Annotated in this window: 205 protein-coding genes, 2 tRNA genes and 1 riboswitch (1 of these 208 cut by a window edge); of the genes, 119 read left to right on the top strand and 88 right to left on the bottom strand. The window is 38.6% G+C overall.

The window, feature by feature from the left end; genetic code table 11:
* Nucleotides 1–621 carry the 3' portion of a magnesium/cobalt transporter CorA gene (gene corA / locus BUR11_RS16095; RefSeq protein ID WP_074225988.1) on the top strand. It extends 489 nt beyond the left edge of the window, so only the last 621 of its 1,110 coding nucleotides appear in the window; the start codon falls outside the window, past its left edge; its stop codon occupies nt 619–621.
* 1 nt (nt 622) lies between these two features.
* On the opposite strand, the gene BUR11_RS16090 is transcribed toward corA, so the two are convergent.
* The 3 genes from BUR11_RS16090 to BUR11_RS16080 are packed head-to-tail and all read right to left on the bottom strand — an operon-like array spanning nt 623 to nt 2,394.
* Nucleotides 623–1,027, bottom strand: coding sequence for an META domain-containing protein (locus BUR11_RS16090; RefSeq protein WP_074225987.1), 405 nt, complete (start codon nt 1,025–1,027; stop codon nt 623–625).
* Between the two features lie 58 nt (nt 1,028–1,085).
* Entirely contained in the window at nt 1,086–1,943 is an 858-nt protein-coding gene (gene nadC, locus BUR11_RS16085) for a carboxylating nicotinate-nucleotide diphosphorylase (protein WP_074225986.1), read from the bottom strand.
* 55 nt (nt 1,944–1,998) lie between these two features.
* Nucleotides 1,999–2,394, bottom strand: coding sequence for a DUF4783 domain-containing protein (locus BUR11_RS16080; protein WP_074225985.1), 396 nt, complete (start codon nt 2,392–2,394; stop codon nt 1,999–2,001).
* A 135-nt stretch (nt 2,395–2,529) separates the two neighbouring features.
* On the opposite strand from BUR11_RS16080, the gene gpmI reads away from it, so the two are divergent.
* Entirely contained in the window at nt 2,530–4,053 is a 1,524-nt protein-coding gene (gene gpmI / locus BUR11_RS16075; RefSeq protein ID WP_074225984.1) for a 2,3-bisphosphoglycerate-independent phosphoglycerate mutase, read from the top strand.
* Nucleotides 4,053–4,616, top strand: coding sequence for a hypothetical protein (locus BUR11_RS16070; RefSeq protein ID WP_074225983.1), 564 nt, complete (start codon nt 4,053–4,055; stop codon nt 4,614–4,616). The genes gpmI and BUR11_RS16070 overlap by 1 nt, the downstream gene beginning before the upstream one ends.
* 53 nt (nt 4,617–4,669) lie before the next feature.
* On the opposite strand, the gene BUR11_RS16065 is transcribed toward BUR11_RS16070, so the two are convergent.
* The gene (locus tag BUR11_RS16065; protein WP_074225982.1) at nt 4,670–6,349 is read right to left on the bottom strand and encodes an amidase; all 1,680 of its coding nucleotides are present in this window, start codon (nt 6,347–6,349) and stop codon (nt 4,670–4,672) included.
* 74 nt (nt 6,350–6,423) lie between these two features.
* On the opposite strand from BUR11_RS16065, the gene BUR11_RS16060 reads away from it, so the two are divergent.
* On the top strand, nt 6,424–6,864 hold the full coding sequence (locus BUR11_RS16060) for a hypothetical protein (protein ID WP_074225981.1): 441 nt from the start codon (nt 6,424–6,426) through the stop codon (nt 6,862–6,864).
* A gap of 174 nt (nt 6,865–7,038) precedes the next feature.
* On the opposite strand, the gene BUR11_RS16055 is transcribed toward BUR11_RS16060, so the two are convergent.
* Nucleotides 7,039–7,353, bottom strand: coding sequence for a hypothetical protein (locus tag BUR11_RS16055; protein ID WP_074225980.1), 315 nt, complete (start codon nt 7,351–7,353; stop codon nt 7,039–7,041).
* A gap of 159 nt (nt 7,354–7,512) precedes the next feature.
* On the opposite strand from BUR11_RS16055, the gene polA reads away from it, so the two are divergent.
* The 4 genes from polA to BUR11_RS16035 all read left to right on the top strand — a co-directional run bounded on the left by polA (nt 7,513) and on the right by BUR11_RS16035 (nt 15,158).
* Nucleotides 7,513–10,338 (top strand): DNA polymerase I, encoded by a 2,826-nt coding sequence (polA, locus tag BUR11_RS16050; RefSeq protein WP_074225979.1) that lies wholly within the window; start codon nt 7,513–7,515, stop codon nt 10,336–10,338.
* Between the two features lie 150 nt (nt 10,339–10,488).
* Nucleotides 10,489–11,862 carry a DNA repair protein RadA gene (gene radA, locus BUR11_RS16045; protein WP_074225978.1) on the top strand — a complete coding sequence of 458 codons (1,374 nt, stop codon included), beginning with the start codon at nt 10,489–10,491 and terminating at the stop codon, nt 11,860–11,862.
* Nucleotides 11,863–12,018: 156 nt separating this feature from the next.
* Nucleotides 12,019–13,998 carry a hypothetical protein gene (locus BUR11_RS16040; RefSeq protein WP_074225977.1) on the top strand — a complete coding sequence of 660 codons (1,980 nt, stop codon included), beginning with the start codon at nt 12,019–12,021 and terminating at the stop codon, nt 13,996–13,998.
* Between the two features lie 14 nt (nt 13,999–14,012).
* Nucleotides 14,013–15,158 (top strand): YncE family protein, encoded by a 1,146-nt coding sequence (locus BUR11_RS16035; protein ID WP_074225976.1) that lies wholly within the window; start codon nt 14,013–14,015, stop codon nt 15,156–15,158.
* 167 nt (nt 15,159–15,325) lie between these two features.
* Here BUR11_RS16035 and BUR11_RS16030 read toward each other — a convergent pair whose 3' ends face one another.
* Complete coding sequence (locus BUR11_RS16030; protein WP_074225975.1) at nt 15,326–15,625, bottom strand: Dabb family protein; 300 nt, start codon at nt 15,623–15,625, stop codon at nt 15,326–15,328.
* 164 nt (nt 15,626–15,789) lie between these two features.
* On the opposite strand from BUR11_RS16030, the gene BUR11_RS16025 reads away from it, so the two are divergent.
* The 3 genes from BUR11_RS16025 (at nt 15,790) to BUR11_RS16015 (ending at nt 19,835) form a co-directional block, all read left to right on the top strand.
* Complete coding sequence (locus BUR11_RS16025; protein ID WP_084561019.1) at nt 15,790–16,779, top strand: amidohydrolase family protein; 990 nt, start codon at nt 15,790–15,792, stop codon at nt 16,777–16,779.
* A 295-nt stretch (nt 16,780–17,074) separates the two neighbouring features.
* Entirely contained in the window at nt 17,075–18,400 is a 1,326-nt protein-coding gene (locus BUR11_RS16020) for an adenylate/guanylate cyclase domain-containing protein (protein ID WP_084561017.1), read from the top strand.
* A gap of 103 nt (nt 18,401–18,503) precedes the next feature.
* Nucleotides 18,504–19,835, top strand: a complete 1,332-nt coding sequence (locus BUR11_RS16015; protein ID WP_074226172.1) for a rhamnogalacturonidase — start codon at nt 18,504–18,506, stop codon at nt 19,833–19,835.
* 19 nt (nt 19,836–19,854) lie between these two features.
* Here BUR11_RS16015 and BUR11_RS16010 read toward each other — a convergent pair whose 3' ends face one another.
* Nucleotides 19,855–20,901, bottom strand: coding sequence for a zinc-binding metallopeptidase family protein (locus tag BUR11_RS16010; RefSeq protein ID WP_074225973.1), 1,047 nt, complete (start codon nt 20,899–20,901; stop codon nt 19,855–19,857).
* A 217-nt stretch (nt 20,902–21,118) separates the two neighbouring features.
* On the opposite strand from BUR11_RS16010, the gene aqpZ reads away from it, so the two are divergent.
* Genes aqpZ through BUR11_RS15995 form a run of 3 tightly spaced genes read left to right on the top strand, consistent with a single transcriptional unit; the run spans nt 21,119 to nt 22,808 of the window.
* A complete protein-coding gene (aqpZ, locus tag BUR11_RS16005) occupies nt 21,119–21,802 on the top strand; it encodes an aquaporin Z (RefSeq protein ID WP_074225972.1) in 684 nt (227 codons plus the stop codon).
* Nucleotides 21,803–21,860: 58 nt separating this feature from the next.
* Nucleotides 21,861–22,313: an outer membrane insertion C- signal gene (locus BUR11_RS16000; protein WP_074225971.1), complete on the top strand. Its 453-nt coding sequence runs from the start codon at nt 21,861–21,863 to the stop codon at nt 22,311–22,313.
* Nucleotides 22,314–22,355: 42 nt separating this feature from the next.
* Nucleotides 22,356–22,808 (top strand): DUF1905 domain-containing protein, encoded by a 453-nt coding sequence (locus BUR11_RS15995; protein ID WP_074225970.1) that lies wholly within the window; start codon nt 22,356–22,358, stop codon nt 22,806–22,808.
* Nucleotides 22,809–22,812: 4 nt separating this feature from the next.
* On the opposite strand, the gene BUR11_RS15990 is transcribed toward BUR11_RS15995, so the two are convergent.
* From BUR11_RS15990 to BUR11_RS15945, 10 genes are all read right to left on the bottom strand, one after another.
* The gene (locus BUR11_RS15990) at nt 22,813–25,215 is read right to left on the bottom strand and encodes a TonB-dependent receptor (protein ID WP_074225969.1); all 2,403 of its coding nucleotides are present in this window, start codon (nt 25,213–25,215) and stop codon (nt 22,813–22,815) included.
* Between the two features lie 61 nt (nt 25,216–25,276).
* Nucleotides 25,277–25,990: a fatty acid desaturase gene (locus BUR11_RS15985; RefSeq protein WP_074225968.1), complete on the bottom strand. Its 714-nt coding sequence runs from the start codon at nt 25,988–25,990 to the stop codon at nt 25,277–25,279.
* A gap of 23 nt (nt 25,991–26,013) precedes the next feature.
* A complete protein-coding gene (locus BUR11_RS15980; protein WP_200800417.1) occupies nt 26,014–26,859 on the bottom strand; it encodes a 4-hydroxy-3-methylbut-2-enyl diphosphate reductase in 846 nt (281 codons plus the stop codon).
* A gap of 6 nt (nt 26,860–26,865) precedes the next feature.
* The gene (locus tag BUR11_RS15975) at nt 26,866–27,573 is read right to left on the bottom strand and encodes a lycopene cyclase domain-containing protein (RefSeq protein WP_074225966.1); all 708 of its coding nucleotides are present in this window, start codon (nt 27,571–27,573) and stop codon (nt 26,866–26,868) included.
* Between the two features lies 1 nt (nt 27,574).
* Complete coding sequence (locus BUR11_RS15970; protein WP_074226171.1) at nt 27,575–28,417, bottom strand: phytoene/squalene synthase family protein; 843 nt, start codon at nt 28,415–28,417, stop codon at nt 27,575–27,577.
* A 25-nt stretch (nt 28,418–28,442) separates the two neighbouring features.
* Nucleotides 28,443–29,921 (bottom strand): phytoene desaturase family protein, encoded by a 1,479-nt coding sequence (locus BUR11_RS15965; RefSeq protein ID WP_074225965.1) that lies wholly within the window; start codon nt 29,919–29,921, stop codon nt 28,443–28,445.
* A gap of 4 nt (nt 29,922–29,925) precedes the next feature.
* Entirely contained in the window at nt 29,926–30,438 is a 513-nt protein-coding gene (locus tag BUR11_RS15960; RefSeq protein ID WP_074225964.1) for an RNA polymerase sigma factor, read from the bottom strand.
* Nucleotides 30,439–30,631: 193 nt separating this feature from the next.
* A complete protein-coding gene (locus BUR11_RS15955; protein WP_074225963.1) occupies nt 30,632–31,528 on the bottom strand; it encodes a MerR family transcriptional regulator in 897 nt (298 codons plus the stop codon).
* Nucleotides 31,525–31,971, bottom strand: coding sequence for a sterol desaturase family protein (locus BUR11_RS15950; protein WP_074225962.1), 447 nt, complete (start codon nt 31,969–31,971; stop codon nt 31,525–31,527). Before BUR11_RS15950 ends, BUR11_RS15955 begins: the two co-directional genes overlap by 4 nt.
* A gap of 79 nt (nt 31,972–32,050) precedes the next feature.
* On the bottom strand, nt 32,051–32,719 hold the full coding sequence (locus BUR11_RS15945; RefSeq protein ID WP_074225961.1) for a carotenoid biosynthesis protein: 669 nt from the start codon (nt 32,717–32,719) through the stop codon (nt 32,051–32,053).
* A 112-nt stretch (nt 32,720–32,831) separates the two neighbouring features.
* Here BUR11_RS15945 and BUR11_RS15940 point away from each other — a divergent pair, with 112 nt between their 5' ends.
* The 13 genes from BUR11_RS15940 to BUR11_RS15880 are packed head-to-tail and all read left to right on the top strand — an operon-like array spanning nt 32,832 to nt 45,991.
* On the top strand, nt 32,832–33,137 hold the full coding sequence (locus BUR11_RS15940) for a DUF4286 family protein (protein ID WP_074225960.1): 306 nt from the start codon (nt 32,832–32,834) through the stop codon (nt 33,135–33,137).
* 60 nt (nt 33,138–33,197) lie between these two features.
* Nucleotides 33,198–34,352 carry a DUF4221 family protein gene (locus BUR11_RS15935; protein WP_074225959.1) on the top strand — a complete coding sequence of 385 codons (1,155 nt, stop codon included), beginning with the start codon at nt 33,198–33,200 and terminating at the stop codon, nt 34,350–34,352.
* 4 nt (nt 34,353–34,356) lie between these two features.
* On the top strand, nt 34,357–35,475 hold the full coding sequence (locus tag BUR11_RS15930; RefSeq protein WP_074225958.1) for a DUF4221 family protein: 1,119 nt from the start codon (nt 34,357–34,359) through the stop codon (nt 35,473–35,475).
* A gap of 4 nt (nt 35,476–35,479) precedes the next feature.
* Nucleotides 35,480–36,769, top strand: coding sequence for a DUF4221 family protein (locus BUR11_RS15925; RefSeq protein ID WP_074225957.1), 1,290 nt, complete (start codon nt 35,480–35,482; stop codon nt 36,767–36,769).
* Between the two features lie 4 nt (nt 36,770–36,773).
* On the top strand, nt 36,774–37,910 hold the full coding sequence (locus tag BUR11_RS15920) for a DUF4221 domain-containing protein (RefSeq protein WP_074225956.1): 1,137 nt from the start codon (nt 36,774–36,776) through the stop codon (nt 37,908–37,910).
* The gene (locus BUR11_RS15915; protein ID WP_074225955.1) at nt 37,907–39,055 is read left to right on the top strand and encodes a DUF4221 family protein; all 1,149 of its coding nucleotides are present in this window, start codon (nt 37,907–37,909) and stop codon (nt 39,053–39,055) included. The genes BUR11_RS15920 and BUR11_RS15915 overlap by 4 nt, the downstream gene beginning before the upstream one ends.
* Nucleotides 39,056–39,060: 5 nt before the next feature.
* The gene (locus tag BUR11_RS15910) at nt 39,061–40,197 is read left to right on the top strand and encodes a DUF4221 family protein (protein WP_074225954.1); all 1,137 of its coding nucleotides are present in this window, start codon (nt 39,061–39,063) and stop codon (nt 40,195–40,197) included.
* An 8-nt stretch (nt 40,198–40,205) separates the two neighbouring features.
* Entirely contained in the window at nt 40,206–40,547 is a 342-nt protein-coding gene (locus BUR11_RS21370; protein ID WP_074225953.1) for a DUF4221 family protein, read from the top strand.
* On the top strand, nt 40,547–41,338 hold the full coding sequence (locus BUR11_RS15900; protein WP_074225952.1) for a DUF4221 family protein: 792 nt from the start codon (nt 40,547–40,549) through the stop codon (nt 41,336–41,338). Before BUR11_RS21370 ends, BUR11_RS15900 begins: the two co-directional genes overlap by 1 nt.
* 8 nt (nt 41,339–41,346) lie before the next feature.
* Nucleotides 41,347–42,495, top strand: coding sequence for a DUF4221 family protein (locus tag BUR11_RS15895; protein ID WP_074225951.1), 1,149 nt, complete (start codon nt 41,347–41,349; stop codon nt 42,493–42,495).
* 15 nt (nt 42,496–42,510) lie between these two features.
* A complete protein-coding gene (locus tag BUR11_RS15890) occupies nt 42,511–43,641 on the top strand; it encodes a DUF4221 family protein (protein WP_074225950.1) in 1,131 nt (376 codons plus the stop codon).
* 51 nt (nt 43,642–43,692) lie between these two features.
* Nucleotides 43,693–44,850, top strand: coding sequence for a DUF4221 family protein (locus BUR11_RS15885; RefSeq protein WP_074225949.1), 1,158 nt, complete (start codon nt 43,693–43,695; stop codon nt 44,848–44,850).
* Nucleotides 44,843–45,991, top strand: coding sequence for a DUF4221 domain-containing protein (locus tag BUR11_RS15880; RefSeq protein ID WP_074225948.1), 1,149 nt, complete (start codon nt 44,843–44,845; stop codon nt 45,989–45,991). Before BUR11_RS15885 ends, BUR11_RS15880 begins: the two co-directional genes overlap by 8 nt.
* A 132-nt stretch (nt 45,992–46,123) precedes the next feature.
* Here the strand turns inward: BUR11_RS15880 and BUR11_RS15875 are convergent, their stop codons facing one another.
* From BUR11_RS15875 to BUR11_RS15865, 3 genes are read right to left on the bottom strand one after another with little or no spacing between them, the layout of a single operon-like run.
* Nucleotides 46,124–46,726 carry a trimeric intracellular cation channel family protein gene (locus tag BUR11_RS15875; protein WP_074225947.1) on the bottom strand — a complete coding sequence of 201 codons (603 nt, stop codon included), beginning with the start codon at nt 46,724–46,726 and terminating at the stop codon, nt 46,124–46,126.
* Between the two features lie 3 nt (nt 46,727–46,729).
* Entirely contained in the window at nt 46,730–47,359 is a 630-nt protein-coding gene (locus tag BUR11_RS15870; RefSeq protein WP_074225946.1) for a class I SAM-dependent methyltransferase, read from the bottom strand.
* Nucleotides 47,337–48,248: a patatin-like phospholipase family protein gene (locus BUR11_RS15865; protein WP_074225945.1), complete on the bottom strand. Its 912-nt coding sequence runs from the start codon at nt 48,246–48,248 to the stop codon at nt 47,337–47,339. Before BUR11_RS15865 ends, BUR11_RS15870 begins: the two co-directional genes overlap by 23 nt.
* A gap of 59 nt (nt 48,249–48,307) precedes the next feature.
* On the opposite strand from BUR11_RS15865, the gene BUR11_RS15860 reads away from it, so the two are divergent.
* The 4 genes from BUR11_RS15860 (at nt 48,308) to BUR11_RS15840 (ending at nt 51,528) form a co-directional block, all read left to right on the top strand.
* Nucleotides 48,308–48,730, top strand: a complete 423-nt coding sequence (locus BUR11_RS15860) for a VOC family protein (RefSeq protein WP_074225944.1) — start codon at nt 48,308–48,310, stop codon at nt 48,728–48,730.
* 11 nt (nt 48,731–48,741) lie between these two features.
* A complete protein-coding gene (locus BUR11_RS15855; protein WP_074226170.1) occupies nt 48,742–49,806 on the top strand; it encodes an aminotransferase class I/II-fold pyridoxal phosphate-dependent enzyme in 1,065 nt (354 codons plus the stop codon).
* A gap of 9 nt (nt 49,807–49,815) precedes the next feature.
* Nucleotides 49,816–51,048, top strand: a complete 1,233-nt coding sequence (locus tag BUR11_RS15850; RefSeq protein ID WP_074225943.1) for a serine hydrolase — start codon at nt 49,816–49,818, stop codon at nt 51,046–51,048.
* A 240-nt stretch (nt 51,049–51,288) separates the two neighbouring features.
* Nucleotides 51,289–51,528 (top strand): hypothetical protein, encoded by a 240-nt coding sequence (locus BUR11_RS15840; protein ID WP_074225941.1) that lies wholly within the window; start codon nt 51,289–51,291, stop codon nt 51,526–51,528.
* A gap of 2 nt (nt 51,529–51,530) precedes the next feature.
* Here the strand turns inward: BUR11_RS15840 and BUR11_RS15835 are convergent, their stop codons facing one another.
* A complete protein-coding gene (locus tag BUR11_RS15835) occupies nt 51,531–52,139 on the bottom strand; it encodes a DUF1684 domain-containing protein (RefSeq protein WP_074225940.1) in 609 nt (202 codons plus the stop codon).
* A 69-nt stretch (nt 52,140–52,208) separates the two neighbouring features.
* Here BUR11_RS15835 and BUR11_RS15830 point away from each other — a divergent pair, with 69 nt between their 5' ends.
* Together BUR11_RS15830 and BUR11_RS15825 are read left to right on the top strand one after the other, a co-directional pair.
* Nucleotides 52,209–53,156, top strand: coding sequence for a polysaccharide deacetylase family protein (locus BUR11_RS15830; RefSeq protein ID WP_084561012.1), 948 nt, complete (start codon nt 52,209–52,211; stop codon nt 53,154–53,156).
* A 3-nt stretch (nt 53,157–53,159) separates the two neighbouring features.
* Nucleotides 53,160–53,762 carry a glycosyl-4,4'-diaponeurosporenoate acyltransferase CrtO family protein gene (locus tag BUR11_RS15825; RefSeq protein WP_143186027.1) on the top strand — a complete coding sequence of 201 codons (603 nt, stop codon included), beginning with the start codon at nt 53,160–53,162 and terminating at the stop codon, nt 53,760–53,762.
* Here the strand turns inward: BUR11_RS15825 and BUR11_RS15820 are convergent.
* The 5 genes from BUR11_RS15820 to BUR11_RS15800 all read right to left on the bottom strand — a co-directional run bounded on the left by BUR11_RS15820 (nt 53,734) and on the right by BUR11_RS15800 (nt 58,227).
* On the bottom strand, nt 53,734–55,944 hold the full coding sequence (locus tag BUR11_RS15820; RefSeq protein ID WP_074225938.1) for a DUF5916 domain-containing protein: 2,211 nt from the start codon (nt 55,942–55,944) through the stop codon (nt 53,734–53,736). The genes BUR11_RS15825 and BUR11_RS15820 overlap by 29 nt on opposite strands.
* Before the next feature lie 93 nt (nt 55,945–56,037).
* The gene (locus BUR11_RS15815; protein WP_074225937.1) at nt 56,038–56,469 is read right to left on the bottom strand and encodes a secondary thiamine-phosphate synthase enzyme YjbQ; all 432 of its coding nucleotides are present in this window, start codon (nt 56,467–56,469) and stop codon (nt 56,038–56,040) included.
* A 57-nt stretch (nt 56,470–56,526) separates the two neighbouring features.
* On the bottom strand, nt 56,527–56,940 hold the full coding sequence (locus tag BUR11_RS15810; RefSeq protein ID WP_074225936.1) for a hypothetical protein: 414 nt from the start codon (nt 56,938–56,940) through the stop codon (nt 56,527–56,529).
* A 79-nt stretch (nt 56,941–57,019) separates the two neighbouring features.
* Complete coding sequence (locus BUR11_RS15805) at nt 57,020–57,376, bottom strand: TfoX/Sxy family protein (RefSeq protein ID WP_074225935.1); 357 nt, start codon at nt 57,374–57,376, stop codon at nt 57,020–57,022.
* 5 nt (nt 57,377–57,381) lie between these two features.
* A complete protein-coding gene (locus tag BUR11_RS15800; protein WP_074226168.1) occupies nt 57,382–58,227 on the bottom strand; it encodes a fumarylacetoacetate hydrolase family protein in 846 nt (281 codons plus the stop codon).
* Nucleotides 58,228–58,345: 118 nt separating this feature from the next.
* Nucleotides 58,346–58,442, top strand: a riboswitch (TPP riboswitch).
* Between the two features lie 137 nt (nt 58,443–58,579).
* Between BUR11_RS15800 and BUR11_RS15795 the strand changes: the two genes are divergently transcribed.
* Nucleotides 58,580–60,970, top strand: coding sequence for a TonB-dependent receptor (locus tag BUR11_RS15795; RefSeq protein WP_074225934.1), 2,391 nt, complete (start codon nt 58,580–58,582; stop codon nt 60,968–60,970).
* Between the two features lie 78 nt (nt 60,971–61,048).
* Here BUR11_RS15795 and BUR11_RS15790 read toward each other — a convergent pair whose 3' ends face one another.
* The 3 genes from BUR11_RS15790 to BUR11_RS15780 all read right to left on the bottom strand — a co-directional run bounded on the left by BUR11_RS15790 (nt 61,049) and on the right by BUR11_RS15780 (nt 65,477).
* Complete coding sequence (locus tag BUR11_RS15790) at nt 61,049–61,495, bottom strand: hypothetical protein (RefSeq protein ID WP_159439234.1); 447 nt, start codon at nt 61,493–61,495, stop codon at nt 61,049–61,051.
* Nucleotides 61,496–61,617: 122 nt separating this feature from the next.
* Nucleotides 61,618–62,748, bottom strand: a complete 1,131-nt coding sequence (locus tag BUR11_RS15785; RefSeq protein ID WP_074225932.1) for an amidohydrolase family protein — start codon at nt 62,746–62,748, stop codon at nt 61,618–61,620.
* 173 nt (nt 62,749–62,921) lie between these two features.
* Complete coding sequence (locus BUR11_RS15780; protein WP_074226167.1) at nt 62,922–65,477, bottom strand: M14 family zinc carboxypeptidase; 2,556 nt, start codon at nt 65,475–65,477, stop codon at nt 62,922–62,924.
* Nucleotides 65,478–65,763: 286 nt separating this feature from the next.
* Here BUR11_RS15780 and BUR11_RS21440 point away from each other — a divergent pair, with 286 nt between their 5' ends.
* From BUR11_RS21440 to BUR11_RS15765, 3 genes are read left to right on the top strand one after another with little or no spacing between them, the layout of a single operon-like run.
* Nucleotides 65,764–65,925, top strand: coding sequence for a PLDc N-terminal domain-containing protein (locus tag BUR11_RS21440; RefSeq protein ID WP_407640232.1), 162 nt, complete (start codon nt 65,764–65,766; stop codon nt 65,923–65,925).
* 3 nt (nt 65,926–65,928) lie between these two features.
* Complete coding sequence (locus tag BUR11_RS15770; protein ID WP_074225931.1) at nt 65,929–66,153, top strand: PLDc N-terminal domain-containing protein; 225 nt, start codon at nt 65,929–65,931, stop codon at nt 66,151–66,153.
* Between the two features lie 4 nt (nt 66,154–66,157).
* Nucleotides 66,158–66,331, top strand: a complete 174-nt coding sequence (locus BUR11_RS15765) for a PLDc N-terminal domain-containing protein (RefSeq protein WP_074225930.1) — start codon at nt 66,158–66,160, stop codon at nt 66,329–66,331.
* A gap of 6 nt (nt 66,332–66,337) precedes the next feature.
* On the opposite strand, the gene BUR11_RS15760 is transcribed toward BUR11_RS15765, so the two are convergent.
* Nucleotides 66,338–67,228: a TIGR01777 family oxidoreductase gene (locus BUR11_RS15760; protein ID WP_074225929.1), complete on the bottom strand. Its 891-nt coding sequence runs from the start codon at nt 67,226–67,228 to the stop codon at nt 66,338–66,340.
* Nucleotides 67,229–67,356: 128 nt separating this feature from the next.
* Here BUR11_RS15760 and BUR11_RS15755 point away from each other — a divergent pair, with 128 nt between their 5' ends.
* From BUR11_RS15755 to BUR11_RS15745, 3 genes are all read left to right on the top strand, one after another.
* Nucleotides 67,357–68,613 (top strand): voltage-gated chloride channel family protein, encoded by a 1,257-nt coding sequence (locus BUR11_RS15755; RefSeq protein ID WP_074225928.1) that lies wholly within the window; start codon nt 67,357–67,359, stop codon nt 68,611–68,613.
* 40 nt (nt 68,614–68,653) lie between these two features.
* Nucleotides 68,654–70,468: a TrkH family potassium uptake protein gene (locus tag BUR11_RS15750; RefSeq protein ID WP_074225927.1), complete on the top strand. Its 1,815-nt coding sequence runs from the start codon at nt 68,654–68,656 to the stop codon at nt 70,466–70,468.
* Between the two features lie 101 nt (nt 70,469–70,569).
* Nucleotides 70,570–71,259 (top strand): potassium channel family protein, encoded by a 690-nt coding sequence (locus BUR11_RS15745; RefSeq protein WP_074225926.1) that lies wholly within the window; start codon nt 70,570–70,572, stop codon nt 71,257–71,259.
* Here BUR11_RS15745 and BUR11_RS15740 read toward each other — a convergent pair.
* From BUR11_RS15740 to BUR11_RS15725, 4 genes are read right to left on the bottom strand one after another with little or no spacing between them, the layout of a single operon-like run.
* Nucleotides 71,256–72,065 carry an ion transporter gene (locus BUR11_RS15740; protein WP_074225925.1) on the bottom strand — a complete coding sequence of 270 codons (810 nt, stop codon included), beginning with the start codon at nt 72,063–72,065 and terminating at the stop codon, nt 71,256–71,258. The genes BUR11_RS15745 and BUR11_RS15740 overlap by 4 nt on opposite strands.
* A gap of 35 nt (nt 72,066–72,100) precedes the next feature.
* Nucleotides 72,101–74,548 (bottom strand): bifunctional UDP-N-acetylmuramoyl-tripeptide:D-alanyl-D-alanine ligase/alanine racemase, encoded by a 2,448-nt coding sequence (locus tag BUR11_RS15735; RefSeq protein ID WP_317045284.1) that lies wholly within the window; start codon nt 74,546–74,548, stop codon nt 72,101–72,103.
* A 13-nt stretch (nt 74,549–74,561) separates the two neighbouring features.
* Nucleotides 74,562–75,629, bottom strand: coding sequence for a lysylphosphatidylglycerol synthase transmembrane domain-containing protein (locus BUR11_RS15730; protein WP_074225923.1), 1,068 nt, complete (start codon nt 75,627–75,629; stop codon nt 74,562–74,564).
* 2 nt (nt 75,630–75,631) lie between these two features.
* Nucleotides 75,632–76,381, bottom strand: a complete 750-nt coding sequence (locus BUR11_RS15725; RefSeq protein WP_074225922.1) for a segregation and condensation protein A — start codon at nt 76,379–76,381, stop codon at nt 75,632–75,634.
* A gap of 178 nt (nt 76,382–76,559) precedes the next feature.
* Between BUR11_RS15725 and dxs the strand changes: the two genes are divergently transcribed.
* Together dxs and BUR11_RS15715 are read left to right on the top strand one after the other, a co-directional pair.
* Complete coding sequence (gene dxs, locus BUR11_RS15720) at nt 76,560–78,473, top strand: 1-deoxy-D-xylulose-5-phosphate synthase (protein ID WP_074225921.1); 1,914 nt, start codon at nt 76,560–76,562, stop codon at nt 78,471–78,473.
* 11 nt (nt 78,474–78,484) lie between these two features.
* Nucleotides 78,485–79,252 carry an alpha/beta fold hydrolase gene (locus BUR11_RS15715; protein WP_074225920.1) on the top strand — a complete coding sequence of 256 codons (768 nt, stop codon included), beginning with the start codon at nt 78,485–78,487 and terminating at the stop codon, nt 79,250–79,252.
* 33 nt (nt 79,253–79,285) lie between these two features.
* Here BUR11_RS15715 and BUR11_RS15710 read toward each other — a convergent pair whose 3' ends face one another.
* From BUR11_RS15710 to BUR11_RS15695, 4 genes are all read right to left on the bottom strand, one after another.
* Nucleotides 79,286–79,768, bottom strand: a complete 483-nt coding sequence (locus tag BUR11_RS15710) for a GAF domain-containing protein (RefSeq protein WP_074225919.1) — start codon at nt 79,766–79,768, stop codon at nt 79,286–79,288.
* On the bottom strand, nt 79,761–80,783 hold the full coding sequence (ribD, locus tag BUR11_RS15705; protein ID WP_074225918.1) for a bifunctional diaminohydroxyphosphoribosylaminopyrimidine deaminase/5-amino-6-(5-phosphoribosylamino)uracil reductase RibD: 1,023 nt from the start codon (nt 80,781–80,783) through the stop codon (nt 79,761–79,763). Before ribD ends, BUR11_RS15710 begins: the two co-directional genes overlap by 8 nt.
* 1 nt (nt 80,784) lies before the next feature.
* Complete coding sequence (locus tag BUR11_RS15700) at nt 80,785–81,501, bottom strand: DUF4382 domain-containing protein (RefSeq protein ID WP_074225917.1); 717 nt, start codon at nt 81,499–81,501, stop codon at nt 80,785–80,787.
* A 182-nt stretch (nt 81,502–81,683) separates the two neighbouring features.
* Nucleotides 81,684–82,532: a DUF4382 domain-containing protein gene (locus BUR11_RS15695; protein ID WP_074225916.1), complete on the bottom strand. Its 849-nt coding sequence runs from the start codon at nt 82,530–82,532 to the stop codon at nt 81,684–81,686.
* A gap of 108 nt (nt 82,533–82,640) precedes the next feature.
* Here BUR11_RS15695 and dgt point away from each other — a divergent pair, with 108 nt between their 5' ends.
* On the top strand, nt 82,641–83,984 hold the full coding sequence (gene dgt, locus BUR11_RS15690; protein ID WP_084561043.1) for a dGTP triphosphohydrolase: 1,344 nt from the start codon (nt 82,641–82,643) through the stop codon (nt 83,982–83,984).
* A gap of 200 nt (nt 83,985–84,184) precedes the next feature.
* On the top strand, nt 84,185–87,187 hold the full coding sequence (locus BUR11_RS15685) for an AsmA-like C-terminal region-containing protein (protein WP_074225914.1): 3,003 nt from the start codon (nt 84,185–84,187) through the stop codon (nt 87,185–87,187).
* Nucleotides 87,188–87,317: 130 nt separating this feature from the next.
* Here BUR11_RS15685 and BUR11_RS15680 read toward each other — a convergent pair whose 3' ends face one another.
* The 17 genes from BUR11_RS15680 to BUR11_RS15600 form a co-directional block, all read right to left on the bottom strand.
* Nucleotides 87,318–90,131 carry a PQQ-dependent sugar dehydrogenase gene (locus BUR11_RS15680; RefSeq protein ID WP_074225913.1) on the bottom strand — a complete coding sequence of 938 codons (2,814 nt, stop codon included), beginning with the start codon at nt 90,129–90,131 and terminating at the stop codon, nt 87,318–87,320.
* 148 nt (nt 90,132–90,279) lie between these two features.
* Nucleotides 90,280–92,706: a hypothetical protein gene (locus BUR11_RS15675; protein WP_159439233.1), complete on the bottom strand. Its 2,427-nt coding sequence runs from the start codon at nt 92,704–92,706 to the stop codon at nt 90,280–90,282.
* 17 nt (nt 92,707–92,723) lie between these two features.
* Nucleotides 92,724–94,007, bottom strand: coding sequence for a serine hydrolase domain-containing protein (locus tag BUR11_RS15670; protein ID WP_074225911.1), 1,284 nt, complete (start codon nt 94,005–94,007; stop codon nt 92,724–92,726).
* A complete protein-coding gene (locus BUR11_RS15665; protein ID WP_074225910.1) occupies nt 94,004–95,683 on the bottom strand; it encodes a PQQ-dependent sugar dehydrogenase in 1,680 nt (559 codons plus the stop codon). The genes BUR11_RS15670 and BUR11_RS15665 overlap by 4 nt, the downstream gene beginning before the upstream one ends.
* A gap of 122 nt (nt 95,684–95,805) precedes the next feature.
* Entirely contained in the window at nt 95,806–97,599 is a 1,794-nt protein-coding gene (locus BUR11_RS15660) for an acyl-CoA dehydrogenase family protein (RefSeq protein WP_074225909.1), read from the bottom strand.
* 45 nt (nt 97,600–97,644) lie between these two features.
* Nucleotides 97,645–98,820, bottom strand: a complete 1,176-nt coding sequence (locus tag BUR11_RS15655; RefSeq protein ID WP_074225908.1) for a thiolase family protein — start codon at nt 98,818–98,820, stop codon at nt 97,645–97,647.
* Nucleotides 98,821–98,863: 43 nt separating this feature from the next.
* Nucleotides 98,864–101,269: a 3-hydroxyacyl-CoA dehydrogenase/enoyl-CoA hydratase family protein gene (locus BUR11_RS15650; RefSeq protein ID WP_074225907.1), complete on the bottom strand. Its 2,406-nt coding sequence runs from the start codon at nt 101,267–101,269 to the stop codon at nt 98,864–98,866.
* A 44-nt stretch (nt 101,270–101,313) separates the two neighbouring features.
* Nucleotides 101,314–101,784 carry a MarR family winged helix-turn-helix transcriptional regulator gene (locus BUR11_RS15645; RefSeq protein WP_074225906.1) on the bottom strand — a complete coding sequence of 157 codons (471 nt, stop codon included), beginning with the start codon at nt 101,782–101,784 and terminating at the stop codon, nt 101,314–101,316.
* A gap of 280 nt (nt 101,785–102,064) precedes the next feature.
* Entirely contained in the window at nt 102,065–103,813 is a 1,749-nt protein-coding gene (locus tag BUR11_RS15640) for an AMP-dependent synthetase/ligase (protein WP_074225905.1), read from the bottom strand.
* A gap of 475 nt (nt 103,814–104,288) precedes the next feature.
* Entirely contained in the window at nt 104,289–105,950 is a 1,662-nt protein-coding gene (locus BUR11_RS15635) for an Ig-like domain-containing domain (RefSeq protein ID WP_074225904.1), read from the bottom strand.
* Nucleotides 105,947–106,843, bottom strand: a complete 897-nt coding sequence (locus BUR11_RS15630; protein ID WP_074225903.1) for a class I SAM-dependent methyltransferase — start codon at nt 106,841–106,843, stop codon at nt 105,947–105,949. Before BUR11_RS15630 ends, BUR11_RS15635 begins: the two co-directional genes overlap by 4 nt.
* 2 nt (nt 106,844–106,845) lie before the next feature.
* On the bottom strand, nt 106,846–108,711 hold the full coding sequence (mnmG, locus tag BUR11_RS15625) for a tRNA uridine-5-carboxymethylaminomethyl(34) synthesis enzyme MnmG (RefSeq protein ID WP_074225902.1): 1,866 nt from the start codon (nt 108,709–108,711) through the stop codon (nt 106,846–106,848).
* Between the two features lie 81 nt (nt 108,712–108,792).
* Nucleotides 108,793–109,218, bottom strand: coding sequence for an rRNA maturation RNase YbeY (gene ybeY, locus BUR11_RS15620; RefSeq protein WP_074225901.1), 426 nt, complete (start codon nt 109,216–109,218; stop codon nt 108,793–108,795).
* Nucleotides 109,219–109,221: 3 nt separating this feature from the next.
* Entirely contained in the window at nt 109,222–109,623 is a 402-nt protein-coding gene (locus BUR11_RS15615) for an ATP-binding protein (RefSeq protein ID WP_074225900.1), read from the bottom strand.
* Between the two features lie 32 nt (nt 109,624–109,655).
* Entirely contained in the window at nt 109,656–110,420 is a 765-nt protein-coding gene (locus BUR11_RS15610; RefSeq protein WP_074225899.1) for an exodeoxyribonuclease III, read from the bottom strand.
* A 2-nt stretch (nt 110,421–110,422) separates the two neighbouring features.
* On the bottom strand, nt 110,423–110,785 hold the full coding sequence (locus BUR11_RS15605) for a hypothetical protein (protein ID WP_074225898.1): 363 nt from the start codon (nt 110,783–110,785) through the stop codon (nt 110,423–110,425).
* Nucleotides 110,786–110,793: 8 nt separating this feature from the next.
* A complete protein-coding gene (locus BUR11_RS15600) occupies nt 110,794–111,135 on the bottom strand; it encodes a carboxymuconolactone decarboxylase family protein (protein WP_074225897.1) in 342 nt (113 codons plus the stop codon).
* Nucleotides 111,136–111,359: 224 nt separating this feature from the next.
* On the opposite strand from BUR11_RS15600, the gene BUR11_RS15595 reads away from it, so the two are divergent.
* Genes BUR11_RS15595 through BUR11_RS15560 form a run of 8 tightly spaced genes read left to right on the top strand, consistent with a single transcriptional unit; the run spans nt 111,360 to nt 117,093 of the window.
* Entirely contained in the window at nt 111,360–111,905 is a 546-nt protein-coding gene (locus BUR11_RS15595; protein ID WP_317045280.1) for a ComF family protein, read from the top strand.
* Nucleotides 111,906–111,912: 7 nt separating this feature from the next.
* Nucleotides 111,913–112,446, top strand: a complete 534-nt coding sequence (locus BUR11_RS15590; RefSeq protein WP_074225895.1) for a YfiT family bacillithiol transferase — start codon at nt 111,913–111,915, stop codon at nt 112,444–112,446.
* Between the two features lie 23 nt (nt 112,447–112,469).
* Complete coding sequence (locus tag BUR11_RS15585) at nt 112,470–113,885, top strand: MBOAT family O-acyltransferase (RefSeq protein ID WP_074225894.1); 1,416 nt, start codon at nt 112,470–112,472, stop codon at nt 113,883–113,885.
* 6 nt (nt 113,886–113,891) lie between these two features.
* The gene (locus tag BUR11_RS15580) at nt 113,892–114,791 is read left to right on the top strand and encodes a hypothetical protein (protein ID WP_074225893.1); all 900 of its coding nucleotides are present in this window, start codon (nt 113,892–113,894) and stop codon (nt 114,789–114,791) included.
* A gap of 11 nt (nt 114,792–114,802) precedes the next feature.
* Nucleotides 114,803–115,561 carry an SDR family NAD(P)-dependent oxidoreductase gene (locus BUR11_RS15575; RefSeq protein WP_074225892.1) on the top strand — a complete coding sequence of 253 codons (759 nt, stop codon included), beginning with the start codon at nt 114,803–114,805 and terminating at the stop codon, nt 115,559–115,561.
* A 35-nt stretch (nt 115,562–115,596) separates the two neighbouring features.
* Complete coding sequence (locus tag BUR11_RS15570; RefSeq protein ID WP_074225891.1) at nt 115,597–116,187, top strand: hypothetical protein; 591 nt, start codon at nt 115,597–115,599, stop codon at nt 116,185–116,187.
* 8 nt (nt 116,188–116,195) lie between these two features.
* Nucleotides 116,196–116,642, top strand: coding sequence for a PaaI family thioesterase (locus BUR11_RS15565; protein WP_074225890.1), 447 nt, complete (start codon nt 116,196–116,198; stop codon nt 116,640–116,642).
* A 43-nt stretch (nt 116,643–116,685) separates the two neighbouring features.
* Nucleotides 116,686–117,093, top strand: coding sequence for a hypothetical protein (locus BUR11_RS15560; RefSeq protein WP_074225889.1), 408 nt, complete (start codon nt 116,686–116,688; stop codon nt 117,091–117,093).
* On the opposite strand, the gene BUR11_RS15555 is transcribed toward BUR11_RS15560, so the two are convergent.
* Complete coding sequence (locus BUR11_RS15555) at nt 117,090–117,623, bottom strand: RNA methyltransferase (RefSeq protein WP_074225888.1); 534 nt, start codon at nt 117,621–117,623, stop codon at nt 117,090–117,092. The genes BUR11_RS15560 and BUR11_RS15555 overlap by 4 nt on opposite strands.
* 94 nt (nt 117,624–117,717) lie before the next feature.
* Here BUR11_RS15555 and mutS point away from each other — a divergent pair, with 94 nt between their 5' ends.
* From mutS to BUR11_RS15525, 6 genes are all read left to right on the top strand, one after another.
* On the top strand, nt 117,718–120,324 hold the full coding sequence (mutS, locus tag BUR11_RS15550) for a DNA mismatch repair protein MutS (RefSeq protein ID WP_074225887.1): 2,607 nt from the start codon (nt 117,718–117,720) through the stop codon (nt 120,322–120,324).
* A 53-nt stretch (nt 120,325–120,377) separates the two neighbouring features.
* The gene (locus BUR11_RS15545) at nt 120,378–121,187 is read left to right on the top strand and encodes a LuxR C-terminal-related transcriptional regulator (RefSeq protein WP_074225886.1); all 810 of its coding nucleotides are present in this window, start codon (nt 120,378–120,380) and stop codon (nt 121,185–121,187) included.
* A gap of 126 nt (nt 121,188–121,313) precedes the next feature.
* Nucleotides 121,314–121,386 (top strand) — tRNA-Gly (locus BUR11_RS15540).
* 67 nt (nt 121,387–121,453) lie between these two features.
* Nucleotides 121,454–121,537 (top strand) — tRNA-Leu (locus BUR11_RS15535).
* A gap of 178 nt (nt 121,538–121,715) precedes the next feature.
* A complete protein-coding gene (gene betB / locus BUR11_RS15530) occupies nt 121,716–123,167 on the top strand; it encodes a betaine-aldehyde dehydrogenase (RefSeq protein ID WP_074226166.1) in 1,452 nt (483 codons plus the stop codon).
* A 62-nt stretch (nt 123,168–123,229) separates the two neighbouring features.
* Complete coding sequence (locus BUR11_RS15525; RefSeq protein WP_074225885.1) at nt 123,230–124,096, top strand: mechanosensitive ion channel family protein; 867 nt, start codon at nt 123,230–123,232, stop codon at nt 124,094–124,096.
* A gap of 1 nt (nt 124,097) precedes the next feature.
* Here the strand turns inward: BUR11_RS15525 and BUR11_RS15520 are convergent, their stop codons facing one another.
* The gene (locus BUR11_RS15520; protein ID WP_074225884.1) at nt 124,098–124,565 is read right to left on the bottom strand and encodes a pyrophosphohydrolase domain-containing protein; all 468 of its coding nucleotides are present in this window, start codon (nt 124,563–124,565) and stop codon (nt 124,098–124,100) included.
* A 261-nt stretch (nt 124,566–124,826) separates the two neighbouring features.
* Here BUR11_RS15520 and dapF point away from each other — a divergent pair, with 261 nt between their 5' ends.
* The 5 genes from dapF (at nt 124,827) to BUR11_RS15495 (ending at nt 131,630) form a co-directional block, all read left to right on the top strand.
* The gene (gene dapF, locus BUR11_RS15515) at nt 124,827–125,600 is read left to right on the top strand and encodes a diaminopimelate epimerase (RefSeq protein WP_074225883.1); all 774 of its coding nucleotides are present in this window, start codon (nt 124,827–124,829) and stop codon (nt 125,598–125,600) included.
* A 98-nt stretch (nt 125,601–125,698) separates the two neighbouring features.
* On the top strand, nt 125,699–129,076 hold the full coding sequence (secA, locus tag BUR11_RS15510) for a preprotein translocase subunit SecA (RefSeq protein WP_074225882.1): 3,378 nt from the start codon (nt 125,699–125,701) through the stop codon (nt 129,074–129,076).
* Nucleotides 129,077–129,087: 11 nt separating this feature from the next.
* On the top strand, nt 129,088–129,630 hold the full coding sequence (locus BUR11_RS15505) for a hypothetical protein (protein ID WP_074225881.1): 543 nt from the start codon (nt 129,088–129,090) through the stop codon (nt 129,628–129,630).
* On the top strand, nt 129,611–130,801 hold the full coding sequence (locus BUR11_RS15500) for a M20 metallopeptidase family protein (protein WP_074225880.1): 1,191 nt from the start codon (nt 129,611–129,613) through the stop codon (nt 130,799–130,801). The genes BUR11_RS15505 and BUR11_RS15500 overlap by 20 nt, the downstream gene beginning before the upstream one ends.
* 58 nt (nt 130,802–130,859) lie before the next feature.
* Nucleotides 130,860–131,630 carry a S1/P1 nuclease gene (locus tag BUR11_RS15495; RefSeq protein WP_074225879.1) on the top strand — a complete coding sequence of 257 codons (771 nt, stop codon included), beginning with the start codon at nt 130,860–130,862 and terminating at the stop codon, nt 131,628–131,630.
* Between the two features lie 69 nt (nt 131,631–131,699).
* On the opposite strand, the gene BUR11_RS15490 is transcribed toward BUR11_RS15495, so the two are convergent.
* On the bottom strand, nt 131,700–133,766 hold the full coding sequence (locus BUR11_RS15490) for a protein-disulfide reductase DsbD family protein (protein WP_074225878.1): 2,067 nt from the start codon (nt 133,764–133,766) through the stop codon (nt 131,700–131,702).
* Between the two features lie 54 nt (nt 133,767–133,820).
* Complete coding sequence (locus tag BUR11_RS15485; protein ID WP_074225877.1) at nt 133,821–135,209, bottom strand: dipeptidase; 1,389 nt, start codon at nt 135,207–135,209, stop codon at nt 133,821–133,823.
* Nucleotides 135,210–135,313: 104 nt separating this feature from the next.
* Here BUR11_RS15485 and BUR11_RS15480 point away from each other — a divergent pair, with 104 nt between their 5' ends.
* A complete protein-coding gene (locus BUR11_RS15480) occupies nt 135,314–136,288 on the top strand; it encodes an NADPH:quinone oxidoreductase family protein (RefSeq protein ID WP_074225876.1) in 975 nt (324 codons plus the stop codon).
* Between the two features lie 105 nt (nt 136,289–136,393).
* Here the strand turns inward: BUR11_RS15480 and BUR11_RS15475 are convergent, their stop codons facing one another.
* From BUR11_RS15475 to BUR11_RS15460, 4 genes are read right to left on the bottom strand one after another with little or no spacing between them, the layout of a single operon-like run.
* A complete protein-coding gene (locus BUR11_RS15475; RefSeq protein ID WP_074225875.1) occupies nt 136,394–136,816 on the bottom strand; it encodes an organic hydroperoxide resistance protein in 423 nt (140 codons plus the stop codon).
* Nucleotides 136,813–137,253, bottom strand: a complete 441-nt coding sequence (locus BUR11_RS15470; protein ID WP_074225874.1) for a MarR family winged helix-turn-helix transcriptional regulator — start codon at nt 137,251–137,253, stop codon at nt 136,813–136,815. Before BUR11_RS15470 ends, BUR11_RS15475 begins: the two co-directional genes overlap by 4 nt.
* A gap of 57 nt (nt 137,254–137,310) precedes the next feature.
* Entirely contained in the window at nt 137,311–138,534 is a 1,224-nt protein-coding gene (locus BUR11_RS15465) for a redoxin domain-containing protein (RefSeq protein ID WP_084561005.1), read from the bottom strand.
* Nucleotides 138,535–138,566: 32 nt separating this feature from the next.
* Nucleotides 138,567–139,874, bottom strand: coding sequence for a Gfo/Idh/MocA family protein (locus tag BUR11_RS15460; RefSeq protein ID WP_074225873.1), 1,308 nt, complete (start codon nt 139,872–139,874; stop codon nt 138,567–138,569).
* Nucleotides 139,875–140,054: 180 nt separating this feature from the next.
* On the opposite strand from BUR11_RS15460, the gene BUR11_RS15455 reads away from it, so the two are divergent.
* Entirely contained in the window at nt 140,055–140,987 is a 933-nt protein-coding gene (locus tag BUR11_RS15455; RefSeq protein ID WP_074225872.1) for a hydrogen peroxide-inducible genes activator, read from the top strand.
* On the opposite strand, the gene BUR11_RS15450 is transcribed toward BUR11_RS15455, so the two are convergent.
* From BUR11_RS15450 to BUR11_RS15435, 4 genes are all read right to left on the bottom strand, one after another.
* Nucleotides 140,988–141,461: a copper resistance protein NlpE gene (locus BUR11_RS15450; RefSeq protein WP_074226164.1), complete on the bottom strand. Its 474-nt coding sequence runs from the start codon at nt 141,459–141,461 to the stop codon at nt 140,988–140,990. It abuts the gene before it with no gap.
* Nucleotides 141,462–141,574: 113 nt separating this feature from the next.
* The gene (locus BUR11_RS15445) at nt 141,575–142,183 is read right to left on the bottom strand and encodes an energy transducer TonB (RefSeq protein WP_074225871.1); all 609 of its coding nucleotides are present in this window, start codon (nt 142,181–142,183) and stop codon (nt 141,575–141,577) included.
* 65 nt (nt 142,184–142,248) lie between these two features.
* Nucleotides 142,249–142,620: a VOC family protein gene (locus BUR11_RS15440; protein ID WP_074225870.1), complete on the bottom strand. Its 372-nt coding sequence runs from the start codon at nt 142,618–142,620 to the stop codon at nt 142,249–142,251.
* Nucleotides 142,617–143,069, bottom strand: coding sequence for a DUF1569 domain-containing protein (locus BUR11_RS15435; protein ID WP_074225869.1), 453 nt, complete (start codon nt 143,067–143,069; stop codon nt 142,617–142,619). Before BUR11_RS15435 ends, BUR11_RS15440 begins: the two co-directional genes overlap by 4 nt.
* 142 nt (nt 143,070–143,211) lie before the next feature.
* On the opposite strand from BUR11_RS15435, the gene BUR11_RS15430 reads away from it, so the two are divergent.
* The 4 genes from BUR11_RS15430 to BUR11_RS15415 all read left to right on the top strand — a co-directional run bounded on the left by BUR11_RS15430 (nt 143,212) and on the right by BUR11_RS15415 (nt 145,275).
* Nucleotides 143,212–143,787, top strand: coding sequence for a hypothetical protein (locus BUR11_RS15430; protein WP_074225868.1), 576 nt, complete (start codon nt 143,212–143,214; stop codon nt 143,785–143,787).
* Nucleotides 143,780–144,061 (top strand): winged helix-turn-helix domain-containing protein, encoded by a 282-nt coding sequence (locus BUR11_RS15425; RefSeq protein WP_074225867.1) that lies wholly within the window; start codon nt 143,780–143,782, stop codon nt 144,059–144,061. The genes BUR11_RS15430 and BUR11_RS15425 overlap by 8 nt, the downstream gene beginning before the upstream one ends.
* A 42-nt stretch (nt 144,062–144,103) precedes the next feature.
* Complete coding sequence (locus BUR11_RS15420) at nt 144,104–144,628, top strand: hypothetical protein (protein WP_074225866.1); 525 nt, start codon at nt 144,104–144,106, stop codon at nt 144,626–144,628.
* Nucleotides 144,629–144,729: 101 nt separating this feature from the next.
* Nucleotides 144,730–145,275 carry a hypothetical protein gene (locus BUR11_RS15415; protein ID WP_074225865.1) on the top strand — a complete coding sequence of 182 codons (546 nt, stop codon included), beginning with the start codon at nt 144,730–144,732 and terminating at the stop codon, nt 145,273–145,275.
* Between the two features lie 21 nt (nt 145,276–145,296).
* Here BUR11_RS15415 and BUR11_RS15410 read toward each other — a convergent pair whose 3' ends face one another.
* Entirely contained in the window at nt 145,297–145,881 is a 585-nt protein-coding gene (locus tag BUR11_RS15410; protein WP_074225864.1) for a TetR family transcriptional regulator, read from the bottom strand.
* 201 nt (nt 145,882–146,082) lie between these two features.
* Between BUR11_RS15410 and BUR11_RS15405 the strand changes: the two genes are divergently transcribed.
* From BUR11_RS15405 to betA, 5 genes are all read left to right on the top strand, one after another.
* Complete coding sequence (locus BUR11_RS15405; protein ID WP_074225863.1) at nt 146,083–146,979, top strand: metallophosphoesterase family protein; 897 nt, start codon at nt 146,083–146,085, stop codon at nt 146,977–146,979.
* Nucleotides 146,980–147,352: 373 nt separating this feature from the next.
* Nucleotides 147,353–150,592: a SusC/RagA family TonB-linked outer membrane protein gene (locus BUR11_RS15400; protein ID WP_074225862.1), complete on the top strand. Its 3,240-nt coding sequence runs from the start codon at nt 147,353–147,355 to the stop codon at nt 150,590–150,592.
* A gap of 18 nt (nt 150,593–150,610) precedes the next feature.
* Nucleotides 150,611–152,401 carry a RagB/SusD family nutrient uptake outer membrane protein gene (locus tag BUR11_RS15395; protein ID WP_074225861.1) on the top strand — a complete coding sequence of 597 codons (1,791 nt, stop codon included), beginning with the start codon at nt 150,611–150,613 and terminating at the stop codon, nt 152,399–152,401.
* A 65-nt stretch (nt 152,402–152,466) separates the two neighbouring features.
* Entirely contained in the window at nt 152,467–153,708 is a 1,242-nt protein-coding gene (locus tag BUR11_RS15390) for an alkaline phosphatase family protein (RefSeq protein WP_074225860.1), read from the top strand.
* A 65-nt stretch (nt 153,709–153,773) separates the two neighbouring features.
* The gene (betA, locus tag BUR11_RS15385) at nt 153,774–155,444 is read left to right on the top strand and encodes a choline dehydrogenase (RefSeq protein ID WP_084561003.1); all 1,671 of its coding nucleotides are present in this window, start codon (nt 153,774–153,776) and stop codon (nt 155,442–155,444) included.
* 44 nt (nt 155,445–155,488) lie between these two features.
* Here betA and BUR11_RS15380 read toward each other — a convergent pair whose 3' ends face one another.
* Both BUR11_RS15380 and BUR11_RS15375 read right to left on the bottom strand, forming a co-directional pair.
* The gene (locus BUR11_RS15380; protein WP_074225858.1) at nt 155,489–156,979 is read right to left on the bottom strand and encodes a BCCT family transporter; all 1,491 of its coding nucleotides are present in this window, start codon (nt 156,977–156,979) and stop codon (nt 155,489–155,491) included.
* A 339-nt stretch (nt 156,980–157,318) separates the two neighbouring features.
* Nucleotides 157,319–159,757 carry a S9 family peptidase gene (locus BUR11_RS15375; RefSeq protein WP_074225857.1) on the bottom strand — a complete coding sequence of 813 codons (2,439 nt, stop codon included), beginning with the start codon at nt 159,755–159,757 and terminating at the stop codon, nt 157,319–157,321.
* A gap of 455 nt (nt 159,758–160,212) precedes the next feature.
* Here BUR11_RS15375 and BUR11_RS15370 point away from each other — a divergent pair, with 455 nt between their 5' ends.
* From BUR11_RS15370 to BUR11_RS15325, 10 genes are all read left to right on the top strand, one after another.
* The gene (locus BUR11_RS15370; RefSeq protein WP_200800415.1) at nt 160,213–161,796 is read left to right on the top strand and encodes an arylsulfatase; all 1,584 of its coding nucleotides are present in this window, start codon (nt 160,213–160,215) and stop codon (nt 161,794–161,796) included.
* Between the two features lie 167 nt (nt 161,797–161,963).
* A complete protein-coding gene (locus BUR11_RS15365; RefSeq protein WP_074225856.1) occupies nt 161,964–163,517 on the top strand; it encodes an arylsulfatase in 1,554 nt (517 codons plus the stop codon).
* 205 nt (nt 163,518–163,722) lie between these two features.
* Nucleotides 163,723–164,514: a hypothetical protein gene (locus BUR11_RS15360; RefSeq protein WP_074225855.1), complete on the top strand. Its 792-nt coding sequence runs from the start codon at nt 163,723–163,725 to the stop codon at nt 164,512–164,514.
* Nucleotides 164,515–164,600: 86 nt separating this feature from the next.
* The gene (locus BUR11_RS15355) at nt 164,601–165,776 is read left to right on the top strand and encodes a helix-turn-helix domain-containing protein (RefSeq protein ID WP_074225854.1); all 1,176 of its coding nucleotides are present in this window, start codon (nt 164,601–164,603) and stop codon (nt 165,774–165,776) included.
* A 247-nt stretch (nt 165,777–166,023) separates the two neighbouring features.
* Complete coding sequence (locus BUR11_RS15350) at nt 166,024–167,055, top strand: HAD family hydrolase (protein ID WP_074225853.1); 1,032 nt, start codon at nt 166,024–166,026, stop codon at nt 167,053–167,055.
* A 52-nt stretch (nt 167,056–167,107) separates the two neighbouring features.
* Nucleotides 167,108–168,730, top strand: a complete 1,623-nt coding sequence (locus tag BUR11_RS15345; protein WP_074225852.1) for an arylsulfatase — start codon at nt 167,108–167,110, stop codon at nt 168,728–168,730.
* 376 nt (nt 168,731–169,106) lie between these two features.
* On the top strand, nt 169,107–169,316 hold the full coding sequence (locus BUR11_RS21325; protein WP_234982181.1) for a cupin domain-containing protein: 210 nt from the start codon (nt 169,107–169,109) through the stop codon (nt 169,314–169,316).
* A gap of 307 nt (nt 169,317–169,623) precedes the next feature.
* Nucleotides 169,624–170,682: a hypothetical protein gene (locus tag BUR11_RS15335; protein ID WP_234982180.1), complete on the top strand. Its 1,059-nt coding sequence runs from the start codon at nt 169,624–169,626 to the stop codon at nt 170,680–170,682.
* Nucleotides 170,683–170,705: 23 nt separating this feature from the next.
* Nucleotides 170,706–171,425: an outer membrane beta-barrel protein gene (locus tag BUR11_RS15330; protein WP_074225851.1), complete on the top strand. Its 720-nt coding sequence runs from the start codon at nt 170,706–170,708 to the stop codon at nt 171,423–171,425.
* Between the two features lie 74 nt (nt 171,426–171,499).
* Nucleotides 171,500–172,003: a hypothetical protein gene (locus BUR11_RS15325; protein ID WP_074225850.1), complete on the top strand. Its 504-nt coding sequence runs from the start codon at nt 171,500–171,502 to the stop codon at nt 172,001–172,003.
* Nucleotides 172,004–172,009: 6 nt separating this feature from the next.
* Here the strand turns inward: BUR11_RS15325 and BUR11_RS15320 are convergent, their stop codons facing one another.
* A complete protein-coding gene (locus BUR11_RS15320) occupies nt 172,010–172,453 on the bottom strand; it encodes a DoxX family protein (protein ID WP_074225849.1) in 444 nt (147 codons plus the stop codon).
* A 190-nt stretch (nt 172,454–172,643) separates the two neighbouring features.
* Here BUR11_RS15320 and BUR11_RS15315 point away from each other — a divergent pair, with 190 nt between their 5' ends.
* Nucleotides 172,644–173,489, top strand: a complete 846-nt coding sequence (locus tag BUR11_RS15315; RefSeq protein WP_074226161.1) for a glycoside hydrolase family 16 protein — start codon at nt 172,644–172,646, stop codon at nt 173,487–173,489.
* Nucleotides 173,490–173,492: 3 nt separating this feature from the next.
* On the opposite strand, the gene rluF is transcribed toward BUR11_RS15315, so the two are convergent.
* The 3 genes from rluF to mfd form a co-directional block, all read right to left on the bottom strand.
* Nucleotides 173,493–174,224 carry a 23S rRNA pseudouridine(2604) synthase RluF gene (gene rluF, locus BUR11_RS15310; protein ID WP_074225848.1) on the bottom strand — a complete coding sequence of 244 codons (732 nt, stop codon included), beginning with the start codon at nt 174,222–174,224 and terminating at the stop codon, nt 173,493–173,495.
* Between the two features lie 82 nt (nt 174,225–174,306).
* Nucleotides 174,307–175,530 (bottom strand): gliding motility lipoprotein GldJ, encoded by a 1,224-nt coding sequence (gene gldJ, locus BUR11_RS15305; RefSeq protein ID WP_074225847.1) that lies wholly within the window; start codon nt 175,528–175,530, stop codon nt 174,307–174,309.
* A gap of 177 nt (nt 175,531–175,707) precedes the next feature.
* Entirely contained in the window at nt 175,708–179,061 is a 3,354-nt protein-coding gene (mfd, locus tag BUR11_RS15300; protein ID WP_074226160.1) for a transcription-repair coupling factor, read from the bottom strand.
* A 125-nt stretch (nt 179,062–179,186) separates the two neighbouring features.
* Here mfd and BUR11_RS15295 point away from each other — a divergent pair, with 125 nt between their 5' ends.
* Nucleotides 179,187–179,801, top strand: coding sequence for a cytochrome c oxidase subunit 3 (locus BUR11_RS15295; protein ID WP_074225846.1), 615 nt, complete (start codon nt 179,187–179,189; stop codon nt 179,799–179,801).
* 9 nt (nt 179,802–179,810) lie between these two features.
* Nucleotides 179,811–180,254 carry an SRPBCC family protein gene (locus tag BUR11_RS15290; protein WP_074225845.1) on the top strand — a complete coding sequence of 148 codons (444 nt, stop codon included), beginning with the start codon at nt 179,811–179,813 and terminating at the stop codon, nt 180,252–180,254.
* Here the strand turns inward: BUR11_RS15290 and BUR11_RS15285 are convergent.
* A complete protein-coding gene (locus BUR11_RS15285) occupies nt 180,251–180,724 on the bottom strand; it encodes a Fur family transcriptional regulator (protein ID WP_074225844.1) in 474 nt (157 codons plus the stop codon). The two genes, BUR11_RS15290 and BUR11_RS15285, sit on opposite strands and share 4 nt — an antisense overlap.
* 151 nt (nt 180,725–180,875) lie before the next feature.
* Between BUR11_RS15285 and BUR11_RS15280 the strand changes: the two genes are divergently transcribed.
* The 11 genes from BUR11_RS15280 (at nt 180,876) to moaA (ending at nt 190,191) form a co-directional block, all read left to right on the top strand.
* Nucleotides 180,876–182,186, top strand: a complete 1,311-nt coding sequence (locus tag BUR11_RS15280; protein WP_317045277.1) for an aspartyl protease family protein — start codon at nt 180,876–180,878, stop codon at nt 182,184–182,186.
* 120 nt (nt 182,187–182,306) lie between these two features.
* Complete coding sequence (locus tag BUR11_RS15275) at nt 182,307–182,897, top strand: LemA family protein (RefSeq protein ID WP_074225843.1); 591 nt, start codon at nt 182,307–182,309, stop codon at nt 182,895–182,897.
* A 10-nt stretch (nt 182,898–182,907) separates the two neighbouring features.
* Nucleotides 182,908–183,345, top strand: a complete 438-nt coding sequence (locus BUR11_RS15270) for a TPM domain-containing protein (protein ID WP_074225842.1) — start codon at nt 182,908–182,910, stop codon at nt 183,343–183,345.
* Nucleotides 183,323–184,126: a TPM domain-containing protein gene (locus BUR11_RS15265; RefSeq protein WP_074225841.1), complete on the top strand. Its 804-nt coding sequence runs from the start codon at nt 183,323–183,325 to the stop codon at nt 184,124–184,126. The genes BUR11_RS15270 and BUR11_RS15265 overlap by 23 nt, the downstream gene beginning before the upstream one ends.
* Before the next feature lie 217 nt (nt 184,127–184,343).
* A complete protein-coding gene (locus tag BUR11_RS15260) occupies nt 184,344–185,516 on the top strand; it encodes a molybdopterin molybdotransferase MoeA (protein ID WP_074225840.1) in 1,173 nt (390 codons plus the stop codon).
* An 8-nt stretch (nt 185,517–185,524) separates the two neighbouring features.
* Entirely contained in the window at nt 185,525–186,100 is a 576-nt protein-coding gene (locus tag BUR11_RS15255) for a molybdenum cofactor guanylyltransferase (RefSeq protein ID WP_074225839.1), read from the top strand.
* 267 nt (nt 186,101–186,367) lie between these two features.
* A complete protein-coding gene (locus BUR11_RS15250) occupies nt 186,368–186,604 on the top strand; it encodes a MoaD/ThiS family protein (RefSeq protein ID WP_074225838.1) in 237 nt (78 codons plus the stop codon).
* The gene (locus BUR11_RS15245; protein WP_234982179.1) at nt 186,561–187,622 is read left to right on the top strand and encodes a HesA/MoeB/ThiF family protein; all 1,062 of its coding nucleotides are present in this window, start codon (nt 186,561–186,563) and stop codon (nt 187,620–187,622) included. The genes BUR11_RS15250 and BUR11_RS15245 overlap by 44 nt, the downstream gene beginning before the upstream one ends.
* Before the next feature lie 88 nt (nt 187,623–187,710).
* Nucleotides 187,711–188,139: a molybdenum cofactor biosynthesis protein MoaE gene (locus BUR11_RS15240; RefSeq protein ID WP_074225836.1), complete on the top strand. Its 429-nt coding sequence runs from the start codon at nt 187,711–187,713 to the stop codon at nt 188,137–188,139.
* Nucleotides 188,140–188,273: 134 nt separating this feature from the next.
* Nucleotides 188,274–189,191 (top strand): bifunctional molybdenum cofactor biosynthesis protein MoaC/MoaB, encoded by a 918-nt coding sequence (gene moaCB, locus BUR11_RS15235; protein ID WP_074225835.1) that lies wholly within the window; start codon nt 188,274–188,276, stop codon nt 189,189–189,191.
* On the top strand, nt 189,175–190,191 hold the full coding sequence (gene moaA / locus BUR11_RS15230; RefSeq protein ID WP_074225834.1) for a GTP 3',8-cyclase MoaA: 1,017 nt from the start codon (nt 189,175–189,177) through the stop codon (nt 190,189–190,191). The genes moaCB and moaA overlap by 17 nt, the downstream gene beginning before the upstream one ends.
* Nucleotides 190,192–190,399: 208 nt before the next feature.
* Here moaA and BUR11_RS15225 read toward each other — a convergent pair whose 3' ends face one another.
* Nucleotides 190,400–190,912: a hypothetical protein gene (locus tag BUR11_RS15225; protein ID WP_074225833.1), complete on the bottom strand. Its 513-nt coding sequence runs from the start codon at nt 190,910–190,912 to the stop codon at nt 190,400–190,402.
* Nucleotides 190,913–191,206: 294 nt separating this feature from the next.
* On the opposite strand from BUR11_RS15225, the gene BUR11_RS15220 reads away from it, so the two are divergent.
* The 3 genes from BUR11_RS15220 to BUR11_RS15210 all read left to right on the top strand — a co-directional run bounded on the left by BUR11_RS15220 (nt 191,207) and on the right by BUR11_RS15210 (nt 194,621).
* Complete coding sequence (locus BUR11_RS15220; RefSeq protein ID WP_074225832.1) at nt 191,207–192,328, top strand: helix-turn-helix domain-containing protein; 1,122 nt, start codon at nt 191,207–191,209, stop codon at nt 192,326–192,328.
* Between the two features lie 126 nt (nt 192,329–192,454).
* The gene (locus BUR11_RS15215; protein ID WP_084561001.1) at nt 192,455–193,660 is read left to right on the top strand and encodes a serine hydrolase domain-containing protein; all 1,206 of its coding nucleotides are present in this window, start codon (nt 192,455–192,457) and stop codon (nt 193,658–193,660) included.
* Nucleotides 193,661–193,664: 4 nt separating this feature from the next.
* Nucleotides 193,665–194,621, top strand: a complete 957-nt coding sequence (locus BUR11_RS15210; protein WP_084560999.1) for an alpha/beta hydrolase family protein — start codon at nt 193,665–193,667, stop codon at nt 194,619–194,621.
* Nucleotides 194,622–194,868: 247 nt separating this feature from the next.
* Here BUR11_RS15210 and BUR11_RS15205 read toward each other — a convergent pair whose 3' ends face one another.
* The 3 genes from BUR11_RS15205 to BUR11_RS15195 all read right to left on the bottom strand — a co-directional run bounded on the left by BUR11_RS15205 (nt 194,869) and on the right by BUR11_RS15195 (nt 197,097).
* Nucleotides 194,869–195,531: a response regulator gene (locus BUR11_RS15205; RefSeq protein WP_074225829.1), complete on the bottom strand. Its 663-nt coding sequence runs from the start codon at nt 195,529–195,531 to the stop codon at nt 194,869–194,871.
* A gap of 163 nt (nt 195,532–195,694) precedes the next feature.
* Nucleotides 195,695–196,276, bottom strand: a complete 582-nt coding sequence (locus tag BUR11_RS15200; protein WP_074226158.1) for a DUF4202 domain-containing protein — start codon at nt 196,274–196,276, stop codon at nt 195,695–195,697.
* A 398-nt stretch (nt 196,277–196,674) separates the two neighbouring features.
* A complete protein-coding gene (locus tag BUR11_RS15195) occupies nt 196,675–197,097 on the bottom strand; it encodes a nucleoside-diphosphate kinase (protein WP_074226157.1) in 423 nt (140 codons plus the stop codon).
* A 187-nt stretch (nt 197,098–197,284) separates the two neighbouring features.
* On the opposite strand from BUR11_RS15195, the gene BUR11_RS15190 reads away from it, so the two are divergent.
* From BUR11_RS15190 to BUR11_RS15175, 4 genes are read left to right on the top strand one after another with little or no spacing between them, the layout of a single operon-like run.
* Nucleotides 197,285–198,319, top strand: coding sequence for a DHH family phosphoesterase (locus BUR11_RS15190; protein ID WP_074225828.1), 1,035 nt, complete (start codon nt 197,285–197,287; stop codon nt 198,317–198,319).
* Between the two features lie 47 nt (nt 198,320–198,366).
* Entirely contained in the window at nt 198,367–199,293 is a 927-nt protein-coding gene (locus BUR11_RS15185) for an FKBP-type peptidyl-prolyl cis-trans isomerase (RefSeq protein WP_074225827.1), read from the top strand.
* 44 nt (nt 199,294–199,337) lie between these two features.
* Nucleotides 199,338–199,892: an FKBP-type peptidyl-prolyl cis-trans isomerase gene (locus tag BUR11_RS15180; protein WP_074225826.1), complete on the top strand. Its 555-nt coding sequence runs from the start codon at nt 199,338–199,340 to the stop codon at nt 199,890–199,892.
* Nucleotides 199,893–199,895: 3 nt separating this feature from the next.
* On the top strand, nt 199,896–200,447 hold the full coding sequence (locus BUR11_RS15175) for an FKBP-type peptidyl-prolyl cis-trans isomerase (RefSeq protein ID WP_074225825.1): 552 nt from the start codon (nt 199,896–199,898) through the stop codon (nt 200,445–200,447).
* Between the two features lie 3 nt (nt 200,448–200,450).
* On the opposite strand, the gene BUR11_RS15170 is transcribed toward BUR11_RS15175, so the two are convergent.
* The gene (locus BUR11_RS15170; protein ID WP_074225824.1) at nt 200,451–201,050 is read right to left on the bottom strand and encodes a methyltransferase family protein; all 600 of its coding nucleotides are present in this window, start codon (nt 201,048–201,050) and stop codon (nt 200,451–200,453) included.
* Between the two features lie 32 nt (nt 201,051–201,082).
* Between BUR11_RS15170 and BUR11_RS15165 the strand changes: the two genes are divergently transcribed.
* Both BUR11_RS15165 and deoC read left to right on the top strand, forming a co-directional pair.
* Nucleotides 201,083–202,291, top strand: a complete 1,209-nt coding sequence (locus tag BUR11_RS15165; RefSeq protein WP_074225823.1) for an NAD(P)-dependent oxidoreductase — start codon at nt 201,083–201,085, stop codon at nt 202,289–202,291.
* A gap of 1 nt (nt 202,292) precedes the next feature.
* Entirely contained in the window at nt 202,293–202,958 is a 666-nt protein-coding gene (gene deoC, locus BUR11_RS15160) for a deoxyribose-phosphate aldolase (RefSeq protein ID WP_074225822.1), read from the top strand.
* Here deoC and BUR11_RS15155 read toward each other — a convergent pair.
* Entirely contained in the window at nt 202,955–204,067 is a 1,113-nt protein-coding gene (locus BUR11_RS15155) for a Na/Pi symporter (RefSeq protein WP_074225821.1), read from the bottom strand. The genes deoC and BUR11_RS15155 overlap by 4 nt on opposite strands.
* 232 nt (nt 204,068–204,299) lie before the next feature.
* Here BUR11_RS15155 and BUR11_RS15150 point away from each other — a divergent pair, with 232 nt between their 5' ends.
* The 5 genes from BUR11_RS15150 to BUR11_RS15130 all read left to right on the top strand — a co-directional run bounded on the left by BUR11_RS15150 (nt 204,300) and on the right by BUR11_RS15130 (nt 210,615).
* Entirely contained in the window at nt 204,300–205,442 is a 1,143-nt protein-coding gene (locus BUR11_RS15150) for a hypothetical protein (protein WP_074225820.1), read from the top strand.
* 6 nt (nt 205,443–205,448) lie between these two features.
* Nucleotides 205,449–205,892, top strand: a complete 444-nt coding sequence (locus tag BUR11_RS15145; protein ID WP_074225819.1) for a nucleoside deaminase — start codon at nt 205,449–205,451, stop codon at nt 205,890–205,892.
* 103 nt (nt 205,893–205,995) lie between these two features.
* Nucleotides 205,996–206,601: a superoxide dismutase gene (locus BUR11_RS15140; protein ID WP_074225818.1), complete on the top strand. Its 606-nt coding sequence runs from the start codon at nt 205,996–205,998 to the stop codon at nt 206,599–206,601.
* A gap of 205 nt (nt 206,602–206,806) precedes the next feature.
* Complete coding sequence (locus tag BUR11_RS15135) at nt 206,807–209,236, top strand: outer membrane beta-barrel protein (RefSeq protein ID WP_074225817.1); 2,430 nt, start codon at nt 206,807–206,809, stop codon at nt 209,234–209,236.
* Between the two features lie 62 nt (nt 209,237–209,298).
* Nucleotides 209,299–210,615 carry a serine hydrolase domain-containing protein gene (locus BUR11_RS15130; protein WP_074225816.1) on the top strand — a complete coding sequence of 439 codons (1,317 nt, stop codon included), beginning with the start codon at nt 209,299–209,301 and terminating at the stop codon, nt 210,613–210,615.
* Between the two features lie 50 nt (nt 210,616–210,665).
* Here the strand turns inward: BUR11_RS15130 and BUR11_RS15125 are convergent, their stop codons facing one another.
* Entirely contained in the window at nt 210,666–211,130 is a 465-nt protein-coding gene (locus BUR11_RS15125) for a MaoC family dehydratase (RefSeq protein ID WP_074225815.1), read from the bottom strand.
* A 202-nt stretch (nt 211,131–211,332) separates the two neighbouring features.
* Here BUR11_RS15125 and BUR11_RS15120 point away from each other — a divergent pair, with 202 nt between their 5' ends.
* From BUR11_RS15120 to mtgA, 4 genes are read left to right on the top strand one after another with little or no spacing between them, the layout of a single operon-like run.
* Nucleotides 211,333–213,186 carry a transglutaminase-like domain-containing protein gene (locus BUR11_RS15120; RefSeq protein WP_074225814.1) on the top strand — a complete coding sequence of 618 codons (1,854 nt, stop codon included), beginning with the start codon at nt 211,333–211,335 and terminating at the stop codon, nt 213,184–213,186.
* Complete coding sequence (locus tag BUR11_RS15115) at nt 213,186–215,108, top strand: DUF3857 domain-containing protein (protein WP_074225813.1); 1,923 nt, start codon at nt 213,186–213,188, stop codon at nt 215,106–215,108. Before BUR11_RS15120 ends, BUR11_RS15115 begins: the two co-directional genes overlap by 1 nt.
* 38 nt (nt 215,109–215,146) lie before the next feature.
* Nucleotides 215,147–215,941: a class I SAM-dependent methyltransferase gene (locus BUR11_RS15110; protein ID WP_074225812.1), complete on the top strand. Its 795-nt coding sequence runs from the start codon at nt 215,147–215,149 to the stop codon at nt 215,939–215,941.
* A gap of 4 nt (nt 215,942–215,945) precedes the next feature.
* Complete coding sequence (gene mtgA / locus BUR11_RS15105) at nt 215,946–216,641, top strand: monofunctional biosynthetic peptidoglycan transglycosylase (protein WP_074225811.1); 696 nt, start codon at nt 215,946–215,948, stop codon at nt 216,639–216,641.
* A 445-nt stretch (nt 216,642–217,086) separates the two neighbouring features.
* On the opposite strand, the gene BUR11_RS15100 is transcribed toward mtgA, so the two are convergent.
* Both BUR11_RS15100 and BUR11_RS15095 read right to left on the bottom strand, forming a co-directional pair.
* Nucleotides 217,087–218,865, bottom strand: coding sequence for a chloride channel protein (locus BUR11_RS15100; RefSeq protein WP_074225810.1), 1,779 nt, complete (start codon nt 218,863–218,865; stop codon nt 217,087–217,089).
* Nucleotides 218,866–218,935: 70 nt separating this feature from the next.
* The gene (locus BUR11_RS15095; protein ID WP_074225809.1) at nt 218,936–219,859 is read right to left on the bottom strand and encodes a M28 family peptidase; all 924 of its coding nucleotides are present in this window, start codon (nt 219,857–219,859) and stop codon (nt 218,936–218,938) included.
* 70 nt (nt 219,860–219,929) lie between these two features.
* Here BUR11_RS15095 and BUR11_RS15090 point away from each other — a divergent pair, with 70 nt between their 5' ends.
* Complete coding sequence (locus tag BUR11_RS15090) at nt 219,930–220,913, top strand: NTPase (protein ID WP_074225808.1); 984 nt, start codon at nt 219,930–219,932, stop codon at nt 220,911–220,913.
* 187 nt (nt 220,914–221,100) lie between these two features.
* Here BUR11_RS15090 and yjjX read toward each other — a convergent pair whose 3' ends face one another.
* Nucleotides 221,101–221,667: an inosine/xanthosine triphosphatase gene (gene yjjX, locus BUR11_RS15085; protein WP_074225807.1), complete on the bottom strand. Its 567-nt coding sequence runs from the start codon at nt 221,665–221,667 to the stop codon at nt 221,101–221,103.
* Between the two features lie 26 nt (nt 221,668–221,693).
* Nucleotides 221,694–222,401 (bottom strand): YebC/PmpR family DNA-binding transcriptional regulator, encoded by a 708-nt coding sequence (locus BUR11_RS15080; protein ID WP_074225806.1) that lies wholly within the window; start codon nt 222,399–222,401, stop codon nt 221,694–221,696.
* Between the two features lie 145 nt (nt 222,402–222,546).
* On the opposite strand from BUR11_RS15080, the gene BUR11_RS15075 reads away from it, so the two are divergent.
* Together BUR11_RS15075 and BUR11_RS15070 are read left to right on the top strand one after the other, a co-directional pair.
* Nucleotides 222,547–223,878, top strand: a complete 1,332-nt coding sequence (locus BUR11_RS15075) for an NAD(P)/FAD-dependent oxidoreductase (protein ID WP_074225805.1) — start codon at nt 222,547–222,549, stop codon at nt 223,876–223,878.
* Nucleotides 223,879–223,966: 88 nt separating this feature from the next.
* Complete coding sequence (locus BUR11_RS15070; protein WP_074226156.1) at nt 223,967–224,398, top strand: DUF4890 domain-containing protein; 432 nt, start codon at nt 223,967–223,969, stop codon at nt 224,396–224,398.
* A gap of 94 nt (nt 224,399–224,492) precedes the next feature.
* Here the strand turns inward: BUR11_RS15070 and BUR11_RS15065 are convergent, their stop codons facing one another.
* Together BUR11_RS15065 and gltB are read right to left on the bottom strand one after the other, a co-directional pair.
* Nucleotides 224,493–225,971, bottom strand: a complete 1,479-nt coding sequence (locus tag BUR11_RS15065) for a glutamate synthase subunit beta (RefSeq protein ID WP_074225804.1) — start codon at nt 225,969–225,971, stop codon at nt 224,493–224,495.
* Between the two features lies 1 nt (nt 225,972).
* Entirely contained in the window at nt 225,973–230,463 is a 4,491-nt protein-coding gene (gene gltB, locus BUR11_RS15060) for a glutamate synthase large subunit (protein WP_074226155.1), read from the bottom strand.
* Between the last annotated feature and the right edge of the window lie 223 nt (nt 230,464–230,686).

Below are 230,686 nucleotides of genomic sequence, written 5' to 3'. Positions count from 1 at the left end.
GTTTTTCAATTTGTTAGAGATCGCTTGCAAGATCCCAAACGAGCCATCAGACAGCGTGGATCAGATTACTTGTTGTATGCCTTGCTAGATGCAGTAATTGATAATTACTTCATCGTGATGGAAAATGTAGGGGAGCGAATCGAAAATCTTGAATCCCAAGCGATGATCGATCCTGACACAGATACACTCAATTCACTTTACTTACAAAGAAGAGAAATGATGGATTTGAGAAGGTCTGTTTATCCCCTGCGTGAAGTGATTGGTTCCTTTGGTAAATATGCTGAGCATAAAATCTCCCCAGAAGTCCGTCCTTTTATTCGGGATTTGTATGAAAACACCATACAAGTCATTGAAACCATGGAAGTCTTTCGAGACATGTCTTCTGGAGTACTGGACTTGTATATGAACAGCCTCTCCAACCGGATGAACAATGTCATGAAAGTCCTCACGATCATCTCCACTATTTTTATCCCATTAAGTTTTGTGGCGGGAGTCTATGGGATGAATTTTGACAATATGCCCGAGTTACACTGGAAATATGGTTATTTCTTTGTGATTGGAGGAATGGGATTGGCCGTGATCGGCATGTTGTTTTTCTTCCGATGGAAGAAATGGCTCTAACTTATTGAAACTTTAAAATCACACGTTTTTCGCCATTCTTTAGCAATAATTGCCCTCCGGTTTGTTGGTAGTAGCGAACTGATTTCAAGGTTTCTAAAAACTTATTTTCAAAAGCCGAATTTTGACAAGCCATCATGGTGGCTCCAATATTTCCAAATTCCAACGTATTCTTTTTGTCAATTTCATAAGGACCAAAAATTCGATTACATCCACCGGATCCCGAAATCTCACTTCTCTCCGCATCAAAAATCAAATGCGCATCTTGGTTAGTTCCAGAAATCTGTACCGGAACTCCAGTCATTTCTACCAAGGTCCACTGCTTATCCTCCCACTTGGAATCAGGAAACGATTTGGAGCTACAAGCTGCTAGTATAAAAAAAGGAATTAAGTATAATATGTTTTTCATGATTGCTTTAAATGTTCAATTGAATAGGGCAGAAATGAAGCCAAACTTGAAAATCTGATTAAAATGCTTTTAAACTGATATCCATACTTTGAACGGAATGAGTCAGTGCTCCCATCGAGATAAAATCCACCCCACATTCGGCAACTGGCACCAAGGTATCCTCCGTAATTCCTCCTGAAGCTTCTGTTTTGAATTGATCTCCAATCATAGCAACAGCTTTTCTCATGGTTTCATAGTCCATATTGTCGAGCATAATGAAATCCACTCCACCCACTTCGATCACTTCAGCTACTTCTCCCAAATTTCTGGTTTCCACCTCAATTTTTAAATCCAGATCATGCTCTTTCAAATACGCTTTGGTCTGGGTAATCGCCGGTTTAATTCCCCCTGCAAAATCCACATGATTATCTTTAAGCATCACCATATCATATAAGGCAAAGCGATGATTCACTCCTCCACCAATATGCACGGCCCATTTTTCCATTAGCCTGAAATTTGGAGTGGTCTTCCTGGTATCCATCAACCGGGCTTTGGTATGTAGGATTTTCTCGGTGAGTCGATGGGTGATTGTCGCGATTCCAGACATGCGCTGCATGCAGTTTAGCACCAACCTCTCCGAGGATAATATGGAAGCGGAAGAGCCTTGAACAGTCAAGCCAATGTCTCCATATTGCACCGGATCTCCATCTTTAATCAGCAATTCTACCTTCAGAGATGGGTCATACATTTTGAAGATTTTCTCGGCAAGTTCTATTCCAGCGATAATTCCTTCGCCTTTGATCAGCAGTTGAGCTTTTCCTTGTTTTCCTTTCGGAATGGAGGCCAAAGAGGAATAATCTCCAGGTCCTATATCCTCTTGAAATGCAGATTTAATAAATGCTTGGACGGCCGATTCCGTCAGGTAGGCTGGTTTCATGTTCCAAAAATAGGCAATTTGAAAAGCTGGAAGTGAAATTTTTTTTGAAAATGAATTAACCTTTTACAAACTCCAGGCTATAAATTTTCAAATTTGAGTCCTGCTGAGAAACCTTGATAAAAACTTTGAAAGTTCCCTCACCACTTAAATAATCTCCAATAAAGGAGCTTAAACTTGGATTTGTCTCGCTACTATAGACGATGGTGAAGCCTTTAGAAGGGTTCTTTTTAAAAAAATCCCGAATAACTATTTCAGCTTGATTTCTGGAATAACTCCCTTGCTGCCCATTGACATTCAGAGAGATACTGGATTCAAAATACTTGGCAAGCTCGCCACTGGAATTGGTACTAATGGCCGTAATCACTGGGTCAATAGACAAATCCTCCTCCACTTCAAATGAAGCAGTATGAAAAATGAATAGTAATGAAAAGAATAGGTTCAATATGGCCATCGACCTATCTTGGCAAATACTAAGCCAAAAGTAGAATTTTTTGGCAGAGTTACTGGTTATTAAAAATGAATAGACAAATCCTGTCAGTAAAAGTTAAAGAGTCGGGATTGGGTCGAAAATTAATATATTTGCTCCATGGACAAGAAAGTACTTTTAATGATTTTGGATGGCTGGGGTATCGCCACCGACGCATCCGTATCTGCGATTGATAAAGCTAATACGCCGTTTGTTGATGGCTTGTACACGAAATACCCGCACGCAAAACTTGAAGCTTCAGGCCTTGCAGTAGGATTACCCGAAGGTCAAATGGGTAATTCAGAAGTAGGTCATATGAATATTGGTGCAGGAAGAGTAGTGTACCAAGACTTGGTAAAAATCAATCAGGCAGTAAAAAATGGGGATTTAAACACCCATCCTGTATTAGTCGAAGCTTTTGCAAAAGCCAAAGCTTCCAAGAAAAAAGCACATTTTATTGGACTAGTTTCAGATGGTGGAGTGCATGCACATATCGATCACTTGAAAGGGCTTTGCGATGCGGCTAAGTATAACGGAATGGAAGATGTATTCATCCATGCTTTTACCGATGGTAGAGACACAGATCCTAAAAGTGGAATCAAATTTTTAACTGATTTACAAGAACACTTGAACACTTCTACTGGACAGATAGCAAGTGTTATTGGGAGATACTACGCCATGGATCGTGACAACCGATGGGAAAGAGTCAAGCTCGCCTATGATGCCATGGTCAAATCTGAAGGAGAAAAGTCCAAAGACATCTTAGCTTCTATTAAAAAGTCTTATGAAAACAATGTAACGGACGAGTTTATTAGACCAATTATCCACGTGGGAGCAGACGGCAAACCATTGGCTCACATCGCTCCAGGTGATTTGGTAATTTGCTTTAATTTCAGAACAGATAGAGGTAGAGAAATCACACAGGTTTTGACTCAAAAGGATTTTGAGGATTTCAACATGAAAAAACTCGATCTGGATTATGTGACCTTCACTAATTATGACAATACCTTCAAAGGTGTCAAAGTCCTTTTCGAAAAAGACAATCTAAACAACACCTTAGGTGAAGTATTGGAAGCGGCAGGAAAAAAACAGATCCGTATTGCGGAAACTGAAAAATATCCACACGTGACTTTCTTCTTCTCTGGAGGTAGAGAAGATGTTTTTGAAGGGGAGAGTAGATTGCTTTGCCCATCTCCAAAAGTAGCCACCTACGACCTTCAGCCTGAAATGAGTGCCTTTGAAATTGCGGCCAAAATCAATCCCGAATTGAACAAGAAAAGCGCAGACTTTATTTGCTTAAACTTTGCCAATGCCGATATGGTGGGTCATACGGGTGTGTTTGATGCAGCAGTGAAAGCTTGTGAGGCCGTAGATAAAAGTGCTGAAAGTGTAATCACCACTGCCTTGGATAACGGGTATACCATTATTGTCATTGCTGATCATGGAAACAGCGATATGATGATCAATGAAGATGGTACACCAAATACAGCTCACACTACTAATTTAGTCCCATTCATCATGGTAGACGGAAAAGATCAGATTCAGGTTAAGGATGGAAAACTAGGTGATTTAGCGCCTACCATTTTGAAGCTTATGGGAATTGACATTCCTAAAGATATGACTGGAGAAATCTTATTAGCATAATGAAATACAACATCAGTTTTATTGTACTACTATTTGTCTTTTTAACAGCCTGTAGTGGAGGGGGAAATAATGGCAATTCCTTAGAGGTATTGCCTTATTTCGACCTAAAAGGATACATGGAAGAAGCAATCAAAGGCTTGGAAGCAGCCGATGTAACAAAAATTTCAAGAATTAACGGAGAAGAATCACAGGTAGAAGTTAAATTAACAGAGGAGGAATGGAGAGAAGAATTGGATGTCTTTTTTGAATCAGACATCAACAAACCTTCTTTGATCACCGCCTATGATACAGAAGTAAAAAATGAATACCTGATTCATAATTTACTTCCCGATGCAAAAGGGGAGGTAAAGAATATCACGGTAAGTATCATTGACGATAAGGTACATTTATTAACTTTAAAAATTGCCAAGGAAAATATTTTCTATAGTTCTGTCACAAACGCAGAATTCTATATTTCCAAAGCCACCGAAAAAATTGATCATTATACCATAGAAACCACCCAAAAAATCTGGTTTCTAAAGCCCAATAATATCAAAATAATGGGTGCTTTAAGGTTCAAATAAAAAAAGGCTTTTGAGAATATACATCTCAAAGGCCTTTCTTTTTTCAAGGAAATTTATTGGTCAAACAATGGTGGTCTTTTTGCCTGCCAATCCGAATGGTTCTGTATAAAATCCCCTAACTGGACCAATTTCTCTTCTTCAAACAAATTTGCTAATAAGGTAATGGAAGTTGGGCTTCCTGAATCATTGAATCCATTAGGTAGGCAAAGTGCGGGATGCCCTGTTAGATTCGTAATTCTTAATTGTGGCCCTGCAAAGGATGGTGTAATGATGACATCATAGTCTTTCATTAATTCATGCATTTCCTCGATTAATACCGTTCTCTGGCGACTCAACTGAACATATTCCACTGCAGGAATAAACCTTGCTGCACGGAAGGAATTAGGCCAGGCTCCCTTATGCTGTGCAACCAATTGATCATCCCATCCATATCGGGTCAATTCATCAAAAGCAGCTGCCCCTTCCACCATTAACATCATGACAATGGGACCTGCCTCAATGGTGGTTTTCAATTCCAAAGGATGTAATTCCAGCCCTTCTTTTTTTAATAATTCCAATACATTGAGATCGTTTTGACTTACCCGGTCGCCTTCAAAATAAGGTTTGAAATAACCGATTTTCAGGTCCTTTATTGATTTTTTGGAATCGTAATTAAATGAGGCAGGAATAGTACTGGAATCTTGATCATCGGCGCCATTGATGATGGAAAGTACGATTCCGTCATCCAATGCCGATCTAGAAATCGGTCCAATTTTATCCATGGACCAACTCAAGGCCATCGCCCCATTTTTGCTGACTCTTCCATAGGTTGGTCTTAAACCAGTAACTCCATTTCTCGTGGAAGGGGAAACAATAGAACCCAGAGTCTCTGTTCCTATTGCGAAAGGTACCAAACCAGCACTAACAGCAGATGCAGATCCCGCCGAGGAACCACTGGATCCTTGATTCAAATTCCAAGGGTTTTTAGTCTTCCCTCCATACCAAACATCCCCCATTGCAAGGGCACCTAAGGTGAATTTACCCACCAAAACCCCTCCGGCATCGTTCAGTTTTTGAACAACTGTAGCAGTTTGGTCAATTACCTGATCTTTATAAGGCATGGCTCCCCAAGTGGTTTTGCTTCCTTTTACAGCAAGTAAATCCTTGATACCATAAGGAATTCCATGAAGAGGGCCCCTATAGTTTCCGGATTGAATTTCTTGATCCATTGCCCGAGCCTTCTCCAAAGCAGTTTCCTCCATTAAAGTGATCAAGCATTGAAGTGTATCTGAGTAAGTTTTGATTCTGTTCAGATAAATCTTCGTAAGGCGTTCACTACTGATTTTTCTAGATTTTATTAAAACTGCCAATTCATGAACAGGTAAATAGGCGATATCCGATTCCTTTTCAGGTAAATCGACAGATGCTGGAAGCCCCCAATCATAGGATTTTTGGGTCAAATCTGGACTGAAACCCTTGGGAAGCGGATTAAATACAAGGGCAGGTGCCACAGAATTATCCAGGTCTACTTTGCGTAAGGATTCATAATTGGATAGCTGATTCTTCAAATTAGAAATCATGCTATCTTTTTCTGATACGTTGAAGGAGAGTCCAATTAAATTAGAAGCCTCCTCAATACTTGCAGGAGTGATTTCACCAGCCCTTTTTCCTAAAGTAAAACCTAAAGCAAGACAGGTGCTTGCTCCTAGAATAAGCAGAAAACCTTTAGTTCGGATTCGATTATTAATTTTCATTGGATAGTTTTGTATAATATCAAGGTATTAATTCATTCAAGATCTTCAATAAACCAAAATAAATCAAACCACTCATGGATGAGCAAACTCCATTTCCTGTATTCCCCATGTACTTTAGAGGAATCCTGCTACTTACAGGAATGTATACCATCGCCTGGTCAGCATTCTTCAAATGGTTTGGACCTGATCTAATCAACTGGCTAGCGATGGGAACCAAAGGCATAGAAAATCTTCCTGCAAACTATTATGGGACTTTTGGAATCCTGGTGGGGATTATCATTTTCGTCAGCGCTTTTTATCCTGTAAGCTGGGTGTATTTGATTTTGGCTGGAATTACAGGCAAGCTCATTTTAGCAATTTGGTTTACGCTAGGCTTTCTTCCGGAAATTACTTGGAACAAACGAAGTGGATTTCATTTGATTGTCAATGAATTGCTTTGGCTCATTCCTTTGATTGTGATCTTCCTAAGAGGTTGTCAGGTAAAAAATTTCTTGGAGAAAAAGGAAAAAGGATAACACTTTTTCTCCAAATGAACGATTGGAGATGGATATCTCCTATATCTCTCCTACTCCATACTAATTAGATAGGAATAATCTGTTTAGGAATCTTCATGAACTTTCCTATTCATAAGACGAGTAACAAAAAAAAAGGACTCGTAAACGAGTCCTTTTTTGAATTTATTATGCCTATTAAAGGATAAGGATTAAAAGCAAAATGATGATGATGATTGCTCCTACTGAAAGAAAAATACCATTTTTTTCTGCTTTAGCTTCTGCTTTCATTTCCTTCAATTCAGTTCGAATATCTTTGATTTCGTCCTTACTCATAGACTTAAAGTCCATTGCTTTGATCTCATTCAATCTAGCTTTCATTTCTGCAGCTCTTATTTTCTGAGCCTCCGTTAACTCTGTTTTTCCTTTTTTCGATTCATTTTCAATGGCTGGTTCAGCATGAACGAATTGGATGGAAAGGAATAGGGCAAAAATTGCTAATAGCTTCTTCATAAAATAAATTGTTTAAGGTTAGGTACTGAAAATATCAATAAAGCCGCCAATTTTTGTCCCAGATAATATTGAACCAAAGTTTAGAAGCTTTTCAACATCTATTTTTCTTAACTTACAAAGACAAAACTTAAGCTTAATTCGAATCAAAATAATTTAATAATGCCTCAAAAACAAGCACACAAGCTTTTTTTACTGGACGCCATGGCACTGATCTACAGGGCCCATTTTGCATTCAGTAAAAATCCCAGAATCAATAGTAAAGGTTTGAACACAGGGGTGATGCTTGGCTTTACAAATACCCTACTTGAGGTTCTTGATAAGGAAAAACCTACCCACGTTGGGGTCGCCTTCGATACTCATGCCCCAACCTTCAGACATGAGCAATTTGAAGCCTATAAAGCAAACCGCCAGGAGCAACCAGAAGATATAGGTGTTGCGATTCCGTGGGTAAAAGAAATCGTAAAAGCATTTAATATCCCTATCCTTGAAATGGATGGATATGAAGCAGATGACATTATCGGAACCTTGGCAAAGCAAGCTGAAGCTGAAAAGTTCACGGTTTATATGATGACTCCTGACAAAGATTATGGTCAATTAGTAGATGAACATATATTTCTGTACAAACCAGCTTTTATGGGAAATGGCGTGGAAGTCATGGGACCAAAACAGATTTGCGAAAAATGGGACATCGAACGGGTGGATCAAGTTGTCGATATTTTAGGCTTGATGGGAGATGCTGTGGACAACATCCCAGGTATACCGGGGATAGGGCAGAAAACAGCCGTCAAACTTCTCAAGCAATATGGTTCTGTAGAAGAATTAATCAAGAATACAGATGACCTGAAAGGAAAGCAAAAAGAAAACGTAGTCAACTTTGCGCAGCAAGGCTTATTATCAAAAGAGCTCGCCACCATCAAAGTGGATGTACCAGTGGCATTTGTGGATGAAGAGTTACAATACGATGGCTTCGATGAGGAAAAACTAAGGGCTTTATTTTCGGAATTGGAATTCCGAACTCTTGCCAGTAGAATTTTCAAAGATGGATCTGGCAAGAAAGCCTCGATTAAGAAGAATGACCAATTGGGTTTATTTGGGGAAAGTCCAGCCGAATCGAGTAAGCCATCTATAGAATTTGAAGAAGAATCAGTCAACGCTGAGCCTGTTCAGGAAGCGGCTACCATTCATACTACTGCGCACCAATACCATAAAATTTCTGGAAAAGAAGCTATTCAAGAGCTGGTTTCATACCTCCTTCTTCAGGAGGAACTCTGCTTTGACACGGAAACTACTTCTGTCAATGCAATGGAAGCAGAGTTGGTTGGAATCTCATTTTCCTACCTGCCAGGAGAAGCCTATTATATTCCTTGCCCTGCTGATAGAACAGAAACCCTAGCCATTTTGGAGCTTTTAAAACCAGTTTTTGAAAATGAAAAAATTCAGAAAATTGGACAAAACGTAAAGTATGATCTTTTGGTCTTAAAAAATTATGAGATTGAAATCAAAGGAGGTCTTTACGATACCATGTTGGCTCATTATCTCATTGAACCAGAAGGAAAGCATTCTATGGACTGGCTTTCTGAACATTACTTGAATTACAAACCTGTATCCATCACTGAACTCATTGGTAAAAAGGGGAAAAATCAGGGAAATATGCGGGATGTAGATGAGGATGAAGTCACAGAATATGCTTCAGAAGATGCTGATATTACCCTACAACTCAAAGAAAAGCTAGATCCACTTTTAAAATCAAGTGATTTAGAAAAACTGTTTTATGAGGTCGAAAATCCTTTAATCCAGGTTCTTGCCGATATGGAGTTTGAGGGTGTCAGAATTGATACTAAAAGTTTGGCAGAAATGTCTTTGTTACTGGAAAAGGAAAGCAAGGAAATTGAAAATCGAGTGTATGAAATAGCCGGGGTACGATTCAATTTAGCTTCTCCAAAACAATTAGGAGATGTACTTTTTGAGAAACTCAAGCTGGACCCTAAAGCGAAAAAGACCAAAACCGGCCAATATGCTACTGGCGAGGAGGTACTGAGCAAATTGGCAAATGAACATGAAATTGCCCGTGCAATTTTGGATTTTAGGCAAATGGTCAAATTGAAGTCTACCTATGTGGATGCCTTGCCTACCATGATCAATTCCAAAACAGGAAAGATCCATACTACCTATAATCAATTTGTAGCAGCAACAGGAAGATTATCATCTATCAATCCAAATCTCCAAAATATTCCTATTCGTACCGAGCGAGGAAGAGAAATCCGAAAAGCATTTGTACCTCGAGACGAAAACCATATTCTTTTAGCAGCAGATTATTCACAAATAGAATTAAGGATTATGGCCGCTTTCTCAGGAGATGAATCCATGATCGAGGCTTTTAAAAACGGAAGAGATATTCATGCTACTACAGCAGCCAAAATTTTTCAAGTGCCATTAGAAGAAGTGACTTCAGATATGCGTAGAAAAGCCAAAACTGCCAATTTTGGGATCATATATGGCATTTCTGCATTTGGACTTTCTCAACGACTTTCTATTTCCCGAACTGAAGCCAAAGAAATCATCGATGCCTACTTTAAAGAGTTCCCTGCCGTCAAAGAATATATGGATGGAGCTATAGAAAAAGCCCGAAAAGATGAGTATGTGGAGACCATTTTGGGGCGTAGAAGATACCTGAGGGACATCAATAGCAGAAATGCCACCATGAGGGGTTTTGCTGAGCGAAATGCCATCAACGCACCGATACAGGGTTCTGCAGCTGATTTGATCAAAGTTGCCATGATTGATGTGCACCGTTGGATGAAAAAAGAAAAACTAAAGTCCAAAATGATCCTTCAGGTTCATGATGAATTGGTGTTTGACGCACATAAAGACGAAGTAGAGATCTTAAAGTCCCATGTACCGGGATTGATGTCAAACGCCATCAAAATGGCAGTTCCTGTAGAAGTAGAAGTAGGAACCGGAAACGATTGGCTGGAAGCCCATTAATTGATTTGAGATTTAGGATGTCAGAGGTATGGTTTAATTCTACTATTATCATTTACGGATACAATCTTCCTATCTATTTAAAATCTAATTGATCTTAAGCCATATCGTACCCTTCTTTCTAATTAAGTGTTTCGCATTTTCTAATATCTAATGGCCAAAATAAAAACCTCCTTTTTCTGTCAAAACTGTGGTGCCCAAAGTCCCAAGTGGTTAGGAAAATGCCCTGCCTGTGGTGAATGGAACACTTACGTAGAAGAAGTAATCCAAAAGGAAGAATCAGGTAAAGGGAATTGGAAACCTGCCGGATCTACCAACAAGAAAGCTAATACACCCAAGAAAATCCAAGAGGTAAACTATGAAGAAATGCCTCGGTATGTCACTGGAGATGCAGAATTGGACCGTGTGCTTGGAGGGGGAATCGTTCCAGGATCATTGGTATTGATTGGTGGAGAGCCCGGAATTGGTAAATCCACCTTAATGCTACAAATCGCATTAACCTTAGCAGGCAAAAAGATTTTGTATGTATCCGGAGAAGAAAGTGAAGCGCAGATCAAAATGAGGGCAGATCGGATGGAAGCCCATAATCCTGATTGTTATGTGCTTTCTGAAACCAACACCCAACATATTTTTCAACAAATCGAAGTCCTTAAGCCTGATTTGTTGGTCATAGACTCCATTCAAACTTTAAACTCTCAGTATGTTGAATCAGCGGCTGGATCCGTCTCCCAAGTCCGTGAATGTACAGCGGAGTTGATGAAATTTGCGAAGGAGACCGGAACTCCTGTATTCCTGATCGGACATATCACGAAAGATGGTTCAATAGCTGGTCCTAAAGTATTGGAACATATGGTTGATACAGTACTTCAATTTGAAGGCGATCGGCATATGAGCTATAGGATTCTTCGAACCAGCAAGAACCGATTTGGTTCCACCCATGAGTTGGGTATTTATGAAATGCGGGTAGAGGGTCTTCGTCCTGTAGCGAACCCTTCTGAAATCCTCTTGACGCAGCGTGAAGAGGTTTTGAATGGGGTTGCAATTGGAGCCATGATGGAGGGGAATCGACCTTTGCTGATAGAAATCCAATCCTTGGTCAGTCCTGCTACCTACGGAACTCCGCAACGAAGTAGTACTGGTCATGATGCAAAGCGCTTGAATATGCTATTGGCAGTATTGGAGAAAAGAGGAGGTATGAGGCTAGGGCAGCAAGATGTTTTTCTGAACGTTGCAGGGGGGCTTCGGGTAGATGATCCTGCTTTGGACTTAGCGGTTTGTGCAAGCTTAATTTCAAGTTATGAAGACACTCCAGTCTCCGAACATATTTGTTTCGCTGGGGAAGTGGGTTTAGGAGGAGAAATCCGGGCGGTACACCGGATCGAAAACCGAATTGCAGAAGCAGAAAAGCTGGGCTTCAAAAAAATCATTGTATCCAAATATGCAGTCAAAGGCCTAGATCTAAAAAAATATAAGATTGAGGTTTTGGCAGTCAGCAAACTGGAAGAAGTGTATCAGAAGATTTTTTGATTTAGGAAGTGAAATAAAGCACAAAACTTATTTCTAAATTGTTTTGAATTGAAAAAAACAATGAAGTAAAAACGCTCTATCCCTGAAAATTGCCCTATTTTCTATGGTTTGGACTTTAGGATTCCGTAAATTCAGAATCCATTTTAAATCCAACCTATGAAAAAGTTCATTTATTCTGTTTTTACCCTCTTGCTCACTGTAAATTTTTTGCAGGCGCAAGACCTATCCATCAAAGTCGGTGATGAGAATGTTTCCATGAAAATTGGCCAGACCCTGCAATTAGAAGCAGCGGTGGTAGATGCCTCTGGGAATAAAGTTGCCGATCGTGATTTTATTTTTTATTCCAGAAACCGAAGAGCCCTTTCTGTGGTGGATAGTACAGGAATGGCAACTGCTGTAAAACATGGCGAGTATGATGTCATTGTGATCAGCCCAGGGAACCCGCAATTAAGATCTAATATTAAGGTCACTATTGAACCAGCTGCCATATCAAAAGTGGATTTTGGAACCATTCCAGAGAAAATCTATTCCGGAATCACGGTTCCATTAGAATTGACTGTAACAGATGAAGCTGGATTTGAAAGACCTGAAAAAGTCATCACCTTGACATCCTCTGACGAAGACATTGTATCAGTAGCTCCTTTTACCAAATTGATTCCTAAAAAAGCTGGAAAGGCTCAAGTGACAGCAACGGTGGATGGAGTAAATGAAACCTTGGAAATCAATGTGATCGAGAACCCAATTGCTAAAATCCTTTTGAAATCCGATAAAGTAGAAGGACGATCTGGAGATGTATTTACTCTAAATGCATTGGCCTTAGATAAAGACGGTAATGAAATAAGTGACGCCCCCATCAATTATTCTTTTACTGGAGAATCTTTTGATGTATCTGCTGCCCCATCAGGTTTAATGACAAAAGAAGGAAAATTTGTGGCAGATGAACCAGGTTTATATGTATTGAATGCTACTTCTGGACCAGCAGCGGCATCTATTACCGTACAAGCCAATGAAAGAAACATCACACGAAAGATTGACTTAATCGGTCAAGGCTCGGTGAACAACAAGCATACTTCCGATTTGTGGGTATGGGAAGGAATAGATGGAAAAGATTATGCGGTAACAGGTACATGGGGAGCAGACGGAACAGCTTATTTTTGGGATGTAACAGATCCTGCAGGTATCCAATTGATAGATTCTGTAAAAGTGGATGCCCGTACTGTCAATGATGTAAAAGTATCAGAAGATGGAAAAGTGGCTGTAATATCCAGAGAAGGTGCCTCTAATAGGAAAAACGGATTGGTTATTATTGATGTAAGTAACCCAAGGGATGTCAGTATCATTTCTGAATTTTCGGAGAACCTAACAGGCGGGGTACACAATGTATTTATTTACAAAAATCATGTCTATGCGTTAAGCGCAGGTAGAAAATATTACTCTATCAACATTGAAGACCCTAGCAAACCTAGAATAGTGGGAGAATTTGAGTTAGATACCCCTGGTCATTCCATTCATGATGTTTGGGTGCATGATGGGATTGCCTATTCTTCCAATTGGTCCGATGGGGTACAATTAGTGGACGTTGGAAATGGTATTGCAGGAGGTACACCTTCTAACCCGGTACAATTTGCAAGCTATGCTTATCCAAGTGGATCCAATCATGCTGCTTTCCCTTACAAGGATGAAAAGACCGGAAAATTTTATGTAATACTGGGAGACGAAGAATTCCCATATGGTTTGGATCCTGACGGTCGTAAACCTGCAAGAGCAGCTGGCTTTCTTCACATTATTGATTTCACAGATCTAAAAAACCCAAAAGAGGTTGCTTGGTTCCAAGTTCCTTTTGCAGGATCCCACAACTTCTGGATTGAAGACGATATTTTATATGCAGCATTCTATAATGCTGGAGTAAGAGTGGTTGATCTTAGCGGTGAATTATTAGGTGATCTAAATCGTCAGGGAAGAGAAATCGCCTGGATTGTCCCAGAAGATCCAGATGGATACATTGCCAATGCGCCTTTTACCTGGGGAGCACAACCGCATAAGGGTCATATTTTCTACTCTGACTGGAACAGTGGATTATGGTCTGCGAAACTACAGCCGGTAGTTCCAAAAAATGCTACCATTGAGAACAAATAATTGACAAGTCATTTATGAGCAAGATTCTAAAATCAGTCTTCAATAAAGCTTTCCTATTCACAATAGCCTCAGGGTTATTCAGTCTGGTAGCTCAGGCTCAAGACTATTATATCTATGTCACAGCAGAATCTGAGGATGAGGTGGCTTTGGTAAAATTTGATGGAGAAAATGCCACTATTGAAGAGACGATTCCCGTAGGAGTTTGGCCAGCCGAAATAGAAGGCCCTCATGGAATAAATGTTAGCCCGGATGGTAAATATTGGTATTTGTCGCTTGCCCATGGCAATCCTTATGGCACTTTGTACAAATACTCTACTGCTACCAATGAGGTCGTTGACACCGTGATGCTTGGCTTATTCCCTGCCTCACTTCAAGTATCCAAAGCAACAGGGCTTTTGTATTGCGTGAATTTTAACCTACATGGTGATATGGTTCCTAGTACCGTTTCCGTCGTAGACCCCGAGGAGATGATTGAAATTGAAAAAATTGAAACGGGTGTAATGCCTCATGGCTCTAGAATCTCTGCTGACGGCATGTATCATTATTCGGTGGGAATGATGTCTGGTGAATTATTTGAGATTTCAACAACCAAATTGAAAGTAAATAGAAAATTAAATCTTGATGGAGTAGAAGAGGAACAGCCTGCCATGGGAGGAATGGACCACAGCATGATGGATCACTCAAAAATGGGGCATACATCGATGAGTACTCCGATGTATCATAGTGCTACGAAGCCCACTTGGGCAATGCCTCATCCTACAAATGGGAAAGTGTATGTTGCGGGTAACGGGTCCGATGAAATTCTGGAAGTAGATCTAGAAAAGTGGGAAATCACAGACAGATTCAAAACTGGAAAAGCACCCTATAATCTGGACATTTCTCCAGATGGGAAGTATTTGGTAGCCACCTACAAAGGAAGTGGTGAAACTGGGATTTGGGATTTAAAAAAGAAGAAAGAACTTCCTCGTGTCAAAAATACGAGGATGGTTTCCCATGGTGTAAGCATTTCTCCTGATAGCAAATATGCTTTTATTTCTGTGGAAGGGATCGGCGGTGAGCCGGGGACCATGGATGTGATCGATATCAAAAATGCCAAAAAAGTGGCTTCAGTAGATATGGGAAAACAAGCAGGTGGTATTATCTTTTGGAAAATGGAATAAAAGGATTGTTGAACCTGATTTTCAAAAGAAGTAATGCTTTGAAAACGAAAGCTTCAACTCATTTTTAAAGGATCAAATTTTATGAATACTAATAATTAACTTCTACTATTAACTGATATTTTAGTTCGTAACAAAAAAGGAAGACTCCAAATTGGTTTCTTCCTTTTTTATTGGAGATCTATCACCTTATAATCAATCTCTAAAAACTTATCCACATAATCATCCCAATACATTTTTAAAAACAGGGAATGATGCGGATGGTCATTGTAAGCATCATAAGCTTCTTGGCTTTCAAACTCCATTTTTAAGCCATATTCATACTCATTTTTAGGACTGGTTTCATCCAATACCAGAAAATTCTTTACAACTGAGATGGTGGATAATTTTGAAGCTGCATTCAAAAATATCTTTTCTTCAGAAGAACCCTTGGGGTATTTTAACTTAAAAAAAACACTGTGATTGATCATAGTAAAAGAATTTAAAATGAAAAGTGTGGCAATAATGATACACAGAAAATAAATACTAAGGCCATTATCCTATAAAATTAATTTTTCATTCTAAAAAGAATAGTCTATTTTGTCATAAAGAAACAATATAAAATTAATTTTCATTTCGCAATACAACTTCCATTATGACCCTAAAATTACTACGTAAAGCGGGCTTCTTCTCACTGATTGCGCTATTTTCTTTTGAGATTTCAGCTCAAACTGAAAAGAAAATGCCTCCAATAATCGATGTGCATGTGCATGCTTCAAAAGTAAACCCTGCATTCGCATCTGATCTCTGTCCCTGGTTCCTTACCTCCATGCCTGGAAGTGGGCCCAATCAACCAGCCCCCTCTTTTTTAAATAATGATTGCGTGGATCCATTGAAAGCTGCAAAATCTGATCAGGAAATGCAAGATGCCATTATATCTGCTACTGAACGGCTAAATGTCACGATGGTTGTCAGTGGAGATGCGGAAATTATCCATAATTGGTATAATGCAGCTCCTGACCGTATTATTCCTTCTATTGGAATTGGGCAGAATATGAGTGTGGAAGCATTCAGGGATTCCTTGTCTGGCGGTTTTTATAAAGTCATGGGAGAGATTGCTCCTCAATACCAAGGTAAATCCCCGAGTGACATGTCTTTGGATGAATATTTTGGAGTAGCGGAAGAACTGGGTATTCCTGTAGGTATCCATATGGGAACTGGTGGAAATGGAATGGCAAATATCACAAGCCCCTCTTATAGAGCCTCTATGGGAAATCCCTTCTTATTGGAAGACATGCTCGCAAGACATCCCAAATTAAAAATCTGGGTCATGCATGCAGGATACCCTATGATCGATGAAATGATCGCTTTGATGGGGGCCAATGCCTATGTTTATGTGGATTTGGCTGGTTTAATCTGGAGCTATCCTCAAGATGAGATTCATGACTATTTGAAGAGATTGGTTCAAGCAGGTTTTGGAAAACGAATTTTGTACGGAACAGACCTGATGATTTGGCCCAAGCTGTTGGAAACATCCATTGGCTTAATCCAAAATGCTACCTATCTATCCTATGATCAAAAACGGGATATTTTCTTCAACAATGCGGTCAGGTTCTTCAATTTAGATGCCTCAAAATTTGAATAACCATAGAAAACATTAGAAGTAAAGGAGTGGACCAAGTTCACTCCTTTACTTTTTTTATAGAGAGAATTGAAAGTATGCTTCATTTGAAAGCATAACTATCTCATTTTCAATTGACAATTTGCTCTTTTTTGTGGATATTCCTTATAGCTTTTTTGATTTCAATTGGCATCTAACTAATTAATCTCAATTTTTAGATAATTGCGAGCCATAATTTTTAGTATGAACAAAAGACCTCGAAATAAGCATTAAAGCGAAATCTGAATCCATTGATTCGATTTTTCACCTAATTCTTAGAATGATGAAACAGAAAATTACCTATGCTGGAATAAATCGTGTGGTGGAAAATGACGATGATATGAATTCCTTGTTGGATATTTCCATTGCTAATCAAATTACCCATTTGCATGAATGTGGAGGGCATGGAAGATGCACCACCTGTAGAGTCAGGATCCTGGAAGGAATCAATAACTTAAATCCTAAAAACCAGCTCGAACAGGAAACCTCTTACGCAAGAAAATGGGACCCTTCAATCCGACTTGCCTGCCAATCCTACCCAAAAGGTGACGTAACCTTACAACGCTTGATCTGGTCTATGGGTGAAGTGAATCAATTGCAAAAAGAGCTCTCTCCCATAGGAAAAGCAGAAGAAAGACCCATTGCGATCCTTTTTTGTGATTTAAGAAATTATACCAATCTCTCTTCCAATAACCTGAATTACGACATCGCTTTCTTGCTCAATAAGTTTTATACGGCATTAGGTGACCCAATTCTGATGAATAACGGAATCATATACCAATATGTAGGAGATGAAATAATTGGAGTTTTTGGAACCACCGGAGGCACAAGGGATAAAATTTGTAAAGATGCCATCCGAGCCGGTTTGGGGATGCACTATGCCTTGACACATCTTAATAACACTGAATTAAAGGATTTGGACATCAAATTAGATTCTGGTATAGGAATCAATTTTGGTAAAGCCTATATAGGACATTTGGGACATCCTACCCATAAGCAATTTTCAGTCATTGGTGACCCTGTCAATGTAGCTAGTAGAATTCAGGAACAAACGAAAGTTACCCAATCCAAAATCCTCATTTCTAAAACAGTCTATAATAGTATTCCCAAAGACACGCTTGAAATTGGGGAAACGTACGTGAAAGAGCTAAAAGGGAAAGAAGAACCTGCCGAATTGTTTGAATTATTGGGATTTAAGGAAATGGATATGCAATTAGAACTTCAAGCCTCTCTTCCTATCATGATGGAAAACCCTGAAGAGTTTGCCTCCATATTCTATGAAAAAGTTTTTGAAATCGACCCAGAAGCCAAAAGTCTTTTCAGAAATAATATGACCGATCAAGGTCGTCTCTTGACCCATATGTTAGGTGGCATCATATATTCCCTATCCCGTCCAGAACACTTGGTCACAGGCTTGCAGCGATTGGGTGAGAATCATGTAAAATATGGAGTGCAGGCGACACATTACCCTGTTGTAAAGGAAGCTATGCTTTATACCATCAATAAGACCTTAGGAGAAAGCAATACTGAAAAATGTATGACGGCTTGGAATTCAGCCCTAGATTTCGTCATGGAGGTCATGAAAGGAAAAGAAACCCCGTCTTAATGGGAATTTGCAGGACAGCAAAGGATACCCTTTGACCAATAAATGGAATAATTTGAAATTCGATTCGTCCCAGTTCTGGCATGAATTTGTTATTATTACCAAGATGAAAATTCTCAATCCCCTTCTTTTATTCTTAATTTTAAGTACTCAGGTCGCTTTTACCCAGACAGCTGTAAATGAGGATTATTGGCCTGATGGTTCGAAAATTTCTCCCTGGTTTCATGATTATACTAAACTAGAATTAAAGGATTTAGGGAAACAATATCGGATCACTTCCCATGGAGTATTAGCAGATAGCACACTCCTTCAAACCCAAAAAATTCAGCGAATTATTGACGAGGCAAGTCAATCAGGAGGGGGAGTTATTATCATTCCAAAAGGAACATTTTTAAGCGGCGCTATATTTTTCAAGCCCAACACACGCTTACATCTAGAAGAAGGAGCCGTATTGAAAGGTTCTGACGACATTGCCAATTATCCAAAAATCCCATCCCGCATGGAAGGACAAAATCTAGACTATTTCGCTGCATTGGTGAATGCTTATGAGGTAGATGGATTCTCCATTACAGGTAAAGGAACCATAAATGGTAACGGGTTGAACTTTTGGAAAGCATTCTGGAAAAGAAGAGAGGAAGACCCTAATTGCACCAATTTGGAAGTTTCCAGGCCTAGATTAGTATTTATTTGGAAAAGTAATGACGTCCAGTTACAGGATGTGAAATTGATCAATGCAGGTTTTTGGAGTAGTCATTATTACCAATGCAACAATATTAAAATCTTAGACCTCACCATTACCTCTCCTCATGAACCCATCAAAGCGCCAAGTACGGATGCCATAGACTTAGATGTAGTTAATAATGTTCTTATCAAAGGCTGCTACCTCGCCGTAAATGACGATGCCATTGCCTTAAAAGGTGGAAAAGGGCCTTGGGCGGATGAAGACCCAAACAATGGAGAAAACACCCACATTATAATCGAGGATAGCGAATTCGGCTTTTGCCATTCCGCCCTCACCAATGGAAGTGAATCCATTCATAATAAGAATGTGATCATGAGGAATATAAAAATTCAGGATGCCCGAAGGCTTTTATGGTTAAAAATGCGTCCAGACACCCCTCAACACTATGAATTCATTACAGTAGAGAATATTACCGGGCAGGCATACAGCATGATTTATGTGAAGCCATGGACTCAATTTTTCGATCTAAAGGGAAGAAAAGAAGTTCCAAAATCATTTTCGGACCATATTACCATGAAAAACATCAACTTGGAATGCGATATCTTTTTTGATGTGGCGATTACAGAACATGATCGACTAGCCGAATTTAAATTTGAGAATCTTAAAATCAAGGCAAAAAATGACACCTTCGATCCAAGCATCGTCTCCGGGTTTGACTTAAAAAATGTGCGCGTAAATGGAAAAGCATTAGATTAAATTCTTGCCACACCTTCCATTAACTCCTGTTTACCAATCGATGGATAAAGTCCATTTTAGCTTTTACTATTGGGCTAATCACGAAAGGGTACATATCGGGCATCCCCATGGATCGGTTTAGACTATTGATTGCAAAAGAGATGGGACCCCAGTCTTTTAAAATTTTCTCAAAATCCGTACACTCATAGGGGTCAAAACCTATAGACCCATTTAAAGTATTCTCGTAGAGTTTTGGCTCCACTTTCATCCCAAAATAATAAGAGGTCTCTGCCATATCCATGATATGAAGATAATGGGCCCATGTCTCCGCCCAATCCTCCCATGGATGAGATGTAGCATATTGACTTATAAAGTTTTGCTGCCAGTTGACGAGAGGGCCATTCACATAGTAGCTATTTAAGGAGTCTGCATAATTCACTCGTTCATCCCCAAAGATGTTTCTAAATTCCTGGAGTGTAGTAGGATTATTAAATACCAAACGATCCCAAAAATAATGACCTACCTCGTGCCTAAAATGTCCTATCAAAGTTCGATAAGGTTCTTCGAACTCTTTCTTCATTTGCTCTCGATGGACAGCATCTGCTTCAGAAAGTAGAATAGTAATCACCCCATTATCATGTCCTGTCATCGCCTTTTCACCAATTCCATAGTGGTTGTTAATAAAGTCAAAAGTTAGACCATTGGTGTCTTCCGTTTTAGATTGTGGATTCAACCCTAACCTAACCAATTGATAAATGAGCCTATGTTTTGCGATTTCAAGTTTCTGCCACTTTTTGAAATTTTCTGCATCCGATAAATCTGGAATGGTTCTATTGAGTTTGCAGGCATCACAAAAATCTTCCTGATCACTTACAGGAATCAGCCAATTACAAACTCCAAATTCTTTGTTTCTACAAAATTTAAATTCAGAATTATCTCCATCAGATTTCAACGAGTTCAATCCGTTTTCGAATGTTTTCAGATCCAACAAAGAAGTGGAGAATCCGGCCAAATGTCCACATTTCTCGCAGCTTTGATTTTCAAAATAAAGCGGTTGAAAACACTTCTCACATTCGAATATCTTCATCTAGTCTCCTTTTTCTTTAAAGCTTGTCCTGAATATAAATCCTTTAGGTTCGGATTAGTTCAAATATGCAATATCAAATAGTAAACCCTTACTACAAATAACCCCTTAAGTCACTATTTTTTCTATTAATTCTACAATTACAGGGCGAAAACTTACTTGATTTTAAAATTATTTATTTAATTTCCTTAAGTCAGTTAACATCTTACCTATTTTTTATATGAAAAAGCTTATAGCAGAATTTATCGGTACCCTTTGGCTAGTTCTTGGGGGCTGTGGCAGTGCCGTTTTGGCGGCTGGTTTCCCTGAACTGGGAATAGGTTTTTTAGGAGTAGCATTGGCATTTGGACTCACTGTCCTGACCATGGCTTATGCGATTGGACATATCAGTGGCTGTCATTTAAACCCAGCAGTCTCCATTGGTTTATGGGCGGGAGGTAGATTTGAGGGCAAGGATTTACTTCCTTACATTATCGCTCAAGTCTTAGGAGGCTTATGCGGTGCCGCTATTTTATATGCCATCGCTACAGGAAAGGCAGGTGTGGAATTAGGAGGGTTTGCTTCAAATGGATATGGAGAAGCTTCTCCAGGAGGTTATTCGATGGGCTCTGCTTTGATTACTGAGATAGTCATGACTTACTTTTTCCTAATCGTGATTTTGGGGGCTACTCACGGAAAAGCCCCTGCTGGATTTGGTGGTATCGCAATAGGATTGGCTTTAGTTCTGATTCATTTGATTTCTATACCTGTTACCAACACTTCTGTCAATCCAGCCAGGAGTACGAGCCAAGCAATCTTTGCTGGAGGCATCTTTTTAAAACAATTATGGCTATTTTGGGTTGCTCCTGTATTAGGGGCATTTTTAGCAGGAATTACCTATAAATTTCTCTCTTCATCTGAATAATTCAAGTAAAATTTAAATATTTGTAGACTATTTTATATTATCCTTAAATGTAAAGAACATGAAGTATTTCAAAATTCTTACGCTAGTACTTTTCTTTGGACTGGCAGCATCTCTTGAAAGTAACGCTCAAGAACTAGGTATTCGCTTCGGTCAATTTGGAGGTAACAATGTGGCCATTGATGGAGTATTCTCCCTTGGTGAATTTAGCCGTGTCCATGGTGATGTAAGTTTCGGTTCGGGTGTTGGAATTGATCTATTGTGGAACCCCATTTACAGACCAGTGAGTACCAGTGATTTCAATTGGTATTTAGGTGTAGGTCCTTCTTTGTACATCGATGATCCATTCTCTTTAGGGGTGGCTGGTGAAATAGGAATTGAATATGCTTTCGAAGACGTTCCAATTGTGATAGGTGCAGACTGGAGACCAACGTTTAGGATCATTGAAGACACAGATTTCTTTGCAGATGTCTTTGGTCTCAATATTCGATGGAGATTTGGAAAAGTAGAATAAGATATACATAACTAGAGCAGGTAAATAACCTGCTCTTTTTTTATGGAATTGATTGTTGAAGGAACATATCTCTTAGAAAAGTTTAGCGGGAAAGGTGGATGGACGTTCATAAAACTTCCAGGGGATTTAATCAAGTCTGGTAAGGCTTTCGGGATGATGAAAATCTCGGGATCTATTGATGATTATTCATTTGAAGGCAAACACCTCCTTCCCATGGGAAATGGTTATGTGTTTTTACCTGTAGCCAAACCCATAAGGAAAATCCTAGGAAAGGAAGAAGGGGATGAAGTATCAATTAAGTTGTATAGAGAAGAAATTCCCAATACCACTCCCCAAGAACTGATCTTATGTCTCCAAGATGACCCCGGAAAATTGGATTTATTCAATCAGCTACCCAAAGAAGAGCAAAATAGTTGGATCAGCTATATCTATGCTGTAGATGATATGGAGGCTAAATCCAATCGAATCATCAAACTTCTGAATTCGCTATGTTGAAGCTTTAAAATTCAACTATAATTCCAACTGTTGGAAGAATAGTCCCCGCAGTATTTTCAATGAATTTAAGTTGATAGCGAGAAGGATCATTTGGATCAACTTTTATATCCCCATTTTCATCACGAACAGGTACCAATAAATCAGGTTGTTCCGCCTCGTAATTGTATGCATTTTGTATATCCACATACCAGTTCAAACTCCATTTTGGGAAATAATACTTTTTATCAACACGCAAATCAAGTTGATGGAAAGCAGAAAGTCGTTGTGTATTGATCTGATTGAAATCTAAAATAGGTTGACCTCTCAAATCCCAGTTGCTGATCAAGGATGATTCTTCTACATCGTAAGGAGTATAAGGTGTTCCGCCCAAAAATCTCCACCTTCCGCCAAGCTCCCAATTTTTATTAAATCGTTTGCCTGCGGTTAAACTCAAAATCACTTTATTATCCCAGGAAGAAGGTATAAATCCTTCCGTATTTGGGTTTGTAAATTCACTTCGTACCAAGGTCAAAGAGGCTATCCCATAGAAATTATTAAAAAGCCTTTGCTGTGCCAAAAACTCCAACCCAAATGCCCTTCCTTCTGCATTTGATTCTACGGGCTCATTTCCTATCACCCCAAAGTCAGCACCGAGATTTGCTAAAGCAATGCCATTTCGAATAGAAGAAGGATAGTTCTTATATTTTTTGTAAAAAGCCTCCATCGTAAACCTTCTATTTCGTTGCGGTGCCAAAAACTCCAATCCTGCGATCAGTTGGTTATTTTGAATAAATCTTACATCCGTATTTTGATTGACTAATTCGCCGGAATTGTTTCTATATCCTAGTACTGTATACGGAGGTTTCTGGTAATATATACCAGCATTGGCGGTGGCAAATAAATTAGGCTTCAGCTGATAGGAAATAGAAACTCTGGGGCTGAACTGATTTAAAGGGTTTTGCGCGGTCTTTCCAAAATCGGAGCCATCTATTCTTATTCCACCTGAAACCAAGAGTCGTTCATCTGAAGAATATTTAGTTCCAGAGATAAATGCTCCATACTGATTGAAATTAGAAGTTGATTCTACATCAATCACTTCTGAAGAATTCGCTAAAGTGGCACGGTCAAAGTTTTTAATGTAATACCTGGAATACTCATAATTAATTCCATATTTCAGGGTATAACCATTTCCGAAAATACTATTCTCTGCTCTGAATTTATTTTCTGATTCTTGGGAAATATATCGATACAATAGATTGGACTCAGAGCTTTCTTCATTTCGAAAGTACTTTTCAGCTTCATTATTCAGCATATTTCTACTCAATACGAATGTCCAGAATCCATTCTCCCTGAACCGTTTTAATTTTAGCCCTGTAGTATAATTCCATTGGCTTTGAACCGGCAAAACATCCAATAAATAAAGGCGGTTTTCCAACTCTTCTTCACTCTCATCTTCTGGAATATCCTGATTCAATTCAAATTGATCAATGGCACCAACTCCAATAAATGTCAACTCTGTTTTATCATTCAGTTTGGTGGTAGTTTTCACTTGAAAATCATTGAACGTGGGCAAAAAGGGCAAGCCCAAAACTTTAAACAAACCCTGTAAATAAGATCTTCTAGCAGAAACTAGATAGGTTGTCTTTTCTCCAATCGGACCTTCATTGGAAAGGGTTAACTCAGATGCTCCTAAAGTCAATTGGGTCTGCATACTTTCCCTATTCCCTTCTTTCAACTGAATTTCAAAGAAGGAACTCAAGGCATCCATTCTATTAGCTGGAAATCCACCAGCAATCAAATCTACATTTTTTATTAGGTTGACATTCAAAAGGCCGACAGGTCCACCCGAGGAACCTTGAGTAGAGAAATGGTTAATTACTGGTACTTCAATCTCATCCACAAAAAACTTGTTTTCATTCGGTGCTCCACCACGAATCAAAATATCATTTCGGAAACTTGGTGTACTTGCTACTCCAGGTAAGGCCTGTATAACTCTTGAAATATCTCTATTCCCACCAGGGTACCTTTCTATTTCATTGCTATTTAGCTTCCTAACGGAAAGGGGTGTTTCCTCAGATCTTGAAAACTCAGAACTTACTACAACTTCTCCAAGCTCTGAGGCATCTTCTGTCAATTCAAAATCCAACTGCACAGATTTAGCCAAAGTAACTCGAACCTCATACCTGGTTTCAGTCTTGTAACCTACAAAACTTGCGCGCACATTATATAATCCTGGAGGAATGCTTTCGATAATGTAGTTGCCTTCCTCATCAGAAATTGCACCGTACTCAGTTTCCAATACCAAAACATTGGCAAAGGCCACTGGCTCCCCATTGGAAGGATTGATAATCCGTCCTCTAATCACTCCTTGGGAAAATGCAGAAATAGATATTAATACAATTAGAAATGTCAGTACTCTAGTTTTCATTGCGATGGGTAGTTCTAAAACAAAATAGTTTTAGGAAGAAAAAGTTTAGTTAAATGCGGTTTTATTTTACCATTTCTTCTTTTTTTCTCCACAACCTCCACCAAGGTGTGCCTGGAGAATCATGATGCTCGTAGTGATAGCCAAAGAAATAGCATGAAATAAAAGCCCATAGGTGATTTTTGGACTGTGTGTTGGAATGGTGTTTATTATCACTTTCCCCACGATGAGGAAGGTAAGTTCCGAAGTAAAATAGTTGAAATGTGGATAACACAGCTGGAAGCATCCAGAATATTATCAAGTTATCCACAGGAAGAAATAGCTTTAAAATATTGAAGGTGATAGCCATTAGGAGAATTTGCCAAACGCTGAGATACTGTTTGATGAAGCTAAAATACCAAACAAAGAAATTATCAGAATGATGGTAATCCGGATCTTGATCTGTGGCCACAAACCGATGATGTTCATGATGTTTGGGAAACAATTTCCAATAGAAATTGTACGAAAAAAGAAGGGCTGCAAATACGCCTATTACATTGTTTACAATTTTATTGGATGAAACCAATCCATGCATGGCGTCATGTGCAGTAATAAACAACCCTGTATACAAGTGCATTTGGATCAATACAAAAAGATAGGTAAGAGGATTAGACCAATTAATGTTCCACTGAAGTAAAAAGACCATTGATGTACTCCAGCAAGCTATAATCAAGATAGCCACCAACACCCCAGTAGGGTCTATATGTTTGTTTCCTAAAATTTGATTTCCTGCAATCATACCTGCAAGCAAGTTGAGTTAAATCAGAAAGTCAAGATTTTCTCTCGAACTTGTTCCATTAACCACATCGGAGTAGAAGTCGCTCCACAAATACCAACCGTTTCATTGGGGTTAAACCAATCAGGTTTAATCTGGTCGGCATTGGAAACAAAAAATGTATTTGGATTTTTTTCTTTGCAGACATTGTACAGCACTTTGCCATTGGAGGATTTAGTGCCACTCACAAAAATGATCTTATCAAAGCGATCTGCAAAAGCTCTCAACTCCTTATCTCGATTTGATACTTGTCTACAAATGGTATCATTCGTATTTACAGAAATCCCATTCTGCTTTAGTATCTCATTGATCTCGTAAAATTTATCCGTGCTTTTGGTAGTCTGGCTGTATAGCGTAATATTTTTAGGAAGAGTTGCTAAATCTAATTCCGAGATATCCTGAAAAACTACCGCCTTATTACTGGTCTGTCCCAAGAGCCCAATCACTTCTGCATGCCCATGCTTTCCATAAATATAAATCGTCTCATCCTTATCGAATGAATTTTTGATCCTATTCTGAAGTTTCAAAACCACTGGACAACTAGCATCGATAAGAGTCAGATTATTATTGATTGCCAATTGATAAGTAGATGGTGGTTCTCCATGAGCCCTGATCAACACTTTCTGGTCTCTCAATTCCTTCAGATCATCATGATTAATGATCTTCAACCCTTTCTTAGTCAGACGGTTTACCTCCTCATCATTATGCACGATATCCCCTAAGCAATATAAATATCCTTGTTCATCCAGGATTTCTTCTGCCATTTCAATAGCATAAACCACCCCAAAGCAAAAGCCCGAATGATCATCTATATGTACTTCAAGTTGCATCATAGCCTATTAACTTTCAATAGATTGAAATGTTTGTTGATTCCTAAATCTTTCATAAAAAGAGATATTCATCAATAATAAGGTCATCGAATAGATGGTATCTTCTACAGGTACCGTCCATATTCTAATCCCTAGATTTTCTGCATTATTATAAATTACTACAGGTTCCTCAGTAAGTCCTCCAGTCAATATGCCATTGCATAGGAATAGAGGAATAAGATGTACTAAGTAGGTAAATAAGAATTTACCCAAATATTTATCATTAAATACCAGAAAATGAGCAATTAATGCGCCCGCTCCGATGAAGAAATTAATGGATGTATATAACTTATCCAAATGCATGAATCCCAAACCAATAAGAAATGGAACCATTATATAGACAAAAGGCTTCCCAAAATCCTTCAAAGGGTCTGCAGGAAAAAAATAATTCAATACTTCATAAATAAACACACAGGCAAATGGTACTGTCAAAAAAAACAGCCATTCTTCCAATGGTAAATCAAAAAAGTAAATCCCCAAAATATAGGTTGGGTTAAACTCCCAAACACCCAATTTGGTAAACCAATGATCCCAAATCAAAAAGAAAGTACCCGTAAGGAAGATCGCAGGAAACAAGAATTTCCAATTTTTGAAATATTGAATCTTTTGCTCAAATGACCTTACCAAAGGAAAGGAAATGGTAAAGAGATTAACACCCAAGTATAAATACTTTTCCATATCAAGTAATACCTAACTTATTCACAAAATAAGTACCGATTAACAAGGAGAGTTTTTTGGAATTCGGAATCCTTATTCTGGTCTGGGTGATGGTTTCAGCTGGCAACCCTTTGATCTTATCAAACAGCTTTTGATAATAGAGATAGGCTACTTTCACGCCTAGCTTTGCACCAATTGGTAGTTGTTCAATTCCAATCAGTGAATCATCAAAATCCTGCTGGATGTCTTCTTCAATTTGTTTTTTAACAATTTTATCAAAATGAGTGAACTCAACTCCGGGGAAGTATACTCTTCCTCGCTCTTCATAATCACTTTTAATATCTCTCAGGAAATTTACTTTCTGGAAAGCAGCTCCTAGTTTACAAGCAGGAACTTTCAACTTTTCATATTCAGCCTCATCCCCTTCACAAAAGACCTTCAAACACATGAGTCCTACTACCTCGGCTGAACCATAGATATATTCATTGTACTTGGAATCATCATACGTCTTAAAATCCAAATCCATTTCCATGCTATGGAGAAAGGCTTCTATTAATTCTTGATCAATATGATATTTATTGACAACCAATTGAAAAGCGTGAAGCACAGGATTTAATGAAATCCCTGTTTCTATCGCTTCATAGGTATCTTTCTTAAACCTTGCCAACAATTTCTCCTTATCTTGATCATGAAATGTATCCACAATTTCATCCGCATATCGGACAAATCCATAAATCGCATAAACTGGCAAATGGAATTTTTGATCCAAAGTTTTGATACCCAACGTGAAACTGGTGCTATATCGTTGCGTGATTAGCTTGCTACACTCAAAAGTTGTCTGATCGAATAGATCTCTTGGGTTCATCATATATTAATATATCAATAATTCATTAATTATTTTCTTTGATCACCTCATTTGCAACGACTTTGCCCGAAATTAAGGAAGGAGGAACTCCAGGACCTGGCACAGTTAGCTGCCCCGTATAATACAAGTTTGAAACTTTTTTGTTTTTAAGCGAGGGCTTTAAAATGGCAGTTTGAGTGAGCGTATTGGCCAAACCATAGGCATTGCCCTTGAAGGCATGGTAATCATTTTTGAAATCACGATGGGCATAGGACCTTTTGAAAATCACATGAGATCTAATTTCCTGTCCAGAAATCCTTTCTAACCTGTCCATGATGATATTGTAATATTTTTCTCTGATTTCTTCAGAGTCATCTAAATCGGGAGCTAATGGAATCAATAAAAACATATTTTCCATTCCTTCTGGTGCCACTGTCCTATCAGTAATAGACGGTACTGAAGCATAAAAAAGCGGTTTTTCTGGCCATCTTGGATGCGTATAAATGGCATCGGCATGAGGACCAAGCGGTTCATCAAAAAATAAATTATGATGACGAAGGTTTTCCAAACGCTTATCAATACCCAAATAAAACAACAAACTAGAAGGAGCCATCACACGCTTATCCCAATACTCTTCTGAATAGTTGCTGTATTTCGGATTAACTAAATGCTTATCCACATGATGATAGTCTGCCCCTGCAACAACCACATCTGCAGAAATTTTCTCTCCAGATATCAATCGGATCCGCTTTGCTATTCCATCTTCAATCTCAATTTCCTCCACTTCAGAACCGTAACAGATTTTAACCCCCTTTTCTTCAGCCAGACTGACCATTCCTTTGATTATTTCATGCATGCCTTTTTTGGGGTACCAAGTACCTAAAGCGATATCTGCATAATTCATCAAACTGTATAAAGCCGGTATATTTTCGGCAGTTTCACCTAGAAACAAGACTGGAAATTCCATCAAGCGAATAATCTTGTCAGATTTGAAGAATTTACGAACATGCTTGGACATGGATTGGAAAATATCCATTCTGAGCATATCCTTAAGCAAGGAGGGAGAAGTAAATTCAAATATAGACCGACTTGGCTTAGTTACTAAATCATGGATGCCTACCTGATACTTGTAAGCAGCCTGCTCCAAAAATTTATCCAATTGAACAGCTGCTCCAGGTTCAATTTTTTCAAGCATTTCTTTAAATGAATCTAGATTTGCTGGAATGTCCAGCACATCCTGTTCACCATAAATCACTGCATAGGAAGGGTCGAGTCGAATGAGGTCATAATAATCCGATGGACTTTTTCCAAAATCACCGAAATACTTTTCAAATACATCAGGCATCCAATACCAGCTTGGCCCCATATCAAAAACAAACCCCTGGTGTTCGAACTTTCTAGCTCTTCCACCGGGGGAATCATTTTTCTCTAGTATTGTAACCTGATAATTATTTACTGCTAAATGCGTAGCTGCCGAAAGTCCAGCAAAACCTGAACCGATTACTACCGCATGTTTATGAGACATAGAATCAATTTTTATGCTTGTACACCATTAAATCTTCCTTCAACTGCTTTCTAGCAATATGAATTCTATTCTTAACAGTTCCTATTGGAATCTGTAATTTTTCAGCAATTTCATGGTATTTAAAGCCTCTGTAGTGCATCAAAAATGGCGTTTTGAATACATCATCTAATTTATCAATAGACTCATAAATATCATCCATTGCCAAATTTCCAAATACTCCATTTTCGATTTTGATATCGCTGGAATTGATGTAATGTAAATTATCTGTGGTGTCAACAAAAGTACCTCTTCTCACCATCTTTTGATAATTCGTGATAAACGTATTTTTCATGATGGTATAAAGCCATGCTTTCAAATTTGTCCCTTCCGTAAATTTATCTCTATTCGTAAAGGCTTTGACCATCGTATCTTGCATCAAGTCATTGGCATCATCCAAATCTCGAGTCAACTTCATTGCAAAAGGCTTCAATGAACTGGAAAGATTATTCAAAGAGTAGCTAAATTCTAGAGTCGTCATGGCTTATGAGTTTTTGTTTAATCAAACTTACTATTCATTAAACAAAATAACAACCTTTTGTTTAATATTTTTTATTTTTTGTTAAACATTATGACATAAACGGTAGAATATAATGGTCAAATGGGGGGTTTTGGCCATAAAAAAAGCATTCCCGAAGAAATGCTTTGTTTAACCATTTTACTCTATCATTAAACTATTTTTCTAAAATGCCTTGTCCAATCTCTTCTAGCACGTCCTTAATTTCTCGGATATAGCTGAATTGCTTCACATTTGGACCAAATTGCAAATCCTGACCTACAACCTGGTAGCCGGAAACGAAAATCTGAGATTTGGAAAATCTGGTTGACAGGTAATCTACATACTCTTGTGGAGAATCATCTGGAGGACAGGATGTCATGACCGTTAGGATATAATCAGGTTCCACTAAATCATAAACCGCATCTAAGTCTCTTTTCGGAGTACTTTGTCCCAAATAGATTACTTTATGACCTTTACTTTTGATTAAATAGGAGGCAAACAAAATCGATATTTCATGTAATTCTCCTTCAGGAAGGAAAAGCAAAAACTTTTTCCCTGAGATACTTGGTATTTGACCATCTATCGCCACAATCAATTTTTGCCGGACCAAATTGGAAATAAAATGTTCCTGGGCAGGATTAATTGCTCCTGTTTGCCACAACAAACCGATTTTTGATAAAAAAGGATAGATGATATTGAGCATGGTCTGCTCAAACCCAATTTTGATAATGTTAGTCGTCAGCACCTTATCAAAACGATCTTCATCCATTTCGATCATGCAAATAGTCAATGCATGCACTTGATCATCATGAGTCAAAGATCTATCTGTCAAACGGATTACTTCCTCCTTCATTTCTGAAAGACTCATGGAAGCAATTTTGCTGATTTTAAATCCATTGTCGTTTAGTAACGCGACATTCAAAATCAATTTTAAATCGCCATCATCGTAATAGCGAATATTGGTATCCGTCCGCTTTGGGTTCAACAAATTGTAGCGCTGCTCCCAAATTCTTAGGGTATGTGCCTTGATACCAGATAACTGCTCTAAGTCCTTGATTGAATAACTGCTCACTTTTCCTCCTCTTTATAATATTCCTTGGGTACCAAAAACAAACCAAACGAAACTGCATCATCTTTCTTATTTGTACGATGATGTGCTTGATGTGCTCTAAATATTGCTTTTAAAAACTTACTCTTTGGTTTTTGAAACCATTTAACCCTTCTATGGATCAATACATCATGTAAAATAAAATATAAAAATCCATAAAGGCTTATCCCTACACCCATCCAGAATCGATAATCGAATTCTTTCAAACCCACTATTATTAAAACTATGGCAATGCTGCCAAATAGAACTGAAAATAAATCATTTAGTTCAAATGCATACTTACTTGGTTGATGATGGGTTTTATGAATCATCCATAAAGGCCCATGCATTAAATACTTATGAATTGCCCAACCAGACAATTCCATCAGACCAAAACCAACTAATGTAAAAACTATGGCTTCCATCATTTAGTAGAAAACTTAAATACTTCTGTTTTGTTATAAAACTTTTATGAATTTGGTAAATAACTTTCCCTGGTAAGAGATACTATAATTTCAACGTGAAATTGAGTATCGAGAAAAACAGTACCATTACGATTAACAAAAAGGCTGCCAAGGGGTTAGCCTTTTCAAAATTTGCCTTCCTGTAAATCAGGTGAATTAAAAAAGAAACTCCAAACCATCCCAAATAGTTTTCGATAGGAATTATATCAAACTTCCAGTACCACATGTCCACTGCCATGGCTACAGGCTCCATAATATAATCAAAGGCAGTCATGGCTACCGCTCCCATCAATGCAGCATAATAATCATTGGAAATACTTTTTGAAAACACCGCCCCTGTCAAGTAAACCAGAATAAACCAGTTGACCCCAATCACCAATGGGACATCCCACAACTTGGGACCCAAGGTATCTCCATACACATAGTCACCATATAAATATCCGGTATGGATCCCGATCAATTCTGATCCAAAGCCAATCCAAAACGCAAGAGCTGCTACGATAGGAAATGAATCCGTCCAACCTCTATGAAAAAATAAGACCAGTCCCAACGTGATTAACAATTGTGCTGGAGTCAAGGATTGGAATAGGGGTCTATATTCCGGAATTGACATGCCTATGATCCCAACTCCATACAAAGCTACTACCACTAGTTTAACGATCAACAATTGCTTTTCCTGAGCCTTTGGAGGTGCCTTGGCTATTTTATGCATAATTCTGGGAGCTTTAGAAGGGGGTAATTCCGGTTTTTTGCTTTGAGATACCTAACTTTGAAGCATTCAATCTGTTTACAAAAAAACAAAATTCCAGTTAAAATCTTCCGATATGATACTTTACAACATTACTTTCACTGTTAACAATGAGATAGAAGAGGATTTTGTCAATTGGATGAAAGAAACTCATATCCCTGATATTTTTGCTACTGGCCTATTTATAGAACATAAATTTTTCAGGTTACTAAACAGCCCTGATGATCATGTAACCAATTACAGTGTTCAGTTTTTTGCTGAAAACACAAAAAAACTGATCGAATACGAAGGGCGGTTTGCGCATGCGCTTCGCTACGAAACGCAGGCAAGGTATGGGGAAAAGGCACTCGCCTTCCGATCACTCATGGAATCAGTACATTAAGAAATCTTAACTAAATTTTATTCAGATTTTTCTGTATTTTCCATTCTTAACTTTTAAAGAATGAGAAAATACTCGTTATACTTTTGTCTATGTCTATTTTTTTCATGTAACAAAAGCAAGGACGCTGGCAGTCCTGAAGAAGGAAATATTCTGGAAAACCTGACTTTTTCAGTGGATACCGTGGTGATAGACCCTGGAGAAGACTTTATCAATCTTGGTTTTGGATTGGGGGCCTTTGATCTGACAAAAGATAAAAAACAGCTCTTATTTTTCGAAAACAAGCCCCTTAACCTAATCACTGTTGATTTAGATGGGCTAAAAGTGCTCGAAAAGAATGAATTTGATAGTGAGGGACCAAATAGTGTGGGCTCTTTTATTGGCGAGCTTGAAACAGGTCCATCTCAGCAAATTTTTTTAAAAGGTTTTAACGCCCAAGGTATATTCAATACCAATGGAGAATTGAATCAAGATTTAAAGATTTTTCCTGATGGGTTAGACCCTGACTATACCAATGACTTTATGAAGCTATATGGAAGTGCTATTTATGATTTCCAAAGCAAAAAATTATACACCCAACCATATAGTGAAATCGCTAAAATCAATGAACTCTGGGTCATTGATCCCTCTAGCAAATCCATGAAAACCTACTCCATTCCTAAAATGAAAAGTGTCAGTGATTATTATATCACTTTAACCCAGAAGACTGCTGAAGGTACTAACATGATGTATTATGGTCCTTCAGATTACATGGATATGCAAAATGGTCAATTGCTTATCTCGGGAGGATCGATGAGTGGATTTTACAAATTAAAACTTGGTGCTGATAGTATAGAGTTTGTAGATATCAAACACAAGATCGTGCCCAATGAATGGAATATAACCGTTATCAATGATTCTCCCGATGAAGCCATTTTTAGAGATGAACAAAGAAAAATTGCGGAGCAAATAAATTTCATGGATTTAAAATGGGATGAAACTAGACAACTATATCTCCGCTTCGGCAAAAGGACTTTTTTAGGAGAAAACAGAGGAGACCCAAGCACCTATGAAGTCTATCTCTTTGCTTACGACAAAGACTTTCATGTCGTAGGTGAAACTCATTTAGAAAACCTGGAAAAGATACCCAGTTCCTACTTCTGGAAAGATGGCCAACTCTGGTCCTATGTGAATGTGCGTGATGAACTGGGCTTTGCTGTATTCACTTTTAATTTTTAAACCCATGAAGAGACTTAATCTTATTTTTTTACTGGCAATTTGTATATCCTGTACCAAGTCAAGGGATGAAACAGCGCAGGAGGAATTTAATTTTTCATACCGTATAGATACTGTTTTGGTCGACTCGGGTGAAGATTTTATTTATCTAAGAAGGGGATTAGGACTTGGGGCATTAAGTCCAGATAAAAAACAGCTTTATAATTTTAATCCAGATGTACCTCGACTTGAAGTCATTGATCTGGAACAAATGAAATTAGTAGATCAAAAACCAATGGATCTAGAAGGCCCATTGGGAACTGGCTTTCCCCGAGCCTTAAAGATCAGTGAGGATGGTAAATTTTTCTTTGTGGGCTTTACAGACTTTCGGGAGTTCGACCCAACCTTGCAGGAGCGTAAGCTATATCGATTTAGAACAGAAAAGCCAGAAGGGCTGGAAGAAAACGAAGCCTTGGGAGAAGAGTTTTTTATTTCAAATAATGGAAATCAGGTATTCGCCCCCTATGGACCAGAAAACGGGGAAGAGCCCAAAACGGGAATGGCGATGATTACGCTTGAGGATTTGTCCCTCAAAAAATTTCCTTTTGACCTATGGCAAAGGACCCAAAACTATATAGCCAGTCTTTATATAGATGGAAAATTACAATCCCGTTCATTTGAGCAAGTTGACGTTTATCCTATGGAAAGTCAGGTATTGGTTTCCTCCCATAATTTTAATGAAGTCTATCTTCTGGATCTAGAATCCGATTCTGTCATCCATAAAACTTACCATTCCGAACTTACTGCTGATACTAAAAAAGTTCCGGGCAGAACCACCTTGGATGCTCCGGAGCAAATGCGTGAAGTTTTCACCCAAATGAATGAGGAAGTTGATTTTAGCAATTTCTATTTTGATGAACAGAATCAAAAGTTCTTTAGATTTTCCAGAGAACTCGATCGAAAAATCGGAGATTCAACGGTCCATAAGCAGATCCTTACCATTTTTGATCAAGACCTAAACCAATTGCATGAGGAAAATTTCCCGATTGATTATTTTGGGTTAAAATTCTTCAAAGACGGGAAACTTTGGTCTTTTGTAAATGTAGATGACGAACTAGGTTTTATAATCTTCACATTTGACTATTGACCCCATGAGAAAAGCAATCATTCCTATATTTCTCATGATTATTTTTTCTTGTTCTCAGAAGGAAGAAACCAAGGTAAAAGGACCTAAGCAAGCTAATCTCATTTCAAAAGCTGCCTCAATTTTACCCGATCCAGAGCCAGTCGACTCCATCATTTCTATTGAACTAGCAAAAGAGGAACCTCCAAAAGAACCAGAGTTAGTAGTAATCGATGAATTATCTCCTTCCTATTCCAATTTGTTAGAAAACCTGTCATTCACCATCGATTCGATCCTAGTTGATTCTAACGAAACCTTACTTTATTTACCTTGGGGATTAGCAAACGCAGATTTATCCTCTGATAATAAATTTCTTTATGCTTTAAATACCAAATCAAATAAAATCTATCAGTTTGATTTGGATCGCCTAGAGCTGGTGGACTCCTACCAATTTGAAAGAGAAGGCCCAAATAGTGTACCCCCGAAAATTTGGAAGTTCCAATTGATGAATGGCCAAAAAATAGGCTTTGCCGATTACCAATTTACCGGAATCTATAATTTTCAAACCCAAAAATTGTTTTCCTACCAATTTTCAGAAAAGGATTTTTCTAACCTATTAGACGCTCCTACGATTCCCAAATATGAAAGTCTCCAACTTAGTTTAGATGGAAAACGAATTTTCTTTTTACATAAAAATGTAACCCAAGAAAAAGTGTATTTGGGAATATTTGATCCCGAAAAAGAGGAAGGAAAGCTCGTGGAGTTAGAGGAATTCGCATTTTTGACCCAGTTGTATTTTTCCCATACCGAAGGAATAACCCATTACGTTTCTAATTTTGCTGATCTTGGAATGAAGATAGAAGAAAATCGAGCACTGATTTACTCTAAAGGTACGAGTAAAGTTTATCTGTATGATTTATCCAGTGGCTCCTTGACTTTTAAATCGCCCCAACACGAGCTTGTTCCCAACGATCAAATACCCCCATTTTCCAATAAAATTTCGTCTAATCAAGAGGTCATCGATGCAAGTAATTCATTGTTGTTTCAGATTTCATATCTGAATTTCATCTATGATGATCAACGAAAAATGTATTTCCGGTTTGGTTCCATCATGGAAAAGACCGAAGACCATAGCCCTAAAACAAAAAAGGATGTTTACCTCTTTGCCTATGATCAAAATCTCAATCTCAAAGGAGAAACAAAGATCGATGAGTTGGTCAAAGTACCTTCTTATCCCTTCTTTAAAGACGGAAAGCTCTGGTCCTATGTGAATGTTGAAGATGAGCTGGGTTTCGCAGTATTCACGTTTGATTTTTAGATACATGAGAAAACAAATCCTTGTTCTTTTACTAATTGCTTGTGCTTCCTGCGAAGGCGAAAACAATGTAAAGACTGTAAATCCTCAACTTTTTTCTTTTTCTGTTGAAATTGACACAATGCAAATAGACTTTAAGGATAGATTTTACTTTATGGAGATCTACTTGGCTACCTCTAATTTATCTCCTGACAAGAAATTTTTATATAACTTAAATTCATTTACCCCAAACCTGGAAATCATTGACTTGGATAAGCTAGAATTGATCAAAATTGAACCAATGGAAAAAGAAGGTCCAAAAGGCATTGGTCCAGCAGTTTTTGGGATTTGTATAACTCAGCAGAATGAGTTGGTGATAGAAGGTTGGAATGAATATAGAGTTTTTGACTCTCTGAGGACCGAAATGAAAACTATAAAAATCGGACCAAATCATCTTAAAGGGGATGAGATGGAGGAAGGAGAAATTTTCGAATTCCACCCCGTCATTAATGATGATGGATCTCATCTTTATGCAATCTACAAGGAAGGTGATGGCATGAAGCTGGGAGAAACCAAAGGTCTAGCATTGGTTGATTTAGTTGATTCCACGATCCGTAAAATCCCAATTCCTGAACTCAGTAGCCTCAAACAGTTTATTATACAAAATCAATATGGCTTTGAAAAAGGAGAATCATCTTATATAGCTAAGACAAAAAACAATCTAATTGTATCCACAAGTGCTTATAATGAAGCATTTGTCTTTGACATGGTAAATGACACTTTAATTCACAAGGTATTTCATTCTCAACTCACAGCAGATGCAAAAAAAGGAAATCCCACAAAAGAACCTTTCAGCAAAGAAGATCGAGAAGCCAGTTTCAATAAGCATTCGAAAGAAGTACAGTTTGGTAAATTTCTCTATGATGAGCAGAATGAAAAATTTTGGAGATTCAGTTATGACAAGGATCGAATGATTGGAGACTCTGTTGCAATGAAAACAGTTCTGACAATTTTTGACTCTGATCTCAATCAATTGCATGAGGAAAAGGTTGAATATGATTACTCTTATTATCAATCATTTTTCAAGGATGGCATGCTGTATTCCTACCTCAACCTAAATGATGAAATGGCATTTATTCGAGTCAAACCAAATTACGGACCATGAGAAAAGCACTTTACTTACTAAGCCTAATTCTTTTAGCCGCCTGCAGTGAAAAAGGAAGTTCCGAAAAATCTAATTCAGGAAATATCCTCAACAACCTGACTTTTACAGTCGATACCGTAGTCGTGGACCCTGGAGAGGAAATCATAGATTTGTCGAATCATCTTCGGCTTGCCGATATCAGTGAAGATCGAAAAAAACTCTTTTTGTTTACAGAAAGTGACAACCAACTATCGGTCATAAACCTCGATCAACTAACTCTGCAACAAAAGATCCCTTATGAAAAGGAAGGTCCAAATGGGGTAGGAGGTTTTCTATGGAATTTAGATCTCATTTCAGATGAAAAGTTCTATTTAATGAGTTTCAATACTGCATCGATCTTTGATTTTAAAGGCATAAAACTGGAGACGATCAATTTGGAAGAGGAGGATATCCTTGGAATCAAAGATAAAACCCTACAAAACAACCGACTAAAGGTGACCAAAGACCTATCTTGGTACTATACGGTACCCGGTTCGGATTTTGATAAGGAAGACCAGCCAGTAGAATTGGCCATCATCAACAGAGAAAGCAAAGAAGGAAGGCTTTTTCCTTTGCCAGCTCTGGACAAAACACAAGCTTATAAAGTAATCCTCAGCGATGGCTCTATGATGCAAGTCTATGCCGAAGATTTTTTCCTTGCTGAATATTTCGAAAAGTTCTATCTCACTTCTTCAGTCACCAGTGAAATCTACCAAATAGATCCGAAAAATGACTCGGTGGTACTCCATTCTTATGAATTAATACAAACTCCAAAAGAGAAAACTGATGCCCCATCTAGGAATGAATTCTCTGAGCGGGAAGTTTGGCGAGATGAAATCACAAAAATACATTCTCAAATTACCTTTGGAGAATTGCTTTGGGATGAGCAAAAAGATTACTTTTTCAGATTTGGAGGCGTTTTGATTCCAAGTGGGGTGGAAGGTGTACCTTCAAAGAGTACTATTTATTTAATGGTCTTTGATAAAGAACTCGATTTGTTGGGAGAAACTGAACTGGAAGACTTGGACGAGCTCCCCGAATTTCCCTTCTTCAAAGACGGCCAACTCTGGTCCTATGTTAATGTGGAAGATGAGTTGGGGTTTTCAGTAATCACTTTTGATTTTTAAAAATCTTGAAAAAGCACTTACCGATTTCACTTCTAGTACTTCTTTTTGCCTGTGGCGGAAATGAAACCAAAAATAAAGAACAGAAAAATCTTCTCGATAACCTCCAAGTTTCAGTGGACACGGTAATAATAGATTCAGGGGAAGAGATTTTTGTTCCCAATATGTTAAATGTACAATCTCAAAGTGCAGATGGCACGAAATTATTTTCCTTTTATGAACCAGATTTCGAATTTTTTGAGATCTCATTGGAAGAAATGAAGCTTCTGGAAAGACACCCATTTGAGAAGGAAGGCCCAGAAAGCATCAAAGGCTGGGTAGACAATTTCCAAATGCTTAATGGAAATGAAATATTTCTACACGATGAGGCCAGTCCCAATCTTTTTTCATTAGATGGACAAAAAACAAAGCAATATGAGCTGGATTGGGAAGAAATCATAAATTTTAAAACAGAGGGCCCTTTCTCCTCACCAAATGATTTTTTCATAAGTCCAGACAAATCAAAGTTTCTCTTTATTCCCATGAATTTTGGGGAGCCTGCTGAGGGTCTAGGAATAATCGATATAAAAAAGAAAACTGGTGAAATACGAAAACTCCCGGCTTTGGATTTGACATTCGGATTTCAAGTGATTTTTCAACAGGAAAACTCAGCTTCATTTTTTGGAGATAATCTCAGTCTACAGTTAGTGAACGATAGATTTATTATCCATAGTGGTTCAACAGCAGATATCTATACTTATGATTACAAGCCAGATAGCCTAAAACTGATCACTTTTGATCATCAGTTGGTTGAAAACAACAAAACCGGTGAATTTCCCCATAAGGCAGATTCCAGAGAAAGACAGATGGAAATTGTTGGGCAGATCAGGAAGCAAATCACTTTTCAGAAATTCTATTGGGATCCTTTCCGAAAGATGTATTTCCGATTTGGAACCAAAAATTTTTTGATGCCGAACAAAGATGTAAAAAGAAGTGCTGATTGTTACCTTTTTGCCTATGACGAAAACCTGAATTTACTAGGCGAAAAGTTCCTTGAGGAATTCCAAAATATTCCTTACAATGGCTATTTCTACCAGGGAGCATTTTATTCCTATTCCCCAATAGGGGATGAAGCAGGATTCACTGTTTACACTTTTAACTTCTAAATCCTTTAATGAAACATGTGACTATCCTTTTTTTGATTACCATTCTGTTTTCATGTTCAGAAAAAGACAAAAAGGCCTCTTCAATGAATACCCTTGGGAACCTTACTTATTCTATCGACACCTTGATCGTAGATCCCGGGGAAGAGTTCATCAATTTATCAAGAGGTTTATATTTTTCCGATGTTTCGGAAGACAAAAAATCCCTTTTCATTTTTGATAGAGAACGCATCTCTTTTCAAGAAATAGACCTCGATCAATTGAAACTCCTAGAATCATATCCTTTTGAAGTGGATGGGCCAAACGGAATCGGGAATGAGGATACTTTCAACTTTTACCAGATCGAAAATTGATGATTCCCAGCGTCTCAAAAACTGCCATTCACAACCTACAAGGAAAATTACTTTCCAATTTAAGCATAGTGACCGATGACTTTGAGGAATTAAACAGGATCGATGAATTTACTCTCTTGAATGAAATCCATTTTGATCCAAATTCCGGAATTCTTTATTCCCTACCAGGAAATTACACTTCTGGAATTCGAGAATTGGCAATAATAAATTCTACTACCAACAAGGGCAACCTAATCCGGCTTCCTGAAATGGAAAAAGCAGGAAATTTTAGAGTGTTCTTTAATACAGAAAATGCCAAATCTATTGAAATGGAGGAATACTCCCTTTCTATCATTGATGACAAAATATACATCACTTGTACCATTGGAAGTGGAGTTTATCGCTATGACCCAACCACAAATGAGTTGGAATACTTTGAATTCAATCATCAATTAATTCCAAACGAAAAAACCGGTGAAATCATCAATGAAGTGTATTCTGAAAAGGAATTCAATGCTGAGTATAGGAAAATAAGGAGTCAAGTCTCCTTTCTAAAGTTGATATGGGACAATGAAACTTCCAGATTTTACCGGCTTGCATACAAAGGTGTTTTGGGTGACCAACAAATTGAACCCATATCTTACGAGGTTTTCTTACTCGCTTATTCCGAGAATATGGAACTAATTGGAGAAGCCCTAATTCCCGACTTCAACCAAGTTCCTGAAAGTTACTTCTTCAAAGACGGCCAACTCTGGTCCTATGTTAATGTAAGAGATGAACTAGGGTTCGCGGTGTTTACGTTCGATTTTTAATATTCTATATGAAACAACTGAATATTCTTTTCTTAGTTTCAATTTTGATTTCCTGTTCTGCAAAGGAGGAAGAGTCTACTTCTGAAAATATTCTCGAAGATCTGCGTTTTTCAATTGACACGGTTATGATTGACTCTGGTGAAGACATTCTTAATCTTTCCCAGGGAATTTTTCCTAATGGCCTATCTCATGATATGTCCAGACTATATTTCTTTGAAAATAAACCTTTCCAGCTCGTGGAAGTGGATTTGGACAAATTAAAAGTTTTAAAAAAAACAGGGTTTGAAGTGGAGGGTCCTAATGGAGTGGGAAGTTACCTTTCACACCTCAAAGTGGGTCCAAAAGACAATCTATTTTTAATAAGTAGTTCTATCGCTGGTATTTTCAACCAAGATGCCGAAAAATTAGAAAACCTACGATTTACACCTTCAGGGATAGATTCCACATTAGCCACAAATTTCAACGCACTCTATTCTCGTTCAGTTTATGATTTTGAAAACCAAAAACTATACTCACAACCTAGTTTCTTAGATGTAGGTGATAATGTTCTTGTGATCATTAACACGAAAACTCAATCTGCAATCACACTTCCAGTTCCAAAAATGAAAATTGTGGATGAATATTCAGGTACTTATATGTTTGAGACTGATCAAGGAGAAATCATTGCCTTTCATTTCGTTGGAAGCTTTATCACATTACTTCCGAAAGTGGTAATTATTTCTACAGCTGCCAGGAGTGGAATTTACAGCTTGGATCTTACAACCGAACAATTAGAATACATTGACATACAACACCATACTGTTCCGAATGAGATAAAAGTAGAAATTCCTCAAAACCCATCAAGTCCAGCACAAATTCAGAATATTCAACATGAAATTTTTAAAAATGTAAATTTTCTGGAAATGCAATGGGATGATACTCGACAGCTATACTTTCGATTGGGAGAAAGTACAGTTAGGGGAGCGTCCCGAGAAGATCCCCTTTCCTATGAATATTACCTTTTTGCCTATGATCAAGATTTCAATGTATTAGGAGAAAAGAAACTTGATGGGGTCAATTTTGGTCTGATGCATGTCTTTTTCAAGGATGGCAAACTCTGGTCCTATGTCAATGTAGGAGATGAACTAGGGTTCGCGGTATTTACTTTTAACTTTTAAACCAATTTCTACCAAATGAACAAATTCATTTTACTTCTTTTAGCGGTGACACTCTTTTTGGCATGTGAGGAAAAAGAGAGCCGATCTACCTCCAACCTGTTAGAAAATCTAAGCATTCAGGTTGATACCATTCAAGTGGACGTGGGAGAGGAGCTATTTAATCCCGGGGGATATTATATAAGTGACTTCAATTCTGATCGTTCGATAGGATACTTTTTTTATATGGAAAATGAAGTTCACGAAATTGACCTAGATAACATGAAATTGCTTAATCGTTTTGTGTATCAAGAAGATGGACCTGATGCGATTCCAAAATATCCTAACAGCTTTCAAATATTACCTAATAGAGAAATTTTTATTGGAGGTTATGCTCAGCAAGGAGTTTTCACGTTGCCTGGGCATAGCATCAATAGCTACAAAATCATACCTGAAAACCTTAACGGGATCCCCAATGATGCTCCTTATTCTTTATCCAACAATATCCACATTAGTCCGGATAAATCTACCATTGTAGGCCTTGCCGGTATCTTTGGGGAACCATTGGAAGGTATGGCGGTAGTTGATGCGGAAGAAATGAATGCCAAAATCCACCCACTGCCAGCTTTGGACCTTACCCACAATTTTCAACTAGTCTTTAGGCAAGGGAATGGAGCCTCAGCAGCAGGCGATTTTCAAAGAATTCAATTCATAAATGACCAATTTATCATTTATAGCGGATCCACCTCAGACATCTACTCCTATGACTGGAAAACTGATTCCTTAAAACTGATCAGTTTTCCTCACGAACTCGTACCGCTAAAAAAGAGCGGAAAAATCACCAATTCCGTTACATCAAGTGAAAGTCTAGTAGAAGGTAGACGGAACCTTTCTAAACAGATCACATTTGGTCAATTATATTATGATGATGAAAAAGAAACCTATTTCAGGTTTGCAGGTATGAATGCCCAATATGACGATAAAGGACGTTTTCTGCGATCAGATGTCTATCTATTCTCCTATGATAAAAACTGGAAGCTAACTGGGGAAAAGTTAGTGGAAGAATTGAAAAATCAGCCCTATTCGAGTTTTATGAAGGATGGAAATATTTATATCCCTACCGTCCAAGGAGAAAACCCTGCTTTCGTAGTCTATGCCATTAACTTTTAAATCATGTTAATCATTTAGTTTCAACTAAAGAATTTCTTATTTTCGATAACCATGAAACGACTTTTTTTAATCCTAGCTCTAACCTATGCTTTTTCTTCTTGTTCAGATAGGAACGATTCAAATACCAGGTCTTCTGAAGCAAGCATTACCTATGAGTTAGATACGGTGATGGTAGATGCAGGAGAAGAATTTATCTATGTCAATTGGCTATTGACAAGCTCTGGTGAATCCCAAGATGAAAAATTTCTGTACAATTTCAACAGAGATGCCCTCACCCTCCAGGTCATCGACTTAGATCAGTTAAAACTGATAAAAACTATCCAACACCAGAAAGAAGGACCTGATGGGTTAGGGTTTGGAATGATTAGCAAAATTTATGACCCAGGGGATGGTACTTTGATTTACTCCGACAATTATCTGATTACCCGATTTGATAAAGAGGGAAACAAATTAAATGGCTTTCGGTATGCAGACCATAGTTTTGTAGGTGAGAAACTTCCAGACGATAAAAGAATCTTATTAAATGAAACTATCTCCAAGGATGGAAATACCTTAATTGCTTTATACGGAAGTAAATCTGTATTGGATAGCACTCCAGATGGTCTAGCAATTTTTGATTTAGAAAACAAAACAGTTGAGTACAAGCCTCTTGACATTTTCAAAAAATTAGAAAAATACCAAACTGTATTTTATTACAATGGAGAACAACCCATCTCTGCTTTTGGAGCCAGTATATTCCTCACATATCAAAATGACAGTTTGATTTATACCAATACGGCGGAGAATAAAGCACATTTCTACAATCTAAAACCAGATTCTTTAACATCCTTATCCTATGTCAGTCGATATACAAAACCTGAAGTGGAAGTGAACTATCCAAAAAGAACAGAAACTGAAGAGGAATTCAAAGAAGTAAGAAAATTGACTGATAAAATCGTCCAATATTATCAATTCCTTTATGACGATAAAAACCAGGTGTATTGGAGATTCTCTAAAGATTTTGACCATATGCAAGGAGATCAGGCCATTTACAAAACTGTCCTGACTGCCTTTAATCCACGATTTGAACAGCTGGGTGAAGTATTGCTACAAGATGACTTTGTATTGCCTTATAAAATATTTGTAAAAAATGGCATGATCTATTCTTTTCTCAATATGGAGGATGAAGTGGCATTTGTACGTCTAAAACCAACTATATCTCATGAATAAGTACCATTTTACTTTGGCAGCCTTTGCTTTGTTTAGTTGTTCCTCCTCCGATAAATCTGATGAAAATTCAGGAATGGGGATGGAATTAACTTATGAAATGGACACGGTAATGGTCGACCCTGGAGACCATTTCTTTTTCTTGAACTGGGGTTTGGGAATATCAGACTTAACCCAAGATGAAAAGTTACTTTATAACCTTAATCCTGAATCTCTTTTACTTGAAGTAGTAGACATGGATGCTTTGGCACTCAAAGAAACCATTCAGCTTGAAAAAGAGGGGCCAAATGGAATTGGGGGTGGATTTATTTCCAAACTTCAAGTAATCGGTAATGGGAATCTGATGCTTTTTGATTTCAATAAAATAGTAGAAATAAGCCCCAAAGGCGAATTGATAAAAAAATACGAATTCGATAGAAACACCTTGAGCGGTTACGAATTTGATGAAACAGACGTGGTCAGTTATATGGGAATATTCTCAACAGATGGTAAAACCTACGTTGGCGAGTTAGAGGATGAAAGTTTCAGAAAACCAGCCAAAGGACTGGCAGTGATTGATTTGGAAAAAATGGAGTTGAATTTCGTCCCAACAGATGCTATTTCAAAGCTGGATGAATTCCGAATCATGTTGGAAATGAACGGAAATGCCATGATGTCTACTGGAGAAACTTCTTACATGAAGTTTATTAATGGAGAATTGGTTCTTACAAATACTGCTATGAATGAGGTCTATATCTATGACTTTACAATGGATAGTTTGCTCCATAAAACATTTGAATCTACTCTCACGGGCAATGAGCGGATCAAAAACTTTCCTACACAGGTGGACACGAGAGAGGCACTTTTTGAAGCTTCTAAAGAAAAGAGGAAGCAAGTAAAATTCGGCCCCATGATCTTTCAAAAAGAAGAAAATCTCATTTGGAGGATTAGTACTGACATGGATCGAATGATTTCAGATTCAGTGGTAACAAAGGATGTTGTTACATTTTTCGATGCAGATTATACGATGCTAAAAGAGCAGACTTTGAAAAACCTTAGCAATTCAAGTAATCGGTTTTTCAAAGACGGAATGCTCTATAATTTCCTCAATATCGATGACGAATTGGCTTTTGTGAGACTGAAACCGAATCTAGAATATGATTAATTGAGATTAACCTTCCCTGCTGATCCTCGGGGATAAAGGGGCTGATCTATTTCTACGAGTATCTGCGTTGTTTTCAGCGGAAATCTGCGGGAACATTCAAATAGAGATTTCTGACTTAACCCTTCTGACTTTCTAATCCAGTCTCGGCAAACTCAATTTATATTTCATTGCTAGGAATCGAATTCCAATAACCAAAGACATAGATATCAACAGGTTGTAATCCCGGTCCACTTCAAAGTAATTCAACACCACATACAATACCGCACCTGCCAGACACGCGGAGGCATACACTTCTTTTCTGAAAAGAATGGGGATTTCATTAGTCAAGGTATCCCGGATCACACCACCCATGACCGCCGAAAACATTCCCATGATCGCAGCAATCTCAGGCCTAACACCCAAACTTAGGGCCTTTTCCACTCCCAAAACAGTAAACAGTCCGATTCCCAGGGTATCAAATAGAAATAAGGTCTTTCTTAATTTGCTCAGGAACTTCGGAAATAAAAAGGCAGCCATGATTCCTGCAAAAACAGCATATAATACTTTCACGTCCGCAATCCAGACCAAAGGATAGCTATCCAATAATATATCCCTCAAGGTGCCTCCCCCGATAGCAGTAATGAACCCAGTAAACCCTGCTCCAAAAAGATCATGTTCCCGCTCCCGAACCGCCAAAGCTCCAGAAATAGCAAAAACAAAGGTTCCCAATAGTTCTAATCCATATTGTAAATCCATATCTTAATGGTCAGTGGTTTCGTTTTTCTTCATCACAAATACTCCCATTTCACGTTGGTCTAGGACCAACACGGTTTTGGGCTGTTCTAAAAACTGGAAGCCTTTGTCTTGCAACTTATCCACATCTTCCAAAGTAAGCACAAATCTTTCTGAATCATCTGGTAAATGGTACCTACCTTTGCTTAAGGGCTTTTGTTCGGACAAAATCCCTCCAAACCCAGTACACATCCGAAACCAAAAAATTCCTCCCGGTTTTAAAATTCGATAAATTTCATCGATCATTTCCCAAAAGTTATCCACACCTGAAGCAAAGTGTAAAACTGCCGAACAAATCACTGCATCAAATGAGGAAGAGTGAAAAGGAATGTCCTCCAACTTACCTTCCAAAAACCGATGGACATCATATTTGGGATCTAGGCTTTTGGCCTGGTATCTGCAATATTGAATAGCAATTTCATTGGGATCGATCCCAAAAATCTGATAGCCCTCCCGAATAAAATAAACCGTATTTCTCCCTTCTCCACATCCTGCATCCAAAATTTTCATTTCTTTGGAAAACCTACCTTTCAGGATTTGATCCAACAGATAGATATCCACATTCCCAAGTAGTTTATTCAGCTCCGCTATTTCCATTTTCCCAATGATCTAATGCTTTTATTGCTTTGATTCTCCCAATTTCAATTAATTCTGCTGCTCTATGAAACTCCAAAGTCCCTGCTTGTCTTCTGGCAACCCGAATATTAACATCCACAGGATATTTTTCAATCAACAAGTTGCAAAAGCGATCTTGCAACAGATCAAAAGAGCGAGTCATTAAATTGATAGAGCTCAAAGAACTGGACTTAACTACTTTCTCCTGTTCCGGAAAATAGTCTTTCATCTTGTTTCTATATTCCTTCACCCAATGCGGGAGGGAAATAAACCGATGTCCTTCTGCGTCTTTCTTAGGCGGAGTGACCAATTCCGTATCAGGACCATTGAGTCCCACCACAATTACTTTACTTTCATGTGGATTTTTTAACAGGGAAACAGGCACGGGATTCAAGACCCCTCCATCAATTAATTCATAAGGTGGATGTTTTGCAGGCTGGAAGACGGAAGGAATACTTCCTGATGCTCGGATTGCCGCATACAAGCTTCCGTTTCTAAAAATTATTTCTTCCCCGGTTTTGTAATCCACTGCATTGCAAGAAAAAGGAATGGATAAATCCTCGATCTGGCAATCCTTGACCACTCTTTTCAAGGCGTTGTAAACTCTCTCACCTTTGATAAAACCACGACTGGAAAAGGTAAAGTCCATCAAGGAAAATACATCAATTCGATCCAAATGGCAGATCCAATCTTTAAACTCCTCCAGCTTTCCTGCAGCATACATTCCTCCTACCAAAGCACCTGCGGAACAACCGGCAATTTCAGCAATATGGTACCCTCTTTTTTCCAACTCTTCGATCACACCCACATGCGCTAATCCCCTTGCACCACCGCTACTCAAAACCAAAGACACTGATTTCCTATCTGACATTTTTTTCAAGGAATAATAAACTAAATTGAAGCAGAAAATTTCAAACGAAAGTACACATTATGAGCCAATTTAAACCCTTTCACCTGGCTTTCCCGATCAGGGATATTGAAGAAACCCGTGCATTTTATGGGGATTTGTTGGGATGCGATATTGGAAGAAGCACAGATAAATGGATCGATTTCAATTTTTTCGGTCACCAACTTTCTGCACATATCAAACCAGAAGAGCTAGCACTTGCCAAAACCAATGCAGTAGATGGAAAAAATGTGCCTGTTCGCCATTTTGGAGCGATTTTACCTTGGGATGAATGGCATGCTTTGGCAGATAAATTGAAGGACCATGGAATTGAATTTGTGATCGAACCCTATATCCGATTTAAGGGTGAAGTAGGGGAACAAGCTACCATGTTTTTCCTTGATCCTTGTGGCAATGCATTGGAATTCAAATCCTTTCAAGACGAAACTCAAATTTTCGCGAAATAAATTATTTGAGATTGAAGACTTTTTATCTACAAAATAAGATAAACAGGAAAATCATTTACCAAGACCAAGTGCTCTATTATTTCAGTGGAACCTCCTATTTGGGAATTGATCTTGTTCCTGAGTTTCGAGAAAATCTAATTATCGGCATGGACCAATATGGATTAAACCATGGTCTAAGCCGGATAAACAACATACGGCTTCAAATTTTTGAAGAATTTGAAGACTTTTTTGCTAAAGAAGCAGGTGCAGCAGCAGCTATTGTCATGAGTAGCGGTTACCTATCTGGGATGGCGGCCTTACAATATCTGAAGCCAAAAGCTCAGCAAATATGGGTTGCTCCAGATACACACCCTGCGATTCTACCCATTAATCTAAAACCAAGCCCCAAACAAAGTTTTCAGGATTGGAAAGATTCCTGTATTGAAAAATCAAAATCCCTAAAAGATCAAAGAATACTGATTTTAGGCAATGCTGTTAATCCCATGATCCCTGAAATTCATGATTACAGCTGGTTAGAGGTTCTTGCTCAATCCAACGAAGTAACCTTACTCTTGGATGATAGCCATGCATTTGGAGTTTTGGGATACGAAGTGTTTGGCACCTATTCTCAATGGAAGGATTTACCCATCCATTTGATGGTTACAGGATCTCTTGGAAAAGCGCTGGGGCTGCCAGCTGGCATAATACTTTCCAATCAACAAATGATTGATGAAATAAAACAACTTCAAATCTATGGAGGTGCCTCTCCTTGTCCTCCAGCATACCTTCATGCGTTTTTGAAATCACAAGAGATTTATAAAGACAGAAGAAGTCGCTTATTCCAGCTGATCAAATATTTTGGACAAAAAAATGAGATGCCTGAGCATGTTTATGGCTTAAGCAATTATCCAACTTTTACCTATCAACCTGGGAGTTGGGCTGAAAAACTGGAACAGAAAAATTACATCACCTCTTCTTTTCCTTATCCTACCTCCGATGACCAAACCGTCAATAGAATTATTTTATCTGCATTTCATACAGCGCGCGATATTGATACGCTTTGGTTTCATCTTAAAGAAATATCAAATAGCATATAAGTCTTATTTATGAAAAAGTTTGTTTTCATTATTCTCTCGATTTACTGTTTTTCTTCTTGCACTTCAGAACCTGAAAATCCATTCGAAGGTGATGTAAGCAACTACCCTGTTCTTCAAAAAGTATTGGAAAACAAAGAACAATATCAAGTACAAATACTCTTTACCCAAATTGACAGAAATGAACATGGCATTCCCATGTTTACCAATTATAGTTTCAACCTAGATGATGATCGGTATTTTTATCCAGCCTCAACGGTAAAACTTCCGATCGCCTTGCTTGCTTTGGAATGGCTGGAGGAAAACGCTGTGGATAACTTGGATAAAGAAACGATTTTCTTGGTCGATTCGGTTCGTCCATCCCAAATTCCAGCCTATGTGGATAATTCTTCTAATGACTCTCTTCCAAGTATTGCTCATTACATCAAAAAAATACTTTTGGTTTCTGATAACGATGCCAATAATCGGCTCTATGAACTTCTAGGACAAGAATATATCAATGAAAAACTGAAAGAGAAAGGCCTGTGGAAAACTGTCATTAGCCAACGACTTTCATTTCCAATTTCGGCCGAAGAAAATCGGTATTTTAATCCTATTCGCTTTGTGGATAAGTCAGGAAATACACTTTTGGAAATTCCTGAAAGACATACAGAAAAAATCTATTCCGTGGATCCAAAACCCTTGTTGGGAAAGGCACATATGGTAGGAGATTCCTTGATCAATGAGCCCATGGACTTTACCTACAAAAATAAATTTGCTCTTTCTGATCTACATGGAGTAGTCCAAAGAATTGTTTTTCCCAATGCATTTCTAGAAAGTGAACGTTTTCATATTTCTGAGGGAAATAGAAAATTTGCGTTGAAATATATGAGTATGTTTCCTGGAGAAAGTGACATTCCGAAGTATGATTCATCCGAATTTTACGACGGATATTCTAAGTTTTTCAAATTCGGAAATTCAGAAAATCCTATTCCAAAAAACTTTAGAATTTTCAATAAAACAGGTTGGTCTTATGGCTACATGATAGACGGAAGTTACTTTTTGGACCTGGAAAAAGGAGTAGAGTTTTTCGTTTCAGCCATCGTTTATTCCAATGAAAATGAAACTCTCAATGACAACATCTATGAATATGAGGAGATTGGAAAACCATTTTTTGCCGAGCTGGGGGAATACCTGTACCAAAAGGAGTTGGATAGAAAGAAATTAATTCAGCCAGACTTGAGTGAATTTAAGTTTGATTATTGATGGAAAGAAAAACCAGATTCCAACGTTCATTTACTCCTCATATTAAATTTTGGAGTAAAATAACTTTGCCTGGAGCCATATTTTGGACCTTTGGATATTATTCGATTAAACACCGAACATTTTCCTCTGATTTTCTAAAAGATTCGGATTTTTACCTCATTTTTTTCGCATTGCTAATAGTATGGTCCATTGGGAATTATTACTTCATTTATAAACCCAACCTAGGACAAAACAAGAAAAATGAATTCTAAAAAGCCTCCATTTATCTACCAATCCTTCTTTAAATTCTGGTTGGTTATTGTACTTCCTGCTTGTATTGCTGCCTTGACCGTATCGAAACTATATTATAACGGTACAATCAATTCTGAACCACTATCCCAACCTTCCACATGGTTTTATTTTATCTTCATTCAGGTAATCCTGGGGTTTTTCTCTTATCTCTGGGTGTATCGAGCTAAGGCTAAGTCTTTTCGAAAATGAGTTTATTTTTTGGGAGAATACATGACTCCAGCACGAACTGCCAATTGCAAGTCATTTTCTCTTGGAGGAATGGGACAGGCATACCCATCGGAATAGGCACAAAATGGATTATAGGCTTTATTGAAATCCAATTCCATGGTATCGCCAGAAGGAATTTTCAAATCCATATATCTGCCTCCACCATAGGTTTCAGTTCCATTCGTCAAATCTGTAAAGGGTAGAAAAAGGTAGTCCTCATACTTTTCCTGGGTCCTTAAGACATGGCTTTGATAAACATTTAAGCGATATTCCTTCCCTTCCAATGAAAAGATCAATACTCCATACACATCATAATCTTTGATAGAATTTGCGGTTGTTTTCATTTGAAATAGACTTCTTGGCGGAAGTTTATCAAATTTTGCAATAACTCTAAAGTGTTCATCAACAGGATAAAAAGGAAGTCCTTTAAACTCCTTTCTTTCCTTGGAAGAAAGAGGTGATTCATCCGGATTTTTAAATTCTGCATTAAGCGCTTCCTGAAATTCTGAAATTGATTGGATATATTCTTGCCCCAAGGCTGAAACAGAAAGAAAGGAAAACACAAAGGCTAAAAGCAGTAAATTTTTGATCATCTCGGATGTGGATAAGCACCAAAAGCCTAATTTAAGGAAGGAATTCTTCAAATCATTTATATTTAGAATATGCAATTTCCCAAGCTACCCAAACAACCACTTTTTATCGCCTTGCTTTTCGCACTTCCTTATGGCGCAATCTCCCAAACATTGGCAGAAAAATTAGGCTATTCCAAAGAAGATAAATTACTCATCATCCATGGAGATGATGTAGGAGTAGCTCACTCTCAAAATATGGCCACCTTTGAGGCTTTGAAAAAGGGCTTGGTCACTTCCACCAGTATGATGGTTCCTCCGGCTTGGTCTGCAGAAGTAGAGGTGTTGGCGAAAGATATTCCAGATGCAGATATTGGTATTCATATCACCTTGACAAACGAATGGGAAAACTTCAATTGGCCTCCAAAAGCAGGAAGGTCAATGGTGCCTGGACTAAGCAACGAACAAGGATTCATGTACCCAGATTGTCCTCCAGTCACAAAAAATGCCAGCCCAGAAGAAGTAGAGATTGAAATCAGAGCACAAATCAAAGCCGCTAATCAAATGGGAATACAACCTACCCATTTGGATTCCCATATGGGCTGCATTTTTTATGGTAGACCTGAATATATGAAGTCCTATTTGAAAATTGCTCAAGAACTGAAGATCCCAGCAATGGTCAATACACAAATGATGGAAGGAATAATCAAACCCAACCAAGCGCTATTTGAAGGGATCAACTTGGAGAAAATTCCGGTCATCAATGAAATCATCATGGCCAATCCAGAGGATTATGAAGCTGGAATGGAAGAGTTTTACACCAATAAATTAGAAAATCTAAAACCAGGAGTACATGTGCTTTTGGTGCATTTGGCATTTGATGATGAGGAAATGAACGCCATAACCGCAGGTCATACTACCTACCATGCCCCATGGCGACAAGAAGATTTTAATTTCTTCACAAGCGATCAGGCAAAAAAACTGATTCAGGAAAATAACATTAAGCTGATCACCTGGAAGGAAATAGGGAAAATACTCTAGCATTTGAAAAGAATTAATCTGAGGGATCTTTTAAGAAAAGGCCTATTGACAATTGGAAGTATCTTCTTGTTTTACAGATCAGGAGAACTGGTGATGGGCTGGAATAAAGCTCAATCCCATGACAGTGTAGAGGCTCTAATTATTTCATTTTTAGCAAACCTCTTCATATTGGGTGCATTTGCTTTTGCAGGATTTGCTTGGCCTACCTATCAACTCCTTCCAGAAAAGTACTATAAAATCAAGAATCCACATGGGTTGGTTTCATTTTCAAGAAAAATAGGAATCGGGATCTACCAAAAATTCCTCTTGAATACTTTTTGGAGAAATAAGGACCAACGGCGAGCCTATTTCAATGGGACCAAATCAGGAATAAACCATTGGATCATGGAGTCAAAAAAGGCAGAGTTTGGCCATCTAATTCCTTTCATCCTCCTATTTCTATTAAGCGTTTGGAGCTTGCTATTGGGCTTTTGGAAAATGGCCTTCATCAACCTAATAATGAATGTTTTAGCTAATTTTTACCCGATTCTCCTTCAAAGAACCCATCGAGCCCGATTAATCCCTATACTTAAAAGGATTAAAGATTCAGCCAATAATTCAGTTTAAATACCAAAGAACGCTGTTTTGGGGTAAAAGAATCAGGGAAATAATTATCCGTATAAACGAGGAAGAAGTCTGAAACAGGGGCAAATCTCCATTGCAAACGCGTATTGATGTTCAAATTATCAATTTGATTATTGTATTGGATGAAGGTGGTCCAGAAGAGTTTCTTGGTAAAGGTCAAGTCTATCCTAGGTCCTACCAATACCAGGTCGGCATCATTTTGAGGCTCTGGAAGTCGGATTCTTGCATAATTAAAGTTCATGGAAATATTAGCTTTATTTCCAATTCTAAGTCCCATCTCACTAACTACTCGCTGAAAATCACCTGTATAGTATTGACCAGCCTCAGCCTCTAGTTTTATTAAAAACAGATTTCTCGGATTACTACTGTATTCCAATTGAAGTGTTTTGGTTTTATAATCTGTGCCTGCAGGAAGTTTTTCTCCACCAGTCCGAGTTGGGTCAAAATCTTGAAAGAGATAGACATACCTGTTTTTTTGAGTCAGTGTAATAGTAGAAAAGGAATTGAATTGCACATTATAACTCAAATTGATATCTCTATCAGTTGTCCCAATAGTTTCATTCCACAAGCCTTCATATTCCACCTTTGGTCCATGTCGATTGATCAAGTTAGAATTTGGGTAAAATAAATAGGCTATATCTGGGTTAAATCGCTTATAATTTGACCTGGGAACATATCCGACTTCAGGATTAAAATCTTCTCCTACATCTCTGTAGCTCAAACTCCAGGCCCAATGGATATCATTGAATAAGATATATGCATTAAAAGAGTAGGGTTTTACCGTTTCCTTAGACTCAAAAGTCCTGTGATAGAATGCTTTCCCAGTCCATTTTCCGTCCGCTGAATTCAGGTTATAATCCACACCCAATAAACGGTTGTATTCATTGGGGTTGAATAGCGACTGATTTTCGTCCAGGGCAAGGGATTCACGATCTACGAAGATCACCCCAATATTGGAGCGGGTAAAAATCTTTTTTTGAAGGGCAACCACAGAGAAGTTCTTTCCTGAAATTCCTGCCTCGTTATCCGTGGCAGTTTGCATATTCATCACACCCAAACGCCAATCTTCATTGATTTTACCACTCAATCGGGCACCATAAATAATTTTACTTTGGACATTTTGGCCTGTAGCTGAATCGATATCCACTCCAATTCTTCTGGAGAAGAATGGTCTGGATTGTCTAGAGCCAAAACTGTCAAAGAGGTCGGCATTTTCTAGGAAAAATTGTCTTCGCTCTGGAAAGAAGATTTCGAAACGATCCAAATTCGTCACCTGCTGATCCACTTCCACTTGTGAAAAGTCCGGATTGAATGTCAAATCTAAATTCATTGCCGGGCCAATTCCGACCTTTGCATCTCCCCCGAAAGCTGGAGAAAAACTCTCAGAAGTATTTTCCAGGTAATTTTTAGAAGTTTTCCCTGCCACATAAGGAATCAAGGAAATATTTGCCGAGTTTTTCCGTAGAGGTTCTTCAAAGATCAATTTCCTATTAAATGCAGTAGAAATAATGGATAAGTTTCTAGGAATTGGTGACCATGTACTTCGCTCTCCGGTATGGCTATCTATCCGATAAAAATTCACATTCCAGTTTTGTGTTCCATCCTTGAAACGAATAGTGGATAATGGGATGATGGCTTCTACTTGCCAATGGGTATCATAAATTTTTGCTTCGGCATACCATTTATTATCCCAAGCTAAACTCAAATCTTCACTTCTAATTCCTCCATTGGCCAAAAGCCCTTCTCTTTGAACGCCATAGGGGTTGACTCCAAATTGAAATGCATTGGTTTTATCATTAAATGTGTCAAATACAAAGGTAATCCCATCGTTCTGCTGACCCCGATAATCTCTCCTCAAGGAAGTAGAGACATATTCTCTTGGGCCATTGTTTTCCATGATTGCCGCGATATATAGGTTGTTATCATCAAAGGCAATCTTCACTTGTGTATTGACCACAGACAAAGATGTATCCGAAGGAAAATACTGCATAAAATCTGTATTCCAACCTTCTGGGTCCAACCATATCTCCTCGTCCAATTCTCCATCTAAATCAATGGGTTGATTTAGCTTAAATGCAAAAGCATTAGCGTTTTGTTTATTTTGAGAAAACGCCGTTCCCATTCCAACAAGGAATGCAAATAAAAGGAAAATATAAGTTCGCATAGTTCGGGGATACCTTACAAAAGTATCGTCAATCCATTACGATCTTACTTTTATTATACCAATGGCGATATTTTATAATTTTAGGGAGCCATTTTAATACGGCTCTCCAAAAGCAGTAAGGATTAAATTTCTTGGTGACGCATGAAGCCTAAATTCACATAAATACACTCCTTGCCACATACCTAGCCCTAATTTTCCATTCGAAATGGGAATTTGCAAGTGTGAATCAAAAAAACTGGCTTTTATATGAGCCGGCATATCATCTGGTCCCTCATAGGTATGAATAAACCGTGGGTAGTCCTCCGGAATCAATTCATCCACAAAGGTTTTGAAATCAGTTCTTACAGTGGGGTCCGCATTTTCATTGATTGTGAGAGCAGCAGATGTATGCTGAATGAAGATTTGGAGAAACCCGACTTTTATCTTCTTGATTTCCGGAAATTCGCCTTCGATTATATCGGTGATTAAGTGATATCCCGCAGGATAAGGCGACAATCGTATTTTTTGCTGAAAAAACTTGGTCATTCCCAAATGTAAATTCTCCAAACTAAATAAAAAAAGGAGGTCTAACCCTCCTCTAGCTTAATTTTGTTTATTGAAATATAACTTGGGGCCCTCACAAGCATCCCAGGTACCCGTCAATTGTCCTTTGCTGTTAATGAAATAATCCTCCGTACTGGTGGCACAGCTATGAATCAATAAGCTGTTTTTCGAGGTATACATGAATTTATAACGTTTCAGACCATCGGAAAAGCTTTCCTCATAGGTACCCTTCAATTCATATTCTCCTACTTTTTTGGAAAAACTACCATCAGGCAATAGAGAATAAACGTAGGCTGAATCTTGAATATTGGTATATTCTAAATCTCCTGAAACCTCCACTTGATAACCCGCCAAAGCCCATTTTTGAGTCTCATCCCGAGGCTCGGGCATATCATTAAAATCACAGGAAAAGGCAATAAGTACAAGGAATGCAAAAATAAGGGACTGTTTCATTGGTTTAATCTTTTGAGTAAGCGCATTCGATTTTACTCAAGTTCTTTGCCAAGATTATTCCAACCCTTGATTCACATTATTATTTCTTGCTTTTTTTCGCCTCCGGATTGTATTTTAAGGCCATTTCCACCCAAAAATCCCAATCTGCATCAAGGTCAAATCCCTCAGGATCAACAAAAACAAACCCTTTCATTGGCCTACCAGTAAATTCCATACTTCGACAACCTGTCCTTTTCATACACATTTCCTGTGCAGATTCACCCACTCTAACCATGAGCTGGTCTTTTCCAGTATTCTTATCTTTATTGAGGCCCATGCACATCTTTTCATTCACCATGAACACCAATCCTCCCATCATCCTCTTCGCCTCAAAATTAAGTCCTCTGCCTTGTAGGCTTTGAATCATTCTTTCCGCAAGAAATTCATCGTAAGCCATGGTCCTTAAATTTTGGAAATAAAGTTTTCAAGTACCCCAATCTCATCTATACCTATCCTAACCCGATCACCTTCTTCCAAGGTAAATTCATCAGGAACGATCCCGGTTCCAGTCATTAGAAAACATCCTATTGGGAATGTATTGGCTCTAAAAAGCCATTCAGCTAATTCTTGAGGCTTTCGCTTCAATTGAGATAGTGCCGTTTCTCCCGTAAATGCCAACTGACCCTCACGAAATATTTCCAACCTGATTTTTACATCTTCAGCTAAGATCTCATCTTGAACTAAAATGCAAGGACCAATGGCAGCACATCCTTGATATACCTTAGCTTGAGGCAAATACAATGGATTTTCTCCTTCTATACTTCGACTGCTCATGTCGTTACCAACGGTAAATCCTTGAATTCTACCTGCCGGCGAAATCAATAGCGTAAGTTCAGGCTCAGGCACGTCCCATGTTGAGTCTTTCCTAATATTTAGTTTCCCCCCAGGAGGTGAAACCCTACTTGCTGTAGCTTTGAAAAAAAGCTCCGGTCTATCAGCTGCATAAACTTTATCATAAAAATCTGCTCCCCCAGCATCTTGGCTTTCTTCCATTCTGGCAGTTCTACTTCGAAAATAAGTAACACCAGCAGCCCAGATTTCCTGATCCCCCATTGGAGATAATAAACCTACATCCAGCAGTTTTTGGGCTTCTTCCTCTTTTAATTCACGCCAACCTTTGGATTCAAAATTTAAATATTCCTTCAAATTTTCTCTTCCCAATAGTTCATTCCAATGAAGACTAGGGCCCAAAAAATAGGTAGCATCCTTTTCAAGAAGTGTTCCCGAAGGAAGTTTGTAGATTTTCATAGGTTTAAGGGTTTGTTGAACAAGAAATTTAATGAAAAGAATTGGGAAGCTTATCGAATGATCAGCTGAATTTGACAATAAAGGATTGCAAAAACCCATTTCCCCATTACCTTTGCAACAAGATCATAAGGGGTGCCTAAATAATTCGGGCTGAGATCATACCCATAAGACCTGATCCGGGTAATGCCGGCGAAGGGAAGTGAGCAGCATAACATAGTACCAAATCGAATTCGCAAACAGGCGCCGTTGCGCTTTCAATTTTGTACAAGTTGTGCATTCGGGTAAACAATCAAGGAAGACTTCCCCTAAGTTTTCTCATGTTTCACCTCAATATCCCGCAAGGGAAAAACACATGAAAAAATTAATGCTAAATCTGGCTTTTTGTCTATTGGCAGTTTCTGCTTGGGCACAGGAAAGTCTAAAAGGAAAAATCTTGGACGCAAGTTCCGGAGAACCATTAATCGGTGCTTCTGTATGGGCCGAAACTCAAGGTAGAGGAAGCGTAACGGATGAAAACGGAAATTTCTCGATCACCAAGCTGAAGGCAGGGGAGATCCAACTTCGGGTTTCTTATGTAGGGTTTGAAAGCTTAAAACAAAGTTTGACGTTACCTTACTCAGGTGATTTGATTTTAAAACTCCAACCTACAGAGCTACTGACAGAGGAGTTTATTGTCTCTGCTACAAGAGCTTCAGCTACTACACCGACTACTTTTCAGACCATCGACAAAGCAGAACTCTCCAAAAGAAACTTAGGGCAAGACATCCCTATTCTCCTCAATTTTACTCCTTCCGTGGTGACTCATTCAGATGCAGGAGCAGGAATTGGATATACTGGATTGCGGATCCGGGGATCTGACCAAAGCAGAATCAACGTTACCGTAAATGGTATTCCCATGAATGATGCGGAGTCTCATGGGGTGTTTTGGGTAAATATGCCTGATTTCGCTTCTTCGGTAGACAATCTTCAAATTCAACGAGGTGTAGGTACCTCTACCAATGGAGCGGCTACCTTTGGAGCAAGTTTGAATTTTCAGACAGATACACGTCAAGATGATCCGTATGCCGAGATTTCCAATTCTGTTGGATCATTCAACTCTTGGAGACATACTGTAAAGGCAGGAACGGGTCTTTTGAACAATCGTTTTGCGGTAGATGCTCGACTTTCCAAAATAACTTCTGATGGCTATGTAGATCGTGCATTTTCCGATTTAAAATCCTTTTTTGTTTCAGCTGGATATTATGGAGAAAACCATGTCCTGAAATTGAATGTGTTCTCTGGAAAAGAACAAACCTATCAATCCTGGTGGGGCCTACCGGAATCAAAATTAGAGGATGATAGAACCTGGAATTATTACACCTATGATAATGAAACTGATAATTACCAACAGGATCATTACCAATTAATTTATACTGGTAAAATTGGTTCCAATTGGAAAACCAATGCAGCACTTCACTATACCTATGGACGTGGATACTATGAACAATACCGTGAAGATGATGATTTTGCAAGCTATGGCTTACCTGATGTCGTGATTGGAGAAGAGATCATTTCCAGTACCGATATTATTAGAAGAAGATGGTTGGATAACGATTTCTTCGGAGGAATTGCCTCCATCAATTATATCTCAGATAATGGAAAATGGGACGTGATTCTTGGTGGGGGAGCCAATCGATACGATGGAGATCACTTTGGAGAAATTATTTGGGCAAGAATAGCAGGAGCTACACAAATACGAGATCAATATTATTTCAACAATGCAGTCAAAGATGATCGAAATATCTACTTAAAAGGGACCTATGAACTTAGCCCTGGTTTGAACCTATTTGGAGACTTGCAAGTGCGCAATATTGATTACACATTTTATGGAGTCAATGATGACCAACGGATTGTGGATGGTCAACAAAGCTATACCTTCTTCAACCCTAAGTTTGGTTTTAGCTACGAACAAAGCTCAGGGGAAGTGTGGTATGCCAGCTATGCTGTCGCCAATAGAGAGCCAAAAAGATCTGATTTTACTGATAATCCTATTACAGAAATTCCAAAACCAGAACGCCTCAATAACATTGAAGCAGGTGTAAGAGCACAAAAAGGAAGGTTTAGCTACAATGCCAACTTCTATTATATGGACTACAAAGACCAATTGATTTTAACAGGTCAGATCAATGATGTCGGAGCCTATATTCGAGAAAATGTAGCTGATTCTTACCGTGCAGGAATAGAGCTTTCAGGTGCTATTCAAGTAGCAAAGGCTTGGGTCTTGGGAGGAAATGTTACCTTCAGTCAAAACAAAATCAAAAATTTTACGGAGTACATAGACGATTACAGCGAGTCCGAATTCCAGCAGATTTCGAATACCTATGAGAATACTGACATCGCATTTTCTCCTAACACCATTGCTTCTGCTACAATAGAATACAAACCTATTGATCATTTATCCATCAACTGGATGTCTAAATATGTAGGAAAGCAATACCTGGACAATACTAGTAATGATGCCAGATCTCTTGACTCATTCTTTACAAATGATTTTAGAATTAGCTACCAAGTTCAGCCTAGGTTCTTCAAAAGTTTAGAAGTAAATCTTTTGGTCAATAATATTTTCAATGAAATGTATGAGCCGAATGGCTATACGTTTAGCTATTACATTCCTGGAGATTCTGGAAGAGAATTGGTTACAGAAAACTATTATTACCCGATGGCTGGAACCAATTTTATGCTGGGATTGAATTTGAAGTTTTAAGTAAAAAGTCAAAGCACTGAATTTCTCCAAAAATTTTGGGAAAATCAGTGCTTTTTTTCCATCACGAAGATGTACAGGTCAAATCTCCAATCCCCTCTTTATTCTTTCTAAAGCAGCAACTGCATCCTTTTCTTTTGCAAAATCAAGTGCTAAAAACTTGGTTCCATTAGCAATTAAAACACACTTGTAGATTGTGATATCTTGTACTAACGTAGGACTAATTCCGTTTGGAGTATTTTTACTTCTATAACTATGTATTACCAGTTCTGCTCTCTCAATTGGTAGTAGTTCTTGCCATGTTCCTAATTTAATCCAAAAGATGCTTTGATATTCTTTATACCTTCTTTTGTCAAAATCAAGGAGGGTTCCGGAATAAATTGAAACCATGATCAGCCCTATTATCAATGCTCCGCCTCCCACCAATCCTATTTTTTGTGGTTCTGTACTTACCACAATAAAAAATGGAACAATTAATACAAGAGCTCCTGCCGCGATTAAAATGAGGCCCAATAAACGGGGCCCCATGATTCCAGCCGTTTCATTTTTGTGATTGAATTGGGACAATTCGATTTTGGGGTTAGGCACCTAAATGTTTTTAGGAAGAATGGAATGGTAAAATTTTTTACGATCACCTACGGGAAATAGACTTAGTCCGGAAACACACTTTTATCCATTCCTGGTACGATGCGAAGGGCATTTTTGTAATACAGTTTCTTTAACACTTCATCAGAAAGTCCTAAGCCATACATTGCCCAAAAGGCATGATATTTTTTGTAGTAGGGGAAATACTCATCGTCCGTTTCCAGTACTCTGAAATAAGTATAATACTCTTCCTTGTTGTAGGCATCTTTTCCAAAAAGTACTCTATCCTGATATTTCTCAAAAAACTCATGGGCTCTTTTAGGCTGTCTTCCAAATTCTGCAATGACAGCACCTATTCCGAAATTCACATTGGGAAATTTATCCAAATGTGCGGAAGCTGCATCTAAATCATTCGCCATCCAACCCATATGAGCATTGATAAAGGTCGTTTCAGGATGCTTTTCAAAAACATGGTGCTGCTCTGCAATGATTTGTTCAAAAGGAGCCGGATTATCATCCCCTCTTTTCCGGTTGGGATGTGTCTTCAATTCCAACCAACGTTCATTATTGGCGTCCATTTCCTGCCAAAATTGAGCTGGATCCGCTGAGTGGATAATCACAGGAATTCCTAATTCACCCGCTTTTGCCCAAACAGGGTCTAAATCAGGATGGTCTACTGGAACCCGATTCCCATTGATGTCTTTTACATTCAAACCGAGACTTTTATAAATTTTTAATCCACTGGCACCAGCTTGAACATCCTCTTCCAGTTCTTTAACTGCAATTCTTGTCCAGTTTTCATCTCCAAAACCGGCAAAATTCAAATTGGTAAATACCATAAATCTCCCAGGTGCATAGGTATTAAATTCTTGGATCATGGATTTGATATATTCCTGCTGGGAATTACTGTCCCCTCGTCCAAAACCTCGCCCACTCAGATTGACCAAAACACCCATATTGAGTTCATCCATCTCGGAAACCAGTTGATCTATTTTCTGCTCATTGATTCCCCCTTGATGACTATGAATATCTACAAAAGGGTATTTGGCTCTTTGAACTGGATGCTCAGGCACCTTGAGGGTGGATGGCGGATTGTACTCTTCAAAACTCATTTCTTGAGCTTTGGAAACGGTGGAAAATCCTATAAAAATTGCGGCTGCATACCATCTAAAATTGAGAAGTATAGATTTTTTCATAAAGGAAGAAGGGTGTAAGTAAACTATTTGGCTGAAAATTAATTAATCACAAAACAATAACTTGTGAAACGAATGCTTTTAAATTTTGGTTGGAACTTTCTTGAAAAAACACAAAATAAACAAAAAGTCCCAAGCTGAATAACTTGGGACTTAATGATTGTATTGCAATAGAATTACCTTCCAGTTCCTCTTTGAATGGTTTGTCCAAAAAATATTGCATTCAGGTACAACTTATTGGTTCCAAACCAAAAAGCCCTAAAATTCATATTATCAGCAAACCCAACAATTCTTCCTCCACCTAAAGAAGATATACGTATCACTCCACCATTTTTTAATCCTTCTAAGTTTGACGGGTGGATATACCCAGAGGCCAAAGGATTGTCCGTGTAAACTAGTGGATTTGCATAAGGATTCTCCGAAGGTTCCATGAATTGATTATCATTTCGGAATGTATGAATATCCGCATCTGTATACCCATAACCTATTGGATGCGTAATGTCCAGTTTCGCATTAAAAATAGCGCCACCTGTTACCTTTGCTCCAGTAGCATTATCATAATCTGCATAGCTTTTTTGTAGTCCTTGTTCAGTCTCTGGCAATTCTTTAAAAGAAAAAGATCCTACTTCATTTTGAGCAAGGAAACGGACAGCTCCTCCTTTGGCAACCAACGTTCCTCCCTTGGACACCCATTCTTTTAAAACTGCTGCACCAGACTTACCTAAGCCATTATATCGCCCATCAGGCATTAATACAACATTATACTTATCCAAGGTATTCCCACCAATGGCATCCATAGGGAGTAAAGTTATCGCCATTCCCATTCGTTGGTCCAATAAATGCCATATCTCTCCAGCTTCGTAACTATTAACTCCACCCTCAACCAACAAAGCGATTTCCGGTTTGTCTAACGGCTCAGTAAAAGTGGAACCCATATTAATTCCAGAGGTATATCCCGTATTGATCGCGAAGATATCCACATTGGAAGATGCTGCGATTTCATTTAATTTATGATACATGGCATTTTCATCCAATCCAGAATCTCCTTTACCTATTAAAATGGTACCTCTTCCAAAAGTCTTACCATCAGGAGTACTGAATTCCGCGTGGGCCACCCGCACCAAAAATCCTGCATTCATTAGTTTGTTTGCTGCCTTTGGGGCATAGTACCCTGTCCATTCCATAGCATACTGATAAGCACCTGGGGCTCCAATTACCTTTCCTGGAGCCAGAACCAAATTACTTTTATCCACCTTTTCAACATTTGCCAAATTCAAAATTCGACTATTTAAGGCCTGATAATCCAGGTTGAAAGCCATAGGATAAGTCCAAGCAGAAATGTCATAGAAAAGGCTGTCCTGAAAAGAGGTTCTGGTTTCAAACATGGCCTTAATTAGACGGTATTGTGGTTGATTGGCCGGAACTATATAAGAATTCTCTTTCTTAAATTCCTGCCCATTCAAAGTCACATCTTCTTTGAGACTGTACACTTCGATATCATGCTGGAGAATTAAATCCGCTAAGTGATAGCTTCGAGCTAGATCTTCTTTGCTCCCAAAAATGTAGGCTTTGTTAACATCCGCATCACTTTCGGTTTTGATCTCAGAATAAAAATCCTTCATCCATTGATTCAGCTCCTCACGCATTTCTTTAGCAGCCTGATAGGAGGATAGATTAGCTGTAAACTGGTTTCTAATGGTAAATGGAAAGCTCAACATTCCATAGTCAGTTTTTTGTAAGTGTCCTCTGGAACTTGCCTGCTCAAATAAAATACCGATGGAGCCTTGCACATCTGGGTAAGTAGAGCCCTTTCCATAATAGAAATCATCGTAGTTCTCTTGGTTATAGTACAAGGAACCTATTTGATCCAAGGCTTTGGCATGGTACTCACCGATCTTTTTGGTTAACTCAAAATTCTTTTGTGGAGTAAGAGGGTGCATTCTTGCAGGAACTCCCGGCTGGAAAAAGAATGTACTATTGCTTCCCATTTCATGGAAATCCAAATGGATGTTAGGAAGCCAATCCTGAAACACCCTCACGCGATTCCTGGATTCAGGATGCTGAACTGGCAACCAATCTCTATTTAAGTCAAACCAGTAATGATTGGTTCTTCCTCTTGGCCAAGCTTCATTATACTCTCTTCCGTTCGGATCTCCATTTAGGTTGTAAGATTTATGAGAATTGACCCATGAGGCAAATCTGTTTAGTCCATCTGGATTGATTGCCGGATCTAAAAGTAAAATGATGTTATCCAATTCAGGTCCCACTTCATTGGCAGCTGCAAAATGGTAGATAGCCAATAGGGAAGAATTTGCACCACTTGGTTCATTTCCGTGGACTGAATATCCCATAAACATGACTATTGGCATGGAGTTAATATCCACAGAAGCCGCTGGATCTCTAAGTTTGGCTCTTTCTGCCTTGATTTGATCAATTTTACCATGATTGGCAGGAGAAGTGATGGTCAGTAAAACCTGAGGCCTTTTTTCATAAGTTCTTCCGGTTTCTTCGATCGTCACTCGATCAGAGGCTTCTGCTACTGCCTTCATATACATTACTAACTGGTCATGGCTCACATGCCATTCACCCACCTCATAACCCAGCACCTCTTTCGGTGTAGGAATATTGGAATCATAGGTAAAACCTTTCGGCAAATAATAGCTCAAGTCCACTTGAGCATAGCTAAAAAGGGCAAAAACGGTCAATAAAAACGACAAAACAGCCTTTTTCATGTGATTAAATTGATTTAAATGAGCCACATGGAATCTCGCAGATTGGGTATTCAAACCATTGTCCAACAAGGTTTATGCTCGATTTCATATAGATAGATGGATTAAAACTTTCGACTAAATTCCTACTTTCATTCTTTAAAAAAAACTAAATTGGTTTAATGGTTAAAATAATTGAAGAAGCCCTATGGATTTGATAGTACCATCAAATGGTCTATCCTTCTGGCAACTCGGAAGTTTATTATTTCTAGTCGGCTATTTCGGATTTACATGATATGTCCTCACCAATCTGATTCGATCTGATTTCCGAGGCCATCCTATGAAATTGATTTGGGCACTGGTGATTTTAATGGTCCCTACCCTTGGTACATTTCTTTACATCAGGATGAATCAAATGACCAAAAAGGATTTTAGAAGGTTTGAGCCTAATTTTTCAAAACACAGAAATTAATACATGACATTTCACTTTATTCAAAACATGGGAGGAGGACTGATCTTCTTCTTTATGATTTTTGGCCTGATTTACACCATATTATGGATTTATTGTTTGGTTGACATCATTCGATCAGAGTACAAGGATGCGAACATGAAACTGATATGGTTAATCATTATCTTATTTGCCCAGGTTATTGGGCCTATCATTTATCTTATCTTGGGAAAAAGCACGAAAACAAGTTAAAAATATGTTTGGAATAGGAATTATTGGCCTTGCCATCTATGCATACACCATCTATGATGTGGTCATCAGTAACTTTCATAATTCAACTGACAGGCTCATTTGGCTACTGATCGTAGTTTTGGTCCCTTTTCTAGGAACCATCCTATGGTTTTTGATCGGAAGAGGAAAAAGAATTTAAAGATTCCTAGCGGTGGAAAATATCCTTTAATGCTGGAATGAGCATTGGAAACTCATATTCAAAACCGGATTTTTGAATTTTTGAAGAAGAAACCCGATTGCCACCCAAAACCATCACAGCCATCTCTCCTAAGATTAGGCGGAGTAAAAATGCAGGGACCCCAATTCCAATAAAGGGTTTTCCTTTTGCTCTTGCTGCTTCTTGGGTTAATCTAAAATTCGTAGCCGGGTTGGGTGAAACCGCATTAAACACACCTTGTAAGGTGGTTTTTTCTAGCGCGAAAACAAACATTTTTGCTAAATCCTCAATGTGAATCCAACTCATCCATTGGTCTCCATTTCCTAAAGGAGCTGCCACAGGCGGTTTCAACATTTCTCCTAAAGCCCCTCCGTGCTCATCCAAAACAATCCCAATTCTTAAGATCACGGTTCTCAAATGAAGGCTTTCTATTTTTTTTACTTCTGCCTCCCAAGCTTTGACCACATTAGCTAAAAAATCATTTCCTTCTGGAGATGATTCCTCCATCAAATCTGTATAGGTGTTGAACCCATAAACCCCAACAGCTGAGGCTGAGATCAATGTATCTGGTTGGTTGGTTGCAGCTGCTACTGCTTTATAAATAAGTTGAGTGGATTTAGTCCTGGACTCCAGAATCAATTTTTTCCGTTCCTCCGTCCATCTTTTATCTGCGACGCCAGCACCTGCTAAATGGATAATGGCATCCGCCCACTCCATTGCTTCAGGATCGATGCTTTCTTTTTCAATATCCCAAATAAAAGATTTTTGAGATTGTTTACTTCTGCTGAGCCAAGCCACAGATTTCCCCTGTGCTTCCAACAAAGCAGTGATTCTTTGTCCAATTAGACCTGAACCTCCGGTGATAAGGATATTTTGCATAGGGCGATTTATTCGAAGTTAACCCGAAATTCGGGAAATTGTTAATTTCAAAATCTGACATTACTGTCCGACTGTTTATTCCATTTCATTTTCTATGCCTAATTTGGGCCAAACTTTAAAAAAAGGAATTGAACTTCACATCACTGGTTACTTATTTATTTCGTTGGACAGGATTTGGTTTATTGATAGGGCTACTCGCAGGAACAGCTTCTGCCTTCTTTTTAGTAGCCTTAGAATGGGCTGGTCAAACCCGTGAAAGTAACCTTTGGATCATTGCCTTGTTACCACTGGGAGGTTTTCTCATTGGGTGGACCTATTATAAGTATGCCGAGTCTTCTGTAAGAGGAAATAATCTTTTACTGGAGGAACTTTACCAAACCCATCAACCCATTCCTTTACGAATGACTCCCTTGGTACTTTTTGGGACGATCGCTACCCATCTATTTGGGGGTTCAGCAGGCCGAGAAGGCACTGCAGTGCAAATGGGGGGCTCTTTAGCGGACCAATTGACCAAATGGTTTCATTTGGCAAAAGAGGATAGAAGGATCGTTTTAATTGCCGGAGTGTCAGCAGGTTTTGCCTCTGTTTTTGGAACTCCATTGGCTGGAGCAATCTTCGCTTTGGAGTGGATGCTCAATAGAAAATTTAGATGGAAGTCAGTTTTTCCTGCTTTCTGGACAGGACTTGTAGCAAATTTTGTATGCGCAGATTTGTGGGGGGTAGGCCATACTCATTACATGATTCCAGAGGTACCTTCATTTTCAATAATCAATTTTCTTTGGATCATTCCTGCAGGAATTGCCTTTGGATTTTCAGGAAGGTTATTTGCCCAAACCACGCATTTTTTTTCTCATGTATTTTCAAAATGGGTTTCTTATCCTCCTTTTCGTCCGCTCATTGGCGGACTTTTAATTGCCCTAATTGTATGGATATCGGACACTACTACCTATATCGGCTTGGGTGTACCAAGGATTGTTGAAGCTTTTGAAACACCCTTACCATGGTACGATTGGTTGGTAAAAACAGGAATGACAGGTTTCACTCTAGGTGCAGGGTTTAAAGGAGGCGAAGTTACTCCCTTGTTCTTCACCGGAGCAACTTTAGGAAATGCCTTATCTACCTGGATCCCTTTACCTTTGGCATTATTAGCAGGAATGGGCTTTGTAGGTGTTTTCTCCGGAGCTACCAACACGCCTATGGCTTGTACTGTAATGGGAATGGAATTATTCGGAGTAGAGTCTGGGCTTTATTTGGCAGTGGCCTGTCTTATTGCTTATCTGTTTAGTGGCCGATCCAGTATCTATTCTGCCCAAAATTTGGAAGGCAAAATTCTCATCTTTCCCTCAAAAAGCCTTTTTTCATCGAGTCGATGGTTTAAAAAGTAAAACACTAAAGTCTATCTTTAGGTAATAGAATCAAGCCTGAATGAAACTGAATTTTAAATTTTTTTCCAATCCCGTTCGCAATTTGTATTTCACACGAAAGCTGAAATCAATTGTAGAAGGTGTAGTTCGTTACGGTAGCTTTATCAGCTTCGGCATTTTATTGTATCATTTGGGATATGAACCCTCTTCAGGTTCCTATGCAATCACCTCCTTTATATTTACGCTTTGTTTGATCTTGATAGGGATAGGATATATCTTAAAAATCCTACTCAATGAACCCTCCATTTTAGTCGGCAGGGTATTATTGGAGCTACTGCTTTCCCTATTCTTAATCGGGTTTTCCTTATTGAGGTGGGATGCATTTGGAATGGAGTTTTCTGAAGGAATTCTAAACTACTCACGTCAGTATTTCCTGGTAAATATCCTCGTTGCCATTCTGTTTTTTATAGAAATCAGCAAGTTTAGTCTAAGCATCAATCGATTAAAAGCCAGCCCAACCCTGGTTTTTATTTTGAGTTTCTTCATCTTGATCTGTATTGGAGCCATCTTATTAAGCCTTCCTCATGCCACTCAAAATGGCATTTCCTTGATTGACGCCCTATTTACCTCCACTTCTGCGGTATGTGTGACAGGTCTGATCGTACTAGACACCGCAAAGGATTTCACATTTTTTGGTCAGACCATCATCATGATCCTTTTTCAAATAGGAGGATTGGGAATGATGACCTTTACCAGTTTTTTTGGTTTCTTTTTTAAGGGTAGCTTCTCCATAGAAAACCAGCTATTCATCAGGGATTACATTAATGAAAACAACGTAGGAGAGATTTATTCCACTCTATTGAAAATCATCTTTTTTACGGTTTTGACGGAGGTAATAGCAGCTTTCCTAATTTACCATTTCACAGCAGACACCTTGTTTAGCTCAAAGGGTGAACAACTATTTTTTGCCGCTTTCCATGCTATTTCAGCATTCTGTAATGCAGGTTTTTCCACTTTGAGCAATGGACTTTATGAATCAGGGTTTAGAGAGGCCTATTCCATGCATTTGGTCTTGGCTTTAGCCATCATTTTAGGAGGCATCGGCTTTCCCGTATTTATCAACTATTACAACTATTTAAAACACGTAGTAGTCGGAGGAACCAAAAAACTCTTGGGAATAGAATCCTATAGACACGTTCCTAGGGTTTCAAATGTCAGCACCAAGCTTTCTTTGTATACCACAGGAGTTCTATTGGTTGTTGGCTTTATCACCTTCTGGGTATTTGAAAGTGAAAGTACCCTTGAAGGGTTGAGTCCTTATGGAAAATTCGCAACAGCAGTTTTTGGAGCAGTTACCCCAAGAACGGCTGGGTTCAATACCGTAGATATGACCTTGCTCACCGTGCCTACTATCTTGATTTATTTGATCCTGATGTGGATAGGTGCTTCACCGGGTTCAACTGGAGGAGGACTTAAAACAAGCACATTTGCTGTCGCTCTATTAAATACGCTTAGCATTGCTACTGGTAAAAAGCGTGTGGAAGTTTTTATGAGGCAAATTTCTTATGAAACCATCCAAAAAGCTTTTGCTGTAATTGCCTTATCCTTTTTAGTAATTGGTTTAGGAATTTTCTTAGTTATGCTTTTTGACCCTCATCTGCCCTTGATCGATGTCGCTTTTGAAGTATTTAGTGCCTTTTCAACCGTAGGGTTGAGTTTGGGAATTACTTCCCAGCTAGGGACAGCCAGTAAATTGGTGATCATGATTTGTATGTTTATGGGTAGGGTAGGCACGTTGACAGTATTGATTGCTATTGTCAGAAAAGCAGGCCAGCATCGCTATAAATATCCAGAGGAAAATGTTTTTATTACGTAAATCTTTTATGCATTGAAACCAAGCATAAAACCATACACCATAAATGGAACTTTAATACTTAAAAGATTCCAAGTGGCCTTTAAAAATCAAATTATAAACACATGAAATACATCATTGTTGGAATGGGAAACTTTGGCGGGTATCTCGCCATGAGACTTACCGATTTAGGCCATGAGGTAATCGGAGTAGATAATAGCGAAAACCGCATTGACCTGATCAGTAACAAAATCACCCATGCGGTGACGATGAACGCTACAGACGCACAAGCAGTGAAAAACTTACCCCTCAAAGACTGTGATGTGGTCATTATTGCCATTGGAGAAGATGTCGGTGCTTCCATCATGTCTACTGCTATTTTTAAACAGCTTCAGGTAAAACGGATCATCGCTAGAGCCATTAATGATTTACATGAGACCGTCATTCGAAGTATTGGAGTTGATGAAATTATCCATCCAGAAGAAGAAACTGCTGATCGATTATCAAAAAGGTTGGAATTGAAAGGAGTGATGGACTCATTGGAGATTTCGGATGAATACAACATTATAGAAGTAAAATTGCCGAAGCGCTATTTCGGAATGAAAGTATCCGAGGCCGACATTCGAAAGGAGTTCTTTTTAAACATTTTGACAGTCATCAAATTAGAAGATAAAACCAACTTGCTAGGTCTTAAAACTCAGGAAAAAAGAGTAATAGGGGTCATCACCCCAGAGTATTTGCTGGAAGAAGGAGATATACTTTTACTATTCGGAAAGATTAAAAACATCCAGGAGTTCCTGAATCTGGAAGATTAGCGTAGGCTGATCCCACAATTTCCACAGAAATTATCTGCAGGTTTCAAATCGTCTTTGCCGCAATTTGGACAAGTAACCAACTTGGGTCTATCAGCTTTCTTCCGCTGAGAAGCCATTTCCGTACTTACGATACCCGTAGGTACAGCAATGATCGCATATCCTAGAAGCATAATAATAGAGGAGACAAACTGGCCTAAAGGAGTAGCAGGAGTGATGTCCCCAAAACCTACCGTAGTCAAGGTAACGATCGCCCAGTACATTCCAACGGGGATGCTCGTAAATCCATGTTCCGGACCTTCAATGATGAACATCAGGGTTCCCATGATCAATACAATAGTCACTACAAACCCTATAAAAATCATTATTTTATGTGAACTGGCACGAAGGGACCTTTGTAAATATTCAGCCTCGGAAACATACCTCCCTAATTTTAGAATTCTGATGACCCGCAACAACCGTAAGGCTCTTACCACCGCCAGAAGCTGGGAATTCACAACAAAAAAGCTCAAATAAGAAGGTAAAATGGCAAGCAAGTCTACCAAGCCATAAAAGCTAAAAATATAGCCTCTGGGTTTTCTGGATAACCAAACCCGGAGTACATATTCTACTGTAAATAAAATCGTAAATACCCATTCTAACCACCAAAACAAGTCTCCATAGGCAGCACGAAGACTTGCCACCGAGTCTAGAATGGAAATAAGAATACTTCCAAAAATCAAAAAAAGCAATACAATGTCGAACGTCTTAGATGCCCAATCATCCGACTCAAAAACTATATGCGCAAGCCGCTTTTTAGTGATTTTCATAAATGAATTTAGGAAAAAATATCAGCCTTCACCATTCAATCTAAATAGTATACACGTTTTACTCTGGTGCTGATGTTGGTTAATAACTCATAAGGAATGGTTCCTATTTGGCTTGCGAGTTCTTTCAAAGAAATCTGCTCTCCGTAGATAATTGCTTCATCTCCTGGTTTGACATCCAAATCGCTCACATCTACCATGCACATATCCATACAAACGTTTCCTACTACCGGAGCTTTTTTCCCCTGAATCAAGACATATCCTTTTCCATTTGAAAATCTTCTGTCATAGCCATCTGCATAACCTATTCCGAGGGTAGCTATTTTCCCTCCCTGAGGTAAAGCTCCTTTCCTAGAATAACCAACTGTTTCTCCTGGATTCAAGGTTTTCACCTGAGAAATAGTAGTTTTTAAGGTACTAATGGACCGAAGCGAATTTCCATATTTACCGGTTACCTCTACTCCATACAAGCCTATTCCAAGTCTGACCATATCAAATTGATATTCTGGAAATGCTGCTATACCCGCAGAGTTAAGAGCGTGAAATAGGGTATTAGGAGGTAAAATTTGCTCCAATTCTGATTTCATTCGCTGGAAACTATGGATTTGTTCTAATGAAAAATCACGATGGAGCTCTTCGTCAGCACCCACCAAATGGGTATACACAGATGCTATTGTTAGATGTTTTGATTTCGAAATCAGCTCTTTTAATTCTTCCAGATGTTTCTCCTCAAAACCCAGTCGGTGCATTCCGGTATCCAAATCCAGGTGGATTGATAAGGATCGTTCATTAACCTCACAATATTGGTTGACCTTTTTGAAAAATTCAGGACTAAAAACCACTGGTTCCAAAGCATACTCATGACACAAATCAATGGACTCCTCTAGGGGGTTCAGAACCATAATCGGTAAAGAAATTCCATGCTTTCTTAACGCAACCCCTTCATCGGTAAAAGCCACAGCCAAATAATCTGCGCCCATGGTTTGTAAATGATTGGCAATTTCTACTGCTCCACCCCCATAGGCAAAAGCTTTTACCATGACCATCATTTTGGTTTCAGGTTTAACCAGCCTTTTATAGAAATTAAAATTATGTGTAAGAGCATTGAGGTTGATCTCTAAAGTTGTCCCATGAATTCGCTGCTGGAGTCTATTGACAACTCTTTCAAAACCAAAGGGGCGTGCTCCTGTGACCAGAATCAAATCATTGGTGAATTGTTCAGGGTCTAGGGCATCAAGCAAATCTTCTGTTCTTGGATACATCTCAAACTTTCCCTGAAAATGATTCCCGATTCGTGCAATGTCTTCACCCACCCCGATAATTTTATCTAAGGGATAATTCACGATCAAATCTGAGACCATGGAATAAACCCGGTCTGGTTCTCCCTGTTGCAATAAATCAGAAAGGATTAAGACCTTTCTGTTTTTGGGACGCTGCTGCTGCATAAAATCCAGCGCTACTTTCAAGCCGGCCAAATCGTTATTATAGGTATCATCAATTATTATAGATTCATGCACTCCTGGCTTCAAAGTCAAGCGCATATCGATCGATTTCAAATGATGCAATCCTTCTTGGATAGATTCTGAAGATTGACCCAATGTTAAGGCCGCTACTAAAACATGGGTAATATTCTCAATAGAGGCTGGATCTCTAAAAGGAACGTGAAAAGTATAGGTGCTTAAATCAGATTTTAATAGGAATATTTTAGTTTGATGATCACTGATTTTAACAGATCTGGTAAAATCTGAACCGGGCTCATCTGACCAAGCTATCAATTTATCTTCTGGGAATGTATTGGCAATCTGGAAAGCCAAGAAGGAATGGTCTTTACAGTAAATCAACAGTTTTGAATGCTCAAAAAGGCTAAGTTTCTCCGAAATTTTTTGCTCTTGATTTTCAAACCCTTCTTGGTGAGCAGTCCCAATATTGGTAAAGATCCCTAAACTCGGTTGAATCATTTTTTCCAAAGCTGCCATTTCTCCGGATTTTGAAATTCCTGCTTCAAGAATTGCCACTTGGTGATCCTTTTCGATTCCAAAAATGGAAAGGGGAACTCCAACCTGAGAATTATAACTTTTAGGGCTTTTGGCTACATGAAATTTTTGGCTTAGGACCTGACCTAACCATTCTTTGACAATGGTTTTGCCATTGCTTCCCGTGATGGAAACTATTGGCTTTTGGAACTGGTTTCGTTGAAATTCAGCAAGCGCCTGTAAAGCTGCTCTGGTATCTTCTACTGCTACATAAGAGGCTGTGTCTTCCTTGGGCTTATAATTTTTTGGAACCAGAAAACATCGAACGCCCAACTCAAAAAGTTGGGGGATAAATACTGTTCCATCCGCTTTTGCGCCTTTCAAGGCAACAAACAAGCTACGACTGGGATGTATAATCTGACGGGAATCAATCGCTAATTGAGAAATCAAATTGCTTTCCAAATTTCCTAAAAGTTCTCCTTTAGTAATTTCAGCAACTTGCTTGATGGTCATTTCCTGCAGCATATTACTCTAGCGTTTCATTCTCCTTTTTTTTAAAAAACACCTGTTTAATCCATCTAGGCAAGAATAGTGCCCCAAGAATCAAGTAAGGGTAATAAGAAAGTAGCCTCCACACGATACTCGTCACAAAGGTGTAGATAGTCAAGAATTGCGTGAAGAATTGCGCAAAGAAAAACTCAGCTGTACCACTGCTACCAGGAGTAGGGGAAATCATCATTACAATCCACATGATGACCTGTCTTGCAAATACGATGATATGATCATTGAGACTCAAAGGCACAAAGGCAGAGATTAGCGCATTCAACATTAAATACCTGGAAGTCCAAATAAAGATCGTAGCTGCTACAATAGGGAGCCAATATTTGAAGTTTTTTCCCGCCAATTCTTTAGATGCTTCAATGATTTGATTCCCATATTCACTTGCATCATGCTTCCATTTCCGGAGCCATTTGATAGAAAAAAGTTTGATCAACACCCATTTGAAAACTCTAGGTCTATAAAATAATGCCGCTGCCATGATTAAGCTATAGGTAGCATAGAGGGCATAACTAATCCAGAAAATTGCCTCCATACTACTTTGCATCTGGGTTTCCAGAACCTTGCTTTCTGGAAATATATTTCCCTTTGCAAAAAACAAGATTACTGGAGCTCCTATGACAAAAAATAAGTTATCCAAAATCGCTGTCACCATGACATAGGCAATCGCTCTTCCTAACTTGATTCCTTCTTTGTTCAATATGAAGATGGCCACTGCGGTACCTCCAACGACAGAAGGGGTTACTGCAGAAGCAAATTCCCATAAAATGATCACATAAATAGACCTTGTCCAGGTAAGTTCTCTATTGGTGATTTCCCGAATCCGATAGATGTATCCAGCATCCCTAAAAAGAATGACTACGACAGCCAAGAAAATCCAAGTCAAGGATGCATCAAAAACGACACTTAAGGTTTCGGCATTGATAGAGGGATCAAAATAAAACATCGCAAAAACGATCCCCAAACCTATGATAATAGGCACCCAAACCTTATTTGGGTTTAATGTTTGAAAGATTTTTTTGTTGTCCAATTTCATACTTAGCCCGCAGCGATTGGCTCAGTCTTTTCCACCCAAAAATTATTAAAGCCTTCACCAATGATAATGGTGACTTTCGAAAGCTGAAGTAATTCTAGAATAGCCAGAAAGGTATAAATCACAAAAATTTTGTCTGGTTTATAGGTGATAAATTCTGAAAATGGTACTTGTTTTTTAAAACTAATTCTTTCCAATACGAAGTCTTTTTGCTGCTCTATGGTATAAGGGTACTGGATGACCGTATGTTTTGTTTCATCCCTTCTTGCTGCCAATTTGGCCATACTCCGCTGAAACACTTTGAGCAGTTTGTATAAATCCACGTGCTGCATTTCAGCATCAACGTCCTCTACCTTACTTAATTCCTGCAGCTCAAAAAGCAAATTTCCTCTCTTTTCCTTGGTTAATCTAGTCTCTTCTAAACTAGCTAAATCCTGTATTACAGATTTGTACTTTTTATACTCCAAAAGGTTTCTGATCAATTCTTCGCGAGGGTCTATTTCTTCACCTTGCTCATTTAATTCAGGTCTTGGAAGCAAAAGTTTGGATTTAATTCGCATTAAAGTTGCTGCAAAGAGAATAAAATCACTTGCTACTTCTATCTCCATTTTTTCCAGATGATGTAGGTAGTCTAAGAAATCATTGGTTATCTTGGAGATAGGAATATCATATATATCCAACTCGTCCCGCTCAATGAAGAATAACATCAAATCGAACGGGCCCTCGAAAAGCGGTAATTTGATTTCGAAACTCAAGGGATATTTAAATTATTGGTTAATTTTGCAACCTTGTAGCCAAAGATATTCAATTAAGCGTAAATTAATTGGACTTAGGCCAAAGAATGAAAAAAGGTAGGCAAAAAGAAATCCTAACTGATTTTAGAACAAATACTTAAAAGGAGAGTTATTTCTTTTTGACACCAGAAATTAGATCATGTTGATTCAACCAGGAGAATTATTAGCGCAAATCAACAGCCCTGCTGACCTGAAGAAGTTTCCTAAGGAAAAACTCGTTCAGATATGCGATGAATTGCGTCAATTTATAGTAGACAACGTTTCCGTGTACGGGGGACATTTTGGTGCAAGTTTAGGTGTAGTAGAGCTGACCGTGGCTCTTCATTACGTTTTAAATACTCCTGAAGATCAATTGGTTTGGGATGTAGGCCATCAAGCCTATGGGCATAAAATCCTAACTGGCCGTAGAGATCAATTTCATACCAATCGCGTGTACGGAGGTATCTCCGGATTCCCTAAAAGAAAAGAGAGCGAATACGACACATTTGGTGTAGGACATTCCAGCACTTCCATTTCTGCTGCTTTGGGAATGGCTGTAGGCTCCAAATACAAAGGAGTTCACAAGCAACATGTCGCTGTCATTGGCGATGGATCTATGACTGGAGGAATGGCATTTGAAGCTATGAACCATGCAGGAGTCAGTGATTCCAATGTCCTGATCATTTTGAATGATAACTGCATGTCCATTGATCCTAATGTCGGAGCACTCAAGGACTACCTCACAGATATTACTACTTCTCATACTTACAATAAAGTAAAAGATGAAGTATGGAAGCTCTTGGGAAAATTCAGCAAATTCGGTTCAAGTGCTCAAGAAGTAATCTCAAAAGTAGAAGGAGCCATCAAATCTGCAGTACTTCACCAAAGTAACTTATTTGAATCCTTGAATTTGAGATACTTTGGTCCAGTAGATGGGCATGATGTAAATCATTTGGCGGAAATACTCAAGGATTTGAAAGATATTCCTGGTCCTAAAATTTTGCACTGTGTCACAGTCAAAGGAAAAGGGTATGCGCCTGCCGAAAATGGAAACAAAACGACTTGGCATGCGCCAGGTACTTTCGATAAAGTAACAGGAGAAATTTTCAAGAAAACTCCTTCAGTTCCCCAAGCTCCAAAGTATCAAGATGTTTTTGGAAACACCTTAGTGGAATTAGCAGAAATGGATGATAGAATCATGGGTGTAACACCAGCCATGCCATCGGGATCATCCATGAATATCATGATGAAAGCCATGCCTGACCGAGCATTTGATGTGGGTATTGCGGAGCAGCATGCCGTTACATTTTCGGCTGGTCTTGCGACACAAGGGTTAGTACCATTTTGTAATATCTATTCCACGTTCATGCAGCGTGCTTATGATCAAGTGGTTCATGATGTATGTCTTCAAAATCTTCCAGTAGTTCTCTGTCTGGATCGAGCTGGTTTTGCTGGAGCCGATGGCCCTACTCACCACGGTGCCTATGACATTGCCTATTTCAGATGCATTCCAAATCTTGTGGTCTCTGCACCAATGAATGAGGAAGAGCTCCGAAATATGATGTATTCGGGTTCTTTGCATAACGGTCCATATTCCATCCGATACCCTAGAGGTAAAGGAGTAATGCCGGAATGGAAAACTCCATTAAGGCAAATTCCTGCAGGTCAGGGACGAATCATTAAAGAAGGAGAGGAAGTAGCCATTTTAACTTTGGGCCACATTGGAAACTACGCTGTTGAAGCCTGTGAAACTCTACAAAAAGAAGGTCTAAATCCTGCGCACTATGACATGCGATTTGTGAAACCTTTAGATGGAGAATTACTCCATGAGGTGTTTGGCAAATTCAAGAAGGTCATCACCGTAGAAGATGGTTGTCTCATGGGTGGTTTCGGATCGGCAGTGCTTGAATGGATGATGGACCATGGCTATCATTCACAAATAAAACGTTTGGGGATTCCAGATGAGGTCATCGAACATGGTGAGCAAATTGAATTGCAGAAAGAGTGTGGTTTTGATCCTGATGGAATTGCAGATGCTGTGAGAAGTATGACAGAAGTGGTCAAATCTCTCTAAAAATCACAAACATGTCTGGTATTGAATTTTTTGAAAAAGGACAGGGTCAGCCTATCGTCCTGATCCATGGTTTTTGTGAAATAGCAGAAATGTGGAATGATTTTGCCAATTCCTTATCCGAGGATTTTAGAATCATTTGTCCAAACCTTCCTGGGATAGGAAATTCCAACCTTGAGCAATCTATTCTGACAATGGAAGAGATCGCCGTTTTATTGGAAAATTGGATGGAGGAAGAAGGCATTTTAAACCCTATAGTAATAGGACATTCATTGGGAGGCTACGTTACTTTGGCGCTCACAGATTTAATGGGGCAAAAGTTAAAAGCCATAGGCCTTTTTAATTCTACTGCATTTTCAGACAGTCAGGAAAAAAAAGAAATGCGAGACCGCACCGTGATTTTCCTTCAGAAATATGGAGTAGAAACCTTTGTTACCTCCTTTGTTCCACCTCTTTTTCCGGAAACTAGAAGAGAGGAATTAAATTCAGACATCAAACAAGCCATCGAACAAGGAAAAAATTGTTCGCTAGAGGGATTAATCGCGCTTACCAAAGCAATGAGAGATCGAAAAGATCGCTTTGAAGTTTTGGCAAATTTCAAGGGTCCTAAATTGATGATTGCTGGTGAATTGGATACAGCAGTACCTATAGAAGCGAGTAGAAAACATCAAAAAGCTGTCACCAACTATGTTGAACTTCCAGCCACTGGGCATGTAGGAATGATTGAAAGAAAGGAAGAAACGATTGAGATCATCCGTTCTTTTGCCAAAAGCCTAACCTAATTAATCCTTGATCAAAAGACCCTATCAAATGGATTATAAAGTCTTTCCTAAAGATTCCATTAACTTTTCTAGGTACTCTTGGTCGGTTTGATCAAAATCATCCAGTTGATCAGAATCAACATCCAAGATCATTGCAACCTGTTTATCTTTAAATACGGGAACTACAATTTCTGATCTTGAGGCAGAGCTACATGCAATATGGCCTGGAAAAGCATCTACATCCGGAACAAGTTGTGTTTTGGCTTCTTGCCAAGCTGTACCACAAACCCCTTTTCCTATGGAAATCCGAGTACAAGCAATTGGTCCCTGGAATGGACCCAATACCAATTGAGTTTCCTTCACCAAATAAAAGCCAACCCAAAAAAAGCCGAAAGCCTCTTTCAAAGCAGCAGAAATATTGGCCAAATTGGCATATAAGTCTGGTTCACCGCTTATCAATGCTTCAATTTGCGGAATTACTGCTTCGTATTTCTCTTCCTTGGTCGCAGCTTCTGGAATATATAGATTTTCAGACATGATAATAAATTGCTAGACGATCTTCTAAAACTGAAATTAATTCGGAGGCAGGCTTTTGAATGATTGGAGCAACAATTCCTTCCTCAAATTTATTTTGGCTGGTAAACACACGAGCTTCGTCCCAAAGTTCAGATTCCAGAAATTTATTTAATAGGAAACTTCCGCCTTCGACAATCAGACTTTGAATTTTCTTTTGATGCAAATCTTGAAGTATATCCTGAACAGAAAATCCCGATTTTAGTTTCACCAACTCTAGATTACCATGAACCTCTGATTTTTGTGTGTTATAACAAATTGTAGGGACCGCTTGATCAAATAGCTTTAGGTCCTTTGGTAACTCCATCCTACTATCTATTACGATTCTCAATGGATTTTTACCTACCCAATCCCTTACATTAAGGGCTGGGTTGTCGTACTTGGCCGTGTTTTTCCCAACCATAATTGCATCCTCCTCAGCTCTCCACTTATGAACCAATTGACGGCTTGAAAAATTACTTATCCATTTTGAGGAAAAATCTTTCTTGGCAACGAAGCCGTCAGCGGTTTGGGCCCACTTTAGGATTACATAAGGTCGTTTCTTTTCTATTTGGGTAAAAAATCTGCGGTTTTGCCATCGAGCTTCTTTTTCTAAAATTCCCGTCACCACCTCAATTCCCGCTTCCTTTAGAATAGTTATTCCTTTTCCCCCAACCAAAGGATTGGAATCTACGGCAGCAATGACAACTCTTCCCACCTTCATTTCCACTAATAAATTGGCGCAAGGAGGAGTTTTTCCATAATGGGAGCAGGGCTCCAAAGTCACATAGGCAGTTGCGCCCTCTATTAGTTTGGAATCCTTGACATCATTTACCGCATTAACCTCCGCATGGGCCTCCCCATATTTCCGATGGTATCCTTCCCCAATAATAAAATCCTCTTTCACAATCACACATCCCACCATAGGGTTTGGACTTACATTCCCTCTCCCTAATTCAGCAAGCTCCAAAGCTCTTTGCATGTAGAGTTCATCGCTCATACTAAGGCTTCAGTTTTAGGGTTACCAAATCCAAGGAATTTGTTTCTCTAGCCACTACTTCCACATTGTGAATTACAGTATCTGCAAAAGACTCATTTTTGGGATCAAAGTAAAGTGAATAGGTTCCCTCAGGAAGTCTAAAATTATAGGTTCCAGAACTGTTGGTATGTGTACTTATTGAATCCCCATCTAGAATTGCATAAACGGCCGGCTGCAAAGCAGTTGGGCTAACAACTCCAGTAATTTCTCCTGTTCCTGCGCCTTTATACGCTTTTATGATAGGGTTCAATTCCAAAGACAATGGTGCTTCACCTATGACTTTTATAGATTTTTCAAGATCAAAATCCAATACGATATCATAGGAAAACCCTTGCTCAATATCCAATTCTATTTCAATGGGAACTTCATTGGAGGCAGATTCTGCCAAACTCATAGAATACCTTTTTTCATCTAAATAGAGAAAATATTCATCTCCCAATCTCATGGTCAAACCCAATACCTTTCCATTAGGTAATTCATCCCTACCTAATAAAAGGGCTTCGCCACCAACCAAGGAACTCACTTCAATTTTTTTATCTCCAGGAGCGTAAGGAAGAAAAAAGGTTTCAATCATTCCATCTTCTCTTCCGGATTTGATCAACTCTACATCTACCCCTTGGACCTCCACAAAAACAGAATCCCATTGGGCCGGTGCGTCTATCAGAATAAGGTTCAGCAAACCTTTTGGGTTCGAATCAAATTCGCTACACCCCCAAAAGCATAGAATTATCAGGACAATTAAGAAATTAAAAACGCTGCTTTTCACTTTACAAATTTAGCCTAAAAGTAGTCAAAATATAGGCTTTGAAAGACAGATCAAAAAATCATAAAAAAAAGCCGGTCGAAACCGGCTTTCAATATTTATTCTTCTATTGGTAAAAGTGTTATCGGATCAAGCGTCAATACCACGCCTTCCTCTACTACTACATTCTCTACCACCAATACTTGGTATCCTTCATTTGGAGTAAACGTAATAGTATAGACTCCATCATCCATTCCAAGCATTTTGAAGTTACCGTTGTCATCGACAAATGTATTGTACTCATCATCACCTTTTTGGGCATTCACTGCCACAGGTTGAGCTTCTGCTGGGAACACTTGACCCATTACGCCAGAAGCTGCTTCTTCCATGTATGCTCTTAATACAGGTTTCAAATTGATGTTTCCTGAGTTTCCTGCCACTACGATAGATTTAGCAACGTCAAAGTCAATCACTAGATTATAGCTCATTCCTCCTTGGATATCTTCATCTACCTTAATTTTCAATCCACTTTGCTGAGCACTTGGAGTATTCAAATCAGAACGTACTCCATCTTTGACAACATAATTATCATCTCCGAGCACCAATCGCAATTGATCGATTTCACCTTCAGGAAAATCTTCCGAACCAATAAATAAGGAATTTTCTCCTGTTAGGTCCATCAAATTCACGTAGGGGCTAGCTTCATCGTAAGGAATTTCTATCCAATCAGATTCATTCCCATCATCATCATCATCATTGCCTTGAGCATCATCATCCATGGAATCATCATCTGCTTTAACCCTGATTGCAAGCACTTCAATCCAAACTTCGTCGAAATCTCCAGGTGCATCTACCAAGTAAAAATTTACTCTGGCGTTTCCTCCATTTAGAGTTTCATCATCATTGGAGCATGCAACAGCAAAAAGCATTACTCCAAGCAACATCAAATAATTAAATAGATTCTTCATCTGTAAATTGTTGGGTTAGTTTGACCGGACAAGGTCCAATGTCCATGCCAATTTACAATTTTAGATTTTTAAACGGAATATAAAAGTAGCTTGTTATTTTTGGGGATGATGAAATGGGAAAAGTTATTGGCCAGGGGCAGATTTGGAGATGAGCCCGGTTTTATTCCAACTCAAATAACAAGAAGTGAATTCGAAGTTGATTATGATAGGATCATTTTTTCTGCTCCTTTTCGAAACCTACAGGATAAGACACAGGTCTTTCCTTTACCCGAACAGGCTTTTGTACACACTCGTTTAACGCATAGCCTAGAAGTATCAAGCGTAGGAAGGTCATTAGGTAAGTCTGCTGGGGAATTTTTATTGGAAAAGTACCCTAATCTGCAAAAAACAGGGATTTCAGCATATGAAGTAGGAGCGATAGTAGCTGCTGCTGCCTTGACTCATGATATTGGAAATCCACCTTTTGGACATGCAGGAGAAGAAGCCATTTCCGATTTTTTTAAATTTCATGATACCGGAAAATGTTGGGAATCACATGTAAGAGGTGAACAGTGGGCAGACCTTTGCAACTTTGAGGGTAATGCACAGGGATTCAGAATGTTAGTTTCAAAATCCAATGGACTGAAACTCACTTATGCTACGCTAGCTGCATTTACTAAATATCCTAGACCTAGCTTTATTCCACATCGGGATATCGCAAGAAGAAGTCAGAAGAAATATGGCTTTTTTATCAATCAACTGGTTGATTTTGAGCAAATGGGAAACTTTTTGGGAATGGAGAAATCCAGCCCGGAATGTTGGTTACGACATCCCTTGGCATTTTTGGTAGAAGCGGCCGATGACATATGCTACAGCATTATTGATTTGGAAGATGGATGTACTCTAGGACTGGTTAGTTTTGAAGAAACTGTCAAGCTTTTAGCTCCTATTTTAAAAGATAAATTTGATCCGAAAAAATTGAAAAATCGGACCAATTCTCAAAACTTGGGAGCCTTAAGGGCATTGGCAATCGGAGAGTTAATCCGTGAAACTGTAGAAGTTTTTGCACAGTATGAGGAGAGCATGTGCAAGGGAAACTTTGACAAAGCATTGACTGACATCATTCCTTCTGCCAAAGCACTTCAACAAATCTCCAAAGTCTCTGTAGATAAAATTTATCGCTCTAAAGTGGTACTTGAAAAAGAAGCAGCCGGATTTCAGGTTCTGGAAGGATTACTTTCTGTATTCTCCCAAGCATTATATCACCAATTCTATCTTCCTGAAAGATTCTCAGGTCAGGACAAAAGTATCTTACGACTGCTACCTGAAGACTTTCCATTGAAAGGTTGGGGAGCGGAAGTGAATCCATATCCATTATTGAGATCTTTGGTTGATTTCATATCTGGAATGACAGATAAATATGCTGTCAATCTATATAGAAGAGTCAAAGGGATTTCCTTTCCGGGATCTTAACTTAAACTCTACATTCTATCCCAGGCCATGATTTTTTCTGAATCATGGCCTTTCTTATTTCCAAGACAAAAATTTTCTTGCTGATCGGCTTAAATCTTGCTTTAAATTAAGCCTTTACGGTTTACTTCTCCGTATTTAGCATTGCAATTCCATCCTGTGTAAAAGACCCTATACAGCTCAATTGCCCAATTTCAACGATTATGAAAAAGACTCTAATAATACTATCTGCTATATTTTTATTCCTGATCGCTTCGGCCATCGCCATTCCCTTCATATTCAAGGATAAAATAGCTGCCCGAATTGACCAAGAAATTGCCCAATCTGTGAATGCCAAGGTGCTTTATGACCTGGATAATATTAGTCTTAGCATTTTTAGAAACTTCCCTGACATTTCTGCCAATGTCAAAGATTTTGGAATCGTAGGAAATGCTCCTTTTGAAAATGATACACTCGCTAGACTAAATGAATTACAAATAGATTTTAATCTGAAATCAGTGCTTTTCGACGAGTACCCTACTTTAACTGGTATTCATCTAAATGGGGGAAGTCTTTATATTAAAGTCCTGGAGGATGGGACTGCCAATTACGACATCACTTATCCCTCAAAAGAAAGTACACCCTCCGAGGAGAGCAATATGAGAATTGGAGTAGATCAAATTGAAATCAATCATCTTAACTTGGTATATGACGATCGTTCCCTCAGTTATTTTATGGCCTTAGGAGATATAAATGCTTTGGGAAATGGAGAATTTACATCAGAAGTTTATGAATTGCCAATAGAACTGGAGGCCTTAATTGCTGAAATAAATTATGAAGGGACCAGTTACCTTTCCAATAAGACTTTTTCTGGAGAGACCTTGCTCAATATTGATATGGGTAATATGAAATTTACGCTAGGAGAAGGTGATTTTCAACTAAATGATTTATTGTTTGGGCTTACAGGGTACTTGGCTATGCCTGCTGATGATATTGAGTTGGATCTAGCTTTCTCTGGAAAAAACAATGAATTTAAAAGTGTCCTTTCCCTGGTTCCGGGTATCTATTCAGAAAGCTTTTCCAGTCTGGAAACATCTGGGACCATGGATTTCTCGGGTTTTGTCAAAGGAGTTTATAATGATACAAAATTCCCCTCTTTCGATATCAGCTTGAAGATCGCAGACGGGATGTTTCAATACCCCGACCTTCCTACACCAGTCAAAAATGTTAGTCTTGACCTTCGAGTATTAAACGAAACCGATCATTTGGACAATACCTCTGTTGCAATCCCTACTTTCAATTTAGATTTCGGCAGCAATCCGCTTTCAGGTAAATTCTTTTTGCAAGATTTGATTTCCTACACAATGGACGCTGCAATCAACGGGAATTTGAACCTAGAAGAAATAACTTCCATTTTTCCAATTGATGGATTGTCGCTGAAAGGAAACCTTGCGATCAATGCCACTGCAAAAGGTAGGTATGATTCTATCGCCGGAGTGATTCCAGCAATTGATGCAAAACTAGTGTTGGCAAATGGCTATGCAAAAAGCACCGATTATCCTGCCCCAATTGAAAATATCAATGTGAATGCTTTGATACAGAACAACAGTGGCAACATAAATGATTTCTTGGTTAACCTAAGTCAGTTTGGTTTTGAACTGGAAGAAGAGCAAATCCAAGGAGAAATGAAAATCACTGATTTTGAGAAGTTGAATTGGGAGGGAGCAATCAAAGGGGGAGTGGACCTGAAAAAAATCATGGCTATTTTTCCTATGGAGGACATGAATTTAGAAGGACGAATTCAAGCAGATATTTTAACTCAGGGATCCTATGCTGCCTTGGAAGCAGGGAAATATCAGCAATTAGACACCAAAGGTAGAATGGAAGTATCAGGATTTAAGTACAGCTCATCAGAGGTTCCTCAAGGTGTAGAAATATCCAAAGCAATCGCAGAGTTTAGTCCCGCAAGTATTAAGCTAACAGAATTTGACTCAAAATTAGGAGAAAGTCCTGTTCAAGCGACCGGATCATTGTCCAACTACATGGAATATCTGCTAGGTGAAAATGGTACTTTAAAAGGTCAATTGGCGATCAAAAGTACTCGGTTCAATGTGAACGAATGGATGACAGAGGACAATAGCCCTGACACTTCAAACACTGAAATGACTGTCATTGAGCTTCCAACAAATATTGATTTTAGCATGAGCGTTGCAGCGAATGAAGTCATTTATGACAACATGAGTCTGAGAGATATGAAGGGGAGCATGACCTTGAAGGATGGAGTGTTGAAGTTCAGTGATGCCTCTATGAATACATTGGGTGGAAGCATTGCATTAAGTGGGACTTATGACCCTAGAGATATTACAGTACCAAAATTTAATTTTGATTTGAATATCGTGGAATTAAGTATAGCCGAGGCTTTTAAATCATTTAATACAGTCAAAGCTTTTGCACCTATTGCACAAAACCTGACCGGAAAATTCAATTCAAACCTTAGCTTCTCAGGAAACCTGGGCCAAGATATGATGCCTCTTTTGTCAAGTTTGGATGGCTCTGGTTTGTTAAAAATAGCGGAAACTGCCCTAAAAGACAGTAAAATTTTAGAAGGCATCACCAGCTTGACCAAACTGAAAGATGTCAATACGCTACAATTGAGAAATATTTCCATCCCCATTACCATTGATAATGGGGTAATGGATGTGAAGCCATTTGATGTTAAACTTTGGGATTATGAAGCAAATGTACAAGGATCAGCTGGGTTTGATGGATCCATTAATTACTTGGTCAATATGCAGGTTCCGGCCGGAAAATTTGGCGTGCAAGCCAATTCCATTTTGGCTACCATTTCGGGATCTGCGGTGGATGAAAACACCAAAATCCCCATCGCTTTGAATCTTTCAGGCACATACAATTCTCCAAAAATAGCTTTGGCAGGAGGAAATAGTATAGAAAGTTTATTGACAGATGCATTAAAAGCTAGAGTAAGTGGGGAAACTCAAGCATTGCAAACGAAAGCCACTGAGCAATTCAATGCTGCTCAGGATAGCATCAAGAAAGAAATGAAGCTAAAGGCAGAAGTAGTTCAGGATAGTGTCAAAAAAGAATTTGAAAAGCAGGCAAATGTCACCAAAGACAAAGCAGTGGACGAAGCTAAAAAACTACTGAAAGGATTTTTATCTGCTCCCAAAGAAACCAAACCAGATACCACCAAAATCAAAGAAAACTAAATCTTATGGAAGCAAAAAGCCCCAGACCTTTCGGTCAGGGGCTTGGCTATTTCGGGTTTGTATCTTTTACTTGAACTTTCAGTCGCAAGTAATTTTCCCTAAAAAGGGAGATGATTCAAACATTTAGAAGTTATTTTTTGAATTCTATTTCATTTATCGCAGCTAAGATTTCCTCAGATTTCGCATCTGCATTTTTGAATATAAAGTATATATCATGCTTCCCGCTTATCTCAGATAATTTCGCAGTGGGTTTGGCAGAATTTTGTCTTCTCCATTCCAAACGTGATACTCCTGCTGGAGGTCTGAAACCTCCATTAGGTGCTTCCGTAACTTTTTCAGTTTGACCAATAATCGTTCCGTTAGGGGAGTCAACTCTTACCTCCACAGATGCTCCTTTGGCTCCGTTTCTGCTGCTAATTCCAAGGTAAAGAACTATTTCCTTTACTTCTGTCAAATCAATATCCTTGAATCCTATGTAGGATTGGTCACCTACCATAAAGAAATTGATACTAGGTGTTGTCAGTAATTGAACTCCTTTTCGTAACTCCGAAAGCTGTGGATCCAAGAAAGGATTTCTTAAAGCCACATAATCCTCTCCAGTCAAGGAAGTAATATTGCCAGCTCCTTTGTCAGTATAAAAAGCTCTTAATAAAAATCCACCTTGGCCATCTTCATCAGCTGGAATTTCTGGTTTCAATTTTCCTTCCAAAGGAAGAGAAGTAACTGTTGGATTCACTTCATTCAAACTGAATATATATTCCACCATTCTTTTGGCATCAGCTTCAGAAAGTTGAGGGTGAGCACTCATGGCATGATCTCCCCATACGCCACTACCTCCATTAATAATCTTACTTACCAGCATATCTACATTAGCAGGAGTATTCGAATATTTTTGGGCCACTGCAGTATAGCTTGGCCCAATTGAAGTAGTGTCGTATTGATGACAAGATTTACAATCACTGGCTTCAATCAAATTTCTTCCAATATTCAAAACTGCCATAGACTCTGCACCACTTTGATTGGATGCCATTTCTATTGGGTCAAATCCAGACGGTACATAATCAAAGGTGATGGCCACTTCCTCAGATTTAATAGATCCATCTGAAGTAGAACCATCTTCTTTATCTGAAACACTTACTTGGTAATCCAATGTATTCTCCCCAAAATAGAAGGTTCTATTTTTTCCATTAAAATCAATACTAACTGCTGGACGATCATTTCCGGCTATCAGCTCCAAGTTTGCTACATTTGACTCTCCCTTGGTATCTGTCACCGTAAGTTGGACTTTATATACTCCTGGGGTTTCAAAGGTATATGAAGCATTTTCTCCTTGAAGCACTTCTTTAGTGCCGTTATCCGAAGATATAGACCAAGAATAGTCAAGCTTGCCTTGATCGTAATCATCGTAATCACTGGTTCCTTCAGAAGAAAAATTAGTGGTAAATGGAACTGCTCCAGCCAACACATCTGCAGAGACACTTACGTTAGGCTTTCTATTTCCAGCATTGTATTCGATTTTGACCAATTTAGAATTGGAATTTCCCCTAAACCAGGCACTACCATACTCCAAAACATATAATGCTCCGTCTGGTCCAAAATCCATATCTATCGCAGAACTGAAGTTATCGTTGGGAAGAAAACGCTCCATAGATTGATAATCACCATTTTCATCCATGGTAACTGCCATGATCCAACCTCTCATGAAGTCTACTATTAACCATTTGCCCTCATAATAAGCTGGGAAAACAAACGGAGCATTTTTTGAAAAGTCATTCTTTCTAAAGACCGGTCCACCTGTAGCACTTCTCCCTGAACTACCTAGCATTGGGAACTCCTCAGACACTCCATAAGGATAATAAATAAATGCAGGTACCACAGGAGTAGGTAGCTGTCTTAAACCCGTATTATTTACAGACTCATTGACAGGGTTGTTGACATCATAAGGGGCTCCATAGGTATCGGTGGCCAGATCATGTCTATTGTAAGGTCTATTATTTGCAATAAAGTAAGGCCAACCGAAAAATCCAGGACCTTTGGCTTGGTTAAATTCATCATACCCTTTAGGTCCCCAAATGGAATCCACTGAAGCATCCGGGCCTACTTCTCCCCAATACAGGTAACCCGTTTCACTATCCAAGGTAGGCCTCCAAGGGTTCCTGTGTCCCATCGTATAGATTTCCGGTCTGGTTTTCTCTGTGCCTACTGGGAATAAATTTCCTTCAGGAATAGTATACGTGCCATCATCTTCTGGATGGATTCTTAAAATTTTTCCCCTTAGATCGTTGGTATTTCCTGGAGCTCTTTGATCATCTGAATTTTCATGACCCGGTCTTTCATCCAGATTAGAAGAACCTGTTCTTGGGTTTACAGTATTATTGCCCACGGTTAGGTATAAATTGCCTTCTTGATCAAAGACCATCCCTCCACCGGTATGACAACATTCTTCGCGTTGGGTGGGAACAACCAAAAGAATTTTTTTGGTCTCTTCTTTCAGAGTTGTACCATCCAATTCATAGCGCGCCAAGACGTGCTGCGTATCCACAGGATCTGCATAATAAAGATAAATCCAATGGTTTTTTTCAAAATCCGGATGTGCGATAACACCCATCAAACCTTCTTCTGCCTCTCGTACAGCCCCTTCTTTATTGGTGTATTTCGTATTTACTGGAATGGTAGCTACCAACGTCATTTCACCGGTATTCTCATCAAGTATTTTGACTCCCCCTTTTCTTTCTACGATCAACACCCTCTTTCCAGGAAGAAAAGTCATTTCCATGGGTTCATCCATCCCCTCTGTCAAAACCACTTTAGTGAAGCGATTTTCCTCAGGTTTGATAGTAGGGTCATCTGCTGGCTCCGTTTCTTTACAGGAAATCAAACCCAGGCATAATAAGAAGACCATAAATATCTGGCCTTTATAAATTTTATTTACCAAATGGCTCATAAATCAATTGTTTTTGGGTAATTGTTTCAGGTTATAATTTGTCAATATGACAAAATAGGTAAGATATATCCACCTAAAATACTTCTTACGGCATTTAATTGGGATGAAATAGCTGTTAATGAAAAAATTATAGGTTCAAACAGGGCTTTTATAAATTTATTTTTTTTGTAATACCCAGTTGATCCAAAATCACTACTCCACTTTCATTTTGATCAAACTGGAATTTAATTTCCTTTAATAATTGCGGAGAAAAATTTGGGTTACCAATTCTTAATTGCTCCAAATCATAAGTAAATGTTTGAAAAATATTTTCAGAATGGTCTTTTTTATCCAAAAAGTCAATTTTTAAAACCCTCGATTTAACCTGCCGCTGGAGATGGGAGAATTCTGACAATAAAAATTCGATTTGCTCTCCTGATTCATCGATAAGAATTATTTTAAAGTCTAAAGGGGGATCAGGTGTTTTTTCCTGGTCCTTGTCCTTTTTATCCTCTTCCTTATTCTCATCATTTTCTTCTACCTCTACCTCATTTTCTTGTTCTACATCAACTTCCTCTTCTTCATTGGAATCATTATCATTTTTCCATTTTCCTCCACTCTTTGGATTTGAACTTTCTGTTGATTCTGCTAAAGAAAAAGTCAGCATGGAAGTTGAGTCCGGCCTAAAACTTATGGAATCCAGTGTGATGGTATAGCTTGCCAAAACCGAATCTGGGATGGAAGGTTTTGCACCATCTTTCCATAGCGTATCGATTCCCTCATTTAGCTTTTCGTAATTCCATCCTAAATAAACGGCTCGGCTTCCCTTTTTGCCATACTCCATATTTATCTCCCCTTCCCGCCATACGGTTAAATGTTCAGCCTTGGCTTTACCTCCTGAAGAAATGGTTGTCAGTTCAAAATCTTCATCAAAATTTGCCCAAACTCGAGTATTGGAATCTTCAAATTGACTTAAGTAAATAGACTCAGGAAGCCAATCCTTTCCTTTTCTAGGATCCAAGAACAAGGGAAGATATTCGTCTCTTTGGTTCAGGCTTGCCTCCAAGAAAGCCCCAATGTAAACTTTGGCTATTTCCCGTTGCTCGGAAGCTGGCATCAATTGTTCACGATTGAGAACACCCTTGAAAGTCGCCAATATGTCGTTATCTCCCCATGAAGTATTGAATTGCCCATGATTTGCCCCGGAGATATAAATCAAAGATTTGAAATGGTAAGTACTATCCGTGAATTTGATTCTCTCATATTGCATCGCTCCCGCAAAAGAGGTCACGTCAGCATCTTGTGCTCCATGAAGACTGAGATAATTTACATTTTCAAATTTCGTCCCTGAGCCTCCAGGCTTATATTGTCCATCTACCGGCGCTATGGCAACAACACCTTTGATATTAAAATCATACCCTAATTTGATAGAAGCATCATCAGGATAATACTCCAGTGCATTCAGCATGGCAGCATGACCAACTGCCTCGCCCCCACGGGAATGGCCCATGAGCGCAATTTTATCCATATCGACTTTTCCAAAAAGAGGGTGGGTATCCATTTTATTCCATTCATCCCAAACGCGCAAATGTTCAAGCAGCAACCAACCCCTCGCATCATTTTCTTTTTCTAATCGGCCAAATAGGTCTGTCCAAGATCCATTGATAAAGTTCTCATCGACAGAAGCCAAAATCATTCCTTTGGAGGCCAAAAACTCTCCAAGATAGTCGTATCCCGGATCTGAAAAATCCTGCATAGGATGATTCCCATGAACCACCAGAACCAATGGAAAAGGTCCAGTTCCTTCGGGCATCCAAACTCTTGCATTAAGAGGTAATTCCTTTTCATCAAACCCCCAATACTTTTCTCGCCACCAGCCACTGAATTTTGCCCAGTTGTCAATAAAGGCTCTTCCATCAACAGATTCAGTCAGATAAGTTACTCCTTCGGCAAATTCTTCTCTGCGAAGATCCTTTCCTGAACCATAGGTAAAAGTGGTAACCTGAAAATTTCCATTGGCTGAAGGGGAAGGGGCTTCAATCTGTGAAACTTTAGCTTCCGTAAGTTTGGCAGCATTGATCTGTTCATCGATTTCTAATCCACGTATACTTCCAAAATAGATCAAAAACCCAATTCCTGCGACACCAATTCCAAAGCCTAAAATCGAAACAACTTTCTTTGGAGTACTTAGTTTTTTAAAATGCCCTTTCCAAAACATGGCTATCCCAGCTCCAAAAAGTGAAAAAACCAAGATCATAAAAATTATATATCGCTCATCTCCAAACCGGACAAGCGTTAAGAGAATTAAACTTGCAATCAATACTCGTTTATAAAGTGGGGGAATTGAAAAAATCAATTTGATGAGTTTCACTGAGAGGTAAGAAACCAGTGTCACTGCAACCAAGATCAACAGCCCAAAAACCAATAACCAAGAGTCCTTAAAATTGATGGACATTCCGATAACTTCAATCAGGAAGACGATCAAAGTCAGAATTAAAAGCCCAATTGCAGCACCTTTAATAGCTAAACTACCTGGTTTGATGAGGTTTAGTTTCTCTTTAATCCAGGTGCCAATTCTCTTAAAAAATTTCTTCATAATCATTCGATTTAGTGCTATGGAGTGGGGTTCATATCAATTTTCCCGTAAACTGCATCTCTAAAATTTTTATGAAGGCTTATTCCATCATAAGGGAATAACTGGACAAACATGACAGCAGTCAATTCATTAACAGGATCTACCCAAAATAAAGTACTTGCCGCTCCATCCCAAAAAAACTCTCCAACCACACCATTCATTTCCTCTGCGGAAGCTGGAGGATCTGTCCTTACCGCAAAGTCAATTCCAAAGCCTACTCTTCCTTTGCTTGGAAGCCAAGATCTTTCTGTAACGGAATCCGGAAGATGGTTGGTAGCCATCAATTTTACAGTTTCTGGTTTCAGTATTGTAGTTCCATTTAGAGTGCCCTCATTAACAAGCATTCTCGCAAAGGTCATATAGTCATCCAATGTAGAGGTCAATCCAAATCCACCTGGAGTCAAAGGCCATTTTTTGAGGTTAAAAGCATGGGCTACAGAATCAGGCATCTGGGTCAACTGTCCTTCTCCTGTTCGCTGATACGCAGCAGAAAATCGATCCAAATCTTCTTCTCTAACCACATATCGTGTATCGTTCATTTTTAAAGGACCCAACACATGCTCCTGAACATACTCCTTGTAAGGAATTCCTGAAATTCGTTCTACCAAAAATGCCTGTACGTCTACAGATTGACCATATTCCCATTGGGTACCAGGTTGAAACCATAGGGGAGTACTTCCAATTTTCTCAGCCATTACAGTGAGTGTATTTTCATAACTTCTGGCATCTTTTTCCTTCATGACCTCACTCAAACCGGGGATATTATCACGGTTTGGAAAGCCAGCTGTATGCCTGGTAATATCACGGATTGTCACCGGTCTCTCTGCATCTACCAAAATCATTTTCCCATTTTCATCTACCCCTTGGTAAACTTTCATATTGGCAAATTCAGGTGCATATTTTTCAAGAGGATCATCTAATTGGAATTTCCCCTCTTCATATAATGTCATCAAAGAAGTACCCGTAATCGGTTTTGTCATGGAATAGATCTGGACAATGGTATTTCTGTCCATCGGGATATTCTTCTCTTTATTGGCAAAACCAAAAGCATTAAAGTACACCTCCTGATCCTTTTCGTAAATCAGTGCAGAAATACCTGCTACATTTCCTGAATTTACATAGGCTTGTAAGGTAGAGTCCAATCTGGCTACAGCACCTTCATTAACAATAAAATCTGAGATTTCTTCTTGCTTTGTGCAAGAACTAAGCAGTAAAGCGAGACCAATAGAGATGGAAAGAAGGTTCTTTAATGATTTTATCATTGAGTATTCACGATTTTATAGATTTTTCCTTGATTCTTACTCATGATGTAAACCTGTTTTTCGGCATCAATTCCAAATTTCAAATCTACTCGACCGCCAACTATTTCTTCCATAGTCGTTTCATTCCCTTCAAAAACCACTTTCATGCTTTTTACCTCAGGATTTGGATTTTGATCTAAATCAGCAAAAAACAATCTTCCAGTTGGAATATCTCCAAATACAAAATTCCCTTTAAGTTTCCCTTCTGAAAGAAAATAGCCTCCAATTACCGCTACAGCTTCATCATGCTCCAACTGAATAAGAGGATAAGTTACCCCCTTTTTATCATCATCCTTTGGCAAAGGGTAAAGAGTACGGAAGCTTCCAAAAGGATTAATCATAAATCTTCCTTCTCGGATAGGCCAACCATAAAATTTACCCGGCTCAATCAGATTGATTTCTTCAATGCTATGCTGCCCAATATCCGTTGCAAATAATTTTCCTGTTTCATCCCAAAATACTCTATTTGGGTTCCGGAACCCATATGCCAAAACTTCACCTGCTTTTCCTTGGATACCTGAGAATGGGTTAATGCTTGGGATCCCATATTTTCCATTAGCACTATTATTCCCCGCAGGGTCAATTCTTAAAATACTGCTGTAGACTCCGGTTCCTCCATGATCTGAGATATAGGCAAATCGTTTTTCCACTGTACCTCCATCTCCATAACCTATATAAAGCAAACCAAAATCTTCATCTCCTTTTTCCGAATTTGGATTAAATGTGAGCTCCTGCATTCCATGAGCTTGAGAAGCATTGTCAATTCTCAGAATTTCCCGACTGGTTCCCTGAAAAGTTTTTGAATTTGGAGAGTCTGCTTTCCATTCAGTCAGAACCCATTGCATAAATACATTCAAGCTATCAGTATAGCCAAAATCTGAAGGTTGTGTTCCACCTGGCTCGGTGTGAGCTGTATAAAATAGCCCATTCTCCAAAAACTCCGGATGAAAGGTGAAACTGCCTAATCCCGTTGCCCAACCTGGTTTACTCACCATATCAGGTCTTTGCTTTAATAGATCGAGATATAGCTGTGGTTTTTGATCAACTAACTCATAGATTCCTATCCGCTGGTCATTGATCATCAGACGATTTGTACCAGGGATAGGCTCCATTTTGGTCATTTTAGCCAAAGCTGGAACGGTATCTGAAGCGGGTAGTTGCGCAAAAAATTCTAATTCAAACCTAATTCCTGAATCCTGAATTTTCTCGGGAATTAAATTCGAGGTAGTATCTCCCAATATTTCAATGGGAAGGGTTTCAAACGTATGGAGATAGCTTAGAATAGAATTTAGATCAGCTTCAGAAAAGTTTGGAAATGCAGGCATTTCATTTTTATAGATGGCTAAAAGCCTTTCTGCTCTTTCATCTTTAGCTTTAAAAAACTCAGATGGATTTTTGATAAATCTTTTGATCCAATCTGTTTCTACTTGACGGGTAAGACCACTTAGGTTTGGGCCTATTGCATTCTCGTTAAAATTATGACAAGTAGAGCAATTCTGATCAAAAAGGACTTTTCCGGCTTTAATTTGATCAACGTCTTGACTAATAGTTGCACCAAACTCTTCTTCATTAGTTGAAGTACAGGATAGGGTAGCAAGAATTGTCAAAACGGAAAAAAGGGTACTTAATTTTTTCATCGATACTAATTTGGGAGTTTTTGTTAAATACAGAAAAAAATATTGTTTTTCTGTCTGGTTTTAGAAATAAAAAAACCTCTGGCACAAAGTACCAGAGGTTTCACCAATTAATCCCTGTTTAGTTAAAATGGGTATTTTCCTTGCTCGATCATATAATCGGCAATTTGTCTTCTAAGTTCCTTGGTATTCACTAAATCCGCTTTTGTGAATCTTTTCAGGCCCATAAGCATCACTTTTTGTTCATCTCCTTTGGTAAAACTTGCGATGGCTTCTTTTGCTGCTGCATTTATTTTATCTATTGCTTCAGCCAAATATACTTGACTCATGGCTATCTGCATTGCAGTGGCTTCTTCACCTTGAATACTCACAAGTTTCTCACTTCGAAGAATAGCAGATTCTGCAGCATAAATCTCGATCATCACATCGGCCAGATTCATCATGATTTCCTGCTCCTCTTCTATTTTATCTTGCAATGCCATCGCTGCTTTTCCTCCGACCATTAAGAATACTTTTTTCAACTTCTTCAACACTTCTTTTTCTGAGGCAAATAACTCAGAAGTGTCAATGGTTTCGAAAGAAGGTACCGAGGTCAATTCCGCTGAAACTGCCATCGCAGGCTCAAATAAGTTGATTTCCCCTTTCATTGCTCTTTTCAAAAGCATTCCGATCATCAACATCCGGTTGATTTCATTCGTCCCCTCATAAATACGGGCGATACGGGCATCACGATAAGCTCTTTCCATTGGTGCCTCTGCAGAATAGCCCATTCCTCCATATACTTGGACTCCTTGATCCACTACATAATCCAATACTTCAGACCCATGTATTTTGGCGATGGCGCATTCCATGGCGAAAGCTTCGACTCCTTTTAATTTGGCTTGACTTTCCTCCATTCCTTCCGCCACGAAAGAATTAATCTGCTCCTCTATATCCTGACCAGCTCTATAGCAAAGCGATTCTGAAACGTAAGTTCTTATGGCCATTTCTGCCAACTTGGATTTAATTGCTCCAAAGGTGTTGATACTTACTCCGAATTGTTTTCTTTCCGTGGAGTATTTGATCGCCTTGGTAGTGACAGCTCTTACACCTCCTAAAATCCCAGAGCCTAATTTTATTCTTCCAATATTTAAGATATTCACTGCTATCTTAAATCCATTTTGTCGCTCCGATAACATATTTTCTACTGGAACTTTACAATCATTGAAGAATACCTGACGGGTAGAAGAGCCTTTGATTCCCATCTTTTTCTCCTCTTCATTCATGGTAATCCCACCAAATGTTTTTTCAACAATAAAAGCAGTCAGGTTCTTATCGTCTTCTATCTTAGCAAAAACTATAAATAGGTCAGCAAAACCTGCATTGGAAATCCACATTTTTTGTCCGTTGATCAAATAATGCTTACCGTCCGGAGTCAATTCAGCTTTGGTTTTTCCACTATTCGCATCCGAGCCAGCATCTGGCTCAGTTAAGCAATAACAAGCTGCCCACTCACCGGTTGCTAGTTTGGGAAGATACTTTTGCTTTTGTTCTTCTGATCCATAGTACAAAATCGGAAGGGTTCCAATTCCGGTATGCGCTCCATAAGTAGTAGAGAATGACCCTGCTGATCCAATAATGTCTGCAATCAACATGGAGGTGACGAAATTCATCCCCATCCCTCCATATTCTTCAGGTACAGAGATCCCCAACAAGCCCAATTCTCCGGCTTTTTTGAAAATGGAGGGAACTAGATCAGGATTTTTCATACTATCAATCTCCTCAATTTTTGGAGTGATTTCGGTGTCAATAAAGTCCTGACAAGCCTGTGCCATCATTTTTTGTTCTTCCGTATATTCCTCAGGAATAAAAATTTCTTGTGCTGAGGTTTCCCGAACCAGGAATTCTCCTCCTTTGATAGATTTTGCTAAAGTTGCCATTTGGAATGCTATTAAATTTTTTCTTTTTCGATTTTGAAGCTTGAATTATTTCAATAATTCATACACACCTGCGACTCCTTGGCCTCCACCAACACACGCAGTTACGAGGCCATACTTTTTATTTTGTCTTCTTAGCTCGTTAAAAATCTGCACCGATAGTTTTGCTCCGGTACAACCTAGTGGGTGCCCTAATGCCACTGCACCACCATTGACATTGACAATATCAGGATCCAAGTCCAATGACTTAATAACTGCCAAACCCTGAGCAGCGAATGCCTCATTCAATTCTACTAAATCAATATCTTGAAGACTAAGTCCTGCTTGCTTCAGGGCTTTTGGAACAGCCTCCTTTGGACCAATTCCCATAATTCTTGGATCCACCCCAGCAACACTGTAAGACATTAATCTTGCTACCGGTTCCAAGTTGAGAGACTTCATAAACTTCTCAGACATCACCACAACAAAAGAAGCTCCGTCAGAAGTTTGGGAAGAATTACCTGCAGTAACCTGGCCTCCATTTTTAAAGGCAGGCTTCAAACTGGACAAAACTTCCATGGTCGTACCAGGTCTAGGACCCTCGTCTGTGTCTACCACATATTTTCTGGTTTTCTTTTTCCCTTTTTCGTCCAAATAAGTTTCTTCTACTTCTACAGGGACGATTTCATCTTTGAATTTCCCTTCGGCAATAGCGGCCAAGGCTCTCTCATGGGAACGAACTGAAAAGGCATCTGCCTCTTCTCTAGTAATGTCATATTCTTTTGCCAATTCCTCTGCTGTCAGTCCCATACTGATATAATAGGATGGATGCTCAGTGGCAATTTTATAATTCAAAACCGTTTTATAACCCATCATCGGTACCAAGGACATACTTTCAGTTCCTCCAGCAATGATGCAATCAGCCATTCCTGCTTTCACCTTTCCTACAGCTAAAGCAATCGCTTCCAATCCGGAGCCACAATACCTGTTGATGATAAATCCAGGGTTATCGATTCCGAGCGCAAGCAAAGAAATCATTCTACCCATTTGCATGCCTTGTTCTGCCTCGGGTACTGCATTTCCAACAATCAAATCATCTATGTGCTTTACTTCCAAACCAGGAGTATTAGCAATCAAATGAGTGATTACATCAGCTGCCAGATCATCCGGTCTATAAAATCTAAATCCTCCTTTTTTGGCTTTACCAACTGCCGATCTATATCCGTTTACTATATATGCTTCCATTTTAATGCTTTTTGAGTTATTGAGTTTCTTAATACCAGGCGGTTTAATTTCTAAGTGGTTTTCCCTTGAAGAGTATGCTATGGATTCTTTCCAAGGTCTTTTTCTCTCCGGTCAAACTTAAAAATGCCTCCCGTTCCAAATCCAATAAATATCGTTCTGATACTTCTGTTGGAGAAGACAAGTCTCCCCCTGACATTACCCAAGCCAGTTTTCTTGCAATTTTAGCATCATGTTCAGATATATAGGCTCCGTATCGCATTCCGGTTATACCTGCTTCAAACAAAGCCAAGGATTCCTTACCTAGTACTTTGATGTCCTTTTTTTCTATAGGCTGTGAGTAGCCCTCATTAAATAGAGAAATTACTTTGGATTTGGCATCTGCCAATTGTCTCTTACGATTCAATGTAATTCCATCGCTCTTTCTCAGATACCCTAAACCTTTTGCTTCCTGAGCAGAGGTGGAAACCTTTGCCATGGCAATGTTCATAAAGTATTCTTGTAGTTGATTTAATTCCACATCCCCATTGATCAAGCTATCCGAAAATCTTAGGGTCATTTCCTTGGTACCACCTCCCGCAGGAATTAATCCAACACCGACTTCCACTAGACCCATATATAATTCTGCATGAGCTTGTACATGATCTGAATGTAAAGAGAGTTCACATCCTCCTCCCAAGGCCATATTATGAGGAGCTACCACCACTGGAACTGAAGAAAATCTAGCTCGCATCATGGTGTTTTGGAATTGGGCAATCATTAAATTGATCTCATCGAAATCCTGATCCCCGGCAAACATAAACAACATGGCAAGGTTGGCTCCAGCAGAGAAATTGGCTCCCTCGTTTCCGATCACCAATCCTTTATAAGATTTTTCTGCCATTCCAATCGCGGTATTGATCCCTTCCACCACTTCGGATCCCATGGAATTCATTTTGGTATGAAATTCCAATCCGATAACCTCATCGCCCATATCATAGACTGTAGCTCCAGCATTTCCCCAAATCTTTTTCCCAGCAGATTTCAAGGTATCAAGAATGATGAAATCCTCTATTCCAGGAACTTCCTTGTATGTCTTGGTTGGAATATCATAATAGTGTTTTTTACCCGCCTCTACCTTATAAAAAGAAGAATTGCCAGCGTTTAACATTTCATAAACCCAAGCTGCTGGTTTTTCGCCCGCTGCTTCCATTTTTTCTACAGTATCCTTAACTCCAAGAATATCCCAGCTTTCAAATGGTCCATATTCCCACCCAAAACCTGCACTCACTGCCTGATCAATTCTATACAATTCATCAGCTATTTCCGGTATTCTATTGGAACAGTACCTGAACAAGTCATAAAATGTGGTACGGTAAAATTCACCAGCTTGATCATCGAAATTGACCAAAAATTTGATTCGTTCTTTTAGGTCTTCAATGCTTTTGGATGCTTCTAAGGCTTTGAATTTTGGCTTTTCAATATCCTTATATTCGAAGGTGTTGAAGTCAATTTCTTTTAACTCTTTCGATCCATCTTTATGACGAATCATTTTGAAATAACCTTGGCCTGTTTTATCTCCAAACCACTTATTGTTATAGAGAACTTCAACTATTTTTGGAAGTTTAAACTTCTCTCTGGATTCATCATTGGGAAGAGCTTTGTAGAGGTTATTGGCCACATTCACAGTGGTATCCAAGCCCACTACATCCATGGTTCTAAATGTGGCTGATTTTGCTCTCCCTATCACCGTTCCCGTCAATTTATCGACTTCGGAAACTCCTAAGCCCATTTTCTCTATAGAATGCATAGCCGAAATAATGGCATACACTCCAATTCTATTGGCGATAAAAGCCGGAGTATCTTTGCACAAGACCGTTTCTTTACCCAAAAATTTATCTCCAAAATCCATCAGGAATTCGATGATTTCAGGATTTGTTTTCGGTCCAGGTATAATTTCCAATAACCTGAGATAGCGAGGAGGATTGAAAAAGTGAGTTCCTGCAAAATTGATTTGAAAATCTTCCGACCTGCCTTCGCACATCATATGCATCGGAATACCCGATGTATTGGAGGTAATCAAGGTTCCTGGTTTCCGAAATTTTTCAACCTTTTCAAAAAGGGATTGCTTAATATCCAATCGTTCTACCACCACTTCCATAATCCAGTCATAATCTTTGATTTTAGGTAAATCATCATCAAAGTTTCCCGTCTGAATTCTTGAGGCAAAATCCTTATCATAGATAGGCGATGGTTTAGCTTTTAGGGTATTTTGCAAAGCCGTATTTACGATCCTATTTCGGACTATTGGGTGCTCTTTCGTTAATCCTTTTTTTTCTTCCTGTTCCGTCAATTCAAAAGGAACAATATCTAATAAAAGTACTTGTACACCTATGTTCGCGAAATGACAGGCAATTCTTGACCCCATCACTCCTGAACCTAAAATGGCGACATTTTTTATGGTTCTTTTCATTTCTTTGGGTTTTTCTGTAGTTATAGGCCTTTTATGGCTCTTTTTTATAGTTCAAATATGATTTTGTTGATTTCATCTGATCCTTCGGACTGAACCTGATCGATCACCAATTGAATTTTCTCAAAAATTTGAAAGAAGTTTTTCAAATCAGCTTCACTTACTACCTCTCGAATCTGTTCGTTAAACTCCCTAATAGTGGCAATTGAAATTTCTTTTTTTCTTTTTCCTTCCTCCGTCAAAAAAATTCTAACGGATCTTTTATCTACAAGATCAGGCTTCTTATAAATGAGTCCTTTTTCCTCCATGTTTTTCAGCATCCGAGTCAGGCTCCTTGTTTCCAAACCCATCATCGGCGCTATTTTCGTTGCCGGTGTCCCTTCTTTAGAATTTATATTAATCAGGACAAAACCAATCGCAGTAGTGAAACCTTCTCCTGCTGCCTTCTGATTGTACATTCTAGAAATGGCATGCCAGGCGCTTTTAATATGATAATCAACTGTTTCTTCTCGCTTCATACTGCAGATTTTGTCCAAATTCTAAGGACAACTAATGTAACGAAAATTTTGTATGCATGCATACTATATTGATTAAAAAGTTATGCATGCATCACAAATTAAAAATGGTAATTTTTAAATTAACAAAACTATTTATTAGTAATACTAAGTTAAATAAAAATATTCAGAATATAATTTAAGAAATACTTCCTTTTCCAAATCATGTTTGGCTAAATACCAAAGTCTCAAATTTTAGTTCATATACCTTCAGAAACATTAATTGATCTGGATCAAAAGAATATCAAGAATTATAAAGAGTTTCCACCTCTTTCTCATACTTACCCAAGATGATTTTCCTCTTCAATTTCATGGTAGGTGTTAATTCACCGGATTCGATAGACCATGGATCAGGAAGAATTTTAAAGCGTTTGATGGTTTCCCATTTTGCAAAATACTTGTTCATGTCCTCTATAATTCTTTCGTATTTGGCAATAACTTCTGGCCTTTCTACCATTTCGGCCAATTCAGTAAATGGATATCCTTTGTGCCTGCAATATTCTTTCAAGCCATCTTCGCTGGGCACGATCAAAGCTGCAGGATAATTTCTGTTTTCGCCAACTACCATTACCTGGTCAATGAGACTGGATTCCTTGATTTTATTTTCTATTACTTGTGGAGCAACGTATTTGCCTCCAGAAGTTTTAAACATCTCTTTCTTTCGATCCGTAATCTTTAAGTATTCTCCATCGAGCTCACCTATATCTCCAGTATGGAACCAGTCGTTTTGGAGCACCTCAGTCGTGAGATCCTCCTGCTTGTAATACCCTTGCATCACATTGGGTCCCTTCACCAGAATTTCACCATCTTCAGCGATTCTCACTTGAACTCCTTCTAAGATTTTGCCCACATAACCAATTCTAATCTCCTCATGGCTACAAATTGAGGATGAAACCACCGGAGATGTCTCTGTAAGTCCATATCCTTCACAAACCGGGATGCCTGCTGCCCAGAAAATTCTAGCTAATCGAGGTTGTAAAGCAGAGGCACCTGAATTGATCTGAATTATTTCACCTCCCAAAGCTTCCCTCCATTTACTGAATATTAATTTATTGGCCATTTTAAGCTGCCAATTATACCAAGCTCCTTGATCAGTTGCCGGATCATATTGATTTCCTAATTTCAAAGCCCAAAAGAAAAGTGACTTCTTTATTCCTTTCAATTCATATCCCTTGGATACGATCTTATCATAAATTTTTTCCAAAAGTCGGGGAACGGTATTAAATCCATGAGGTTTGATTTCTCTTAGATTATCTCCAATTTTTTCAAGGCTTTCTGCATAGTAAATCGATATACCCAAATAGAAACAACAAAATGAACCTGTTCTCTCAAAAATATGGCAGATTGGCAAAAAGCTTAGGACTTTACTGGTTCCCTTTTCAAGGAGTAATCGTTCAGAAACTGCCAACACATTGCTTAGCACATTTTGATGGGTCAACATAACACCTTTAGGTCTACCCGTGGTCCCAGAAGTATAAATAATCGTAAAAAGATCATCTGCAGTAACTTCAGATTTGGCTTTTTCTAGTTCTGCAAGATCTCCACTTTGTCCCGTTTCCATAAAATCTCTCCAAAATTCTACTCCCTCCAATTGCTGAAAACAGAAGATTTTTCTTCCGTCTGCAGCTTCTTGTGCTTTAGTTAGAATTTCCTGGTCTCCCACAAAAATCATTTTAACTTCTGCATGATCGAATATGTATCGATAATCCTCAGTCGTTATCGTAGGGTACATAGGAATGGAAATCGCCCCAATTTGTTGCAAAGCCAAGTCTACAAAATTCCATTCAGGTCTGTTTTGAGAGATAAGGGCAACTTTATCATTCTTTGATATTCCCGCTTTTAAAAATGCCAAACTCAAATTATCAATTATTTCCTTTACTTCTCGGGAAGAGTAGGTTTGCCAAGTATCATTTTCCTTAAAAGCTAGTGAAATCTCTTTATCGTATTCACTAATCTGATATGGGATGAGATCAAATAATCGATGTAAGGCCATTTTGTGTTTTTTGGGTTATGGATAAATAAGTTAATGAAAAAATGACTTATTCTAGAATCTATCCACATTGTCCACTTGGTAATAGTTATTATATCTTATTTAAATAAAAATCTTATTACAGTTATTAGGTCTGTGGATTTGTGGACAAAGGAGATTAAAAAAGTTCTCCACGATTCTTTGGTGCTTTATTCTTTCTTATCCTAACAGTTATACCAGCTTTTTCCACATGTAAATCATTGATTTTCTGGTTACTGATTTTTTATCCACTATTTTGAAGTTTTTTCCTGCTTATTAACTGTTAGTAAAATAGCTGTGGATTACTTATTGGGCTTCTGTGGACATTTCAGCACTTATCCCCGAATGGTAAGATTTTGTTTTTTCCATTTTTCAAGTATGGGGATAAGTCTATTTTTTTCCTGTTTTTGTTCACTCTTTTCCACAGTTAATGCCAAGTTATCAACAGGTCTTTTTTGTCTTAATTTAAGCCTGTTTTAGGCGTTGCTTCGATGGTCAAATCTTCTGTAATCCAGCCTGATTTTATAACTATGTCTTGTGAATTGGTATCTGGATGTACGTAATAAAATACTCTTTCAGCATACCTTTCCTCCAAATAATTTGAAGGATCCCAGTGACGATTTTTATTCAAGTCTTCGATTACCCGTATTTTGTATGTAATTGGTTCCAATAATTCAAATTTGAATTCATTCCCTTCAGTTATATAAAGCTCTTTTATTATCTGGGATTTTGAATCAATTAATTGAACTATATAGGGTGCTGTAGCCCCTACAATTTGGCCTGATAACTCGTCTGCTAGGGTTTCTCTTTTAAGTTTTCTATAGTTTGCTGCTAAAACTGCTTCATTGAATTGCCCTTCAATATCTCTGAAGGTTGAGTCTGCAGCTTTGATAGTAACTATATCAGTGGTTAAAGAGTCGGGTATTATAAGTTGGATATTCAATTGATCTCTTTTCATGGAGTCTTGAAAAGAGATCATTTCAGGAGTTATAGTGATTTGGAATGCTGTATCGTACGCGATGTATAAAGAATCGTAGGATATATCTGCAATTGGTTTATTGAAGGTTAATTCGATTAATAAGTCTTGGTAAAAGTTTTTCCCGGAATTGACTGTATAGGTTAATTTTTCAGCTCTTCTTTTGCTCTCCTCAAACTTGGCATAAATGGTAGTGTCTACTTTAAAACTTAATGAATCCTGGAGTTGAAGATCAATTTTCACACTGTCTTGAATAGGCTGTGTTGAATAGAGCGTAATTTTTTTATCTGTTACTATATAGAAGATATCTTTTCCTATTCTTTCATTTGCCAATTCAATTTCTAATGGGTCCTTGTTGAGTACTAGATCATAGTTTCCTCCGGAGGTAGATGATCTCGTTAGTTTTATTTGTGTTTGGTCAGCATTTGATAAATTAAATATTGCTCCTGATACTTCATCTTGGATATCTATCGTATCCAAGATGAAGTCATAAGCTTCGCTTTTATATTCTGCTTTGAGTGAATTGTTATCATCATGCCAAGCATAAGCTCTATATTTTCCCGCTTTGATGTTTTCTATTGAGAAATTTCCTAATGAATCTGCTTGGCTTAGGTAGTAGGGAGGAGCTGTAAATACATCAGTTGTATCATTTGATTCATATAATCCTATAATTACATTTTCGTATAAAAAACCTCTTTTTGGGAAGTAATTATTGACTTTACCGCTAAATTTTAGGCTATCAATTGTTTCTCCTGTAGAAAAAACAAGTTTTAAATTTTCTGTTGGGTTTCCCTCAGATAAATCCTCAATTGATTTTTGGAAGTTGAATACATAAGTAGTACTGTCTTCTAAATCCTGATTCAATTCTATTTTTACCGTGTTTTTTAATGCTGTAATTACCAATTCATCTTTATCTACCTTAGGAGTGATGATGATATTTTTATTCGGGTTATCAAGTTTAATATATTCATCGAATACGATTAGTATTTCCTCAGGTCTTTGGTTCAAACTTTGATTGGAAGGAAACATTTCTAGAACCACGGGTGGATCTTGATCCCTTGGCCCACCCATTGGAGTACTTTGCTTTGCACATGCATAAAATAGGAAAGCGAGGAAAAGGAATGATATGTATAATCTGTATTTCACTTCTTTTTAAAAATAAAGAGATTACTGGAGTATTGTCCCATTTCGTTTTTCGCAGCTTTGTTGGATTTCCATCCTGATATTACTGCTTTTAGGTATTTTGAAATGGTAGATTGTTCTGGATGAAGATATCCTTCGGATAACAAGGATACATAGTAGCTGTCAAAAGGCATTGGTTTAGTTTCAACAAGCTCTAAATCAAATAGTTGTTCAAAATTTTTGATAGCTGTGGAATTGAAGTGATATAAATGCCTGGGTACATCCCATCCTGCCCATTCTTTGCCATAGTTCTGAGCATCCCAAGAGGTTGGATTTGGAACAGCAAATATAATGTAACCATCTGATTTTAAGTGGTTTATGAGTTTTTTTATAGTTTTCCTTAGTGTATGGATGTGTTCCAAAACATGAAAGAGACTGATCACATCATATTTCTTTTTATCTTCTAATTGATCGATGGTTCTTACCACTGAATCTTCCAATAAATGATTTGCTTGTTCTCGGGCTTTTTTAGTAGGTTCTACTCCTTTTATCTTCCAACCCTTTTGTTTAGCGGCATATAGGAATTCTCCTGTTCCGCAGCCATAATCCAAAAGTTTGCCTGTTCCTTTTAGAGAAGTAATCAGTTTTACTTTCTCAGAAACTGCATAATCCCTTACCTTATTATAAATGAATTGGGTAATGCTTTTATTATTCTTTTCGTGGGAATAATATTCTGGGAAATCATAGTAAGGACCTATTTTATCTTCCTTGGGTCTAGGATTAGTAAAAAGTAGAGAGCAATTCTGGCATTGGCAGATAATGAAGGTCTCCTTGCTTACTGCATAATCTTTGATTTCTGTGTAATTAAGAAAAAGCCCACTTTTGCAGAGTGGGCATTTACTGAGTCTTTCAGCCATGATTATCTTCCTAAATAAACGGTAAGGATCGAGAGGTCAGCTGGCGATACCCCACTGATTCTTGAAGCTTGTCCTAAGGTTTCGGGTTTTATTTTGTTCAGCTTTTGTTTTCCTTCATTAGAAAGTGCTGGAATGGTTAAGTAATCAAACTTGAGTGGAATTTTGTAATTTTCCATATTACTCAATTTTTCTACCATCTGCTGTTCCTTTTCGATATAACTGTCGTACTTAATTTGAACTTCCGCTTGTTCCCTTACATCTGTAGAAAATCCTGATAAGAATTTATCTAATTCTGGATCTAAAATCATAAGGTCATTCAAACCAATTTGAGGTCTTTTTAGCAGTTTTTCAACCACTATTTTTTCTTTGATCTCAGCAGTGCCTATTTGTTCTAAACCTTTGTTTATTTGTTCTGGAGCTAGTTTTTTCTGTTTAAGATCATTGATTAGTCGGGCAGTTTCTTTCTTTTTATTTAGCATTTTATCCAATCTTTCCTGGCTTGCCAAATTAATATCATATCCTAGCTGAGTAAGGCGTAAATCCGCATTGTCTTGTCTAAGTAATAACCTGAATTCTGCCCTTGAGGTAAACATTCTGTATGGTTCTTCTGTCCCTTTATTGATCAAATCGTCAATTAAAACACCAATGTAAGCATCTGATCTTTTCAATAAGAAAGGATCTTTTTCCTGCACTTTCAAACTTGCATTGATACCAGCTATCAACCCTTGAGAGGCTGCTTCTTCATATCCTGTTGTACCATTGATTTGCCCTGCGAAGTACAAGTTTTCTACCAACTGGGTTTCTAAAGTAAGTTTAAGTTGAGTTGGCGGGAAGAAATCATATTCTATAGCATAACCTGGTCTAAACATTTTTGCGTTTTCGAAACCAGCGATTTTACGAATAGCTTTGTATTGTACGTCTTCAGGCAACGAAGTTGAAAATCCGTTTACATAGATTTCTACTGTGTCCCATCCTTCAGGTTCCACGAATATTTGATGTCTATCCCTTTCTGCAAACCTATTAATCTTGTCTTCTATAGAAGGACAATATCTTGGTCCTAATCCTTGGATCCTTCCATTGAACATAGGAGAACGGTCAAAACCTTCCTCTAAAGTATTGTGAACATCTTTATTGGTATAAGTAATCCAACAAGTTCTTTGCCCTTTTATAGGGCTGGTTTCATCAGAATAGCTGAATTTCTCTGGATTTTCATCACCATATTGGATCTCCATTTTGGAGTAATCCAAACTTCTTCCATCTACTCTTGGAGGGGTTCCAGTCTTCATCCTTCCTGATTCGAAGCCCAAAGAGACTAATTGTTCTGTAATCCCCTTTGCTGCCGCCTCCCCGGTTCTGCCACCTCCGAATTGTTTTTCACCGATATGAATGAGACCATTCAGGAAAGTTCCATTGGTTAAAACCACGCTTTCTGCCTCAATCTCTATTCCTATTCCAGTCCTGACTCCTTTTGCTCTTCCGTCCTTTACTAGGATTCCTGTAATCATTTCCTGCCAGAAATCAACGTTTGGAGTCCTTTCTAGTGCTAATCTCCATTCTTCCGCGAATCTCATTCTATCATTTTGGGAGCGTGGAGACCACATAGCAGGCCCTTTTGATCTGTTTAGCATTCTAAATTGGATCATGGATTTATCTGAAATTATTCCAGACATTCCCCCTAATGCGTCAATTTCTCTAACTATTTGACCTTTCGCCACTCCTCCCATGGCAGGATTACATGACATTTGAGCAATGGTATTCATGTTCATGGTACATAATAATACCTTAGAACCCATTTGTGCTGCCGCATGCGCTGCTTCACAACCCGCGTGCCCGGCTCCTACTACAATGACATCATATTTTGGAAACATGATTTATATTTTTGTTTACTGTTTCACGTGGAACGTTTAAATATAAAGAACTTGTTTTGTTCTCCTGTTCCACGTGGAACACTAGATGTTTTGAAATAAATTAATAGCGAACTCCTCTTTTGTTCGCATCATTTCGACTTCTTCTTTTTTCTTGTCTTTGTATCCCATTAGATGAAATAGACCATGACTAATTACTCGGCTTAGTTCATCTTCTATGGGGACTTGAAGTTTTTTTGAGTTTTCTTCAACTCGATCGATACTAATAAAAACATCTCCTTCTATCTTGTTTTCTTCTTCAGAATTATCAAAGGTGATGATATCTGTATAGGTATCATGATTTAGGTATTCAACATTGATGTTGTAGAGGTATTCATCGCTGCAAAAGATGTAATTTAAATCTAGAATTTTGAACTCTTCAGAGTCTGCTATCGATTTAAGCCATTTTTTACGCTTTTGTCTTTTGTCTAAACGAAATGTGGTTTCTTCCTCAAAGAAATTTATAGCCATGGCTTAATTCATATAGAAGGATAAAATGGTCTTTCTTCCTTCTTCTTCAAATTTTACCTCATCTGATAAATGCTTGATTAGGAATATGCCTCTTCCTCCCGGTTTTTCTATGTTTTCTGGTTCTGTAGGATCTTTTAGTTCGGTGAGATCAAAGCCAGGACCTTCATCTTCAATAACGAACCTTAAGAGCTCATCTTCCATAAATAGTTCCAGATGCACTAATTTGTTCTTGTCATGTTGATTTCCATGAATAATTGCATTGCTGATGCATTCGGTGACGGAAATCATGATATTTCCATAGATATCATCATTGATATCGAAGTTTTCTCTAGCGTTATCGATAAAACTTTCGATTATTTTAATATTCTCTATTAATGAGGGTATGGAAATTTTTATTGATTTCATCTTTATTTTATTCAATGATCAACAGGTATGATTTAATCAGTTAACTCTAATAATATGGGACAATGATCTGAATGCTTCGCTTCAGGCAAAATTACGGACCTTTTCAGTTTATTTTGCATTTCATTGGTTGCCATATGATAATCTATTCTCCATCCTAAATTCTTGGCCCTTGCATTGGCTCTATAACTCCACCAGGTATAATGATGAGGATCTTCATTAAAATACCGGAATGTGTCTGTAAACCCTGAGTCAGTGAATTTATCCATCCATGCTCTTTCTTCTGGTAAAAAACCAGAACTATTTTTATTGGAAACAGGATTATGAATATCGATCGCTTTGTGACAAATATTATAATCACCACTTAAAATGATATTCGGTTTCGATTGTCTTAAGTCCTGCATGTATCCATAGATATCATCCAGAAATTCATATTTGAAGCCTTGTCTTATATCTCCAGTGGTACCGGAAGGGAAATATGCAGATATGAATGAAAAATTATCGAACTCAACCTCCAACAATCTTCCTTCATCATCGTATTTGTCCAAGCCCATACCATGTTTAATAGATTTAGGAGTCTTCTTAGTAAAAATAGCCACGCCACTGTAGCCTTTTTTTACTGCCGGATACCAATAAATTTCATATCCTAAGTCCTTAAATATAGTACTGTCAATTTGACTTTCTAATGCCTTAACTTCCTGTAAACCAATGACATCTGGGTTTGTTTGTTGTAACCATTCTACAAATCCTTTGTTCATGGCTGCCCGTATGCCGTTTACATTATAGGAGACAATCTTCATGCTTACTTTATTTCTATTTCGTACTCTTTTTCAAAGTATTCCAGTACCTGAATTTTTAATAATTTTTCTTGTTCCAATAAATCGAAATAAGGAAGTTCTTTTACCAACTTCCAGTGTGGCCAACCATCTTGGTCAACAAAATCTAACTCATAGAAACCATCGTAGCTTAGCACTTTACAAATAGCAATATGCATCAAATCTTGCTTTTGCTCTTTTGTAAAAGTCTTGTTTCCTTGACCCAATTCTTGTACTCCTATTAGAAACAAAACGCCATTTAGATCTGATGGTTTTTTTCCGATCGTTTCTTTTAGACCTTCTAATAGTTTGGACCACCTTTTTTCTAGATCTAAATCCTTTTTAAACATATTGTAAACTATTGATTTTCAAGCTCCTCCCAATATTCTGAAGCTCTTCTTAAATGAGGTATTACAATAGATCCGCCAATTAAAGTAGCAATCGAAAATACCTCAAAAATTTCGGTTTTGTTTAATCCAACTTCTTTGCATTTGCCTAAGTGATATTTTACGCAATCATCACACCTCAAGACCATGGAACAAGCAAGACCTAACATTTCCTTGGTTTTAACATCCAGAGCTCCTTCCGCAAAGGCATTCGTATCCAAATTGAAAATCCTCTTTAATACTTTATTGTCAGCAGCCATGATCTTTTCATTCATCATCGCTCTATAATCATTGAATTCCTCTATGAGATTCATTAAATTAACAGTTTAGGATACACATTTACAGGCAAATATAGCAGGTATTCGGCCTTGGATTGTACTAACAGAACTTTTTGCTGATGCGTTTACTTTTTTTCAAAGATTTTTTCGATTTAATATTTCCCAGAACCTGTGATCTATGTGGCAGAAATTTATTCGATTTTGAATCCTGTCTTTGTAAAATATGCATTGGAACGCTCCCCAGGACACTTTATCATGCCATGCCGAGCGAAAATGACCTGACTCAAAAAATAAAAGGTATCGCAAATGTGGGTATGGCCATGTCATTTTTAAGGTTTACAAAAAATGGGAAAAGTCAAAAAATTCTTCATTGTCTTAAGTATCGAAATAAGCCAAAGCTAGGAATTCAATTAGGTGAACTCTATTCCAATCAATTAAATGAAGTTGATTTGACAAATAATTGGGATGTTATTGTTCCTGTTCCACTTCATCCCATAAAAAAATATCGAAGAGGCTACAATCAAAGTGAGGAATTTGCCAAGGGGCTTTCCCATGGCTTGCAATTGCCTATTGAAGAAATGTTAGAAAGAAAGAAATTCACTGAAACTCAGACTAAAAAGACAAGAATTCAAAGGATGGAAAATGTAGATGAAGTATTTGCTCTAATTAGGCCTACTGATGGCAGAAGAATTTTATTAGTTGATGATGTAATGACTACAGGGGCGACACTTTGCTCATGTGCAAATGTGCTTTTGGCTAATGGTGCAAAAACTGTAGATTTGATCACCATTGCGGCAGGAAAATAAAGAGCATATGATAGACATTGAATTATTGAAATATCCAATTGGTAGATTTCAAATACCAAACCAAATTACGGAATCCGATCTGGCAGAAGCCATTGAAGAAATAAAATCCTTACCTAAATTCTTGGAATCCACTGTGAAAAGTATGTCGGAGGATCAATTGGATACTCCCTATAGACCAGGAGGATGGACCGTCAGGCAAGTAGTTCACCACTGCGCAGATAGTCATATCAATGCCTTTATTAGGTTTAAATTAGCTTTAACTGAAGAAAACCCTACGATTAAACCTTATGACGAGGCAGCTTGGGCAGAATTGGCCGACAATAAATTGCCTATCGAAGTATCTATCGGAATCCTTAAAAATATTCACTTCAAATGGGGAGTGATCCTTGATCATATGTCTCCTGCTGATTTTTCAAAAACCTATTTCCACCCAGAATCACAGCATTCTGCACCTCTGAGTGAAATAGCATTAATGTATAGTTGGCATGGCAAACATCATTTAGCCCATATCCAAGCCCTGATGATTAGGGAAAACTGGTAAATCCTCGGCAATCTTAAATTTCTATGCTGTTTAATTCCATTGAGTTTGCCATCTTTCTTCCAATAGTTTTTATACTCTATTGGGCATTAAGAAAGCACTTTCGATTCCAGCTATATGTCTTATTGATAGCAAGTTACATCTTTTACGGCTGGTGGGATTGGAGATTTTTGAGTTTAATTATTTTTAGTTCCGGAATAGATTTTCTGATTGGTAAACGGTTAGATACCATAGCAGTGGAATCGAAGAGGAAAATGTTGCTTGGATTAAGTCTATTGACAAACTTAGGTCTTCTAGGTTTTTTCAAATACTACAATTTTTTTTCCGAATCGCTTAGCGAAGCTTTTACATTTTTTGGGAAAGAGATACCTACAGGAAGGTTAGACATTATATTACCAGTGGGGATAAGTTTCTATACTTTTCAAACGTTGAGCTACACCATTGATGTTTACAGAAGAAAACTTGAGCCTACAGATGATTGGTTGGCATTTTTTGGTTTCGTTAGTTTTTTCCCACAATTGGTTGCTGGTCCAATTGAAAGAGCTTCTCATCTATTAGGACAATTCCAAAAACCTCGGATTTTTGACTATTCATTTGCTGTTTCGGGTCTCAGGTTAATTATATGGGGCATGTTTAAAAAGATTGTTATCGCTGATAATGCAGCATTTATGGTAGATGAGATATTTCTTGATTATACCAATCAATCAAGTCTTTCCTTAATGCTTGGTGTGGTATTATTTGCTTTTCAGATCTATGGAGATTTTAGTGGATATTCAGACATAGCAATCGGATTATCGCGAATTTTTGGATTTGATTTGATGCTAAATTTTAGATTTCCATATCTGGCTCAAAACATCAATGATTTTTGGAAAAGATGGCATATTTCACTTTCCAGTTGGTTTAGGGATTATGTTTATATTCCTCTTGGTGGAAGTAGAGTTTCCACTTGGGCCTCCTTTAGAAATGTTTTGATTGTTTTTTTGGTGAGTGGCTTTTGGCATGGGGCCAATTGGACATTTATCATTTGGGGTTTGATCCATGGAATCTTGTACGTTCCATTTTTCTTTATGAAACCCCATCAGGATTTACATGAGCATTCCATCCTCAAAAACCTGCCAAAAATATTTCTAACCTTTACTGTAGTCTGTTTAGGCTGGATCTTTTTTAGGGCAGACAGCGTTTCCCAAGCATTTAATTACATAGGTTTAATGTTTACCAATGAAGGGTCTTCCAATTTTATTTTTGAAGCGAATAAAAGAAAGATCATTTTAGGTATTGTCTTGCTATGCATTATGGGGATGATGATCATAGAAGGTTACTTTGAAAGCAAACAGAAAAAAGAAGTATTGCTTCCTTCTTGGAGCCTGGTATTAATTGTCCTATTTATATTTTATTTCGGAGGGTTTAAAAACCATGAAAGTTTCATCTATTTTCAATTTTGATGCTTGATGAAAAAGTTTGTAACTAAATCTATAATTTACTTGACTCTGACACTTTTGATTGCTAATGTACTGGCATTCATAGGATTAAGAGTACTGGGTAAGAGTGATTTTTTTAAAACAACCTACCTGGTTCACCATTTTACTCCAAATCAGGCATTTGAATTGACTGTTTTTGGATCAAGTAGAAGTTTGGCCGCTATAGACACCAAATTGATTGGCGAAGCAATCGATGGTCTTTCAGTAAATTTTTCAATGGATTATACTGCTTTGCCTTCCACTTTATTGATGCTTGAGCACTTTTATGCCCAAGGTTATTCCTCTGAATGGGTGGTAGTTTCTTTGGACTTACCTGATTTTGAAACTTCCAAAACCATTATTTCTGAAAATGATCATAGGTTCTTGCCCTATGTTTCGGAAGAATATATTCAAAGGTATTTTAAAAAGTATGAGGAAGGCTGGGTAAAACCTTTATTCAGTTCGCAATTTTTCCCAGTATTAGGTTATGCTTATTATAACATGGAATTATTACCTCCAGCGGGCTTAGCCTTATTTAAACCTAATTATAAATATCTATTTGATGAATTGGGAAATTACCAATACCCTGATTATTTGGCTCAAGAAGTTATGCCTGAACCAAGGTTTTTTGAGACAGAGTTACCAAACCCAATCCTTGATAAAATAAGCGAGTTGACACAAAAGAATGGAAGTAAGTTAATTATCTATATTGCTCCCTATTTAAGGGATGATATCCAGGTTAATAATTCAAGTTTTCGTGTGATTAACCATTCCCGAAAAATTAATGAGCCAAAGTATTTTTCTGACTACATTCATGTAGTAAACTCAGGTAAGAAATTAGCAACAGAAGCATTTATTGAAGATTTCAATATGCTCAAAAGTTCATTTTAAAATTTCCAATTATGAATATTTCATTAACAGGTCAGAGAATCCTGGTTACAGGGGCATCTCGAGGAATTGGAAGAGCCATTGCAAAGCAACTCTCTGAATCAGGAGCTGAGGTAATTGTACACTTTAATGCGAATGAATCAGAAGCCCTCAAACTACAGAAAGAACTAAAAACCCCAGGTTTTATTGAAAAATGTGATCTTGGTGATTCTTCTCAAGTTATTGGTTTCATTCCATATTTAGTAAAAAAATATGGTCCCCTTTCTGGAATTGTAAACAATGCAGGAATCGCAAAATCAGCTCCTGATACCTTGCCCACTAATGAATGGGCAAAGATTTGGGACCAAACTCTTCAGGTCAATACCACTGCTTTGGGTATTTTGTGCAAAGAGTTTATTGATCAGGCAAAAGGATTGGAAAATGGAAGAATCATTAATATTTCATCCCGAGCAGCATTTCGTGGAGATACCACAGATTACTTGGCCTACGCTGCTTCGAAAGGAGCACTAATTAGTTTGACCAGGTCTATAGCCAGGTATTATGGAAAAGTAGGGATCAAAGCATTTTTGGTGGCACCAGGCTTTACGCGAACAGATATGGCCAATGAAATTTTATCCGAATACGGGGAAGAGTATGCCTTAAATGATATAGCTCTGACTGAATTGACTAAACCGGAAGATATTGCCCCAATGATTACTCTCCTTTGCTCTGGGTTGGCTGACCATGCTACTGGAACAAGCATAGATATTAACGCGGGATCCTACGTACATTAATCTAACCTTTAAATAGGTTTACAGTTGATTAAAGAATGGGAAAAGGCACTTCTAATGATCCAATATTTACGCCTGAGTTACTAAAAATTCTAAAAATATTTGGAATAGCCTCAGTGTTCATTGTTTTGTTACTTTCTTTTTTCAACGAGAAAAGAGCGAATAATACGGGTGAAGATCAAACATTTAAAGTGAATGACTCTAATCGCCTGTTTTTTTTAAATCTGAAGGCGATTCATTATGATCGAGAAGCACGATCCGATGCTAAAATGCTCTTATTTAGACATAAGGACAGAAATCAAGAAGAAAATAAGCGAGGGTTAGACTTAGTGATTATCCAAAACTCATTAAAAGATGAGGCCTATATTTATCTGGAGCCAAAAAATTTAGATTGGCCATTGAACATTACAGCAGTTACTCCAACAGATTCTACTTCCTTTTCTTTTGAAAATGGGAATGCTCAGACCTTTTTATCCTATGTGAATTCCATTAAACCCTGGGTTGATGCTCAGGCTGATTTTTCAATAGAATCTAAAGATGGCTGGCAACCTTTATGGCAAAAAAATGAAGAACAAGAGGCCATAAAAGAAATATTGAACGATTATTTTAAGTTATTAGAGGATAAATAAAAGTAATAATGCCCACGCCTTTAGACTTCTTTACCTCCCTTATCGGGAAAAAATTGGATCATACCCCTTCATCAGCAGGAAATTGGCTAGAAGGAACACTTTTAGAAGTTTCAAAATCCCACATTAAAGTGAGGTATCAAGTTAGGCCAGATATGTGCAATCCGGCCAGAATTCTTCATGGAGGAGTTGCATCTTTGATGTTGGATGATGCAATAGGAATGGCAAATTTTGTGACTGGTACAGAATATTTAATGACCAGTATCAATCTAAGTGTAGACTTTCTTTCCTCTGCTCAAATTGGAGAAGATTTGGATCTTACAGCCGACCTCGTACGATCAGGGGCGAATATAAACCATTGGGAAGCGGTAATTAGAAAAAATAACGGTAAAATCGTAGCCAAAGCGAGCTCGAATATGATCAAAACCCATGTTAAGATGAGTGATTTAAAACTTTAAGGAGAAGGTTCCGTAAAGCTTTAGATCAACTAAATCTTAAGACATGAAGCGAATATTTTTTATGTTTATTTTTATTGGCACCGCTTCCTTAGCGCAGGCCCAGTGGACAACCGCATTTCATTTAAGTAATCGGCCTTTTATTGGGGTGAATCGTCAATTAGGGGACAATTGGCTTCCGGAATTCAGGGTAGATGTAGATAATAGTTTTGAATTTACCGGCTTGGAACTGGCTGTCAATTATTCCTTTTTCCAAAATGAAACAGTTCAATTATATGGAGGTCTTGGTGGAAGGGTGAATTATTTTTCAGGCTTAGTTATACCGGCAGGTTTAAATATTTACCCCTTTGAGAACAAAAATTTTGGTTTTCAAATGGAAATCGCTGGAATAATTGGAGAGGTGAGCATTCTTAGGGGTTCTACCGGCATCCGATATCGGTTTAACAAAAACTAAAACTGCTTTAGCTTTACCATCATATCCCAAACGGCTATCCCTAAGGTGACAGAGATATTTAAGGAATGCTTAGTCCCCAATTGAGGAATTTCGAGGATATGATCGCATTTTTCAAGTACCTCGTCTTCCACTCCAAACACTTCATTTCCGAAAATCAGTGCAATTTTATCTGTTTTTTCTGGTTGATATTCATTTAAAAAAATAGAATTATCTACCTGTTCCAAGGCACAGATTTTATATCCCTCCGCTTTTAATTGGGTAATAGCTTCAACTGTGCTTTCAGAATAACTCCATTCCACCGATTCTGTGGCTCCTAAAGCAGTTTTTTGAATGTCCCGATGCGGAGGTGTTCCAGTGATTCCACAAAGAAAAATTTTTTCAACACGAAAGGCATCCCCTGTTCGAAAAGCTGAACCCACATTATTCAGGCTTCTCACATTATCCAAAACAAGGACTATCGGGCTTTTTCCTGCTTTTTTGTAATCTTCAATTGAGAGCCTGTTGAGCTCTTCCATACTTAATTTTTTCATCGCCTTTTGTTCTGCTTGCGGATTGCCTTATTTTCAGGTTTTATTCTAAATGAATAACCCGAGCAAAAATAGTATAAAGTAAGCATACCCTCCCATGAGCAAATCCAAAGATGGCAAAGAAACCCCTTTAATGAAGCAGTATAATGCCATTAAAGCCAAACATCCAGGCGCCTTATTGCTGTTTCGGGTAGGGGATTTTTATGAAACTTTTGGTGAAGATGCAGTCAAAGCGAGTAAGGTGCTGGACATTGTTTTGACAAAAAGAGCAAATGGCTCTGCTTCTCATATTGAATTGGCTGGTTTTCCTCACCATTCCCTTGATACTTATTTACCCAAATTGGTAAGAGCGGGAAATAGGGTTGCAATTTGTGACCAATTGGAAGATCCGAAGTCCGTCAAAGGAATCGTGAAGAGAGGCGTGACCGAATTAGTAACTCCAGGTCTTTCCTTTAATGATCAGGTACTAGATACCAAACGAAATAATTATTTGGCATCCATCCATTTTGGAAAGGATACGCATGGAATTTCATTTCTTGACCTGTCCACAGGTGAATTCATGTGCGCTGAAGGTTCCGCATCTTATTTGGAAAAGCTGATACAAAGCTTTGCTCCTTCAGAAATTATTTACTCCAAAGCTGCTAAAAAAGCTGCTCAAGAACTCTTAAAGGATGATTTTATCACATTTCATTGTGAAGATTGGGTATTCCAATATGACTTTACCTATGAGAAACTAAAAGGGCATTTTGGGACCGCGAACTTAAAAGGTTTTGGAATTGAAGATCAAGAATTAGGGATAATCGCAGCGGGAGCGATTTTATATTACCTGGAAGAGACGGAACATAAAGAAATTCAACATATCTCAGCCATTTCCAGAATTGCCGAGGAGAAATATGTATGGTTGGATAAGTTTACTATCCGGAATTTGGAGTTGGTCTATGCTCAGCATGAGGGAGGAGTTCCTTTGATTCAGATATTGGATCAAACGGTCACACCCATGGGCTCCAGAATGATGAAAAAATGGATGGTGTTGCCTCTAAAAGACAAAGGAGCCATCGAGGAAAGACTGAACGTTGTAGACTTCTTCTATCAAAACTCAGTATTGATAGAAAATATCGTACAAGAGCTCAAACATATTGGAGATTTGGAGCGCTTGATATCCAAAGTAGTGGTAGGAAGAGCCAATCCAAGAGAGATCAATCAGATCAAAAGAGCCTTAAAAGCGCTTATTCCTATCAAGGAGCTTTTAAAAAGTCAGGAAAATCCAACTCTAAAAAGACTATCAGATCAACTCAATCTCTGTGAATTTTTGTTGGAAAAAATTGTCAAAGAGCTCAAAGAAGACGCTCCTATGTTGACGCACCAAGGAGGTATTATCAAAGATGGGGTAGATGATGAATTGGATGAGTATAGAAATCTCGCCAATACCGGAAAGGACTTTTTGGTTCAACTTCAGCAACGTGAGGTTCAGAATACAGGAATTACTTCATTAAAAATCGCCTTTAACAAAGTCTTTGGCTATTACCTGGAGGTTACACACGCACATAAAGATAAGGTTCCTCAAGAATGGATCAGAAAACAAACTTTGGTCAATGCTGAGCGATATATTACTCCAGAGTTAAAGGATTATGAGGAGAAGATCCTCCATGCAGAAGAGAGATTAGTGGGCTTAGAGCAAAAGTATTTTTTAGAATTGGTCCAGGAAACTGCTAAATATGTTACTCAAATTCAGCAAAATGCACGAGTGGTAGGTACGCTGGATGTGTTATTATCCTTTGCTCAAGTAGCGCTGACTAATTCTTACACCAGGCCAAAAGTTTCAGATACAGAAACCTTGGAATTTAAAGATGGTCGTCACCCCGTGATTGAGAAGCAACTACCATTAGGAGAGAATTATGTTCCAAATGACATTTATTTGGACCATGACAGCCAACAAATCATGATTATAACCGGTCCTAACATGGCAGGTAAATCGGCCTTGTTAAGACAAACAGCTTTGATTGTTTTGATGGCCCAAATGGGAAGTTTTGTTCCAGCTTCTTTTGCACGCGTGGGAATTATTGACAAGGTTTTTACAAGAGTTGGGGCATCCGATAATCTATCGAAGGGAGAGTCTACATTTATGGTAGAAATGACGGAAACGGCTAGTATTTTGAATAATCTATCTAACCGTAGTTTGGTCTTGATGGATGAAATTGGCAGAGGTACTTCTACGTACGATGGGATTTCCATTGCTTGGTCCATCGTGGAATACCTACATAATCATCCAAATTTTAAAGCGAAGACACTATTTGCAACGCATTATCATGAGTTAAACCAACTTACAGAAGATTTTCCAAGAATAAAGAACTTTAATGTTTCAGTAAAGGAAGTGGGAAATAAGGTCATTTTCATGAGAAAATTGAAGGAAGGGGGAAGTGAACATAGCTTTGGTATTCATGTGGCACAAATGGCGGGCATGCCTAATCCGGTTGTCTTGAGGGCCTCAGAAATTATGAGTCACTTGGAAAAAGACAAAGCCGTCAATGAGAAAAACGAAAACATTAAATCTATTCCTAAAAACAATTATCAATTAAGTTTATTTGAGATTGATCCTAAAATTCAAGAGGCCAAGGAGTTAATAGAGCAAATAGATATCAATGCCATTTCTCCTATAGAGGCGCTATTGAAATTACATGAGATTAAGAAAAAATTAGAAGGGTAGTTGATTGGTAAATATGTATATTAGGAAGGAGTTTAACCAAGGAAGCAGAGTTTATGGATAAGGTGCTTTTGAAGGACCTGAAAAAGCAGGATAAATATTCAAAATTTTTTCACTCGTGGAAAGAGCAGGAGTTTAAAGATTCTCCTAATGAGGAAAAGATGCTTGCTGATCTTGAAGTTCTCAGTCAAAATATCGGGATGAGAGAAGGTTTAGTCATCGCATGTTTTGATTATCGAAATTTAAGTTTAGGATTCTTTACTGGAAATATAGAGGAGTTGACAGGTTATCCTGCTTCGATGTTTAAATCGAAAGGGATGGAAACCTCTTTTACTATGATTCATCCAGACGATAGGGAAGAACTTTTTCGTTTCCAGAAGATTGTGCTTGATGCTTTTCATCAGCTTTCCATTCCGGAGAGACATCGATTTGAGTTTTCTTATACTACCAGATGGGTCCATAGAACTACCCAGGAAGTTTTTTGGATGATGGGAAGGGTGAAACCTTATTTGATCGATTCGGCTGGTAATTTTGCGATGGATTTACATATCATTGTGAAACTGCATACCCCGCCTAAGACCAAAAATTACGACTGGAATTATTCCTATGTAAAAGATGATGGAACTAGGATTTTTGTGAGTAAAAATTCTCCTTCAAACCGGGAGATTTCCTTGACCAAAAAGGAGAAAGAAATTGTTAGCTTGATTTTGGATGGGCTAGGATCCAAAGAAATCAGTGAAAAATTGAATATCTCCTTTAATACGGTTTCCACCCACCGAAAGAATATATTAAGGAAGTTGGGAGCAAAAAACTTGGGGGAAATGATAAAAATTATTGCTTCCTATGACTTTGATATGGTGCTGTAAATCAACTTTATCAGAGAATCTCGAAAGAAAAAGGAAAAAAAATTCATGAACAATACTTGTAAATTTATTTAACGATCTTACCTTTGCATCCACAATTCGCTCAAAGATCGTTTGAGTTTTGAAAAAGCGAGAGTAGCTCAGCTGGTAGAGCACGACCTTGCCAAGGTCGGGGTCGCGAGTTCGAATCTCGTCTCTCGCTCTAAGAAGCCCTTGATTCAAGGGCTTTCTTGTTTAGAGTTTAAGTAGCTCCGAATCGTTGGAGTGAAGCCGGGATGGTGGAATAGGTAGACACGCAAGACTTAAAATCTTGTGGCTTCACGGCCGTGCGGGTTCGATTCCCGCTCCTGGTACAAAAGCCTCACAGCAATGTGGGGCTTTTTGTATTTTACTCGGTTCGAGATTTATTTTTTAAAATTCAATCGCTACTTTTTTGGGTCAGGATGATAAGACCTATAAATTTGAATGACCATTCAACTTTTACCTTTGTTTCACGAAAAACGATCCCAAAAGGCCATTAAATCTCCAAAAATGCAAACCATCCCATTATATATAGATAATAAGTCAGTCAACGGAACAGGTAAGAGCTTTGATAACTTCAATCCTGCCACCGGTCAAAAAACCCATCAAGTCACCAGTGCTTCTTTGGAAGATTTTGAAAAAGCAATCGAGTCCGCGAAAAGAGGTTTCAAAGTATGGTCTGCCATGTCTCCCACTGAGAGAGGGAGAATTTTACATAAAGCTTCTGCCTTGTTACGTGAGAAAAATGAGGAATTAGCTCTGTTGGAATCTCAGGATTCTGGTAAACCCCTTAAAGAAGCAGTGGCGGTAGATGTAATTTCCGGAGCAGATTGTTTGGAATATTATGCAGGGTTAGCGCCTACTTTACATGGAGAGCATTTTGAATTGGGAGGAGATTTTGCCTACACCAAAAGAGAACCGTTGGGGATTTGTGCCGGTATTGGAGCATGGAACTATCCTATCCAAATCGCTTGCTGGAAAGCAGCACCTGCTTTAGCTTGTGGGAACGTTATGATTTTTAAACCTGCTGAACTGACTCCGTTATCTGCTTATCTATTGGGAGATGTTTTCAAAGAAGCAGGAATGCCAGATGGAGTTTTCAACGTGATCCAAGGCGATGGAGAGGTAGGTCAAATGATGACTGCCCATCCAGCAATTGCCAAGGTTTCTATTACCGGAGAAGTAGGAACGGGTAAAAAGGTCATGGCAGCTTCTGCTGCTACCTTGAAGCATGTTACCTTGGAATTAGGAGGTAAATCACCCATAATTATTTTTGAAGATGCCGATATTGATGAAGCGGTAAACGGAGCCATGCTTGGCAATTTTTACACTCAAGGAGAAATATGCAGCAATGGAACTCGCGTTTTTGTGCATGAAACTATCCGCGAAAAATTTATAGCGACCCTTGTCGAAAAGGCGAAACAGCTCAAAGTGGGGAACCCATCAGACCCAGAAACCCAAATAGGTGCACTAATCAATAAAACCCATTTTGAAAAAGTCATGGGCTACATTGATTTGGGCAAAAAGCAAGGAGCGGAATTAATCTATGGTGGAAAGCAAATCAAGGTTCTAGGTTGTGAAGGAGGTTATTTCATAGAACCTACCATTTTTGAAAGCAAAGTGGATGATTGCGAGATCGTTCAAGAGGAAATTTTTGGTCCAGTCATGACTATCTTGACTTTCAAAGAGGAGTCAGAGGTTTTACAACGTGCCAATGATACCGAGTTTGGTTTAGCTGCAGGCGTCTATACCAATGATTTGCGAAGAGCCCACCGTATGGTAGCAGGACTTCAAGCAGGGATGTGTTGGATTAATACTTACAATATCAATCCTGTTGAAATCCCATTTGGGGGCTATAAACAATCTGGGATTGGAAGGGAAAATGGCTTGGCAGCCATCGAGCATTATTCCCAATTGAAAACCGTGTATGTGGCAATGAAAGACCTTGGTAATCCCTTTTAATACAAGAAAGGCCGCCTTATTTCTACATTGATTGAGCAGAAAACGCTAATCTGAATGACTTTTTGTATTTTACAGCAATGAAGGAATTGGAATTTTTTGCTACTGATTGGCCTACCCTCAAAAACGGATTGCTCGTTGCTGGTGTGGCTTTAGGCGTCTTTTTATTATTTGTTTTTTTCGCTAGAAAATCTAAAACCTTTCTTAGGGTTCGTTTAATTAAGCGAATGGACGATGATTTATTGGCAAATTTTCTTGCTGGGATTGCCAGTGCTTTGGTTATCTTGGCAGGTCTGTTGATCGTCCTTAGAATCATCGGTTTATCCGGAGTGGTCTCAGGCTTATTGGCAGGAGCAGGAATTTCCGCTTTTATCATTGGCTTTGCCTTGAAAGATATTGGGGAAAATTTTTTAGCTGGGATTATACTCGCCTTCAAAAGACCTTTTCGCGTGGGCGATTTGGTAGATATCATTGGGATGAGGGGACAGGTACTTACCCTTAACCTGAGAGATACTCAAATTAAAACGGCAGATGGAAAAGATGTATTTATTCCGAATGGAGTCATTCTAAAAAACCCATTGACCAATTTTACCATTGATGGATTCCTTCGATATGATTTTATCATTGGTCTGGATTATGGATCCGATTATCAAGGGGCAGTTGAATTGATTCAATCTTCCATTATCCTTGTTCCAGGTGTCTTGCAGGGAGTTAAATCCCCAAATGTTTGGGTGGTTGATTTAGCAGAAAGTACCTTAAATATCCAAGTAACATTTTGGGTAGATACCTTTGAGCGTTCTATTTCTGATGCAGTAGTAAAAAGTAATGCAATCATTAAGGTATTGACAGTATTAGAAAAGGCCGGCTATAATATGCCGGCCAAGATCATTGAGTTGAAAAATCATCAGGGCAAAAGCCTGAAGACTTCTTAATTTATTTATTGAGGATACCGGCTAAGTCTGCAGGAGAATAGTTGACGGATTTGAGGGTTTTATGATCCCCTTCTCTGAACACTAGATACAAATCCCCTTCTTTTTCATAAAAGCAAGGAGTTCCCTTTGCTTCATAATGTGCGACGGTAGCTTTCGCTTCTTCTTCTGATTTACAAGCTTTACTCATATTGGAGCGCTGAACCTCATCAAATAGGGTTTTGAATTTTTCACCTAACCCAAACTCTAGGATGGCACCGGATAATACGTATTGTAAATCACAAAGAGCATCGGCAATTTCAACCAGGTCTTTGTTTTCAATCGCTTCTTCCAATTCTCTTAGCTCTTCTGCCAATAAGGAAACACGGAGATTACAGCGTGTATCGGAAGGAATGGTAGGTTCAGCTAAAACTGGATGTTTGAATGTCTCGTGAAATAAAGCGACTGAGGTAAGTGACTTTGGATCTTGCATGTTTTATTTTAATGATTGTTCGAAATAAATGAAAAAGACTGGAATTACCGGTCTTAGAAAAAGCTTTTATTCCTGCAAATAGATAAACTGCATGGAAATAGCCCTTATATATTCGAAATGGGCTGTGTACTAGTGCTATTTCTGCCGTTTTTGAAATTGAGAATCAGACAATAAGTCTGATTTTGTGACAAGTTGATTAAGTTTGCAATCTATATGGCAGTTGGTTGAATTTTTGAACCAAGTTGCTAGAATTATAATTCCATGGAAATTACCTTTTATAAATATCAAGGAACAGGAAATGATTTTGTAATGATCGATGATCGTTCTGAGTCATTTGATGTTTCTGATTTGGAGCTGGTTTCAAAGTTATGCGACCGTAAGTTTGGAATAGGAGCCGATGGATTGATTTTGATTCGGAATCATCCAGATTATGATTTTGAAATGATTTATTTCAATGCCGATGGGTCGCAGAGTATGTGTGGGAATGGAGCACGTTGTGCTGTTGCTTTTTCTGCATTTTTGGGAATCGTAACCTCCAAGACTCATTTTCTTGCGATTGATGGTGCCCATGATGCGGTAATCAAAGACGGTTTAGTCCAATTATTAATGGGAGATGTGAGCGGCATTGAATCCAAAGAGCAGGATTATTTCGTCAATACCGGTTCCCCTCATCATATTCGTTTAGTAAAAGCGGTTTCTGATTATCCAGTTTTTGCTGAAGGTAAAGAAGTGAGATACAGTTCCACTTATGCTCCCGGAGGTACCAATGTCAACTTTGTGGAGGCAATTTCCGAAGATGAGATATTCGTAAGAACCTATGAACGGGGTGTAGAAAATGAAACCCTTTCTTGCGGGACTGGAGTGACTGCTGCTGCGTTGGTCTATGGAAAGGATCTTCCAGCCGCTGAAATAAAAATTAATACCCTTGGTGGGAAGTTATCCGTTAAATTTACCTCAAAGCCATCAGGAGGATTTTCCGATATTTGGTTAATCGGTCCTGCAGAGCAAGTGTTTAGCGGAACAATTAAAATTTAGGAGAAAAAGGATCATTCAGTACTAACTGGATATCATTATCAATTGTAATAAAAAGGGCTTAATTTTAGAGCCCGATTTGAGAATCACATTCACTCGACATGTTAGAATTAATTGCCAAAGGACTCGCGAAAGTATTCGGTACTAAGTCCGATAGAGATATTAAAGAATTAACCCCAAAAGTAGAAGAGATCAATAAGATCTTTAAAAGCTTTGCTTCCCTCAGTGACGATGAGTTGCGGGCAAAGACTGCTGAAATCAAAGGTATCATTGATGCTAAACTCAAAACAATCGACGATAGCATTGGAGAGATAAGAATTAAAATCAATGAACTTCCTGCGAATGCAATTCATCAAAAGGATCAACTTTTCAACGAAATTGATCAACTGGAAAAGCAGCGGGATGAATCTTTGGAAGAGGTGCTATTGGAGGTAATGCCTACGGCGTTTGCGGTAGTGAAAGAGACCGCAAGAAGATTCAAAGAAAATAAGCAGCTGAAAGTTACAGCCAACTTAAATGACCGTGAACTGGCTGCGCGCAAGCAAAATGTAGAAATCGATGGAGATCATGCCATCTGGCACAACACTTGGTTGGCAGCAGGTAACGAAGTAGTTTGGGATATGGTCCACTACGATGTTCAGCTAATCGGTGGGATGGTTTTACATAGTGGTAAAATTGCAGAGATGGCTACTGGAGAGGGTAAAACCTTGGTTTCCACACTTCCTGCGTACCTTAATGCCTTGGCAGGAAGAGGAGTTCACATTGTAACAGTCAATGATTATCTGGCGAAACGTGACTCCGAATGGAATGCTCCACTTTTTGAATTCCATGGGTTGTCTGTAGACTGCATTGATAAATACCAACCGAATTCAGCTGGAAGAAAGAAAGCCTATGCATGTGATATCGTGTATGGTACCAATAACGAATTTGGATTTGACTATTTACGTGACAACATGGCTCGTGATGGCGGAGACTTAGTTCAAGGCAAGCATCATTTTGCCATGGTCGATGAGGTCGATTCCGTATTGATTGATGATGCAAGGACTCCATTGATTATTTCCGGTCCTGTACCAAAAGGCGATGTGCATGAGTTTGATGACATGAAACCTCGTGTGGCCACTTTGGTGGACGAACAAAGAAAATTAGTTCAAGGGTACCTTACCTCTGCTAAGAAATTATTGGCAGAAGGCAATGAAAAAGAAGGGGGATTGGCATTATTTAGAGCCTTCAGAGGGATGCCTAAATACAAGCCATTGATCAAATACCTTTCTGAGCCAGGTATTCGGGTAATTCTTCAAAAAACAGAAAACTACTACCTACAGGACAATAAGCGAAACATGCCTGAGGCAGATGAGCCATTATTGTTTACGATTGATGAAAAAACCAATGTGGTTGATTTGACGGATCGTGGGATAGATACGATGACTACCAAGAATGAAAATGCAGAGTTTTTCATTTTGCCGGATATCGGTGTAGTAATCGCAGACTTGGAAAAAGATGATTCCTTGGATGATAAAGAGAAGTTGGTTCGAAAAGAAGAAGTCATCAAAGACTATGGAGTAAAAGCCCAACGTATTCATACAGTAAATCAATTGCTAAAGGCCTATTGTATGTTTGAACGAGACACAGAGTACATCATTGTGGATGGAAAAGTGAAGATCGTGGATGAGCAAACAGGTCGTGTCATGGAGGGTAGAAGATATTCCGATGGCTTACACCAGGCGATAGAAGCGAAGGAAAACGTGAAGGTGGAGGATGCCACTCAAACTTACGCGACGATTACCTTACAGAACTATTTCAGAATGTACCATAAGTTGGCTGGTATGACTGGTACAGCAGAAACTGAAGCTGGGGAATTCTGGGAGATTTATAAATTGGACGTGGTAGTTATTCCTACCAACAGAGTAATCCAACGTTCAGATAGAGAAGATAAAGTTTATAAAACCGTCCGTGAGAAATTCAATGCGGTTGTAGATGAAATCAATGAATTGGTAGCAGCAGGAAGACCTGTGTTGGTGGGTACAACTTCAGTGGAAATTTCAGAGGTGCTAAGTAGAATGCTTACTCTGAAGAAAATACCTCATCAGGTATTGAATGCGAAGCAACACGCGAAGGAAGCAGATGTAGTTGCTGCTGCGGGTCAAGCAGGAACCGTAACCATTGCTACCAACATGGCAGGTCGTGGTACTGATATTAAACTTTCGGATGAATCTAAAAAAGCAGGAGGTTTAGCCATTATAGGTACCGAAAGACACGAATCCAGACGGGTCGATAGACAGTTGAGAGGTCGTGCTGGACGTCAAGGTGATGTGGGTTCTTCTCAATTCTTTGTTTCTCTGGAAGATAGCTTAATGCGTCTATTTGGCTCGGATCGAATTGCCAAGTTAATGGATCGAATGGGGCTTGAAGAAGGAGAGGTAATTCAACATAGCATGATTACCAAATCCATTGAGCGTGCTCAAACGAAAGTTGAAGAAAACAACTTTGGTACCAGAAAGAGGTTGCTAGAGTATGATGATGTGATGAACTCACAGCGTGAAGTAGTGTATAAAAGAAGAAGAAATGCACTAAAAGGAGACCGTCTGGAGTTAGATATATTGAATATCATGTATGATGTATGCGAAAGCAACATCGAAATGGGAAAATCTACTGGTGATCCTGAAGATTTGAGATTGAATGTCTTTACGTCTTTAGGCTTGGATTATCAGATTTCTGAAAGTGATTTGAAATCTAAGGATTCCGCAACTTTGACTCAAGAGTTGTATGAAGCGGCCTTTGATAATTACCAGAAAAAGAATGAGTTGATCATGAGCACTGCGCTCCCAATCTTCAAGAAGGTTCAGGAAGAAAGAGGAGCTACCGTGAAAGACATCATGGTTCCGATTTCTGATGGCATCAAGCAGATTGGAGTAGTCGTAAATCTTGAAGGAATGATCAATAGTGAAGGTCGTGAATTGATCCGATCCATTGAAAAGAACGTGACCTTGGCGATCATTGATCAAAACTGGAAAGAGCATCTGCGAGATATGGATGACTTGAAGCAGTCAGTTCAGAATGCAGTGTATGAGCAAAAAGATCCGTTATTGATTTATAAGTTTGAAGCATTTGAAATGTTCAAGCGGTTCATCGGTAAATTGAATGAAGATGTGATTTCATTCATTTCAAGAGCGGATTTACCAAAACAAGACCCTAGTCAAGTGAATGCGGCGCAGCCTCCTGGAGCGGCAGAGCCACAGGGACAAGCTAGCAAAGCAGAAGTTTCCAGTACCTTGAATCCAGGTGCAAATAGAGCTGCTGCTGCAGCGGCAAGTGCAGGAAGACCAGCTCCTCAAGTAGTTGCTCCAAGAAAGTCTGACAAAGCTTATGGAAGAAATGATCGGGTGAATGTTCAATATACCAATGGAACTACCAAATCAGATGTGAAATATAAAAGCGTCGAGCAGGATATTCAGGAAGGTAAGTGTATTATTATCGATTAAAGAAACAGATTATGAAAGCAGTTTGGGTTCTCGGATTAGTAGTCATTGTAGTAGGTTGTAATTCCAGTAAGTCCGCTTCTGGTGGTGCCTCTGCTTATGCTTCTTACCAAGAAAATCTGACGAGTTCATTGCCTGTATACCCTAATTATGAAGCTGAATTGGCAGCTCAATCCAATGCCAATGCCAATACTTCCGTGAAAACGGTGGATGGAGAGTTAGACCAGAAGATTCAAGAAATCTATGATAGAAATATTACTGAGCCTTATTTTAATGGGTATTCGGTATTGGTTTACTCTGGAATTGACCGAACAAAAGCATTTGAGACACAAGATGAATTGAAGGAATATTTTCCTGATATAAAGGCTGAAATGCAATACCAAGAACCCCGCTATTTGGTAAAGGTGGGTAAGTTTAATTATAAAATAGAGGCTCATAAGAGCTTTTCACTGATCAAATCTCAGTTTCCTACTGCAAGAATTATTCAGGATAGATTTCAGAGAAAAGAATATGAAGCCCCTGAAATCTTAGATTCGAATGCTGAAGGACAAAATTAAGTCACTGGCCAAGGCCTATAAAGAAGAAGTTATTGCGAACCGCAGACATCTGCATGCCAATCCAGAACTATCCTATGCCGAGTTTAAGACCTCTGCTTTTGTGGAAGAAAAGCTCAAGGGTTTAGGGATTACCAAGATTGATAAAAAAGCTACCACAGGCTGGTCAGCTTTGATCGAAGGTAAAAATCCAAACAAAAAAGTAGTGGCACTTCGAGCAGATATGGATGCCTTGCCGATCATAGAAGCTAATGATGTACCTTATAAATCCAAAAATGTTGGGGTAATGCATGCCTGTGGGCATGATGCACATACGGCTTCTTTATTGGGAGCAGCTAAAATCCTCAATGAAGTTAAAGACGACTTTGAAGGATCCATCAAATTGATTTTTCAACCAGGAGAAGAGGTAGTACCTGGTGGAGCTTCATTAATGATCAAAGATAAAGTTCTAGAGGATCCAAGACCTGCCGGAATTATTGGCCAGCATGTGATGCCTTTTATTGATGCCGGTAAAGTAGGTTTCAGAAAAGGAATTTACATGGCTAGTGCCGACGAAATCTATGTCACTGTCAAAGGAAAAGGAGGGCATGGAGCTATGCCTGAAACCTTGATTGACCCAGTATTGATTGCTTCTCATATGATTGTGGCTTTACAACAAGTGGTGAGTAGAGCGGCTAGTCCTAAAATCCCATCAGTTCTTTCTTTTGGACGATTTGAAGCCTTAGGAGCCACGAATGTGATTCCAAATGAAGTAAAGATTCAGGGAACGTTCAGAACGCTCAATGAAGAATGGCGGGCGAAAGCACATGGAAAAATGCTTCAGATCGCTCATGGGATTGTAGAAGGGATGGGAGGAGAACTGGATTTCGAAATCCGAAAGGGATATCCATTTTTAAAAAATGATCCAGAATTAACAGATAGGTCACAGCAAGCTGCCATTGAATACTTAGGAAAGGAAAATGTATTGGATTTGGATATCTGGATGGCTGCAGAGGATTTCGCCTATTACTCTCAAGAGATCAACGGTTGTTTTTATAGATTAGGAACCAGAAATGAGGCAAAAGGGATCACTTCTGGAGTTCACACTCCAACTTTTGACATTGAAGAAGATGCCTTGGAAATTGGTGCAGGTTTGATGGCTTGGTTGGCAGTTTCAGAATTGCAAAATTCTTAATATTCAGTTTACCTCTTCTTTTTATTTTCCCCTTAGATTTAGGACTAAATTTATTGGTATGAAATTCATCAAATCTATCATCTTGACCCTGATCATGTCAATGATGGGGTCACAGGTTTTCGCCTGGGGACAACTTGGCCATTATTTGATAGGCTATATGGCTAATATGCAGTTGAAAAACTCAACTCGAAAGAAAGTTGAGCAAGTGCTAGGCCCCATGAGCTTGGGAAGAAGCGGTACTTGGATGGATGAAATCAAATCTGACAGATCTTACAACTATGCGTATTCTTGGCATTACCTGACCAGTAAATCTGGAGAATATGACCCTGAACTTCAGGAAGAAGGTGGCGATGCATATGAAGCAATCCTTAGATTGAAAGGTGAACTGATTGCTGGAAACCTGAGTCCTCAGGAAGAAGCAGAAAAGTTAAAAATGCTAATTCATATTGTTGAAGATATTCATCAACCGTTACATGTGGGTACTGGTGAAGATCGGGGGGGTAACGATGTTAAATTGGAGTATTTTTACCAACCGACCAATTTGCATTCGGTATGGGATTCTGGAATGATTGATCGGTGGGCGATGTCTTACACGGAAATAGGAGATGAGTTGAGCAGAAGAATTACTTCTGAGATGGAAAATCAATATAGAAAAGCTACCATCGATGATTGGTTGAAAGAAGCGGTAAGCTTGAGACCGATGGTTTATAATCTTCCTGAAAATAAAAAGATATCCTACGAATATGGATATGAAACTAGGGATATTGTGGAGGAACGATTAATTGCAGCGAGTGTACGATTAGCTCAGATATTAGAGGAGATTTATTAAGTACTAAAAAAGAGATTTAGCCGAAAAAGCTTCTGGAAAATATCACTTCCAGAAGCTTTTTCATTTTAATTACTTTCTCTTTTCGAATTCCTTCTTAGCCCCATCCAGAAATTCCACGAAGTTGGAGATATCGGTATCATAAGAATGAGGATTTGCTAAAAGTGCTCCATTGTGGTCCAAAATCACATAATAAGGTTGGGCATTATTGTTAAATTCAGTGATCTGAAAATCGGCATTTTGTTTACCTAAGGTCTTTTTGACCTTTCCATCGTATTCAGAGGTATACCATTCACTTTCCGGAAGTTCCAGGCGCTCATCAATGTACAATGCGGCCATGACAAAGTCATTTTTCAACCTGTTTAGAACAGATGGATCTACCCAAACATTTTCTTCCATCTTACGACAGTTGACACAGCCATGCCCAGTAAAGTCAATCAATAAGGGCTTCCCTGCTTTTTTGGCCGCTGCCATGGCTTGATCATAATCAAAGTAGCCATGGATACCATAAGGGATATCCAAAATATCAGAATAGAGGACTGTTTCGTCAGAAATGGGTCTGTCCGACTCTAATCCTAGTCCTGAAGCTATAGAGAAGTTTTGAGTAGTCATTGGAGGAAGGTAACCGCTTAATAATTTGAGCTGTGCTCCAAACAATCCTGGTATCATGTACACTACAAACATAAAGGTTACCAACGCCAGAATTAGTCTTGGTACCCCAATAGTTTCCAATGGAGAATCATGTGGCAATCGGATTTTTCCTAGTAAGTAAAGTCCCATTGCTCCAAAGATGACGATCCAGATGATCAAGAATATATCACGATCCAAAATTCCCCAATGGTAAACCAGATCTGCAATGGAAAGGAATTTGAAGGCCAAGGCCAACTCCAAAAATCCCAATACTACTTTCACTGAATTCAGCCAACCTCCGGATTTTGGTAGGGATTTCATCCACTCTGGAAATATGGCGAATAAGGTAAATGGAATTGCAAATGCCATGGAGAATGCAAACATTCCCAAAATCGGCTTGATGAGTTCTCCACCAGCGGAGGAAATCAAAATGGATCCGACGATGGGTCCTGTGCAGGAAAAGGAAACCAATACTAAGGTAAAGGCCATGAAGAATACTCCAGCCAAGCCTCCTTTTTCAGCTTTGGCATCTACTTTATTAACAAAACTGGATGGAAGATTTATTTCAAATAATCCTAAGAAAGCCAAGGCAAAGAAGATGAAAACCCCGAAAAAGAAGAGGTTGGGTACCCAGTGGGTTGCCAACCAATTTGCAAATTCCGGTCCTTGGATTGCGGCCACTGCCGTTCCGGCTACGGTATAAATTGCGATAATGGAAATCCCATATATAAAGGCTTGTCGTATTCCCGCTGCCTTGGATTTTGACCTTCCAGTAAAGAAGGTGACGGTCATGGGGATCATGGGAAACACGCAAGGAGTAAGCAATGCTGCTAAGCCTGCTAAGAATGCCAAGACCATAAAACCTATTAAGGATTCACTTGAATCCGAAGTTTCTGTGGTAAATGTGGAAACTTGTTGCTCATCTGCATCTGTAGAGGGAGATTCAGATTCTACCACATCAAATGGGCTATCTAATTCGGCCTGTTCTTCACCTGCTGCATCGGAATTTACACTGCTACTTCCTGAGACTGCATTGAAGGAAATTTCAAAATCTTCTTCATAGTTGATACATTGGCCGGTGACATCTGAGCACATTTGGTATTCCAAATAGCCTTTAATGGTTCCAGATTCGGAATTCGCAATTAACTTTTGCTCAAACCTCCCTTTTCCCATAAAATACGTGACTTCCCCTTCCCAGATAGGATCAAACTTTTCTTTAGGATTAATAGGCGTCAGAGAACCTGAGAGCGTATAATCTGCTGATTCCTCTAAAACCAAGGTAGTCAAATTAGGTCCTAAGTCCGGATCAAAATCATTGGAGTAAACATACCATCCTATGGGTATCTGAGCTTCAAATACTAGTGTAGATTCCTCACCCACAACGGTTTTATTAGGCTCCAAACTAATGTTCCAACTTGGGGGTGATACAATCTGAGCCTCCGAAAGGGAGTTTAGACTCAGGAATAAGATAAATGCTACAGCTACCTGAAGAAATCTGTTGATTTTCATGTATTCAAGGATGATTGTATTCGAAAGGAAATTGAAGTGCAATAAGTTCCTGAATTACTGACTACTTAAAGTTTTGAAATGTTTGAAGAAAGCCGCAATAGTTTCAATTCCAATAAAATAATTGGCTACTCCATAGTGTTCATTGGGTGAGTGTAATGCATCAGTATCCAAACCAAAACCAAATAAAATAGGATCGGTTTCCAGTTCTTTTTGGAATAATGCAACGATAGGGATAGAACCGCCTTCTCTAGTAGGAATAGGTCTTTTTCCAAAAGTCTGCTCCATGGCTTTCTCTGCTGCCTGATATCCAATCGAGCTATCGGAAACCACTGCTGGAGAACCACCATGATGCGCGATTACCTTGACAGTTACTGATTTCGGAGCCATAGACCTGAAATAGTTCTCGAAAAGCTCAGAGATTTCATGCCAATCCTGATTGGGGACCAATCGCATGGAAATCTTAGCAGAGGCTTTGGATGGCAACACGGTTTTTGCACCTTCTCCAATATATCCTCCCCAAATACCATTGACATCTAAAGTTGGTCTGATACCCACTCGTTCAATGGTTGTATATCCATTTTCACCTTGAACGTCGGCTATTTTCAGTTTCTTCTTGTATTCATCCAGATCAAAAGGAGCTTCATTGAGCCTGGCTCTTTGTTCTGCTGTTAATTCTGCAACTTTATCGTAAAATCCTGGAATGGTGATGTGATCATTTTCATCCTTCATGGAAGAAATCATGTCGCAGAGCACATTGATAGGGTTGGCTACTGCCCCTCCATAGGTTCCAGAATGTAAGTCTCTATTAGCTCCAGTCACTTCCACTTCCATATAAGCCATGCCACGAAGTCCAACCGTGATGGAAGGGTCTTTCATGCTGATCATATGAGTGTCTGAAATCAATATGACATCAGCTTTTAATTTTTCCTTGTTTTCAATTACAAATTTGTCCAGGTTATCTGAGCCGACTTCTTCTTCTCCTTCAATCATGAACTTCACATTGCAAGGTAAATCTCCAGAGGCCATCATTGCTTCAAATGCTTTGATATGCATGTAGAATTGTCCTTTATCATCTGCTGAGCCTCTAGCGAAAATGGCTCCTTGTGGATGTTCTTCTGTCTTTTTGATAACCGGCTCAAATGGAGGAGAATCCCATAATTCGTAAGGGTCTGCAGGTTGTACATCATAATGCCCATAAACCAAAACGGTAGGTAATTCCGGGTTAATGATCTTTTCTCCATAGACAATAGGATACCCTTTGGTCTCACATATTTCTGCAGTATCAGCTCCGGCTTTGATTAAGCTTTCCTTCACAAAGTCAGCAGCAGCAAAAACATCATTTTTGAATTTAGGATCTGCACTGACTGATGGAATTCTCAATAAGTCTAATAGTTCATTTAAAAAACGGTCTTTATTATTCTGGATAAAATCTGAAACGGCCATAGAAGTTTATAATTGGGTTATACAAGGCTCAAAATTATCCTTTTAATGAGGAATTGCCTACTTTAAATACTACTTTTCTTCTTTATGAAATTCTATAAAAACGAATGAAAGCGATTCTTTGTGAGCAATTTGGAGATCCTGATCTATTGGAATTAAGAGAAGTGCCAGACCCAATTGTTGGGGAAAACCAAGTTTTAATAGAGGTGAATGCATGTGGGGTGAATTTTCCAGATCTGCTGATGATCCAGAACAAGTATCAGTTTAAGCCAGATCTTCCCTTTTCTCCAGGAGGTGAAGTAGCTGGAAAAGTCCTTGCTTTAGGGAAAAATGTGACGAATTTTCAGATTGGAGATTCAGTGTTAGCGCTATGCCGTTGGGGAGGTTTTGCAGAGAAGGTAGCTGTAGATTCGGATCGGGTTTTCTTACTTCCTGACTCATTAAACGCTAAATCAGCGGCAACCATGCTATATACTATGAGTACTTCTTATCATGCCTTGAAAGATAGAGCTGAATTGAAAGCAGGAGAATCTGTCCTTGTGCTCGGAGCTGCTGGTGGAGTGGGGTTAGCAGCTGTGGAACTTGCAAAAATGATGGGCGCCAAGGTAATAGCAGGAGCTTCTACTCCAGAGAAACTTCAACTTTGTAAAGATCGGGGTGCGGATTTTTTAATTAACTATGAAGAAGAGAATTTAAAAAGCCAAATCAAAGAATTGACAAATGGAAAAGGAGTGGATGTGGTGTTTGATCCTGTTGGAGGGAACTATACAGATTCTGCGATTCGGGGAATGGCTTGGAAGGGAAGGTATTTAATAGTGGGATTCTCCAATGGGGAAATTCCCAAAATACCGATGAATCTACCATTGCTGAAGGGCTGTTCTATTCTAGGGGTATTTTGGGGACAGTTTTCCAAATTGGAAAAAGAACTGAATTTGAAAAATCTAAATCAGTTGATTGACTGGATTTTGGAGGATAAACTGAAAGGACCAGAAGTGGCGGAGTTTCCAATCGATCGAGCAAAAGAGGCACTATTGAAACTTCAAGACCGTAGCAACTATCGTAAAGGCGTGGTCATCTTATAAAATGTTGCTTCACGGGTTGATTAATTACTTGATCTCAATTTTATGTAGTGAACTGTTGAGGAAGACAACGTCCAAGAAGGATTCTACAAATTTTGAGCGAAATTCTTATTTGACAGCAGTCACATTAACTTCAATATTTCCCCTGGTGGCTTTGGAAATTAAACAGATTTCATGCGCTGCATCGGCAAGTTTCTGAGCCTCTTCTAAAGAACTTGCATGTGGGATTTTAACAAAAATATCCACCGCAATTCCATAATCTTCAGGACCAAAACTTCCTAAATGTACTTTGGCTGTAATTTCAGAATCACGCAAACTTACTTTTTGAGCGACTGAAGCCAGCGCGCCTCCAAAACATGTAGAATAAGCCGCAGCTAATAATTGTTCAGGATTCGTTTTGCCACCTTCGCCTCCAATTTCCTTGGGCATGGCTACATCAAAATCCAACAATCCATCATCTGATTTGACATGACCCTTTCTTCCTCCTGTATTTCTAGCTATAGCAGTATAATCAACTTTTAATTTTTTCATTCCTTCTTAGAATTTTTTAGCTTTTCTACGCTTTCTAACAAGTTTTGAAGGGAATAGTTTAAACCAGATAATTCCAATCCTGGGATTTCGTTTAGAATTTCCTCTAAAGGCCGAAGGGCTTGCTCGACTTTGGTTTGAAGTGATTTGCCAGGGTAGGTCAACTCAATATGAACAGTTCGTTCATCATCTTCTCCTCGTTGTCGCTTGACGTAATTCATTGCTTCCAATTTTTTCAACAAAGGAGTCAGCGTTCCAGAGTCTAAATGAAGTCTTTCTCCTATTTCTTTTACCAAGAGGCTATCCTCTTCCCACAGCACAGTCATTGTCAGATATTGAGGATAAGTTAGATTATATTCTTTTAGGATGTTTTGAAGAAGTTGAATGAGTAACCTTGACGTACTATAAAGTCCAAGTGAGAGTTGATGAAGGGAGACCATTTTCTACAAATTAAATTTTATACAATTTAACTGTATAAGAACTTAATCCAAAGTTTTTCAATAATATCTCCCGATTAATGGGTGGTCCACAATTTGTCTTTTGAGGTCAAGTAAATCAATGGTTCCGGGAATGAAATAGGCTATTTCCCCTCCTGGTTCCACCAACAAGGTGATCGGTAAACTTCCGTCCCAGTTTTCTCCAACCACCTTGATCACTTCATATTTGTCATCGGTGTTCATGATGTAATTGGGTAAGGCAGAGGCTTTTCCTTTCAAAAACTTCAAAGCTTTGGCTTCCTGATCTGGATTATCCATGCTTATGGAAACGAATTGAAAATCACGTTCCCCATACATTCTTTGAAGGGTAACAAACTCAGGATACTCAATAATACAGGGTCCACACCAAGTAGCCCAGAAGTTCACAAGTAGCAATTCATCTGTATCATTTTTAAGAAGTTCAACTAACTCAGAGGGCGATAATTTTTCCAAATTCACTTCTTTTTCTTTCCAGGCTTTATTGGTTTTAATGGTGTATTCATTTTTCCAGGCCCATTTCATAGAACAGCCAAAAGATGGAGTTTGAGCTTGATCAGGGGGAAGACTTTCTCCCTGCAAAGTCAAATCAATGGCATTTCTTAAATCCTCAGCATTCGCACTGCCTGGTTTTTCAGAAGCATCGATTCTTCCGGAATAGGTCAATTTTCTATCCTTTTCGAATACAAATACATGTGGTGTGGCAGTGGGCCCATATGCCAAAGAAAATTCGTGTTGGTCTCCGTCATATAAATAAGGAAAATTATAGCCTTTGTCCTTCGCCCTGATTTTCATTTCCTCATAGGTATCACTGAGGTCGGTATATCCCAACTCCTCTGGAAGAATAGCGATGGGGCTATTAGTGGAAATAGCTACAAAAGCAACGTTTTTACCTTTGTAGTCTTCCACAGCTTGAATAAATCGATCTTCATAAGCTTGTGCAGTTGGGCAGTGATTACAGGTAAAGTTCACTACCAATACATCTGCTTCACGATAGTCTGAGAGTTGATGGAAATCGCCATCGACCCCAGGTAAGTTAAAATCTGGGGCCTTATCTCCTATTGCCAATTTTCCAATTGGCTTTTCCTCCACCATTTGAGGATTTGCTACAAAACTTGACTCCCCCTGATCTGAAACAGACTGTTCTCCTCCTATTTCATCAACTGATTTGCTATTACATTTTGTCAGCAGAAAAGTTAAAAGCAATAGTAGTTCAACAACGAGAACAATTTTCAACTTTGATTTCATAGTAGAGGATAAGGAGGTTTTGAATGCTAGTATTAGCCTAAGGTATACCCATGCTGGTACACGTAATGCAAATGCGTGTTGGCTTCAAAATCATCGATAAACACTTGTTTCGTTGGATCCCATTTCAATGGTCTTCCCAGTTTATGAGCGATGTTACCCAGGGTGCAGGAAGTACAAGTACTATGGCCTATTTCCACAGGGACAATAGGATCTTTTCTCATTTTAACTGAATCGATAAAGTCGACGTGATGAGCATTGAATCTGGTTTCTTCATTACTGAATTTTCTTTCACATGCCGGAACATTGGTATCGTATTGCCCACGTGAAACTTTTATCCAGCCTTTTTCACCAAAGAACTTGACTCCTTGGCGCCCCTCATCAAATGGAGTGATATGTATTTTTACATCATTTGGATAAAAATAGGTGAGTGGACTGGAATCTGTTGCAGGTATAATCTCCACTGGTCCGTTTCTATCCATTCCAATTCCCCATTGTGCTATGTCGATCATATGTGCACCCCAATCGGTCATCAATCCACCTCCGGTTTCTTCGTACCATCTCCAAGCTCCCCAAACTTTTTCATTTTGTTCAGGATTTAAACTGATAGGAGGGTTTAGTTCTTCGTTATAATGAATATCTGGAAGAGGACCTGTCCAAGTTTTCCAGTCTAATCCTGTAGGAATTTCCTGCTTAGGTAGGTCATAAGGCTTAGGGTGTGGAGGAGTTCCAACATTGACTAGCACTTCAGTAATTTTACCAAGGTTTCCTTTTTGTACCATTCGTACAGCATGTTGGAAGTTAGCTGCGGATCGTTGCATACTTCCTACTGCCAACACAATATTATTTCCTCTTACAGCTTTGATTAATTCCTGTCCTTCATGAATGGTAAATGTCAGCGGCTTTTCAAGGTAAATATCTTTTCCAGCGTGGCAAGCATCAATTGCCATCATGGCATGCCAGTGATCAGGGGATGCAATGACTACCGCATCTACTTCCGGGTTTGCCAATAATTCCTTGTAGTCTGCGTAAAGTCGAACTTCTTTGGCCTCTCGCTGATGCTCCTGATAATTCCTCGCCACACGTTCTTTGAAACGCTGTAGCTTTATTTCGTACACATCTGCTCCTGCTATCACATCCACAGAAGGATTGTTCATCATATTATTAAGCAGTCCCATTGCCTGCCTGCCTACCCCAATAAAGCCTAATTTGATGGTTTCGGAGTCTTTTTTAAAGGCAGGGTTAGAATTGGCAAAAGAGAGTGCAGGGATGCTACTAAGACCAATAGAGCTAAGAAGGGAAGTCCCAATAAACTTCCTTCTTGAAAAAGAAGATTTACTCATTTGTATTTATTTTGGGTTTGTTGATTGTCTATTCACAATTAGAGGAAATAAATTACTGTTTTTCTGAAGTTTAGTAAAATTTTCAGCCTTTATTTTGACTAAAGGTATCCGGGGTCTTTGTTTGGGCTTACTAGAGGGTTCTCGAAAAATCTTTACTTTTAATAACCTAAACCTACTTTCATGACTATTCAACAACTAGAATATTTAATTGCCGTGGATAAACATCGGCATTTTGGGCATGCAGCTGAAAGTTGCTTTGTGACCCAACCCACTTTGAGTGCACAGTTGAGTAAGCTGGAGAGAGAATTAGGGGTGATTTTGTTTGATAGAAGCAAAATGCCTGTAATTCCCACTGAGATTGGAGTTCAGATTATTGCCCAAGCCAAAAGAGTAGTATCTGAAAGCAAAGGGATTTTGGAGTTGGTAGCTCAATTGAAAGGAGATATTTCTGGGGTGATTAAGCTGGGAATTATCCCTACACTCGCTCCTTATTTACTTCACCTATTTATTAGAAAGTTTCTTGAAAAGTATCCAAAAGTGAAAATGGAAGTTCAGGAAATGGTCACAGAAGAAATTGTCAGAAAACTCAAAAATGACGAGTTGGATTTAGGGATTGTAGTGACTCCACTTCATGAAATTGGGGTGGTCGAAAAGCCGATGTTTTATGAAAAATTCTATGCTTACTTATCCAAAGGTCATCCTTTACTGAAAGAAAAAGAATTCAGGCCGGAAATGATTAATCAAGAAGACTTGTGGATTTTACAACAAGGTCACTGTTTCAGGGACCAGGTGATCAATCTATGTGATCAAAGATTGAGTGGGCCCAGTAACTTCCATTATGAAAGTGGATCTTTGGAAGGCTTAAAAAACATGGTTAATAAGTATCAAGGGGTCACCTTGCTTCCGGAGTTAGCTACCTTTGACTTATCTGAAGAGGAAAAATCAAGAATTCGTCCATTTGCCGGGGTACCACCAATAAGGGAAGTAAGTATTATTTTAAATCGGAGTTACTTGAAACAAAAATTAGTAGAGCTCTTATATAATGAGATAACTGATTCTATTCCTGCAAAAATGACATCCAAATCCCACGGCAAAATCGTTCGGTTTAAGTAATCAAGGTTTTTTGTAAAGGATGTAATGGTCGGCCAAGTCTCCAGTAATCATATTGCCTGATTTGTCTAATTGCCAAATTTGATTTTCACCGATTTTATATTGGTTTGGAGCATACTTTACGCCTTCTAAGAATATTTTCGAACCAGTTTCATCCCATTTGAAGGTTCCGTTGAAGGTTTCTTCCAAAGCATCATTCCTCCCTAAATAATTGGTGACTATGAAATAGGTCATATCCTGATTGAGTGTCAGGGTGGTTTCTATCCCTTCGCAGTCAGCGCAGGGTACGATCCCTGAATAAGTCCCATTCCAATCCAAGGAGGTTCTGGAGTTGTCTCCAATTGGTAACCCCTCGCGTAATTGCTCCTGTATATCATCAGTTGTTTCTACCACGTCTTTTTTCGTTACTTCCTGATTGGAACAAGAGCTTAGAAGGACTAGAAAAAAGAGAGTAAAAATTGAATAAAGGCACTTCATTTTAATAGAATTTGATACAAAGGTAGCCTTGAAGTACATAAACCAAAACCTAATGGATAATAAAAAAGGAGAACTGTAATCAGTTCTCCTTAGGCTTAACAATTGCTAATCTTTTAAAGTGATTTTGGATGATTGGATGCTCCATATCCCACAATCACTACATGGGTTATCTCTTGATTTTTTAGAAATGAACTTTGATTGAAGTCTAATTTTGAAAGCCAGTTTTCTCCAATCATTTGGTAATACTCCCCTCTTTCATGATATAGTTTGGAAGAATAGGGGTTTTCCTCAATTGCTTTATTTAATGCAGCAAGATGATCCACTTTTTCAGGAGTTTTATACTTTGTCAATGGATTTTTTATAAACTCACCACCTTGGCTCAAGCGGAACTCAAAAGTCATCAAGTAATCTTCACCGGTCTTTTTTCCATCTAAAAAACTAGGATCCCATTTTTCTTTTACCAGTGCATAGGTTCTTAGTATTTCTTCAGATAATTTTTCATGAGAAGAATAAACGGTAGGCTCTCCCATGGGATAACCAGAATCATCAATGGATATGGATAAAGTGACAAATCCAGACTTATTCTCTGCCCTGACCTCTGCTGGATATTTTACATTTTTAGACAACATTTGATTCATGGCTGCTGGCCCACTAGAGTTTTGAGCCATTGCTCCAACCCCTACAAAAAATAAGATCAAAAATAGTGAGGTTAATTTTTTCATAAGAAATTTGGTTTAGTGTTAGTTGAACTAAACTACTGATTTTAAGGCAAATAAAAAAGTAATCCTTAGTTGTTTTTAAACACTCCAAAGTGCCATAGAACTCCTGCTGGATCGTGAAGAAAAAACTCACTTCCCCATTCTTCATGTTTGATGGTGCTCAACTTGACTCCTTTAAACTTATCTGGAAGACCAAGCACTTTCATAGCTTCCCAATAAGATTCCAGCTGCTCCACTTCCAAAAAAATCATGCAGTTTTCACACCATTCTTTGAAATAATAGTCCTGTAGATAAAAGCAGATATTTTCCTTAACAGTCACTAATGAGAACCCTTTGCTTAGAGGTTTTACAGTAAAACCTAGGGTTTGGTAAAATCGCGTACTCTCTTCGAAATTTTTGGCTCCTATAAATGTTCGAATTGATTTTGCTGGATGATTCATACGCCAAATTGATTCAGATGATGATCCAAATGTTTATAGAATTGATTATTCCATTCTTGAGCAGACATTGGCCCAAAGGAAATAGATGCTTTTCCTTCAAAGTGTTCCTTTCCCAATTCTAGCGTATGATTCAAGTAACCAATCAAACGTTCCTTTTCCTCATTGAAATTTCTAGAGTCAGCAATGATAAAAGCAGGAGCGGTTCTGATATTTTTTGGATAGGGTTTTTCATTGACAACACCTTTTTTCACAAAAGTCCTAAGGAGAAACCGAACAAACGCATTAGGTTTTGCATGTTTATCAGTAAATGCCATTTCGTAGGCCACATTACAATGTGCAAGCATTTGGTCTACACTCATTTTTCCCCAAAGTCCTTGAGTTTCAGGTGTCAATTGGTTGATCCTGTTTACTAATTCAGCAGTGACAGCTGGATCAAAGATATCTTTCATAAATAGTATATTCCTTTATTATTAAAATTAGGCATCTTTCTTCGTTTCAAACAATTGATTCATAAATATTTGTATATAAATAGGTTTATAAAGTAAACCTATTTATATTTATCCCGTTATAGCAAGAAAACAAAAAACTATTATGGAAAAAGAGTTAAGCAGTAAAGATTCTTTAGCGCTGATTACTGACATGATCAGAAAAGCGAAAAGGGAAGTAGCTGGAGATGGAAGTTTTCAGATTCTACTATGGGGGTGGACGATATCCATCTGTAATTTAGGGCATTATGCTTTGATGAAGGCGGGGGTAGCAAACTCCTATTTGATTTGGCTATTGGTGATTCCAACGACGATTGTAAGTACGGTATATGGTATTCGAAAAGGGAAAAAGGCAAGAGTCAAAACTCATCTGGACATCGTGATTGGCCAATTGTGGATAGCTGTGTTTGTTGGAATTATCATCGTGTTGGGATTTATGAATATTTTGGAATTCAATCAGAATCCTGTGATTTTAATTTTGGCTGCTTTGGGAATGTTTGTTACGGGTACACTTATTCGTGTCAACTTAGTCAAACTGGGTGGAGTAATCCTCGGAGTGGGAGCCATCATTGCTTTTACATTACCGGTCATGGATCAGTATCTAGTAGCAGGGATTGCCATCATTTTGGGATATCTTGTGCCAGGATATTATTTGAAAAAAAACTACCGTGAACGTGTTTAAGCCACTAGATCCTCTTCTTCACTCTCAATTAAGGCTGGCAGTTATGTCATTGTTAATAGGATTGGAGGAAGCAGAGTTTACTTTCTTAAAGGAAAAAACGGAAGCGACTGCGGGTAACCTGAGTGTTCAATTGGATAAACTCGAAAAGGCGGGTTATATCAAAATCCATAAGTCATTTAAGGGAAAAAGACCTTTGACCACCTGTAAAATCACTTCCAAAGGGGTAAAGGCTTTTGAAGCCTATGTAGAAAATTTAAAGAATTACATCGAGTAAAATTTTTTGTCATTTTAGTTTATAATATAAACCAGTTTACAAATGAAAAATTTATTTAAAATTATGTTAGCAATCTGGATTCTTACAGGAGTTCAGTACCAAGCGTTTTCTCAAGACGTAGAAACAGATCTCGTTTCAAAACAAGCGATCACTTCACTTCAGCACCTAATCGGTTCATGGTCAGGAAGTGGATGGATGATGGGAGCTGATCGGCAAAGGCATGAGTTTACCCAAACGGAAAACATTCAGTTTAAATTGGACTCAACGGCAATTTTGATTGAAGGACAGGGGAAAGCTCAAGATCAAATCATTCACAATGCGATGGCAATTATCACCTTTGGAGGAGAACAAGATCACTATTCCTTTCAATCTTACTTACAAAACGGACGAAAAGGAGAGTTCAAAGCAGAAACCATAAATGGCGATTTCTATTGGTATCCTATGGAAAACATGCGTTACATCATTCAAGTTGATGAGCAAGGAACTTGGTTTGAAATTGGTGAAATCAAGCAAGGAGAGAATTGGTATCAGTTTTTCGAGATGACTCTATCAAAAAATGCACGTTAACATTCCTTTATTTTACGCAGGAAAATAAAGCAGGATCATGGTCCTGCTTTTTTCGTTTCCAGTTCATTTGTAATTTAATGCGAGCTTTTAACTATTACCACATGAATAGGATTTTTCACTTTACAATCATTCTTTTAATTCTAGGTTCTTTTTCGGAATTGAAAGCACAGGAAGAGATAGAAAAGGAAACGGAGGAGGGAAAACACGTTGTTGCCTTATTATTGGGACATTCCAGAATTGGTCAGGGTAGATCTAGTGAAGGGAAAAAGCAATTTACTATGGTCCCCTCTTTTGCATTGGATTACAGTTATTGGTTTTCAAAAAAGTTTGCCTTGGGAATACAGACAGATTTTGTCAACGAGAATTACTTTATAGAAACTGGAGAAGAAGATGGAGTGGTAGAACGTGAAAGACCTATCGCCCCCACCATTACAGGGTCCTATAAGTTTGGAAAACACTGGAATGTTTCCCTTGGCTTTGGTGGCGAATTTGCCAAAGGTGAAAATTATTTTGTGTCCCGTTTAAGTTTGGAATATGGAGTAGAAATTTCAAATGGCTGGGAGATGGTCGCTGTTTTGTCCCAAGATGTAAGGTCAAATATTTATGATGTGACGGTATTTGCTGTGGGAATTGCGAAACGGTTTTAAAAAATGGGTGTGAGAAGGAACTCATCCTCTTAGCAAATCGTAAACCTGGTTTTTAAAAATCTCCACTTTTTGCTCATAAAGTTCTTGATCATCAATCATGGATAAATAATAGTAAGCCCCTTCTACTACTACAAAGATTTGCTCAGAAAGTAGTGCAGTATCTTTTTTATTCAATTTTTCATCTTGATCAAGAATCTCCTTCAAATTTTCTCTGAGTTTGAGATGAAGGTTTCGGTATTCCCGCTTAATGGTGTCATTCCTGAAAATCAAACTAAAGCAACTATAAAATACCCCATCATCAATTAACAGGTTCCAATCTCTAGAAAACATTCGCTCCACAAATGTATGAGGATCAGTATAGTTTTGAACCCTCAATTCCTTGATAATAGGTGTATAAATTTGCAATAATCTCTTTAGGATAAAGGATATGAGATTGGATATTAATATGTCCCTAGTGGGGAAATAATGCATAATCAAACTAGGAGGCATTCCTAGGTGTTTTCCGATTTTGGCAATGGATGTGTTCTCAATTCCATTTTCTTTGGAAAGCTGATAAAATCCTTCAATTATTTCTCTTTTTCTATCAGCAGAAACCTTTGTTGCCATGTAAATTAATTATTAAAATAAAGTTAATGTGCTCTTTAATTAGAGTAAATTCTTTTGTTTTGAGTTTTACAATATATAATATTGAATGGTCATTCAATAGAAATTGCTGATCTAAAAATAAAAATAATTCAAAAAATGCTGATTTTCATGGCTTTCGGTGAGGTTTTGTTATGGACATGAAAATATTGATTTAAGTAGAATATGAATAGAAGAAAGTTTTTAACCAATGCTGGACTGGTATCGGCAGGGATCGGATTACCGGCGGTTTCATCTGCTGAAGAGAAAAAAATGGGTAAGAAACCTGTTTTAACAGTAGCCCATATCACAGATGTGCATATTCGGCCTGAAGAGGATGTCCCTTCTAGAGCCATTGACTGGTTGAAAATTGTAAAAAAGCATCAACCAGATTTTTACTTAAATGGAGGAGATAGCATTCATGATGCTTCGTATGAAGGAGTAACAAAGGATCGAGTTATTGCACAATGGGAAGTTTGGGATCAATTTCGGGATGAAATCAAAGAAAGTGAGGTCTACAGTTGCATTGGTAACCATGATCCTTGGTGGGACGTCGCTGATAAGGATCAGGAGCCTATGTATGGGAAACCCTATGTAGTGGAGCGTTTAGGAATGCCATCCCTTTATTACAGCTTTGATAAAAACGGTTGGCATTTTATCATTTTGGATGGAAATCACGAGGGAATCAGCCTAGGTGAAGTGCAGATGAACTGGTTAGAAAGTGACCTAAGTCAGCTTGCTGCAAATACTCCGACTTTGATCATGTCTCACTTTCCAATTACTTCTATTACCAATGCTTTGGTTGGGGGACAGCATAAGGATCATAAAGAATTAAAAAAATTATTCTATCAACATAAAGATAAAGTTCGAGTGTGCTTAAGTGGTCATCAACATTTGTTGGACAGAACCTGGTACAATGATGTACACTATTTTTGCAATGGATCTCTGAGTGGTTTTTGGTGGGGGGATGGAGACAAAGAATCTGCAGGAAAACAGTATTACTTAGAGACTCCTCCTGGATATGCCATCTTGAAATTATATGAAGATGGTCAGGTGGAAAATGAATATTTTCCTCTGAGATAAAAAACCATATTTTTCTGGATTGACAATTATCTAATAAGCCATCATTTAAGGGTGGCTTATGTTTTTCTATATAATTCCATTCAATGATTCAAAAACTGCAAATAAGCAGATTTAAATAATCAATGGGTCAATTTTTTGTGGAAAAACTTCAATTTCTAGCTTTTTATTATTGATCCATTTCTTCAGGATTAATTTCTACGACCTAGTATTAAATTATCATTAACTAATTAAAAATGAAATTTAATTGCTTTGATTTTTAAATTGCAATATTTAATATTGAATGAATGTTCAATAAATTCTAGGTTAAATTGGCGATTTTTTAACCGTTTTGGAATAGAAAATTTGAAATAGAAACAATTCAATTCAATACTATATGGAACAAGTTTTACAAAGAATCCCAGACCGAAACTCCTTGATAAGGAGGGCAGGCCTTATGATTTTTTTGGTTGTGACTTTTGCGATTAGTTCGTTTGCACAATCTCAAATCAAAGGAACGATCACTGATAAATCAGGATTAGGAATGCCTGGAGTATCCGTATTGGAAAAAGGTACTCAAAATGGTACAATCACTGATTTGGATGGATCTTATACCATTGAGGTTTCCAATGAAGATGCTGTATTGGTTTTTTCTTTCATTGGATATAAGACCATGGAGCAGCCTGTGAGAGGAAACAGTATCATTGATCTTACTTTCGAAGAAGAAGATACGTTGCTGGAGCAGGTAGTTGTAGTTGGCTACGGAACTCAGAAAAAGGTAAATGTAACAGGTGCCGTGGATCAATTGGCTGGAGAAGAAATTGCCGATAGACCTATCGCGAATGTCATGCAAGGCCTTCAAGGGATGAGTCCTGGATTGAACATTACCTATCAAGGAGGTAGACCTGGATCCGTTCCTAATATCAATATTAGAGGTTTTACTTCTATCAATGGAGGAGACCCTTTGATAATAATTGACGGAATTGCAGGAAACAACAGCGATTTATTGAGGTTGAATCCTTCTGATATTGAATCTTACTCCGTACTTAGAGATGCTGCTTCAGCTGCCATTTATGGTGCCAGAGCCGCATTTGGAGTGATTTTGATTACCACCAAAAAAGGAACATCCGGTAATCAGCGAATTACCTACAATAACTATTTTGCATGGGGTCGTCCTTCTGTTCTACCAGAACCTGTCACAGATCCGTATATCCATTCCAGAGTATTAGAAACATCTACCAATAATACCCCATGGGATTATGTCAATTATTCTGATGCACATTACCAATGGGCAAAAGAGAGATCTGAAGATCCTTCTATCGAGGACACTAGATTAGATCCCAATAACCCAAACCGTTGGGCATACATGGGTAATTATGACTGGTATGATTACTTCTTCAATAAATCCAGTTTCTCTACTAACCATAGTTTAGCAATCAGTGGAAATAGTGGAGGTAAAATGCCAATGGGCTATTACGTCTCAGGTGACTATACCAATGAAAACGGGTTAAATAAATTAGCTGATGACTATTGGAAAAGATATTCTCTTAGAGCTAGAGTGACAGCTAAGCCTTTGAAATGGCTAGATGTAGATAATAACTTAAACATCTACCAGACTAAGAGAGAAGATCCAACAAATAACATTACTAGCGTCTATAACTTAAGACCAATTGATGTGGCGGTCAACCCAGATGGTACTTGGGCAAATACGGAAACTGGAAGATTGGCTGCCAGATTAGTAGATGGTGGAGAGAATCAAGAAAACATGTTCGGTTTCCAAAATATCTTGGGAGCTACAGGTACGATGTTAAATGGAGATTTGATTTTCAAAGGAACGGCCAGTTTCAAAAGAGAGCAGTGGAAATACCATTGGGATAGAAAGAAATACAATATTGGCTTTGGTCCGGAAGACATTAGAACAGAAGGTGGAGATGGATCTGTAATCGAAAGAAATGGAACCTTGAATACTACTATTTTGGATTTTTATGGTCGATATTCCAAAACTCTTGGTAAGCATAACTTCGGAATTTTAGCAGGATACAATCAGGAGAATTACGATTACTCTACAATTCAAGCAGAAAGAAGAGTGTTGATTTCTTCTTCCCTTCCATACATTGGCTTAACAACAGGGGAATCCTTTATCACGCCGTCTTATAGTGCCTATTCTGTCAGAAGTTTGTTTGGTAGAATTAACTATACCTTCAATGATAAGTATATCCTTGAGGTGAATGGACGATACGATGGATCATCAAGATTCCCAAGTGACAACCGTTGGGGTTTCTTCCCTTCCGTTTCTGCTTCTTGGCTAATGATGGATGAAGGTTTCTTCCAGCCATTGACTAATGTAATTTCTACATTCAAAGTAAGAGCTTCTTATGGTAGTTTAGGAAACCAGAATGTAGCCAATTTTGGATATATCCAGGCTTTGCCGACCAATCTATCTAGCTACCTAATAGACGGTAGTAAGAAAACAATAATTACCTCTGCTCCTTCTTTGGCTGTAGATCCTAACTTCTATACTTGGGAAGAAGTAATTTCTACTAACGTTGGTTTGGATTTTGGATTTTTAGGAGATCGAATCAGTGGTACTTTTGATTATTTTATCCGAGATACCAAAGGAATGCTAACTGACCCAGTTGAACTTCCAGGAGTATTGGGAACCGCACCTCCGAAACAAAATGCAGCTGATTTAAGAACAAAAGGATTTGATCTTTCCATTGGATATAGAGATCAGGTAGGAAGTACTTCCAACCCAGTAACCTTTGGTGTGAAAATGATCCTTTCAGATTCTAGATCTACCATTACCAAATTCCAAAATGAACAAAATTTATTCTCCAATTGGAGAGTAGGCCAAGAAGTGGGCGAATTGTGGGGACTTGAAAGTGATGGGTTATTTGCCAATGAGGATGAAATCGCTCAATTGGATCAAACAAGTATCGTACCGTGGGGAGCATTGGATATTGTACCAGGCTGGCCAAAATATGTAGACCAAGACAATGATGGTAAAATCGAAAGAGGTCAATCTCAAGATGATCCAAAAGATTTGAGATTAATTGGTAATACTACTGCGAGGTATCGATATGGAGCGAACATTAATGTAGGCTGGAGTGGATTTGACTTATCTATTTTCTTACAAGGTGTAGCAAAAAGAGATTATTACCCAAGTCGTTACCTCTTTTGGGGACCTTACCAGCAGCCTTATGGGAATGTATATCCTTGGAACCTTGATTTCTATAGAGCCGAAGCAGACGGAGCAGATTTATTGGCTCAGCACTCTCAATCTTACATTGAAGCAGGTTTAGCAGAGCAAAATTTGGATTCAAGCTATCCGGTACTTCAATCTTGGTTGGCAGATGCCAATTATGGAGCGGGGTTGGATATTCCTCAAACTAATTATTTACTAAGCGGTGCTTACTTAAGACTTAAAAACATCACTCTTGGTTATAGCCTTCCTCAGGTGTTAACGGATAGGCTGAATGTAACCAAAGTAAGATTTTATGTGACTGGAGAGAACTTATATGAAATCTCTGCCATCAAGAAATATGTAGATCCGGAATCGGTTAACGCGTCCAGTGGAGATGCAAATTCCTATCCATTCCAGAGAAAATTTGCATTCGGTATCAACATAGATCTGTAATTAAGAATAGAAAAAATCATGAAAAAATATATCCTTTATTTAAGTGCAGCTTTCCTTTTAGCTTCATGTAACGATGATTTTCTAGATAAATATCCTCAGACTTCAGTAGCTCCTGAAGAGTTTTTCAAGACAGAGGAAGATTTAGAATTGTATGTAAATGGGTTGCTTACCATGGCTGGACCTGGAAGTTATCTGGCTGACCAAAGCAGTGACAATAGTGCTACCACTGGTGCCATTGAAATTAAAAATATCATGACCGGTTCTCCGAGTTCACAGACTATTACTGGTGGTTGGAACTGGGGAACGCTTAGAAATATCAATTATTTCCTTGATAACTATACCAAAGCAACGGGTACAGAGGAAGGGATCGCCCATTATGTAGGATTGGCCAGGTACTATCGCGCGTTGTTTTATTTCAACATGGTCAAAAGATATTCTGATGTTCCTTGGTATGAAACGACATTAAGTCCTGGGGATGAAGATTTGTACAAGCCAAGAGATTCTCGAGAAATGGTCATGACCAAGGTCATGGAAGATTTAGACTTTGCTATGGCAAATGTAAGAGAATCAGTTCCTACAGGTACACCTGATGTTTGGGCAGTCAAAGCATTTACTGCGAGAGTAGCTCTATATGAGGGAACTTATAGAAAATACCATACTGAATTGGGATTAGAAGGAAGTGCAGCGGCATTTTTAGAAAAAGCCAAGAACGTTTCTCTAGAAATCATGAATTCAGGTCTGTTTTCCATTTATAACTCTGGAAATCCAGAAAGTGATTATGGATCATTATTCGGTTCACAGGATTTGGTTGGCCACCCAGAAGTAATTTTAGCTAATATTTATGATTCCAATAAAGACCGAGGAGCCAATTTCAATACTGTCATCTTTGGTGATTATGAGCAATCTCCTTCCAAGGATCTGGTTTTAAGTTACTTGATGAGAGACGGATCCAGGTTTACTGATATGGAAGGTTATAATGAAAAAGTTTTTGTAGAGGAGTTTCAGGATAGAGACCCTAGGTTAAGCCAGACTGTGGTTTATCCAGGTTGGGTAAGACAGCCGGATGCTACTCCATACATTCAGTCTCTAAATAAAAATTTTACAGGATATCATCAATTGAAAGGCTATGTAAATAGTATTGATAATGTGGAAGTATCCAGTGATGATTTCCCTGTGTATCGATTTGCGGAAACTTTATTGATTCATGCAGAGGCAAAAGCTGAATTGAATGAATTAAGCCAAGGTGATTTGGATATGACTGTCAATGTGTTGAGACAAAGAGCTGGGATGCCAAATTTGGAAATGGCTGCAGCCAATGGAAACCCAGATCAATTCTTGACCTCTAAATATCCTTCAGTTTCAGGGGCTAACCAAGGTGTGCTACTTGAAATCAGAAGAGAGAGACGAGTAGAGTTGGCCTTGGAAGGATATCGATATGATGATTTGATGAGATGGAATGCAGGTAAACTTCTGGAAAATATTCCAGAGGGAATGTATTTCCCTGGTCTTGGAAAATACGATATGACTGGAGATGGAATAGAAGATATAATTTTAGTAGATAAGGACAGTACTATTCCTGTTGGAGATGATAAAGAAAAAAACAGCCTGGGCGAAGCTTTGATTTACTACAAGGCTGGGACCATTGACGATAACGTAGATGTATTCTTAACAGATGGTGAAAATGGAGGTAATATGGTTACTGAAACGAAGGAAAGAAACTTCGTAGAGCCAAAATATTATTATCGACCTATCCCAATCCAACAAGTAACTTTAAATCCAAATCTAGTTCAGATCTTTGGGTGGGAATAATCTAATCAAGTAAGATAAAATAGCCCGGTAAATGCACCGGGCTTCTTCCATTTATAATTACTACAATGAAAAACCTATTTGTAGCTGCATGCCTCGTATTGGTGGCATTACAATCTTGTACTACCGAAGAGAAAAATCAACCAACTGCTAAAAAAGCAATATTTGTAATCTTAGATGGGATTCCTGAAGATGTCCTGGATACGGTTCCCACCCCAAATTTGGATAAAATCATAGCTGAAGGCGGAATTACCAAGGCAACGATGGGAGGTGAAAAGGATGGTTACAGCCAAACACCTACCATTTCAGCTGTAGGATACAATACCGTGCTTACTGGAGTTTGGGCAAACAAACATAATGTTTGGGGGAATTCTATTAAAAACCCGAATTACCATTACCCGACACTATTTAGAGTACTCAAGAATACTAGTCCTGAGAAAAAGACCGCTATTTACTCTACCTGGTTGGACAACAGAACCAAGCTGGCAGGCGATGGTCTTCCTCAAACTGGAAATTTGACCATTGATTATCATTTTGATGGTTTGGAAATAGATACTGTCAGTTACCCACATGATGAGGAACGAACTTATATTCATTTGATCGATGAAGAGGTATCTAAAAAAGCTGCTGAGGAAATATTAGAAAAATCACCTGATCTTACTTGGATGTACTTGGAGTTTACTGATGATATGTCTCATAAGTTCGGTAATAGTCCGCAGTTTGTTGACGCCATTGGAAAAGCGGATATCCAAGTTGGAAGAGTCTGGGATGCAATCAAAGAACGCGAATCCAAATTTAATGAAGATTGGCTGATTGTCATTACCACAGACCATGGTAGAGAGGATAGTGGCTTTGGACATGGTGGTCAAAGCGACCGTGAAAGAAGTGTTTGGATTGCTACAAATTACCCAGAAACCAATGCTCATTTTAATGAAGTAGGTGCTACTGTGGATATTTTCCCATCCATCGTCAACTTCTTGGATCTTGAAATCCCTAAGGAACATGCGATGGAGTTGGATGGTGTTCCATTTATTGGTCCTGTGGATGTGAGTAATTTCAAAGCAGTTGAAAATGGAGACCAAATTCAGTTGACGTGGAAATCGCTTTCGAAAACAGGTACAGGGAAAATGTCGTTCAGTACTACCAACCAATTTAAAACGGGTGGAACTGATGATTACCAATTTATAGGAGAGGTTAATCTCTCAGATGAAAAATTCACATTTTCTCCGGAAAATTCAGATTCAGAATACTATAAAATAGTCTTGGAAACTCCTTCAGGCTATTTAAATTATTGGATTACAGAGGAGTAAATTAGAGTTGAACTAGGTGATGCAAGGAACCTAGTGGGCTTTAATGCTTCAAAAATATGATTATTATGAAGTACGATTATATAATTGTTGGAGGCGGTTCTGCTGGTGCTGTTCTTACCAACAGACTTAGTGAAGATCCTTCAAAAGAAGTGTTGGTATTAGAAGCTGGAAAACCAGATTATACACTGGATTTTAGAATTCATATGCCTGCGGCACTGACCTATCTTTTGACTGGAACCCATTACAATTGGGGCTATTCTTCAGACCCCGAGCCATATATGAATAACCGCAGAATTGCCCAGCCACGTGGGAAAGTATTGGGAGGATCTTCCTGTATCAACGGGATGATTTGGATTCGAGGCAATGCAATGGATTTCAATAAATGGTCTCAGGATAAAGGGCTGGAAGATTGGGATTATGCACATTGCCTTCCTTATTTCAAAAAAGTGGAGGAACGATTGATTGGAGGGGATGACTACCGGGGAGACAAAGGAAACTTGAAACTGACGACTCCCAAGTGTGATAATCCGTTGTTTGATGCCTTTTTTAATTCAGTTCAAGAAGCAGGATACCCTTTAACGGATGACGTGAATGGATACCAACAAGAGGGTTTCGGGAAGTTTGATCAGACCATATACAAGTCTAGAAGATTGAATGCTGCCCGTGCCTATATTCATCCAATAAAACACCGAAAGAATCTTCATGTAGAAACCTCAGCCATGGTGATGAGGATTCTTTTTGAAGGGAAAAAAGCGGTTGGGGTAGAATATCAAAAAGGAGGAAACGTCAAGCAAGTCTATGCCAAGGAAATCATTTGTTGTGGAGGGGCGATCAATACTCCTCAATTACTTCAGCTTTCAGGAGTAGGTAATGCAGCACATTTGAAAAGTTTGGGAATCCCAGTTGTCCATGATTTGCCAGGAGTAGGAGAAGATCTTCAGGATCATTTGGAAGTATATGTTCAGTGGGCCTGTAAAAAACCGGTTAGTTTATTTCCTGCTTTGAGCCCCTGGAGAGCACCAAAAATCGGCTTCGACTGGCTATTCAGGAGAAAAGGACTAGGAGCTTCCAATCATTTTGAGGCGGGAGGATTTATCCGAAGCAATGACACTGTAGAATATCCAAATTTACAATTCCACTTTTTGCCTTTGGCAATCCGTTACGATGGTTCTGCTCCAAAAGAAGGACATGGGTTTCAGCTTCACGTGGGTCCGATGAATACGGATGTAAGAGGAAGAGTGAAAATTAAATCAGCGGATCCAAAAGACTACCCTAGTATTCTTTTCAATTATTTGTCCACAGAAAAAGAGCGTAAAGAGTGGGTGGAAGCCATTCGATTGTCCAGAAAAATTATTGAGACAAATGCCATGGGTGAATTGAGAGGGGAGGAACTTTCCCCTGGTAAGGATGTCCAGACGGATGAAGAAATTTTGGACTTCGTAGCCAAAGAAGGTGAAAGCGCCTATCATCCATGTTCGACTTGTAGAATGGGAGTGGGACCAATGGATGTAACTGATCCTAAAACCATGAAAGTACATGGGGTGGAAAATCTCAGAGTGGTGGATGCCTCCGTATTCCCATACGTTACCAATGGAAATATTTATTCTCCCGTGATGATGGTAGCAGAAAAAGCTGCCGATATGATTCTGGGAAACACACCATTGCCGGCAGAAGAAGTGCCTTATTTTAAAATAGAAACGCCTGATTCAAAAAAAGAGGCTGTTTCCAAAGTGTAAAATTTTGGGGAACAACCCTTTTTATAAAAGCCACGAATATGATTTTATTCGTGGCTTTCTTTATTTTCTGCTTTGTATTTTTTGAGTGCTTTCAAAATGGAGTAGCATACTACTAACATCAGTACACATACTGGTAATCCAGTTACTAGAGAACCAGTTTGAAGGGCAATCAATCCTCCACCCAACACTAATACCGAAGCTACTGCCCCTTCGATCAATGCCCAGAAAATTCTCAATTTGACAGGAGTATCATCTCTTCCTCCACTGGTGATAAAGTCAATTACTAATGAACCACTATCTGAGGAGGTGACAAAGAAAATGACTCCGGCAAGCACCACAAAGAAGATACTTAAATAAGGAAGAGGATATAATTCAAGTAGTGAATACAGGCCTGTGTTGATGTTTTCTTGTACCGCTTCGCTGATTCCACCTGGACCAAATAACTCCACATAAAAAGCAGTATTTCCAAAAATGGAAATCCAGACAATACTCGCAGCTGTAGGGCCAAGTAATACTCCCATCATGAATTCGCGAATGGTTCTACCCCTTGAAATCCTTGCAATAAATAGTCCCACGAAAGGAGCCCAGGCAAACCACCAAGCCCAGTAAAAGAAGGTCCAACTATCCATCCAATGGGTTCCTCGATAAACTTCCATCCAAGTCGCAGTACCGATTAGGCTTTGAATGTAAGACCCGGTACTCTGAACCGTAGAGCCAAGAATAAATAAGGTGGGTCCTACGATGACCATAAACGCCATTAAGGTAATCGCCATTATTGATGCGATTTTACTAAGAACCTGAATTCCATTATGAAGACCTGAAACTACGGAGGCGGTGGCACAAATAGTGATGATTCCTATCAGGATTACTTGAACATTGGCACTGATAGGGATATTGAATAGGTATTCCATACCAGAGTTGATATGTTGAATTCCTAATCCTAGGGTGGTGGCCAGACCAAACATGGTAGCAACTACGGCCATGGTATCAATGAAATGACCGATTGGACCTTTCAGCCGATCCCCTAATAATGGATATAAAATCCAACGCACTCCAAGAGGAAGTCCTTTATTGTATTTGAAAAAAGCGATGGCTAATCCCATTAAAGCATATACGCCCCAGCCGTGGAGGCCCCAATGCAAATAGGATAAGTTGAGGGCATTTTTAGCAGCAGTCAAAGTTCCCGCTTCCCCATAAGGAGGATTGGAAAAGTGACTGACCGGTTCAGCTACTGCATAAAACATCAAAACCAATCCTATACCTGCATTGAAAAGCATACTTAACCATGCCCAGGTACTGAATTCAGGTTTGGCGTCCTTCCCTCCAAGACGGATGGTTTTATATCGGCTAAATCCAAGGTAAATACAGAAAATCAGAATAACATTTACAGCTAGGACGTAAAGCCAACCAAACCTTGTAGAAATGTAGGACTGTGCAGATTCAAATAAATCTCCTACGGATTCTTGGAAGATCAAGGTGAGTGTTACAAATAGAACAATCAAGCCGGCGGAGGGAAAAAAAACCCAGGGTTGAATGCTCTTTAAAAAGGGGACTTGGGTACTTTTAGAATCTTTGATAACTATGGGTGTTTTTTTGACTAATTTAACCCATTTATCGGGCTTAGGGAAATATATCGGGCCCTATATCGGCTGTTTTTGTAAATCCTTATTTAAGAGGTAAATACCTATGAAAATTGGCTTCAAATCCTAGATTTTTCCTCACTTTTTAAGGGTAATTTTTGACAGTTTTTTTTGGAAAAAAAAGAACTCTTTTGAGAACTGATTTGTGTTTAAAATGCAGCTGTTTTTTTGGTTAAAAAAAAGAAGGCTTTGGTAAAACCAAAGCCTCTTTTGTCTTCGAAGAAAAGGGAATTTTTATTCCGTTCCTTTCTGGATTTCATTCTTGTTTTTCACATACTTTTCCAGCCAGGTGTCCATCTCCCAAAGCGTATGCAAAATGGATTCTTCTGCTGCATAACCATGGCTTTCATTCGGTAAGAAAACCAATCTGGCAGTCGCTCCATGGCCTTTTAAAGCATTGTAATAGCGTTCGGATTGGATGGGGAAAGTACCGGAATTATTATCCGCCTGTCCGTGAATCAACAAAATTGGGGTTTCTACTTTGTGAGCGAAAGAGAATGGAGACATATTGAAATACACCTCAGGTGCTTCCCAATAAGTTCTTTGTTCATATTGGAATCCAAATGGGGTCAAGGTTCGATTGTATGCCCCACTTCTGGCAATCCCTGCTGCAAACAGATTGGTGTGAGAAAGCAAATTGGCAGTCATAAATGCTCCATAAGAGTGTCCTCCCACTGCAATCCGGTCCCGATCACCAATACCTAATTCTACAATATGGTCAATTGCTGCCTCCGCATTAGCTACTAATTGCTCCACAAAATAATCATTAGGTTCTTGGTCACCCTCACCTACAATCGGCATTTCGGTACGGTCCATGATTGCATATCCGCGTGTCACCCAATACAGAGGAGAACCCCAACTCAATCTAGTAAAAGCATATTTTGAACCACGTACCTGCGCAGCTACCTCCTTGGACTTATATTCTCTAGGATAGGCCCACATCAATACAGGGAGGGGACCATCTTTTGCGGGGTCGTATCCTGCCGGAGTATAAATGACAGCAGAAAGGTTTAATCCGTCCTTTCGCTTGTAAGTCACCAATTGTTTTTGAATTCCTTTTAATGACTCATATGGATGTTCAAAATTGGTCAATTGCATCGGAGCAATTCTCTTTCTTGTATTGACCAACCAATAGTTTGGCTGAATATCTGTGCTTTCTTTCAGGGTGATAAATTCTGTTCCGTTCTCATCTAGCACCTTGACAACCCGTTCATAATAAGGTGCCTGTGATCTCCATAAGATTTCCTGCTCTTTTGTTTTGGTATTAAATGTGGAGAGGAAAGGCATATTGCCATCGGGAGAACCTCCTGGGCTAGTCATGAAAACCAAATCGCCTTTTCTTAGAAGTACATTCCTTCCAAATTCATTCTCGGTAAAAAGCGGATCTCCCGGGTCGTTGTATAAATCATCGGAAGATCGGTCAATGATCACTCTTTTCCCTTGGGAAGGATCAGATGGATTGATTACAGATCGAACTTCTTTTCTAGCTTGTGACCATCGTTCGTTCATGATGGCAAAGTTGTCATCAGACCAGGCGATTCCGGCAAATCTATAGGAGCTACTGGCCAGTTTTTTCTTACTGCTAGTAAATGGTGCTTCCAAAGTGTAGATGATTTCTCTTTCCTCCATTTCAACTCTGGCATCACCACCATCTTGTGCTTCCACCCAATAGAGTGTGGCAGGTTTATCGGCTCTCCAGCTGATATTTCTTGGGCCAGTAACAGTCGCATCAAAACCTGTAGGACGATTTTCATCCAATGGAATTTCTGCAAGGGTTTTCACTTTTTTACCCTCTTTTGACCAGATTTCCACATCATAGGGGAATCGATAAGCTGGAACTAAATAGGAAAAAGGCTTTTTGATCAAGTCAACTAAAATATAGGATCCGTCAGGGGAAAGATCCAAGGATTTGATCATTCCAGGGCTTCCGATTGCTTTTTTTGTACCATCCAAATCTACCAACATCAATTGAGAATCCATGAAATAAGCAAATAAAGCCTCATCATAGGGATCTGATAACAAGTCTTGATAGGTTCTGCTTGGCGCAGCATCTCCAGTAGTTTCTTGGATAATTGGGCCTGCTGGAGCAGCAGGTCTTTGAGGCATCACACCTCTACTTGGATTGGCTGCCTTGATCAATAGTTTATTTTCTGGCGTCCAAATCACAGAATTCCCCATTACATCATTAATAATAGGATCCGTTAATTTTTTTGCTTCAAAACTGCCTAAATCCACTACCCAAAGGCTAATCCCGTTAGCATCAGTTTGGGTAAATGCCAAGTATTTTTCATCATGAGACATCCTAAAATCACCCATACTTGGATTGGTAGGAAGCCCAGCAATTTGCTTTTCCTCCCCTCCTTGGGTCATCTTTATTTTTATATTTTCAATGCCTCTTCCTCTACTGGGACCTGACGTCGCAGGATTAATTCGGAGCCCTGCAATCTTTAATTCCGGTTGGGAAAGTGCTTCGATGCTTGGGTTATCGGCACTTTCCAATAACAGCATCCAATCTCCATTTTTACTAAAATTTACCGAGGGAGTACTAGGTGCATTTACTAAGTCAGTTATTGACTTCGGTGGCTTCTGATAGCCTGTTTGTGCTTGAGAATCAGGGATTCCAAACCAGACCACAAACGCAAGTAGTATACAGGTTGTAAATTTTTTGTTCATAAGGGTAAGGTTTAATTTTCGCTAACTAAAATAACCCCTTTTGATCGATTTTGACTTGAAAAATGAGATCAATGGTTGGTTTCTGTGTTGATTGAATGATTTTATTGAAGTAGATGGGGTTTTTCTCCAAAAGTGCAAGCTTGGAGAACCAGTTGATTCAAAAATTCTGAGGTAATAACTTTTGTATAAGAAGATTGTTATCTAGGCAATAATCAATCGCTTGGAAGATGCTACATATGTGGGATATTGATTTGCCAGTCTTTTGACCTTTTGATTAAAACCTTTTAAAATTTAGTAGTAACCGGTGAAGCTGTGTTTTAAACAAATGGAGCTAGATATTATTTTAAAGCATAAAAGCTGAATTTTGAGAAGAAAAAATTGTCAACATTTAGCGTAATTTTAAAGAAGGCATAAATTATTATTTGACCCGATATCTTACCTTAAACATTTAATAAATGAAGAAAGTAAAATTGATTTTTCGATGGACGATGAGCCTCTTATTATTGGGGCCATGCATGGCTTTGGCTCAAGAGAAACCCAATATTTTGGTGATTTGGGGGGATGACATAGGCTGGCAAAATGTAAGTGCTTATGGAATGGGTACTATGGGCTATACCACACCAAACATTGATCGAATTGGTATGGAAGGTATTCGATTTACAGATCACTATGCTCAACCAAGTTGTACAGCAGGAAGAGCTTCATTTATTACGGGACAATATCCGATAAGATCAGGAATGACTACAGTAGGTCAGCCTGGTGATGCCTTGGGTTTACAAGCTGCGTCTCCAAGTCTTGCTGCTTATATGAAAGAAGCAGGTTATGCAACTGGCCATTTTGGTAAAAATCACTTGGGTGATCGAAATGAGCATCTTCCAACTGCCCACGGTTTCGATGAGTTTTATGGGAATTTGTACCATTTAAATACTCAGGAAGAATCTGAGCAACGAGATTATCAACGATTTGGAAAGGCTTTTTCCGGTGATTTAGAATCATATGAAAAAAGATTTGGTACAAGAGGAGTTATACATTCTTGGGCAACTGATCAAATGGATAACTCGGAAGATCCAAGATTTGGAAAAGTAGGAATGCAGCGAATTGAGGATACTGGACCGCTTACTCAGGAAAGAATGAAAAACTTTGATTCCGAAGAAGTAATTCCAATGGCTGAAAATTTTATGAAAAAAGCCAAGGATGAAGATAAACCATTCTTCGTTTGGTTGAATACCAGTAGAATGCATTTGTATACTCGTCTGGATGAAAAATGGAAATATGCTGCGGAGGAATATACCAGTGAGGCTGATATTCATGGTTCAGGGATGTTACAACATGATCATGATATAGGAATGGTGCTTCAATGGTTGGAAGAACAAGGCTTGGCTGAAAACACAATTATCTGGTATTCAACAGATAATGGGCCTGAGCATGCTTCTTGGCCCCATGGGGCAACAACCCCATTCCGCGGAGAGAAAATGACCACTTATGAAGGTGGAGTGCGCGTACTATCAATGTTAAGATGGCCAGGAGTAATCAAACCAGGACAAAAACTTAATGGCATCCAAAGTCACATGGATATGTTTACCACACTTGCCGCGGCTGCCGGGATAGATAATATTGCGGATAAAGTTATGAGTGAAAAAAAGCAAGTTATTGACGGTGTAAACAATTTAGCGTATTGGAAAGGTGAATCAGATAAATCGGCGAGAAATTCAATTTTCTATTATTATGAATCGAAGCTCACTGCTGTCAGGATGGGACCCTGGAAATTCCATTTTTCAACCAAAGAAGATTATTATGCAAATGTGATTCCTAGGACAGTACCTTTAGTTTTTAACATTAGAATGGACCCCTTTGAATCTTATGATAATAAGGATTCGTATGGACATCTTTTACAGAAGGTATCATGGCTACTTCAACCCATGGGTGTACTTATGCAGGAGCACCTACAATCCCTTGCTGAATATCCACCTGTTCAGGGAGGAAAAAGTTTTGATATGTCTAATGTTGTAGAAGAGTTTATCAAAAAAAGTAAACAGTAGTCGTTTTAATAGCATAAAAGATTTGAATTTGAAATGCCCCCAGAGAAGTAATTAACTTTTTTGGATTATTATGTCGAGGATGAAACACTTTCAACTTGACTAGTAAGGTTTGATATTAGAATTAATTACTATAATTTTAACTGTATATAATTTTTAATAGCATTAATATGAAAAAAACAATTGGACTGATGGCCAGTATGCTTTTCAGTACACTGGTCATTGCTCAGGAAAAGCCCAATATTCTTGTAATTATGGGGGATGATATTGGGTACTGGAACCTCAGTTATAACAACCGAGGTATGATGGGCTACCGTACGCCAAATATTGACCGCATAGCTGCTGAAGGAGCTATATTTACCGATTATTATGCAGAGCAATCTTGTACAGCTGGAAGAGCTGCTTTTATTACAGGACAAATGCCTGTCAGAACTGGTTTAACGAAAGTAGGAATTCCAGGAGCTGCAGTTGGGATCCAAAAAGAAGACCCAACGCTTGCAGAGCTTTTAAAGCCAATGGGTTATGCGACTGGACAATTTGGAAAAAACCACTTGGGAGACAAAGATGAATTTTTGCCAACCAACCATGGGTTTGATGAGTTTTTTGGAAACTTATACCATCTAAATGCTGAAGAAACTCCGGAGAACCCATATTATCCAAAAAACCCAACTTTTAAAGAGAAATATGGACCAAGGGGAGTAATTAGAAGTACGGCAGATGGCAAAATTGAAGATACGGGACCATTGACTAAAAAGCGTATGGAAACGATCGATCAAGAAGTCTTGAATGCTACCGAAGACTTTATAGAAAGACAAGTTGAAGATGATAAACCATTTTTTGTTTGGTTTAATACGACCAGAATGCACTATGTGACTCACGTACCGGAAAGTTATTCAGGAAAAACCGGCCTAGGTGAATATGCAGATGGCATGGTTCAACACGATGATCAAATTGGTCAATTGCTGAATAAGCTAGAAGCCTTGGGAGTAGATGACAATACCATTATCCTTTACACTACTGACAATGGTCCACACTTTAATATGTGGCCAGATGGAGGAATTACTCCATTTAGAGGGGAGAAAAACACTAACTGGGAAGGTGGATATCGTGTGCCTATGATTATTAAATGGCCTGGTAAAATCAAACCAGGTACAGTAATAAATGAGGTAGTAGCAGGCAATGATTGGCTTCCAACTTTGATGGCCGCAGTTGGTGAACCTAATATAAAAGAGAAGCTATTAAATGGTCATAAAGTCGGAGACATGACTTATAAAGTTCATTTGGATGGATATAATATTCTGCCTTTTCTGACAGGTGAAAAAACCGTGACAAAGGATCAATATGGGGCAACTAATTTTCCAAGAAGAGAATTCTATTATTGGAATGATGATGGTCAATTGGTTGCCATGAGATATGACCGATGGAAATTGGTATTTATGGAGCAACAAGCTGATAAGTTTGGTGTTTGGATGTATCCATTTGTTCAATTAAGGATCCCTTTGATATTTGACCTTAAAATGGATCCATTCGAGCGAGCACAACACAATTCCAATAGCTACTATGAATGGATGGAAGGGATAATTCAGTTTGCTGGAGGTGCTTCTCAAGGCATTGCCGGAGAGATGGTGAAGACTTTTGTAGAGTTTCCTCCAAGGCAAAAACCTGATTCCTTCAACCTAGATGCAGTTTTACAATCTTTGACAGCTGGGCAAGAAGGAAATTAATAATTCTTGAAAATTTGAAGATGGGGACGTTTAGTCCCCATTTTTATTTTTTGGACCTGCTTGTTTTTAGGATTCTTCCCATCTAATGTTTAATCGGAGTATATTTTTGGTTTAGAAGAAATTGTTAATTTATTCTGATTTTTATTCCTCTTTGATTCCAATCTTCTTGGAATAATTTATTTTTAAAGTAATTAACCAATTCAAGATGAACAAGATTTATACCTTAACTACGTTGTTAATTTTTGCCTTTGTCATCAATTCAAATGCACAAGATGATGCCGCGGAGCTGGCTAAAAAGCTAGCCAATCCTATCGCGTCATTGATATCTGTCCCTTTGCAGAACAACACCGATTATGGAATAGGTGAGTTTAATGGTTCACGGAATACATTGAATATTCAACCGGTAATTCCAGTTTCAGTAAGTAAAAATTTGAATATGATCACAAGAGTGGTGCTACCGGTTATTACGCAATACAATATTACTGCCCCTGGGGAAAAACAATCCGGTTTGGGGGATGCTGTCATGTCTGCTTTCTTTTCACCCAAAAACTCTGAGAAATTAACCTGGGGTGTCGGTCCGGCTTTGCTTTTGCCTATCGGAACAAATGATTTTTTAACAACCAAGAAATTTGGAATGGGTCCAACAGTAGTGGCTCTGAAGCAGATAAATGGATGGACCATGGGAGGCTTAGTCAATCAAATTTGGTCCGTTGTCGGAAATGAAGATAGACCCGATGTAAGCCAGATGTTTGTTCAGCCATTTATTGTCTATAATTGGAAGTCTGGAGCAGGTATTGGAGCAAATATGGAATGGACACAGAATTGGAAAGCCTCCACTAGCACACTTTGGTTAAACCCAACCATTTCTGCAGTGACAAGTATTGGAAAGCAGAAAACTCAGTTTGCCATCGGACCTAGATTAAATTTAGCTGCACCAGATAAAGGCAAAGCAGATTGGGGCTGGAGAGCAGTTGTTGTTTTCTTATTTCCTAAATAATTCTAAATCTAATTCCTTAAGTTTCTTTTAATCTAATCCATTGTAAGTATTCGTTTACTCAGAATGAAACTTACCAAAGCCACGAAATGAAGCTTGAACTAAATTTTTATAATTTCATTTATGTATTTTCCTGCTCCTTAGGATATCTTTTGAGTATAGTTTTATTGACTTATGGAATAAAAAAGAGATCTACCAACATCCTAATGGGACTGAGTTTTTTGTTTCTTTCCCATGGAATTCTCTTGGCAGGTTTGATAGATACTGGCTTAATTATCCATTTTCCCTTTATCTATAGAACAGGTAATTTAGCAGGTTTGATTTATGCTTTTTTACCTTTTTTATATATCCAATTTACCCTATTTAAATCCCAATTTAAATGGTGGCATTTGATTCATTTATTGCCAGCCCTTATCTACACTGTTGATTATTGGCCTGTATTAATGATGAATTCCTCCGAAAAATTAGATTTGATTCTTTCGGAAGTAAATGATCCCTATTTGATTGTAAGCTTTACTCAAAGCAGATTTTTTCCATCAGGATTTTATACTCCTTTTCGAACAATTTTAGTCAATTTTTATTGGATTTTAAGTTTGATTCTCGTTTGGAAATTTAAAAAAGCGAATCCCGCTTTGGGAGAAAAAAAGGATGTTTATCATTGGATTCAGACTTATTTATTTTTCCAATTAGTTATGTTTTTACCCTTTTATTTCACTTTAGGAAGTTTAGATAAAGATGTTTTGTTTAAAGCTGTTCACTTTGGAGCGGCATTGCAAGACTTGTCCACAGGACTGTTTTTGTTATACTTTCCAAATATTTTATATGGATTTGATTTTTCAGGGGAAAAAATGACCTTAGAAAAACCAGAACCGGATGGATCCAAAAACCTGCCAAAAGGTCCTTCTATCGACGAAGAAAAAGCAGCTGATTTGGACCAAATCCTAAAAATGAAACTAGAGGAGAAAGTTTTTTTAATTAAAGGGTACTCTATAAATGACTTAGCAAAAGATTCTGGGATTCCTCATTATTTATTGAGCCAATATATAAATCATCATCTAGGAATTTCATTTCCAGATTATATTAATAGAGAGCGGATTTTTTATTGTTGCCAATTATTGGATTCTGATCAGGCGGAAAATTACACCTTGGAAGCGATTGGAGAATTGTCTGGATTTAGTAATCGAAATTCATTTTCTGCTGCTTTCAAGAAAGTTATGGGAAAATCCCCTTCCAAGTACTTAAAGGATAAGTCTGAGAAAAAATAGAAAATCTGATTCTTGATTTTTTGCATAGATTCAATTGAATTTAGCAAGGTCTTTTCGGAATTAGATATAATATCCTGATTATTTTTTTCCTTAGTAATGATTTCTTAATGGGTAAATAAGAATATCCAATGATAATTTTGTAAATTTTTAACTTGGTTATCATTATCTATTTGTATAAAAAGTTTACAGATCCTTTCAATTAAAAATCTTTTTATTCAATTAAAAACTATCCTATAAGATATTGTTTATGAGAAATTTAGCGCTCCCATTTCTTTTATTATTAGCATCAGTTTTACTACTCACTTTTTGCACTCCTAAAGAAGAATCTAATGTTGGTTTAATGGAGGAAGTTCAAAATCCTGAACTTGTTTCTTGGAATGAAGGACCCACAAAACAAGCAATTATTGATTATGTAATGGATGTAACCAATCCATCCAGTTCAAACTTTATACCTGTAGAAGATCGTATCGCAACTTTCGACAATGACGGAAATTTGTGGTCGGAGCAGCCTGCTTATTTCCAATTATTTTTTGCCATTGATCGAGTGAAAGCCTTAGCATCAGAACATCCTGAATGGTCTACCCAACAACCATTCAAGTCTGTTTTGGAAAACGATATGAAAACGCTAAGCACATTTGGGGAGCATGGTTTATTGGAATTGGTAATGGCTTCCCATACTGGAATGTCCACGGAAGAATTTGAGCAAATCGTAATCGACTGGTTAGAAACTTCCAGACATCCTCGCTTTGATAGACCTTTTAATGAATTGATCTATCAACCCATGTTAGAGTTGCTGGACTACCTAAGAGCGAATGAATTTAAAACCTTTATCGTATCTGGTGGAGGAATTGAATTTATGAGACCTTGGGTAGATGAGGCATATGGAATCCCCTCTGATCAAGTAGTAGGAAGTAGTATCGCGACCGAATTTGATTACAATAATGGAAACCCAATTATCAAACGAATTCCAAAAATTGACTTTATAGATGATAAGGAAGGTAAACCTATTGGGATCAACAGGTTTATCGGCAAAAAACCTGTATTCGCCTCTGGAAACTCTGATGGAGATTTGCAAATGCTTCAGTGGACGGATTCCAATAAGTATAAATCATTTCAATTGTATTTGCACCATACTGATGCTGAGCGTGAATGGGCCTATGATAAGAATTCTTCTATTGGGAGATTAGATAAAGGCTTGGAGGAAGCACTTAATAAAGGGTGGACCGTGGTAGATATGAAGAAGGATTGGAAAGTGATTTACCCTTTTGAAATGAAATAACAATTAACGTAAACTTTAATCTTAATTATGTAATCAATTTTAAACTTTTATTATGAAACAAAAATTATCGTTTTTAAAAATAGCCATTCTTACTCTGTTATTTCTGCCTCTATTGGCAAATGCACAGGATAAACCAAATATTGTAGTCATTTGGGGCGATGATATTGGATATTGGAATGTTGGTGCTTATACCCACGGAATGATGGGTAGAACTCCTAATATTGATGGCATAGCCCGTGATGGAATGTTGTTTACAGATCACTACGGACAGCCAAGTTGTACAGCTGGAAGAGCTGCCTTTATCATGGGACAATTGCCAGTAAGAACAGGGATGACTACTATTGGTATTCCTGGTTCCACGCAAGGTATTCAGGCAGTAGATCCTACTTTGGCACAAGTGCTAAAAACCCAAGGCTATGCCACGGCGCAGTTCGGAAAAAATCACTTGGGTGATCGTAATGAGTTTTTGCCGACCATGCATGGATTTGATGAATGGTTTGGAAACCTCTATCACCTCAATGCAGAAGAAGAGCCAGAGGAATTGGATTATCCTGGACAGAAAAACCCCGCATATCTAGAGAAATTTGGGCCAAGAGGAGTTTTACATGCTTGGGCTACAGATGTTGACGAGCCTACTGTTGACCCGAAATTCGGTAAGGTTGGGAAGCAACGCATCGAGAATACGGGCCCGCTTACCCGGGAGCGAATGGAAACTTTTGATGCGGAGGTAACAGAAGAAACATTGAAATATCTGGATAAAGTGGGCAAAGAGGATAAACCATTTTTTATCTGGTACAATACAACAGCTACCCATATTTGGTCTCATAGCACAAACAAATACATCCAAGCGGCTGTAAATGAGGGTCGCGCAGAAGAAGATGTAGTTCGTGCAAAGATGATCGAGCATGACGAACTTATCGGAAAAGTCCTTCAGAAAATTAAAGACATGGGGGAAGAAGATAACACGATTGTGATCTATTCTACTGATAATGGAAATGAATTGATGTATTGGCCTGATGGAGGATATGCACCATTTAGAGGTGAAAAAGGAACTACTTGGGAAGGTGGCCTCCGCGTACCGATGCTTGTAAAATGGCCAGGTAAAATACCGGCAGGAACCTATTCCAATGGAATTCAAAGCCATGAAGATTTATATGTGACACTCGCAGCTGCTGCAGGTCTTCCAAATTTGAAAGAAGAACTATTAGCTGGAAAGAAAATGGGTGACCAAACCTTCAAAACACATTTGGATGGATATAATAACCTGGATCTGTGGACTGGTAAAACAGATAAATCTGCCCGAAGAGAAATGTTTTATTACGATGAATCAGATTTGATGGCAATCAGAGTAGATGCCTGGAAAATGCATATTGGTGTAAAACATGGTGGAAACTGGTTCGACGAAAAATCCTATCCAAGCGTCCCTTATATTGTTAATCTATTAATGGATCCGATGGAGAAAATGACTCCTGATTCAGAAGAGTGGGGATATGTAGGTAGAAAGTTCGTTGCTCAAAAACTTTGGGCTCCTACAGCTGCTGTTCCTTTCCTACAGGCACATTTGAAATCATTAGTTGATTACCCACCAAGTCAAGGAGGAGAATCATTGAATATGAAAGCCACAATTGAAAAAGCGATGAAAATGATGGAACAGCCAACTGGAGGAACGCATTAATTGGGTTTTCTATCTTGAAAAATAAGTTTTGATTTATTTAAAAGGCAAACTTTTCTTCGGATTATGTTTGCCTTTTTTTCAAAACTGAAAACGAAAATGAATTTAATGGTATTTAAGAACAAAAGATTTTAAATCCATTTAGATTAACAAACTCTCCGATTTAGAACAAACTCTATTTTAAAAGTTTTATCCCTTAATATTCCTAATAAATTATAGTTCTAAAATTTTCTTGATCCTATCTTGAATAAAGTCAACATAAACGAAAAATTTGATCTGATTAAGGAGCACTGGAGTCCCAAGATCATTGGTGAACTCAATGGGCAAGATGTCAAATTAGCTAAAGGTGAGTTTTTATGGCATAATCAAAAGGGAGAAGATGAGTTTTTTTGTAACTCTAAAGATTGAGTTTCGAGATCGAAGCATAACCTTGGGTGAGGGTGGGATGTTAATTATTCCCAGAGGAGTTGAGCACTATCCAATAGCAGATGAGGAAGTTTATCTTTTGCTTTTTGAGCCTCAAAACACCAAGAATACTGGAAATGTGATGACCGAGAGGATTGTAATTCGAAAAGTTTTAATTCTTTAAGAAATAAGAAAAATTCAACAACATTTTTAGTTTAACTTTTTGTCATGTTGATTTCGGCTTGGATTCCAGTAAAGAGAGAAATATTCTTTGACCTTGAAATGCCTTCAATACCAAGTGTTCATTACAAATATATCTCTGGAAAATAGACAGTAGTCCAGTAATTTCTGGGCAGAATGCATACAAAGACTTCGTATACCCATAAACATTTGACATTGAACAAGGTACAAAAAATAGAATACCACCAAACTTCTCATATTCTTTGTAGTTCAGTTAGAATTTCACCAAATTAATTGTAGAAAATAGAGATATGAATTTTTTTTACTCTTTTAAAAAGTACCTTTTTCTTATTCTGGCTTTTGCTTTTGGGTATTTATGTTTGATAGAAAACATAAATGCTCAGGGCGCGCAAAAGATATTCAATCCAATCTATGAGGACTATTTTGATAGCCTCAAGCAAATGGATTATTCCTATACCTTCCCAATTTTGGGAGCAAAAGCCACGAAAGCAGGGTATGATTTACCCTATGCTTGGGGGGCAAGTGCAATATATTTTACCCAGCGCCAGGAAATAACGATCAATCAAACCTTAGTAGGACTTAATGGAGGCGAGATGATTGATGTAAGTAATCTGATCAAGTTTGGGCCAACAATCGCATCCACCAATGCTTACACGGTGAGGCCTGATTTATGGGTCTTACCATTTTTAAACATCTATGGAATGTTTGGAGGAGGAACTACCCAAACAGACATCACACTGATTCAACCTGTAGGCTTTCAGACATCACAACATTTTAATGCAAAGAGTTTTGGTTTTGGAGGTACCTTAACCGGAGCTTGGGGCCCTTTATGGGCTGCCTGGGACAATAATTTTAATTTTGTGGATGTAGATGTGATAGTGGAACCAATCCCTGCTTACAATTCAAGTCTAAGAATTGGTCACACCATACCTTCACTTAAAAATCCACAGCGGAATATGTCTGTATGGGCTGGGGTATTTTACCAGACTATTCAGAGTGATACAAAAGGGTCCATCTTAATAGAGCAGATTTTCCCTGGTTTCGGAGGCGGCAACTTTATTTCCATTTTAAATGAATGGGCCGATACTTTACCCCCAACCCAAAGACTGGTAGCCAAACAGATTATTGGTAGATTGGAAGATTTTGCAAATGGTATTGATCCATCAGAAACAAGTATTGATTATAAGTTAGATAAGGAAGTATCGGCTAGGTTTAACATGATATTGGGTACACAATATCAGCACAATAAGAACTGGATGCTACGAACAGAAGTAGGTGTTTTTGGGAAAAGGAGTCAGTTTTTATTGAATTTGAATTATAGGTTTGCAGGCATCCATAAAAAACAATAGATTGAGTTAAATCTATAACAGATATGAAGTTGCGTCCCAACCTAGTTTTTACATTTTTATTATTTTTTGGAGTAGTAAGTTATTCAAATGCTCAAGTGTTGATGAGCTTAATTTTTGGCGATAAATTAAATACAGAGAACAATGCCTTTGGATTGCATGTAGATTACAGCTTTAATGGGATTACAAACATTGAAGATTCTAAAGCATTGGGTTTGGGCTCTTTGAATTTAGGCTTGTTTTTCAGCCGAAAGTTTGATGATCATTGGGCTTGGAATTTGGAATTATTAGGTAAATATGTCAGAGGAGCAGCAGGAGTTCCAGCCTACTCGCTAATGGATCCAGAACTGGATGCTCTTTATTCAGGAACCAAGTTCGATCGAAAAATAAGCTACTTAAGTGCGGCTCCCACCATTCGATATTTAACTGATATGGGGTTGTTTCTTGAAGGAGGAGCACAGTTTTCTTGGAGGACAAGGAAAGCAAAAGACTATTTTGAGAAGGAAGTCCCAGATGGAGAATTGTCGCTGGAAGTGGATGTAAAAAATCAAATCAATCAAATTGATGCTTCCTATATTGTGGGTATTGGAGCTTTCATCGGGAAGTATAAGATAGATGCAGTAGGTATCAGATATGTAGGAGGAATAGTGAATGTGATGAAAAACCAGGGAAGTAATAAACATTCTCAGCTTGCTATCTATTATAACCTTCCAATCGGAAGAGGAAAAGCTGGTTTGAAGGATTAAACTCCGATCGTTGCAATTGCTTCAACCATTTCGTTATTGGGAAAAGTTTTCCTCCTTTCTAAAATTAGTATTCTATGAAAATCTTTCGGGCAATTTTTCTTTTTACAATTCTCTTAGGTTTATTTTCCTGTAAAGAAGACAAAGACATACTACCGCTCAGTCCGCTTGAAGGAATTTGGCAGCGTGCAGTTTATAATTCCGATCAGAAAGTCTTTTTTATCTTCCAATATATTTTTCAGACAGATGGTACTTTGGAGAAAAGTATTTTGATCAGAGAAAGTGAGACTACTACCATACTTGGTTATTATAGTAATGCAATTGGAACATACGAACTCCGTGGAGAGTCCTACACGGAGAATATTACCAAGATGTATGAGCTAAAATTGGATGCATACCTCTTATATGTTCCAAAAGAAAATCTTCAGGAAGCGGAAGTTACAGGCACCTACCCCATTACAGGTAGTATGATTTTTTCTCCAAATAACAGATCTTTTGATTTGGTGTATCCTTGCAATGATACTCCTAATGGAAGAGTAAATAGTTGTGTTGGAGCCCTGACCTATAGAAGAGTGGATTAAAAGGGATTAGCCATTTGGGTGCTTTTTCATCCAATGATCTACCGAAAATTTTCCTGATCCGAATATTAAAAAGACAATCAGCAGTACCAATACCAAAATAGATGTTTCAAATTCCAGGTTATTAGAGACTGATAAAAAGCCTTGATTAATATTCACGAACAATACGGCCCCTAAAAGAATTGGGATTTGGAAGGCTATGGCAAATCGGGTGACCAATCCCATGGCGATCAAAATTCCTCCTACCAAATGGGCAAAAGCTACAAAATGAGCCAACCCTAAATTGACGAATTGGAGATCCGCATTTTTCATGGTTTCAAGGAGAGCGTCTGTATTTGATATAAATAAGACCCCTTTGTAAAAGATAAATAGGCCTAATACCACTCGTAAAAAGTCAATCCATTGTGGATGATGGGCATCTGCCCAGTGTTCCATTTTTTGTACAGCATTCATATTATTTTGGGTTTTGGTTATACTCTTTATACGTTGGTTTTAAATTAATGATTTGAAATTCAATTGGTTGGATGTTGAGTTGTCCGAGTTTTTCCCCTAAGCCTTTAATCACTATTTCTTACTGCTTGAAGGATTTTCTGACTTAACAAATTCGAAAATGCTGTACCTTCCTTTTTCAAACCTTGTTTTTATGAACATCATTTTCAGATCTCTTTTCTTTTTTTTAGTTGTTGTAATGATGCAACCTTCCTTTGCTCAGGAAATCCCGACAGGATATCAACTTGTTTGGCAAGAAGAGTTTAATGAAGAGGGTTCCGTTGATCTTTCCACATGGAATTTTGAAAAGGGATTTGTCAGAAATAACGAACTTCAATGGTATCAGGAGGCCAACGTTAGCCAGAAAAATGGGATACTCCTGATCCAAGGGAGAAGAGAACAGCTAGCTAATCCTGGTTTTGAAGCGGGAAGCGATAATTGGAAAAAAGCACGGGAATTTGCTGAATATACTTCTTCTAGTATCAATACGAGAGGCAAGTATGAATTTCAATTTGGCATTTTGGAAGTCCGCGCTAAGATTGATACAGCTTCAGGAATGTGGCCTGCGATTTGGACCCTTGGAGTTACTAAACCTTGGCCTGCCAATGGAGAAATTGATGTGATGGAATTTTATCAGATAAAAGGAGAGCAGACCATTTTAGCCAATGCTGCTTGGGCGGATGCAACCAAAAGAGCCAATTGGGACGAAGCTAAGATCCCACTTTCTAAATTTTTAGAAAATGACCCTCAATGGGCCGAAAAATTCCATATTTGGAAGATGGATTGGACGGAAGAATCTATCAAAATCTACCTGGATGAAGTTCTATTGAATGAAATTGACCTAAGCAAAACCTTAAACCCTGATGGGTTTAACCCGTTCCATCAACCCCACTATATTTTACTGAATTTGGCTATTGGCTCTAACGGAGGAGATCCTTCTCCTACAGATTTTCCAAGGGAGTATCAAGTGGATTATGTTCGGGTTTATCAGAGAAAATAGGAGTTAATCGAAGGTTTTTGAACTGTCTGCTACCAGGTAGTTGAGCTCTTTCAGTTCTTTTTCGGTTAAGTCTCTCCACTTACCTACCGGGATATCCAGGTGTACATTCATAATTCGGATGCGTTTCAATTGCTTTACTTCGTATCCCAAATATTCACACATTCTTCTGATTTGGCGATTCAGCCCTTGGGTGAGGATAATTCTGAATTTGAATCGGGAAATCCGTTCCACTTTACAGGGATCAGTGACAGTGTCCAAAATGGGAATCCCAGAGCTCATGCGTTGAATAAAGCGATCGTTGATAGGCTTGTCCACAGTGACAATGTATTCCTTTTCATGGTTGTTCTTGGACCGCAGAATTTTATTGACAATATCTCCTTCACTGGTCAGGAAAATTAAGCCTTCACTGTCCTTGTCTAATCTACCGATTGGAAAAATCCTTTGAGGGTGCCCAATATAGTCTATCATATTATTCTTCTCCCCTTTGGTATCGGTGGTGGAAACTATCCCTACGGGTTTATTGAATGCGATATACACATGGTTTTGAATCGGCTTACCCACTGGCTTGCCATCTACCCTCACAATATCATTGGGCATTACTTTAGTGCCCACTTCCGGGATTTTACCATTTAAAGTAATCCTCCCTGCTTCGAGAAGCTTATCACCTTCTCTTCGGGAACAAAAACCTACTTCACTCAGGTATTTATTGATTCGGATTCCTTGATTCTCTTCCATGCTGTAAAATTTCCTGATTCTTTGGAAATAAAAAAGCCCCGACACGAAAATTCGCTCGGGGCTCTTCAACTATCATTAAGAATTATTTTCCTTTTTCTCCGATTGAGATCATTGCACATCTGAAACCAATAGAGTTAGTTGCAGAATCCTGGTGCATAAATCTACGAGTACCTGGAGCTAGCCAATAAGCTACATCTTTCCAAGATCCACCTTTGTAAACTCTAAACTCATCGCTTAGCATAGAAGTTTCGTAGTTATCGATTTCATCATAAACGCCATCTTTTCTCAAAGGGTTTAAGTCATCAAAATCTTGATAAGAAAGAGGTCTGTAGATATCATATACCCATTCGTTCATGTTTCCAGCCATGTGATACAATCCAAAATCGTTGGGAGCCATATCATACACGTTGGTAGGAAGGATTTCACCGTCATTTCTTTGGTTACCTGCAATACCTGCATAGTCACCACGACCTCTTTTAAAGTTTGCCAAGAAATCACCTTGCTTTCCTTTTCTCTTTACGTTGTATGGGTTTCTCACTCCACGACCATCCCAAGGATAGATTCTACCATATTCCTGATTTTCGTCTAAATACTGAGTACCGATCATTGCTTTGGCGGCATATTCCCACTCACCTTCATTTGGAAGTCTGAAATCAGCCATGGCTACTCCACGCTCAATCAGTTGATTTTTGGTGAAAGTAGAATCAATTTCTCTTTCTTTTCTAATCAACTCCTGTACATACTCAGTTCTCCACTTAGAATATACATTAGCCTGAGTCCAAGATACACCAGCAACCGGGTAGAAATTAAACCCTGGGAATCTGAAATAGTAGGATTGGTACAAGTCATTGAATGACATAGCGCCAGACCAAACATTTTCTGATGGTTCTAACTTCAAAAGAGAATCAGCGCTTACCTTTTTCTTCATGTCGAAAAGAAATTCACGGTAATCATTATTCGTGATTTCAGTTTCATCCATGTAGAAATTGGAAATCGTCACGGTTCTTTCCTGATTGTCTCGGAATGCCATCACATCTTCCTCTTGAGAACCCAAAACAGCCCGACCTCCTTGGATGAATTTCAAGTTAGGACCAGGGATTTGTTCTGCATTTTTTGCCACAAAGAAGTTAGTAGAGTCGTTTTCATCAAAACTGAACTCAGCTCCTGTCGTCGCACTTTTTTTGCCTGGGTTGTTGGCAGTTCTTCTACCATAACCTGGAGTTTTGTTACAAGAGGTTAAAACAGAGCCTGCTACAATAGCCAAGGCAGCTGTCCACATTCCCCATGATTTGTTACTCAGACGCATATGTATATCTATTTAAGGTCTTGATCAGTTTGTAAATATAGAAGCATTACAGACTACTTCCAATCAAATTTCTAGAACGCAAGTTTAAGAAAAGGTGCTTATTATGCAAATTTTCAAGTATTCTACAAATTAGGTATGGAAAACAACAATATTTATGCCAGTTAAATTTTACGAAAATTAGACTTCAGACATCTCTTTAAGAGCACTTTGTGCCTTTGAGATTGTTGGAATTTCTGACACTGTTAAAATCAAACGATTTTTATACTCCTTTATTTTACTTTGCTTCGCATGTAACTGAACAAATTTCATAATCTTCCCAAATACCTCAGAGGAATAGAAATCATCTCTGGTAGAAGGAAGTAGGTAGCATTTCATTTGCTTTCCTTTCAAATTTAGTTTCTCAATTCCCAATTTTTCTGCCATCCATCTCAATCGTACCGTTTCCATTAAATCCTTGACCGAATCAGGCAATGGACCAAACCGATCAACTAGCATCGCTGAGAATTTGCCCAGTTCTTCTTCATTTTTAATGGTATCCAGTTTGGAATAGAGTCCCAATCTTTCTGAAATATTGGTTACATATTCTTCTGGGATCAATAGTTCCAAATCTGTTTCAATGGTACAATCCTGTACCAAGACTTTCACTTTCTCTTTCAGATCTACTTCGAATAGGGCAGCAAACTCATTTTCCTTCAGTTCCTGCACTGCTTCATCCAGTATTTTATGATACATTTCAAATCCAAGATCAGTAATAAATCCACTTTGTTCTGCTCCCAATAGGTTTCCAGCACCTCTGATATCGAGATCTTTCATAGCCACTTTGAATCCATCTCCCAAATCAGAAAATTCCTCCAATGTTTGTAGTCTTTTTCTTGCTTCAGGGGTAAGGCCAGACATTGGTTGGGTTAATAAATAGCAAAAGGCTTTTTTATTGCTTCTTCCTACTCTTCCTCTCATTTGGTGCAAATCACTCAAACCAAACATATGAGCTCGGTTAATGATGATTGTGTTGGCATTGGGAATATCCAATCCTGATTCTATGATGTTGGTAGAAACGAGCACATCGTATTCATGATTGATAAAGTCCACCATGATTTTTTCGAGCTTTTTACCATCCATCTGACCATGGGCACCAACAACTCGGGCATCAGGAACCAGTTTCATGATCAAATTGGCAATGCTATCAATTTCTCCTACCCGATTGTGAACGAAAAATACTTGTCCACCTCTTCTTAATTCATAGGCTACAGCATCTCTGATGGTTTCTTCTTGAAAAGTCGCGACTTCAGTAGTTACGGGTTGCCTATTTGGAGGTGGTGTGGCAATGACCGACAAATCACGGGCACCCATCAGTGAAAAATGTAGGGTCCTTGGAATTGGAGTAGCTGTCAATGTCAATACATCCACATTGACCCGTAGGTTTTTCAGTTGGTCTTTTACTTTTACTCCAAATTTTTGCTCCTCATCTATGATCAACAAGCCTAAATCTTTGAAAACGATGTCTTTATTGACGATTTTATGGGTTCCGACCAGAATGTCTATTTCCCCTGTTTTCACCTGATTAACAATCTCTTTGACTTGTTTGGCGGTACGGAATCGGTTGATATACTCCACTTTTACCGGTAGGTTTTCCAATCGTTCACAAAAAGTCTGGTAATGTTGCATGGCCAAAATCGTGGTGGGAACCAAGACAGCCACTTGCTTTCGATCGTTGACTGCTTTGAATGCAGCACGTATGGCCACTTCTGTCTTGCCAAAACCCACATCTCCACAAACCAAACGATCCATCGGATAGGATTTTTCCATATCGGCTTTCACATCTGCCGTAGACATTGCCTGATCCGGTGTATCTTCATAGATGAACGAAGACTCCAACTCCACCTGCAGTACGGAATCCCTACTGAATGCAAAACCGGGGGCAGATCTTCTTTTTGCGTACAAGGAGATCAAATCTTTGGCTATGTCTTTGACCTGCCGCTTTACCTTTTTCTTTTTGTTGTCCCACTCTGGAGAACCTAATTTTGACATGGAAGGCATGGTGCCTTCTTGCCCGGAATATTTTGAGATTTTGTGGAGTGAGTGAATATTTACATACAGCAAATCATCATCACGGAAGACCAACCTTACCGCCTCTTGAAGTTTTCCATTCACATCCACCTTTTCCAACCCTGCAAATCGGCCGACGCCATAATCCACATGCACAATGTAGTCTCCGGGATGTAGCGCCTTTAGTTCTTTGATAGTTAAGGCTTTGGATTTGCTGGCTTTGTTTTTGGTTTTGTATCGGTGGAAACGTTCGAACAGCTGATGATCCGTGTAGCAAACCAGCTTAAGAATTCGATCTTCGAATCCTTCTCTTAATCCCAGCAGCATACTTTGCACCTGAAGGGTAGGATCCAATTCTCTGAAAATTCCCAGGAGACGCTCTATCTGTTTTTCATTTTCCGCAGTCAGGATATTGGTAAATCCTTTTTTCTCATTCTCAGAAAGATTACTTACCAATAAGTCAAAATTCTTATTAAATGAAGGTTGGGGCTGACTGTCCCATTTGATTTCTTTGCCTCCCCGAAGGTAAAATTGCTTCCCAAATTCAATTTGAGAATGATTGGTTGCCAATGCTTGAAAATCCTTTCCCTTATCAAAAAGATCCGAAGGCTTCAGCATAAGCTTGTCAGTCTGAGTTTGATTAGCAATGGTATCAAAAGCCTGTTCAGCTTTATGGAAACACTCATCCATCACATCAAGGTTGAGCTGATAGTCCTTATACCAAATTTTGCAATTTTCAGGTAGAAAGCTCAAAAATGACTGGCGAACTTCCTGGAGTAGTTTTGTTTGAACATTCGGAATCAGTGAAATTTCATCCACATTGGCAATGGAAAGTTGGCTTTCCGGATCAAATGTTCGAATACTTTCAATTTCTTTTCCAAAAAGTTCAAGACGGTAGGGGTGTTCATTTGAAAAAGAAAACACATCCAAAATTCCACCTCTTATGGCAAATTGACCAGGTTCATAGACAAAATCGATTTTTTCGAAATCATAGCTGGTCAAAACTTCGGAAACGAATTCCATATCCACAGATTCTCCAACAGAAGCTGTAAACGTATTTTCTTTCAAAGATCTTTTATTGATGACCCGTTCATAAAGCGCTTCTGGATAGGTGATAATAATCCTGGAATCGGTCTTGGCATCCAGTATAAGGTTTAGGATTTCAGACCGTAATAATACATTGGCATTGTCTACTTCCTCGTATTGGTAAGCTCGCTTGAAGCTCGAGGGAAAAATCATATGATCTTCCGTGTTCAACAGATTTTGAAGGTCTGAATTGAGGTAGGCAGCTTGTTCTTTATCCGTTGCGATGATTAAGTGAAAACCACCATGTTGGCGATAGTAGCTTGCAAAAAGCACCATATCAAGACTTCCAGAAAGACCTTTCAATTGCAAGAGGAATTTTTCTTTCTTATTTAATTCATGAGAAAGTGTTTGAAAAATCGGGTCTGATTGGTAGATGGAGAGAAATGCCTGTCGATCCAAAATAGTAGCGTAGTTTGTATAGTAAGGTTTGGAGATCAAATTTAACGCATTTGATCGTCAATAGAGCTAAATTGAGTTGATTTAGAAAACTCTGAACCTAAGGATAGATAAAATGTTTATCAAATATGGGCAATACAAAAGAATCTAAAACTTGGTTTCAAAAGCTGGAAAGCCTACATCCATATGAAACACTCCTATACTTAGGAATGCTAGGGAGCGGTCTGATTTTTCTTTTTTTGGTGGTCGCTTTTCTTTTTTCTGGGTTAAGGCAATTGGAAGGATTAAACCATCGTGTTCCGATCGCTTTCCTGATTTCTACCATGCTGCTGATTTTGAGTGGTTACACAGCTACCCAAATGAGATTGCATTATCAAGAAGAAAATACCGATAAGCTTCAGGCATCCTTGCGAAATACTATTTTGTTGGGGATTTCCTTTACCTGTTTCCAATTGATTGGATGGATGGAACTCAGCAATATGGGGATCAGTTTCACTGGCATTCCCAGTGGTAGTTTCCTATACGTATTGTCTGGCATCCATATTTTCCATTTACTGGGAGCAATGGTATTTGCCCTTATTATGTGGGTTCAATTAAGAAAATACCAACGAGATCAGATTAAAAATCTCGTAATGCTGACCAATCCCTTCGAGAAAATGAGGATTAGGCTATTTACTTTTTACTGGCATTACATGGATGCCATTTGGTTGGTTTTATTCTTCTTATTTGTTCTCAGTTTCTAGTCGATTCGCATGGATATCAAAATTAAAACGAATGTGGAGCAGGATTACCTTTCTGTAAAGGAAGGATTTCAGGCATCCCTTTTTAAAAAACTAAGTCCACCCTTTCCTCCGGTGAAACTGATCAGGTTTGATGGCTCTGAGAAAGGAGATATTGTTTCCTTAGAATTGAACTTTATTTTCTTCAGACAAAAATGGGTAAGTAAGATTACGGAAGACCAAACTACCGAGGAGGAATTTTATTTTGTTGATGAGGGGATCGAGTTGCCCTTTTTCCTAAAATCCTGGAAACATAAACATCGAATTATTGGCACTAGTAAAGGGAGTATTATCCAAGACGAAATAAGTTATCAGGCCCCATTTAAGCTCCTGACATGGCTTTTATATCCTGCCATGATTCTTCAATTTGCTTATCGAATACCTATATATAAGAAAGTCTTCAAGAAAGAAGGTTAAACCAGCGGGATCTTGTTTTCACAATTTTCGATCAGACAATCCCCATAAAGCACGAGTGAGTGACTTTTTATGGAAGACTTGAATTCCTTTCCTATAGATTCTTTGATTTCATTGATTTTAGGATCAGAGAATTCACGGATTTTTCGGCATTGGTTGCATACATGATGATCATGATGCTTATAAGTAAGCGCCTGCTCGTAAAGGGCAACTTTATCTTTGAATTGGTGTTTTACTGCCAGACCACTTTCTACCAAAAGGTCTAATGTATTGTAAATGGTCGCCCGACTGATGGTATACCCTTTATTTCTCATGCTTAGAAAAAGGCCTTCCACATCCATATGTTCGTCTTCTGGAAGGGAATACAGCTCATCGATTACAGAAAATCGTTCTGGGGTCTTTCTGCTTCCTTGTTTGGTGAGGAAGTTTTCAAAAATCTTTTTTGCTTTCTCTATAAGTGCTTTATCAGCCATATCTCGGGTTGCTAAAAATTAAAGATGGAGTATTCTTGAAATTTTGGCAAGAATCCCATCCTTTTCTATGCTAATTTGGTTTTATTCTAATTTAACAAAAGAGAAACTATTGCGTAAAACATATGGTAAGCCTCAGGGTTTAGAGAATTATATGCTGAAAATTTTACAAAAAGATTTATCTTATATCAATCACCCGAACTTTTCAGTAAATATGTGTGCAAGGATTGCCTTATTTCTTTTCATTTGGATTACTTCGGTGCCTCTTTATGCTCAACTTCCTGGATTCTATATGAAGGAGGAGCAACATAAAGTTCAACTTCCTTTTTACGCTTCCAATAGTTTGATCATTATTCCAGTTTCCATCAATGGAAATTACCCGATTAATTTTCTAGTGGATACTGGGGTTCGCTCCAATATTTTGTTTAGTAAAGACCTAGGAGATGCTATGGAATTGGATTATTCCCGCCAACTTGATCTGATTGGAGCGGATGGTTCAGCGAGTCTGTCTGCTTTCGTTTCTCCTACCAACACGTTTGATTTAGGGCCTATTGAGGGGACGTATCAAAATTTATTGGTTCTGGAGGAGGATTTTTTAGAGTTGGAGACTGTGATTGGGGTTCCGGTATACGGAATTATTGGTTATGAATTCTTTAAATACAATCCTGTCAAAATCGATTATGACAAGGAACTGATCACTTTTTATGAAAATGATGCTGTGAAATGGCGGCCGATCTTTTATAAAAAGCTGGAGATGATTGTAGAGAATAGTAAACCCTATATTGAGGCAAAAGTAAGACAACAGGATGGAAGTATCCTTAACCCCAAACTATTGATTGATACTGGTGCAAACCATGGCTTGTTATTGAACAAGGAAACTTCCGATGACATCATTTTACCAGAACTGTTTATAGAATCTGAATTGGGGCAAAGTTTGGGAGGGGTTCTGGAAGGGTTTATTGGCAGAGTAAAAGCCCTCAATATACAAGGTTTTAGATTGCAGGATGTCCTCACCTCCTATCCGAACGAGACGCCTTATAGCTATGTGATTAAAGAATCAGGGAGGCAAGGTAGTTTAGGTTCTGAAGTCTTGGGAAGGATGAAATTGATCATTGATTACCCTAGAAACAGATTGCTGATTCGGAGAGGTGAAAAATATTACGCTCCATTTGAATACGATATGAGTGGCATTTCTGTCAAGAAAGTTCCTAATGAGGAAAATCGGATTTATGTGGGGCAAGTACGGGTCAACTCTCCTGCCAGCAAGGCTGGGATTGAAGAGTTTGACGAAATTTTGTCCATCAACAAGATTCCCGCTTTTATCTGGGAATTGTCAGATGTCATTAAACTTTTGAGATCAGAAGAGGGAAAAGAAATTGAATTTGAGATCCGTAGGTATGAAGGGTTGGACTTGACCAAGTACGAGGATATGGTATTTCGCATAGTTCTCAAAAAGCAGATTTAATCCAGGATTGACCCGATTGGAATAAAAAATGGATATTTTTGATTTCAGTATGGGGAGATAATCAAACCTCTTTCTGTGAATTTCGTGATTAATTCCGATTTCTAAACCAAAAAACAGACTATGAAAAAATTATTGATTCCTATTTTGATCTTAGCAGTGGTGGGTATCTATATGTACACCAAGGCAGTAGGAACTTACAATCAATTTGTTCAAACCGAAGAACAAATTAACGGTCAATGGGCTGAGGTACAAACACAATATCAGAGAAGAGCAGACCTGATCCCAAATTTGGTCAATACCGTTAAGGGATATGCAGATTTTGAGCAAGAGACCCTTACTGGTGTGATTGAAGCGAGAGCCAAAGCGACTTCCGTCAATGTAGATGCAGGAAACCTAACTCCAGATAAATTAGCAGAATTTCAACAAGCTCAGGATCAGCTTTCCGGTGCTTTAAGCAGATTATTGGTCACCGTAGAACGGTATCCGGATTTGAAAGCAAATCAAAACTTCCTAGAGCTTCAAGCCCAATTGGAAGGAACCGAAAATAGAATCGCTGTGGCCAGAAGGAACTTTAATGAGTCTGTTCAAGCTTATAATGCTAACCTCAGAACATTCCCTAATAACATATTTGCGGGGTGGTATGGCTTCGAGGCAAAAGGTTACTTTGAAGCATCTGCTGGGGCTGAAAATGCGCCCTCAGTACAGTTTTAAGTAAAGTTCCATGGCAGAAAAATTATTCAGTTCTGCGGATAAAAAAGCAATTGTAGATGCAATTAAGTCCGCAGAAGTTTCCACTTCCGGAGAAATTCAAGTTCACATCGAGAGTCGCTGTAAAGGGGACGTGCTTGATCGTGCGGTGGTGGTTTTTGATAAACTCAAAATGTATCAGACGCAAGACCGAAATGGAGTCTTATTCTACCTAGCAGTAGAAGATAAGAAGTTTGCGATTTTGGGTGACTCAGGAATCAATGAAGCCGTTCCGGATGATTTCTGGGAAAAAATTAAAGAAAATATGGTCAGCCGTTTCAAAGCTGGCGAATTTACACAGGGTCTGATAGAAGGTATTAATGAAGCCGGAACCCAGCTTGGAGCCCATTTTCCTTACCAAGGGGATTCAGACATAAACGAACTTCCTGATGAGATTTCTTTTGGGTCCTAAGATCCGACCACTTGTCATCATTCTCTTATTGCTTGCTGGAGGGACTTTTGCACAGGATTTTCCTCCTGCCCCAAACCCTCCAAGGTTGGTCAATGATTTTACCAATACCTTGTCCAATTCGGAGCGGCAACAGTTAGAGAATAAACTGGTGGCTTACAATGATAGCACCTCTACCCAGATTTCTATCGTCATGATGCGGTCCGTCGGTCAGTATGACATTTCGGATTATGCATTTAGACTGGGGGATGCCTGGGGAATTGGAGGTTCCAAAAATGATAATGGGATTCTGATTCTAGCAGCAATGGAGGATAGAAAAGTGTTCATTGCTACTGGATATGGAATGGAAGGAGCAGTTCCTGATGCCTTAGCCAAGAGAATTGTAGAACAGCTTATCATTCCAAATTTCAAGATGGAAGCCTATTATCAGGGCTTGGATCAAGCTACGGATATGATTATCAAATTGGCTTCAGGAGAATATAAGGCAGAGGATATTGAGTCTCAAGGAAAAGGTGGAGGAGCCATCTTCTTGTTGTTGATCTTTATTTTCTTCTTTGTAATTCTTCCTTTGATCCGAAATAAAAATGACAATGATAACCACATGGGAGGAAGAGGTGGAGGAGTAGATCTTTGGACTACGATTATGCTTGCCAATATGCTCGGTGGTGGTCGTAGAGGCGGCGGCTTCGGAGGCGGCGGTGGCTTCGGCGGCGGAGGTGGAGGCGGCTTTGGCGGCTTCGGAGGAGGATCTTTCGGAGGTGGCGGAGCCGGTGGAAGTTGGTAGTAAACCAAGTATGAAATCAGAAGTAAGAAGTTTGAAAAAACTGAAAATTATAGGCCTGGAATGAATATCATTTCAGGCTTTTTTTGTGTCTTACGGTAAGGATTGCTTAGATTTCTTTTTTCTTGGCTGAATTCAAAAAAGTGGATTCTCTAAATGAATATAGATACGTAGAAAGTACGTAATAGCACTTAACTTAGAACTTTGTTTAATATCAATTATGGTTTCAGTATTTCAAGCGCTTTCTATCATCGATCAAAACACAGAAGCTTTGTCCCCCATGCTTTTGCCTCTATCTGAGGTAAATGGATGTGTTTTAGCCGAAGATGTCAAAGCTCCTATCAACCTTCCCCCATTTCGCCAATCGGCGATGGATGGTTATGCTTTCCAGCATGGGGCCAAGGGAAATTTGAAGTTAATTGGAGAAAGCAAAGCGGGAGATTTCAAGGAATTTGAGGTGTCTATTTCTGATTGTCTTAGAATTTTCACTGGTGCTAGAGTTCCGGATCAGGTAGATACAGTCGTGATGCAAGAGCATGTGGAGAAAACATCCGATGGAATTCGAATTCTAAAAATGCCTGAAAAGGGAACCAATGTGAGACTAATTGGGGAACAGATTAAAAAAGATGAGGTGGTCCTAGAAAAAGGGACCCAAATCAATGCAGCGATTGTTGGATTTTTGGCCGGTTTAGGAATCTCCAAGGTTTTAGTCATACGGAAACCCAAAATATCGCTAATCGTCACAGGAAATGAACTTCAGGAGCCCGGAACGCTCCTGGAGCCTGGGTCGGTGTATGAAAGCAATCAGTACATGTTAGAAGCTGCTTTGCAATCAGAGAATGTGGAGTTGATACATTCGGAGCATGTACTTGATGACAAAGAATCAACTTACCAAGCTATTCAAAAAGCCCTGGAAGCTGATCTGGTGATGATCTCTGGAGGGATTTCAGTGGGTGATTATGACTTTGTCAAAGAAAGCTTAGAGAAAAATGGGGTAGAAGAAAAATTCTATAAAGTCAATCAAAAGCCAGGTAAACCGCTTTGGTATGGGAAAAAGGACGAAAAGCAGGTATTTGCATTGCCAGGGAATCCTGCCTCTTCTCTGACTTGTTTCTTGATTTATGTGACTGCAGCCATCCGCAAAATGAATGGAACTGCCACCATTGACATCAATTTGAAAAAAGGTAGAATGAAGGGAAATTATAAAAATGTATTTAATAAGGCCCTTTTTCTTCAGGTGAAAGAACGTGGCGGTGAATTGGAGGTCTATCCAAAGCAGGCATCGAGCATGTTGGTTTCTTTTACCCAAAGCAATGCGTTTTTGTTCGTGCCTGATGATGTAAAAGAAATTCGGGACGGGGATGAAGTCATGTACATTCCCTTTAAACTTTAATAGATCAGATGCTTCGAATCAATGAAGATATAGCAGTTTATATACTTTGCGGTGGGAAAAGCTCCAGAATGAACACAGAAAAAGGACTGGTTAAATTTCAAGGAAAGACTTTTCTTCAGTGGATTTTGGATGCGGTTACTCCTTTGACTAGTGATATTACCTTGGTTACCAAAAATGCTGCTTATGTTAGCTATGGAATACCTATGATTTCAGATTTGGTGGAGGATCAAGGGCCTGTCGGAGGAATTTATACTGCTTTGGCTGATTCCAGCACCAGGCACAATTTGCTTTTAAGCTGTGATATTCCAAAGATAACTACAGAAGTGTTAACCTTTTTGATTCAATCTTCCATTAGTTCCGATAATGATGTATGTATTCTCTCAGATGGAAAGCATGATTACCCTTTGATCGGATGCTATCAAAAATCCTTACTTCCGGTATTCCAATATGCCATTGAGCATCAACATTTAAAGCTTTGCCCTTTAGTGGATAGCCTCAGGAATCAAAAATTAGTTATTACTCCAAAGTATCAAGCTGCTATAAGAAATATCAATACCCAAAAAGAATTACTTAGCCTGACCTAACCAACCAAGCTAAGTTTTTAATCATAGAAAAATCAGCTTATCAAAACCTTATGGGAATTGTTCTAGGAAACCAGCAACTGTTGATATTGGAACAATTGAGACTATCCATCAGTTGAATGAAAAAGACAAATGGCAGCCAAAGAAGTCTTTTTCTTAGGGGAAGGGAAGGTCTTGGCATCCAAAAAATCAAATAATAATAGGAAGAGGAGTTTATTTTTGAGAATCTTAATATCATTCCATTCGTAAATTAGTAGAAATTTATAGTCTATGATACAGGTAAAGTATTTCGGAATTATTGCAGAGGCGGCTCAATGTGAATCAGAAAACATTGCGCAGGAGAATATGACCTTATCTAAAATTCTCTCTGATTTAACCTCCAGACACAGTTTGGGCGAATATAATTTTCAAATTGCAGTGAACAGGAAAATCGTTTCTAATCTCTCAGAACAGCTATTACAAGATGGGGACGAAATCGCCTTCTTACCACCCTTTTCCGGAGGCTGAAATGAATCGATACATCCGCCAAACAACCTTGCCGCAAGTGGGAGAATCCGGGCAGCAAAAATTGCTTAGCAGTCGAGTGCTTGTGATAGGTGCTGGAGGATTGGGCTGTGCTGTGTTGCCTTATCTAGCAGCGGCGGGAGTCGGTACTATCGGAATTATTGATGGAGACCAAATCGAAGAATCCAACCTTCATCGGCAGGTGCTGTATACTCCAGATCAACTGGGTTTATACAAAGCGAAAGAAGCAGCCACTTCCATTTCTAAGAATAATCCAGAAGTGGAGGTTATGGTTTACAAGGAATTTCTGACTTCAAAAAACGCCAAAGAAATTTTCCCTAACTATGATTTGATCATCGATGCAACGGATAATCTTTTTATTCGATACATCATCAATGATACTTGTATTAAGTTTGGAAAACCCTTTGTGTACGGTTCCATCCATCAATTCCAGGGACAAGTTTCCGTTTTCAATTACGAAGGAGGGCCTTCCTATCGGGATATTTTTCCTCAGGAAAATCAATCCGTTCCGAATTGTGCAGAGGCTGGGGTTTTAGGAACCACCGTGGGATTAATCGGAATGTTGCAAGCCAATGAGGCAATTAAAATCATATTAGGGATCGGTGAGGTGCTTTCCGGTAAGCTGCTGATTTATGATTTGCTTCAAAACAGCCAGCAAGTATTTGAATTTGGTAAGGTATCCTCTCCAAAAAAGCCCGATATTTCTCTTTCCTTTGACATGATACTGGCAGAAGAAGCATTAAATGGAGCTTCTATTTTGTTGGATGTTCGTGAGCATGGAGAAGAACCGCAAGTTTTATTCTCGAATATCCTCCAAATACCGCTTTCGGTCTTGGAAAAAGAATGTGAAAAGTTGGATCCCAAAATAGAGTTTAGAATCTTTTGCCAATCTGGAATTCGAAGTAGAAGGGCGGCAGAGTTGCTTTCCAAAAAAGGATTTCAGAATTTGAAGTTGATTCGAGGGGGAGCAAATGATTTAATACAATTAATTGATACATGAAGATAGGGATAACTTGAAGGGTTGTATTGAGAACTAATCAGTGATCATATGAGATTCCATGTAGCCAATAACTTTGAAAATAAATTACATGAAAAAGGTATTTCTTGAGGGAGCAATTTCCCCAGAATTCATTGCAGATTCGATAGCCAAGCATCAAGGCAAACATAGCATTGGTGCCCATAATATTTTCTTAGGACAAGTGCGAGGAGATGAGGTAGAGGGTAAAAAAGTAGAGTCCATTGACTTTACCTGCTATGAGGAGATGGCCAATGAAAAGCTTCATGAAATCCGGGAAGCAGCATTTGAGAAATTCGATTTGACCTGCATGCACATCTACCATAGTTTGGGAAATGTGAAAGTGGGAGGCATCTGCATCTTTGTTTTTGTGTCTGCTCCCAGGAGAAAGCAAGTTTATGAAGCCACCGAATGGTTGGTGAATCAAGTGAAGTCGGAGGTTCCAATTTTCGGAAAGGAGATTTTTGAAAATGAGGAAAGTCAGTGGAAAGTTAATAGTTGACAGTATTCAGTCGCAGTAGGCAGAGAGTAAAGTCAGAATTATAAAGTGAGAAAGCTGAAAGCTTGGTCAGTCAAAACAAAGTCAGTCCGAGCGTCCACGATAATTATCGGGATCGAAGACAGTAAAATTTAGAAATGGTAGACATTACACATAAAATAACCACGCTAAGAGTTGCTAAGGCAAAGGCCATTGTTCAAGTGAGCATGCCTGAGACCATTGCAGCGGTGGTCGAAAATAAAGTGCCTAAGGGCAATGTCTTTGAAATGGCGAAAGTGGCGGGGTTGTTTGCCGTGAAAAATACCCACATCACTATACCAGACTGTCACCCCCTTCCCATTGAATACACCGCGGTAGAATACGATATCCAAGAATTGGAAATTCATATTTACATTACCGTGAAAACGGTTTATAAAACAGGGGTAGAAGTAGAAGCTATGCATGGTGCATCTGTGATTGCTTTGACCATGTACGATATGCTCAAGCCGATCGACAAGGGAATCGTCATCCGTGAAGTAGGTTTAGTCGAGAAAAAAGGAGGCAAAAGCAGCTTCAAGCAACAAAACCCTAAAACCATCAATGCTGCGGTAATCGTTTGTTCGGATTCCATTTCCAAAGGAATCAAGGAAGATGCGGCAGGTAAAACCATTGTAGAGAAACTTAAATCCATGGAAGTGGAGGTGTCCTCTTATGAGGTTATTCCCGATGAACTGGAATTGATCCGTCAAAAGGCATTGGAATATGCAGATACCAATAAACTGATCATTTTCACAGGAGGTACAGGTCTCTCCAAACGAGATGTGACCCCAGAAGCATTGGAACCTATCCTGGAAAGAAGAATTCCTGGGATCGAAGAAGCCATTCGAAGCTATGGACAGAAAATAATGCCTTATGCCATGCTGTCCAGATCTGTGGCTGGTACGATTGGGGATGCTTTGATTTTGGCGCTGCCAGGAAGCACCAATGGCGCAAAAGAATCCATGGATGCAGTTTTCCCACATTTATTGCATGTATTTAAAATCTTGAAAGGAGCTCAGCATGAAACAGCAGACTGAACATCTTCAGGTACTCAAAGATCAATTTGGTAGGAAACACGACTATCTGAGGATTTCTCTGATCGAGAAATGCAATCTGCGTTGCAAGTATTGCATGCCGGAGGAGGGGATTCCCTTAACGCCTTCCAAGTTCATCATGAATGCCGAAGAGATCGAAAGTCTCGCTAGAACCTTTGTGGGATTAGGAGTAAAAAAGATCCGTTTGACGGGTGGGGAACCGCTGCTTCGAAAGGATTTTGAAGATATTTTAAGCCGATTGTCTCAATTTGATGTGGATCTTTCCATTACCACTAATGGGATTTTGGCTGATCGCTTTCTTCCCGTATTCAAGAAGCATGGGCTTAAAAAAGTCAATTTTAGCTTGGATACCCTGAAAGAAGAGCGTTTCAAGGAAATCACCAGGAGATCAGGTTATCAGAAGACCCTAGATAACCTGGACTTGTTTATTCAGGAAGACTTTGAGGTGAAGTTGAATATCGTACTGATGAAAGGACTGAATGATGACGAGGTGGTGGACTTTGTACGATTTACCAAAGACTTGCCGATTTCTGCTCGATTTATTGAGTTTATGCCTTTTGATGGAAACAAATGGGATCGATCCAAAATGGTATCCGAACAGGAAGTGCTCGCGGAAGTGGGTGCTGCTTTTGGATCAGAAAACTTGATTTCCTTACCGGATGAGGATAATCTGACAGCCCGAAAATTCAAGATTAAGGGATTTCAGGGATATTTTGGGGTAATTTCATCTGTGACCAACCCATTTTGTGGAACCTGCAATCGAATCCGCCTTACTGCCAACGGGAAGATAAAAAACTGTCTTTTTTCCAATCGGGAAACCGATTTGCTAACTGCTTTACGGGCAGAGGAAGATGTGGAAAAACTGATTTTGGAATCCATTTTTCATAAAAAGGCCGTTCGTGCAGGAATGGATAACCTAGAAAAACTGTCAGACCCTGACTTGCATTCCGATAATCGCAGTATGATCGCGATTGGGGGGTGATTTTCTTTAGCCTATTCAAAAAGATTTCCGATAACTTGGGAGCCAATACTGCTCTTCGAGTTCTGATAATTATCGGAATATAATCTCGAAGCTCAATTTTAAGGTTTTTAATCTTTTTAATTAATCCGGATTTCAATTCCGCTGATATTAGTTCAGGATTACTCCCCTACAATTGTCGGCGATCCTCAACAGCAGGATACTTAAACCTTTATTCATTTCCCAAAAAATCCTTCACGACAAAACTGTTTTCAGATTCCATTTCACATGTCCAACTGTCAATATACCATCTCCCATTTCCATAATGGAGTTGGATGCTATTGATTCCTCTTATATTGGATTCAATAGTTGGATCAGTCCGAATTTCGAAGGCACTCCAAACTTGTGCAAGATTTCCGTATTGGCTCACAGTTCTTTTAAGTTCCATTTCATAAAAATCCTCTTTCGGAGCTAATCCTAGGGGTATGTATTCCGCTTCTAGCGTATGGGATTCTGCTTTTCCATTTTCGTCCAGTCTTGTAATGACTGCATTTTTAGCATGGATGTATTTATCTCTTTCAAACTCCCAAGGATCATTTTTCGAGCCTGAAATCACATCATAATAAGCATTGATGATTGCATCTAGTGAGGCTACATCTTTTACATATTTTTCTTCGTTGGATTGTGCCAAAAGTGAATTACATGTAACTATGATGCTGATTGATAGAAGAAAGATTTTGTTCATATTGATTGGGTTGAAGGCAATAAATTAATGATTTCGCAAAAATTTTCTTTGGCAGAAAAACCCAATTTTAAAAATTAATTTAAAAGCTCTTTACAAACAAATGGGATTTGAAATCCAATAATAGAGCTGCTGGATTGCAAGTCCTGAACAGTTCTAAAAAGATAAAAATCTGGAGCTAATTAAAATCGGGTTTTATCAGAACCTTTTCAATCAATTTGTAATAAATCGTTTTATTTAAATCGATACTCAGGAAAATCCCTTTATTGTATTGTTTAATTCACTAAAAGGAGTGGGATGGAAACAATTGTTACATTAATAATCTGGGCTGCTGTCATCCAAGGCTTTTTATTGGGAGTAATCTTTATTACTTCAAAAAAGCATTCTAGTTTGGCCAATAGACTTTTGGGTTGGTTTCTAATCGCATTCGTTTTTCAGGCTCTGACTGATATTTTGCCTTATGGTGAGCTTGGTAGCTACTCTATATCCGGATATTTTACACTGCCTGAAGTAAAATGGCTTTTACCTCTTCTGTTTCTTCATTTTGTTTTAGAAAAAGTGGGGAGGTTTGAGGCCTACCAATGGTTTTTAAGAGTCCATTATTTTCTGGCTTTTGCCATGATCGGACTTACCCTAGTCAATGTCCTATTAGTCTTGTTTAGTGACACTACACTTGTTGAGTTAGTTGGGTCGCAAATGATGGATTCATTTTACATGTCTTTCCAATATTATGCTTTCATTTTAACTATTGCCGCCTTTGTCATAGCCTTTCACGAAACTCGTCGATATCATAAGAGGATAAAAAATGAGATTTCTGATTTGACGCTGCTCAATTTAAATTGGCTATACCAATTTATTTTCTTACTCATTCCGATTATTTTATTTTGGGGGGCAGAATTGGCAAGGATAGTTTTGGGTGGAACAGGACAGTCCGACTTGACGATCGTTGTATTCTTGTGTATCGCATTTTTTAATTACTTCGTTAGCTATAAGGCTTTTACCCAACAAACACTTTTCGATGATTCTTTAAACCAGTTGAAAGATAATCCAGACAATGCACCAATCCTGCAAATGTCGACTGTATCTACTATGGATTCTAACCTTTTTGAGAAGATTGAAAGCGAAATGCAAGAAAATCGATATTACTTGGATCAAAACCTAACCATCCATGATCTTGCAAAGCATTTGAAAATACCAGCCCGGACGATTTCTACCAGTGTCAATCAGAGTGCCGGCTGTAATTTCAATGAATGGATCAATAATTATCGTGTGGACCACGCTTTGGCAACACTACAGGATAAGAATATGGATCATTACTCGATTGAGGGTATTGGAAGGGATTCAGGTTTTAAGTCTAGATCAGCCATGTATCTCGCCTTCAAAAACAAAACCGGGCACCCACCAGGCTATTTTAAGTAGGTATAATGTCCTGAAATCAGTATCTCGGACATCCTATAGCCCATAAAGGGCAACTTCACTTTTTTGTTTTGGTATAATTGGGAAACGGCCACAACAATGGTCCAATCTTAATAAAGTGAAGTAAAAATGAACTCTTTAACAATTAAAATTTTACTAGGAATAAGCTTCCTATGTACCCTAAATCTTCAGGCCCAATCGGATCACTCAAAGCTGGATAAGTACTTTGAAAAGAAGATGAAAAGTGCAGGGAGGATCGGCATGCAGGCTGCCTACATCGCGAATGGGGAGTTAATATGGGTAGGGAGTTACGGTATCAAAACTGATCAAAAAGAGGATTTGATCAATGATAGCACCCTGTTTATGGTAGCGTCTATCTCCAAGCCCGTTACAGCCCTCGCACTCATGAAATTGTATGATGAAGGAAGGGTCTCATTGGATGCAGACATCAATGACCTTCTGCCATTTGAGGTGGTAAATCCTTATTTTTTGGAGGAGAAAATTACTGTTCGAATGCTACTTACGCATCTTTCTTCTATTCGTGACAACTGGAAGATTCTGGAACCTCTGTACACACTCGGTAAAGGTGGCGGAGACTCTCCAATGAGTTTAGAAGAATTTTTAAGGGCTTATCTTGTTGAAGGAGGTCAATTTTATGATTCGGCCAATAATTTCTATCACATTCAACCATTGGAGGAAGAACATTACTCCAATGTCGGGTATGCATTGATTGGTTACCTCGTAGAAGTCATTTCGGGTAAGCCCTTCAACGAATACATGGCTGAGGAAATATTCGAACCATTAAACATGGATAATACATATTGGTTTTTGTCGGAAGTTCCTGACTCCAATATTGCTACACCCCATAATCTGCCTTATAAGGAAACCGATTTTAAAGGGACCCAAGTGCTTGACCATTTTGGATACCCCTCCTACCCATCTGGGCAATTGAGAACTACGGTATCAGACTATGCTCAATTTGTAAAATTAATGGTCAATCGGGGGATGGTAGATGATTTTCAATTTCTAAAGGAAGAAACAGTAGAAGAATTTTTGAAAGTGCAATATCCTGATATAGCAAAATGGAGAGCCATATCATGGAGCATGAATGAATTCGAAAATCCAATTTATAATATGATCATGCCAAGACGACCTTCTCATACGGGGCTTGATCCTGGAATGAATTCGGTGGTTTCCTTTGATCCAGAAACCAGGTCGGGAGTTATTATTTTTTCAAATTCTCCGACTACCACTTTTAGAACAGAGAAAATAATTTATCTGGATATGGTAAAGCGACTATTCAAAGAAGCAAAACTTAACTCAAAACAAAAGTAAAATCATGAAGTCTATTTTAGTAATACTAATGGGAGTGTTGATGAGTCAGGTACTCGTTGCACAAAACAGAATCGCCTCAACGGTAACTTTTAAAAGCGGGAACGAAACCATAGAAGGGATCTTAATTCGGCCAAATCAAAATGAAAAGGTTCCGGCAGTTGTTTTTCAGCAAGGGTCAGGAGATCATGCCTTTGATGGATATGAGAAGGAGGCATGGGGGCCTCATAAATTTTACATTGAAGATGTATTATTAGAGCAGGGATATGCAATTCTGTATTGCAATAAAAGAGGTCTAGGAAACTCTACAGGTAACTGGAAAAATAATGATTTCTACGGCAGGGCTGATGATGCATATGCGGCTGTAGAATATTTAAAAAGCCGGGATGATATTGATGCTTCAAGGATTGGCGTTTCAGGCCATAGTCAGGGGGGGTGGGTTGCACAGATCGTAGCTTCCCAGCATGATGATATTGCTTTTGTGATCAGCCTTGCTGGACCGACGGTGGGGGTAACCGAACAGACAGCTATGTATGATAGTCTGATGTACCTGTGCAATGGTTTCCCCGAGGAAAAGCTGGGTAAAAAAATGGAGAAATATCGAAAAAGGAAGAAAACTTCAGCAACTATTGGTAAAACACTACCCTTCATTAAAAGTGCCTATTACTGGCATCTTATTATAGATTATGATCATGATGAGGCCCTTAAAAACTTGTCAACTCAAACACTGCTGTTGTTTGCGGAACATGATGCGAATGTGCCTCCAGAGCAAAACATCGATCACCTAAATATGTTGTTTGACAATGACTTGCCTCCCAACTTTACTATAAAAGTCATGGAAGGAGGGCAACATGGATTTTATCAAGTGGAAAATAGGTGTGTGGATTGGAATACTGCAGAAAAACAGCCTTTTGATCCCCAGTTTCAAAATGAAATTCGAGAGTGGTTAAAAAGTTTGGAATAAATCAATCTATTCAACAGTAAAGGGTGCATGATGGACAACACTTTCATGAATCTTGTTAATAATATCTTTTCGTCTTATTTTTCAGATGGCTCAATGGAGTTTTTGGAAGAATTAATCGAACTCATTATAGTCAGGTCTAAATTTATTTAGTTGGAATCACCGTTTCCACCACTCCTATCTGTAAGTTCAGAATTCTCAAAAAGAGAAAGGAAGATTCATTTTAAGGTATCTGGATCCACTAAGAAGTTTAAATTAAATATAGCTCTTTAGATTTATTGGTAAGTTCGACGAGATTCTTCACATTAAGTTTCTTCATCAGATTGAAGCGGTGCACTTCTGCTGTTCTTTTGCTGATCTTTAGGGCTTCTGCAATTTCGCTATTGCCTTTCCCTTCTAGGATCAATTCTAAAATCTGTTTTTCCCGATTAGTCAAAACAGCCAATTCATTAGGAATTGATTTAGGTTTATGGATAATCTTGGGTTTATTTTCGACAAAATGATGAATAATGATGGCAGAAACATCGCCAGTGAAATATTTACTTCCAGCCGCAATTGTTTTCAATGCTTTTATAAATTCATCTTTGGAAGATCCTTTCAATAAGTATCCATCTACACCAGCTTCTATCGTTTCTACTACGTATTCTTCAGTACCATGAATAGACAAAATCATTTTTTTGACTTTTGGATACTTTTGTCCCAATTGCTTTACTAACTCAATGCCATCCATGTTCGGCATCCGAATATCCACAATTACCAGATCAGGTTGCTTTTTGGCTATTACATGTAACGCTTCTACACCGTCTGCAGCTTCTGAAATTACCTCAAAACCAGGTTCTTTCTCCAATAGGAATTTAATTCCATCACGAACTAATTCATGATCATCAACAAGAACTATTTGGGTTGGAGACATACAATCTAAATTTAATACGTAGTAAAATAAGCACTTTTACGTATAAAAGACCAGCTATTGAAATCAAAGGAGATTCAATCTTCATGAACTTATCGTTCTTTTTTAAGGTAGACGAGGAGGCCTTTTGATAGTAAGGGCAAAGAGAATGGAATCAGGGTCCGTTTTATTCTAACACTGCCTCTTGAATTAGTTGTAGGCTATCTTTTGAATAGTTTAATTGAACTGCAGCGTCATGGCCTTTTTTCGACATTTTTCTCCAGGTTTTTCGAAGGATGTCGATTATTTTCTTCTTTTCGTGTTTTGCCGAAAAGTCCTCAAAATAATTTTCTAAAAAAACCAGGCAGATTACGTCCTCCAGCGTCTGGGTTTCTTCATCAGTTTTCAATTGCTTTTTGCGAATTAAATGGATGACTTTCTCGATGAAAACCTGATCATATCCCAGTTCTTCCAAGATTCCAGAGGTGATTTCCGCATGCAACTTCTTCAGTTCTTCCCTCCACCTCAGATATCCCACTCGATCCATGGGGTATTCTGACCTTGGAATTTCCCATCTTCCAATATGTTGAGCCCTTGCCGCGATTTTCAAATGTTCGGAGGCATTGGGTTGAAATGCATCCAATTTATCCGTCATTCTCATTGAATACAAAAGTTCTTTGGAGACTTCCTTTCCTTGATAAATTTCTTTTACCGGATCCTTTGAATTGATTTCATCGATTTTGGCAATAGCTTTCTGGAAGGTATTCATAGGTGTTGGTTTTATCAGGTAAACCAATATATACATTTCCCTCTTCTAGTTGCATTGGGAAATTGGTAATACTGTAGTCTTCTCTATTTAAGAGATTGAAGCTTTAATGATAATTCTCTTGATAATTACATCAATCGAAATGCCTTTAAATAGGTCTATGATCAACTTATCAAGTTATTTAACCATGTCTTAGGCTAATTTTAGTTCTACTTTGAATACCATAAGCTCAAAGGTCATTTTAAACTTCAAAATGTAATTTGGCTGGACAGCGGAATACAAAGCTAGGTAGGTCCAAAATCCTTCTTTTAAAATTGGGATGGGCAGTTGTAAATGGAATTGATAAAAATCAAAAAAGCACCCCCATTGGAGGTGCCTTCAGAATAGATTGGGTATATATATTATCCTATTCTTTCAATTTGAGAGAAGTAGAAATTTCCTTCTATAGCTGCATTTTCATCAGAATCAGATCCGTGAACAGCATTTGCTTCGATTGATTTTGCGAAGATTTTTCTGATAGTACCTTCAGCAGCATCAGCTGGATTGGTAGCACCAATTAATTTTCTGAAATCTTCTACTGCATTTTCTTTTTCAAGTATCGCAGCAATGATAGGTCCAGAAGACATATAAGCGCAAAGATCCGCGTAGAAAGGTCTTTCTTTGTGCACTTCATAGAATTTACCTGCAGTAGCCGGAGTCAATTGAGTGGCTTTCATTGCGACGATTTTGAAACCAGCTTCTTCAATCATTTTAAGAATAGCTCCTGAGTTGCCTGCTGAAAAAGCATCCGGCTTGATCATGGTAAATGTTCTGTTTGTTGCCATGGGTTTTCTTATTTTCATTGGTTTAATTCGGGCGCAAAAATAGGAGAATAAAATCCATCTTCCGAGTATTATAAATTATTTATTGCATATCGGGCTAATTTTCAGGTAAATGCATAAGTTGGGATTTGTCAAAAAATTAATGACCTTTGCGACTTACTTAGAGCCAAAGTGCCGCTAATTCTAAAAAATGGAAGCATTAGCCTCATTTAAGAAAGAAATTTCATCCCCCAAAAAAATATTCATTACCACGCATGTGAAGCCCGACGCTGACGCACTGGGTTCCTCCTTGGGTCTTGCTAACTACTTGATCAAAAAAGGACATGAGGTAAGTGTAGTGACTCCATCCGATTACCCTTCTTTCCTTAACTGGATGAAAGGGAATGATGACGTATTGGATTTTAGCAAACCTGAGCATCGGGAGATTGCCATCAAAAAGCTGGAAGAAGCTGACATTATCTTTTGTTTAGATTTCTCTGTGTTGAACAGGGTGAACGAACTGGGAGAAATGATCCGTGAATCCAATGCTTATGTGGTAAATATTGACCATCACCAAGATCCTGAGGATTTCGCAGATTTTGAATACTCAAGTACTCAAGCTGCAGCTACCTGTGAACTGGTTTTTGAGTTGATCGATGAGCTAGGAGATAAAGCTTTGATCGATAAGGACATTGCAGAATGCCTTTATGCTGGGATCATGACTGATACGGGTGGTTTTAGACATCCCAATACTACCAAAAACGTACACTTGGTGGTGGCAGAACTATTGGATTTAGGAGCAAATAGTTCCCAGATTGCCAATTGGATTTATGATTCCAATTCAGTCAACAGATTGAAATTTATCGGTTTTGCCATTAGCAGAAGATTGGTGGTCAGAGAAGATCTACACACAGCTTATTTTGCGATCAGTAAAAAAGATCTTAAAAAATATCAAAGCCAGACCGGAGATACAGAAGGTTTGGTTAATTATGCTTTATCTTTGGATGGCATAAAATTGGCTGCTTTATTCTCTGAGCGTGAAGATGGCATCAAGATCTCTTTCAGATCATCCAGTGAAGTATCAGTAAATAAATTTGCTGCCGAATACTTCAGTGGAGGTGGGCATAAAAACGCTTCTGGAGGTAAGTCAAACTTGGGACTAAAAGAAACTGTAGAAAGATTTGAAAAATTAGTAGAAGAAAATCAGGATTCGCTTTTCCCTGTTGAAACTGTTGGAGCAAATTAAGCCCGATTTTATCACCGCACTTTACTTAGAAAATTCACTTAATCTTTATGAAAAATAACAACAGCCTATTGGCTTTAATCGTCTTGACGCTTGGGGTGGCCCTAGTCTCTTCTTGTCAAAAGAAAAAAGTAACTGAAAAAGACGGAATTGAGTACGCCTACGTTTCTGAAGGAAATGAAACTGCTCCTAATGGAGATTTTCTTCTTTACAACTTGGAAATTACCAATGGAGATGACTCTGTCATTTATTCTACAGCAAGTCAGCCATTTCCAGGCTATTTGATGGCTAATGATTCCATTACTCCTACCAATGGAATGGATGAGATTTTCTTGAATTTGAAAAAAGGAGACAGCATCGCATTTGAATCTACTGCCAAAATTATTTTTGGAGAGAATTTTCCTCCATTCTTGAAAGAGGATGATGTAGTAAAAGTGAGATTAGGTGCGTTTGAAATCATGGATCAGGTAGAAATTGAAGCTTTTTTCAACCAAACCATGGAAGCTGAAGAGCTAAAAAGAGCGGATAGAGCAAAAGAATTATTGGTGGAAGAAGCAAAAACTATTGAAGCATATGTTGCGGAAAAGGGTTTGGATGCGAATAAGACTGAGAGCGGACTTTATTATGTGATCGAAGAAGAAGGAACAGGTGAGCCAGTCACTCCAGGTACTACCATGAATGTGAATTATGCTGGTTACCTGTTGGACGGGACATTATTTGATACTTCTATCGAAGAATTGGCTAAGGAGCATGATGTTTATAATGCTCAGAGACCTTATGAACCACTTCCAGTAAACGTAGGAATGGGTCAGGTAATTCCTGGATGGGATGAAGGATTGTTATTGTTGAAAAAAGGTTCTAAAGGCAAGTTCTTGATTCCTTCTCCTTTGGCATATGGTGAAAACGGAGCAGGAGCTATGATCGGACCTAATTCTATCCTAATCTTCGATGTAGAGGTAGTAGATGTTCAGAAATAAGTCCGCCAAGACTTAGGACAAACAATTAAAACTATACCAACGCAATGAAAATTAAACTGTATTCATTTCTTTCCTTACTGATAGGAAGCATTACACTTGTATCTTGTATTGATACTGAAGAGACTTCAGAAGCTATTTTCTTAGAAGATAAAGCAGAAATTGAGGCCTATTTGGACACTACTACCATAGTCAATGTCAAAGAATACAAGGATCAGGCGAATGCTTATTACATTATTTGGCAAGAACTATCAAATAGTAAAGATTCAGTTTTTGTTGGTGATACAGTAGTTGTTCACTATACAGGTAAATTCTTGAGTGGACAAGTATTTGATACCAGTATCGAACAAGTTGCCAAGGATAATGGGCTGTATGACAGCAACTATAAGTATCCTCCACTTTCCTTTAAAGTGGGTACCTTCTCTGTTCTTACTGCCTTTGAGTTTGGAATTAGACAGATGGAAACTGGGGATAAAGCGACCATCATCATGCCTTCAGAATTAGGTTATGGTAGAAATGGTCAAGGACCAGTACCACCAAATACCCCTTTGGTCTTTGAAGTGGAATTAATGGAAGTTAAACCTGGCCTAAGAGAAAATTAATACATGAAGAAATTATTCTATTTCCTTTTAGTAGGGCTTTTCAGTGCGATTATTGCCTGCGAACCAAATAATCCTTTCAACACGGGTCCAGTTTATGATGTGGATGGTAATCTTGCCATCGACTCAGTAAAAATAGCGGCCTATATTGACACGGCTCAAGTAGACAGTCTATATAGAATTCATGACCCATCTGGTGTAGTGATTATTGTTCAAGAAGAGGGAGTAGGATCTCGGCCTACAGGTGGAAATATTGTGTATACGGAGTATACTGGCTTCCTAATGGAGGACGGTTCGGTTTTCGATACGACGGATGAAACCATTGCTAGAGACAATAATATCTATGTGGAAGGTAGAACCTATGAAACTTTTAAGTTTCAGATAGGTGCAGGAAATGTAATTACAGGATGGGATATAGGTTTTAGAAGGATTAGACCAGGTACCAAAGCAAGGATGATTATTCCTTCGCCTTATGGGTATCGTTCTTCTGAAAATAACAGTAGAATCCCGCCGAATTCAGTACTGATTTTCGACGTAATCTTTAAAGGAACGGATTGATATTCAAGAGGGCTTAGGCCCTCTTTTTTTGTTCCACTTAGGAATGATCATGGGTACCTTTTTTTGATACTCCTCATAGGCTTTACCAAATTGATCCACTAGATTTTTTTCTTCGAAATACATTCCAAACGGTAAATACAAAATCAGGCAGCTAAAATGAATTAGGGCTGTGTAGGTTGCCGAAACCAAGACATAACCCAAAAAGATCAAAATTAGTCCTAAATACAATGGGTGTCTTACCCTACCATATAAACCGGTGGTAATTAAATGGGGAGACTTTTCTTGAGCAGATATCCCTAGGAACTGTTTTAGCTGGATTTGCTTGGTAGATTTGACAAGTAGGATAGTTCCAAATGTGGCAAACATATATCCCAAATAGGTCATAAGATCACTTTGATCAAGGAATTTTGATACGGGGATAAATAAGGATTGAATCATGATTCCCATAAAAAGCAAGGTGGAAAAGATGGTATAAAAAAGTCTGTACCATTTTTGGCTTCCTGCCCATTGGGCTTTTAGAATTCTTTTTAACTTGGCGGAAGCGAAAAGGCTGTGCGTACTATAAAATATGCTCCAGCTGAAAATTAATAGTATATAGCCCATTTATAACTCGATTACCCGATAACCTTATTTTTATGAAAATCGGAATTATCCGCGAAGGAAAAAACCCGCCAGATAGACGAACTCCATTTACCCCTAGCCAAGTCATTCATATTCAGGGACAATATCCTGGTGAATATTCTTTTTTTATTCAGTCCAGTCCTCACCGTGCCTTTACCGATATGGAGTACTTGAATGCAGGCTGTGATGTAGTGGATGATTTGAGTGAATGTGATGTGGTTTTTGGGGTAAAGGAAGTGGCCATTGATCAGCTGATTCCTGGGAAAACCTTTTTTTTCTTTTCGCATACCATCAAAAAGCAGCCTTATAACCGTGGCTTGTTGAAAGCGATTTTGGATAAAAATATTCGCTTATTGGATTACGAAGTTCTAAAAGATGAATCTGGTAAAAGAGTAGTGGCATTTGGGAGATGGGCGGGAATAGTTGGAGCGTATAATGCATTATGGACTTATGGACAGAAAACTGATTTGTTTGATATCAAAAGGGCTTATCAGTGTTTTGATAAAAAAGAACTAGAGCAGGAGCTAAAAAAGGTACAATTGCCTCCTATCAAGATTATCGTAACTGGTTCTGGTAGAGTAGGAAAAGGGGCCAAAGAAATTTTGGATACTTTGGGAGTGAGAGAAGTTTCCACCCAAGATTTCCTCCATCATTATTTTGATGAACCTGTGTATTTGGTTTTAAAATCCTCGGATTACAACAGGCGGAAATCGGATGGGGGATATGATCAGGAAGAATTTTACGCTAATCCTGAAAAGTATGAAAGCCATTTTTTAAAGTTTGCAGAGGAAGGGGAAATTTTAATTGCTTCACATTATTGGGATCCTGATGCACCCAGGTTGTTTGAATTGAAGGACATTGACCATCCTGACTTTGCCATTTCGGTCATCGCGGATATCTCTTGTGACATTCATGGATCTATCCCTACAACTGTCAAAGCTTCCAATATTCTAAACCCAGTGTATGATATAGATAGAAGAACAGGAAAAGCTATTGAAGCATTTGGTAGTCAAACCAGTATTTCGGTGATGGCTATTGATAATCTACCTTGCGAGTTGCCTAGAGGAGCTAGTACCGATTTTGGAGATCAGCTTATTCAATGGGTCATACCAGAACTGAATAAAGAAGTCTCTCCAATCTTGGAAGGAGCTACCATTGCGCGGGATGGTGATTTGACTTTGGAGTTCATGTATTTATTGGATTACGTAAACGGGGACTCCTGATATGAAAAATTTCAACAGGTATTTAGAAACCACATTACTTCAGGCCACCATGACTTCGGATCAACTGGATCTATTGATCAAGGATGCCATTGAGGAGCAGTTTGTAGGTGTTTGCGTTCCTCCATTTTGGTTGAAAAAAGTTAAAAGAGAGTTGAAAGAGGAAGATATCCAATTGGTAACGGTAATTGGATTTCCTTTAGGTTATACTGATACCGCTACAAAAGTGTTTGAAACGAAAGAGGCAATCAAACAAGGAGCGGATGAATTGGATTTGGTATGGTCTCAGACTTCCTATCACTCGGGAATGAATTGGCCGAAGATTGAAATTGCCCAGATTGCCAAATTATGCCATGAGGAGGAAAGGATTTTAAAAGTCATCATTGAAACTGCCAATCTGAGTGAATCCCAAATCAAAGAAGCCTGTCTGATCTGTCAGGATGCAGGGGCGGATTATGTCAAAACATCCACTGGCTTTGCAAATAGAGGGGCTTCTGTAGAAGATATCCTTACCATGAGAGCAACCCTATCTTCACATGTAGGTATCAAAGCCTCTGGGGGTATCAAAACCCTTGAATTTGCGATTCAGTTGATTGAGGCTGGTGCAGATCGGATTGGTACCAGTTCAGCCAAGCAATTAATTGAAGCTTGGAAAATGAAATATGCTTAATTGTTACTGAAGTAAATCAGTAAGAACGGAATGATGAAGAAGGTCAGCAAAATATAAGCGAAACCAATAAATCGCGTTTGAACTGATTTTGCCCCCATGTAAGTGGCCATCCTAACAGGGATATTTCTGATTCCAGGGAAAGGCAAGATAATTAAGGCTCCAAAGAAATTGATCAGGAAATGGACAATAGCTAACGCGATTGCTGCCTCCGTTTTATAGAATGCGGCAATGGCCGCAGTAATTGTTGTCCCAATGTTTGCCCCAATGATGAAAGGGAAAGATTTTTTAAGAGACACTTTTTTATTGGCTACGAGTGGTACTACCAAAGAGGTAGTCACTGTGCTGGATTGTACTGCAGCGGTAAAAAATATTCCATAAATGAATGCCAGGTTGGTTTTCTTGAAGACAAAATTGTTGATTTCCTGAAAGCTATCTAATACAAAGGCTTTGTAGACAGAGGATGAAAGCAATTTAATGGCTCCAAAAACCAGGAAAATGGCCAATACCAAGGTTAAGAAGGGAATCTGAATAGTTTCAGAGATCCATTCTGTCAATGGACGTGTAAATACTTTGTTGTTGTAATTGAATGTACCTGAATAGTTTTCGCTGGTAAGGAAAAAGGAAGCCAGTTTATGAGCGATTTTGGATAGAAACTGGAAATAATATTCTAAGGGGAATAAAATAAAAACAGTAATGATGTTGAAAAAGTCATGGATAATGCCTGCTGAGATAGCTCTTTTGAACTGTTTCTTTTTCATGATATAAGAAAATGAAACAAGGGTGGAGGTCAAGGTAGTACCGATATTTGCACCCATTACCATGGGAACGGCTTGTTCCATGCTCATATTCCCTGCCGCTACGATTGCCACGATGCTCGAAGTCACTGTAGAACTGCTTTGGATCAAAGCGGTCATTAAAAGGCCAATGAAAAGGCTGACGAATGGGTTTTTTGTGGCCATTAAAATATCATTTGCCACAGTGTTGTTTAGTTGCCCCATCGCAACTGTAAGAAGGTCGATCGAAAAAATGAATAATATGATGGCCAAAAGCATTAAGATATAGCTTTTGGTTTTGTTTTTTACAGGTTGTTCCTGATCATATAATTCCATCCCAGGCGTATTATAGTTGGTAGTCACCTAATACTAATGATATTTCACTTCGAAGCCTAATGTCGAAGAAATTCCAAATTTTAATTAAAATAAATCGCAAAAGTTGAAATTTTTTTGCGAATTACAAGGCAAACTAGGTGTAATAGAAAAGATTTTGTGCGTACTTAACAATTTCTTAATATTCCCAGAAGATTATCTTCATTAATTTTGTAGCCAAATAGAAAATAAAGACATGGCCAAGGCTAAGAAAAAAAATCTCGACCAGAACATTAATCAGGAAAAGTTAAGTAAAAGTGCATACTCCATATTTGACTTTGCCAAGAAAGAAAAGCAGTTCCTGGTAGGTATATGTATACTGATATCAATTGCAGGATTAATACTTCCTTATACCTATGCTGCCATGTGGTTCGGGTTTGCTTTGGCGGCCTACTCTGCCATTGCCAATGATAGTATCCAGACCATCGGTACTTTCATAGCTTCTAATCAATCCAAAAAATGGTATTGGTTGTGGTTGTTTATGGGGTTGATTTTTGTGGGAACAGTTACCTATAGCTGGTTTACTTTTAATGGAGATGTGAGTTATGAGCGTTTGACTACCAAAGGATTGGATAAAGCTCCTGAAAGCTTTGTGTTTTTACAGTTGGCAGCGCCTATAGTCTTGTTGATCATGACCAGGATGAGAATGCCGGTTTCTACGACATTCCTATTGCTAAATGTTTTTACCTATAAAGCAGGTACCATTTTGGAAGTAATGAAGAAGAGCTTTGTAGGTTACCTTTTGGCATTCGGTATTGCGATAGTTGTATGGTTTGTATTGGAACGGTTTGTTCAAAATTACCTAAAAGGAAAGCCAAAGCCGTACTGGATGTTTCTCCAGTGGATCACTTCGGGAACCCTATGGGCTGTTTGGATCATGCAAGATGCGGCAAACATTGCTGTATTCCTTCCAAGACAGTTGAATGTGTATGAATTTTCTGTTTATGCAGGGTTCGTCTTCCTAGGACTTGGATTCCTGTTTTATTTAAAAGGTGACAAAATCCAATCAATTGTAAACGAGAAGTCAAATGTCACGGATGTGAGAGCAGCGACTATTGTGGATTTTGTGTATGCCATTATATTATTCTATTTCAAGATTCACAGCAAAGTTCCAATGAGTACCACTTGGGTGTTTATCGGATTGTTGGGAGGACGTGAATTAGCCATTGCCCTAGGCAAAGCAGGCAAGCCAGAAAAGCGTAGAGACTGGGTTAGCAGAGCATATAAATTGGCAAGTAAAGATGTGAGCAAGGCATTCATTGGGTTATTGGTTTCCTTATTGTTGGCAGTTATCATCAACGAGGGAATTAGAGAGGAGATTTTCGAATTTTTCAGATAAATAGAGTTGGAGCTTTTCACACACGAATATTTCATGAATGAGGCCTTTAAGCAGGCCAAAGAAGCTTTTGAAGAAGGTGAAATACCAGTGGGTGCTGTGATTGTCTGTAAAAACAGGATTATCGCAAAAGCTTACAATCAAACCGAAATGCTCAATGATGTGACCGCACATGCAGAAATGCTGGCGATCACTTCCGCAGAGAATTACCTGGGATCGAAATATCTCAACGAATGTAAATTATATGTGACATTAGAGCCCTGTGCCATGTGTGCCGGGGCTCTTTTTTGGTCCCAGATCGGAGAGGTGCATTTTGCAGCACCAGATCACAAAAGAGGTTTTAAGCAATGCAACCCGGCAATGCTACACCCGAAAACCAAACTGTTTCAGGGCCCAATGGCCTTGGAATCCGAACAATTGTTACTTGAATTTTTCAAAAAATTGAGAAACTAAAAGGAAATTGGATTTCAGGGAATTTTTTTTCTTTTCTACCAGTTCCTTAGGCAGATTATTTGAATGAATATAATTTTAACGTTTAACCTTAAATTTTAACAATATGGCTTTTGAACTTCCTTCATTACCTTATGCATATGATGCATTAGAACCAAACATTGATGCACGTACAATGGAAATCCATTATACGAAGCACCACAATGGATATGTGACTAACTTAAACAATGCAATTGCAGGGACTGACCTAGAAGGTAAATCTCTGGAAGAGTTGTTGAAAATCGCAGGTTCAAATACCGCGGTAAGAAATAATGGGGGTGGTCATTTTAATCACTCACTTTTCTGGACTATCCTTTCTCCAAATGGTGGAGGAGCTCCTACTGGAGAGTTGGCTGCTGCAATTGATGCAAAATTCGGCTCTTTCGATGCATTCAAAGAAACATTCAACAAAGCAGCTGCAACCAGATTTGGTTCAGGTTGGGCATGGCTTTGTGTAGATGCTAAAAAAGAACTTTGTGTATGCTCTTCTCCAAATCAGGACAATCCATTGATGGATGTAGCCGAGTGCCCAGGTACTCCAATTCTTGGTTTGGATGTTTGGGAACATGCTTACTATTTAAATTACCAAAACAGAAGACCTGATTACATCGCTTCATTCTGGAATGTAGTGAATTGGGAAGAAGTTAGTAAGAGATATGCTGCTGCCAAATAAGCAGAACTAAAAGCTCCATTCGAAATCCCCGGTTTGAATCGGGGATTTTTTTGTTTAAAACCGATCGAATTACTGTACGGTTTTGATACAGTCTAATTTTTTGTTTAACTAAAAAACGCCATTCTATGCTTTTTTGGGCCATTTTTTACTCTTGGCATTTTGTTTTCATTGGTTGGCACAGTCAACACACACATATTTCATAGTAATGAAAACTACCAACTTACTCTTTTTAACTCTATTCTCTTATTTGTTGGGAATGAGTAATCTTGCTGCAAAAGATATTAGTAAAATATCCGGAAAAATTTTAGATCAGAATGGGCAGGCAGTTCCTTATGCCAATGTTGCCTTAATTGCAGTAAATGATGGACATCTTGTAGATGGAGCTGTATCTGATGAGAATGGATTATTTTTAATTGAATCTGCTAAAACAGCACAAGTAAAAGTGGTGATTTCTTCCATTGGTTTTAAACCATATGAATCAGATCCTTTTGAATTGAAACCTGGCACAATTAAAGAAATGGGAGAATTGACGGTAACAGATGAAGCAACAGGGCTTGATGAAGTGACTGTTTCCTCGACCCGGCCAGAAATTATCATTGAACCTGACAAAACCATTGTCAACGTAGAAGGAACAGTGATGGCGGAAGGATCTACTGCTTTGGATGTGATCGGAAGATCTCCAGGTATCTATGTGGATCAGGATGGAATCATCAATTTGAATGGTCGTACAGGGGCGGTAGTAATGATCAATGATCGCCAAACTTACATGAGCGCTACTGACTTGGCCAATTTTTTAAGAGCCATGCCAGCCGATAATATTAAGAGCATTGAGGTGATCAATAATCCATCCGCAAGATTTGATGCAGAAGGATCTGCGGGAGTGATCAATATCCGACTTAAAAAGAACACCGTAGATGGAATGTTTGGAAATGTGCAGGCAGGAGGTCAGTACAATGGATTCTGGGCTCCGATTGCTGGAGTTTCCTTGAATGTTAAGAAAGGGAAATGGTCTACCAATGCAGATTTGAATTATAATCATTATGCCAACTTGAATGAACTAGACATTGAGCGAAATTTTGATGTGCCAGAAGGGGTTTCAAAGTTTTTACAGGAATCTAGAATCAGACAGAGAAATAAAAATCTGTTTTTCAATGGAGCGGCTAATTATGAAATCAATGAAAACCATAACATTGGTATCAACCTTCAGGCTTCAGATTTTGACAATACAACCACCAACCCTTCTTTGACTGAAATAGCCACTCCTGGCGTAGTAGATAAGACCTATTTAGATTCTTATAATGATTCAGATGGTGGAGGAAACCGATTCTTTGGAAACCTTCATTATGGTGGAAACTTGGATACCTTAGGGACAAAGTTGACTGCAGATTTTGACTTTACCAGAATGAATTCAGGTAGTGAATCTTTATTGAGCACTACTACTTGGACTAGAGAGGATCAGTCTGACGCTGCCCGTGGGAGGCTCAATACATTGAATGATATGTACTACAACATCTTTACTGCAAAAGTAGATTTTGTAAAGCCGTTGGGTAAAGGAACTCTTGAAACAGGTGTAAAAGGTTCATGGGTGAAGTCAGATAATAATCTTGATTTGACCTTAGCGATTGAAGATGGACCTTTTGAGCCAACTCCAAACAGTAACCACTTTATATACCATGAAAATGTCTTGGCAGGATATGCTTCTTATAAAGGAAAGTTTTCTGATAAGGTAAGTTACCAGGCAGGTTTAAGAGGGGAGTATTCCAATATTGAAGGGAATTCGGTGACTTTGAATCAAATCAATACCCAAGAGTACTTTAACCTATTCCCAAGTGCATTTATCCAACATAAGGTTTCTGACAATTATCAGATCATATATAATGCGAACAGAAGAATTACACGTCCGAATTATAGGTTACTGAATCCATTTGTTTACTACATAGACCCATTGACTTCAGAAAGAGGAAATCCAAATTTGAAGCCTCAATATTCCAATAATTTTGAGATGAACCATGTAGTAAAAGGAGCTTATCAGTTTACTATTGGATATAGTGAAACTTCAGATGCATTTATGCAGGTGTTCATTCAGGATGACGAAGAAAGAACCACTACGACTTTTACCGACAATTTTGACAAAACCAGAAATGCCAACTTTAGAGCAATGGTTCCTGTTCAAATCAGGGAATGGTGGGGAACTTCCAATATGCTGCAGGTAAACTATAACAGATATAAGTCTCAGATTGGTGACGACTACCTCGATACTGAACAGACATCATTTATGGTGAGATCTCAGCACAATATCAACTTGCCGAAAGGATTCAAATTGGAAGTAGTAGGTATGTATTTAGGACCACAGATTTGGGGTCAGGGTTCAATCGAAGGCTTCGGATGGGTTGATGCTGGTGTAACCAAGACCATCATGAAAGATAAATTGACAATCGCGGTAAATGGAACCGACCTATTTAGAACTCAAGTCATTAAAGCGAAAGTTGATTTTGCAGATATTGATACTTCATTTAGACAATATAGAAGTAACCAAGGTGTAAGATTTACCCTTCGCTATCGATTCTCCAAAGGTGAAAGTTTCCGTGTGAATAAAAGCTCTGGTAGCTCTGAAGAAAGAGATCGACTTAACTAAACCTTCCATCCTCCTTGTATCCCAAGGAGGATTTTTTTTATATTCACCGAAGACAATTTGTTATGATACAACGGTTTATTTACTCTTTTCTACTTTTATTAATAAGTGGTGTTACTCTGCTAGCGCAAGATTTCAATAAACTGGATCAATATTTCGATTCTTTAGAATCTCACGACAAGTTTATGGGCAATGTTCTTTTGAAGGCAAATGGAGAAGTGCTTTATGCCCGTTCCCTTGGTTTTAAAGATGTTGCAGAGGAAGTGGAATTAGAGAAGGATACTCGATTCCGAGTGGGCTCCATCACTAAAATGTTTACAACAGTGCTGGTATTCCAGGCCGTGGAGGAAGGAAAGATGAAACTGGATCAAAAGCTTTCTGAATATATTCCAGAAATCCCTCATTCAGATCAAATCACCATCAGCATGCTCCTTCAGCATAGAAGTGGCATTCATAATTTCACCAATGATGATTTATATGATACTTATTTCACAAGTCCTCAAACTCGGGAACAGCTGGTGAAAATTATCAAAGACGGAGGAAGTGATTTTGAACCTGACTCTAAAGGAGAGTATAGTAATTCTAATTTTGTCTTACTCACGTTTATTTTGGAGGATGTTTATTCTAAATCTTATCCAGAATTAGTAAAGGAAAGAATTACCAAGCCATTGCAATTGGAACATACGCTAGTGGGTCAGGAAAAAGGAACTAATGAAGCCGAATCCTATTCCTATGAAGATGGTTGGCAAGAGGAGCAGGTTACCGATATGTCTATTCCTTTAGGAGCAGGTGCTATTGTTTCTACCGCAGAAGATTTGGGGAAATTTATTGAAGGGCTTTTTTCAGGTAAACTCATTTCCGAGGAGAGTCTGGCATTAATGAAAGAAATAAAAGAAGGGTATGGAAGGGGTTTGTTCCAGTTTCCTTATTATGAGAAGGTAGCCTATGGCCATAATGGGGGGATTGATGGATTTTCCTCAATGATAGGTTATTTGCCTTCAGAAGATGTTACGGTGTGTATTTTGTCAAATGGCAGTAATTACAATAACAATAACATCATCCTAGCCATTTTGGATACTCAATTTGGAAGAGAAGTAAAGATTCCAAATTTTCAAACTGCAACATTAACGGAGGAAGAATTAGATCAGTATTTAGGGGAATATGCATCAGACCAGATTCCACTTAAAATGACCTTCGTAAAAGAGGGAAATACCTTGATTGCCAAACCTACCGGTCAGCCTGATACTCCTTTAGAAGCCAGAGGAAATCATGTTTTTGAATTTGTCCAAGCAGGGGCTACGATGATTTTTGATCCAGAGAAAGGCGAAATGACTCTGAAACAAGGAGGGGCAACTATCTTGTTTAAGAGAACAGAACAATAAAAAAGCCGGAAAATCCGGCTTTATTTTTAATATGAGATTATGTCAATTGATTATTGGAAGTGGTATAGAAATACCAATACGCCCGTAAAAGCTGGTTTTTTCTGATCCTTGATTTCCAATTTTACAGACACTTCTGCCTTCACAGTGCCTCTCAGGTTGACAACGGACTTCAGGGTGGCGACTAGTCTAACTTGGTCGGTGACCAGCACTGGATGAGCAAATCTGAAATTCTCAATTCCATAATTAATCATCATTTTCAGATTATTGACCTTCAGGATCTGTTCCCATAAATGAGGGACTATGCTAAGAGTTAAATAACCATGTGCGATGGTATTGCCAAATGCTCCTTGGGTTTTTGCTTTTTCAGGATCGGTGTGGATCCATTGGTGATCAAAAGTTGCGTCTGCAAATAAATTGATTTGCTCTTGGGTTATTTGGAAGTACTCAGATGTGCCTAACTCTTTACCGCTATATTTTTCAAAATCCTCGAAACTTCCAATTTCTATTGCGCTCATTTAGTTTTTTTGTTTCGTCTAAATCCAAAATAGGGAACTTTTGGGGTTAATTACAAATAGTAATATTATTTGCCTTTTATAATCTATTGATATTCAGCAGTAAAAAACTAAGGGCTTTTTCTGCAGAATTTTTAAGTTAAGTATCTTATAGTTTATAAATTGAATTTTTCTAATTTAAGCCATTAATTCCACTATAACTTTAATGAACAAATCGCTTTTTTTATTCTTGACCTTGCACTTTTTATTCACTTTTTCGACTGTCGCTTCTAGCGTGGATTCTGAAGAATTGTATTCTAAGTTATCAGAAAAACAGACGATAATAATATCGGATAATTATGAGGTTACTTATTTATCTGAGAAGCAGTTTATCATTTACAACACTGAAGGATTAAGTCATGCCTACACCTCACTTTTTTATGATAAACAAAATAAGGTAGAGCGATTTGAATTGGAAATGAAGGATGTAAAGTCTGGAAAAACCTTGCAGAAGGCTAAAATAAAGGATATGACCGATGTAGCTATTTACTCAAACTCCACGGTATTTGATGACAATAGACGGAAATTCTATGAGCTAAAAAGCGGTACTTTTCCAATTGAAGTGAATATTATTACTGAAACTAAGTCCTCTACAAACTTTAATCTCCCCACCTGGATTCCGGTCCATAGATATTATCAAAAAATAGAAAAATCATCTTTAACTGTGGTATATCCAAAAGAAATTGGATTACGGTATTTGGAGAAAAATCTTTTTGGTACGAAGGAAGAGAAGGAAGAAAATGGAATCATGACTATTACCTGGCAAGAAACTGACTTACCAGTTCAAGAGCCAGACATGAATGAAGAGGATGACCATAGGGTTTTATTGGCTCCTGTAAATTTCAGTGTGGAAGACTTTAAAGGAGAAATGAATGATTGGTCTGGAATGGCAGATTGGTTATATAGACTGAATGAAGGAAGAGATCAACTTCCTGAAGAACTCAGGATTAAAGTTCATGATTTGACAGATGAATTAGATAATCCATATGATAAGGTTCAGGTCCTATATTCATATTTACAAGAAAATTTTAGGTATGTAAGTATTCAGCTTGGAATTGGGGGGTGGCAGACTATATCCTCAGAGGAGGTAGCCAAATACGCTTATGGGGATTGCAAAGGGCTTACCAATATTATGAAAGCAATGCTTGCTGAGGCGGGTATAGATTCAAATTACACCTTGGTTTTTGCTGGTGATGGAGAAGAGGATATTGAAGTGGATTTTCCCTCCAACCAATTTAACCATGTAATCCTCCAAGTACCTACAGAATCTGATCCCTTATGGCTAGAATGTACTTCTAATTTGCTTCCAGCAGGTTATTTGGGGTCATTTACAAAAAATCGACATGTTTTAGTGACTAAAGAGGGAGGTGGGTATCTTACCAAAACTCCTAATTATAGTGGTACATTATGGAACCAGTCACAATCATCTACTTCTATCAAGTTAGATGAACGTGGTGATGCTTGGATAGAAACCGAATTTAGAATGAAGGGGAACTATGCCGAGGATTTGATATATGTTAAAAACTCTTTGGACGATAGGAAACAAAAAGATTTTTTCAATAGAAACTCACCTGTTTCCGGGTTGATTATTAACGACCTACATCTTGATTTGAAGCATGTTGATTCCCTTCCTATTGCAATTATAAACTACGAAGGAACGATTCAAAAATTCATACAGAGTACTACTAAAAGAATTATTTTGAAGCCCTTTATGGGAAAGATCAGCCCTGATATGCTTTCAAGTAATCGATTATTGAAAACAGATGATTATAAGATAGAACTAGGTCAGGAGTTGATAGTGGAGAGCAATATCCAGCCTGTTTTATTTGAGGAAGAAGGGATTAGGATTTCCATCGAGAGTTCACAGGAAGGGACAGACTTGAAGGTAAAGCGATCTATAGATTTAACACTACCGGAGGATATGGATGAGGAGGAGAGAACAGAGGTAATCAAGAAAATCAATTCAAAAGCGACTAAAACCTATGTTTTTTTAAAGCCTGAAACCAATACCAAACAATAATGAAAATAATTTTATCTGTAATCGTATTTTTTGCGGTTTCCTTCACCTGGGCCCAGGGTGTCAAAATGGGTAAATTTTCTGAAGAAGAAATCAGTTTATCAGAGGTTAGCTATGAACCCGATGCAAATGCCGTAGTATTGTGGGAGGAAGGAGAATCCAAGTTTTTTGGGAATATGTTGGAAACTACCTATTTGTTTAGAATCAAGATTCTGTCAGATGCGGGCAAGGAGCATGCAGATATTCGAGTTAGATATTTTCGGGGAGATAGTAAAATTGAGGACATTAATGGAGTAAAAGCCCAAGTATCCCATTTTGAAGATGGAAATCAAGAAACAATCAAAGTAGAAAAGGACAATATTTATGATGTGGATTTAGGGGAAGGTTACCGTGAGATGAGAATCAGTTTTCCAAATGTAAAGGTAGGATCCATTTTGGAATATACTTACAAGAAAATTGATCGGAATCTTACATTTTTAGATGGATGGACATTCCAAAACTCTATTCCGACATTAGTTTCCCATTATCAAATAAAAATGAATCCTCAATTGGATTACAAAATGATTGGTCAAGGCTACAATTTAACCCATAATGCTGAAAAGTCTTCTGAATATGGATTATTCAAATGGACATTGAGAAATCTATATTCTTTGAAAGAAGAGCCATTTATGAAAAATTACAGGGATTATATTGAAAGAGTAGAATTTCAATTGTCCCAATATCAAGCCCCAAATAATACCGGATCTCAATGGGAAGATGTTTTAAATACCTGGGAAATCTTAGGTGACGAATTAATATCCACTTATAGGGAAAAAGGATACTATAGAAGTAATCCCATTGAAAAAGAGTTGCTAGAGGCAGATATCAGTGGTAGTACGCAATTAGAGGTGGCCCAAAAAGCCTACTATTATGTGAGGGATAATTTTACTTCTGAGGGAGTAGACTTTATCTATGTAGATCAAAATTTACCCCAGTTGTTAAAATCCAAAACGGGGAAACCACAAGAACTAGTATTGTTATTGATGGGCATTCTAAAATCTCAGGGGATTACTTGCGACCCAGTGCTTATAGGAAGTAAAGGAAATGGCAGAACCCATATAGTACCTTTTCCATTTTTGTCACAATTCGATGAGATTTTACTGAAAGCAGAACTGGATGGTAAAACGCAATATTTGGATCTGTCTGACCCTGATGCACCTTTTGGTTACGTGGACTTGGATAAGCATGTGCAAATGGGCCTTTATTTGATGAAAGATAAGAGTACTTTGATTCCTTTGGAGTTTAAACATTCTAGTAACACGGTCTTTTTTAGTGAGGTTAATATGGAGGACGAAGATTTGGTTATGTCCAATACCATTAGACATTATTATTATGAAGGTTTGGACTGGAATAAGGCAATTAACAGCTTGGAAAAGCAGAAGGAACCCTTGGGAAAATTATTTGGTGAAGGAGGAGAGTCCATGTCTATTCAGGACGTTGAGGTAGAGAATACTTTGGTGGAGAAAAATTACATTTCTACAAAATTCAAGGTAATACTTGAGGGAGCTGGAGAACAGGACATGATCATGTTTAACCCTATAAAGCATTCAGCATTTGCAAAAAACCCATTTACCCAAGAATATCGAATTTTTCCAGTTGATTTTGAATATGCCTTCAATGAGACTAATAATGTAAATATTAAAATCCCTGAAGGCTATGAGATTGATGATTTTCCACAAGAGGAGATAATGACAATTGAAGGTCAGCCAGTTGTATTTTCTTATAGCTCAAAGGTGATGAACAATATTCTGGTAATTGCTACTAAGCTGATGGTTAGAACCCCATTAATTGATGCTGCCCAGTACCCAGATCTGAAATATTTGATGGAATCTATAGCTTCCAAATTGAACGAACCAGTAGTATTGAAAAAAATAGTATCCCCATAATTCGGGATATTCCCCTGTTTTCTTAATAATTTGCATGGATGACATCATACATTCATGGATATGTACCCGAGGAACAAGAACGACTGGTAGAACAAGCAGGAGTTTTAGGTTCTTTAATCTACCCCAGAATTGATTTTATTGGATGTAAACAAATCCTTGAAATCGGTTCTGGAGTAGGTGCTCAAACCCAAGTTTTGCTGGACCTATTCCCAGAAATGAGAATCACTTGTGTAGATGCTGAATCGAAACAATTGGAAAAGGCTCAGGTCAATCTTGATTCCTTTAAGGATCGACTTAGTTTTGAGTGTCAGGATGCTAGGAACCTACAGTTGAATGAGAAATTTGATGGGGCATTTATCTGTTGGGTATTGGAACATATTCCAGAACCAATCCAGGTATTAAGGAGCTTAAAATCTCATCTTTTGCCTGGATCCAAAATTTGGCTGACTGAAGTTTATAATAGTTCTTTTTATTTCTACCCAGAGCTTTCAGGACTAAGAAATTACTATGAAAAATATAACCAGTTTCAAAGATCCCTCGGAGGGGACCCTGATGTTGGGTTGAAATTGGGGAATCTACTTCAGGAGGCAAGTTTTATAGATATTAACCTCTTCCCAGGAGGATTTCACTTAAGTCAGCACGATCCAAATACTCTGAAACAAATTACTACTTATTGGAAAGGTTTGATGAAAAGTGGAGCAGCTTCTATGTTGGAGGCTCAGTTAATCAAAGAAGAAGAGGTCCGATTAATGGAACAAGATTTGGATACCATTTTCGAGGATAGAAATGCGGTCTTTTATTATCGCTTTGTTCAAGCCAGCGCAACCGTTTAATTAAATGAAAGTATTTCGTAAGATTTGGAGATTTCTCTGGAAACTAGGTATCTGGTTTCTGATCCTTTCCGTTGGCTTTACAGTTCTATATCGTTTTGTTCCTGTTCCTGTGACACCATTAATGGTGATTCGGCTATTTGAACAAACATTCGATTCAGAAAAAAAGGTGAAATTGTCGAAAGACTGGGTTCCTATGGCCGAAATTTCAAAGAATGCTCCACAGGCTGTGGTAGCAGCAGAAGATCAGAAATTTTTGGATCATCATGGCTTTGACTTTGAGGCCATGAAAAAAGCCTGGGAAGGAAATCAAAAAGGGAAGAATATCAAGGGGGCGAGTACCATTACCCAACAGACTGTAAAAAATGTGTTTTTATGGCCAGATAGAAGTTATCTAAGAAAAGGGTTAGAGGCATATTTTACGGTGCTGGTAGAGTTGATTTGGCCCAAAGAAAGAATCCTTGAAGTTTATTTGAATGTTATAGAAATGGGGAATGGCATTTATGGGATAGAGGCCGCTGCACAAAACTATTATAACAAACCTGCAGCAAAACTGAATAGAAATGAAGCCGCAATGATTGCTGCCGTATTGCCTAATCCTATTCGTTGGAATCCAAAAAAGCCAACTCCTTATATCATAGGAAGACAAGCTTGGATATTAAAACAAATGAATAATTTAGCTCCGATTGGGTTTGGAATCTAAGAAATTTAATTTGCACTTTATCTGTTAAAATTGTCTTATACTAATAAGGAATTTGTGGTTCAATAATTTACCCTCTCAAGATATCTAACTTCACTTCTTAAAATGAAGACTAATATTTATGTTTCAGAATATTATTCTAAACTTTGATTTTTTGAGCATCGAAAATAGAATTGTAACCTCAAAAATTCTCTGAGGATTGATTTAAAAAAAGTGCCTTGATTGCGTCTATTTAATGATTGAAAATTGCAAGAAAATTTTATCCACAATTTCAATTATTTATCCACACTTTTCCACGTATTTATAATAAGTAACTGATAATCAGCTTATTATATAATAAAATTATAAGCCGATTTTGTGGATAAAAGTAGCTATCTTAAAAAAAAGGAAGATTTAAATCTTGAAATAAGTGGATAATTTCCAATTCCAAATTTTATTCTAAACTCGCTTAATCTTGCTTCTGACGAATGAGGCGTTTCCTATATGCATTGAATATTCTGGATTTAGAAACGAAGCCTAAATAAATCCCATTTTCAATTACTGGGAGGTTCCAGGCTCCTGAGCTTTCAAATTTTTCCATGGCTTTTTGCATATTTTCAGTAGCCAATAGGATTTCTGGAGGGCTATGCATTAAATCTCGTATAAAAACGGAATCTTGTTGTGATTGATCAAACATGATATCTCGAATATCATCTAAAGTGACAATGCCTCTAAGTGCTTTTTTCTCATCCACAACCGGGAAGATATTTCTCTTCGAAATTTTAACCAAATTGGTCAAGTCCTTTAATTTGGCATCCGGATGAACCGGCAAAAGGTCCCGTTCAATTACATGGGTAATATCAATTAACTCCAATAATTCTTGATCTTTTGATTCAGGTAGGAATTTACCTTTGTCTTTTAATTGAAGAGAGTATAAACTATCCTTTTGATAATAGGTAGTGGTGATAAAAGAAATTGCAGATACAAACATCAAGGGGACGAATAGTTCGTATCCTCCTGTAATTTCAGCGATAAGGAATATCGCTGAAAGTGGTGCATGCTGGACTCCACTCATGACCCCGCACATAGCTACCAAAGTAAAAGATGCCAGTGGAAGAGGAATGTGGAATCCAAACAGGTTTTTGGAATAGGCAAAGACAAAACCTACGATACCTCCCACATAAAGAGAGGGAGCAAATATCCCTCCGCTACCACCACTCCCAATGGTTAAAGCGGAAGCAATAGGTTTAAATAAAATGATCAAAACCAAGAAAATGATAATCATATAAGGATTCTCGATCACGGAGAAAAATGGGCTTCTATTCAAGATTTCAGCCGACTTTCCTTCAATCAATTGGTTTAGGGTATTATAACCTTCACCATATATCGGCGGGAAGAAAAACACCATAAAACCTAGAAAAGCACCTCCATATAGCATTCGCATCGTTTGGCTTTCCAATCCTTCCAGAGCTAATTCTGTTCTTCTTACTGCACGGTTAAAATAAAGCGATACTAATCCACAAATAATACCTAATAACAGGTAATAGGGCATGTGGGAAGCCTTGAAGTTTTCTGTGAAATTGAAGTTAAAAATGGAATCTTTCCCAATTAGTATCATTGAGGTAAGCGAACCCATCACCGAGGCAATGAGTAGAGGGATGAAACTTGCAGTGCTTATTTCCATTAGGATCACCTCAATTGCAAAAATCACCGCTCCAATGGGCGCTCCGAAGATGGCTGAAATAGCAGCGGCGGCACCACAGCCAATCAATAGGGTTCTTTTTTTTGCATTTAAATGCATCAGCAAGCCTGTATTGGAACCGATGGCAGACCCGGTTACCACCATGGGTGCTTCCAAACCCACGGAACCTCCAAAACCTACCGTCAGCGCCGAAGTAAATAGTCGGCTATACATTTTTACCCTGGGAATGAGGCTTTGCTTCTTGGAAATAATAAACAATACATCCGGGATTCCATGTCCCCCCACATCTTTAAAAATGTATTTTCCTACAATATACGCAGCTGTAATCCCTATCATCGGATAAAGGATATATAGAAAATTGGCGTATTCGTTGTAAAAGTCTTCTGTTAAGAATTCTTGGATGGCATGGACTCCACTTTTTAAAATGACAGCCGCAAGACCAGATACTATTCCTATGATCCCGCTAAGGATGATAATAAAGGATTGATTACTCAGGTGTCTGAGTCGCCAGATTAGAAGCTTTGTGATAAAATCTGTTTTTGGCAAAATTCAGCGGTATAGTCTTAGAAACAATCCACAAATTACGCATCCTTTCAGGCAATCCGAAAGATTAAGACTATTCTTTCAGTAATTCGCGGTCTAAAGCTAGGGTGCATTTAAGAATCAGGTTAACTGCTTCGTAATAAAAGTCAGGTTGTATGTTTTTAAAATCGTCACTTGGTTTATGATAATCCGGGTGATCTTCCACTCCAAAATAAATATGAGGAACTCCCTTTTCTAAGAATGCCCCATGATCTGAGGATTTACTCCAATCATCTCTTCCCGTATCCGGTAAATCATGCCCAAAGACCAAAGTTGGAGTAAGGCCTGAAGAGGCTTTTTCCAAAATCGGTTTTAAATCCGGGTTTTGGTAAGTTCCAGAAGCATATAATTCTCCCTGATTATTTCTGGAGATCATATCCATATTAATATTCAATTCAATCGTTTCAAGCGGAAACGGGAAATCCCTGACCAAAGCTCTAGCACCTTGTAGCCCCATTTCTTCTCCATCCAAAGCGGCAAAAATCATACTGTGCTTCGGTCTATTCTTTTTAAAATATTCTGCCAAGGCTATTAATGCGGCGGTTCCTGAGGCATTGTCATCCGCCCCGTTAAAAATGCTATCGCCATCAATTGGACTGCCTACGCCCACATGATCGAAATGGGCTGTGATTACAATCAATTTTCTAGATTCACTTCCTGCTACAAAACCTACCACATTGGCGCCATCAAGTCGATCATTGGATCTTCGGCTTTCAAAAGAAAACTTTTGCTGGAACTGAAGATAATGGGTTTCTAATCCAATGGATTTAAACTTTTCAATAATAAAATTTCTGGCTTTTAAGTTTTCTGGACTGCCAGTTTTTCTCCCTTTGAAGTCATCTGAAGATAAATATTCTATATTGTCCAATAGCGATTTTTTATCCACTTGTTGAGCTTTGGAATAAAAAGCAATTAGGATAAACAGAAAACTTAGGAAAGACTTCAGATTAATCTGCATCAATGAAAATATTTTTCGTTATGTATATTCGTAAAATTACTAAGCAAAAGGACATCACCTATTTCTTCGAATGAAATATATCTTATCTCTCGTGTTTGTTTTCATTTTCCTACATAAAGGAATGGGACAAGGCACGCTTCCTGAAACTTTTTTTGATGGAAAATCGATCGTCATGGTTTCGAATGACCCTAGTGCCAGACCTGCGATGGAATGGAAAGCATTAGCAGATAGTGTCCATTCAGCTTTGGTGGAGGCAGGGGGAGATCCTGTGGGATATTTTGAGTTGGAGCAGGTAGCGATATCAGATGCTGTTCAAGCAGATTATGCCAATGCATTTTCAAGTCGGTTGGTCAAAAATATCATTTTTGTAACTCGGCAAAAAAACAACACGTCCATTCATGTTGCACCTTATACAGGGAATGCTCAAATGATCCCTTCAACCAGTTTAATTGGCATTAGCGGGCCTGATTTACAAACAGCAGCTAAACAATTTGCATCACTTGGGGCAAACACAAGGTCCAAGAACTTACTGGTAATTGATGTGCCTGAGTTTCCCAATATAGGGCAAAATGAGACTTCTTCAGCTCAACAGTTTATAGCAGAAAATCCCTTAAACCTTGAAGTATTTAAACTAGGAATTCCGATTGAAGGCTCCTCCGCTGAATCTGGTCTATTAAGCTATTTCAGGTATGATATGTATGGGAAATCCCAAGCTACTATTTTAGCAGAGCAGGAAGCTCAAAAATCGGGAATTGAACAAATATTGAAAGCTGAATATCCCTATGCCACGGAATGGTTAACGGAAGCAAAAACCGACCAGGAATTAATTAGAGATCGGGTACAGTTCTTATTGGTTAAGGTAGAAGCTAGAGAGGCAGATATGATGAAAAGTATGGGGCTGGAAGTACCTTCTGGAGATTCTACCAATCGTACGGTAGTTAAATATTATATCAAACTAATCGTTCGAAATGAGCTATATATAGGCCCTGAATGGGATGCAGATCCAGATTGGCAAGTTGCGCTTCGAAACTTCTTGAGGAATCTAAAAAAATAAACCTCCAGAGGAGGTTTATAGCTGAATCAATTTTTGGGTGACTGAAACAACTTCTGTGATATGTATAATTGAATGTATCTACATTTAATGTTGCTAATCAAACCCAATTAATTGGATTTTCCAACCATTTTATAAATTTTTTATAATAAAAAGGCAATAATGTTATTTTTTTACTAAACCTGTATTTTTAGTAGAGGTTTTTATTTAGAAATGGGATTAAAGCAAGAATAATTGCCTGAGAATAATAGGCTTTTCTATCTACTACTCCATGGGTGAGAATTCCTACTGAACCGCCTTGCTGCTTGGAATTAAGTTGACTAAAAACCTGATCATCAGCTTCACCAAGTTCCATTCCTGATTTGATGAGTTTGGTTACTTCATCGGGAAGATAAAAAGTCCCGGTTTTTGACTGACTTGATTTATTTTGATCACTTTCAATGTAAATCCAGGCAAAGGCAAACATTCCATGTTCGTCTTCATCTACACCTCCTTCTATTCCTACCCAGAAATCTGCTTCAGGAAATGTTTTTTTAGCATTAGTCGCTCTGTTTTTAGCTCCTTTCAAAGTTTCTTCGTTTCCAACGGGTTGATCCGAAACCCCGGAGGATGTATTTACCCCATTGACTAAAAATGATTTTGAAAATGCTTCTGAAAATGCTGATTCTGTACAGGAAATCTTGACAGGGTTTTTACTTCCTACAATGATTAATTGTTTTTCAGCATCTTGAAAATTTACTCTTTTTGGAAAATTCATAGACATAAAAAAGCCCAGGCAATTGCCTAGGCCATGTTTGTAAATACTTGATTGACATCATCATCTTCTTCCATCTTTTCAATCATCTTATTGATGATTTCTTCTTGCTCTTCTGTCAATTCAGTTAAGGAAGTAGGGAATCTTTGGAAATCTGCACTTATTACTTCAATCCCTTTTTCCTCTAATGCTTTTTGCATGGTGCCAAAATCTGCAAACTCAGTGTAAACAAACAGTTCACCTTCGTTCTCATCGATTTCTGACAGTCCGTAATCAATTAACTCTAGCTCTAACTCCTCCATGTCCCAATCGCCTTGTGCAAATCGGAACACCGCTTTATGGTCAAACATAAAACTTACAGAACCAGATGTTCCTAGTGAACCACCGGCTTTAGTGAAGTAAGAACGTACGTTTGCTACAGTTCTATTAATGTTATCAGTTGAAGTTTCTACAATGACGGCAATCCCAAAAGGGCCGTATCCTTCATATACTACTTCTTCGTAATCTTTTTCATCCTTATTTGAAGCTCGTTTGATCGCTGCTTCAATTCTGTCCTTGGGCATTTGTGCTCCTTTGGCATTTTGGATGATTGTTCTCAATCTCGGGTTGGACGCGGGATCAGGACCACCGGATTTAACCGCCATCACTATTTCTTTCCCTAGACGCGTAAATACTTTGGACATTTTGTCCCAACGCTTGAATTTTCTTTCTTTTCTGAATTCAAATGCTCTTCCCATGGATATACTTTATTAGGGTGGTAAAAATAACAAATCTTTTTATCTATAGGCTAGTCCAAGTTGGCGGATCTTCTAAATAGGAAAAAGAGAGGGGAATTTTGTCCTTATCTATTTCTAATTCGTTAGCTAAGAAAAACTACAGCCAATGTTACTACCCGCAGAAAAACCCATTCCAAATATTCCTGAAACCAATCTTCCCAAACTAGTCATTGTTGGAGGTGGTTTTGGGGGATTAAAACTTGCCAGAAAGCTGATAAAGGGGCCATTCCAAGTCATTTTACTGGACAAAAACAATTACCACCAGTTTCAGCCACTCTTTTATCAGGTGGCCACAGCTGGATTGGAGCCCAGTGCGATTTCTTTCCCTTTAAGGAAGATATTTCACGATACTCCAAATTCTATTTTTAGAATGGCTGAGGTACATTCTTTTGATTCCAAAATCAAACGACTTTACTCTGATATTGGATACATAGACTATGATTACCTAGTTCTGGCAATGGGGGCAGATACCAACTACTTCGGCAACCAGTCTATAGAATACAATTCCAGTCCTATGAAGACGGTATCTGAAGCACTTTACATTAGAAATAAAATCATTTCCAATTATGAGCGTGCCATCAATATTGAAAAGCAAGAAGATAGGAAGTCCTTGATGAATGTGGTGATTGTAGGAGGCGGTCCAACTGGAGTGGAATTGGCAGGTGCTATGGCGGAATTGAGAAACAATGTTTTCCCAAAAGATTATCCTGAGCTGAATTTCAGCAATATGAAAGTAGTCTTGATTGAGGCAGGTCCAAAACTCCTGGGCGCTATGTCAGAGGAATCACAAGATCATTCTCTTAGATACTTGCAGAAGTTGGGGGTGGAAGTAATGCTGGATACCAAAGTACAGGACTATGATGGGGAGCAGGTAAAGTTGGAAGGGAAAGAATCAATAAGTACCCATACTCTGCTCTGGGCTGCTGGGATAAAACCGAATTTAATCGATGGGCTAACGAAAGAGCATTTTGCTCCTAATGGAAGAATCTACGTCGATGAAATGAATCGGGTGGTTGGAGAAAAAGACATTTTTGTTTTGGGAGATGTGGCTTTACTGAGAGAAGAAAAGTATCCCAAAGGACATCCTCAGGTTGCTCAGGTAGCCATGCAGCAAGCTGAAAACTTAGCCAAAAATTTAATTAACCTGACCAAAGGAAAGGAAATGGAGCCATTTCGTTATAAAGACTTGGGTTCTATGGCTACAGTTGGCAGAAAATTAGCCGTAGTAGATCTTCCTTTTATAAAATTTCAAGGTTTAATGGCTTGGCTAACCTGGCTTTTTGTCCACCTGATGGCCATTTTGGGAGTTAAAAACAAGATGTTCATCTTTATGGATTGGGCTTGGAATTATTTGAGTTTTGATCCTAGCCTGAGATTGTTGATCAAGCCAAAATATGTGAAAGCCAGTGAACGTAAAGAGTTAATTGAAGAAAAATAGAATTTAAGGTTTGTTAACAAGGGTTTTGGATTTCCAATTAAACTATCTGCCAAATGGCATGTCTAAAAGACAAACAAACCGTAAAACAATGAAAAAGCTAACTATTGCATTGATGCTGGTCTTGATGGCTGGTGCAGCTGCATTCGCACAAGAGGCGAAGACAAAAGAAAGACCTACTCCTGAAGAGAGAGCTCAAAAACAAACAGAGATGATGGCGAAGCAGCTTGAGCTTTCTGAAGCTCAGAAAGCAGAGATTTTGGCAATCAATCTGGAAAATGCCAAGAAAAGAGAGGCGGAAATGGAAGCCAAAAGAGCCGAAATGGATGCTAAAAGAGAAGAAATGAGTGCAAGGCGCGAAGAGATGAAGGTACAAGATGAAGCAATCAAAAAAGTATTGACTGAAGAGCAACGAGCAAAGTGGGAAGAATTAAAAGAATCCCAAAGACATCGAAGGGGAAGAAGGCCTGGTGGAGAAATTAGAGAAAGAGGGGAAATACCAAGAAGAAGAGGAGATAATTAAAAATAGGAAAGCCATCTGCCGAAGCGGATGGCTTTCTGTTTCGCAGGGTTGTCAACTAAACAGGGATTCTATTGGATAATCTGAGCTTTTAGGCTCAATCAATACCTGCGATTTCTTCTTCCACCTGGAAAAACGATTCGTCTTTCATTGGTAGAGATGAACTTCCCATAAGATATTCATCTACTTTTACAGCAGCTTCTCTTCCTTCTGAGATTGCCCAAACTACAAGTGATTGACCTCTTCGCATATCTCCGGCAAGGAATACTTTGGAGTTTGTGCTTTGGTAATTTTTGGATTTTGGAAGGGTATTTTCCATGGTGGCTACACCAAATGCATCTAATAATCCATTTTGAGCTGGGCCTGAAAATCCAATGGCTATGAATGCAACATCACATGGTTCTACACGTTCGGTGCCTTCCACTTCCTCAAAGGTCATTCGACCACCATTTTCCTTCCATTCTATATCTACTAATTTCAATCCGGTCACTTCACCCTCCTCATTTCCGATAAACTCCTTGGTTAAGATGGAGAACATTCTTTCTGAACCTTCCTCATGAGAACTGGAAGTTCTCAAAGTCATCGGCCACTCTGGCCAAGGGTTTAGGGTATTTCTTTGCTTTGGAGGTTTTGGCAATAATTCCAACTGCGTGATAGACTTTGCCCCATGTCTATTTGAGGTACCTATACAATCACTTCCAGTATCACCACCACCAATGACGAATACATGCTTGTCCTTGGCTGAAATTGGATTCTCTTCCAACTCCCCATTGATCACCTTATTTTGGTTACCAAGGAATTCCATTGCAAAATGTACTCCTTTTAACTTATCTCCATTGATTCTTAATTCGCGAGGTTGTCCTGCTCCCGTACAAATCACCACTGCATCAAAATTTCTAAGGATATTTTCTGCCTTGATATTGAAACCTACTTCTGTTCCACAAGTGAAAATCACACCCTCTTCTTTCATGATGTCGATTCTCCTGTCGATGACCCATTTTTCCAATTTGAAATCTGGGATTCCATATCTAAGAAGTCCTCCGGGTTTGTTGTCTTTTTCAAAAACAGTAACCTCATGACCTGCCTGATTCAATTGATCAGCCGCAGCAAGTCCTGCTGGGCCTGAACCAATGACAGCCACCTGTTTACCAGTTCTTTTTTCAGGAGGCTTAGGCAGGATCAAGCCTAGCTCGTAGGCCTTTTCAGCAATGCTCTTCTCGATCAATTCAATTGCAACAGGATCTTTGTTAATTCCTAAAACACAACTTGCTTCACATGGAGCGGGGCATATTCTACCCGTAAACTCAGGGAAATTGTTGGTGCTTTTCAGAATATTAATCGCTTGCTCCCATTCCTCATTATATACCGCATCATTAAAATCAGGGATTACATTCCCCAATGGGCAACCGTTATGACAAAACGGAATACCACAGTCCATACATCTTGCCGCTTGGTGGTTCAATTGTTCACCGGAAAACGGCTTATAGATCTCTTTATAATCGCCTACCCTTTGCTTTGGGTCTCTTGATTCAGGCGTCTCTCTTTTGAATTGTAAAAAACCTTCTTTCGCTCCCATCTTACACCAATGATTTAGATTGTTCTGAAGCTCTTTTTTGTAAAACAGCTTTGTAATCTCTAGGGATTACTTTAATAAATTTCTCTTTTGACTGATCCCAATTTTCTAGGAATTTCGTTCCCAACTCGCTTTCTGTGAGTTTCACATGTCTCTTCAGGAAGGATTTTATCGTAGCAAAATCTTCTTCTTCCAAGTTGTCGATATCCACGAGTTCAGGATTGATTTCTGTGATATAATCTTTCAGAATATAGGCGATACCACCACTCATTCCAGCAGCAAAGTTTCTACCGATCTCTCCTAAATTGATCACTAAACCACCGGTCATGTATTCACAACCATGGTCTCCTATGCCTTCAATCACGGTTTTTACACCAGAATTTCTTACACAGAATCGTTCTCCTCCTTTACCATTGATATAGGCTTCACCTGAGGTAGCTCCGTAGAAAGCCACGTTGCCAATGATGATGTTTTCCTCTGGCTTGAATCGTGCATTTCGGCTTGGATAAATAATCAGTTTTCCTCCTGAAAGGCCTTTGCCAAAGTAGTCATTGGCTTCCCCTTCCAATTCAAAGTTTACTCCTTTGGTGAGGAAGGCTCCAAAGGTTTGCCCTGCCGAACCAGTAAACTTAAACTCTATAGTGTCATCAGGTAATCCTACACTTCCGAATATTTTCGAAATTTCATTCGAAAGCATGGCGCCTACCGACCGATCGGTATTCTTTATTTGGAAATTTCCTGTAGAAGGAACTGCCTGCTCCAAAGAAGGATGAGCCGCTTTGATCAATTGTCTATCCAGCACACGCTTCAATTCAAAATCCTGATCGATTTGCTTATGGATACCTACATGATCTGGCACTTCTACTCTGTGGAATATTGGAGTTAGATCTACTTTATCCCACTTCCAATGGTTTAGATGTCCTGTAGACTGAAGAATATGGCTTTGTCCCACCATTTCATCGATGGTCCTAAATCCAAGAGAAGCCATGATTTCACGAAGATCTTGAACCAAGAAATTGAAGTAATTCACTACATGGTCTGGATCTCCAGTAAATAGCTTTCTCAATTCTTCATTTTGAGTAGCAATTCCTACCGGGCAGGTGTTTAAATGACACTTACGCATCATGATACAACCTTCCACTACCAAAGCAGCTGTAGATATTCCCCACTCCTCAGCACCTAATAAGGTAGCAATCGCCAAGTCCCTACCGGTTCTTAATTGACCGTCAGTTTGTAGCGTTACTCTACTTCTCAGGTTATTTTTCACCAAGGTTTGGTGTGCTTCGGATAGACCTAATTCCCAAGGTAATCCTGCATGTCGGATTGAACTCAATGGGGAAGCGCCCGTACCTCCATCAGCACCTGAGATCAATATTACATCTGCCATTGCTTTGGCCACACCGGCAGCTACTGTTCCTACACCAGCTTGAGAAACCAATTTTACGTTGATTCTGGCTTTTCTATTGGCATTTTTTAGATCATAGATCAATTGGGCCAGATCCTCAATAGAATAAATATCGTGGTGTGGTGGAGGGGAAATCAATCCTACTCCTGGAGTCGAGTGTCTTACTCTTCCGATCCATTCATCAACCTTATGTCCAGGAAGCTGACCACCTTCACCCGGCTTGGCACCTTGGGCCATTTTGATTTGAAGTTCGGCAGCGTTAGAAAGGTAATTACTGGTTACTCCAAATCTTCCGGAAGCTACCTGTTTGATAGCGGATCGTTCCCAGTCTCCATTTTCTTTTCTTGCGAATCTGATTTCATCTTCTCCTCCCTCTCCAGAATTACTTTTTCCTCCAATTCTATTCATGGCAATAGCCAAGGTAGAATGTGCTTCATGGGAAATTGATCCAAAAGACATCGCACCAGTAGCAAATCTTCGCATGATGCTAGATGCAGGTTCTACTTCGTCAATTGAAACTGTAATTCTCTTTTTGAATTCGAATAGACCTCTTAATGTAAGGGCGTCCTTGGATTGCTCATTAATTTTATTGGCAAACTTCTTATACAAGCCATAGTCATTAAGTCTGGTAGACTTTTGAAGTAAGTGGATAGTCTCTGGATTGAATAAGTGTTTTTCACCTCTTCTTTTCCATTGATAAACTCCTCCTGTTTCAAGAACTGGGCTTTTGGTTCCGTATGCAGCTCTATGTCTGATCAATACTTCTTCTGCCAATTCATCAAATGAGATTCCGGAAATTCTAGAAATGGTTCCTTTAAAGCATCTATCAATTACTTCAGGCCCTAATCCCAAGGCTTCGAAAATCTGAGCACTTTGATAGGATTGTAGTGTGGAGATACCCATTTTGGAAAGGACTTTAAGTAAACCTTTGCCTATGGCTTCCTGGTAATTGGTTAGTACTTTTTTACGGTCTTTTACTTTTGTAAGCTGCCCATTTTCATACATTTCCAAAAGTGATTCCAGCGCCATATAAGGATTGATTGCTGAAGCACCATAGCCAATAGCAGTAGCAAAGTGATGCGTCTCGCGAATATCTCCAGACTCTAACACCAGACCAGCTTTAGTTCGGATGTTGTTTTTCACCAAATGATGGTGTACAGCTCCGATAGCCAATAATGATGGAATAGGAGCCCATTCCTCAGAACTGTTTCGATCAGAAATGATCAGAATATTTTTGCTGTCCTTGATTGCTTTTTCGGCCTCCATGCAAAGTTTCTCAAGAGCTTCCAGAAGTCTTCCTGGCTTATGATCTGTATTGAAATGCGCATAGATTTTCTGGCTTCTATAGCCAAGGTGCTCCATGTTTTGGATTTTATCCAAATCTTCATTTAACAATACCGGTTGAGAGATATGAATCTGTCTGGTATGTCTTGGACTTTCCTCTAATATATTATGTCCCTCTCCCAGACGGGTAAATAAGGACATTACCAATCGTTCACGAATCGGATCAATTGGTGGATTACTTACCTGAGCAAAAAGTTGCTTGAAGTAATTCGAAATATGCTGACTTTGTTTAGATAGAACGGCCAAAGGAGTATCTGCTCCCATTGAACCGATGGCCTCGTAGGCGGTATCACCCATTGGGGCCAGCACCACTTTGAGTTCCTCAGAAGTATAACCAAATACCGTTTGGCATTTCTTTAGATCTTGAGAATTATAAGGATGAGATAATTCCTCCGGATCAGGCATCAAACGAAGCTTGATTCGTTGGTCTGCCACCCATTTTTCATAAGGTTGTTTCGTGCAGATTTCTCCTTTTACTTCCTCGTCAAAAAGTACTCGTTTCTTTTCCAAGTCTGCCCATAACATTCTGCCTGGGCTAATTCTCCCTTTTTCAACAATGGTAGCTTCACGAATCGGTAAGGCACCAGCCTCAGAGGAAAGGATTAATCGTTGATCTTTGGTAATAAAATAACGCAAAGGTCTTAGACCGTTTCTGTCCAAGGTAGCTCCAACAGATTTACCATCTGTAAATAAAAGCGCAGCAGGACCGTCCCAAGGCTCCACCAAAGAAGCATGGAATTTATAAAATGCCTTTCTGTCTCTATCCATGACTTCATTGTCTTGCCAAGCTTCTGGCACCAGCATCATCATGGCATGCGGAAGTGATCTTCCGGTAAGAGTCAGAAGTTCTACCATCGCATCCAGGTTAGCAGAATCGGAATTCTGACTGTTTGTGATAGGCAAAAGCTTTTTAAGTTCCTCTTCTGAATAGTACTTCGTTTTCATCAAGGATTCCTTTGACTTCATCTTGGTCACATTACCTCGAATGGTGTTGATTTCACCATTGTGGGAAAGAAATCTAAATGGTTGAGCCAACCTCCAGTTCGGGAAGGTATTTGTAGAGAATCTAGAGTGAACGATGGCAAAGGCCGATTCAATTTTGCTGTTTTGAAGGTCCTTATAGAAGGCTAAAACCTGATCTGTTCGAAGCTGTCCTTTATATATAAGTGTATTGCTACTTAAACTCGCAAAATAGAAGGAGTTATTTACCCCTGGAATCTTAGAGTTGATTTCAGAAGTAGCATAATTTCTCAATAAGTAGAGTTTACGCTCTAAATCAATTCCAGTCAATCCTTTTTTATGCTTGACAAATAATTGCTCAATGTTAGGCATTACTTCCAAGGCACCTGAACCAGGGACTGTTTCATCCACTGGGACCTGTCTGTACCCAATCAATTCAAAGTCCAATTCCTCAATTATTTGATTAAGGAGTTCTTTTGATTTATGAAATAACTGCTTGTTTTTAGGGAAGAATGTCATCCCCACACCATAATATCCAGCCTCAGGTAGATTGATTTCTGACCTTGCCGTAATATCCTTCAAGAATTGATGCGGTACTTGTATAAGTACTCCAGCCCCATCTCCCGTTTTCGGATCGGATCCTCTGCCCCCACGATGCTCCATGTTACTAAGCATGTATAAGGCATCGCTAATTGTCTCGTGGGAAGGTACTCCCGACAAGTCGACAACTGCACCAATACCGCAGGAGTCATGCTCAAACTCCGATCGATACAACCCTTTTTGCATTTTTCTGTAGAATTTAATAGGTTCAAAATTTCCAAAAAATACAGAAAAAATTTCTTTCATTAAAATTTAGGCAATAAACCAGCCTTCTAAATGCCTTATTTTTTATGAGATTAGAGATTTTTGATTTTTTCGCAAAAAAGTAGAGGGTTTAATAAAACCTAGTTCTGTTGAAAAATGTGATAATTTTAGAAGGAATAGGGTATAAAACAACCAATAATTGCCA

The organism is Algoriphagus halophilus (assembly GCF_900129785.1).
Taxonomy (GTDB): domain Bacteria; phylum Bacteroidota; class Bacteroidia; order Cytophagales; family Cyclobacteriaceae; genus Algoriphagus; species Algoriphagus halophilus.
Note: the sequence above shows the minus strand (reverse complement) of the source record. Positions and strands in the feature narration are given on the sequence as shown.

Coding starts and splice junctions, on each gene's coding strand:
- BUR11_RS16090 (WP_074225987.1), bottom strand. CDS start 1,027: ATGAAAAACATATTATACTTAATTCCTTTTTTTATACTAGCAGCTTGT.
- nadC (WP_074225986.1), bottom strand. CDS start 1,943: ATGAAACCAGCCTACCTGACGGAATCGGCCGTCCAAGCATTTATTAAA.
- BUR11_RS16080 (WP_074225985.1), bottom strand. CDS start 2,394: ATGGCCATATTGAACCTATTCTTTTCATTACTATTCATTTTTCATACT.
- gpmI (WP_074225984.1), top strand. CDS start 2,530: ATGGACAAGAAAGTACTTTTAATGATTTTGGATGGCTGGGGTATCGCC.
- BUR11_RS16070 (WP_074225983.1), top strand. CDS start 4,053: ATGAAATACAACATCAGTTTTATTGTACTACTATTTGTCTTTTTAACA.
- BUR11_RS16065 (WP_074225982.1), bottom strand. CDS start 6,349: ATGAAAATTAATAATCGAATCCGAACTAAAGGTTTTCTGCTTATTCTA.
- BUR11_RS16060 (WP_074225981.1), top strand. CDS start 6,424: ATGGATGAGCAAACTCCATTTCCTGTATTCCCCATGTACTTTAGAGGA.
- BUR11_RS16055 (WP_074225980.1), bottom strand. CDS start 7,353: ATGAAGAAGCTATTAGCAATTTTTGCCCTATTCCTTTCCATCCAATTC.
- polA (WP_074225979.1), top strand. CDS start 7,513: ATGCCTCAAAAACAAGCACACAAGCTTTTTTTACTGGACGCCATGGCA.
- radA (WP_074225978.1), top strand. CDS start 10,489: ATGGCCAAAATAAAAACCTCCTTTTTCTGTCAAAACTGTGGTGCCCAA.
- BUR11_RS16040 (WP_074225977.1), top strand. CDS start 12,019: ATGAAAAAGTTCATTTATTCTGTTTTTACCCTCTTGCTCACTGTAAAT.
- BUR11_RS16035 (WP_074225976.1), top strand. CDS start 14,013: ATGAGCAAGATTCTAAAATCAGTCTTCAATAAAGCTTTCCTATTCACA.
- BUR11_RS16030 (WP_074225975.1), bottom strand. CDS start 15,625: ATGATCAATCACAGTGTTTTTTTTAAGTTAAAATACCCCAAGGGTTCT.
- BUR11_RS16025 (WP_084561019.1), top strand. CDS start 15,790: ATGACCCTAAAATTACTACGTAAAGCGGGCTTCTTCTCACTGATTGCG.
- BUR11_RS16020 (WP_084561017.1), top strand. CDS start 17,075: ATGATGAAACAGAAAATTACCTATGCTGGAATAAATCGTGTGGTGGAA.
- BUR11_RS16015 (WP_074226172.1), top strand. CDS start 18,504: ATGAAAATTCTCAATCCCCTTCTTTTATTCTTAATTTTAAGTACTCAG.
- BUR11_RS16010 (WP_074225973.1), bottom strand. CDS start 20,901: ATGAAGATATTCGAATGTGAGAAGTGTTTTCAACCGCTTTATTTTGAA.
- aqpZ (WP_074225972.1), top strand. CDS start 21,119: ATGAAAAAGCTTATAGCAGAATTTATCGGTACCCTTTGGCTAGTTCTT.
- BUR11_RS16000 (WP_074225971.1), top strand. CDS start 21,861: ATGAAGTATTTCAAAATTCTTACGCTAGTACTTTTCTTTGGACTGGCA.
- BUR11_RS15995 (WP_074225970.1), top strand. CDS start 22,356: ATGGAATTGATTGTTGAAGGAACATATCTCTTAGAAAAGTTTAGCGGG.
- BUR11_RS15990 (WP_074225969.1), bottom strand. CDS start 25,215: ATGAAAACTAGAGTACTGACATTTCTAATTGTATTAATATCTATTTCT.
- BUR11_RS15985 (WP_074225968.1), bottom strand. CDS start 25,990: ATGATTGCAGGAAATCAAATTTTAGGAAACAAACATATAGACCCTACT.
- BUR11_RS15980 (WP_200800417.1), bottom strand. CDS start 26,859: ATGATGCAACTTGAAGTACATATAGATGATCATTCGGGCTTTTGCTTT.
- BUR11_RS15975 (WP_074225966.1), bottom strand. CDS start 27,573: ATGGAAAAGTATTTATACTTGGGTGTTAATCTCTTTACCATTTCCTTT.
- BUR11_RS15970 (WP_074226171.1), bottom strand. CDS start 28,417: ATGAACCCAAGAGATCTATTCGATCAGACAACTTTTGAGTGTAGCAAG.
- BUR11_RS15965 (WP_074225965.1), bottom strand. CDS start 29,921: ATGTCTCATAAACATGCGGTAGTAATCGGTTCAGGTTTTGCTGGACTT.
- BUR11_RS15960 (WP_074225964.1), bottom strand. CDS start 30,438: ATGACGACTCTAGAATTTAGCTACTCTTTGAATAATCTTTCCAGTTCA.
- BUR11_RS15950 (WP_074225962.1), bottom strand. CDS start 31,971: ATGATGGAAGCCATAGTTTTTACATTAGTTGGTTTTGGTCTGATGGAA.
- BUR11_RS15945 (WP_074225961.1), bottom strand. CDS start 32,719: ATGCATAAAATAGCCAAGGCACCTCCAAAGGCTCAGGAAAAGCAATTG.
- BUR11_RS15940 (WP_074225960.1), top strand. CDS start 32,832: ATGATACTTTACAACATTACTTTCACTGTTAACAATGAGATAGAAGAG.
- BUR11_RS15935 (WP_074225959.1), top strand. CDS start 33,198: ATGAGAAAATACTCGTTATACTTTTGTCTATGTCTATTTTTTTCATGT.
- BUR11_RS15930 (WP_074225958.1), top strand. CDS start 34,357: ATGAAGAGACTTAATCTTATTTTTTTACTGGCAATTTGTATATCCTGT.
- BUR11_RS15925 (WP_074225957.1), top strand. CDS start 35,480: ATGAGAAAAGCAATCATTCCTATATTTCTCATGATTATTTTTTCTTGT.
- BUR11_RS15920 (WP_074225956.1), top strand. CDS start 36,774: ATGAGAAAACAAATCCTTGTTCTTTTACTAATTGCTTGTGCTTCCTGC.
- BUR11_RS15915 (WP_074225955.1), top strand. CDS start 37,907: ATGAGAAAAGCACTTTACTTACTAAGCCTAATTCTTTTAGCCGCCTGC.
- BUR11_RS21370 (WP_074225953.1), top strand. CDS start 40,206: ATGAAACATGTGACTATCCTTTTTTTGATTACCATTCTGTTTTCATGT.
- BUR11_RS15900 (WP_074225952.1), top strand. CDS start 40,547: ATGATTCCCAGCGTCTCAAAAACTGCCATTCACAACCTACAAGGAAAA.
- BUR11_RS15895 (WP_074225951.1), top strand. CDS start 41,347: ATGAAACAACTGAATATTCTTTTCTTAGTTTCAATTTTGATTTCCTGT.
- BUR11_RS15890 (WP_074225950.1), top strand. CDS start 42,511: ATGAACAAATTCATTTTACTTCTTTTAGCGGTGACACTCTTTTTGGCA.
- BUR11_RS15885 (WP_074225949.1), top strand. CDS start 43,693: ATGAAACGACTTTTTTTAATCCTAGCTCTAACCTATGCTTTTTCTTCT.
- BUR11_RS15880 (WP_074225948.1), top strand. CDS start 44,843: ATGAATAAGTACCATTTTACTTTGGCAGCCTTTGCTTTGTTTAGTTGT.
- BUR11_RS15875 (WP_074225947.1), bottom strand. CDS start 46,726: ATGGATTTACAATATGGATTAGAACTATTGGGAACCTTTGTTTTTGCT.
- BUR11_RS15870 (WP_074225946.1), bottom strand. CDS start 47,359: ATGGAAATAGCGGAGCTGAATAAACTACTTGGGAATGTGGATATCTAT.
- BUR11_RS15865 (WP_074225945.1), bottom strand. CDS start 48,248: ATGTCAGATAGGAAATCAGTGTCTTTGGTTTTGAGTAGCGGTGGTGCA.
- BUR11_RS15860 (WP_074225944.1), top strand. CDS start 48,308: ATGAGCCAATTTAAACCCTTTCACCTGGCTTTCCCGATCAGGGATATT.
- BUR11_RS15850 (WP_074225943.1), top strand. CDS start 49,816: ATGAAAAAGTTTGTTTTCATTATTCTCTCGATTTACTGTTTTTCTTCT.
- BUR11_RS15840 (WP_074225941.1), top strand. CDS start 51,289: ATGAATTCTAAAAAGCCTCCATTTATCTACCAATCCTTCTTTAAATTC.
- BUR11_RS15835 (WP_074225940.1), bottom strand. CDS start 52,139: ATGATCAAAAATTTACTGCTTTTAGCCTTTGTGTTTTCCTTTCTTTCT.
- BUR11_RS15830 (WP_084561012.1), top strand. CDS start 52,209: ATGCAATTTCCCAAGCTACCCAAACAACCACTTTTTATCGCCTTGCTT.
- BUR11_RS15820 (WP_074225938.1), bottom strand. CDS start 55,944: ATGCGAACTTATATTTTCCTTTTATTTGCATTCCTTGTTGGAATGGGA.
- BUR11_RS15815 (WP_074225937.1), bottom strand. CDS start 56,469: ATGACCAAGTTTTTTCAGCAAAAAATACGATTGTCGCCTTATCCTGCG.
- BUR11_RS15810 (WP_074225936.1), bottom strand. CDS start 56,940: ATGAAACAGTCCCTTATTTTTGCATTCCTTGTACTTATTGCCTTTTCC.
- BUR11_RS15805 (WP_074225935.1), bottom strand. CDS start 57,376: ATGGCTTACGATGAATTTCTTGCGGAAAGAATGATTCAAAGCCTACAA.
- BUR11_RS15800 (WP_074226168.1), bottom strand. CDS start 58,227: ATGAAAATCTACAAACTTCCTTCGGGAACACTTCTTGAAAAGGATGCT.
- BUR11_RS15795 (WP_074225934.1), top strand. CDS start 58,580: ATGAAAAAATTAATGCTAAATCTGGCTTTTTGTCTATTGGCAGTTTCT.
- BUR11_RS15790 (WP_159439234.1), bottom strand. CDS start 61,495: ATGGGGCCCCGTTTATTGGGCCTCATTTTAATCGCGGCAGGAGCTCTT.
- BUR11_RS15785 (WP_074225932.1), bottom strand. CDS start 62,748: ATGAAAAAATCTATACTTCTCAATTTTAGATGGTATGCAGCCGCAATT.
- BUR11_RS15780 (WP_074226167.1), bottom strand. CDS start 65,477: ATGAAAAAGGCTGTTTTGTCGTTTTTATTGACCGTTTTTGCCCTTTTT.
- BUR11_RS15770 (WP_074225931.1), top strand. CDS start 65,929: ATGACATTTCACTTTATTCAAAACATGGGAGGAGGACTGATCTTCTTC.
- BUR11_RS15765 (WP_074225930.1), top strand. CDS start 66,158: ATGTTTGGAATAGGAATTATTGGCCTTGCCATCTATGCATACACCATC.
- BUR11_RS15760 (WP_074225929.1), bottom strand. CDS start 67,228: ATGCAAAATATCCTTATCACCGGAGGTTCAGGTCTAATTGGACAAAGA.
- BUR11_RS15750 (WP_074225927.1), top strand. CDS start 68,654: ATGAAACTGAATTTTAAATTTTTTTCCAATCCCGTTCGCAATTTGTAT.
- BUR11_RS15745 (WP_074225926.1), top strand. CDS start 70,570: ATGAAATACATCATTGTTGGAATGGGAAACTTTGGCGGGTATCTCGCC.
- BUR11_RS15740 (WP_074225925.1), bottom strand. CDS start 72,065: ATGAAAATCACTAAAAAGCGGCTTGCGCATATAGTTTTTGAGTCGGAT.
- BUR11_RS15735 (WP_317045284.1), bottom strand. CDS start 74,548: ATGACCATCAAGCAAGTTGCTGAAATTACTAAAGGAGAACTTTTAGGA.
- BUR11_RS15730 (WP_074225923.1), bottom strand. CDS start 75,629: ATGAAATTGGACAACAAAAAAATCTTTCAAACATTAAACCCAAATAAG.
- dxs (WP_074225921.1), top strand. CDS start 76,560: ATGTTGATTCAACCAGGAGAATTATTAGCGCAAATCAACAGCCCTGCT.
- BUR11_RS15715 (WP_074225920.1), top strand. CDS start 78,485: ATGTCTGGTATTGAATTTTTTGAAAAAGGACAGGGTCAGCCTATCGTC.
- BUR11_RS15710 (WP_074225919.1), bottom strand. CDS start 79,768: ATGTCTGAAAATCTATATATTCCAGAAGCTGCGACCAAGGAAGAGAAA.
- ribD (WP_074225918.1), bottom strand. CDS start 80,783: ATGAGCGATGAACTCTACATGCAAAGAGCTTTGGAGCTTGCTGAATTA.
- BUR11_RS15695 (WP_074225916.1), bottom strand. CDS start 82,532: ATGAAGAATCTATTTAATTATTTGATGTTGCTTGGAGTAATGCTTTTT.
- dgt (WP_084561043.1), top strand. CDS start 82,641: ATGAAATGGGAAAAGTTATTGGCCAGGGGCAGATTTGGAGATGAGCCC.
- BUR11_RS15685 (WP_074225914.1), top strand. CDS start 84,185: ATGAAAAAGACTCTAATAATACTATCTGCTATATTTTTATTCCTGATC.
- BUR11_RS15680 (WP_074225913.1), bottom strand. CDS start 90,131: ATGAGCCATTTGGTAAATAAAATTTATAAAGGCCAGATATTTATGGTC.
- BUR11_RS15675 (WP_159439233.1), bottom strand. CDS start 92,706: ATGAAGAAATTTTTTAAGAGAATTGGCACCTGGATTAAAGAGAAACTA.
- BUR11_RS15670 (WP_074225911.1), bottom strand. CDS start 94,007: ATGATAAAATCATTAAAGAACCTTCTTTCCATCTCTATTGGTCTCGCT.
- BUR11_RS15665 (WP_074225910.1), bottom strand. CDS start 95,683: ATGAAAAAATTAAGTACCCTTTTTTCCGTTTTGACAATTCTTGCTACC.
- BUR11_RS15660 (WP_074225909.1), bottom strand. CDS start 97,599: ATGGCAACTTTAGCAAAATCTATCAAAGGAGGAGAATTCCTGGTTCGG.
- BUR11_RS15655 (WP_074225908.1), bottom strand. CDS start 98,820: ATGGAAGCATATATAGTAAACGGATATAGATCGGCAGTTGGTAAAGCC.
- BUR11_RS15650 (WP_074225907.1), bottom strand. CDS start 101,269: ATGAAAAGAACCATAAAAAATGTCGCCATTTTAGGTTCAGGAGTGATG.
- BUR11_RS15645 (WP_074225906.1), bottom strand. CDS start 101,784: ATGAAGCGAGAAGAAACAGTTGATTATCATATTAAAAGCGCCTGGCAT.
- BUR11_RS15640 (WP_074225905.1), bottom strand. CDS start 103,813: ATGGCCTTACATCGATTATTTGATCTCATCCCATATCAGATTAGTGAA.
- BUR11_RS15630 (WP_074225903.1), bottom strand. CDS start 106,843: ATGGCTGAAAGACTCAGTAAATGCCCACTCTGCAAAAGTGGGCTTTTT.
- mnmG (WP_074225902.1), bottom strand. CDS start 108,711: ATGTTTCCAAAATATGATGTCATTGTAGTAGGAGCCGGGCACGCGGGT.
- ybeY (WP_074225901.1), bottom strand. CDS start 109,218: ATGGCTATAAATTTCTTTGAGGAAGAAACCACATTTCGTTTAGACAAA.
- BUR11_RS15615 (WP_074225900.1), bottom strand. CDS start 109,623: ATGAAATCAATAAAAATTTCCATACCCTCATTAATAGAGAATATTAAA.
- BUR11_RS15610 (WP_074225899.1), bottom strand. CDS start 110,420: ATGAAGATTGTCTCCTATAATGTAAACGGCATACGGGCAGCCATGAAC.
- BUR11_RS15605 (WP_074225898.1), bottom strand. CDS start 110,785: ATGTTTAAAAAGGATTTAGATCTAGAAAAAAGGTGGTCCAAACTATTA.
- BUR11_RS15600 (WP_074225897.1), bottom strand. CDS start 111,135: ATGAATCTCATAGAGGAATTCAATGATTATAGAGCGATGATGAATGAA.
- BUR11_RS15595 (WP_317045280.1), top strand. CDS start 111,360: ATGCCGAGCGAAAATGACCTGACTCAAAAAATAAAAGGTATCGCAAAT.
- BUR11_RS15590 (WP_074225895.1), top strand. CDS start 111,913: ATGATAGACATTGAATTATTGAAATATCCAATTGGTAGATTTCAAATA.
- BUR11_RS15585 (WP_074225894.1), top strand. CDS start 112,470: ATGCTGTTTAATTCCATTGAGTTTGCCATCTTTCTTCCAATAGTTTTT.
- BUR11_RS15580 (WP_074225893.1), top strand. CDS start 113,892: ATGAAAAAGTTTGTAACTAAATCTATAATTTACTTGACTCTGACACTT.
- BUR11_RS15575 (WP_074225892.1), top strand. CDS start 114,803: ATGAATATTTCATTAACAGGTCAGAGAATCCTGGTTACAGGGGCATCT.
- BUR11_RS15570 (WP_074225891.1), top strand. CDS start 115,597: ATGGGAAAAGGCACTTCTAATGATCCAATATTTACGCCTGAGTTACTA.
- BUR11_RS15565 (WP_074225890.1), top strand. CDS start 116,196: ATGCCCACGCCTTTAGACTTCTTTACCTCCCTTATCGGGAAAAAATTG.
- BUR11_RS15560 (WP_074225889.1), top strand. CDS start 116,686: ATGAAGCGAATATTTTTTATGTTTATTTTTATTGGCACCGCTTCCTTA.
- BUR11_RS15555 (WP_074225888.1), bottom strand. CDS start 117,623: ATGAAAAAATTAAGTATGGAAGAGCTCAACAGGCTCTCAATTGAAGAT.
- mutS (WP_074225887.1), top strand. CDS start 117,718: ATGAGCAAATCCAAAGATGGCAAAGAAACCCCTTTAATGAAGCAGTAT.
- BUR11_RS15545 (WP_074225886.1), top strand. CDS start 120,378: ATGGATAAGGTGCTTTTGAAGGACCTGAAAAAGCAGGATAAATATTCA.
- betB (WP_074226166.1), top strand. CDS start 121,716: ATGCAAACCATCCCATTATATATAGATAATAAGTCAGTCAACGGAACA.
- BUR11_RS15520 (WP_074225884.1), bottom strand. CDS start 124,565: ATGCAAGATCCAAAGTCACTTACCTCAGTCGCTTTATTTCACGAGACA.
- dapF (WP_074225883.1), top strand. CDS start 124,827: ATGGAAATTACCTTTTATAAATATCAAGGAACAGGAAATGATTTTGTA.
- secA (WP_074225882.1), top strand. CDS start 125,699: ATGTTAGAATTAATTGCCAAAGGACTCGCGAAAGTATTCGGTACTAAG.
- BUR11_RS15505 (WP_074225881.1), top strand. CDS start 129,088: ATGAAAGCAGTTTGGGTTCTCGGATTAGTAGTCATTGTAGTAGGTTGT.
- BUR11_RS15500 (WP_074225880.1), top strand. CDS start 129,611: ATGCTGAAGGACAAAATTAAGTCACTGGCCAAGGCCTATAAAGAAGAA.
- BUR11_RS15495 (WP_074225879.1), top strand. CDS start 130,860: ATGAAATTCATCAAATCTATCATCTTGACCCTGATCATGTCAATGATG.
- BUR11_RS15490 (WP_074225878.1), bottom strand. CDS start 133,766: ATGAAAATCAACAGATTTCTTCAGGTAGCTGTAGCATTTATCTTATTC.
- BUR11_RS15485 (WP_074225877.1), bottom strand. CDS start 135,209: ATGGCCGTTTCAGATTTTATCCAGAATAATAAAGACCGTTTTTTAAAT.
- BUR11_RS15480 (WP_074225876.1), top strand. CDS start 135,314: ATGAAAGCGATTCTTTGTGAGCAATTTGGAGATCCTGATCTATTGGAA.
- BUR11_RS15475 (WP_074225875.1), bottom strand. CDS start 136,816: ATGAAAAAATTAAAAGTTGATTATACTGCTATAGCTAGAAATACAGGA.
- BUR11_RS15470 (WP_074225874.1), bottom strand. CDS start 137,253: ATGGTCTCCCTTCATCAACTCTCACTTGGACTTTATAGTACGTCAAGG.
- BUR11_RS15465 (WP_084561005.1), bottom strand. CDS start 138,534: ATGAAATCAAAGTTGAAAATTGTTCTCGTTGTTGAACTACTATTGCTT.
- BUR11_RS15460 (WP_074225873.1), bottom strand. CDS start 139,874: ATGAGTAAATCTTCTTTTTCAAGAAGGAAGTTTATTGGGACTTCCCTT.
- BUR11_RS15455 (WP_074225872.1), top strand. CDS start 140,055: ATGACTATTCAACAACTAGAATATTTAATTGCCGTGGATAAACATCGG.
- BUR11_RS15450 (WP_074226164.1), bottom strand. CDS start 141,461: ATGAAGTGCCTTTATTCAATTTTTACTCTCTTTTTTCTAGTCCTTCTA.
- BUR11_RS15445 (WP_074225871.1), bottom strand. CDS start 142,183: ATGAAAAAATTAACCTCACTATTTTTGATCTTATTTTTTGTAGGGGTT.
- BUR11_RS15440 (WP_074225870.1), bottom strand. CDS start 142,620: ATGAATCATCCAGCAAAATCAATTCGAACATTTATAGGAGCCAAAAAT.
- BUR11_RS15435 (WP_074225869.1), bottom strand. CDS start 143,069: ATGAAAGATATCTTTGATCCAGCTGTCACTGCTGAATTAGTAAACAGG.
- BUR11_RS15430 (WP_074225868.1), top strand. CDS start 143,212: ATGGAAAAAGAGTTAAGCAGTAAAGATTCTTTAGCGCTGATTACTGAC.
- BUR11_RS15420 (WP_074225866.1), top strand. CDS start 144,104: ATGAAAAATTTATTTAAAATTATGTTAGCAATCTGGATTCTTACAGGA.
- BUR11_RS15415 (WP_074225865.1), top strand. CDS start 144,730: ATGAATAGGATTTTTCACTTTACAATCATTCTTTTAATTCTAGGTTCT.
- BUR11_RS15410 (WP_074225864.1), bottom strand. CDS start 145,881: ATGGCAACAAAGGTTTCTGCTGATAGAAAAAGAGAAATAATTGAAGGA.
- BUR11_RS15405 (WP_074225863.1), top strand. CDS start 146,083: ATGAATAGAAGAAAGTTTTTAACCAATGCTGGACTGGTATCGGCAGGG.
- BUR11_RS15400 (WP_074225862.1), top strand. CDS start 147,353: ATGGAACAAGTTTTACAAAGAATCCCAGACCGAAACTCCTTGATAAGG.
- BUR11_RS15395 (WP_074225861.1), top strand. CDS start 150,611: ATGAAAAAATATATCCTTTATTTAAGTGCAGCTTTCCTTTTAGCTTCA.
- BUR11_RS15390 (WP_074225860.1), top strand. CDS start 152,467: ATGAAAAACCTATTTGTAGCTGCATGCCTCGTATTGGTGGCATTACAA.
- betA (WP_084561003.1), top strand. CDS start 153,774: ATGAAGTACGATTATATAATTGTTGGAGGCGGTTCTGCTGGTGCTGTT.
- BUR11_RS15375 (WP_074225857.1), bottom strand. CDS start 159,757: ATGAACAAAAAATTTACAACCTGTATACTACTTGCGTTTGTGGTCTGG.
- BUR11_RS15370 (WP_200800415.1), top strand. CDS start 160,213: ATGAAGAAAGTAAAATTGATTTTTCGATGGACGATGAGCCTCTTATTA.
- BUR11_RS15365 (WP_074225856.1), top strand. CDS start 161,964: ATGAAAAAAACAATTGGACTGATGGCCAGTATGCTTTTCAGTACACTG.
- BUR11_RS15360 (WP_074225855.1), top strand. CDS start 163,723: ATGAACAAGATTTATACCTTAACTACGTTGTTAATTTTTGCCTTTGTC.
- BUR11_RS15355 (WP_074225854.1), top strand. CDS start 164,601: ATGAAGCTTGAACTAAATTTTTATAATTTCATTTATGTATTTTCCTGC.
- BUR11_RS15350 (WP_074225853.1), top strand. CDS start 166,024: ATGAGAAATTTAGCGCTCCCATTTCTTTTATTATTAGCATCAGTTTTA.
- BUR11_RS15345 (WP_074225852.1), top strand. CDS start 167,108: ATGAAACAAAAATTATCGTTTTTAAAAATAGCCATTCTTACTCTGTTA.
- BUR11_RS21325 (WP_234982181.1), top strand. CDS start 169,107: ATGAGTTTTTTTGTAACTCTAAAGATTGAGTTTCGAGATCGAAGCATA.
- BUR11_RS15335 (WP_234982180.1), top strand. CDS start 169,624: ATGAATTTTTTTTACTCTTTTAAAAAGTACCTTTTTCTTATTCTGGCT.
- BUR11_RS15330 (WP_074225851.1), top strand. CDS start 170,706: ATGAAGTTGCGTCCCAACCTAGTTTTTACATTTTTATTATTTTTTGGA.
- BUR11_RS15325 (WP_074225850.1), top strand. CDS start 171,500: ATGAAAATCTTTCGGGCAATTTTTCTTTTTACAATTCTCTTAGGTTTA.
- BUR11_RS15320 (WP_074225849.1), bottom strand. CDS start 172,453: ATGAATGCTGTACAAAAAATGGAACACTGGGCAGATGCCCATCATCCA.
- BUR11_RS15315 (WP_074226161.1), top strand. CDS start 172,644: ATGAACATCATTTTCAGATCTCTTTTCTTTTTTTTAGTTGTTGTAATG.
- rluF (WP_074225848.1), bottom strand. CDS start 174,224: ATGGAAGAGAATCAAGGAATCCGAATCAATAAATACCTGAGTGAAGTA.
- gldJ (WP_074225847.1), bottom strand. CDS start 175,530: ATGCGTCTGAGTAACAAATCATGGGGAATGTGGACAGCTGCCTTGGCT.
- BUR11_RS15295 (WP_074225846.1), top strand. CDS start 179,187: ATGGGCAATACAAAAGAATCTAAAACTTGGTTTCAAAAGCTGGAAAGC.
- BUR11_RS15290 (WP_074225845.1), top strand. CDS start 179,811: ATGGATATCAAAATTAAAACGAATGTGGAGCAGGATTACCTTTCTGTA.
- BUR11_RS15285 (WP_074225844.1), bottom strand. CDS start 180,724: ATGGCTGATAAAGCACTTATAGAGAAAGCAAAAAAGATTTTTGAAAAC.
- BUR11_RS15280 (WP_317045277.1), top strand. CDS start 180,876: ATGCTGAAAATTTTACAAAAAGATTTATCTTATATCAATCACCCGAAC.
- BUR11_RS15275 (WP_074225843.1), top strand. CDS start 182,307: ATGAAAAAATTATTGATTCCTATTTTGATCTTAGCAGTGGTGGGTATC.
- BUR11_RS15270 (WP_074225842.1), top strand. CDS start 182,908: ATGGCAGAAAAATTATTCAGTTCTGCGGATAAAAAAGCAATTGTAGAT.
- BUR11_RS15265 (WP_074225841.1), top strand. CDS start 183,323: ATGAGATTTCTTTTGGGTCCTAAGATCCGACCACTTGTCATCATTCTC.
- BUR11_RS15260 (WP_074225840.1), top strand. CDS start 184,344: ATGGTTTCAGTATTTCAAGCGCTTTCTATCATCGATCAAAACACAGAA.
- BUR11_RS15255 (WP_074225839.1), top strand. CDS start 185,525: ATGCTTCGAATCAATGAAGATATAGCAGTTTATATACTTTGCGGTGGG.
- BUR11_RS15250 (WP_074225838.1), top strand. CDS start 186,368: ATGATACAGGTAAAGTATTTCGGAATTATTGCAGAGGCGGCTCAATGT.
- BUR11_RS15245 (WP_234982179.1), top strand. CDS start 186,561: ATGGGGACGAAATCGCCTTCTTACCACCCTTTTCCGGAGGCTGAAATG.
- BUR11_RS15240 (WP_074225836.1), top strand. CDS start 187,711: ATGAAAAAGGTATTTCTTGAGGGAGCAATTTCCCCAGAATTCATTGCA.
- moaCB (WP_074225835.1), top strand. CDS start 188,274: ATGGTAGACATTACACATAAAATAACCACGCTAAGAGTTGCTAAGGCA.
- moaA (WP_074225834.1), top strand. CDS start 189,175: ATGAAACAGCAGACTGAACATCTTCAGGTACTCAAAGATCAATTTGGT.
- BUR11_RS15225 (WP_074225833.1), bottom strand. CDS start 190,912: ATGAACAAAATCTTTCTTCTATCAATCAGCATCATAGTTACATGTAAT.
- BUR11_RS15220 (WP_074225832.1), top strand. CDS start 191,207: ATGGAAACAATTGTTACATTAATAATCTGGGCTGCTGTCATCCAAGGC.
- BUR11_RS15215 (WP_084561001.1), top strand. CDS start 192,455: ATGAACTCTTTAACAATTAAAATTTTACTAGGAATAAGCTTCCTATGT.
- BUR11_RS15210 (WP_084560999.1), top strand. CDS start 193,665: ATGAAGTCTATTTTAGTAATACTAATGGGAGTGTTGATGAGTCAGGTA.
- BUR11_RS15205 (WP_074225829.1), bottom strand. CDS start 195,531: ATGTCTCCAACCCAAATAGTTCTTGTTGATGATCATGAATTAGTTCGT.
- BUR11_RS15200 (WP_074226158.1), bottom strand. CDS start 196,276: ATGAATACCTTCCAGAAAGCTATTGCCAAAATCGATGAAATCAATTCA.
- BUR11_RS15195 (WP_074226157.1), bottom strand. CDS start 197,097: ATGGCAACAAACAGAACATTTACCATGATCAAGCCGGATGCTTTTTCA.
- BUR11_RS15190 (WP_074225828.1), top strand. CDS start 197,285: ATGGAAGCATTAGCCTCATTTAAGAAAGAAATTTCATCCCCCAAAAAA.
- BUR11_RS15185 (WP_074225827.1), top strand. CDS start 198,367: ATGAAAAATAACAACAGCCTATTGGCTTTAATCGTCTTGACGCTTGGG.
- BUR11_RS15180 (WP_074225826.1), top strand. CDS start 199,338: ATGAAAATTAAACTGTATTCATTTCTTTCCTTACTGATAGGAAGCATT.
- BUR11_RS15175 (WP_074225825.1), top strand. CDS start 199,896: ATGAAGAAATTATTCTATTTCCTTTTAGTAGGGCTTTTCAGTGCGATT.
- BUR11_RS15170 (WP_074225824.1), bottom strand. CDS start 201,050: ATGGGCTATATACTATTAATTTTCAGCTGGAGCATATTTTATAGTACG.
- BUR11_RS15165 (WP_074225823.1), top strand. CDS start 201,083: ATGAAAATCGGAATTATCCGCGAAGGAAAAAACCCGCCAGATAGACGA.
- deoC (WP_074225822.1), top strand. CDS start 202,293: ATGAAAAATTTCAACAGGTATTTAGAAACCACATTACTTCAGGCCACC.
- BUR11_RS15155 (WP_074225821.1), bottom strand. CDS start 204,067: ATGGAATTATATGATCAGGAACAACCTGTAAAAAACAAAACCAAAAGC.
- BUR11_RS15150 (WP_074225820.1), top strand. CDS start 204,300: ATGGCCAAGGCTAAGAAAAAAAATCTCGACCAGAACATTAATCAGGAA.
- BUR11_RS15140 (WP_074225818.1), top strand. CDS start 205,996: ATGGCTTTTGAACTTCCTTCATTACCTTATGCATATGATGCATTAGAA.
- BUR11_RS15135 (WP_074225817.1), top strand. CDS start 206,807: ATGAAAACTACCAACTTACTCTTTTTAACTCTATTCTCTTATTTGTTG.
- BUR11_RS15130 (WP_074225816.1), top strand. CDS start 209,299: ATGATACAACGGTTTATTTACTCTTTTCTACTTTTATTAATAAGTGGT.
- BUR11_RS15125 (WP_074225815.1), bottom strand. CDS start 211,130: ATGAGCGCAATAGAAATTGGAAGTTTCGAGGATTTTGAAAAATATAGC.
- BUR11_RS15120 (WP_074225814.1), top strand. CDS start 211,333: ATGAACAAATCGCTTTTTTTATTCTTGACCTTGCACTTTTTATTCACT.
- BUR11_RS15115 (WP_074225813.1), top strand. CDS start 213,186: ATGAAAATAATTTTATCTGTAATCGTATTTTTTGCGGTTTCCTTCACC.
- BUR11_RS15110 (WP_074225812.1), top strand. CDS start 215,147: ATGACATCATACATTCATGGATATGTACCCGAGGAACAAGAACGACTG.
- mtgA (WP_074225811.1), top strand. CDS start 215,946: ATGAAAGTATTTCGTAAGATTTGGAGATTTCTCTGGAAACTAGGTATC.
- BUR11_RS15095 (WP_074225809.1), bottom strand. CDS start 219,859: ATGCAGATTAATCTGAAGTCTTTCCTAAGTTTTCTGTTTATCCTAATT.
- BUR11_RS15090 (WP_074225808.1), top strand. CDS start 219,930: ATGAAATATATCTTATCTCTCGTGTTTGTTTTCATTTTCCTACATAAA.
- yjjX (WP_074225807.1), bottom strand. CDS start 221,667: ATGAATTTTCCAAAAAGAGTAAATTTTCAAGATGCTGAAAAACAATTA.
- BUR11_RS15080 (WP_074225806.1), bottom strand. CDS start 222,401: ATGGGAAGAGCATTTGAATTCAGAAAAGAAAGAAAATTCAAGCGTTGG.
- BUR11_RS15075 (WP_074225805.1), top strand. CDS start 222,547: ATGTTACTACCCGCAGAAAAACCCATTCCAAATATTCCTGAAACCAAT.
- BUR11_RS15070 (WP_074226156.1), top strand. CDS start 223,967: ATGAAAAAGCTAACTATTGCATTGATGCTGGTCTTGATGGCTGGTGCA.
- BUR11_RS15065 (WP_074225804.1), bottom strand. CDS start 225,971: ATGGGAGCGAAAGAAGGTTTTTTACAATTCAAAAGAGAGACGCCTGAA.
- gltB (WP_074226155.1), bottom strand. CDS start 230,463: ATGCAAAAAGGGTTGTATCGATCGGAGTTTGAGCATGACTCCTGCGGT.